Origin of the sequence: Streptomyces sp. NPDC048248 (assembly GCF_043201875.1) — a bacterium.
Lineage (GTDB): Bacteria > Actinomycetota > Actinomycetes > Streptomycetales > Streptomycetaceae > Streptomyces.
In genome coordinates this window covers 112808-343493 of sequence record NZ_JBICZL010000011.1, presented here as the reverse complement: position 1 = coordinate 343493, position 230686 = coordinate 112808, and the positions used below count along the sequence as shown (strand labels likewise).

The 230686-nt window shown below is 71.8% G+C and carries 174 protein-coding genes, 5 tRNA genes and 1 pseudogene (2 of these 180 cut by a window edge); 96 read left to right on the top strand and 84 right to left on the bottom strand.

Annotation, left to right across the window (positions count from 1 at the left end):
* The 5 genes from ACGFZW_RS25595 to ACGFZW_RS25575 form a co-directional block, all read right to left on the bottom strand.
* On the bottom strand, nucleotides 1-86 hold the start of the coding sequence (locus ACGFZW_RS25595) for a rod shape-determining protein (protein ID WP_393895573.1). It extends 934 nt beyond the left edge of the window; only the first 86 of its 1020 coding nucleotides appear in the window; its start codon is at nucleotides 84-86; its stop codon lies beyond the left edge, outside the window.
* A 295-nt stretch (nucleotides 87-381) separates the two neighbouring features.
* A complete protein-coding gene (ndk, locus tag ACGFZW_RS25590; protein WP_393895547.1) occupies nucleotides 382-795 on the bottom strand; it encodes a nucleoside-diphosphate kinase in 414 nt (137 codons plus the stop codon).
* Nucleotides 796-918: 123 nt separating this feature from the next.
* Complete coding sequence (locus ACGFZW_RS25585; protein WP_393895546.1) at nucleotides 919-1284, bottom strand: DUF4233 domain-containing protein; 366 nt, start codon at nucleotides 1282-1284, stop codon at nucleotides 919-921.
* Between the two features lies 1 nt (nucleotide 1285).
* Nucleotides 1286-2800, bottom strand: coding sequence for a bifunctional folylpolyglutamate synthase/dihydrofolate synthase (locus ACGFZW_RS25580; protein WP_393895545.1), 1515 nt, complete (start codon nucleotides 2798-2800; stop codon nucleotides 1286-1288).
* Nucleotides 2801-2907: 107 nt separating this feature from the next.
* On the bottom strand, nucleotides 2908-4356 hold the full coding sequence (locus ACGFZW_RS25575; RefSeq protein WP_393895544.1) for a peptidoglycan D,D-transpeptidase FtsI family protein: 1449 nt from the start codon (nucleotides 4354-4356) through the stop codon (nucleotides 2908-2910).
* 236 nt (nucleotides 4357-4592) lie between these two features.
* On the opposite strand from ACGFZW_RS25575, the gene ACGFZW_RS25570 reads away from it, so the two are divergent.
* Nucleotides 4593-5807 (top strand): hypothetical protein, encoded by a 1215-nt coding sequence (locus ACGFZW_RS25570; RefSeq protein WP_393895572.1) that lies wholly within the window; start codon nucleotides 4593-4595, stop codon nucleotides 5805-5807.
* Here the strand turns inward: ACGFZW_RS25570 and ACGFZW_RS25565 are convergent.
* Nucleotides 5773-8394, bottom strand: coding sequence for a valine--tRNA ligase (locus tag ACGFZW_RS25565; protein WP_393895543.1), 2622 nt, complete (start codon nucleotides 8392-8394; stop codon nucleotides 5773-5775). The two genes, ACGFZW_RS25570 and ACGFZW_RS25565, sit on opposite strands and share 35 nt — an antisense overlap.
* A 139-nt stretch (nucleotides 8395-8533) precedes the next feature.
* Here ACGFZW_RS25565 and ACGFZW_RS25560 point away from each other — a divergent pair, with 139 nt between their 5' ends.
* Nucleotides 8534-9490 (top strand): hypothetical protein, encoded by a 957-nt coding sequence (locus ACGFZW_RS25560; RefSeq protein ID WP_393895542.1) that lies wholly within the window; start codon nucleotides 8534-8536, stop codon nucleotides 9488-9490.
* A gap of 249 nt (nucleotides 9491-9739) precedes the next feature.
* On the opposite strand, the gene clpX is transcribed toward ACGFZW_RS25560, so the two are convergent.
* From clpX to ACGFZW_RS25535, 5 genes are all read right to left on the bottom strand, one after another.
* Nucleotides 9740-11026 carry an ATP-dependent Clp protease ATP-binding subunit ClpX gene (gene clpX, locus ACGFZW_RS25555; protein ID WP_393895541.1) on the bottom strand — a complete coding sequence of 429 codons (1287 nt, stop codon included), beginning with the start codon at nucleotides 11024-11026 and terminating at the stop codon, nucleotides 9740-9742.
* Nucleotides 11027-11184: 158 nt separating this feature from the next.
* Nucleotides 11185-11862 (bottom strand): ATP-dependent Clp protease proteolytic subunit, encoded by a 678-nt coding sequence (locus ACGFZW_RS25550; RefSeq protein WP_393895571.1) that lies wholly within the window; start codon nucleotides 11860-11862, stop codon nucleotides 11185-11187.
* A gap of 67 nt (nucleotides 11863-11929) precedes the next feature.
* Nucleotides 11930-12532, bottom strand: coding sequence for an ATP-dependent Clp protease proteolytic subunit (locus ACGFZW_RS25545; RefSeq protein WP_393895570.1), 603 nt, complete (start codon nucleotides 12530-12532; stop codon nucleotides 11930-11932).
* Nucleotides 12533-12824: 292 nt separating this feature from the next.
* Complete coding sequence (gene tig, locus ACGFZW_RS25540; RefSeq protein ID WP_393895540.1) at nucleotides 12825-14213, bottom strand: trigger factor; 1389 nt, start codon at nucleotides 14211-14213, stop codon at nucleotides 12825-12827.
* A 212-nt stretch (nucleotides 14214-14425) separates the two neighbouring features.
* Nucleotides 14426-14502, bottom strand: a tRNA-Pro gene (locus ACGFZW_RS25535).
* 258 nt (nucleotides 14503-14760) lie between these two features.
* On the opposite strand from ACGFZW_RS25535, the gene ACGFZW_RS25530 reads away from it, so the two are divergent.
* Nucleotides 14761-14831 (top strand) — tRNA-Gly (locus tag ACGFZW_RS25530).
* A gap of 94 nt (nucleotides 14832-14925) precedes the next feature.
* Here ACGFZW_RS25530 and ACGFZW_RS25525 read toward each other — a convergent pair.
* On the bottom strand, nucleotides 14926-15291 hold the full coding sequence (locus ACGFZW_RS25525) for a hypothetical protein (RefSeq protein ID WP_393895539.1): 366 nt from the start codon (nucleotides 15289-15291) through the stop codon (nucleotides 14926-14928).
* A 140-nt stretch (nucleotides 15292-15431) separates the two neighbouring features.
* On the opposite strand from ACGFZW_RS25525, the gene ACGFZW_RS25520 reads away from it, so the two are divergent.
* Nucleotides 15432-15806, top strand: a complete 375-nt coding sequence (locus tag ACGFZW_RS25520; RefSeq protein ID WP_393895538.1) for an arsenate reductase family protein — start codon at nucleotides 15432-15434, stop codon at nucleotides 15804-15806.
* Here the strand turns inward: ACGFZW_RS25520 and ACGFZW_RS25515 are convergent.
* A complete protein-coding gene (locus ACGFZW_RS25515) occupies nucleotides 15803-15997 on the bottom strand; it encodes a hypothetical protein (RefSeq protein WP_393895537.1) in 195 nt (64 codons plus the stop codon). The genes ACGFZW_RS25520 and ACGFZW_RS25515 overlap by 4 nt on opposite strands.
* A 726-nt stretch (nucleotides 15998-16723) precedes the next feature.
* Between ACGFZW_RS25515 and ACGFZW_RS25510 the strand changes: the two genes are divergently transcribed.
* Nucleotides 16724-17884, top strand: a complete 1161-nt coding sequence (locus tag ACGFZW_RS25510; RefSeq protein WP_393895536.1) for an acyltransferase family protein — start codon at nucleotides 16724-16726, stop codon at nucleotides 17882-17884.
* 93 nt (nucleotides 17885-17977) lie between these two features.
* On the opposite strand, the gene ACGFZW_RS25505 is transcribed toward ACGFZW_RS25510, so the two are convergent.
* Entirely contained in the window at nucleotides 17978-19123 is a 1146-nt protein-coding gene (locus ACGFZW_RS25505) for a PP2C family protein-serine/threonine phosphatase (protein ID WP_393895535.1), read from the bottom strand.
* Between the two features lie 127 nt (nucleotides 19124-19250).
* Here ACGFZW_RS25505 and ACGFZW_RS25500 point away from each other — a divergent pair, with 127 nt between their 5' ends.
* Nucleotides 19251-20480 (top strand): GNAT family N-acetyltransferase, encoded by a 1230-nt coding sequence (locus tag ACGFZW_RS25500; protein WP_393895534.1) that lies wholly within the window; start codon nucleotides 19251-19253, stop codon nucleotides 20478-20480.
* 48 nt (nucleotides 20481-20528) lie between these two features.
* Here ACGFZW_RS25500 and ACGFZW_RS25495 read toward each other — a convergent pair whose 3' ends face one another.
* Both ACGFZW_RS25495 and ACGFZW_RS25490 read right to left on the bottom strand, forming a co-directional pair.
* The gene (locus ACGFZW_RS25495; protein WP_393895533.1) at nucleotides 20529-21356 is read right to left on the bottom strand and encodes an Fpg/Nei family DNA glycosylase; all 828 of its coding nucleotides are present in this window, start codon (nucleotides 21354-21356) and stop codon (nucleotides 20529-20531) included.
* Nucleotides 21357-21429: 73 nt separating this feature from the next.
* Complete coding sequence (locus ACGFZW_RS25490; protein WP_393895532.1) at nucleotides 21430-21915, bottom strand: ribose-5-phosphate isomerase; 486 nt, start codon at nucleotides 21913-21915, stop codon at nucleotides 21430-21432.
* 214 nt (nucleotides 21916-22129) lie between these two features.
* Between ACGFZW_RS25490 and ACGFZW_RS25485 the strand changes: the two genes are divergently transcribed.
* On the top strand, nucleotides 22130-23596 hold the full coding sequence (locus ACGFZW_RS25485) for an amino acid permease (RefSeq protein WP_393895531.1): 1467 nt from the start codon (nucleotides 22130-22132) through the stop codon (nucleotides 23594-23596).
* Between the two features lie 101 nt (nucleotides 23597-23697).
* Here ACGFZW_RS25485 and ACGFZW_RS25480 read toward each other — a convergent pair whose 3' ends face one another.
* On the bottom strand, nucleotides 23698-24324 hold the full coding sequence (locus ACGFZW_RS25480) for a biotin transporter BioY (RefSeq protein ID WP_393895530.1): 627 nt from the start codon (nucleotides 24322-24324) through the stop codon (nucleotides 23698-23700).
* 312 nt (nucleotides 24325-24636) lie between these two features.
* Here ACGFZW_RS25480 and ACGFZW_RS25475 point away from each other — a divergent pair, with 312 nt between their 5' ends.
* The 3 genes from ACGFZW_RS25475 to ACGFZW_RS25465 all read left to right on the top strand — a co-directional run bounded on the left by ACGFZW_RS25475 (nucleotide 24637) and on the right by ACGFZW_RS25465 (nucleotide 28624).
* Nucleotides 24637-26052, top strand: coding sequence for an amino acid permease (locus ACGFZW_RS25475; RefSeq protein ID WP_393895529.1), 1416 nt, complete (start codon nucleotides 24637-24639; stop codon nucleotides 26050-26052).
* Between the two features lie 298 nt (nucleotides 26053-26350).
* Nucleotides 26351-27799: an amino acid permease gene (locus ACGFZW_RS25470; protein WP_393895528.1), complete on the top strand. Its 1449-nt coding sequence runs from the start codon at nucleotides 26351-26353 to the stop codon at nucleotides 27797-27799.
* A gap of 183 nt (nucleotides 27800-27982) precedes the next feature.
* Nucleotides 27983-28624, top strand: coding sequence for a superoxide dismutase (locus ACGFZW_RS25465; RefSeq protein WP_393895527.1), 642 nt, complete (start codon nucleotides 27983-27985; stop codon nucleotides 28622-28624).
* A gap of 160 nt (nucleotides 28625-28784) precedes the next feature.
* Here the strand turns inward: ACGFZW_RS25465 and ACGFZW_RS25460 are convergent, their stop codons facing one another.
* Complete coding sequence (locus ACGFZW_RS25460) at nucleotides 28785-29420, bottom strand: DsbA family protein (protein ID WP_393895526.1); 636 nt, start codon at nucleotides 29418-29420, stop codon at nucleotides 28785-28787.
* Nucleotides 29421-29531: 111 nt separating this feature from the next.
* On the opposite strand from ACGFZW_RS25460, the gene pepN (ACGFZW_RS25455) reads away from it, so the two are divergent.
* Together pepN (ACGFZW_RS25455) and ACGFZW_RS25450 are read left to right on the top strand one after the other, a co-directional pair.
* Entirely contained in the window at nucleotides 29532-32120 is a 2589-nt protein-coding gene (pepN, locus tag ACGFZW_RS25455) for an aminopeptidase N (protein WP_393895525.1), read from the top strand.
* A 124-nt stretch (nucleotides 32121-32244) separates the two neighbouring features.
* A complete protein-coding gene (locus ACGFZW_RS25450) occupies nucleotides 32245-33267 on the top strand; it encodes a hypothetical protein (protein WP_393895524.1) in 1023 nt (340 codons plus the stop codon).
* Nucleotides 33268-33283: 16 nt separating this feature from the next.
* Here ACGFZW_RS25450 and ACGFZW_RS25445 read toward each other — a convergent pair whose 3' ends face one another.
* Nucleotides 33284-35032: a TIGR03767 family metallophosphoesterase gene (locus ACGFZW_RS25445; protein ID WP_393895523.1), complete on the bottom strand. Its 1749-nt coding sequence runs from the start codon at nucleotides 35030-35032 to the stop codon at nucleotides 33284-33286.
* A gap of 582 nt (nucleotides 35033-35614) precedes the next feature.
* Between ACGFZW_RS25445 and ACGFZW_RS25440 the strand changes: the two genes are divergently transcribed.
* Nucleotides 35615-36646, top strand: a complete 1032-nt coding sequence (locus ACGFZW_RS25440) for an aspartate-semialdehyde dehydrogenase (RefSeq protein ID WP_393895522.1) — start codon at nucleotides 35615-35617, stop codon at nucleotides 36644-36646.
* 132 nt (nucleotides 36647-36778) lie between these two features.
* Here the strand turns inward: ACGFZW_RS25440 and ACGFZW_RS25435 are convergent, their stop codons facing one another.
* Both ACGFZW_RS25435 and ACGFZW_RS25430 read right to left on the bottom strand, forming a co-directional pair.
* Nucleotides 36779-37126, bottom strand: coding sequence for a type II toxin-antitoxin system PemK/MazF family toxin (locus tag ACGFZW_RS25435; RefSeq protein WP_393895521.1), 348 nt, complete (start codon nucleotides 37124-37126; stop codon nucleotides 36779-36781).
* Nucleotides 37113-37343 (bottom strand): ribbon-helix-helix domain-containing protein, encoded by a 231-nt coding sequence (locus ACGFZW_RS25430; protein WP_393895520.1) that lies wholly within the window; start codon nucleotides 37341-37343, stop codon nucleotides 37113-37115. Before ACGFZW_RS25430 ends, ACGFZW_RS25435 begins: the two co-directional genes overlap by 14 nt.
* A gap of 127 nt (nucleotides 37344-37470) precedes the next feature.
* Between ACGFZW_RS25430 and pepN (ACGFZW_RS25425) the strand changes: the two genes are divergently transcribed.
* Nucleotides 37471-40038 (top strand): aminopeptidase N, encoded by a 2568-nt coding sequence (gene pepN, locus ACGFZW_RS25425; RefSeq protein WP_393895519.1) that lies wholly within the window; start codon nucleotides 37471-37473, stop codon nucleotides 40036-40038.
* A gap of 210 nt (nucleotides 40039-40248) precedes the next feature.
* Here the strand turns inward: pepN (ACGFZW_RS25425) and alc are convergent, their stop codons facing one another.
* From alc to ACGFZW_RS25385, 8 genes are all read right to left on the bottom strand, one after another.
* The gene (gene alc, locus ACGFZW_RS25420) at nucleotides 40249-41403 is read right to left on the bottom strand and encodes an allantoicase (protein ID WP_393895518.1); all 1155 of its coding nucleotides are present in this window, start codon (nucleotides 41401-41403) and stop codon (nucleotides 40249-40251) included.
* A gap of 105 nt (nucleotides 41404-41508) precedes the next feature.
* Nucleotides 41509-42471, bottom strand: a complete 963-nt coding sequence (locus tag ACGFZW_RS25415; protein WP_393895517.1) for a LysR family transcriptional regulator — start codon at nucleotides 42469-42471, stop codon at nucleotides 41509-41511.
* Between the two features lie 29 nt (nucleotides 42472-42500).
* A complete protein-coding gene (locus tag ACGFZW_RS25410; protein ID WP_393895569.1) occupies nucleotides 42501-43385 on the bottom strand; it encodes a DMT family transporter in 885 nt (294 codons plus the stop codon).
* A gap of 222 nt (nucleotides 43386-43607) precedes the next feature.
* A complete protein-coding gene (locus ACGFZW_RS25405) occupies nucleotides 43608-44585 on the bottom strand; it encodes an acyl-ACP desaturase (RefSeq protein ID WP_393895516.1) in 978 nt (325 codons plus the stop codon).
* A gap of 241 nt (nucleotides 44586-44826) precedes the next feature.
* Nucleotides 44827-45075 (bottom strand): hypothetical protein, encoded by a 249-nt coding sequence (locus tag ACGFZW_RS25400; RefSeq protein WP_393895515.1) that lies wholly within the window; start codon nucleotides 45073-45075, stop codon nucleotides 44827-44829.
* A gap of 58 nt (nucleotides 45076-45133) precedes the next feature.
* Entirely contained in the window at nucleotides 45134-46882 is a 1749-nt protein-coding gene (locus tag ACGFZW_RS25395) for an alpha-L-fucosidase (RefSeq protein ID WP_393895514.1), read from the bottom strand.
* A gap of 94 nt (nucleotides 46883-46976) precedes the next feature.
* Nucleotides 46977-49130: a 4-alpha-glucanotransferase gene (gene malQ / locus ACGFZW_RS25390; protein ID WP_393895513.1), complete on the bottom strand. Its 2154-nt coding sequence runs from the start codon at nucleotides 49128-49130 to the stop codon at nucleotides 46977-46979.
* A gap of 6 nt (nucleotides 49131-49136) precedes the next feature.
* Nucleotides 49137-49406: a hypothetical protein gene (locus ACGFZW_RS25385; protein ID WP_393895512.1), complete on the bottom strand. Its 270-nt coding sequence runs from the start codon at nucleotides 49404-49406 to the stop codon at nucleotides 49137-49139.
* 594 nt (nucleotides 49407-50000) lie between these two features.
* On the opposite strand from ACGFZW_RS25385, the gene ACGFZW_RS25380 reads away from it, so the two are divergent.
* Nucleotides 50001-53024, top strand: coding sequence for a beta-N-acetylglucosaminidase domain-containing protein (locus ACGFZW_RS25380; protein ID WP_393895511.1), 3024 nt, complete (start codon nucleotides 50001-50003; stop codon nucleotides 53022-53024).
* Nucleotides 53025-53074: 50 nt separating this feature from the next.
* Here ACGFZW_RS25380 and ACGFZW_RS25375 read toward each other — a convergent pair whose 3' ends face one another.
* Nucleotides 53075-53611, bottom strand: a complete 537-nt coding sequence (locus ACGFZW_RS25375; RefSeq protein WP_006605595.1) for an HNH endonuclease — start codon at nucleotides 53609-53611, stop codon at nucleotides 53075-53077.
* Nucleotides 53612-53901: 290 nt separating this feature from the next.
* Here ACGFZW_RS25375 and ACGFZW_RS25370 point away from each other — a divergent pair, with 290 nt between their 5' ends.
* The 8 genes from ACGFZW_RS25370 to ACGFZW_RS25335 all read left to right on the top strand — a co-directional run bounded on the left by ACGFZW_RS25370 (nucleotide 53902) and on the right by ACGFZW_RS25335 (nucleotide 62648).
* Nucleotides 53902-54987, top strand: coding sequence for a mechanosensitive ion channel family protein (locus ACGFZW_RS25370; protein ID WP_393895510.1), 1086 nt, complete (start codon nucleotides 53902-53904; stop codon nucleotides 54985-54987).
* A 160-nt stretch (nucleotides 54988-55147) separates the two neighbouring features.
* Nucleotides 55148-55525, top strand: a complete 378-nt coding sequence (locus ACGFZW_RS25365; protein ID WP_393895509.1) for a hypothetical protein — start codon at nucleotides 55148-55150, stop codon at nucleotides 55523-55525.
* Between the two features lie 304 nt (nucleotides 55526-55829).
* Nucleotides 55830-57023 carry an ROK family transcriptional regulator gene (locus tag ACGFZW_RS25360; protein ID WP_393895508.1) on the top strand — a complete coding sequence of 398 codons (1194 nt, stop codon included), beginning with the start codon at nucleotides 55830-55832 and terminating at the stop codon, nucleotides 57021-57023.
* A gap of 180 nt (nucleotides 57024-57203) precedes the next feature.
* Nucleotides 57204-58544, top strand: a complete 1341-nt coding sequence (locus tag ACGFZW_RS25355) for an ABC transporter substrate-binding protein (RefSeq protein ID WP_393895507.1) — start codon at nucleotides 57204-57206, stop codon at nucleotides 58542-58544.
* Nucleotides 58545-58556: 12 nt separating this feature from the next.
* The gene (locus ACGFZW_RS25350; RefSeq protein WP_393895506.1) at nucleotides 58557-59507 is read left to right on the top strand and encodes a carbohydrate ABC transporter permease; all 951 of its coding nucleotides are present in this window, start codon (nucleotides 58557-58559) and stop codon (nucleotides 59505-59507) included.
* A 6-nt stretch (nucleotides 59508-59513) separates the two neighbouring features.
* Nucleotides 59514-60416: a carbohydrate ABC transporter permease gene (locus ACGFZW_RS25345; RefSeq protein ID WP_393895505.1), complete on the top strand. Its 903-nt coding sequence runs from the start codon at nucleotides 59514-59516 to the stop codon at nucleotides 60414-60416.
* Nucleotides 60417-60423: 7 nt separating this feature from the next.
* Nucleotides 60424-61677, top strand: a complete 1254-nt coding sequence (locus ACGFZW_RS25340; RefSeq protein ID WP_393895504.1) for a 6-phospho-beta-glucosidase — start codon at nucleotides 60424-60426, stop codon at nucleotides 61675-61677.
* Entirely contained in the window at nucleotides 61668-62648 is a 981-nt protein-coding gene (locus ACGFZW_RS25335; protein WP_393895503.1) for an N-acetylglucosamine kinase, read from the top strand. Before ACGFZW_RS25340 ends, ACGFZW_RS25335 begins: the two co-directional genes overlap by 10 nt.
* A gap of 519 nt (nucleotides 62649-63167) precedes the next feature.
* On the opposite strand, the gene ACGFZW_RS25330 is transcribed toward ACGFZW_RS25335, so the two are convergent.
* Both ACGFZW_RS25330 and ACGFZW_RS25325 read right to left on the bottom strand, forming a co-directional pair.
* Nucleotides 63168-63584 carry a hypothetical protein gene (locus ACGFZW_RS25330; RefSeq protein WP_393895502.1) on the bottom strand — a complete coding sequence of 139 codons (417 nt, stop codon included), beginning with the start codon at nucleotides 63582-63584 and terminating at the stop codon, nucleotides 63168-63170.
* A gap of 448 nt (nucleotides 63585-64032) precedes the next feature.
* Nucleotides 64033-64719, bottom strand: coding sequence for a FadR/GntR family transcriptional regulator (locus ACGFZW_RS25325; protein WP_393895568.1), 687 nt, complete (start codon nucleotides 64717-64719; stop codon nucleotides 64033-64035).
* A 420-nt stretch (nucleotides 64720-65139) separates the two neighbouring features.
* Between ACGFZW_RS25325 and ACGFZW_RS25320 the strand changes: the two genes are divergently transcribed.
* From ACGFZW_RS25320 to ACGFZW_RS25285, 8 genes are all read left to right on the top strand, one after another.
* Nucleotides 65140-66513, top strand: coding sequence for a hypothetical protein (locus ACGFZW_RS25320; RefSeq protein WP_393895501.1), 1374 nt, complete (start codon nucleotides 65140-65142; stop codon nucleotides 66511-66513).
* Nucleotides 66514-66532: 19 nt separating this feature from the next.
* Nucleotides 66533-67534 (top strand): glutamate ABC transporter substrate-binding protein, encoded by a 1002-nt coding sequence (locus ACGFZW_RS25315; RefSeq protein ID WP_393895500.1) that lies wholly within the window; start codon nucleotides 66533-66535, stop codon nucleotides 67532-67534.
* A gap of 154 nt (nucleotides 67535-67688) precedes the next feature.
* Nucleotides 67689-69011, top strand: coding sequence for a hypothetical protein (locus ACGFZW_RS25310; RefSeq protein ID WP_393895499.1), 1323 nt, complete (start codon nucleotides 67689-67691; stop codon nucleotides 69009-69011).
* On the top strand, nucleotides 69008-71821 hold the full coding sequence (locus ACGFZW_RS25305; RefSeq protein WP_393895498.1) for a tetratricopeptide repeat protein: 2814 nt from the start codon (nucleotides 69008-69010) through the stop codon (nucleotides 71819-71821). The genes ACGFZW_RS25310 and ACGFZW_RS25305 overlap by 4 nt, the downstream gene beginning before the upstream one ends.
* Before the next feature lie 532 nt (nucleotides 71822-72353).
* Nucleotides 72354-73679 (top strand): PP2C family protein-serine/threonine phosphatase, encoded by a 1326-nt coding sequence (locus ACGFZW_RS25300; protein ID WP_393895567.1) that lies wholly within the window; start codon nucleotides 72354-72356, stop codon nucleotides 73677-73679.
* 378 nt (nucleotides 73680-74057) lie between these two features.
* Nucleotides 74058-75395 (top strand): VWA domain-containing protein, encoded by a 1338-nt coding sequence (locus ACGFZW_RS25295; protein WP_393895497.1) that lies wholly within the window; start codon nucleotides 74058-74060, stop codon nucleotides 75393-75395.
* A 48-nt stretch (nucleotides 75396-75443) separates the two neighbouring features.
* Nucleotides 75444-76913, top strand: coding sequence for an FHA domain-containing protein (locus ACGFZW_RS25290; protein ID WP_393895496.1), 1470 nt, complete (start codon nucleotides 75444-75446; stop codon nucleotides 76911-76913).
* A 228-nt stretch (nucleotides 76914-77141) separates the two neighbouring features.
* Nucleotides 77142-77546, top strand: coding sequence for a globin (locus tag ACGFZW_RS25285; protein WP_393895495.1), 405 nt, complete (start codon nucleotides 77142-77144; stop codon nucleotides 77544-77546).
* A gap of 425 nt (nucleotides 77547-77971) precedes the next feature.
* Here ACGFZW_RS25285 and ACGFZW_RS25280 read toward each other — a convergent pair whose 3' ends face one another.
* The 7 genes from ACGFZW_RS25280 to ACGFZW_RS25250 form a co-directional block, all read right to left on the bottom strand.
* Nucleotides 77972-78757, bottom strand: a complete 786-nt coding sequence (locus ACGFZW_RS25280) for a hypothetical protein (RefSeq protein WP_393895494.1) — start codon at nucleotides 78755-78757, stop codon at nucleotides 77972-77974.
* On the bottom strand, nucleotides 78754-79188 hold the full coding sequence (locus ACGFZW_RS25275; protein ID WP_393895493.1) for an acyl-CoA thioesterase: 435 nt from the start codon (nucleotides 79186-79188) through the stop codon (nucleotides 78754-78756). The genes ACGFZW_RS25280 and ACGFZW_RS25275 overlap by 4 nt, the downstream gene beginning before the upstream one ends.
* Nucleotides 79189-79193: 5 nt before the next feature.
* On the bottom strand, nucleotides 79194-80858 hold the full coding sequence (gene ettA / locus ACGFZW_RS25270) for an energy-dependent translational throttle protein EttA (RefSeq protein WP_393895492.1): 1665 nt from the start codon (nucleotides 80856-80858) through the stop codon (nucleotides 79194-79196).
* A gap of 534 nt (nucleotides 80859-81392) precedes the next feature.
* Nucleotides 81393-82790, bottom strand: coding sequence for an LAETG motif-containing sortase-dependent surface protein (locus ACGFZW_RS25265; RefSeq protein ID WP_393895491.1), 1398 nt, complete (start codon nucleotides 82788-82790; stop codon nucleotides 81393-81395).
* Nucleotides 82791-83002: 212 nt separating this feature from the next.
* Nucleotides 83003-83890, bottom strand: coding sequence for a single-stranded DNA-binding protein (locus ACGFZW_RS25260; RefSeq protein ID WP_393895490.1), 888 nt, complete (start codon nucleotides 83888-83890; stop codon nucleotides 83003-83005).
* Nucleotides 83891-84212: 322 nt separating this feature from the next.
* Nucleotides 84213-86189, bottom strand: a complete 1977-nt coding sequence (locus ACGFZW_RS25255) for a GTPase (protein ID WP_393895489.1) — start codon at nucleotides 86187-86189, stop codon at nucleotides 84213-84215.
* 662 nt (nucleotides 86190-86851) lie between these two features.
* Nucleotides 86852-88693 (bottom strand): ATP-binding protein, encoded by a 1842-nt coding sequence (locus ACGFZW_RS25250; RefSeq protein ID WP_393895566.1) that lies wholly within the window; start codon nucleotides 88691-88693, stop codon nucleotides 86852-86854.
* Nucleotides 88694-89004: 311 nt separating this feature from the next.
* Between ACGFZW_RS25250 and ACGFZW_RS25245 the strand changes: the two genes are divergently transcribed.
* Nucleotides 89005-89077, top strand: a tRNA-Arg gene (locus ACGFZW_RS25245).
* 201 nt (nucleotides 89078-89278) lie between these two features.
* Here ACGFZW_RS25245 and ACGFZW_RS25240 read toward each other — a convergent pair.
* Nucleotides 89279-89740 carry a hypothetical protein gene (locus tag ACGFZW_RS25240; protein ID WP_393895488.1) on the bottom strand — a complete coding sequence of 154 codons (462 nt, stop codon included), beginning with the start codon at nucleotides 89738-89740 and terminating at the stop codon, nucleotides 89279-89281.
* Between the two features lie 281 nt (nucleotides 89741-90021).
* Here ACGFZW_RS25240 and ACGFZW_RS25235 point away from each other — a divergent pair, with 281 nt between their 5' ends.
* The 3 genes from ACGFZW_RS25235 to ACGFZW_RS25225 are packed head-to-tail and all read left to right on the top strand — an operon-like array spanning nucleotide 90022 to nucleotide 91924.
* Nucleotides 90022-90333 (top strand): hypothetical protein, encoded by a 312-nt coding sequence (locus ACGFZW_RS25235; protein WP_393895487.1) that lies wholly within the window; start codon nucleotides 90022-90024, stop codon nucleotides 90331-90333.
* Nucleotides 90333-91286, top strand: a complete 954-nt coding sequence (locus tag ACGFZW_RS25230; RefSeq protein ID WP_393895486.1) for a WXG100 family type VII secretion target — start codon at nucleotides 90333-90335, stop codon at nucleotides 91284-91286. Before ACGFZW_RS25235 ends, ACGFZW_RS25230 begins: the two co-directional genes overlap by 1 nt.
* Nucleotides 91283-91924 (top strand): hypothetical protein, encoded by a 642-nt coding sequence (locus tag ACGFZW_RS25225; protein ID WP_393895485.1) that lies wholly within the window; start codon nucleotides 91283-91285, stop codon nucleotides 91922-91924. The genes ACGFZW_RS25230 and ACGFZW_RS25225 overlap by 4 nt, the downstream gene beginning before the upstream one ends.
* 226 nt (nucleotides 91925-92150) lie before the next feature.
* On the opposite strand, the gene ACGFZW_RS25220 is transcribed toward ACGFZW_RS25225, so the two are convergent.
* Nucleotides 92151-93434, bottom strand: a complete 1284-nt coding sequence (locus ACGFZW_RS25220) for a sensor histidine kinase (protein WP_393895484.1) — start codon at nucleotides 93432-93434, stop codon at nucleotides 92151-92153.
* A gap of 540 nt (nucleotides 93435-93974) precedes the next feature.
* On the opposite strand from ACGFZW_RS25220, the gene ACGFZW_RS25215 reads away from it, so the two are divergent.
* The gene (locus ACGFZW_RS25215; protein ID WP_393895483.1) at nucleotides 93975-95543 is read left to right on the top strand and encodes a glutamate synthase subunit beta; all 1569 of its coding nucleotides are present in this window, start codon (nucleotides 93975-93977) and stop codon (nucleotides 95541-95543) included.
* Between the two features lie 39 nt (nucleotides 95544-95582).
* Here ACGFZW_RS25215 and ACGFZW_RS25210 read toward each other — a convergent pair whose 3' ends face one another.
* The 12 genes from ACGFZW_RS25210 to iolC form a co-directional block, all read right to left on the bottom strand.
* Complete coding sequence (locus tag ACGFZW_RS25210) at nucleotides 95583-96665, bottom strand: rod shape-determining protein (RefSeq protein ID WP_393895482.1); 1083 nt, start codon at nucleotides 96663-96665, stop codon at nucleotides 95583-95585.
* 353 nt (nucleotides 96666-97018) lie between these two features.
* Nucleotides 97019-99127: an FUSC family protein gene (locus tag ACGFZW_RS25205; protein WP_393895481.1), complete on the bottom strand. Its 2109-nt coding sequence runs from the start codon at nucleotides 99125-99127 to the stop codon at nucleotides 97019-97021.
* Between the two features lie 130 nt (nucleotides 99128-99257).
* On the bottom strand, nucleotides 99258-99734 hold the full coding sequence (locus tag ACGFZW_RS25200) for a hypothetical protein (protein ID WP_393895480.1): 477 nt from the start codon (nucleotides 99732-99734) through the stop codon (nucleotides 99258-99260).
* Nucleotides 99735-100023: 289 nt separating this feature from the next.
* A complete protein-coding gene (locus ACGFZW_RS25195; protein WP_393895479.1) occupies nucleotides 100024-100941 on the bottom strand; it encodes an ABC transporter permease in 918 nt (305 codons plus the stop codon).
* Complete coding sequence (locus ACGFZW_RS25190) at nucleotides 100938-103673, bottom strand: alpha/beta fold hydrolase (RefSeq protein WP_393895478.1); 2736 nt, start codon at nucleotides 103671-103673, stop codon at nucleotides 100938-100940. The genes ACGFZW_RS25195 and ACGFZW_RS25190 overlap by 4 nt, the downstream gene beginning before the upstream one ends.
* Nucleotides 103674-103833: 160 nt before the next feature.
* Complete coding sequence (locus ACGFZW_RS25185) at nucleotides 103834-104376, bottom strand: GNAT family N-acetyltransferase (protein WP_393895477.1); 543 nt, start codon at nucleotides 104374-104376, stop codon at nucleotides 103834-103836.
* A gap of 235 nt (nucleotides 104377-104611) precedes the next feature.
* Nucleotides 104612-105757, bottom strand: coding sequence for a hypothetical protein (locus tag ACGFZW_RS25180; RefSeq protein WP_393895476.1), 1146 nt, complete (start codon nucleotides 105755-105757; stop codon nucleotides 104612-104614).
* A 219-nt stretch (nucleotides 105758-105976) separates the two neighbouring features.
* Nucleotides 105977-107470 (bottom strand): CoA-acylating methylmalonate-semialdehyde dehydrogenase, encoded by a 1494-nt coding sequence (locus ACGFZW_RS25175; protein ID WP_393895475.1) that lies wholly within the window; start codon nucleotides 107468-107470, stop codon nucleotides 105977-105979.
* 36 nt (nucleotides 107471-107506) lie between these two features.
* The gene (iolD, locus tag ACGFZW_RS25170; RefSeq protein WP_393895474.1) at nucleotides 107507-109435 is read right to left on the bottom strand and encodes a 3D-(3,5/4)-trihydroxycyclohexane-1,2-dione acylhydrolase (decyclizing); all 1929 of its coding nucleotides are present in this window, start codon (nucleotides 109433-109435) and stop codon (nucleotides 107507-107509) included.
* Nucleotides 109432-110325, bottom strand: a complete 894-nt coding sequence (iolB, locus tag ACGFZW_RS25165) for a 5-deoxy-glucuronate isomerase (RefSeq protein ID WP_393895473.1) — start codon at nucleotides 110323-110325, stop codon at nucleotides 109432-109434. Before iolB ends, iolD begins: the two co-directional genes overlap by 4 nt.
* A 60-nt stretch (nucleotides 110326-110385) precedes the next feature.
* Nucleotides 110386-111273: a deoxyribose-phosphate aldolase gene (locus tag ACGFZW_RS25160; RefSeq protein ID WP_393895472.1), complete on the bottom strand. Its 888-nt coding sequence runs from the start codon at nucleotides 111271-111273 to the stop codon at nucleotides 110386-110388.
* Between the two features lie 84 nt (nucleotides 111274-111357).
* Nucleotides 111358-112359 carry a 5-dehydro-2-deoxygluconokinase gene (iolC, locus tag ACGFZW_RS25155; protein WP_393895471.1) on the bottom strand — a complete coding sequence of 334 codons (1002 nt, stop codon included), beginning with the start codon at nucleotides 112357-112359 and terminating at the stop codon, nucleotides 111358-111360.
* A gap of 558 nt (nucleotides 112360-112917) precedes the next feature.
* Here iolC and ACGFZW_RS25150 point away from each other — a divergent pair.
* The 5 genes from ACGFZW_RS25150 (at nucleotide 112918) to ACGFZW_RS25130 (ending at nucleotide 119278) form a co-directional block, all read left to right on the top strand.
* A complete protein-coding gene (locus tag ACGFZW_RS25150) occupies nucleotides 112918-113838 on the top strand; it encodes a sugar phosphate isomerase/epimerase family protein (protein ID WP_393895470.1) in 921 nt (306 codons plus the stop codon).
* Nucleotides 113839-114380: 542 nt separating this feature from the next.
* Nucleotides 114381-115400: a Gfo/Idh/MocA family protein gene (locus ACGFZW_RS25145; RefSeq protein WP_393895469.1), complete on the top strand. Its 1020-nt coding sequence runs from the start codon at nucleotides 114381-114383 to the stop codon at nucleotides 115398-115400.
* A gap of 661 nt (nucleotides 115401-116061) precedes the next feature.
* Complete coding sequence (locus tag ACGFZW_RS25140) at nucleotides 116062-117471, top strand: sugar porter family MFS transporter (RefSeq protein ID WP_393895468.1); 1410 nt, start codon at nucleotides 116062-116064, stop codon at nucleotides 117469-117471.
* A 341-nt stretch (nucleotides 117472-117812) separates the two neighbouring features.
* Entirely contained in the window at nucleotides 117813-118019 is a 207-nt protein-coding gene (locus ACGFZW_RS25135) for a MarR family transcriptional regulator (protein ID WP_393895467.1), read from the top strand.
* 209 nt (nucleotides 118020-118228) lie between these two features.
* A complete protein-coding gene (locus ACGFZW_RS25130) occupies nucleotides 118229-119278 on the top strand; it encodes a Gfo/Idh/MocA family oxidoreductase (protein ID WP_393895466.1) in 1050 nt (349 codons plus the stop codon).
* 66 nt (nucleotides 119279-119344) lie between these two features.
* On the opposite strand, the gene ACGFZW_RS25125 is transcribed toward ACGFZW_RS25130, so the two are convergent.
* Nucleotides 119345-119761 carry a 4-oxalocrotonate tautomerase family protein gene (locus tag ACGFZW_RS25125; RefSeq protein WP_393895465.1) on the bottom strand — a complete coding sequence of 139 codons (417 nt, stop codon included), beginning with the start codon at nucleotides 119759-119761 and terminating at the stop codon, nucleotides 119345-119347.
* Nucleotides 119762-119878: 117 nt separating this feature from the next.
* Between ACGFZW_RS25125 and ACGFZW_RS25120 the strand changes: the two genes are divergently transcribed.
* Nucleotides 119879-120781, top strand: a complete 903-nt coding sequence (locus ACGFZW_RS25120) for a LysR family transcriptional regulator (RefSeq protein WP_393895464.1) — start codon at nucleotides 119879-119881, stop codon at nucleotides 120779-120781.
* Nucleotides 120782-120938: 157 nt separating this feature from the next.
* Here the strand turns inward: ACGFZW_RS25120 and ACGFZW_RS25115 are convergent, their stop codons facing one another.
* Nucleotides 120939-121691, bottom strand: a complete 753-nt coding sequence (locus tag ACGFZW_RS25115; protein ID WP_393895463.1) for a DedA family protein — start codon at nucleotides 121689-121691, stop codon at nucleotides 120939-120941.
* Between the two features lie 254 nt (nucleotides 121692-121945).
* On the opposite strand from ACGFZW_RS25115, the gene ACGFZW_RS25110 reads away from it, so the two are divergent.
* Nucleotides 121946-122221 carry a heavy-metal-associated domain-containing protein gene (locus tag ACGFZW_RS25110; protein ID WP_393895462.1) on the top strand — a complete coding sequence of 92 codons (276 nt, stop codon included), beginning with the start codon at nucleotides 121946-121948 and terminating at the stop codon, nucleotides 122219-122221.
* A 660-nt stretch (nucleotides 122222-122881) separates the two neighbouring features.
* Here ACGFZW_RS25110 and ACGFZW_RS25105 read toward each other — a convergent pair.
* The 3 genes and pseudogenes from ACGFZW_RS25105 to ACGFZW_RS25095 form a co-directional block, all read right to left on the bottom strand.
* A complete protein-coding gene (locus tag ACGFZW_RS25105; RefSeq protein WP_393895461.1) occupies nucleotides 122882-124171 on the bottom strand; it encodes a citrate synthase in 1290 nt (429 codons plus the stop codon).
* 176 nt (nucleotides 124172-124347) lie between these two features.
* Complete coding sequence (locus ACGFZW_RS25100; protein ID WP_393895460.1) at nucleotides 124348-126606, bottom strand: ATP-dependent RecD-like DNA helicase; 2259 nt, start codon at nucleotides 126604-126606, stop codon at nucleotides 124348-124350.
* 272 nt (nucleotides 126607-126878) lie between these two features.
* A pseudogene (locus ACGFZW_RS25095) lies at nucleotides 126879-127524 on the bottom strand (gfo/Idh/MocA family oxidoreductase); the annotation flags it as partial.
* Nucleotides 127525-127768: 244 nt separating this feature from the next.
* On the opposite strand from ACGFZW_RS25095, the gene ACGFZW_RS25090 reads away from it, so the two are divergent.
* The 3 genes from ACGFZW_RS25090 to ACGFZW_RS25080 all read left to right on the top strand — a co-directional run bounded on the left by ACGFZW_RS25090 (nucleotide 127769) and on the right by ACGFZW_RS25080 (nucleotide 132027).
* Complete coding sequence (locus ACGFZW_RS25090; protein ID WP_393895565.1) at nucleotides 127769-128830, top strand: LacI family DNA-binding transcriptional regulator; 1062 nt, start codon at nucleotides 127769-127771, stop codon at nucleotides 128828-128830.
* Nucleotides 128831-129165: 335 nt separating this feature from the next.
* Entirely contained in the window at nucleotides 129166-130002 is an 837-nt protein-coding gene (locus ACGFZW_RS25085) for a sugar phosphate isomerase/epimerase family protein (RefSeq protein WP_393895564.1), read from the top strand.
* Between the two features lie 189 nt (nucleotides 130003-130191).
* Complete coding sequence (locus ACGFZW_RS25080) at nucleotides 130192-132027, top strand: glycoside hydrolase family 3 protein (protein ID WP_393895459.1); 1836 nt, start codon at nucleotides 130192-130194, stop codon at nucleotides 132025-132027.
* 137 nt (nucleotides 132028-132164) lie between these two features.
* Here ACGFZW_RS25080 and ACGFZW_RS25075 read toward each other — a convergent pair whose 3' ends face one another.
* Both ACGFZW_RS25075 and ACGFZW_RS25070 read right to left on the bottom strand, forming a co-directional pair.
* Entirely contained in the window at nucleotides 132165-133586 is a 1422-nt protein-coding gene (locus tag ACGFZW_RS25075) for a S28 family serine protease (protein ID WP_393895458.1), read from the bottom strand.
* A 169-nt stretch (nucleotides 133587-133755) separates the two neighbouring features.
* Nucleotides 133756-137649 (bottom strand): ABC transporter ATP-binding protein, encoded by a 3894-nt coding sequence (locus ACGFZW_RS25070; RefSeq protein ID WP_393895457.1) that lies wholly within the window; start codon nucleotides 137647-137649, stop codon nucleotides 133756-133758.
* Between the two features lie 271 nt (nucleotides 137650-137920).
* On the opposite strand from ACGFZW_RS25070, the gene ACGFZW_RS25065 reads away from it, so the two are divergent.
* On the top strand, nucleotides 137921-138727 hold the full coding sequence (locus ACGFZW_RS25065; protein ID WP_393895456.1) for a maleylpyruvate isomerase family mycothiol-dependent enzyme: 807 nt from the start codon (nucleotides 137921-137923) through the stop codon (nucleotides 138725-138727).
* Nucleotides 138728-138901: 174 nt separating this feature from the next.
* Here ACGFZW_RS25065 and ACGFZW_RS25060 read toward each other — a convergent pair whose 3' ends face one another.
* Nucleotides 138902-141730, bottom strand: coding sequence for a discoidin domain-containing protein (locus ACGFZW_RS25060; protein ID WP_393895455.1), 2829 nt, complete (start codon nucleotides 141728-141730; stop codon nucleotides 138902-138904).
* A gap of 245 nt (nucleotides 141731-141975) precedes the next feature.
* Here ACGFZW_RS25060 and ACGFZW_RS25055 point away from each other — a divergent pair, with 245 nt between their 5' ends.
* From ACGFZW_RS25055 to ACGFZW_RS25045, 3 genes are all read left to right on the top strand, one after another.
* On the top strand, nucleotides 141976-142818 hold the full coding sequence (locus ACGFZW_RS25055; RefSeq protein WP_393895454.1) for an ATP-binding cassette domain-containing protein: 843 nt from the start codon (nucleotides 141976-141978) through the stop codon (nucleotides 142816-142818).
* Nucleotides 142790-145042: a YhgE/Pip family protein gene (locus ACGFZW_RS25050; protein WP_393895453.1), complete on the top strand. Its 2253-nt coding sequence runs from the start codon at nucleotides 142790-142792 to the stop codon at nucleotides 145040-145042. Before ACGFZW_RS25055 ends, ACGFZW_RS25050 begins: the two co-directional genes overlap by 29 nt.
* A gap of 125 nt (nucleotides 145043-145167) precedes the next feature.
* On the top strand, nucleotides 145168-145794 hold the full coding sequence (locus ACGFZW_RS25045) for a TetR/AcrR family transcriptional regulator (RefSeq protein ID WP_393895563.1): 627 nt from the start codon (nucleotides 145168-145170) through the stop codon (nucleotides 145792-145794).
* Between the two features lie 78 nt (nucleotides 145795-145872).
* Here the strand turns inward: ACGFZW_RS25045 and ACGFZW_RS25040 are convergent, their stop codons facing one another.
* Nucleotides 145873-147573 carry a thiamine pyrophosphate-binding protein gene (locus ACGFZW_RS25040; protein WP_393895452.1) on the bottom strand — a complete coding sequence of 567 codons (1701 nt, stop codon included), beginning with the start codon at nucleotides 147571-147573 and terminating at the stop codon, nucleotides 145873-145875.
* 101 nt (nucleotides 147574-147674) lie between these two features.
* Nucleotides 147675-149219: a sodium:solute symporter gene (locus tag ACGFZW_RS25035; protein ID WP_393895451.1), complete on the bottom strand. Its 1545-nt coding sequence runs from the start codon at nucleotides 149217-149219 to the stop codon at nucleotides 147675-147677.
* Between the two features lie 195 nt (nucleotides 149220-149414).
* Between ACGFZW_RS25035 and ACGFZW_RS25030 the strand changes: the two genes are divergently transcribed.
* From ACGFZW_RS25030 to ACGFZW_RS25010, 5 genes are all read left to right on the top strand, one after another.
* Complete coding sequence (locus tag ACGFZW_RS25030; protein ID WP_393895450.1) at nucleotides 149415-151199, top strand: helix-turn-helix domain-containing protein; 1785 nt, start codon at nucleotides 149415-149417, stop codon at nucleotides 151197-151199.
* A gap of 253 nt (nucleotides 151200-151452) precedes the next feature.
* Nucleotides 151453-151839, top strand: coding sequence for a hypothetical protein (locus ACGFZW_RS25025; protein ID WP_393895449.1), 387 nt, complete (start codon nucleotides 151453-151455; stop codon nucleotides 151837-151839).
* Between the two features lie 60 nt (nucleotides 151840-151899).
* Nucleotides 151900-156855, top strand: coding sequence for a toxin glutamine deamidase domain-containing protein (locus tag ACGFZW_RS25020; protein WP_393895448.1), 4956 nt, complete (start codon nucleotides 151900-151902; stop codon nucleotides 156853-156855).
* Between the two features lie 26 nt (nucleotides 156856-156881).
* Nucleotides 156882-159593, top strand: coding sequence for an SUKH-4 family immunity protein (locus ACGFZW_RS25015; RefSeq protein ID WP_393895447.1), 2712 nt, complete (start codon nucleotides 156882-156884; stop codon nucleotides 159591-159593).
* A gap of 63 nt (nucleotides 159594-159656) precedes the next feature.
* Nucleotides 159657-160670 carry an SUKH-4 family immunity protein gene (locus ACGFZW_RS25010; RefSeq protein WP_393895446.1) on the top strand — a complete coding sequence of 338 codons (1014 nt, stop codon included), beginning with the start codon at nucleotides 159657-159659 and terminating at the stop codon, nucleotides 160668-160670.
* A gap of 117 nt (nucleotides 160671-160787) precedes the next feature.
* Here the strand turns inward: ACGFZW_RS25010 and speB are convergent, their stop codons facing one another.
* A complete protein-coding gene (gene speB, locus ACGFZW_RS25005) occupies nucleotides 160788-161756 on the bottom strand; it encodes an agmatinase (RefSeq protein WP_393895445.1) in 969 nt (322 codons plus the stop codon).
* A 259-nt stretch (nucleotides 161757-162015) separates the two neighbouring features.
* Between speB and ACGFZW_RS25000 the strand changes: the two genes are divergently transcribed.
* On the top strand, nucleotides 162016-162813 hold the full coding sequence (locus tag ACGFZW_RS25000; RefSeq protein WP_393895444.1) for a phosphatase: 798 nt from the start codon (nucleotides 162016-162018) through the stop codon (nucleotides 162811-162813).
* 28 nt (nucleotides 162814-162841) lie between these two features.
* On the opposite strand, the gene ACGFZW_RS24995 is transcribed toward ACGFZW_RS25000, so the two are convergent.
* The 3 genes from ACGFZW_RS24995 to ACGFZW_RS24985 all read right to left on the bottom strand — a co-directional run bounded on the left by ACGFZW_RS24995 (nucleotide 162842) and on the right by ACGFZW_RS24985 (nucleotide 165769).
* Nucleotides 162842-163759 (bottom strand): acyl-CoA thioesterase, encoded by a 918-nt coding sequence (locus tag ACGFZW_RS24995; protein WP_393895443.1) that lies wholly within the window; start codon nucleotides 163757-163759, stop codon nucleotides 162842-162844.
* 46 nt (nucleotides 163760-163805) lie between these two features.
* Entirely contained in the window at nucleotides 163806-164963 is a 1158-nt protein-coding gene (locus tag ACGFZW_RS24990) for an acyl-CoA dehydrogenase family protein (RefSeq protein WP_393895442.1), read from the bottom strand.
* A gap of 188 nt (nucleotides 164964-165151) precedes the next feature.
* Entirely contained in the window at nucleotides 165152-165769 is a 618-nt protein-coding gene (locus tag ACGFZW_RS24985) for a TetR/AcrR family transcriptional regulator (protein ID WP_393895441.1), read from the bottom strand.
* A gap of 132 nt (nucleotides 165770-165901) precedes the next feature.
* Between ACGFZW_RS24985 and ACGFZW_RS24980 the strand changes: the two genes are divergently transcribed.
* From ACGFZW_RS24980 to ACGFZW_RS24965, 4 genes are read left to right on the top strand one after another with little or no spacing between them, the layout of a single operon-like run.
* Entirely contained in the window at nucleotides 165902-167533 is a 1632-nt protein-coding gene (locus ACGFZW_RS24980; protein WP_393895440.1) for a carboxyl transferase domain-containing protein, read from the top strand.
* A gap of 17 nt (nucleotides 167534-167550) precedes the next feature.
* Nucleotides 167551-169608, top strand: coding sequence for a biotin carboxylase N-terminal domain-containing protein (locus tag ACGFZW_RS24975; RefSeq protein WP_393895439.1), 2058 nt, complete (start codon nucleotides 167551-167553; stop codon nucleotides 169606-169608).
* Complete coding sequence (locus ACGFZW_RS24970) at nucleotides 169605-170546, top strand: hydroxymethylglutaryl-CoA lyase (protein ID WP_393895438.1); 942 nt, start codon at nucleotides 169605-169607, stop codon at nucleotides 170544-170546. The genes ACGFZW_RS24975 and ACGFZW_RS24970 overlap by 4 nt, the downstream gene beginning before the upstream one ends.
* Nucleotides 170547-170551: 5 nt before the next feature.
* Complete coding sequence (locus ACGFZW_RS24965; RefSeq protein ID WP_393895437.1) at nucleotides 170552-171706, top strand: acyl-CoA dehydrogenase family protein; 1155 nt, start codon at nucleotides 170552-170554, stop codon at nucleotides 171704-171706.
* Nucleotides 171707-171819: 113 nt separating this feature from the next.
* Here the strand turns inward: ACGFZW_RS24965 and ACGFZW_RS24960 are convergent, their stop codons facing one another.
* Nucleotides 171820-173415, bottom strand: coding sequence for a beta-N-acetylhexosaminidase (locus tag ACGFZW_RS24960; protein ID WP_393895436.1), 1596 nt, complete (start codon nucleotides 173413-173415; stop codon nucleotides 171820-171822).
* Between the two features lie 204 nt (nucleotides 173416-173619).
* Between ACGFZW_RS24960 and ACGFZW_RS24955 the strand changes: the two genes are divergently transcribed.
* Together ACGFZW_RS24955 and glmS are read left to right on the top strand one after the other, a co-directional pair.
* Nucleotides 173620-173895, top strand: a complete 276-nt coding sequence (locus tag ACGFZW_RS24955; protein WP_393895435.1) for a hypothetical protein — start codon at nucleotides 173620-173622, stop codon at nucleotides 173893-173895.
* 79 nt (nucleotides 173896-173974) lie between these two features.
* Nucleotides 173975-175804, top strand: a complete 1830-nt coding sequence (glmS, locus tag ACGFZW_RS24950; RefSeq protein ID WP_393895434.1) for a glutamine--fructose-6-phosphate transaminase (isomerizing) — start codon at nucleotides 173975-173977, stop codon at nucleotides 175802-175804.
* 322 nt (nucleotides 175805-176126) lie between these two features.
* Here the strand turns inward: glmS and ACGFZW_RS24945 are convergent, their stop codons facing one another.
* Nucleotides 176127-176648, bottom strand: a complete 522-nt coding sequence (locus ACGFZW_RS24945; RefSeq protein ID WP_393895433.1) for a universal stress protein — start codon at nucleotides 176646-176648, stop codon at nucleotides 176127-176129.
* 1020 nt (nucleotides 176649-177668) lie between these two features.
* Here ACGFZW_RS24945 and ACGFZW_RS24940 point away from each other — a divergent pair.
* From ACGFZW_RS24940 to ACGFZW_RS24930, 3 genes are all read left to right on the top strand, one after another.
* Complete coding sequence (locus tag ACGFZW_RS24940; protein WP_393895432.1) at nucleotides 177669-178955, top strand: helix-turn-helix domain-containing protein; 1287 nt, start codon at nucleotides 177669-177671, stop codon at nucleotides 178953-178955.
* A 5-nt stretch (nucleotides 178956-178960) separates the two neighbouring features.
* Complete coding sequence (gene orn / locus ACGFZW_RS24935) at nucleotides 178961-179581, top strand: oligoribonuclease (protein ID WP_393895431.1); 621 nt, start codon at nucleotides 178961-178963, stop codon at nucleotides 179579-179581.
* Nucleotides 179582-180027: 446 nt separating this feature from the next.
* Nucleotides 180028-180103: transfer RNA gene (locus ACGFZW_RS24930), tRNA-His, on the top strand.
* A 142-nt stretch (nucleotides 180104-180245) separates the two neighbouring features.
* Here the strand turns inward: ACGFZW_RS24930 and ACGFZW_RS24925 are convergent.
* Nucleotides 180246-180896, bottom strand: a complete 651-nt coding sequence (locus ACGFZW_RS24925; protein WP_393895430.1) for an NAD(P)-dependent oxidoreductase — start codon at nucleotides 180894-180896, stop codon at nucleotides 180246-180248.
* A 122-nt stretch (nucleotides 180897-181018) separates the two neighbouring features.
* Here ACGFZW_RS24925 and ACGFZW_RS24920 point away from each other — a divergent pair, with 122 nt between their 5' ends.
* Complete coding sequence (locus tag ACGFZW_RS24920) at nucleotides 181019-181948, top strand: helix-turn-helix domain-containing protein (protein WP_393895429.1); 930 nt, start codon at nucleotides 181019-181021, stop codon at nucleotides 181946-181948.
* 15 nt (nucleotides 181949-181963) lie between these two features.
* On the opposite strand, the gene ACGFZW_RS24915 is transcribed toward ACGFZW_RS24920, so the two are convergent.
* Nucleotides 181964-183004, bottom strand: a complete 1041-nt coding sequence (locus tag ACGFZW_RS24915) for a LacI family DNA-binding transcriptional regulator (protein ID WP_393895428.1) — start codon at nucleotides 183002-183004, stop codon at nucleotides 181964-181966.
* Between the two features lie 300 nt (nucleotides 183005-183304).
* Between ACGFZW_RS24915 and ACGFZW_RS24910 the strand changes: the two genes are divergently transcribed.
* The 4 genes from ACGFZW_RS24910 to ACGFZW_RS24895 all read left to right on the top strand — a co-directional run bounded on the left by ACGFZW_RS24910 (nucleotide 183305) and on the right by ACGFZW_RS24895 (nucleotide 188114).
* Nucleotides 183305-184612, top strand: coding sequence for an ABC transporter substrate-binding protein (locus tag ACGFZW_RS24910; protein ID WP_393895427.1), 1308 nt, complete (start codon nucleotides 183305-183307; stop codon nucleotides 184610-184612).
* Nucleotides 184609-185583 carry a carbohydrate ABC transporter permease gene (locus ACGFZW_RS24905; protein ID WP_393895426.1) on the top strand — a complete coding sequence of 325 codons (975 nt, stop codon included), beginning with the start codon at nucleotides 184609-184611 and terminating at the stop codon, nucleotides 185581-185583. The genes ACGFZW_RS24910 and ACGFZW_RS24905 overlap by 4 nt, the downstream gene beginning before the upstream one ends.
* Before the next feature lie 63 nt (nucleotides 185584-185646).
* Nucleotides 185647-186549 (top strand): carbohydrate ABC transporter permease, encoded by a 903-nt coding sequence (locus ACGFZW_RS24900; RefSeq protein ID WP_393895562.1) that lies wholly within the window; start codon nucleotides 185647-185649, stop codon nucleotides 186547-186549.
* 140 nt (nucleotides 186550-186689) lie between these two features.
* Nucleotides 186690-188114: a GH1 family beta-glucosidase gene (locus tag ACGFZW_RS24895; RefSeq protein WP_393895425.1), complete on the top strand. Its 1425-nt coding sequence runs from the start codon at nucleotides 186690-186692 to the stop codon at nucleotides 188112-188114.
* 100 nt (nucleotides 188115-188214) lie between these two features.
* Here ACGFZW_RS24895 and ACGFZW_RS24890 read toward each other — a convergent pair whose 3' ends face one another.
* The 3 genes from ACGFZW_RS24890 to ACGFZW_RS24880 form a co-directional block, all read right to left on the bottom strand.
* Nucleotides 188215-189267: a chitinase gene (locus ACGFZW_RS24890; RefSeq protein ID WP_393895424.1), complete on the bottom strand. Its 1053-nt coding sequence runs from the start codon at nucleotides 189265-189267 to the stop codon at nucleotides 188215-188217.
* Between the two features lie 236 nt (nucleotides 189268-189503).
* The gene (locus tag ACGFZW_RS24885; protein WP_393895423.1) at nucleotides 189504-190904 is read right to left on the bottom strand and encodes an ATP-binding protein; all 1401 of its coding nucleotides are present in this window, start codon (nucleotides 190902-190904) and stop codon (nucleotides 189504-189506) included.
* Nucleotides 190901-191593: a response regulator transcription factor gene (locus ACGFZW_RS24880; RefSeq protein WP_393895422.1), complete on the bottom strand. Its 693-nt coding sequence runs from the start codon at nucleotides 191591-191593 to the stop codon at nucleotides 190901-190903. The genes ACGFZW_RS24885 and ACGFZW_RS24880 overlap by 4 nt, the downstream gene beginning before the upstream one ends.
* A 119-nt stretch (nucleotides 191594-191712) precedes the next feature.
* Here ACGFZW_RS24880 and ACGFZW_RS24875 point away from each other — a divergent pair, with 119 nt between their 5' ends.
* Nucleotides 191713-192285: a hypothetical protein gene (locus ACGFZW_RS24875; protein ID WP_393895421.1), complete on the top strand. Its 573-nt coding sequence runs from the start codon at nucleotides 191713-191715 to the stop codon at nucleotides 192283-192285.
* Between the two features lie 72 nt (nucleotides 192286-192357).
* On the opposite strand, the gene ACGFZW_RS24870 is transcribed toward ACGFZW_RS24875, so the two are convergent.
* Nucleotides 192358-193218 carry a spermidine synthase gene (locus tag ACGFZW_RS24870; RefSeq protein WP_393895420.1) on the bottom strand — a complete coding sequence of 287 codons (861 nt, stop codon included), beginning with the start codon at nucleotides 193216-193218 and terminating at the stop codon, nucleotides 192358-192360.
* A gap of 173 nt (nucleotides 193219-193391) precedes the next feature.
* Entirely contained in the window at nucleotides 193392-193670 is a 279-nt protein-coding gene (locus ACGFZW_RS24865) for a chaplin (RefSeq protein WP_393895561.1), read from the bottom strand.
* Between the two features lie 247 nt (nucleotides 193671-193917).
* Between ACGFZW_RS24865 and ACGFZW_RS24860 the strand changes: the two genes are divergently transcribed.
* The 9 genes from ACGFZW_RS24860 (at nucleotide 193918) to ACGFZW_RS24820 (ending at nucleotide 205054) form a co-directional block, all read left to right on the top strand.
* The gene (locus ACGFZW_RS24860) at nucleotides 193918-195009 is read left to right on the top strand and encodes a hypothetical protein (protein ID WP_393895419.1); all 1092 of its coding nucleotides are present in this window, start codon (nucleotides 193918-193920) and stop codon (nucleotides 195007-195009) included.
* A 112-nt stretch (nucleotides 195010-195121) separates the two neighbouring features.
* A complete protein-coding gene (locus ACGFZW_RS24855; protein WP_393895418.1) occupies nucleotides 195122-196261 on the top strand; it encodes a glycosyltransferase in 1140 nt (379 codons plus the stop codon).
* On the top strand, nucleotides 196258-197763 hold the full coding sequence (locus ACGFZW_RS24850) for an exopolysaccharide biosynthesis polyprenyl glycosylphosphotransferase (RefSeq protein WP_393895417.1): 1506 nt from the start codon (nucleotides 196258-196260) through the stop codon (nucleotides 197761-197763). Before ACGFZW_RS24855 ends, ACGFZW_RS24850 begins: the two co-directional genes overlap by 4 nt.
* Nucleotides 197764-197804: 41 nt before the next feature.
* Nucleotides 197805-199130, top strand: a complete 1326-nt coding sequence (locus ACGFZW_RS24845) for an O-antigen ligase family protein (RefSeq protein WP_393895560.1) — start codon at nucleotides 197805-197807, stop codon at nucleotides 199128-199130.
* Nucleotides 199127-200965 carry a lipid II flippase MurJ gene (locus tag ACGFZW_RS24840; protein ID WP_393895416.1) on the top strand — a complete coding sequence of 613 codons (1839 nt, stop codon included), beginning with the start codon at nucleotides 199127-199129 and terminating at the stop codon, nucleotides 200963-200965. The genes ACGFZW_RS24845 and ACGFZW_RS24840 overlap by 4 nt, the downstream gene beginning before the upstream one ends.
* A 24-nt stretch (nucleotides 200966-200989) precedes the next feature.
* Entirely contained in the window at nucleotides 200990-201823 is an 834-nt protein-coding gene (locus tag ACGFZW_RS24835; RefSeq protein WP_393895415.1) for a polysaccharide deacetylase family protein, read from the top strand.
* Entirely contained in the window at nucleotides 201820-203079 is a 1260-nt protein-coding gene (locus ACGFZW_RS24830; RefSeq protein WP_393895414.1) for a glycosyltransferase, read from the top strand. The genes ACGFZW_RS24835 and ACGFZW_RS24830 overlap by 4 nt, the downstream gene beginning before the upstream one ends.
* Before the next feature lie 5 nt (nucleotides 203080-203084).
* A complete protein-coding gene (locus ACGFZW_RS24825; RefSeq protein ID WP_393895413.1) occupies nucleotides 203085-203795 on the top strand; it encodes a lipopolysaccharide biosynthesis protein in 711 nt (236 codons plus the stop codon).
* Nucleotides 203792-205054 (top strand): GNAT family N-acetyltransferase, encoded by a 1263-nt coding sequence (locus ACGFZW_RS24820; protein WP_393895412.1) that lies wholly within the window; start codon nucleotides 203792-203794, stop codon nucleotides 205052-205054. Before ACGFZW_RS24825 ends, ACGFZW_RS24820 begins: the two co-directional genes overlap by 4 nt.
* A 35-nt stretch (nucleotides 205055-205089) precedes the next feature.
* Here the strand turns inward: ACGFZW_RS24820 and ACGFZW_RS24815 are convergent, their stop codons facing one another.
* Nucleotides 205090-206253, bottom strand: a complete 1164-nt coding sequence (locus ACGFZW_RS24815) for a glycoside hydrolase family 26 protein (protein ID WP_393895411.1) — start codon at nucleotides 206251-206253, stop codon at nucleotides 205090-205092.
* 150 nt (nucleotides 206254-206403) lie between these two features.
* Here ACGFZW_RS24815 and ACGFZW_RS24810 point away from each other — a divergent pair, with 150 nt between their 5' ends.
* Entirely contained in the window at nucleotides 206404-207690 is a 1287-nt protein-coding gene (locus ACGFZW_RS24810) for an ATP-grasp domain-containing protein (RefSeq protein ID WP_393895410.1), read from the top strand.
* Between the two features lie 83 nt (nucleotides 207691-207773).
* Nucleotides 207774-209066, top strand: a complete 1293-nt coding sequence (locus tag ACGFZW_RS24805; protein WP_393895409.1) for an NAD(P)-binding domain-containing protein — start codon at nucleotides 207774-207776, stop codon at nucleotides 209064-209066.
* A gap of 59 nt (nucleotides 209067-209125) precedes the next feature.
* Here the strand turns inward: ACGFZW_RS24805 and ACGFZW_RS24800 are convergent, their stop codons facing one another.
* Entirely contained in the window at nucleotides 209126-209668 is a 543-nt protein-coding gene (locus ACGFZW_RS24800; RefSeq protein ID WP_393895408.1) for a hypothetical protein, read from the bottom strand.
* 224 nt (nucleotides 209669-209892) lie between these two features.
* On the opposite strand from ACGFZW_RS24800, the gene ACGFZW_RS24795 reads away from it, so the two are divergent.
* Nucleotides 209893-211320: a tetratricopeptide repeat protein gene (locus tag ACGFZW_RS24795; RefSeq protein WP_393895407.1), complete on the top strand. Its 1428-nt coding sequence runs from the start codon at nucleotides 209893-209895 to the stop codon at nucleotides 211318-211320.
* Between the two features lie 13 nt (nucleotides 211321-211333).
* On the opposite strand, the gene ACGFZW_RS24790 is transcribed toward ACGFZW_RS24795, so the two are convergent.
* The gene (locus tag ACGFZW_RS24790) at nucleotides 211334-211927 is read right to left on the bottom strand and encodes a histidine phosphatase family protein (RefSeq protein WP_393895406.1); all 594 of its coding nucleotides are present in this window, start codon (nucleotides 211925-211927) and stop codon (nucleotides 211334-211336) included.
* Between the two features lie 151 nt (nucleotides 211928-212078).
* Here ACGFZW_RS24790 and ACGFZW_RS24785 point away from each other — a divergent pair, with 151 nt between their 5' ends.
* From ACGFZW_RS24785 to ACGFZW_RS24760, 6 genes are all read left to right on the top strand, one after another.
* On the top strand, nucleotides 212079-213455 hold the full coding sequence (locus tag ACGFZW_RS24785; RefSeq protein ID WP_393895405.1) for a hypothetical protein: 1377 nt from the start codon (nucleotides 212079-212081) through the stop codon (nucleotides 213453-213455).
* On the top strand, nucleotides 213446-215002 hold the full coding sequence (locus tag ACGFZW_RS24780; RefSeq protein ID WP_393895404.1) for a hypothetical protein: 1557 nt from the start codon (nucleotides 213446-213448) through the stop codon (nucleotides 215000-215002). The genes ACGFZW_RS24785 and ACGFZW_RS24780 overlap by 10 nt, the downstream gene beginning before the upstream one ends.
* A 46-nt stretch (nucleotides 215003-215048) precedes the next feature.
* Complete coding sequence (locus tag ACGFZW_RS24775; protein WP_393895403.1) at nucleotides 215049-216407, top strand: AAA domain-containing protein; 1359 nt, start codon at nucleotides 215049-215051, stop codon at nucleotides 216405-216407.
* A gap of 110 nt (nucleotides 216408-216517) precedes the next feature.
* Nucleotides 216518-216901: a hypothetical protein gene (locus ACGFZW_RS24770; protein ID WP_393895402.1), complete on the top strand. Its 384-nt coding sequence runs from the start codon at nucleotides 216518-216520 to the stop codon at nucleotides 216899-216901.
* A 169-nt stretch (nucleotides 216902-217070) separates the two neighbouring features.
* Nucleotides 217071-217745 carry a bifunctional DNA primase/polymerase gene (locus ACGFZW_RS24765; protein ID WP_393895401.1) on the top strand — a complete coding sequence of 225 codons (675 nt, stop codon included), beginning with the start codon at nucleotides 217071-217073 and terminating at the stop codon, nucleotides 217743-217745.
* Between the two features lie 56 nt (nucleotides 217746-217801).
* Nucleotides 217802-217875, top strand: a tRNA-Lys gene (locus tag ACGFZW_RS24760).
* A gap of 101 nt (nucleotides 217876-217976) precedes the next feature.
* Here ACGFZW_RS24760 and ACGFZW_RS24755 read toward each other — a convergent pair.
* Complete coding sequence (locus ACGFZW_RS24755) at nucleotides 217977-219218, bottom strand: M6 family metalloprotease domain-containing protein (protein WP_393895400.1); 1242 nt, start codon at nucleotides 219216-219218, stop codon at nucleotides 217977-217979.
* Nucleotides 219219-219511: 293 nt separating this feature from the next.
* Between ACGFZW_RS24755 and ACGFZW_RS24750 the strand changes: the two genes are divergently transcribed.
* Entirely contained in the window at nucleotides 219512-221386 is a 1875-nt protein-coding gene (locus tag ACGFZW_RS24750) for a putative bifunctional diguanylate cyclase/phosphodiesterase (RefSeq protein ID WP_393895399.1), read from the top strand.
* A 147-nt stretch (nucleotides 221387-221533) separates the two neighbouring features.
* Here ACGFZW_RS24750 and ACGFZW_RS24745 read toward each other — a convergent pair whose 3' ends face one another.
* From ACGFZW_RS24745 to ACGFZW_RS24735, 3 genes are all read right to left on the bottom strand, one after another.
* Nucleotides 221534-222646 carry an LLM class flavin-dependent oxidoreductase gene (locus ACGFZW_RS24745; protein ID WP_393895398.1) on the bottom strand — a complete coding sequence of 371 codons (1113 nt, stop codon included), beginning with the start codon at nucleotides 222644-222646 and terminating at the stop codon, nucleotides 221534-221536.
* 167 nt (nucleotides 222647-222813) lie between these two features.
* Nucleotides 222814-223539 (bottom strand): decarboxylase, encoded by a 726-nt coding sequence (locus tag ACGFZW_RS24740; protein WP_393895397.1) that lies wholly within the window; start codon nucleotides 223537-223539, stop codon nucleotides 222814-222816.
* A 255-nt stretch (nucleotides 223540-223794) separates the two neighbouring features.
* On the bottom strand, nucleotides 223795-224703 hold the full coding sequence (locus ACGFZW_RS24735) for a decarboxylase (RefSeq protein WP_393895396.1): 909 nt from the start codon (nucleotides 224701-224703) through the stop codon (nucleotides 223795-223797).
* A gap of 208 nt (nucleotides 224704-224911) precedes the next feature.
* On the opposite strand from ACGFZW_RS24735, the gene ACGFZW_RS24730 reads away from it, so the two are divergent.
* Together ACGFZW_RS24730 and ACGFZW_RS24725 are read left to right on the top strand one after the other, a co-directional pair.
* Nucleotides 224912-225877 carry a D-2-hydroxyacid dehydrogenase gene (locus tag ACGFZW_RS24730; protein WP_393895395.1) on the top strand — a complete coding sequence of 322 codons (966 nt, stop codon included), beginning with the start codon at nucleotides 224912-224914 and terminating at the stop codon, nucleotides 225875-225877.
* Between the two features lie 225 nt (nucleotides 225878-226102).
* On the top strand, nucleotides 226103-227530 hold the full coding sequence (locus ACGFZW_RS24725) for an amidase (RefSeq protein ID WP_393895394.1): 1428 nt from the start codon (nucleotides 226103-226105) through the stop codon (nucleotides 227528-227530).
* Here the strand turns inward: ACGFZW_RS24725 and ACGFZW_RS24720 are convergent.
* A complete protein-coding gene (locus ACGFZW_RS24720) occupies nucleotides 227511-228011 on the bottom strand; it encodes a DUF3830 family protein (protein WP_393895393.1) in 501 nt (166 codons plus the stop codon). The genes ACGFZW_RS24725 and ACGFZW_RS24720 overlap by 20 nt on opposite strands.
* Nucleotides 228012-228121: 110 nt before the next feature.
* Between ACGFZW_RS24720 and ehuB the strand changes: the two genes are divergently transcribed.
* The 4 genes in view from ehuB to ehuA are tightly spaced (each overlapping or abutting the next) and all read left to right on the top strand, a layout consistent with a single transcriptional unit that may run on beyond the window.
* Complete coding sequence (gene ehuB, locus ACGFZW_RS24715; protein ID WP_393895392.1) at nucleotides 228122-229054, top strand: ectoine/hydroxyectoine ABC transporter substrate-binding protein EhuB; 933 nt, start codon at nucleotides 228122-228124, stop codon at nucleotides 229052-229054.
* Nucleotides 229051-229812, top strand: coding sequence for an ectoine/hydroxyectoine ABC transporter permease subunit EhuC (gene ehuC / locus ACGFZW_RS24710; RefSeq protein WP_393895391.1), 762 nt, complete (start codon nucleotides 229051-229053; stop codon nucleotides 229810-229812). Before ehuB ends, ehuC begins: the two co-directional genes overlap by 4 nt.
* Entirely contained in the window at nucleotides 229809-230459 is a 651-nt protein-coding gene (ehuD, locus tag ACGFZW_RS24705) for an ectoine/hydroxyectoine ABC transporter permease subunit EhuD (RefSeq protein WP_393895390.1), read from the top strand. Before ehuC ends, ehuD begins: the two co-directional genes overlap by 4 nt.
* A protein-coding gene (gene ehuA, locus ACGFZW_RS24700; RefSeq protein ID WP_393895389.1) for an ectoine/hydroxyectoine ABC transporter ATP-binding protein EhuA crosses the window boundary here: on the top strand, nucleotides 230449-230686 show its beginning. Its footprint extends 614 nt past the window's final position; only the first 238 of its 852 coding nucleotides appear in the window; it begins with the start codon at nucleotides 230449-230451; its stop codon lies off the right edge, out of view. Before ehuD ends, ehuA begins: the two co-directional genes overlap by 11 nt.

The window sequence follows — 230686 nt, the reverse complement described above, 5'->3', positions numbered from 1 at the left end:
TTGAGAACGATTCCGCGGCCCCTGACGTACACCAGCGTGTTGGCGGTCCCGAGGTCGACAGCCATGTCACGGCCGATGAACGACATGTTGTTCCCCATGAGGATACGTCTGGCCTTCCCAACTGGAGCGAATGCTTACTGGAGGTCGGCAGGAGGTGATGCGCCGTGAGGCGCGGAAGCTTCCATCGTAGTCCCGCCACCTTGCCCACTCGAACTCGGTGGGAGGGACTTCGCCATTGTCGGCTCTCCACGCACCCGCCCCCTTCAATGGTGACGTCGTGTCGCAATGATGCGTTCCCCCGATCGGTGCGCATATACCAAGGGGCGACCGATGATTCCATCGGTCGCCCCTGGTCACAAGGGTTTCGCGGCTGACGACGAGTCAGGAAACGCCAGGAAAGAAAATCTTGATCTCGCGCTCCGCGGACTCTTCGGAATCCGAGGCGTGGATCAGATTCTCTCGGGTGATCGTGCCGAAGTCCCCACGAATGGACCCACTCGGTGCGGCAATCGGGTCAGTCGGACCGGCGAGCGCCCGCACGCCCTCAATCACCCGCTCACCCTCGACCACAAGCGAAACCACCGGACCGGAGGACATGAACTCCACCAATGGCTCATAAAAGGGCTTGCCGACGTGCTCGGCGTAATGCTGCTCCAGCAGTGCACGGTCCAGGGTGCGCAGCTCCAGCGCGCCGATCGTCCAGCCGGCCTTCTTCTCGATACGGCCGATGATCTCCCCGACGAGACCGCGCCTGACGGCATCGGGCTTGAGGAGGACGAGGGTGCGCTGGCTCACGAAGGGACTCCCTGTATACGAACGACGGTCAGCGGGTGCCCTGAGGCTACATGGGGCGCAGCGCCCGTCGCGGGCCAGCCCCGGCCTGTCGGGCGGGCCACCGGGGGCCCGCCCGAGGGTGCGCTACGCCGGGTCCGCCACCGGATCCCCGGCCGTCTCGCCCTGCGCCGCCCAACGCGCCTTCGCCGCGTCGATCTTGCGGCCGTAGTGGACCGAGGCCCACCACAGGGCCGCGAACACCGCACCGAGGAAGAACATCGCGGGGATCACCAGACCACTGGCGATCAGGGCGATCTGCAGGACCCAGCCCAGCTGGACGCCACCGGGACGGGTGAGCATGCCGCACAGCAGCACGCACAGCAGCATGGCGATCCCGCTGACCGTCCAGACCGTGGCCGCCGGCAGGTCGCTGAGCTGCATCGCCACCAGGCCGGCGAAGCCGATCACGAAGAACTCGCCGATGAGGGTGCTCGCACACAGGGTGCGCATGTCAGTTCCTCCCCATGAGCAGTCGGGCCTCGCCGACCGTGATCACGGAGCCGGTCACCAGTACACCCGCTCCGGAGTACTCGCCCTCTTCCTCGGCGAGGGTGATGGCCGCCTCCAGGGCGTCGTCGAGCCGCGGCTCGACCTGGACCCGCTCGGCGCCGAAGACCTCGACCGCGACGGCCGCCAACTCATCGGCGTCCATCGCGCGATGGCTGGAATTACGCGTCACCACGATCTCGGCGAAGATCGGCTCGAACGCCTCGAGCAGGCCCCGGACGTCCTTACCGGCGCTGGCCGCGACCACGCCCACCAGACGGCTGAAGCCGAACGCCTCGGTGACCGCCTCGGCCGCCGCCCGCGCCCCGGCCGGGTTGTGCGCCGCGTCCAGCACCACGGTCGGGCTGCGCCGCACGACCTCCATACGGCCCGGCGAGGACACCGCGGCGAACGCGGAGCGGATGGTGTCGATGTCCAGCACACGGGCGTGCTCGGAGCCGACGCCGAAGAACGCCTCGACCGCGGCGAGCGCCACCGCGGCGTTGTGTGCCTGGTGCGCGCCGTACAGCGGCAGGAAGATCTCGGGATACTCGCCGCCCAGTCCGCGCAGCGTCAGCATCTGGCCGCCGACCGCCACCTCGCGGGAGAGCACGCCGAACTCCATGCCCTCACGGGCGACGGTGGCGTCCACCTCCACCGCGCGCTTGAGCATCACCGACGCCGCTTCGACCGGCTGCTGGGCCAGCACGACGGTGGCGTCCTTCTTGATGATCCCGGACTTCTCACCCGCGATCTGCTCGGGCGTCTCCCCCAGCCGGTCGGTGTGGTCCAGGGAGATCGGGGTGACCACGGCGACATCGCCGTCGATGACGTTCGTGGCGTCCCAGGTGCCGCCCATGCCGACCTCGACGACGGCGATGTCCACCGGCGCGTCCGCGAAGGCGGCGTACGCCATCGCCGTCAGCACCTCGAAGAACGAGAGGCGGTACTCCTGCTGGGCATCGACCATCTCCACATAGGGGGCGATGTCCTGATACGTCTCGATGAACCGCTCGGCCGAGATCGGGCTGCCGTCCAGGCTGATGCGCTCGGTGACCGACTGGACGTGCGGGCTGGTGTAGCGGCCGGTGCGCAGATCGAAGGCCGACAGCAGGGCCTCGATCATGCGGGCCGTGCTGGTCTTGCCGTTGGTGCCGGTGATGTGGATGGAGCGGTAGGCGTGCTGCGGTGAGCCGAGGATGTCCAGCAGCGCCGCGATGCGCTGCACCGACGGGTCGAGCTTGGTCTCACCCCAGCGGCCTGCCAGCTCCTCCTCGACCGCGCGCAGGGCGCGGTCGACCTCCGGGTCCGCGGGGCGGGCGGGAATACCGTCCCCCTGAGGCGGGCCGGCCTGCGCGCGCAGGGTCCGGCTGCCTGCCTCGATCACCGCGAGATCGGGGTCACGGTCGGTTTCGGCCTCGACCAGTTCGTCGAAGGCGTCGGTCGGGTCAGGGTCGTCGTTCTGGGGGCGCTCGCTCACGCCGACCAGTCTACGAGGCACCGGTGACAGCGGTCGCGCTGCGCCGCCCTCCCCGGCGACCGCCCGCCCCGCACCGGCCTCCGGCGGCCGCAGGCGCCCGCCGGGAGCTATCGGAGCGCCGCCTGCATCATGCTGCGGGCGATCGGTGCGGCCAGGCCGTTGCCGGAGATCTCGTTGCGTTCGGCGTGACCGTCCTCGACCATCACCGCCACCGCGACCTGGTGGCCGTTGCCGTCCTGTGCGTAGGAGACGAACCAGGCGTAGGGCGTACCGCTGTTGTCGACACCGTGCTGGGCGGTGCCGGTCTTGCCGCCGACGGACAGCCCGTCGATCTTCGCGTTGGATCCGGTGCCCTTGTCCACGACCGTCCCCATCGCCGACCGCAGCTGCTCGGCCGTGCGCGCCGACATCGTCGTGCCGTACGTCTTGGGCTCGTTCTCCTCGACGGTGTTACCGCCGCCGTCGGTCACCTTGTCGACCAGCTGCGGGGTCTTCAGCTCGCCGCCGTTGGCGATGGCCGACGAGACCATCGCCATCTGCATCGGGGTCGCCTGGTCGTCGAACTGGCCGATACCGGACAGTGCGGTCTGCGCGGCGTCCATGTCGTCGGGGTAGACGCTCTTGGCCGCCCGCACCGGAGTGTCCACCTCGTCGTCGTTGAAGCCGAACTTCTCCGCCTGTGCGGCCACCTTCTTCGCGCCGAGGTCGGCGGCCATCTTCCCGAAGACGGTGTTGCAGGAGTACTGGAGCGCGGTGCGGATGGTGGCGTCCTTGCAGGGCGCCGCGGTGTTCTCGTTCTTCAGCTCGGTGCTGGTGTGCGGCAGCGTGTAGGGGTCGGGGCTGTCGGTCCGCTCGTCCACCGAGGAGTACAGGCCGTTCTCCAGCGCGGCCGCGGCGACCACCAGCTTGAAGGTGGAGCCGGGCGGCAGCGGCTGGCGCAGTGCGCGGTTCAGTTCCGGCTTGCCGTCGTCCCGCGACATCGCCTGCCACGCCTTCTGATCGGAGCTGCCCGACCCGGCGAACTTGCCCGGGTCGTACGACGGCGTGCTGACCATGCCCAGGATCCGCCCCGTGCCCGGGTCCAGCGCGACCGCCGCACCGGTCTTGCCGCCCAGAGCCCGGTAGCCGGCCTTCTGCACCGCGGAGTCGATGGTGGTCGCGACGTCGCCGCCCTTGGCCCGCTTGCGCGTCAGGGCGTCGGCGGGGCTCTGCAGCCGGCTGTCGGAGCCGTCGAGGACATCGCCGTAGAGGTTCTCCAGCTGGTTGCTGCCGAAGATCTGCGAGGAGAAGCCGGTGACCGGCGCGTACAGGGACCCGTGCTGATAGGTCCGCTTGTACTTCAGCTGCTCGGAGGTGGCCTGCGAGCCGGTGACCGGCTTCCCGTCGACGAGGATGTTGCCCAGCGGCGCCGCGTACTTGCCGATCGCCACCCGCGGGTTCTTCGGGTCGTCCTTGAACGTCTCGGCCTTGGCGGCCTGCAGCCAGGTGACCCAGCCCATCAGCGCGAGGACCAGGGCGAGGCAGAAGACCGAGACCCGTCGCAGTGGCTTGTTCATGGGGCGCGGCTCTCCTCGGCTCTCACTGTCGGCGACGGCCGGACATCCGGCCGTCCGCTCCACCGTGCCTCGCCTTCATGAGAGGCCGATGAGAACGGACGATCGACCGGCTGAGACAACTTTTCGCCTGTTTCCGCCCTCTTCGACGGCGGGGTCCGTACGCCCCGGGCTTTGCCACACGCACGCATCACACGGGTAGCGGGAGCGGGGAACAGGTGCCGGCAGTCAGTCAGCGGATGCATTTGGTGCTGCTCACCGCCTGGACCGTGCTGTGGTTCGCGGTGGTCGAACCGAACGGCGGCTTCTCCTGGCACTACTTACGCACCGGCGGCGAACTGATCTACCAGGGCGCCGCCGGGGACGGCACCGGAGGGCTCAACCTCTACGCCCACCACCCCGAACTCCAGATGGGCCCGGTCAGCTTCCTGGTCGCCGGGCTGTTCAACCCCTTTCCCGAGGCCACCGGGCAGTTCCTCGCCGCCGCCCTGATGGCGCTGCTCGGGCTGGTCATCGTCGTCCTGGCGGGCCGCAGCGCCGCCCACCACTTCCTCGGCACCGGCACCAACCACCAGCGGCTGCGGCAGCGGGTGCTGATCGCAGGACTGGCCTTCCTGCCCATGTGGATCGAGGTCTCGGTCCGGTTCGGGCATCTCGACGACGTGCTCGCGCTGTTCTTCACCGCGCTCGCGGTACGGTCCGTCACCCGCGGCAACGCCGCGCTCACCGGCGTCTTCCTCGCCCTGGCCATGGATTCCAAGCCAACGGCGCTGGCCTTCACCCCGCTGCTGCTCGCCCTCCCGAAGGAGAAGTGGCTGCGCGCCGCGCTGTGGTGCGCGGGGCTGGTCGCCGTCGTCTGGCTCCCGTTCTTCGTCGGCGACCCGCAGTCCTTCGCCGCGGCGAAATTCGCCATCCCCAATCATCCGGCGTCCGCACTGCGCTGGCTGGGTGTCGGCGACCCGCAGACCCCGTCCTGGGACCGGCCCGCGCAGGCCGCGCTGGGCCTGGCGCTCGGCGCCCTCGCCGTCTGGCGCGGCCGTTGGGCGGCGGTGGTCCTGCTCGGCGCCAACGCCCGCATCGTCCTCGACCCCAGCGTCTACACCTACTACACCGCCTCGGTGCTGCTGGGCACGCTGCTGTGGGATGTCATCGGCCAGCGGCGGCTGGTCCCGTGGTGGAGCTGGCTGGCGCTGCTCATCCTCTACGGCAGCGTCTTCGTCGTCCCCGACGATTCGGCGCGGGGCCTGATCCGACTCGCGTTCGTGGCGGTCTCGACCGCGTACGTCCTGCTGTGGCCGGTGCGCGAGCGAGGCGGGCGTGGGCGGGGACGCCGCAGGCCCCCCGTCCGTGAGGACGAGGGGCCTGCGCACGGCGATCCCGCGGAGTGCCCGGAGCCCGGCCCCTGGCCGGGTCCCGCGCCTACGCCTTGGGCAGGGCCTCCAGCTGCGCGCTGATCCGGACGATGTCCGCCTCGGCGGTCTCCAGCCGGACGCGGATCTTGTCCACGACCTTCTCCGGCGCCTTGGCGAGGAACGCCTCGTTGCCGAGCTTGCCCTGGGCCTGCGCCTTCTCCTTCTCGGCGGCGGCGAGGTCCTTCGCCAGCCGCTTGCGCTCGGCCTCGACGTCGATCGCACCGGAGAGGTCCAGGGCGACGGTGGCGCCGGCGACCGGCAGGGAGGCGGTGGCGCTGAAGTCGTCACCGGCCGGCTGGAGCCGCAGCAGCGAGCGCATCGCGGCTTCGTGGGCCGCCAGGGCCGTGCCGGACAGGTCAAGCCGGGCGGGGACCTTCTGGCCGGGCTGCAGCCCCTGGTCGGAGCGGAACCGGCGGACTTCGGTCACGACCTGCTGGACGAGGCCGATCTCCTGCTCGGCAGCCGCGTCGCGGAAGCCGGAGTCGGCGGGCCACTCGGCGATGACGACCGACTCGCGGCCGGTCAGCGTCGTCCAGAGGGTCTCGGTGACGAACGGGACGATCGGGTGCAGCAGCCGCAGCGTGACGTCCAGGACCTCGCCCAGGACGCGGCGCGAGACCTCGGCGGCCGGGCCGCCCGCCATGAACGTCGTCTTCGACAGCTCGACGTACCAGTCGAAGACCTCGTCCCAGGCGAAGTGGAAGAGGGTGTCCGACAGCTTCGCGAACTGGTAGTCGTCGTAGTGGGCGTCCACCTCGGTGACGACCGAGTTGAGCCGCGAGAGGATCCACCGGTCGGTCGCCGACAGCTGCTCCGCGGGCGGCAGTTCGCCCTCGACGGTCGCGCCGTTCATCAGCGCGAACCGGGTGGCGTTCCAGATCTTGTTGGCGAAGTTCCGGGAGCCCTGGACCCAGTCCTCACCGATCGGGACGTCGACACCGGGGTTGGCACCGCGGGCGAGGGTGAAGCGGACGGCGTCGGATCCGTAGGCGTCCATCCAGTCCAGCGGATTGACCGCGTTCCCGAAGGACTTGGACATCTTCTTGCCGAACTGGTCGCGGACCATGCCGTGCAGCGCGATGGTGTGGAACGGCGGAGTGCCGTCCATCGCGTAGATGCCGAACATCATCATCCGGGCGACCCAGAAGAACAGGATGTCGTAGCCGGTGACCAGGACGGAGTTCGGATAGAACTTCTCGACGCTCGGGGTCTGCTCGGGCCAGCCGAGGGTGGAGAAGGGCCACAGGCCGGAGGAGAACCAGGTGTCCAGGACGTCGGTGTCCTGCGTCCAGCCCTCGCCGGTGGGCGCCTCGTCGTCCGGGCCGACGCAGACGACCTCGCCGTTCGGGCCGTACCAGACCGGGATGCGGTGACCCCACCACAACTGCCGCGAGATGCACCAGTCGTGGAGGTTGTCGACCCACCCGAAGTAGCGGGACTCCATCTCCTTGGGGTGGATGGCGACCTTGCCGTCGCGGACCGCGTCACCGGCGGCCTGCGCCAGCGGGCCGACCTTGACCCACCACTGCATCGAAAGCCGCGGCTCGATGGTGGTCTTGCAGCGCGAGCAGTGACCGACGGAGTGGGTGTACGGGCGCTTCTCGGCGACGATCCGGCCCTCGGCGCGCAGGGCGCCGACGATGGCGCTGCGCGCCTCCAGCCGGTCCAGGCCCTGGAAGGGCCCGTGCGCCGTGATGATCGCGTGCTCGTCCATGACGGCGAGGTTGGGCAGGTTGTGCCGGCGGCCGATCTCGAAGTCGTTCGGGTCGTGGGCCGGGGTGACCTTGACCGCGCCGGTGCCGAACTCGGGGTCGACGTGCTCGTCAGCGACGACCGGGATACGGCGGCCGGTCAGCGGCAATTCGATCTCGGTGCCGACGAGATGGGCGTAGCGCTCGTCCTCGGGGTGGACCGCGACCGCGGTGTCACCGAGCATCGTCTCCGCACGCGTGGTCGCGACGACGATGGAGGAGTCGCCCTCGCCGTAGCGGATCGAGACCAGCTCGCCGTCGTCGTCCTGGTATTCCACCTCGATGTCCGAGATGGCGGTCAGACAGCGCGGGCACCAGTTGATGATGCGTTCGGCGCGGTAGATCAGCTCGTCGTCGTAGAGCCGCTTGAAGATCGTCTGGACGGCCTTGGACAGGCCCTCGTCCATCGTGAACCGCTCACGCGACCAGGCGACGCCGTCGCCCAGGCGCCGCATCTGCCCGGAGATCTGCCCGCCGGACTCGGCCTTCCACTGCCAGACCCGCTCGACGAAGGCCTCGCGGCCCAGGTCGTGGCGCGAGACGCCCTCCTTCGCCAGCTCCCGCTCGACGACGTTCTGGGTGGCGATGCCGGCGTGGTCCATGCCCGGCTGCCATAGCGTCTCGAAGCCCTGCATCCGCTTCCTGCGGGTCAACGCGTCGATCAGGGTGTGCTCGAAGGCGTGACCCAGGTGCAGTGAGCCCGTGACGTTCGGCGGGGGGATGACGATGGTGTACGGCGGCTTCTCGCTCTTCTCGTCCGCCTCGAAGTAACCCCGCTCCACCCAGCGCTCGTACAGCGGCCCCTCTACATCGGCCGGCGTGTACTGAGTCGGCAGTTCGGGGGCGCTGTGGTTGCTCTGCGATGAGTTCTCGGTCACGCCGGACAGTGTACGGGCGGTGATGTCGCAGTCTCGAATCGGTTTGGCCCCCGGGGCAGCGGCTGTCGGTGGCGTCGTACAGGATGTCGTCATCGCATCGACACCAGCTGTCACCAGTTGTCACGAGGGGAACCGCTCCATGAGCTACAACCAGCCGCCTCCCGGCCCGTACGGGCAACAGCCCCAGCAGCCCGGCCCGTACGGCCAGCCGCAGCAGCCGCCGGCTCAGCAGCCTGGTTACGGCTACCCCCAGCAGGGCGGCCAGGTCCCCCCGCAGCAGCCCGGTTACGGCTACCCCCAGCAGGGCGGCCAAGTGCCCCCGCAGCAGGGCTACGGCTACCCGCAGCAGGGTCAGCAGCCCGGCTACGGCCAGCAGGCCCCCTACGGCGGCCAGCAGACGCCCTACGGCATGATCCCGCCGGCCCCGCCCGAGACGGGCGGCAACGGCAAGAAGATCGGCCTCATCGTCGGCGGCGTCGCGGTCGTCGCGGCGATCGGCGTGGGCGCGTACTTCGTCTTCGGATCGGGCGGCGAGGTGGCGCCGTACACGATCTCGTTGCCGGACAAGCTGCTGAACGCGCAGTTCTCCAAGGCGCCCGGCCCCACGGGCGCCGGGACCGAGGACTTCTCGAACGACAAGGAGGCGAAGGCTCTCGGGATCACCAACAGCAAGGGCGTCCAAGGCAAGTACACCGCTGACGGCGGCCTGACGGCGACCGTGATCGGCCTGTACGGCAACATCGCCGACCCCGAGGGCGCCGTGAGCCAGATGCTCGCCAAGGTCGACGCGAACCAGAAGAAGTCGATGGGCAGCGCCAAGATCGAGGACGTCACCCCGTCAACGGAGTACTCACCGGAGGGCTTCGACGGCGCGGTGATGAAGTGCCGGACGCAGAAGATCACGGTCTCGCGGGGCGGCGTGACCGTGCCCGTCACCGCCTCCACCTGCATCTGGGGCGACAACAGCGCCCTCGGCGTCGTCCAGATGGCGGCCGCCCCCTCCACCTCCGGAGCGGCCACCTCGTCGACGCCCGGCGCCGAGGAGCTCTCCGAGAAGACCGCCGAGATCCGCAACGAGGTCCGCAAGGAGAAGTAGCGGCACCTCCCGGTTCTTGCGGGTTCATGGCGCTCGATGACGACGGCTCGTCGAGCGCCTTTCGCATGCGGGCCGGCGGGCCGGCGCGGTGACCGGGGTACTGGTGGCGGCAGGCGCCCGCTTCGCGGTACGCGTGCGCTCACCGGTGAAGGCAGCCTGCTCGACCGAAGCGCCGACTCACGTCCGTCACGACGCGGAGCCGCCCGGCAGCGAGTTCGCTGCCGGGCGGCTCCGTGTGTGCCTCGGGTGTTACGCGCTCTTCTCGTGCGGCTCGCCCGACTCACCTGTGCGGGTGCGGGGCACCAGCGTCGGATTGACGTTGGAGTGCACCACGTCCTCGGTGATGACGACCCGGGCGACGTCCTTGCGGGACGGGACCTCGTACATCACCGACATCAGGACTTCTTCCATGATGGCGCGCAGACCACGGGCTCCGGTGCCGCGCAGGATCGCCTGGTCGGCGATGGCCTCCAGGGCCGGGCGGTCGAAGTCCAGCTCCACGCCGTCGAGTTCGAAGAGGCGCTGGTACTGCTTGACGAGCGCGTTGCGCGGCTCGACCAGGATCTGCAGCAGGGCCTCACGGTCGAGGTTGTGGACGGAGGTGAGGACCGGCAGACGGCCGATGAACTCCGGGATCATCCCGAACTTCACCAGGTCCTCCGGCATGACCTCCTGGAGCTGGTCCTTGGACTCGATCTCGCGCTTGGAGCGGATCGTCGCGCCGAAGCCGATGCCCTTGGCGCCGGAGCGCGACTCGATGATCTTCTCCAGACCGGCGAACGCACCGCCCACGATGAACAGCACGTTCGTCGTGTCGATCTGGATGAATTCCTGGTGCGGGTGCTTGCGGCCGCCCTGCGGCGGCACGGAGGCGGTGGTGCCCTCCAGGATCTTCAGCAGCGCCTGCTGCACACCCTCGCCGGAGACGTCACGCGTGATCGACGGGTTCTCGCTCTTCCGGGCGACCTTGTCGATCTCGTCGATGTAGATGATGCCGGTCTCGGCCTTCTTGATGTCGAAGTCCGCGGCCTGGATCAGCTTGAGGAGGATGTTCTCGACGTCCTCGCCGACATAGCCGGCCTCGGTCAGCGCCGTGGCGTCGGCGAAGGCGAAGGGGACGTTGAGCATCCGGGCGAGAGTCTGCGCCAGCAGCGTCTTGCCGGAGCCGGTCGGGCCGAGCAGCAGGATGTTGGACTTGGCGAGCTCGATGCCCTCGTCGCCGCGGCCACCGCCGTTCTCGCCGGCCTGCACCCGCTTGTAGTGGTTGTACACGGCGACCGAGAGCGTCTTCTTGGCGGGCTCCTGGCCGACGACGTAGCCGTTCAGGAACTCGTAGATCTCCCGCGGTTTGGGGAGTTCCTCCCACCGCACCTCGGAGGTCTCGGCGAGCTCCTCCTCGATGATTTCGTTGCAGAGGTCGATGCACTCGTCGCAGATGTACACACCAGGTCCCGCGATGAGCTTCTTCACCTGCTTCTGGCTCTTTCCGCAGAACGAGCACTTGAGCAGGTCGCCGCCGTCACCGATGCGTGCCACGAGGTGCTTCCCCTTCGCCTGGGATCCGCATTGCTCCAACGGACCCGGGTGCTTGCCTATCGACGGTACCTTGCCGGGCCCCCCGTACGGGCCCCCCTTGAACCGACTGGGTTCACTCGATCCAAGGGGGCGACTCTCCGGCTCACGCGCGAAGCCCGCTATCCGATGGAGACGGACGACTTCCGCGTCGAGACGATCTGGTCGACCAGACCGTACGCCAAGGACTCCTCGGCGGTCAGAATCTTGTCACGCTCGATATCGTCCCGAATCTTCTCGATCGGGGTGGAGGAGTGCTTGGCCAGCAGGTCCTCCAGCTGCGAACGCATCCGCAGGATCTCGTTGGCGGCGATCTCCAGGTCGGAGACCTGACCGCGGCCGGTCTCGCTGTACGGCTGGTGGATCAGCACGCGGGCGTTCGGCAGGGCCATCCGCTTGCCGGGGGTGCCGGCCGCGAGCAGCACGGCCGCGGCGGAGGCCGCCTGGCCCATGCAGACCGTCTGGATGTCGGGCTTGACGAACTGCATCGTGTCGTAGATCGCGGTGAGCGCCGTGAAGGAGCCACCGGGCGAGTTGATGTAGATCGAGATGTCACGGTCGGGGTCCATCGACTCCAGGCACAGCAGCTGCGCCATGACGTCGTTGGCCGACGCGTCGTCGATCTGCACGCCGAGGAAGATCACCCGCTCCTCGAAGAGCTTCGCGTACGGGTCGTACTCGCGCACGCCCTGCGAGGTGCGCTCGACGAAGCGCGGAACGATGTAGCGGGACTCGGCGCGCGGGCCGGAAAACTCGGACTCCGCGCCCTCGTACAGGCCGCTGCCGTGGAAGTTGTTCATCGTGGTGTTCACCGTCCTGGTGGCGATCAAGTGGGCTGGGGTGGCTGTGGGGCGAGTGGTCCGGGGCTCAGGCCCCGGTGCCGCCCCCGCCCGGAACGCCTGCGGCGGAGGTCATCACATCGTCGATGAGGCCGTACGTCTTGGCCTCGTCGGCGGAGAACCAGCGGTCGCGGTCGGAGTCGTGGGTGATGCGCTCGACGGTCTGACCGGTGTGGAAGGCGGTCAGCTCGGCCATCCGCTTCTTGGTGTGCAGCAGCCGCTCGGCGTGGATCTTGATGTCCGACGCGGAACCGGCCAGGCCGGCGGAGGGCTGGTGGATGAGGATCTCGGCGTTCGGCAGCGCGAAGCGCTTGCCCGGGGTGCCGGCGCTCAGCAGGAACTGCCCCATCGAGGCGGCGAGGCCCATCGCGATCGTCACCACGTCGTTCTTGATGTACTGCATGGTGTCGTAGATCGCCAGACCGGCCGAGATCGAGCCGCCCGGAGAGTTGATGTAGAGGAAGATGTCCTTCTCCGGGTCCGCGGCGAGGAGAAGAAGCTGCGCGGTGATCTTGTTGGCGATGTCGTCGTCGACCGGCTGGCCGAGGAAGATGATCCGCTCGCCGAGCAGCCGGTTGTAGACCTGGTCGCCGAGGCCACCGAAGGTCGGCTCAGCGGCGGCGGAAGGCATCGGGATCGTCACGTGTCCACCTGCTCGTTGTCGGACGGTTCGAGACCGTCTCAGCGTCGTCTTCTGGGGCGCGGGGATCGGCGCCGTGTGCTGCCCCCGGCGCGGTTTCAGGGACTCCCCTGCCCTCGTATCTACGGACCCTAACGCGCAGGTCGGACAACGCCATCCCGCATTGAGAACTGTTCGCTGTGAGCGCAGGCTCACCGGAGGGGGATGACAGACGGGCCCGAACACGCGCACGTGCGTGTTCGGGCCCGTCTGAACAGGACTCGGGAGAGTCGGGGGCTGGGAATCAGCCCTCGTTCTTCTCCTCGGCCGCGGCCTCGTCGGTGCCCTCGGACTCGGCCTGGACGGTCTCGGCCGTCTCGTCCTCGTCGTCAAGGTCGACGACCTCACCGTTGGTGTCCTTGACCGTGGCGGCCTCGACGACCACCGCGAGCGCCTTGCCGCGGGCGACCTCGCCGACGAGCATCGGCACCTGGCCACCCTCGACGACGGCCTGGGCGAACTGGTCGGGGGACATGCCGGAGGACTGCGCGCGGCGCATGAGGTGCTCGGTGAGCTCCTCCTGGCTGACGTTCAGCTTCTCCTTGTTGACCAGCTCATCGAGGATGAACTGGGTCTTGATGCCCTTCTCCGCCTGCTCCTTGGTCTCGGCGTCGAACTCTTCCTCGGTCTTGCCCTGGATCTCCAGGTACTTGGCGAGGTCGAGGCCCATCTGGCCGAGCTGGTGGTTGACCAGGTTGTGCTTGCGGGTCTCGATCTCGTCCGCGAGCAGCTTCTCGGGGATCGGCACCTCGACGAGCTTGAGCAGCTCGTCCAGGACCTTCTCCTGAGCCTGGGTGGCCTGGTCGTACTTCTTCATCTGGGCGAGGCGCTTGCTGCTGTCGGCCTTGAGCTCGTCGAGGGTGTCGAACTCGCTCGCCAGCTGCGCGAAGTCATCATCCAGCTCGGGCAGTTCGCGGGCCGCGACGGCGGTGACGTCGACCTTGACCTCGGCCTCCTTGCCCTGGGCGGAGCCGCCCTTGAGCTCGGAGGTGAAGGTGGCGCTGCCGCCGGCCTCGACGCCCTTGACGGCCTCGTCGATGCCGTCGAGGAGCTCACCGGAGCCGACGGTGTAGCTGACGCCCTGGGCGACGCCGTCCTCCAGGACCTCGCCGTCCACCTTGGCCTCGAGGTCCAGCGTCAGGACGTCGCCGTCCTGCGCGGCGCGCTCGACCGGGCTGGTCGAGGCGAAGCGCTCACGAAGCTGCTCGACCGACTTGTCGATGTCCTCGTCCGACACCTCGACGGCGTCGACCTCGACCTCGATACCGGAGTAGTCCGGGATCTCCAGGGCGGGGCGGATGTCGACCTCGGCGGTGAAGGCCAGCAGCTCGCCGTCCTTCAGCTCGGTGATGTCGACCTCGGGCTGGCCGAGGACGTTGAGCTCACCCTCGTTGACCGCCTCGGTGTAGAACTTCGGGAGGGCGTCGTTGACGGCCTCCTCCAGCACCGCACCGCGGCCGAACCGCTGGTCGATGACGCGGGCCGGGATCTTGCCCTTACGGAAGCCCTTCACCGTGACCTGCTGGTTGATCTTCTTGTACGCCGCGTCGAGGCTGTCCTTGAGCTCCTCGAAGGGCACCTCGACAGTGAGCCGAACCCGGGTCGGGTTCAGGGTCTCCACGGCGCTCTTCACGGTTCGGTCTCCTTGGGGCTGACTTCTGGGGTTCTGCCTGAGATCTTCCGGCACCCGGTTGTCCGGGTCCCGGCCGATAGCGCCCGGTACAAAGACACACAGGCACGCAGCTTGCATAGTAACCGCAAGGAGGATCGCACCCACAATGCGATCTTCGACGGCCGCTCCTCCGCGGCCGCGGAGTGATGCCGGAGTGCTGAACTGAGGACTGCTGGTCGGGGTGGCCGGATTCGAACCGACGACCTTCCGCTCCCAAAGCGGACGCGCTACCAAGCTGCGCCACACCCCGTCGGTGCGACACGTAGGGTACATGGCTGATGGCGCTGCGGCTGCACGATATCGAGATGCCCACCTCGGCGGGTTCCGCCGCGGCCTCGCGGGCCCGCTGCGGCTCTCGTACGGTGGCGCTCCGCTGCGGGGGCGCACGCGCGCGATTACACGGACCCGGCGCGCGCCTCGCACGCCCGAACCGCCCACGGGTGTGCGGCAGACCGCCCCGACCCGCTACGATGCACTGCGTGCCGAGGTCCTACGACCTGCGGCGCTCGCGGGCGTAGCTCAATGGTAGAGCCCCAGTCTTCCAAACTGGCTACGCGGGTTCGATTCCCGTCGCCCGCTCCGTACGACAAAGGGCCAGGTCAGAGGATGTTTCCTCGACCTGGCCCGAGTCTTTTGCGGGGTCCGGCCGGCGGCTCGCGGGGCTCCTCGGGCGTCAGCCCAGCTGGGCCTTGATGTGGTCGACCACCTCGGCGAAGTCCTCCGTGGGCGAGAAGTCGACGTATTCGCAGTCCTCGAGCGCCTCCGGGGCATGCCCGGGTGACCAGTAGAAGGCCTGTCCGGCCTCGTAGACCCGCTCGCCGTCCCGGGTCCGCATCCTGAGGCGGCCCTTGAGCAGGTAGCCCCAGTGGGGGCACTGGCACAGATCGTCCGTCAGACCCTTGAGTGCCGGTCCCATGTCCGCGCCTCGGGGAAGGCGCACGAAGGCGACGGACATGTCTCCCCCGATTTCCTGCGTCCTCAGCTCCACGCCGTCGCCTTCGATCATGACCGGGGTGTCGTTGCGCGTCGTTGCCGTCATGGCTCCTCCAGGGCCGGTCCGCTGCCGGCCGACTCGCTGCTCTTCCAGTCTCACCCCCGCCGTGGGGGCCTGCGACACGTGCGGGGCCCGCGGCGTGGGCGCCCTTCGCAGGGTGCGCGGGGGTCAATAGGGTGGCGGGCATGGAGATCTGGCTCAATCCCGCGTGTTCCAAGTGTCGTTCCGCCGTGCAGATCCTCGACGAGGAGGGCGCGGAGTACACCGTCCGCAAATACCTGGAGGAGCCGCCGACCGCGGAGGAGCTGCGCGCGGTGCTGGAGCGGCTGGGACTGGAGCCGTGGGACATCACACGGACCCAGGAGGCGGAGGCGAAGGAGCTGGGGGTCGCGGCGTGGGAGCGGACCGACGCCGGACGTGAGCGGTGGATCGCTGCGCTCGCGGCGCACCCGCGGCTGATTCAGCGTCCGATCATCACCGCGGACGATGGATCGGCGCTGGTGGGACGCAGCGAGCAGGCCGTGAAGGAGGCGATGGGGCGTACCGGGGGCGACGCCTAGAAGGTGATGTGGTTGATGGTGTCCGCGAGGGAGTTGAGGAACCGGTTGATGGACGGGGCCATGCCGGTGGAGGCGAGGAAGAACCCGAAGAGTATGGCGACGATCGCCGGACCCGCCTTGATCGACTTCCCTCTGATCAACACGATCAGCACGATCCCCAACAGCAGCACCACTGACAGTGAAAGAGCCACAACTGATCACACCCTTGGTCGGAACGCCTCACCGGCCCGGGAGCATGCCGCGCACACCCCCTGACCCCATCGTGCCACCAACTCCTTGCCCACCGGAGGTGGGTGACGAATCATCGGCCAACGCTTTGCCCGGTTACGACCCCTGGGGTGTGTGAGGCGGGCGCGGCCGGGCAGGCGGGGATATGTGCCGCGCCCGCACCACGGCGCCGGGCCGCCGGAGCGACGTCGGCGATTTGGCCTGATCCCCCCACTGCCGGTGGCCGGTAGCGGCCGGTGGGCCGCGCGGCGCGTGGGGCGCGACCGCCGGCGGGACCTCACCGTGAATTACCGGAGACCGCGGCAATCGGACCGCGTCCGCCATAATTCTCGTGTCATCCGTCACAGCAATTGCGGGCGCTCGCCGTGCGTAATCAAGCGGGCCCGCGAGACGTTATCCGTATCACCCGACGCCCGGTGTGACCGGATCGAGCTATTCGGACATAGCGTAAAGGAATCAGACATTCCTTCCGAGCCTCCCCCGGGGGATACCGCCCGTTTTAGCCTGGCGAAGCGGGACATTGCTGGCGCGTGAGGGCGCTGTGTGCAGGGGCAGGGAGGGGTCGACGAAAGATCTTTTCGTATCTGCCGCAATTTTATCCACGCCATATGTGCGGTGGCACCTGGGGAAATAAAGAATTACTGCCGGGCGGTTTTACGCATTCGCCGACCGCCGCTATCGTGCCTCAGATGTTTCACGCTGCCCCGACACCACGACGTGAGCTCCCTCAGGCCAGGGAGGCGGCGGGTGCGGACCGGACGACGCGTGCGGCACAGCCGTCCGGCGTGCCGGAGCGCGCTGCGGCCCCCGCCCCCAAAGCCGGCCGGGACGCCTTCTTCGACAACGCCAAGTACCTGGCCATCGTGCTCGTGGCGATGGGGCATGCCTGGGAACCGCTGACCGACGGCAGCCGCAGCGCCGAGGCGCTGTACATGACCGTCTACGCCTTCCACATGCCGGCGTTCATCATCATCTCCGGCTACTTCTCGCGCAGTTTCGACATGCGCAAGGACCGGTTGCAGCGTCTGGTCACCGGGGTCGCCGTCCCCTACATCCTCTTCGAGACGGCCTACGCCTTCTTCAAGCGCTGGGCGGACGACGATCCAGGGCATCCGATCAGCCTGCTCGACCCCTGGTTCCTGACGTGGTTCCTGGTGGCCCTGTTCATCTGGCGGCTGACCACCCCGCTCTGGAAGGTCGTGCGCTGGCCGCTGCCGCTCGCGCTGGCCATCGCCGTGCTCGCCTCCGTCTCGCCCGACATCGGTGACGATCTGGATCTCCAACGGGTTCTGCAGTTCCTGCCGTTCTTCGTCCTCGGTCTGTGCCTGCGGCCCGAGCACTTCAAGATGGTGCAGCGGCGGGCGGTGCGTATCGCCTCGTTGCCGGTCTTCGCCTGCGCGCTGCTGATGGCGTACTGGGCGGCACCCCGGATGTCGTCGGCGTGGTTCTACCACCGCGACAGTGCTCAGGAGTTGGGCACCACCTGGTGGATCGGCTCGGTCATGACGATGGCCCTCTTCGGCTGCTCGATCGTCCTGGTGGCCTGCTTCTTCGCCTGGGTGCCCACCCGGCCGATGTGGTTCACGGTGCTGGGCGCGGGGACGCTGTACGGCTACCTGCTGCACGGCTTCCTGGCCAAGGGCTCGCGGTTCTGGGGCTGGTTCGACGACTACGCCTGGCTGCAGACCCCGGCCGGCGAGATCGCGGTCACGCTGATCGCGGGAGCGATCGTGACAGCGCTGTGCACCCCACCGGTCCGCAGGGCGTTCCGCTTCGCGATGGAGCCGACGATGGCGTGGGCGTTCCGCAAGGACGCGGCCGACACGGCACGCGAGCGCGTCAGCTTGTGAGAGCGGCGGGGGCCTCCCCCGCCCTCCGCGGCAACACCTCCGGTCGCCGTGCGGCCCGCCCCGGCCCCGGGCCCGGCCCCACGCGCCCAGGGCTCAGGCGTCGCGGCAGATCAGCAGCAGCGCCCGGTCGTCGTTGACGTCCTTGGCGACGGCCTCGATCAGGTGCCAGGCGGCGCCCACGAAGCCCTCGCCGACGTAGCGGTCGGCCTCGCCGGTCAGCCGGTCGATGCCCTCGGCGATATCACGGTCGGCGGCCTCCACCAGGCCGTCGGTGAACATCATCAGCACGTCCCCGGGCCGCAGGGTTCCCTTGACCGGGTCGAACTGCGCGCCGTCGTAGACACCGAGGAGCGGGCCCTCGCCCGACTTCTCCTCCCAGCGGCCGGTGCCCGCGCTGAGCTGGAGAGCCGGCAGATGACCGGCGGAGAGCAGTTCGTAGTCCCCCGACTCCAGATCCAGGACGAGATGGATGGAGGTCGCGAAGCCCTCGTCCCAGTCCTGGCGCAGCAGATAGCCGTTGGCCGCGGGGAGGAAGGCGTGCGGCGGCAGGGAGCCGAGGAGGCCGCCGAAGGCCCCGGACAGCAGCAGCGCACGGGATGCCGCGTCCATGCCCTTGCCGGAGACATCCGTCAGCACCACTTCGAGGATGTTGCCGCCCTGGGTGCGCGAGGCCACCACGAAGTCGCCCGAGAAGGACTGGCCGCCGGCCGGGCGCAGGGCCATCTCCCGGTGCCACCCCCGGGGCAGTTCGGGGAGCTTGCTCTGGACGCGGATGCGTTCGCGCAGGTCGAAGAGCATCGTCCCGCCACGCCGCCAGGGCACCCCGACGCGGCTGCGGAACTGCGCGATCAGCAGCCCGAAGAGGCCGACCGCCGCCACGACCAGCACCGTGCCGGGGGTGACCCGGTCCGGCCCCGCGGTGTACGGGCCGAGCAGTGCCGCCTCGACGATCAGCGCGCCGGCCGATGTGGCGTACAGGGCGAGGAGGTTGGCCGGCCGCAGCAGCAGGCCGCCGGCGATGACCGGGAGCACCAGCGCGGTGGGGGCGATCCAGTCGGGGCGCCAGAGCGTGCCTGCCGCGATCGCGGGTATGGCCACGAGGAGGGCGGCCAGCGCGAGCCAGTCGGAGCCGTCGCCCCGGAAGTAGTCGACGCCGGCCTTGCGCACGCCGATGCGGGCCCGGTGCAGGCCTCTGTGCACCCGGGCCGTCAGGGGTTCCGCTCCCGGGCCGTTTGTCATTGCTCTGGGACTTTAGCCACCCGTTCGGCGGTGCGTCGATTCGCCGTACAGACCTCAGGTCAATTGCCGGGAAACCGCGTTCGAAATGCGGTCGCGCGGCCGGAGAGTGTCCTGCTAGGCATGGCGTATGACGACAGATCTGCGGGAGCTGCGCGAGGCCGAGTGGGATGGCTGGTTCGACAAGGTGGACCTCGCCTTCGGCGGCGTGCCCGAGCCGCCGGAGGGACGGGCCCTCTGGCGGGAGCGCACGGAGATCGAGCGCTCCTTCGGGGCCCGGTCGGACGGTGACTGGGTCGGCACGGCCGGGGCCTTCTCCTTCGGGCTGACGGTGCCGGGCGGGGGCCGGGTGGCGGCTGCCGGCGTCACGATGGTCACGGTCCAGCCGACGCACCGCAGACGCGGTGTGCTGCGCTCGATGATGCGCCACCAGCTGGCGGACGTCCGGGCGCGCGGTGAGTCGCTGGCGGTCCTGACGGCCTCGGAGCCCGCCATCTACGGCCGGTTCGGCTACGGCCCGGCGACGCAGGAGCTGCGGCTGGGCATCGACACGCTGCGGCTGGCGCCCCCGGACCTGCCGGGCATCGACGGCGTACACCTGCGGCTGGTGGACGCGGCGGAGGCGCTGCCCGCCTGCGAGCGGGTGTACGAGCAGCTGGTGCCGACCCGTCCGGGGATGCTCGCGCGGCAGCCGGGCTGGGAGCGGATGGGCGTGTACGACCCCGAGAGCGAACGGGAGGGCGCGGGGAAGCTCCAGTGTGTGGTGGCCGAGGTCGACGGCGTGGTGCGGGGATACGCGCGCTACGCGGTGGCCCCGGAGTGGGACCACTCCGGGCCGTGCGGGGCGGTGCGCGTCCGGCAGATCGACGCTTTGGAGCCGGTGGTGTACGCGGCGCTGTGGCGCTATCTGTTCGGGATGGACCTCACCTCGTGGGTGTCGGCGCGCGGCCGGCCCGTGGACGATCCGCTGCTGCATCTCGTGGCGGACATGCGGCGCTGCGGCATCGAGGCGCGGGAGTCGCTGTTCGTGCGGCCGGTGGAGGTGGGCGAGGCGCTGGCGGCGCGGACGTACCTCACGCCGGTGGATGTGGTGCTGGAGGTGGCGGACCCGTTCTGCCCCTGGAACGAAGGGCGTTGGCGGCTGAGCGGTGACGCCAAGGGCGCCTCCTGCGCACGCACCACCGACGCGCCCGATCTGGCCCTTTCGGTACGGGAGTTGGGCTCGGCGTACCTGGGCGGGTTCACCCTTACGTCGTTGGCGGCCGCAGGCCGGGTCCAGGAGCTGCGGCCCGGCGCGCTGCAAGCGGCGTCGGTGGCTTTCGGCTCCGATGCCGTGCCGTGGCTGCCGCACGGGTTCTAGGGCGTCCGACGCGGGGCGGCCTGCCGCGCCGGACGACTCCGCGACCGCTCAGGGCCGGTGGCCGCCCGTCGCCGGCTGGCACCCGGGGCACCAGAAGAGATTGCGGGCGGCGAGACCGGCGGTGCGGATCTCGCCGCCACAGATGTGGCACGGCGCGTCGGCGCGGCGGTAGACGTACACCTCGCCGCCGTGGTCGTCGACCCGAGGCGGGCGGCCCATGGCCTCCGGAAGGTGCTCCGGGCGGACGGTGTCGATGCGGTTGTGGCGCACGCCCTCCCGCATCAGCAGCACCAGGTCCGCCCAGAGGGCGTCCCACTCGGCGCGGGTGAGGTCGCGGCCGGGCCGGTAGGGGTCGATGCCGTGCCGGAAGAGGACCTCGGCGCGGTAGACGTTGCCGACGCCCGCGATGACCTTCTGGTCGAGCAGCAGCGCCGCGATGGTGGTGCGGCTGCGCGTGATCCGCTGCCAGGCACGCTCCCCGTCGTCCCCGGGGCGCAGCGGGTCGGGGCCGAGCCGGTCGTGTATCGCGTGCTTCTCGGCGTCGGTGATCAGCGCGCAGGTGGTGGGGCCGCGCAGATCCGCGTAGTGGCGGGAGGTGGCCAGGCGCAGCCGGACGGTGTCGGTGGGCGGCGGCGCGGGGGCGTCGCCGAAGCCGAGCTTGCCGAACAGTCCGAGGTGGATGTGGATCCAGCGGGCCGGGCCGAACCCGAGGAAGAGGTGCTTGCCGTGTGCCTCGGCGGTGTCCATGACCTGGCCGTCGACGAGCGCGGCGCCGCCGGCGAACTTTCCCTGCGGGCTGCTCGCCCTGACCGGCTCGCCCTCGAAGCGGGCCCGGTGGTCCAGCGCGAGGCGGTGGATCGTGTGCCCCTCGGGCATGCGGGTGGTCCTCCAGTGGGCGCGCCCGCCCACCCCGGCGGCCGGGGTGGGCGGGCGGTGACGGCGGTGGGCGTCAGCCCTGCGGGTGGTGGGCGGGGACGGGCGGCAGCTCGCCGGTGGTCTCGTACGCCGACAGCATGTCGATGCGGCGGGTGTGACGCTCCTCACCGGAGTACGGCGTGGCGAGGAAGGCCTCGACGAACTTCGTCGCCTCGTCCTGGGTGTGCATCCGGCCGCCGACCGAGAGGACGTTGGCGTTGTTGTGCTCGCGGCCGAGCTTGGCGGTCTCCTCGCTCCAGGCCAGCGCGGCCCGTACGCCCTTGACCTTGTTGGCGGCGATCTGCTCGCCGTTGCCGGAGCCGCCGATCACGATGCCGAGGCTGTCCGGGTCGCCCGCGGTCTTCTCCGCGGCGCGCAGGCAGAACGGGGGGTAGTCGTCCTGGGCGTCGTAGATGTGCGGACCGCAGTCGACGGGCTCGTGGCCATGGGCCTTGAGCCACTCGACGAGGTGGTTCTTGAGTTCGAAACCTGCATGGTCGGAGCCGAGATACACGCGCATGGCCATGAGTGTGGCATGACGATGTGCGGGTAGGCGCGACTGGGTCTTCCTACGGTTCTACGCATGAAACCCCTGGTCGACCTTTCGTACGCAAGCGCGTGACGTAACCGTCCAGGGTTTCATGCAACGATCCGGATTCAGACCTTCCAAACCCTGGGTTAGCGAAGATCTAATGCGGGAGTTCCATTCCGTGAACCACACAAGGACGGTGCACATGGGCGCGCACCCGCCTACCACCAAGACGGTCCCCACCACCGGAGAACCCGGTGGCGGATCGACCGGGGGCCAGCCTCAGGACGGGCTGCAGGCAGGACTCAAGAACCGCCACCTGTCGATGATCGCCATCGGCGGCGTCATCGGCGCCGGCCTCTTCGTCGGCTCCGGCGCGGGGATCTCGGCCGCCGGGCCGGGCATCCTCCTCTCCTACGCGCTGACCGGCCTGCTGGTCGTGCTGGTGATGCGGATGCTGGGCGAGATGGCCGCGGCCTCCCCCACCTCCGGATCGTTCTCCGCCTACGCGGACCGCGCGCTGGGCCGCTGGGCCGGCTTCACCATCGGCTGGCTGTACTGGTTCTTCTGGTCGGTCGTGCTGGCCGTCGAGGCGACCGCCGCCGCCGCGATCCTCACCGGCTGGGTCCCGGCCGTGCCTCAGTGGGCCTGGGCGCTGCTGGTGATGATCGTGCTGACCGGGACCAACCTCATCTCCGTCGGCTCGTTCGGCGAGTTCGAGTTCTGGTTCGCCGGCATCAAGGTCGTCGCGATCGTCGTCTTCATCGCGGTCGGCGCGCTGGCGATATTCGGGCTGCCCCCGGGCGGCGACCCGGTGGGCGTGTCGAACCTGACCGGGCAGGGCGGGTTCCTGCCGAACGGGCCGGGCGCGATCCTCTCCGGCATGCTGCTGGTGGTCTTCTCCTTCATGGGCAGCGAGATCGTCACGCTGGCGGCGAGCGAGTCGCCGAACCCGGTGCAGGCCGTCCGCAAGGCCGTCAACAGCGTCATCTGGCGTATCGCGATCTTCTACATCGGCTCGATCGCGGTGATCGTGACGCTGCTGCCGTGGAACGACCCGGCGGTGGTCAAGAGCCCGTACGTGGCGGTGCTGAAGTCGCTGGACATTCCGTACGCCGGCACGGTCATGGACGTCGTGGTGCTGACCGCGGTGCTGTCCTGTCTGAACTCCGGGCTGTACACCGCCTCCCGGATGGCGTTCTCGCTCGGTGAGCGCGGCGACGCGCCCAAGGCGTTCAAGAAGGTCAACAAGGGCGGGGTGCCCGCGGTCGCGATCTGGGCCTCGGTCGCCTTCGGCTTCATCGCGACGATCTTCAGCTACACGTCGAAGGACACCATCTTCCAGTTCCTGCTGAACTCCTCCGGCGCGGTGGCTCTGTTCGTGTGGCTGGTCATCTGCTTCTCGCAGCTGCGGATGCGCCGCGTCATCGAACGGGAGACGCCGGAGCGGCTGACGGTGCGGATGTGGCTGTACCCGTGGCTGACGTACGCGACCATCGGGATGATCGTCTTCGTCATCGGCTACATGTTCTACGACCCGGAGGGCCGGGAGCAGATGATCCTGTCGGTCGTCGCGGCGGTCGTGGTGCTGGCCATCGGCCTGCTTCTGGACCGGCGCAGGCCGCGGGACCGGGACGCGGCCGGGGCGGCCGGGACCGGCGCGCTCAAGTAGCGCGGCACGACGCAGAAGAAGGCGGGGCCCGCACCGGTCGGTGCGGGCCCCGCCTTCTTGCGCGTCAGGCGCGGCCGCGGGCGCGGCCGCCGTCGAGGGGCTCAGCCGCGGCGGCCGGCCAGCTTCCAGGCGGTGGGCAGCGCGCCCATGGCCAGCGCGGCCTTGAGGGCGTCGCCGATCAGGAACGGCACGAGGCCGACGGCCACCGCCTCGCCGAAGGGCATGCCGGTGCTCAGGGCGAGGTACGGGACGCCGACGGCGTAGATCAGGGCCGTGCCCGCGGCCATCGTCCCGGCCGTGCGCAGCACTCCGCGGTCGCCGCCGCGGCGGGCCAGCGCGCCCACGACGGTGGCGGCGAGCAGCATGCCCAGGATGTAGCCGAAGGTCGCGCCGCCCGCGCCCGAGGTACCACCGGCGAACCACGGCATGCCCGCCAGGCCCGCCAGGGCGTACAGCGCGAGGGAGAGCAGGCCGCGGCCGGCGCCGAGCGAGGCGCCGACCAGCAGGGCTGCGAAGGTCTGGCCGGTGACCGGGACCGGGGAGCCGGGAACCGGGACGGCGATCTGGGCCGCTACGCCGGTCAGCGCGGCGCCGCCGAGCACCAGCGCCGCGTCACGGACGCGCGCACGGGAGGCGGTGGCGGCGGGCAGCAGATCGGCGAGGACCGCACCGATGGGGGTCCCCCCGCGCGAAGCCTGGGGGAGGGTGAGGGCGGACTCAGTGCTCATCGGTACTCCGCGAGGTGTGAGAGGGATCCGGGACAGGACGGGACGCGACGACGTTAGTCCAGCGGGACCCCGGCGATCATCGTGTGGCGGCGACAAAGCCCAGGTGGCCCGCTTGGAGAGTTCCGAACAACCGCCACGATGCCAGGCCGTGCCGGGGCGAGGGGCGTCTTCGCAGGTCACGTGATGCTCATCACGGGCGCGCCCGATGGCAGGGTGCGGGTTTTGTGCTAGCGCGCGGCGTGCGGGGAAACTGGCAGCGCCCCGCGGAGACCTGTGGAGTTCCCCCAAAGCACCTTGCGAGCGTACGAACCCATGCACGATGCACCGACCACCTCCGGGAAGACCCCTCCCGTTGAGCGCGCCGGCGAGCGCGAGCCGCTGTCCGCGGGGCTGAAGCAGCGCCATCTGACCATGCTCGGGCTGGGCGGGGTGATCGGCGCGGGCCTGTTCGTGGGCTCCGGCGCGGGGATCGCGGTGGCCGGGCCCGGGATCGTCCTGTCGTACCTGATCGCGGGCGCCCTCGCGATGCTGGTGATGCGGATGCTGGGCGAGATGTCGGCGGCGATGCCGGCCTCCGGCGCGTTCTCGGTGCATGCGGAGCGCGCGCTGGGCCGCTGGGCCGGTTTCAGCGTGGGCTGGCTGTACTGGTTCCTGCTGGTCGTCGTGCTCGCCGTGGAGGCCACCGGCGCGGCGCAGATCGCCAACGGCTGGGTGCCTGCGGTCCCCCAGTGGGGCTGGGTCCTGATCTTCATGGTCGTCTTCACCCTCGCCAACCTGGCCGCGGTGAAGAACTTCGGCGAGTTCGAGTTCTGGTTCGCCACCCTCAAGGTCACCGCGATCGTCCTCTTCCTCGGCCTCGGTGTACTGGCCGTGCTCGGCGTGCTGCCGGACACCGACCCGGTGGGCCTTGCGAACCTCACCGGGCAGGGCGGCTTCCTGCCCAACGGCTGGTCCGGGGTGATCTCCGGCGTGCTGGCGGTGGTCTTCGCCTTCGGCGGCCTGGAGGTCGTGACCATCGCCGCCGCCGAGTCCGACGACCCGGCGCGCGCGGTCGGCCGGGCGGTGCGCAGCGCGGTCTGGCGCATCCTGTTCTTCTACGTCGGCTCGATGCTGGTCATCGTCACGCTGCTGCCCTGGTCGTCGATGGAGCCGGGCAAGAGCCCGTACGTCGCGGTGCTGGACAGCATCGGCGTGCCGGGCGCAGGACAGATCATGAACATCGTGGTCTTCGTGGCGCTGCTCTCGGCGCTGAACGCCAACCTCTACGGCTCCTCGCGGATGGTCTTCTCGCTGGCCGAGCGGGGTGAGGCGCCGCGTTCGCTGCTGAAGGTGTCGGGCGGCGGGGTGCCGCGCCGGGCCGTACTGGCCTCCGTGGCCTTCGGCTTCGTCTCGGTGCTGCTCAATCTGAAGTGGCCGGACTCGGTCTTCCTCTACATGCTCAATGCCGTCGGCGCGGTGCTGCTGTTCGTCTGGGGCCTGATCGCCGTATCCCAGCTGCGGCTGCGGCCCCGCATCGAGCGCGAGGCGCCGCACACGCTGTCCCTGCGCATGTGGGCCTTCCCCTGGCTGACCTGGGCGGCGCTGCTCGCGATGGGCGGGGTCCTGGTCCTGATGCTGACCGACGCCACCGCCCGCCCGCAGCTGCTGTGGTCGGCCGGGGCGACCGCCGTGGTGCTGCTCGTCGCGGCGGTGCGGGAACTGCGGGACCGCCGCCGCGCCGCCCACTGAGCCCGGCGCGGCGCGGGCACGGTCACCGTACGTCCCAACCGACGACCCATCGGGCACGCCAAGTAACGATCATGTCTGAATACCGAACATTCGCTGCACGACTGTTGCCCTGAGCGGACACCGGCGCTCAAACTGAGCGCGCTTCACCGAGGACCCCGGAGTTGAGCCGTCGGCAGCCCCTGAGCGACCCGCTGCCTCGCGCGGGTCCAGGGGGCCGGGCATCACCGTCGCCCTGGTCGCGGCCCCGGGAGAACGCAGTATCGCCCCGCTCCGCTCTCACCACATGGGACAGGTACGAATGAATCGGACACCCTCGTCCGCCGCGCCCACGCGCGAGCAGACCGACGCGGTCCCGGGCGCCGGCCTGGACGGCGGCTCCTCGCTCTCCAACGGCCTCAAGCAGCGCCACCTCTCGATGATCGCGCTGGGCGGTGTGATCGGTGCGGGCCTGTTCGTCGGCTCCCGCGAAGGCATTGCGGCCGCCGGCCCCTCCATCGTGCTGGCCTACGCGATATCGGGCGCCCTGGTCATGCTCGTGATGCGGATGCTCGGCGAGATGGCCGCGGCCAGCCCCGCCTCGGGTTCCTTCTCCGTGCACGCGGAACGCTCCATCGGCTCCTGGGCCGGTTTCACCGTCGGCTGGATGTTCACCGCGCTGCTGTGCGTGGCGGTGGCCGCCGAGGCGCTCGGCGCCGCCGACATCATGACGGCCTGGTTCCCCGGCACCGAGCCGTGGATGTGGGTACTGCTGTTCATGGTGATCTTCACCGGGACGAACCTGGCGGCGGTCAGCAACTTCGGCGAGTTCGAGTTCTGGTTCGCCGCGCTGAAGGTGGCCGCCATCGGCATCTTCCTGGTCCTGGGCCTGCTCGCCATCTTCGGCGTCCTGCCCGGCACGGACGCGCCGGGTGCCGCGCACCTCACCGGTGACGGCGGCTTCCTGCCCAAGGGCGTCGACGGCCTGATGGTCGGCCTGCTGGCCTCGGTCTTCGCCTACGGCGGGCTGGAGACGGTGACCATCGCGGCCGCCGAGTCCAAGGACCCGGTCCGCGGCGTGGCCGGCGCGGTGCGCACCGCGATGTGGCGCATCGCCCTCTTCTACGTCGGCTCGATGGCGATCATCGTCACCGTGATCCCGTGGAACAACGCCTCGATCGCCGAGCACGGCCCGTATGTCGCGGTGCTGAACTACCTGCACATCCCGGCCGCCGGCCAGATCATGAACGTGGTCATCCTGGTGGCCCTGCTGTCCGCGATGAACGCCAACATCTACGGCTCGTCCCGGATGGCGTACTCGCTGACCTTCCGCGGCCAGGGGCCGAGGTTCCTCAACAAGGTGAGCGGCGGGGTGCCGCGCCGCGCGGTGCTCCTCTGCTCCGCGTTCGGCTTCCTCGCGGTCCTCTTCAGCTTCTGGTGGCCCACCACGGTCTTCCAGTGGCTGCTCAACATGGTCGGCGCGGCCGTCCTCGTCGTCTGGGGCTTCATCGCGGTGGCCCAGCTGCGGATGCGCCGCCGGCTGGAGCGCGAGGCGCCCGAGAAGCTCGTCGTGAAGATGTGGGCCTTCCCCGTCCTGACCTGGGTCGCGCTCGCCGGTATCGCCGCCGTCCTGCTGCTGATGCTGCGCGACGACAACCAGCGCATCCAGCTGCTGTTCACGGCCGGTTTCGGCGTGGCGCTGGCCGTCGTCGGCCTGGTGCGGCAGCGGGCGCTGCGCAAGAACGCGGGAACGGAGCCGGCCAAGGGCTGACCCCGGCCGATCCACGACGCCTCCCGGCGCAAGGCGGGGCGGGACCTCCTTCCGAGGTCCCGCCCCGCCTCCTTCTTTGGGACCGGGTCCCGGCCCATGACCGGCCGATGATCACTCCTGCTGGTAGCGTGCTCCTGCACATCGCATGCAATAAGAAGTCGTAAGCAGTTGGAGAGGCTGGGCATGGCCACCTACACACTTCCGGAACTTCCGTACGACTACTCGGCGCTGGCCCCGGTCATCAGCCCCGAGATCATCGAGCTGCATCACGACAAGCACCACGCGGCGTACGTGAAGGGCGCGAACGACACCCTGGAGCAGCTCGCCGAGGCGCGCGACAAGGAGCAGTGGGGCGGTATCAACGGCCTGGAGAAGAACCTCGCGTTCCACCTCTCCGGCCACATCCTGCACAGCATCTACTGGCACAACATGACCGGTGACGGCGGCGGCGAGCCGCTGGAGAAGGACGGCGTGGGCGAGCTGGCCGACGCCATCGCCGAGAGCTTCGGCTCGTTCGCGGGCTTCAAGGCCCAGCTGACCAAGGCGGCGGCCACCACACAGGGCTCCGGCTGGGGCGTCCTGGCCTTCGAGCCGGTCAGCGGCCGGCTGATCGTCGAGCAGATCTACGACCACCAGGGGAACGTCGGCCAGGGCTCGGTGCCGATCCTGGTCTTCGACGCCTGGGAGCACGCCTTCTACCTGCAGTACAAGAACCAGAAGGTCGACTTCATCGAGGCGATGTGGCAGGTCGTCAACTGGCAGGACGTCGCCAAGCGGTACGCGTCCGCCAAGCTCCGCGCGAACACCCTGCTCCTGGCGCCGTAGCGCCGCCGCGGCGTTCCGCCGCCACGGACGTCCTGCCTCGTGATCGTCTTCTCAACCTTCACCCGGCAGGCGGAGAAAAGGCGAGGCCCCACGAGGACGTGACTCGTGGGGCCTCGCCCGTACCCGTCGGCTTCGGGGCTTCGAGCTTCGGGGCTTCGGGTCAGTCGAAGATCGGGCCCTGGGTGCGGGTGCGCTTGATCTCGTAGAAGCCGGGGATGGACGCGACCATGATCGTGCCGTCCCAGAGCTTGGCGGCCTCCGCGCCCTTGGGGGCCGGGGTGACGACCGGGCCGAAGAAGGCGATCTGCTCGCCGTCGGAGCCGGGGACGGCGATGACCGGGGTGCCGACCTCCTGACCGACGAGGTCGATGCCCTCCGTGTGGGAGGCGCGCAGCTGCTTGTCGTAGGCGTCGGAGTCCGCGGCGTCGGCCAGGCTCGCCGGGAGGCCGGCCTCCGCCAGGGCGTCCAGGATGGTCTCGCGGTTGCGTTCCCTTCCCTCGTTGTGGAAGCGGGTGCCGAGCGCCGTGTAGAGCGCGCCGAGCACCTCGCTGCCGTGCTCCTGCTCCGCGGCGATGCAGACCCGGACCGGGCCCCAGGCGGTCCGCAGCAGTTCGCGGTATTCGTCGGGCAGCTCGTCCAGCCGGTTCTCGTTGAGTACCGCCAGGCTCATGACGTGCCAGCGCACCTCCACCGGGCGGACCTTCTCCACCTCCAGCATCCAGCGGGAGGTCATCCAGGCCCAGGGGCACAGCGGGTCGAACCAGAAATCTGCCGGGGTCTTGGCCGTCTCGGACACGTCGTCTCCTTGTGCGCGTCGCACTGCTTGTTCCGTCAACGCTTCAACCCCCGCCTGCCATGCCATGATTCCCGTGTTCGATATTCGAGACGAGGACAAGGGAGTCACGTCGTGCCAGGTGAGAATCTGTCCCGGGACGAGGCCCGTGAGCGGGGCCGGCTGCTGAGTGTCGACGGGTACGACGTGGCGCTGGATGTCCGGTCAGCGGTGGACAGCGGCCTCGACGCCGCGACCTTCCGCTCCCGCACGACCGTGCGTTTCCGCTGCGCCGAGCCGGGCGCCTCGACCTTCGCTGACCTGCTCGCGCCCTCGGTTGCCTCCGTCACCCTCAACGGCCGGGAGCTGGACCCCGCCGCGGTCTTCGACGGCACGCGGATCGCGCTCGAGGGGCTCGCCGCGGACAACACGCTCGTCGTCGACGCACGGTGCGCGTACAGCCGGACCGGCGAGGGGCTGCACCGCTTCGTCGACCCGGAGGACGGCGAGGTGTACCTCTACACCCAGTACGAACCGGCCGATGCCCGCCGGGTCTTCGCCAACTTCGAACAGCCCGATCTGAAGGCGCCGTTCACCTTCGAGGTCACCGCCCCGGAGGGCTGGACGGTCCTCAGCAACGGCGCGGAGGAAGGGCGGCCCGAGGGCGGCCGGCACCGGTTCGCGACGACCCGGCCGATCTCGACGTACATCACCGCGGTCGTCGCCGGCCCCTACCACTACGTCTCCGACCGCTACCGCCGCACCTTCGAGGACGGCACCGAGCTGGAGATTCCGCTGGGCGCGCTGTGCCGCAAGGGGCTGGCGAAGCACTTCGACGCGGAGGACATCTTCACCGTCACCAAGCAGGGGCTGGACTTCTTCCACGAGCACTTCGACTACCCGTACCCCTTCGGGAAGTACGACCAGGCGTTCGTACCGGAGTACAACCTCGGCGCGATGGAGAACCCGGGGTGTGTGACGTTCCGCGAGGAGTTCATCTTCCGCGGCAAGGTGACCGCCGCGTCCTACGAGGGCCGGGCCAACGTCATCCTGCACGAGATGGCGCACATGTGGTTCGGCGACCTGGTCACCATGCGGTGGTGGGACGACCTGTGGCTCAAGGAGTCGTTCGCGGACTTCATGGGCGCGTTCTCGCTGGTGGAGGCGACGCGCTTCCGCGACGGCTGGATCACCTTCGCCAACCGCCGCAAGACGTGGGCCTACCGCGCCGACCAACTGCCCTCCACCCACCCGGTCACCGCGGACATCCGTGACCTGGAGGACGCCAAGCTCAACTTCGACGGGATCACCTACGCCAAGGGCGCTTCGGTGCTCAAGCAGCTGGTGGCGTACGCGGGGCGGGAGGCGTTCCTGGAGGGCGCGCGGCGCTACTTCAAGCGCCACGCGTACGGCAACACCGAGCTGAACGACCTGCTGTCGGTGCTGGAGGAGACCTCCGGGCGGGACATGGCGGCCTGGTCGCGCGCCTGGCTGGAGACGGCCGGCGTCAACTCCCTCACGCCGCAGGCCACCTACGACGCGCAGGGCCGGATCACCGAGCTGAGCATCCTCCAGGAGGCGGCGCCCTCGCACCCCGAGCTGCGGCCACACCGGGTCGGGGTGGGCCTCTACCGGCGCCAGGACGCGACCGGAGGTCTGGTGCGCTTCGCGCACACCGAGGTGGATGTCTCCGGGCCCCGCACCGCCGTACCCCAGCTGGCCGGCGCGGAGCGGCCCGAGGTGATCCTGGTCAACGACGAGGACCTCACCTACTGCAAGATCCGTTTCGACGAGGGTTCGCTGGCCACCCTGCGGGCCCGGCTCGGCGAGATCGCCGACCCGCTCGCGCGCGCCCTGTGCTGGTCGGCGATGTGGAACATGACCCGCGACGCGCTGATGCCGGCCCGCGACTACCTGGGGTCGGTGCTGCGGTTCGCGGGCCGGGAGAGCGACATCGGCGTGCTGCAGTCGCTGCACGGCCAGGCCCGTACGGCGCTGGAGCACTACACCGCGCCGGACCGCCGCGAGAGCGCCGGCCGTGAGCTGGCCGAGGGTGCGGTGCGCGAACTGCGGCTGGCCGAGCCCGGCAGCGGCCACCAGCTGGCCTGGGCCCGGCATTTCGCCTCGGTCGCCTCGACCCCGGCCGATCTTCAGCTGCTGCAGGGCCTGGTCGACGGGACAGCGAAGATCGACGGCCTGGAGGTGGACCAGGAGCTGCGCTGGACGTTCCTGGCGCAGCTGGCCTCGCACGGCGTCGCGGACGAGGCCGCGATCGACGCGGAGCTGGCCCGCGACGACACCGCCTCCGGCAAGCGCCACCAGGTGCGCTGCCTGGCCGCACGGCCGTCAGCCGAGGTCAAGGCCGCGGCGTGGGCGGAGGTGGTCGAGTCCGACACCCTGTCGAACGCGCTGGTGGAGGCGACCATCAGCGGCTTCGCGCAGCTCGGGCAGCAGGAGTTGCTGGCGCCGTACACCCCGCGCTACTTCGAGATGATCGAGCGGGTGTGGCGGGAGCGGTCCATCGAGATCGCGATGGCCGTGGTGCGCGGGCTGTTCCCCGCCTGGCAGGTGGAGCAGCGAACGCTGGACGCCGCGGACGCCTGGCTGTCGGAGCATGCCGCGGCGGCTCCGGCGCTGCGCCGGCTGGTCCTGGAGGAGCGGGACGATCTGGCCCGGGCACTGCGCGGACAGGCTTGTGACGCGGCGGCGGCGCCCAGGCCGTAACCCCCGAGCCGACCAGCCCCTTTCGGCACTCGAACGCCCGTACTTTAGGGCGGGGTTGTCCGGGTTGTGCCACGGGCGTGTAACAGCGGTTAGGGGGCGGTTCGGGAGCGGGAATGGCCGGGTCATGAACCACGACACCCCGCTCTCCCCGCTCCCCCTCCGCCACCTCTTCGACGCCCGGTGCCGGGTGCTGACCTCCCGCCGGCTGCGTGAGCACGGCGTCGCGACGGCGGAGATCACCGAACGGTGCCGTCCCGGCGGCCCCTGGCAGCAGCTGCTGCCCGGTGTCCACCTGCTGCACCCGGGGCCGCCGACCGAGGAGGAGCGCCTGCACGCCGTCCTGCTGTACGCCGCGCAGCGCGGGCCGACCGTGCCCAGCCAGGCCGGACCGGCCCCGGAGACGCCGGAGGCGATGATCACCGGTCTGGCGGCGCTCGCCCTGCACGGCTTCTCCGCCGCTCCGCCGCTGTCGTCCCTGGACCGGATCGAGGTCCTGGTGGGCCGGACCCGGCGGCTGCGCTCGACCGGTTTCGCGCTGATCGTGCGGGCGCAGGAGATGCCGGTGCCCGAGGAGGTCCGCGGGGTGCTCACCGCTCCGGTCCCCCGCGCCCTCGCGGACGCGGTGGGCCGGCTGACCGACGCCTCGGCGGTGCGCCGCCTGCTGACCGAGGCGGTGCGCGGCGGGCACTGCGAGGCGGCCGCTGTGGTGCGGGAGTTGACCCGGGCACGGCTGCTGACCCGGCCGCACGTGGTGGACGCGGTGGACACCCTGCTGGCCGAGGGCCGGGCGCTGGCCGAGCAACGGCTGTACGCCATGGTGCACACGCACGGCCTGCCCGACCCGCTGTGGAACGTCGATCTGCGGCTGCCGGGCGGGCCGCACCTGGGGGGCGTGGACGCGTTCTGGCCGGAGCACGCGGTCGCCCTGGAGATCGACACCCGGGCCTCGCGCCCGGAGGAGGACCCGCTGCGTTCGCCCTACGACCGCAAGCGGGAGCATCTGGAGCGGCTGGGCATCACCGTCGTGCGCTGCGCACCGCGCACCCTGCGGGAGGCGCCGGAGCAGCAGGCCGCGGTGATCCGTACGGCGCTGATGGCGGCGACCGACCGGGAGCCGAGCGCGTATGTGGTGGTGCTGCCGCGGTAGCGGCCGGGGGCCCGGTTCAGCCGCGCTTGAGGAGCAGTTCGACGTTGCGGTCGGCCGGGGTGCCTGCGAGGTCGGTGCGGCCCGCGGGAGCGTTGCAGGACAGCTCGCGGTACAGGGCGGCGAGGCCGGTCTGGGAGAGGTCGGTGAAGTCTGTGCGGTGCGGGGCGGCCGACTCGACCAGGGTGGTGAACAGCGACAGGGTGCCGTCGTGGTTGTCCACCAGCTCGATGACCCGGGCCAGCTGCGGGAAGTCGATGTGCGAGGCGGTGGAGATCTCCCAGAAGCTGCCGTGCGGGGTGATGTCGTTCTTGTGGCTGTGGCCGTTGATCCAGCCGACCACGCTCGGGTGGCGGGCCAGCAGCTCGACGAGTTCGTCGCCGCCGTGGCGGCGCTCGTGGGGGCGGGCGGGGTCGGGGCGGGTGTTGTTCATGGTCTTGCCGGTGTGGTGGCTGAAGATCAGGACGTGTGCGTTCGCGTGCTTCTCGTTGTCCTTCAGGGTCTGCTCCAGCCAGCGCAGCTGACCCTCGCCGACGGAGCCGGTGTAGTGGCCGCCGGGGTCGGTGGTGTCCAGGCTGATGCCGAGGACGTCGTCGGAGACCGGGAAGCTGTAGTAGAGGCGGTCCTCGGCGAGGTGGTCGGCGGTGTAGCCGTGGCCGTGCGGGCCGGGGCCGGTGTACGCCGGGTCGAGGTGCGCCTTGAGGTACTCCGCCCGGGTGAAGGGGGCGCGCCGCTCGTCGGGGGTGACCGGCCGCGACTTCTTGGCCTGCGACCTCAGCAGCTCCTTGAAGTCCTCGCCGCGGGGGTCCAGGCCGTCCTTGACCGCCTTCCACGCCCGCCCGGCCTCCGCCGCGGGGAGCGTCTCCAGCTTGCGGCCGCCGGTGGCGATCTCGGTGAAGAAGGGGTCGCCCGGGGCGTAGCAGCCACCCGGCAGCGAGTCGTGGTTGCCGACCGTGGAGTACCAGGGCATCCGCAGTCCGGGGCTGTGGACGGTGCGGATGGCGGCGTCGAGGAAGCCGTCGAGCTGCGGGAAGCCGCGCTGCTTGTCGGAGTCGCGCAGGGCGCTGTCCGGCTGCCAGTACAGCGGCAGCCCGCTGTCCTGGACGCCTTCGTAGCGGCGCGGGGACCCGGAGTTGGGGGTGATCCGGCCGCCGCTCATCACCGTCAGGAACCAGTCCAGTTCGAGGCGCGAGTTGTTGTCGGTGTTGTCGCCCGTGGTCATGACGAAGGACAGCGGGGCGCCGGTGGCGGGGCCGCCCGGCAGCGCGTTGACCCGCTCGATCAGCGAGATCACCCCGGCCACCGACAGCGCCTCCTGGGGCCGCCAGGCGCTGGCGGTCTCCGAGCGCAGGTATTCGTAGCGCAGCGGGCTCTGCACATCGACCAGGTGCAGGTCGGTGAACTGCACGAACGACGCCAGCTCGGTGCGGCGCTCCGCGCGCCCGCCGTGTGCCGGGGCGAGATCGGCGCGGACGACCCGGTCCCAGCCGGGGCCGTCGCCGAGCCGGCGGTAGCCGCCGCTGCCGCGGGGGGTGGCGACGTTGCCGAGGGTGGTGCCGCGGGCGTACGGCACGCGCGGTACCGCCGGGGCCTGGACGGGTTCGGGGGCGGCGGGGGCGGGCCCCGGGGGGACGGTGGCGGCCGCGGCGGGCCGGTCGCCGCCGACGCCCAGGGTGAGGCCGAGCCCGGTGGCGGCGCCGACGGCGCCGGTTGCGGCGAGGAAGGTACGGCGGTCGAGGGTGGCGGCGGCGGACCGGATACGGGACATGCGCGAACTCCCCGGGTGCGAACGCGTAGACGGCCGGGCAGCGCAACTGCCCTGTCACCAGGGATGTTTGGCAGCCGGGGTGACGCGCGCGTGAACGGCACCGCAACGCCGTCCGCCCATCACCGCACAGGGGCCTCGGCGCCGGGAAGCCGTCATCGTCCTCTGGCCGCGGGGGCGGGTGACGGTCACCGGGTGTTCATCCGGCGGGGTAGCGGGACCATGATCGGCGCCACCGGCCACGCCACCGACGGCCCCGCCGACCGCAGCCGTCGGCGCCGGGACATGCCCCACCCGGCGGAGTGAGGAGCGGCACACCGCGGGCCCGCCCCACCCGGTCCGCCGGAGTGTGTCCGGCCGCGCCCCGGACACCCCGATACCGCCGCTTTCGCCTGCGGTGCGGCACTCTTGAGGGACGGGAAACCCCCCGCGCGGTGCGGTCCGCCGGGCTCCTCGGCGTGGAACGGACGCTCCACGTAGTGGAACGGATTGGACAACGCGACGGGGGTCACACACATGATGGGAGCGCTTCTGAGCAGGTGTTCCCAGCAGACACCGGATGTCAGGTTAGGAAGAAGGAGTCCCATGAGGATCGGAATCGTCGGAGCCACCGGACAGGTCGGCGGCGTGATGCGCGGCATTCTCGCCGAGCGGAACTTCCCGGTCGAGCAGCTTCGCCTGTTCGCTTCGGCCCGGTCCGCCGGACGCACGCTGCCCTGGCAGGACACCGAGATCACCGTCGAGGACGCGGCCACCGCCGACTACTCGGGGCTGGACATCGTGCTCTTCTCCGCGGGCGGCGCGACGTCCAAGGCGCTGGCGGAGAAGGTCGCCGCCGCCGGCCCCGTCGTGATCGACAACTCCTCGGCCTGGCGTCGTGACCCCCAGGTGCCGCTGGTCGTCTCCGAGGTCAACCCCTCGGCGATCACCGACCGCCCCAAGGGCATCATCGCCAACCCGAACTGCACCACGATGGCCGCCATGCCGGTGCTGCGCCCGCTGCACGACGAGGCCGGTCTGCTCTCGATCGTCGTCTCCACCTACCAGGCGGTGTCCGGCAGCGGTCTCGCCGGTGTGGCGGAGCTGGACAGCCAGGCCCGCAAGGTCATCGACCAGGACGCGACCAAGCTGACGCACAGCGGCGCGGCGGTGGAGTTCCCCGAGCCGGACAACTACGTCCGCCCGATCGCCTTCAATGTGCTGCCGATGGCCGGCTCCATCGTCGACGACGGTCTGAACGAGACCGACGAGGAGCAAAAGCTCCGCAACGAGAGCCGCAAGATCCTGGACATCCCGGAGCTGAAGGTCTCGGGCACCTGCGTGCGCGTGCCGGTCTTCACCGGCCACTCGCTCCAGATCAACGCCCGGTTCGCGCGCCCGGTCAGCGCGGCCCGCGCCCAGGAGCTGCTGGCCGGCGCCCCCGGCGTCAGCATCTCCGAGGTCCCCACCCCGCTGCAGGCGGCGGGCCAGGACGCGTCCTTCGTCGGCCGTATCCGCGAGGACGAGACGGTCGAGAACGGCCTCGCGCTGTTCGTCTCCAACGACAACCTCCGCAAGGGCGCGGCGCTGAACGCCGTCCAGATCGCGGAGCTGGTGGCTGCGGAGCTGCGCGGCTGATCCGCCCCGCGGCCCGGACATGACAGGGCGGGGGGGGGGGGGGGGGGGGGGGGGCCGCCCCCCCCGCCCCCGCGCGGGGGGGGGGGGCGCGGGGCCCCCCCCCCCCCCCCCGCCCTGTTCGCGCCCGGGTGCTCAGAGCGCCAGGTGGCGGCGCAGCGCCACGTCGATCTCCGCCATGCGCTGCCGTGGGACCACCCCGACCTTTTGACGTATCCGCTCGGGAGTGACGGAGCGGACCTGCTCGCACTGGGCCTTGGAATCCTTGGGCAGACGGCACTCGTCGGCGGGCAGGAGGACCTGGAACGAGAGCACGCGCGAGGTGTTCGACGTCAGGGGAATCACCGTGACCACGCCGCGGCCGTTGAACTGAACCGACTGGTTGGCGCCGTTGTTGGAGACGATCACAGCCGGGCGGACCTTGTTGGCCTCACTGCCGCGGGCGGGCTCCAGGTCGATCATGTAGACGTCACCACGCCTCATGGGTGAGTCCGTCCCCGCTCGCGCGATCCCACAGCTCGGCGTCCTCGCTCGCGTCCCACTCCGCGAATGCCTCGGTGTACTCCGCCTCCAGGTCCCCGGCACGCAGCATCTCGATGGCGGCGTGTATCACCGCGGACCGCGACTCGGCCTCGGTTCTCTTCGCGTACTCGTCGACGAACGCGAGATCCTCCGGAGGCAGGCTCACACTGATCTTCATACCCCGATGCTACCGAGCTTCCCACCATCGCGCCACCGTGGATATTGCCCCTCGTTCACCCGACACCACGTGGAAGGATGGCCGAAGAGTCCGATCCGGAAATGACCCCTGCGAAGGAGATGAACGGGTGCCTGGCACGAATCTGACCCGCGACGAGGCGCAGCAGCGCGCGCGGCTGCTGACCGTGGATGCGTACGAGATCGATCTCGACCTCTCCGGCGCGCAGGAAGGCGGCACGTACCGGTCCGTGACGACGGTGCGCTTCGACGCCGCCGAGGCGGGCGCGGAATCGTTCATCGACCTGGTCGCCCCCACCGTGCACGAGGTGGTCCTCAACGGCCGGGCGCTGGATCCGGCCGAGGTGTTCGAGGACTCACGCATCGCCCTCGCGGGACTGCGGGCGGGCGGCAACGAGCTGACGGTCGTCGCGGACTGCGCGTACACCAACACCGGCGAGGGGCTGCACCGCTTCGTCGACCCGGTGGACGAGCAGGCTTACCTCTACACGCAGTTCGAGGTCCCGGATGCCCGCCGGGTGTTCGCGAGCTTCGAGCAGCCGGACCTGAAGGCGACGTTCCGGTTCACCGTGAAGGCGCCGGAGGGCTGGACGGTGATCTCCAACTCGCCGACGCCCGAGCCGGAGGGCACGGTGTGGCGCTTCGCGCCGACGCCGCGGATCTCCACCTACATCACGGCGCTCATCGCCGGGCCGTACCACAGCGTGCACAGCACCTGGGAGGGCGACGGGCGGTCGGTGCCGCTGGGCATCTACTGCCGGCCCTCGCTGGCCGAACACCTCGACGCGGAGGAGATCTTCGCCGTCACCCGGCAGGGCTTCGACTGGTTCCAGGACAAGTTCGACTACCCCTACCCGTTCGCGAAGTACGACCAGCTCCTCGTGCCGGAGTTCAACGCGGGCGCGATGGAGAACGCCGGCGCGGTCACCATCCGCGACCAGTACGTCTTCCGCTCGAAGGTCACCGACGCGGCCTACGAGGGGCGCGCCGAGACCATCCTGCACGAGCTGGCGCACATGTGGTTCGGCGACCTGGTCACCATGGAGTGGTGGAACGACCTCTGGCTGAACGAGTCGTTCGCCACCTACACCTCGATCGCCTGCCAGGCGTACGCGCCGGGCTCGAAGTGGCCGCACGCCTGGACGTCGTTCGCGAACTCCATGAAGACCTGGGCGTACCGGCAGGACCAGCTGCCGTCCACCCACCCGATCATGGCCGAGATCCGCGACCTGGACGATGTGCTCGTCAACTTCGACGGCATCACCTATGCCAAGGGCGCCTCGGTGCTCAAGCAGCTCGTCGCGTACGTCGGCATGGACGAGTTCTTCACGGGCGTGCAGACGTACTTCAAGGCGCACGCGTTCAAGAACACCCGGCTGAGCGATCTGCTGGGAGCGCTGGAGGAGACCAGCGGCCGCGACCTCAAGACCTGGTCGAAGAAGTGGCTGCAGACCGCCGGGATCAACATCCTGCGCCCGGAGATCGAGGTGGACGCGAACGGCCACGTCACCTCCTTCGCGGTGCGCCAGGAGGCGCCCGCGCTGCCGGCCGGCGCCACCGGCGAGCCGGTGCTGCGCCCGCACCGCATCGCGATCGGCTGCTACGACCTCCAGGACGGCAAGCTCGTCCGCACCAGCCGGATCGAGCTGGACGTGGACGGCGAACTGACGAAGGTGCCGTTCCCCGCGAACACCCCGCGGCCCGCCGTCCTCCTGCTCAACGACGACGACCTGACCTACGCCAAGGTCCGCCTGGACGAGGAGTCGCTGAAGGTCGTCACCGAGCACCTCGGCGACTTCACCGAGTCGCTGCCGCGCGCCCTGTCCTGGGCGTCCGCCTGGGACATGACGCGGGACGGCGAACTGGCCACCCGTGACTACCTCGCGCTGGTGCGCTCCGGCATCGGCAAGGAGTCGGACATCGGTGTCGTCCAGTCGCTGCACCGCCAGGTGAAGCTGGCGCTGGAGCTGTACGCGGCGCCGGAGTGGCGTGAGACGGGCCTGGCGGAGTGGACCCAGGAGGCCCTCGAACAGCTGCGGGCGGCGGCGCCGGGCAGCGACCACCAGCTGGCGTGGGCCCGCGCGTTCGCCGCCACGGCCCGCACCGCCGAGCAGCTGGACCTGCTGCAGGGCCTGCTGGACGGCACGCAGGAGCTGGCCGGGCTCGCCGTGGACACCGAGCTGCGCTGGTCGCTGCTGCAGCGGCTGGCCGCCACGGGCCGGGCCGACGAGAAGGCCATCGCGGCCGAGCTGGAGCGCGATCGGACCTCGGCGGGCGAGCGGCACGCGGCGACGGCGCGCGCGGCACGGCCGTCGGCCGGGGCGAAGGCCGAGGCATGGGCCTCGGTGGTGGAGTCCGACAAGCTCCCCAACTCCCTCCAGGAGGCCGTCATCGGCGGCTTCGTGCAGACCGACCAGCGGGAGCTGCTGGCGCCCTACACCGCGCGGTACTTCGACGCCGTCAAGGACGTCTGGAACTCCCGGAGCCATGAGATGGCGCAGCAGATCGCGGTGGGCCTCTACCCGGCGCTGCAGGTCTCGCAGGAGACCCTGGACGCGACGGACGCCTGGCTGGCCTCCGCCGAGCCGAGCGCCGCGCTGCGCCGGCTGGTGACGGAGTCCCGTGCGGGCGTCGAGCGCGCGCTGAAGGCGCGGGCGGCGGACGCGGCAGCCGGCTGACGCCACCGCGCATCGCACGAGGGGCGCCCGGGACCGAAGGGTCCCGGGCGCCCCTGTGCGTGGCGGGTGCGCCGGTCGTCACCAGCGGGTGAAAACGCCCGGCGGACGGGCGTCGTGCGCAGCCGTCCGCCGGGCGAGCGCGGTTCCGCCGGGTCCCGTCCCCTCACGGGGCGTCCCCTCACGGGGCCCGGCGGAAGTGCGGCGGGCGGGTCAGCCGTTGAGCTCGTCGAAGCGGCGGCCGAGCTCGGCGCGCCCGCTGTCGGTGAGGCTGCCGTGCACCCGCATCCGGGCGAGCCCGCCGTCGGGGAAGACGTCGAGCCGTACGTGGGTGGCGGTGACGGTCTCGGGCAGCTTGAAGCGGTGCGGGGTGTCGGGCTGCAGCTTGGTGCGCGGCAGGATCTCGAACCACGCGGCGTCGTCGGCCGGGTCGCCGGCGGCCGCGTCGCAGCCGTAGAGGGCGGCCCAGCCGGCGGAGTTGCCCTTAAGGTAGGCGGTGTCGATCTCCACGGCGCGTATCTCGCCCTGGGCGGCGAGACGGAATCGGACCCAGTCGTTGGTGCCCTTGACCCGGCGGCGGCGGTTCTCCCAGCCGTCGTCCATCTTGCGGGACAGGTCGGGCTGGATGATCTGGGTGGGCGAGGAGTAGAAGCGGTCGGAGGCGTCCTCGACGGTGCCGCCGTGCATGACGGAGGCCAGGTCGAGGGTGCCGAGCACGTCCAGCCACTCGGGGTCGGGCACGACCTCGCCGTGGACCCGCAGGCGGGCTATGCCGCCGTCCGGGTGCATCTTGAGGCGCAGGTGCGTGAAACGGCGCTCGGCGGTGACCTCGAAGCCGTTGGCGGCGTGGCCGCGTACCGGCGTGCGCGCGACCAGCTCCTCCCACTTGACGTCGTCGGCGAGCAGGTCCTCGGGGCTGGGGCTGCCCGGCAGGGCGGTGGCCTCGACGGTGACCTGCTGCGGGTAGTTGCCGCGGAAGTGCGCGGTGTCGACGATGACGCCGCGGATCACGCCGGGGGCGGCGAGGCGGATCAGGGCCCAGTCGTGCTCGTCGTCGGTCGGGAAGGGATGGTCACCGTCCGCGCCGCGGCGGCGCCGGGTCTCCCAGCCGTCCATGATCTTGCCCTTGTGGCCGAAGTGCTCGGGGTCGAAGACCGCCGGGCCGGGCTTCAGCAGGTTCTCGCGCTCGGCGAAGAACTCGTCGTTCGCGGCGATCACACCGGCGCCGAAGCGGCGGTCGGCGAGATCCACGAGCGAGGTGAAGGGGAAGTCCCCGCCGCGGTAATCGGCGAAGGGGTCTCCGCCACCGTACGGGTTGGCGTCGTTGGCGTGCGGATCGTTGGAGGCGGCGGCCGGGGTGGTGGTCATCTCTGCCCTTCGCGGTGGCGGGTGCTGACCTCTCCACCGTCGCAGCACCCACCGGGCAGGTCCATCGAAAGTTCTTGAGGAATACATTCAGTGAAACTGAACGGTTCAGGAGTGTGGGCCGACCCCGGAAGCCCGCGGAGCCTCGCCCCGCGACTGCGTCGCCGCGGCCTGCTGGAGCGCGGCGAGCACCCGGGCCAGGCCCGGCGCCCCTTCGGAGCCACGCCGCGCGGCCGCGACCACATGGCGGCGCGGCTGGTCCGCGTGGAGCACCCGCAGTGCCACCCCGCCGACCGCCCGCTCCCCGCGGCCTGCGGCCATCGCCATCCGCGGCACCAGGGCGACGCCCATCCCCGCCGCGACCATGGCCAGGATGGCGCCCCAGTCGGCGGCGGCATGTGCCTGTTCGGGGACGAAGCCGGCGCTCTCGCAGGCCGCGGTGGTGATCTGGGACCAGGGTCCGCTGCTGCCGAAGATCCATGGTTCACCCGCCAGGTCGGCCAGCCGCAACCCCGGCTCCGCGACCAGCGGATGACCGGTCGGCAGCGCCACGTCCAGGGGGTCGGCGAGCAGCGAGACCCGGCTGAACCTGGGGTCGCGCGGGGTCGGCGCGTGCGCGGCGAGGGACAGCGCGAGATCCACGGACCCCTCCGCCAGCAGCTCGTACGCGGCCTCCGCCTCGGCCTCCCGCACCGCGACGGCCAGGCCCGGATGCGTACGGCGCAGCTCCTGGACGGCCGGCACCACCAGCGCGGGGATGGCCGTGGAGAACGCCCCGACGCGCACCTGACCGGCCTCGCCCTGGAGGTAGCCGAGGAGTTCGGCGTCCGCGCGCTCCAGCTGGGCGAAGACGGCCTCGGCGTGCCGCAGCACCAGGTGGGCGGCGTCGGTGAGCCGCACCCGCCGTCCGTGGGCCTCCAGGAGGGTGACCCCGAGCTGCTTGGCGAGGCCCGTCAACTGCTGCGAGACCGCCGAGGGCGTCATGTGCAGCGCCTCGGCGGTCGCGGTGACCGTACCCAGTTCGTGGAGTGTGCGCAGGATGCGCAGCTTCTTGATGTCCCAGTCGGCCATGCGGGCAGCGTACGCACCCGCCCCGCTGGTCACCGGGTGCCGCCCGCCGCCCCCAGGGCGACTCCGGCCACGATCAGCCCCATGCACAGCACCTGCACGGCACCGACGCCCTCGCCCAGGACGGCCGCCGAAAGCAGTGCCACACACACCGGCTGGAGGTAGTAGACGACTCCGGCCCGAGCGGCGCCGACCAGCGCGATCGCCTTGTTCCAGGTGAAGTAGGCGACGGCGGAGGAGAGCACACCGATGTAGAGCAGCGGGCCCACCGTCGAAGCCGTGAGGTCGAAGCCGCCTTCCACTGCGAGACTGACGCCGTAGGCGGGCAGCAGCATCGCGGCCCCCAGGGCGAAGGTCATGAAGAGGAAGGACAGGCCGCTGATCCCGTCGGGGCGGCGGCGCAGCAGGGCGCTGTAGCCGGCGAAGGCGGCGGTCGCGGCGAGCATCCAGAGGTCGCCGGCGGCGAAGTCGAGGCGCAGCACGGCCGCCGGGGAGCCCTTGCCGACCAGGGTGACGACGCCGAGCAGGGCGATCGCCATTCCGGCGGCCCGGCGCGCGCCGAGCCTCTCGCGGCCGCCGCGCCGTCCGACGAGGTCGAACAGGGCGATCATCACCGGCGAAGCCGCCGCGATCATCGCCATGTTGGTGGCGGAAGTGCTGCGGCCCGCTTGATAGATGAGGGTGTTGAAGAGGGTGACGCCCAGCAGTGCGGCGGCGGCCAGGAAGGGCAGGTGCCGGCGGATGACCGGCCACTGGCGGCGGACCTGCGGGAGCGCCAGGGGCGCGACCGCGAGCAGTGCGACGATCCAGCGCCAGAAGGCGGTCTGCACGGGCGGGACGCTGTCGTGCAGTGCGCGGGCGATGACGAAGTTGCCGGACCAGACGACGGTCGCCGTCAGGGCGAGCGTCAGCCCCATGCCCTTCGCGGACGGTGTGCGGGGTGCGCGGATGCTCTCCAGGACTGCTGCCACGGGTTCCTCTCCCTCGGTGGTGTGGAGATCCACCGTGACAGTCCGCTATTCATCAAGTCCATCGAAAACTTTCGATCAATTCATTAAGCTGAACTGAACGATCGAGCCAAGTCCGACCCGAGGACGGAAGGCGGGCCCGGCCCCCGACGGGCCCGCCTCCGGCGTCCGCTAGGCCTTACGGGCCTCGCGGCGGGCGATCAGCGCCGCCCTGCGCTCGTCGAACTTCCGCGCCTGGTCGTCCAGGCCCCCCATGAAGAGACCGAGCTCCTCCTGCGCCGCCAGCCCGGCGGGGCCGAGGCCACCGATCTCCAGCACCTTCAGGAAGCGCAGCACCGGCTGCAGCACATCGTCGTGGTGGATGCGCAGGTTGTAGATGCCGCCGATGGCCATCCGGGCCGCGGCCCGCTCGAAGCCGGGCATGCCGTGGCCCGGCATCCGGAAGCCGGTGACGACGTCGCGTACCGCGCACATGGTCTGGTCCGGGGCGAGCTCGAAGGCCGCGCCCAGGAGGTTGCGGTAGAAGACCATGTGGAGGTTCTCGTCCGTGGCGATACGGGCGAGCATCCGGTCGCAGACCGGGTCACCGGAGTGGTGGCCGGTGTTGCGGTGCGAGATGCGGGTGGCGAGCTCCTGGAAGGCGACGTACGCGACGGAGTGCAGCATGCTGTGCGCGTTGTCGGACTCGAAGCCCTCCTCCATGTGCGCCATGCGGAACCGCTCCAGCTGGACCGGGTCGACGGCGCGGCTGGTGAGGAGGTAGTCGCGCATGACGATGCCGTGCCGGCCCTCCTCCGCGGTCCAGCGGTGCACCCAGGTGCCCCAGGCGCCGTCCCGGCCGAAGAGGCTGGCGATCTCGTGGTGGTAGCTGGGGAGGTTGTCCTCGGTCAGGAGGTTGACCACGAGTGCGGTACGGCCGATGTCGGTGACCTTGGACTGCTCGGGGGACCAGGCTTCGCCGCCCATGACCCCGTCGAAGTTCCGCCCGTCACTCCAGGGCACGTACTCGTGCGGCATCCACTCCTTGGCGACCTTCAGGTGCCGGTTGAGTTCCTTCTCGACGACCTCTTCGAGCGCGTAGAGCAGCTGGGCGTCGCTCCATGCGGTCTGGCCGCGCTCTCCGTTCTGGCGGGCGGGGGCGATGGTCATACGGGAACTCCTGGGGACGACGATGACCTACGGGGACGTAGGTTGACCTACGGCTCCGTAGGTTACGTCATCGTAGGTTTGGTCCGGTTAAACACTTCGCCCCTCGCAAACCACCGGAAAACCGCCCGATAGCCTCCTCGCAACCGGTTTCTCACCTGCGGAAATACCCCCAGGTGCGACAAAGGGCGCCCTCCGGTTCAACAGAACCGAGGGGCGCCCGAGGCGTCACTGGTGGCCGGTGTCAGCCCTTGTTCCCGGCCGGCTTGCGGGTCTTGTCGCCGGCCATGACCAGCCCGGCGATGACCAGGAAGAGAACGAGGGGTGCAGCGACGTAGAGGCCGAGCGTCTCGATCACGCTCAGACCCGGACCCGGGTCGTCACCGTCGTCGCGCGTGAGCGCAAACGCGGGGGACGACATCAGCAGCATCAGCGCGGTGCCGGCCGTGATGGTTCCGGCGCGCAGGACATTCTTATTGGCCTTGTTGCTCACGAAGTCAACGTATCGGACCCGCCGTCACCCCGCGCGCCCGGGGTGGCCTCCCCGGCGCTCACACCGGCGGTCGGCTGCGGTGCAGCGTGACCGGCTCCAGATACGTCCGGCCCCTGGCCTGCTGCACCACGACCCGTACGGCGTCCGCGGTCACCGGCGTGGGCAGCGCGAGAATCCGCCGGTGCCCGATGGTGGTGCCCTCGGCGATCTTCGTCCAGGTGCCGCCGGTCCTGGCCTGGACGGTGAACCGCTCCACCCGCTGGCCGTGCCGGATGTCCTCGGCGAGGCCGACCCGGTCGAAGGTGCGCGGGCCCGGGGGGCCGGCGCGCAGGTCGGTGCCGTAGGTCTCGCGTACGGCGGTGCCGAAGGCGGTGAGCGAGGCGACGTCCTCGGTGGCGATCCGGCCGTCCCGGGCCGGCGGGACGTTCAGCAGCAGCGAGGCGTTGCGCCCGACGCTCTTCTCGTAGAGGACCAGCAGCGCGCCCGGCGTCTTGGGCCGCTCCTGCGGGTGGTGGAACCAGCCGGGCCGCAGCGAGACATCGGCCTCCGCCGGGTACCACTGGAGGTACTTGGTGGTGGGCGCGAGGAGCTTGTCGCGGGAGCCGATGTCGGCGTCGGTGGAGTCGTTGGGCAGGCCCCCGGCCATCACCGTCCAGGGGTCGGCGGTGGAGGGGGTGACGCTCCACTCCGCCTCCCGCGCGACGCCCTTCTCGTTGCCGACCCAGCGGGCGCCTTGGGGACCGGCGAAGACCACGGTGTCCGGGGAGAGCTGATGGATCATCGTGAACCACTGCGCGACGTTGTACTTCTGGGTGATGCCGGAGTCCGTCCAGGGGTTCGCGCCGTCCAGCCACAGCTCGTCCAAGGGCCCGTAGCGCGTGAACAGTTCGTAGACCTGGTTGAGGTAGTAGGCGTCGTAGTCGTCCGCCCGGACGGTGAAGGTGGGCAGCTCCCCGCTGCGGACTGCGGCGGCGCGGTCGTCGCCGGGGACGAGGGTGGGGATGGTGCGTTCGGTGACCTCACTGCCGTTGCCGAACCGGCCCAGGCCGCGGGGCGCCTGGTCGCCGTCCTCCAGCGCGACCCTTTCGGGCAGGCTGAGCGGCTTGCCCTCGGCCTGCTTCTTCCGGATCTCCTCGACCCACCTCGCGTGCCAGGCGTGCGGAAGTTCGGCGCCGTCGGACGGCGAGAGGTAGATGCCGACCTTCAGCCCCGCCTTGCGGGCGGCCTTGACGTAGGCGCCGACGACGTCGGGGCTGCCGGGGCTGTTGGCCACCGAGTGCGGGGTGTAGCGGCTGGGGTAGAGCACGAAGCCGTCGTGGTGCTTGGCCGTGAGCATCACCTGCTCGGCGCCGGCCGCCTTGTAGGCCCGCATCCACTGCTCGACGTCGAGACGGCCGGGACGGAAGAGCTTTTCGTCCTCGGCTCCCGAGCCCCACTCCCGGTCCGTGAAGGTGTTCATGCCGAAGTGCGTGAAGGCGGTCACCTCCCTTCCCTGCCAGGCGAGTTGCCCCTTCGTCGGGACGATGCGGGCGGCCTTGTCGATGATCCGGTCCGGGCTGTCGCAGGGCTCGACCGCCATCTGGGGGGCGGGGCGGACCGGACCGTCACAGGAGCCGGCGCCCGGCGAGTGCTGCGCGGGCGCCGCCCGGGAGGCCGGGACGGGAAGCAGAGCGGCGGCCGCGGCGAGCGCCAGCGCGCAAAGGGCCCGCCCGGTGGAGCGCCGGGCCGGGGATCCGGGGGCGCGGGGAGTGCGGGGGACGCTGTGGGCCCTGGGGCGCCCGGGGGTCGGTTCCGTGCGGGATGCCATGGTGCCCTCCAACTCGCCGGCCATGAATGGTCGGATGTCTGGATGGTGTCCACGGCATGGTGCCGGACGGAACGACGTACCGGAAGGGTGCGCGTCAAGAACGGTGCTGAGGCTGCCCGTCCGCCAATTCCCGCATCAGAGCATGCAATCGGGGCGATGCGGCGAGTTCTTCGAGGGTCTGCGGCCGACCGTCCGGCCCGGCGATCGGCAACCGCCAGTTCGGGTATTCATCCCATGTACCGGGGAGGTTCTGCGGCCTGCGGTCCCCCACCGCGTCCGGCAGCCACACCCCGACCATCCGCGCGGGAGTCCGCAGCAGAAAGCGGTGCACGGCCTTGACCGCCGCCTCCTCGTCGCCCGCCCCCTCGGGCAGCAGCCCACGGTGCGCCAACTCGCGCAGCCACTCGGCGAGTTCGTACTTCGCGCGGGAGCGTTCACGCTCCGCGGGCCCGGCGAGCAGTCCCAGCCGCTCGCGCAGCGCGACGTCCTCGCCGCTCAGCCGCGCGGCGGTGGTGGGCAGATCGTGGGTGGTGACGGTGGCCAGGCAGTCGGCGCGCCACTCCTCGGGCGCCAGGATCCGGGCCTCGCCGTCGGACGCCGCTTCCGCGGCGGACTCCGCGCCCTCCGCCCCCTCGGCCGCCCCGCCGCCGTAGTCCCGCTCGAACCACAGGACGGAGGTGCCCAGCACGCCCCGCTCGGCGAGCGCGTCCCGCACTCCCGGCTCGACGGTCCCCAGATCCTCACCGATCACCGAAGCACCCGCGCGGTGCGCCTCCAGAGCCAGCACGGAGAGCATCGCCTCGCCGTCGTAGCGGACGTACGCGCCGTCCGTCGGCGGCCGGCCCTCCGGCACCCACCACAGGCGGAACAGCCCCATCACATGGTCGATGCGCAGCGCCCCCGCATGCCGCAGCAGCCCGCGCAGCAGCTCGCGGTACGGGGCGTAACCGGCGGCCGCCAGCGCATCGGGGCGCCAGGGCGGCAGGCCCCAGTCCTGACCGCGCGCGTTGAAGGCGTCCGGGGGCGCCCCGATGGACATCCCGGCGGCGAAGGCGTCCTGCTGCGCCCAGGTGTCGGCTCCGGAGGGGTGCACGCCGACGGCGAGGTCGTGCACCAGCCCGACGCCCATCCCGCTCTCCCGCGCGGCCCGCTGCGCGGCGGCCAGCTGCTGGTCGGTGAGCCAGGCGAGCCGGCAGTGGAAGTCGACGCGGTCCAGCAGCTGCGTGCGCAGCCGCGCCGTGGCCGCGGAGCGCGGGTCGCGCAGCGCGGCCGGCCAGGCGCGCCAGTCGGGGCCGTGCCGCTCGGCGAAGGCGCACCAGGTGGCGTGGTCGTCCAGGGCCTGGCCCTGTTCGGCGAGGAAGTCGCAGTACGCGGCGCGGCGGCCGGGGGTCAGGGGGACCTCCCACAGCAGCTCCAGGGCCTCCTTCTTCAGCTCCCAGACCGCGTCCCGGTCGATCAGTGCGCCCCGGTCGAGGACATCGGCGCGCAGGGCCGCCGCGCGGCCGGCCAGGTCGTGGGCGCGTAACCGGGCGGCGCCTTGCAGGTGGGCGTATTCGGGGATGTGCTCGATACGCAGGTGGACGGGGTCGGGGAAGCGGCGGGAGGAGGGGCGGTAGGGCGAGGGGTCGGTCGGCGGGCCGGGGACGGCCGCGTGCAGCGGGTTGAGCTGGACGAAGCCGGTGCCGAGGGAGCGCCCGGACCAGGCCGCGAGGTCCGCGAGGTCACCCAGGTCGCCCATGCCCCAGGAGCGGCGGGAGAGGAGGGAGTAGAGCTGCACCATCAGGCCGTGGCTGCGGCCGGGCGGCGCGGGCACCCGGTCGGGCGCGACGATCAGCCGGGCGCCGGCGGCCCGGCCGTCGGGGGTGTGGGCGTGCAGGGTGTGGATGCCGAGCGGCAGCCGGCCGGGCGCCCAGGGGCTTCGCGTGCCCCCGTCGCGGGCGGGCCCCTCCAGCACCTGCCCGTCCTCGGTCTCCACCCGAAGGTCGGTGCCTTCGGGGAGGTCCGCGAGGTCCGGTGGGCGGTCGGGGCGCGCGACGACGGTGCGGGGCAGCAAGGCCGCACCGGGGCGGCCGGGGCCGTCGGGGAAAGCGTCCAGGGCGGCTCGTACGGCCTGCGGGGTCGAGGCGTCGACGCCCAGCGAGGCCAGGACGGCGACGACGGTGTCGTCCCCGATGTGAACGGTCTGCCCGGGAGAGGGTTCATACGACACGGCGATGCCGTGCAGCTGGGCGAGCCGCTTGCGGCCCATGGGTCCTCAGACCTCCATGGACTCCGTACCCAGGCCGGTGGCTGTCGGCTCGCTGGTCAGCGGCAGTTCTGCGGAGATCGGGACCTCGCTGGTGAGCGGCGCGGCGTCGGCGAGCGGCGGCTCGCTGGTCAGGGGCGGCTCGGCGAAGCTGAGGGTGCCCGAGCCGTCGAGGCCCGAGTCGGGGTCGGAGACCCCGTCGAAGAGATCGTGCTCCATCGACGCACCTCCCTGTTTGTACGACAGGGCATCGAGCAGAAGCTGAGCGGATGCGGCCACTGGGGGCCTCCCGTTCATCGGTAATGGGACAGGTTCTGCTCTACCCACGGAACACGATCGCAGACGTATCCCGACTGCAAACGTGAGTCAGTTCACATTCTACCGTCCGCAGGCGATTTCACTGCGCGGAGCGTCCGGGGGCGCGGGGATCACCGGCGAACGGGACGTCGTAACGGAATTTCTGCGGACCACCGGGCACCCCCGACGGACGGCCACCGCGGGGCAAATCCGGCACTTCGCCGCCTGCCCGGGACGTCCCACATCGCACAGTTGACACCTCACCGCCACAATGGTGGGCTCACAGCCGAAGGTCTGTCCGAACGGGCACCGGAGGCCGCGACACCACCGGTTCCACGCCGCGCGCACCACGACCCACGGCTTGCACCGCGGCACGGGTCCGGCGGACGAATCTTCGGGGGCGCCCGGCCGTGCGACGGCGGGGTTGCCGGGGTACGGGGTATCGGGACAACGGGGTAACGGGGCGCCGGCGTGAGCCGGCATGCACTGTGACGGGGACGAGGAGCAGCCGTGCGAGTCCGGGGCGGATGGAGCGTCGGAAAAATCGGTAGGAGCGGCAGGGGCACACGCGCGCGGGTGGCGGGGACCACCGCGCTGGCCGCCGCGGTCATCGGAGGTCTCATCGGCGGGGTGCCGAGCGCCCAGGCGGCGCCGGCGGACCCGTCCGTGGGCGCCCCCGACCAGCCCGACCGGCCGGCCGGCGCGGGGCAGCCGCCCGCCGTCTGGCCGCGCCCCCAGTCGATGCGGGAGCTGGGCGACGCCGTGCCGCTGGGCGACGAGGCCACGCTGGTCGCCGCGCCGGACACCGACCCGTACGCCCTGGACGTCCTGCGCGGGCTGCTGCGCGACGCCGGGGTGGGCACGGTCCGCGAGGCGGCGCCCGGCGCCCGTCCGCCCGAGGCGGGACCGGTGATCCTCGTCGGCGGGCGGCCGGCCGATGACGCCCTGCGGGCGCTGCGCGCGCCCGCCCGCGCCGACCTGCCGGCCGGGGGCTACCGTCTCGCCGTCGGCCAGGTCGGCGGCCGCGACACGGTCGCCCTGGACGGCGTCGGCGGGGACGGCCTCTTCCACGCCGCGCAGACCCTGCGCCAGCTCGTGACCGGCCGCGAGGGCGGCGGCCGGCAGCTGGCTTCGGTGACGGTGCGGGACTGGCCGGTCACCACCGTGCGCGGCACCACCGAGGGCTTCTTCGGCCAGCCCTGGAGCCAGTCGCAGCGGCTCGCCCAGCTGGACTTCATGGGCCGCACCAAGCAGAACCGCTTCCTGTACGCGCCCGGCGACGACCCGTACCGCCAGGCGCAGTGGCGCGACCCGTATCCGGCCGCGCAGCGCGCCGACTTCCGGGCGCTGGCCGAGCGGGCCCGCGCCAACCACGTCACGCTGGGCTGGGCGCTCGCGCCCGGACAGGCGATGTGCCTGTCGTCCGAGGAGGACATGCGGGCGCTGCGGCGCAAGGTGGACGCGATGTGGGCGCTGGGCGTGCGCTCCTTCCAGCTCCAGTTCCAGGACGTCAGCTACAGCGAGTGGCACTGCGGGGCCGACGAGGAGATCTTCGGGTCGGGACCGCGGGCGGCCGCCGAGGCCCAGGCGAGGGTCGCCAACGCGCTCGCCGGGCATCTCGCGGAGCGCCATCCGGGCGCCGCGCCGCTGTCCCTGATGCCGACCGAGTACTACCAGAACGGCGTGACGGCGTACCGCAGCGCGCTCTCCGACGCCCTGGACCACCGGGTGGAGGTGGCATGGACCGGCGTGGGCGTCGTCCCGCGCACCATCACCGGCGGTGAGCTGTCCACGGCCCGCCGCGCCTTCGGCCACCCGCTGGTCACCATGGACAACTATCCGGTCAACGACTACGCCCAGGACCGGCTCTTCCTCGGCCCGTACACCGGCCGCGAGCCGGCCGTGGCCACCGGCTCCGCCGCGCTGCTCGCCAATGCCATGGAACAGCCCCTGGCCTCCCGCATCCCGCTGTTCACCGCCGCCGACTACGCCTGGAACCCACGCGACTACCGCCCGGCGGAGTCCTGGAACGCCGCCATCGATGATCTGGCGGGCGGCGATCCGCGGGCCCGTACCGCGCTGCGCGCCCTGGCCGGCAACGACGCGTCCTCCGTGCTGGGCGCCGAGGAGTCGGCGTATCTGCGGCCGCTGATCGCCCGTTTCTGGAAGGCCCGCGAGGCGGCGACCAACGACGGCAGGCCGGGCGAGGACGCGGACTTCGCGAAGGCGGCGAAGGCGCTGCGGGCCGCCTTCCACGCCATGAGCACCGCGCCGCGTGACCTGCATTCGGACCTGGCCGCCGAAGTGCGCCCGTGGGCCGAGCAGTTGGCCCGCCACGGCCGGGCCGGCGAGCAGGCCGTGGACACCCTGACGGCGCAGGCCCGGGGCGACGGCGCCGCGGCCTGGACCGCGCAGCGCGCGGCGCAGAAGGAGCGCCGCGCGGCGGAGCGCAGCTCGGTGACCGTCGGCAAGGGGGTCCTCGCGCCGTTCCTGGAGCGCGCGATGACCGAGGCCGACGCCTGGACGGGCGCCCGCAAGGATTCCCCGCGGCCCAACGAGGGCGCCGACCCCACGGCGCTGACCGTCCCGTTCGGGCGGGTCCGCCCGCTCGCCGGGGTCACCGCGCTCACCGAGCCGGGCCCGTCCGCGGACGCCTCGTTCCTGGAGGCGCACGTCCCCGGGGAGGGCTGGCGGCGCCTCGGTGCCACCTCGGCCACCGGCTGGACCGAGAAGCGGCCGGCCGGGCTGCGCGCCGACGCGGTACGTCTGTCGTGGTCAAGGGGCGCAAAGGCCCCGTCCGTGCACGCGCTCACCCCGTGGTTCGAGGACACCGCTCCCGCCGGGCTGGAGCTGTCCCGCACGGAGGTGGACGCGGAGACCGGCGGCAGCACGAGCGTCGACGCCCGGATCTTCTCCCGGCGCCCCGCGGACGTCCGCGAAAAACTCGGCGTCAAGGCACCCAAGGGCTTCACCGTGCACGCGCCTGACCGGGTCACCGCACCCCGTGGCGGGACCGCGACCGTCCGTGTCACCGTCGACCTCCCCGAGGGCACCCCCTCGGGTACGTACGAGATCCCCGTCACCTTCGCCGGGCAGAGGCAGACGCTGACGGTGCGCGCCTATCCCCCCGCCGGCGGCCCCGACCTGGCGCGTGGTGCCAGGACCACCTCCTCGGGCGACGAGACGCCGGACTTCCCGGCCTCCGCCGCGACCGACGGCAAGTCCTCGACGCGGTGGTCATCCCGCCTGGAGGACGACGCCTGGCTGCAGTTCCCGCTCCCCCGCCCGACCCGGCTCGGCCAGGTCGTCCTGCACTGGCAGGACGCCTACGCCGCCGGCTATCGCGTGCAGGTCTCCGCGGACGGCCGCAGCTGGCGCACGGCGGCCACCGTCCGCGACGGCAAGGGCGGCCGCGAATCGGTCCGGATGGACGCCGAGGACACCCGGTACGTGCGCGTCCAGGGCGACCGGCGGGGCACCCGTTACGGCTACTCGCTCTGGTCGGTGGAGGCGTACGCGGTGACCGGCAAGCCCTCCGAGGCAACGCCGAAGAAGGAGGGCACGCCGAAGAAGCACGGGCGCCCCGGCCGGGGCAGGTGAACTCCGTCCGGGGGCGGTGCACACCCGTCCCCGGACGAAGAAACCCGGACCTACGCCGATACGGCGTCGATCCGGGCCAGGGCGTCATCCGCGCCGTACGGCTGCAAGTAGGGCAGCCAGCGCGGATCACGGTGTCCCGTACCGATGATGCGCCACGCCAGTCCTGACGGCGGGGCGGGTTGGTGCCGCAGCCGCCAGCCGATCTCGGCGACATGGCGGTCGGCCTTGACGTGATTGCAGCGCCGGCAGGCGGCGACGACGTTCTCCCAGGTGTGCTGACCTCCGCGGCTGCGGGGGATGACGTGGTCGACGCTGGTTGCGACGCCACCGCAGTACATACAGCGCCCGCCGTCCCGGGCGAACAGGGCCCGGCGGGTCAGTGGGACGGGGCCGCGAAAGGGCACCCGCACGAACCGCTTCAGGCGGACCACGCTCGGAGCCGGTATCACGTGGGTCGCGCTGTGCATCAGGGCGCCGGACTCCTCAAGGCTTACGGCCTTCTCATTGAGGACGAGGATGAGCGCGCGGCGGAGCGGTACGACGCCGAGCGGCTCGTACGACGCGTTGAGGACCAGGACATGCGGCACGGGTGCCTCCTTGTACGCCGGCGGCGCGTGGCTCGCGCCGGGACGATCTCTCCACAGTGTCCCCCGGTGCCTGGTCGGAGCGCCAGCATGACCGAGTAACGGGTCGGAGGTGTTTTCCACCACACCGCCCCACATCCCTCCACACCCGCCTCTTTCAGGCCGTCGTGGGACCTGTCCCCACGAACACGGGCGCGGACCGCCCCCGTTGCCCCGTTAGTGTGGTTGGTCTGCCCGGTCCATCGGTGTCCCACCAGGGCCCGGGTCTGCTGTCCCACACGGAAGGTTCTGCTGTGTACTGGTCCGCTTCGCCGGCCGTTGCCGCGCCCCTGGGCGCCACGTCACCCGGCTCCAACGGTGCGACCTCGCTGGACGAGGCCACGGAGAAGGCCACCAACGCCGCCGGCTGGGTGGAGGCGAACTGGGGGACGTGGCTCACTTCCGGCCTGCAGATTCTGCTGATCATCGTGATCGCGGTGGTCCTTCGTCATGTGATACGCCGCACGATCACCAAGTTCATCGAGCGGATGAACCGCACCGCGGCCGCCGCCCAGGGCACCGCGTTGGGCGGCCTGCTCGCCAACGCCGAGAGACGCCGGCAGCGCTCCGAGGCCATCGGCTCCGTGCTGCGCAGCGTCGCCTCCTTCGTGATCATGGGCACAGCGGCCCTGACGGTGCTCTCCGTCCTCAAGATCAACCTCGCGCCGCTGCTGGCGAGCGCGGGAGTGGCCGGTGTCGCCATCGGCTTCGGCGCCCGCAACCTCGTCACGGACTTCCTCTCCGGCGTCTTCATGATCCTTGAGGACCAGTACGGCGTCGGCGACGAGATCGACGCGGGTGTGGCCACCGGCACGGTCATCGAGGTCGGCCTGCGCGTCACCAAGCTGCGTGGCCCCAACGGCGCCATCTGGTACATCCGCAACGGCGAGGTCAAGCGGATCGGCAACCTCAGCCAGGGCTGGTCGACGGCCTTCGTCGACGTCCTGATCGCGGCCGACCAGGACCTCGAACGGGCCCGGGAGACGATCACCGCCACCGGCGAGGAGATGTCCAAGGCCGAGCCCTGGAACGAGCAGTTGTGGGAGCCGGTGGAGGTGCTCGGCCTCAGCGAGGTGCACCTCGACACGGTCACCATCAGCGTCTCGGCCAAGACGATGCCCGGCAAGGCGCCCGGCGTGGAGCGTGAGCTGCGCTGGCGCCTCAAGCGCGCCCTGGACGCGGCCGGCATCCACCTGGCCCCGCGCCCGGCCCCCGAGGAGGCCGAGGAGGAGGCCGTCGACCCCACAGCCGGCGTCGCCGCGCCGTCGGCCCTCAACAATCCGCTCTCGCCCCAGTCCGTGGCGTCGAACCCCATATCGACCCCGAACCTGGGCAAGTAGGCCCGCCCGACCCCGGTGGCGCAGCGGTCCGCGTGGCGCCGCAAGCCACCTCATTGATGTGATCCAGATCACATCAGCCGGTGTCATACATCCCTCTCCCCCGAACCGTGTCCCAGGTGTCAGCACCAACGACACGTACGACGGAGAAGGAGACTTCACCATGAAGATCCGCAATCGCATGGCCACGGGGGCCGTCGCTTCGGTTCTGATGCTCGGCAGCGCGGCGGCCCTGGCCGCCGCGGCCCCCGCTTCCGCCGCACCGGCCGCACCCGCGGCCGCCGAGGCGACCGCCGCCCACTCCGGCGCCCGCCTCGGCGGCGCCCTCAGTTGCACCACGCGGTCGGACGGCCGCACGGGCACCGCGGACTGCACCAACAACACCAACCGCACGATCGCCTTCCGCGCGACGGTGGTCTGCGGCTGGTGGCCGGACCAGACCGGCCCCTGGAAGACCCTCAACCCGGGCGCCCGCGACACCTCCGCCGCCACCTGCAGCGGCGGTACCGGCGTCGGAAGCGTCGACTGGCAGGAGGGCTGAGGGCCGCAGCTGGGGGACGCGGCTGACGGCCGACGGCCCACCGAACCGGGCAACGACCGATAGCCCGCGTCCCACAGCACCCACGAGGGGCGCACCGACTGACCACCGGTGCGCCCCTTCTGCGTACGCGCCACCACCCGCACCCGCCTCCGCCGTTCGCCCGCGCCCTCCCGGAAAGTCACCCGGCAGAACCCATTGACGGCGCCCCGAGAGCCGACCTACCTTCCTGTTCATCAATTGGAAGGTTTACTAACAGACGGTCGGATGGCCGCGGCAGCGGCAGCCGACGGACGGGGTGACAGGCATGGCCGGAACGCAGGGTCCGCACGGGACACCCGGAACGCCGCGGGTGCTGCGGGCCATGAACGACCGGGCCGCACTGGACCTCCTCGTCTCCCAAGGCCCCCTGACCCGCACCCAGATCGGCGAACTCACCGGGCTGTCGAAGCCGACCGCCTCACAGCTGCTGGCACGACTGGAGACGGCCGGCCTGGTGCGGACCACCGGTAACGTCACCGGACGCCCCGGGCCCAGCGCCCAGCTGTACGAGATCAACCCGGTCCTCGCGCACGTCGCCGCACTGGCCGTGGACCAGCTGGGCATCACCGCCGCGGTCGCCGACATCACCGGAGCGGTCCTCGGCGAGGAACGCGTCGAGACCGACGCGGTGGACGAGGACGTGCCGCACCGCACCGCCCAGCTGGTCGCGGCGGCCGTGGACGGCGCTCTCGCCAAGGCCGGACTCGGGCGCGAGCAGCTGCACGGCGCGGTGATCGGCACGCCCGGCGCCCTGGACCCGCACACCGGTGAACTGCGCTACGCCCCGCATCTGCCGGGCTGGCACTCACGGGCACTGAAGGAAGAGCTGGGCGAGGTGCTCGGCACGCCCCTCGTGATCGAGAACGACGTGAACCTGGCAGCACTCGCCGAACAGCACGACGGCGCGGCACAGGACTTCGACGACTTCGTTCTGGTGTGGGCCGACGAAGGCGTCGGCGCCGCCATCGTGCTGGGCGGACAGCTGCTGCGCGGGGCGACCGGCGGCGCCGGCGAGATCGGCTACATGCCGCTGCCGGGCGCGCCGCTGGCGCGGGGCGGCGACCGCAGCGCCGCCCGGCCGGATGCCGGCGGCGGCTTCCAGCGACTGGTCGGATCGCCGAGCGTGATCGAACTGGCCCGCGAGTACGGCAACCCTGAGGTCAGCACCGTCGAAGAGGCGCTGGCGCACGACGAGGTGCGTGCCGAGGTGGCGCGCCGGATGGCGACCGGGCTCGCCGCGGTCGTCGCCGTCGTCGACCCGCGGCTGGTGGTGATGTCCGGCGAGGTCGCGCAGGCCGGCGGGGAGCCGCTGCGGGCCCTGGTCGAGGGGGAGTTCACCGGGCTGGCACTGCCGCGCCCTGAGCTGCGCATCAGCGACATCGGCGGCAACCCCATTCTCATCGGCGCGCTCCGGACCGCCCTCACCGAAGCGCGCGACGCCGTCTTCGACACCACCTGACACGCGGCTGGCGGGCCCGGGGCGGCCGCCCCGGGCCCGCCAGGCAGCCTTGCGCCGGCCCCTTGCAGGAATCCCCATCCGGAATCCCCCGCCGGAATCGCCGGTCGAAACCCGTCGGCGATTCCCGCTCCACCGACCGCCCCTCTCCCCCAACACCCCCTGCCGTAAAGGAAGTCCGCCATGCCGTACACGCGCATGCGCCTCTGCCTGTCAGCCGCACTGGCCGGCGCCGGACTGCTCATCTCGGGCTGCGCCAATCCGAGCGTCGGCAGCGACCGTGACGATCCGACCGCCCCGGTGAAGTTGACGTTCTGGCACGGCTGGTCCAACGCGGGCGAGGTCAAGGCCATCGACGACAGCATCGCCCGTTTCGAGAAGCTGCACCCCAACATCACGGTCAAGGCGATCGGCAACGTCACCGACGAGACCATGAACCAGGCACTGCGGGCCGGCGGCGACGACGCACCGGACGTCGTCTCGTCCTTCACCACCAACAACGTCGGCCAGTACTGCTCTTCCGGCATGTGGGCGGACCTCGACCCGTTCATGAGGAAGACCGGGGTGGACAAGGCGAAGGTCTTCCCGAAAACACTGCTGGAATACACCAGTTACGAAGGAACGCAGTGCGCACTGCCGCTCCTCGCCGACTCCTTCGGCCTGTACTACAACAAGGACGCCTTCAAGAAGGCCGGCATCACACGCCCACCGCACACCATGTCCGAGCTGAAACGCGACGCGGTGAAACTCACCAAGCACGCCAAGAACGGCTCGTACGAGCAGGTGGGCTTCATGCCCAACTTCCGGCTCTACCAGAACAGCCCGGACCGACTGTTCGGCCAGTGGGGACCGAAGTATTTCGACCGCGACGGCGCGGCAAATCTGGCAGATGACCCGCACACCAAGGACTTCTTCACCACCCAGCGCGACCTGATCGACGCCCAGGGCGGCTACGGCCGCTTGGAGAAATTCCGTACCACCTTCGGCGACGAGATGTCCTCGCAGAACGCGTTCCTGACACAGAAGGTCGCCATGCACATGGACGGCGAATGGCGCGGACTGATGCTCAACGACGCAAAGGCGAAGTTCGCATGGGACACCGCGCCGATGCCCGTACCCGACGACCAGGCGGACACCTACGGCCGGGGCTACCTCACCGGCACCGTCGCCGGCATCGCCCACAGCAGCCGGCATCAGAACGCCGCATGGGAACTGGTCAAATTCCTGACCGCCGACACCGAACAGGTGGTCCGGTTCGCCAACGCCATCCACAACGTGCCGTCGACGAAAGCGGCACTGAAGTCACCGCGGCTGGACACCGACCCGACGTTCCGCACCTTCCTCGACATCGCGCGGAACCCCCACAGCACGGCCCTGCCACCGTCCACCAACGGCGGGCAGTACGTCACCGCGCTGCAGGACTTCTCCTACGACGTCGAATCCGGAAAGGTCCCCGACCTCGGCAAGGGCCTGCGCGGACTCGACGCGCAGATAGACGCCGACAACCTTCAGTCCCGGAACTGACGGAGACCCGCCATGGCAACGACCACCGCACCCGCGCTGCGGCGCAAGCACACCCGTGAACGACTGCGCACCCTCGGATTCCTCTCCCCCTGGCTGGTCGGCTTCTCCGTCTTCTTCGGCTACCCGCTGATCGCCACCATCTATTTCTCGTTCATGCACTACAACCAGATCCAGGAACCCGAATTCGTGGGCCTGCGGAACTGGAATTACGTCCTCACCCAGATGCCCCTGTTCGGACCCGCCCTCTGGAACACCCTGTGGCTGGTCGTGGTGATGGTCGCACTGCGCGTCGTCTTCGGGCTGGGCATCGGCATGCTCGTCACGAAAATCAAAACGGGAACCGGCTTCTTCCGGACCGCCTTCTATCTGCCCTACCTCGCGCCGCCCGTCGCCGCGACCGTCGCGTTCGTCTTCCTCCTCAACCCCGGCACCGGCCCCGTCAACGAAATCCTCGGCGCGATCGGCATCCCCGCGCCCTCCTGGTTCAACGACCCCGACTGGGCCAAACCCTCGCTGGTCATGCTGTCCCTGTGGGGCATCGGCGACCTCATGGTGATCTTCATGGCGGCGCTGCTGGACGTACCGAAGGAGCAGTACGAGGCCGCGGAACTCGACGGAGCGGGCGCCTGGGGGAAGTTCCGCTACGTCACCTGGCCCGCGATCACCCCGATCGTGATGTTCGCCGTCGTCACCGGCGTCGTACAGACCATGCAGTACTACACACAGGCACTCGTCGCCGGGAAGCTCGCCTCCGGTGTCTCCATCGGCCCGGGCACCGTCATCCAGCCCGGCTACCCCGACCACACCACCCTGACCGTGCCCCAACTCGTGTACTCCATGGGCTTCCAGAACTTCAACACCGGCGCGGCGTGCGTGCTCTCCCTCGTGCTCTTCGTCATCGCCATGGCCGTCACCACCCTGCTGATGCGCAAGCGCGCCGGCCTGCTCCCGGCGGAGGACTGATCCGACATGACCACCACCGCTCTCACCGCCCGCCGGACCACGGCCTCCACCGGCGCCGCCGGCGACCCCGCGGCACGCGCCCGCCGCAGCCGTCTGCTGCACTGGATCGCCGTGCACGCCGTCGCCATCACCGCCGCCCTGTTCTTCGTCCTGCCCTTCGTGTTCGTGTTCCTGACGTCCGTCATGAGCGACGACCAGGCGATGAGCGGCGAACTGTGGCCCCACCAGTGGCACTGGTCCAACTACGTCACCGTCTTCCGCACCCCCGGATTCCTCGACTGGTGGAAGAACTCCCTGATGTACGCGGGCCTGGGCACCCTCTTCACCGTCTGCTCGGCCGTCCCCGTCGCCTACGCGCTCGCCAAGTTCCGCTTCCGCGGACGCCGCACGGCCATGATCCTCGTCATCTCCACGATGATGCTGCCGCCACAGGTCATCGTGATCCCCATGTACCTGGTCTGGGCACAGCAGCTGCATCTGTCCGGATCCCTGTGGCCACTGATCATCCCGATGGCGTTCGGCGATGCCTACTCGATCTTCCTGCTCCGACAGTTCCTGCTGACCATCCCGCAGGAGTACATCGAATCGGCCAAGGTCGACGGCTGCGGTGACCTCCGCACCCTGCTCAAGATCGTCGTACCGATGGCCAAGCCCGGCATCGCCGCCATCGCCCTCTTCCAGTTCTTCTACTGCTGGAACGACTACTTCGGCCCGCAGATCTACGCCGCGCAGAACCCCGCCTCCTGGACGCTCTCCTACGGCCTGGAGTCCTTCAAGAGCGCCCACAGCGTCAACTGGAACCTCACCATGGCCGCAACGCTCCTGGTCATGGCCCCCGTCATCATCGTTTTCTTCTTCGCACAGAAGGCCTTCGTCGAAGGCGTCACACTCACCGGAGTGAAGGGCTGATCAAGAAATGAAGCTCGCAGTGGTCGGCGGAGGATCGACCTACACCCCCGAACTCATCGACGGCTTCGCACGGTTGCGTGACGCCCTCCCCCTGACCGAACTCGTCCTCATCGACCCGGCCGCCGACCGGCTGGAACTCATCGGTCGACTCGCCCGACGGATCTTCGCCGCACAGGGCCACCCCGGACGGATCACCTGGACCCACGACCTCGACGCCGGCATCGACGGCGCCGACGCCGTCCTGCTGCAGCTGCGCATCGGCGGCCAGGCCGCCCGCAACCAGGACGAGACCTGGCCCCTGGAATGCGGCTGCGTCGGCCAGGAGACCACCGGCGCCGGCGGCCTCGCCAAAGCGCTGCGCACCGTCCCCGTCGTCCTCGACATCGCGGAACGCGTACGCCGCCGCAACCCGGACGCCTGGATCGTCGACTTCACCAACCCCGTCGGCATCGTCACCCGCGCCCTGCTCACCCACGGCCACAAGGCCGTCGGACTGTGCAACGTGGCGATCGGCTTCCAGCGCAAGTTCGCCAAACTTCTCGGCGTGAGCCCCGACCAGGTCGAGTTGGAGCACGTCGGCCTCAACCACCTCACCTGGGAACGCGCCGTACGCGTCGACGGCGAGAACGTCCTGCCTCACCTGCTCGCCACGCACGGCGACGCCGTCGCCGACGACCTGCGCATGCCGCGCGCGCTGATCGACCGCCTCGGCGTCGTCCCCTCCTACTACCTGCGCTACTACTACCAGCACGACGAGGTGGTCCGGGAACTGCGCAGCAAACCGTCCCGAGCGGCCGAGGTCGCCGCCATCGAGAAGCAACTCCTCGACACGTACGCCGACCCGGCGCTGGACGAAAAGCCGGAACTGCTCGGCAAGCGCGGCGGGGCGTACTACTCGGAAGCGGCGGTCGCGCTGACGTCCTCCCTGCTGCGTGACACCGGCGATGTCCAGGTGGTCAACGCACTCAACAACGGCACCCTGCCCTTCCTGCCGGACGACGCCGTCATCGAGGTGCCCGCCACGGTCGGCACCACGGGAGCCGCCCCACTGCCCGTACGGCCCCTGGAGCCGCTCTACGCCGGCCTGATCGCCAACGTCACCGCCTATGAACACCTCGCGCTGGAAGCGGCGTTGAAGGGCAGCCGGGACCGCGTCTTCAACGCCCTGCTCTCCCACCCCCTCATCGGCCAGATCGACTACGCGGACCGGCTCACCGACGAGCTGATCGCGCACAACCGGGAGCACCTCACGTGGGCCTGACCGGCACGGCGCTCGCCATCGACGCGGGCAACAGCAAGACGGACGTGGCCTTGGTGGACACGGACGGCAATGTCCTCGGCACCGCCCGCGGGGGCGGCTTCCAGCCACCGGTGGTGGGCGCCGGGCCGGCGGTGGACGTCCTGGAGCCGCTGATGGCCTCGGCGCTGGCACAGGCGGGGGCGGTGGGGCCGGTCGACCAGGTCTCCGCGTATCTCGCCAACGCCGATCTGCCCGCCGAGGAGGCAGCCCTGACCGCGGAGATCACCGCTCGGGGGTGGGCGCGGACGGTGACCGTGGGGAACGACACCTTCGCGCTGCTGCGGGCCGGGCTGCCGGACAGCGGCGAGCCCGTCGGGGTCGCCGTGGTGTGCGGGGCGGGCATCAACGCCGTCGGGCTGGGGCGCGAGGGGGCCACGGCGCGCTTCCCGGCCGTCGGCCGGATCTCCGGTGACTGGGGTGGTGGCGGGTACCTCGCCGACGAGGCCCTTTGGCACGCGGCCCGCGCCGAGGACGGGCGGGGTGAGCGCAGCGAACTGGCGCGCGCGCTGCCCGCCCACTTCGGCCTGAGCAGCATGCTCGAACTCATCGAGGCGCTGCACCTGCGGCACCTCCCCGACCTGCGGCGGCACGAGCTGACGCCGGTGCTTTTCGACGTCGCCTCGGGCGGCGACCGCGTCGCGCGGAGGATCGTCGCCCGGCAGGCGGAGGAGATCGTCCTGCTGGCCTGCGTGGCCCTGGAGCGCCTCGACCTGCTCGCCGAGCCGGTTCCCGTCGTCCTGGGCGGCGGCGTGCTGGCCGCCCGGCATCCGCTGCTGCACGACCGGGTCACCCAACTCCTCGCCGAACGCGCCCCGAAGACGATCCCCCTCGTGGTGACCGCCCCACCCGTCCTGGGCGCGGCCCTGTACGCCCTCGACCGCGAGGGAGCGGCGCCGGCGGCCTACCAACGGGTGCGGGGGCGGTGGGGGTAGGGGGAGGGAGAAGGCAGGGAGCTGCGACGGGGCGGGGACCTGCGGCGGGGCGCCGCGGGGAGCTGCGGCGGGGCGCCACAGATGAGGGCGCGCGGCGGGGCGGGCGTGCGGGCGGGGCGGGCGTGGGGGCGGGGCGGGCGTGGGGGGGGCCGGGGGCATTGGGGCGGGCGGCCGGGGCGAGGTTGCTCTCCCCTGGGGCCTTCGCCCTCCCTGGGCCCTTGCCCTCCCTGGGCCCTCGCCCTCCCTCTGGGCCCTCGCCCTCCCCCTGGGGGCCCTCCCCCTCCCCCAACCCCACCCCCGGATTTGCGATCGTGCGGGCTGCGCAGCGTCGAGGCCGTACGCGGAGTCGCATGGCGGCGCAGCTCGATGACGTACACGGGCTGGCACAGGTAGCACAGCTCGACGACGTACACGGGCTCGCACAGGCAGCACAGCTCGACGACGTAGGCGGTGTGCCAGCGAGGCCGACGTCGTTCCCGCTGTCCGCGGCGCGTCCTCTGTGACGGACCCGCCCTCCCCTCAGCTGATCTGCACGCAGCTGCCGCGCCACGTCTCCGCGCGCTCGCCCGGAGCGAGCACGAGGTCGACGTCCCCGTCGGCGCCCGATGCCTCGACGCCTGCTTCACCATCGGCCTGTCTACCGATCCCTGCTCCCGCCCCCGACCCGGCACCGGCACCACCGCCATGTCGCCCCGCCCGCACCCCGGCCCGCCCGCCGCGGTCGCGTACCGTGACGATGACGACGTGTCGGTTGGTGTCGTTGATGATGACGGTGGCGGAGCCGTCCGCCCGGTGGTGGTCGATCGGGTAGCTCCCGGCAGGGTCTACGTAAGTGGTGCGGCCGATGGTGAGAAAACCGCTGGCCACCGGCCCGCGGTCGGGTACGGCCCAGTACGCGGTCGTCGCCGCGGCGAGGGGTTCGAAGAGTCTGGCCATGCGTCTCACGTGGGTACCTCCGATGCACCGGGACGCGGGTGGAGCCCGCGTCGATCACTGCCTCAAGGCTTACTGTCGTTACTCACAGTAGTCATGGAGGAAGGTGTTGACCACCGGCGCGCGGAGGCGAAGGAGGGGGCGGGTGATGCGCTGCACGCGCCGGTCACGGACACCGGCAGCAGCGGCCAGAGACGCCGGTCGCGGCGCCGGTCGAAGTCAGCAGTCAGCAGTCAGCAGTCAGCAGTCAGGCACGACGATCGCGCGCGGCGACCGGACACGGCGTTCGACCGGAGCGCGCGGAAGAGGGCGGAGAGCAGCCGGAGCCCGCAGAGCACCCGGAGAGCGGAGGCCGGTGAGGCAATGCCTGGGAGCAAGGTCGACCGCGCCCAACAGCCCGCGAGACGAGACCCGCTGAGCAGGAGACTGTGCCGGCACCCGCCGTCGCCCCTCAGTCCTCCAGCGGGAGCGCCAGGTCCCTTACATGCCCGGCGAGCAGCAGGACCGCGGCGTCCACGGCCGCCTGGGGGTCCTGTGCGCGGATGGCGTCGGCGAGCCGGGAGTGCGGGTCGGTGGGGGCCGCGGTCGCGGTGTCGAGGCAGGCGGCGCGGCGGAGTTCGGCGCGCAGGGCTGCGCTGAGTGAGCGGTAGATGTCGGCGAGGACGGGGTTGGCGCCGGCCTCGGCCACGAGGACGTGGAATTCGGCGTCGGCGGCTGTGAAGGCGTCGCTGTCCTGGGCGGCGAGGGCGGCGTTGCGGCGGGCCAGGGCGGTTTCGATGCCGGCGAGTTGCTCGTCGGTGCGGTGCTTGGCGGCCTGGCGTGCGGCGACGACGTCAAGTCCTTGGCGGACCTGGGTGACGTGGGTGAGTTCGGCGCGTTCGAGGCGGCGTCGGAGGGCGACGGCACTGTCGTCGTCGGAGATCACGAATGTGCCGTCGCCCTGGCGGGGCTCCAGCAGGCCGGAGTGGACGAGGGAGCGGACGGCTTCGCGGACCGAGGCCCGGCTGACGCCGAGAGCCTCGGACAGTGCGCTTTCGGGCGGGATGCGGCTGCCGACCGGCCAGGTGCCGTTCACGATCTGGCCGCGGATCTCGTCGGTCGCGGTCTCCACCAGCGACACCCTGCCCTTGCGGACCATCTCCACTCGATCACTTCCCCTTCGGCAGGTCACCTGATGTCTGGCAACTGTAGTGCGGATCGGGACGCTCGCGAAGCGGCGCGGGCCGTGCTCGCACACCGCCACGGGTCGGTCGCGCAGCGGCGTTGACCGCCCGCCCCCACGCAGCGCCGCCCGGCCGACGCCCCACGGCCCCAGCTGGGACTCCGGCCCCGCACCGGCCCCCGGTCACGAGCCCACACCCCGGCCCCTGCCCATGCCGCACCGGTACCCGTGCCGTGCCGGACACGGGTCGCGATCGGAACAAGATCGGGGCATTTGCGGTGTGGTTGTCAGTGGGTGCGGACATACTGCTGCCCGTGCACCAGTTCTCGTGAGCGCTCTCGTGCGGAGGCGGGGGCCGGGCCGGTGAGTGAGCCAGGGGGAGGTTCTGTGTCGTCCGTGCCGACCAGCAGTGTGGCACCGCCCGTGCCGGGGCGCCGTACGGCGTGGGCCGAGGGGCTGGACGAGCTGCGTGCGGCGGCGACGACCGAGCCCGGCAGGCTGCGGGTGATCGGTGCGGTGCTGGCTCTGCTGGTCGTGGTGTTCGGGGCGGTGACGGCCTGGCAGGTGTCCGATCGTGCGGCGGCCGCGGACGATGTCGTGGAGCGCAGTCAGCCGTTGAGTGCGGATGCGGCGAGTATCCACCGTTCGCTGGCGGACACCGATACGACCGCCGCCGGGGGGTTTCTGGCGGGTGGCGCGGAGAGCAGGACGACGCGCGAGCGCTATGCGGCGGATATCGCGACGGCGTCGGAGCTGCTGGTCAAGGCGTCGGCGAACACTCGGGGTTCGGATGCGGCGGGCCGGCTGATCTCGCGGCTCAATCGGCAGTTGCCGCGGTACGCGGGCCTGGTGGAGGCGGCGCGGACGAACAACCGTCAGGGGCTGCCCCTGGGTGGCGCCTATCTGCGGTACGCCAATGAGCAGATGCGTACGGAGCTGCTTCCGGCGGCGCGGGCGCTGTATGACGCCGAGACGGACCGGTTGTCGGCGGATTACGGCGCGGCGAAGGCGTGGCCGTGGTGGGCGTTGGCTTCCGGGGTGGTGGCTCTGGGGGTGCTCGGTTGGGCGCAGCGTCGTCATTACCGGCGGACGAACCGGGTTTTCAACAGAGGGCTGGTGGTCGCGTCGGCGGCTTCGGTGGCTGTGCTGGTGTGGTTGGTGGCGGGGCATGCGGTGGCGCGCTCGGGGTTGAGTGATTCCTATGAGCATGGTGCGCGGTCGTTGCAGGTGCTGAATGAGGCGCGGATCGATGCGTTGCAGGCGCGTGGTGACGAGAATTTGACGTTGGTGGCGCGTGGTGCGGTGCTGACGGAGGACCAGAAGGATTTCTACGAGGTCGGCTTCGTCTCGGGGATGACGGATCTGGCGGGGGCCGGCGGGAGCGGTGGTGCGGCGGAGGGGAGCCGGCTGGGGGTGGCGGCGGCGCTGGCGGACGACGAGGCGGGGCGGCGCCCGGTGCGGGAGGCGTTGGCGCATGTCCGGGAGTGGCAGGAGCGTCATGCGCAGGCGCGTGCGGCGGATGACCGGGGTGATTACGAGCAGGCGCTGGCGAAGGTGATCGGTACGGATCGGCCGACGCGTGAGTCGTTCGACCGCGTGGATGCCGAGTTGCAGCGGGCGTTGGTGCATGAGCAGGGGGAGTTCCGGTCTGCCGCGGATGGCGGGCGGGGGGCGCTTCGTGGGCTGGCGGTGGGTGCGGCGGTGTTGGCGGTGCTGGCGGCCGTCGGTGCGGTGCTGGGTATCGGGCGCAGGTTGTCGGAGTACCGGTGAGGGGTGTGGTGGTGGGGTCGTGAGGGTGCGCGCGCGAGGGTTGCGGGAGCTGCGTGCCGCGCCGGTGGTGGGTGTGTTGGCGGTGGCCGCTGTGGTGTTGGTGCCTGCGTCGGGACGTGAGATCGCGGGGGCGGGTGGCGCCGGGGCGGGGCCTGCGGCGGCGCATCGTGCGTACGTTCCCAGGGCGGCGAAGGCGGCGCCCGCCGCGGCGGAGTGCACGCCGGGGAATGTGGCGGAGAGTCTGCGGCCGTCGTCGGGTGGTGGTGCGGCGGTGGACCGGATCAAGGAGAAGGGCCAGCTGGTGGTGGGTGTGGACCAGAACACCTACCGGTGGGGCTATCGCAATCCGCATACCGGCAAGCTGGAGGGTTTCGACATCGATCTGGCGCGGGCGATCGCCGAGGACATCCTGGGGCCGGATGCCAAGGTCGTCTTCCAGGCGGTGCCGACGAATCAGCGGGTGCCGGCGGTGCGCAAGCGCACGGTCGACATGGTGGTGCGGACGATGACGATCAACTGTGCGCGCAAGGAGCAGGTGGCGTTCTCGACGGCGTATTTCCAGGGCGGTCAGCAGGTGCTGGCGCCGAAGGGCTCGAAGATCGAGGCGTTCGACGGTTCGCTGCGGGGGAAGCGGGTGTGCACGGCCGCCGGCTCGACGGGTGAGTCGGAGCTGGCTGCGCAGCGGCATGGTGCGCGGGTGCTGACGGTGCCCAATCAGCTGGATTGTCTGGTGCGGCTGCAGCTCGGTGAGGCGGATGCGGTGGTCACGGACAATGCGCTGGCCGCGGCGCAGGCGGCGCAGGATCCGACGGTGGAGCTGAAGGGTGAGCCGTTCACGGACGAGCCGTACGGCGTGGCGATGAACAAGGACGACACCGATCTGGTGCGGCGGGTCAACAAGGTGCTGGACGACTACCGGGGCGGTGGGGACGGCAGTGACTGGATGCGGGCGTACCGCCAGTGGCTGGAGGCGGATCTGCCGGGGGTCTCGGGGCCGCCGTCGCCGGAGTACAGCGACTGATCGGCCCACGGGGCGGGCCTGTTGCCGTCACTATGGGCACGGAAGGTGTCCTTGCCGTTGAAGCCGAAGCCGTCAGTATGGGTGGAGTTGGGAGGGCCGTGAGGCCGTAGCGCAGCAACCGCCGTGCACCGTACGCGTATTGGAGAGGTGATCGATGGGGGTCCCTGGACCCTTCCCCGGTTCTGCGGGGAGGCCCGATGCCCCGGTGCTCGACCGGGAGGAGGTGGATCGTGCCCTGGCGCGGCTGAGTGCCGAGTACGAGGCGATCGAGACGTCGCTGCTTGCGCTGCAGGACCATGCGGGCCGGCGGCTGCTGGAGGGTGCCGATCTGTCGGGTGTCACCAAGGAGCGCTGGGCCGCGACGGAACGGTCCATCACGGTTTTGTGGTCGCTGTTCGACGCGTACACGGATGCGCTGGAGGCTGCGCGTGTGCTGCGGGAGCGGCGGCGCTGGCCGTCGGCGGAGGATCTCGTCGAGCTGACGGAGCTGTTGCACGGCAGCGGGGTGACGGTTGCGGGTGCGGCGGCCGGTGACGGTACGGAGAGCTGCCCGGCCCGGCTGAGTGAGCGGTTCAGCCTGGAGGAGCTCGTCGCGCGGATGAACGGGCTGTACGCGCGGTCGCTGGATGTGATCGTCGCGGCGGACGCGGTGTGGTCGGCGTTGCCGGCGCGGATCGATCTGCTGTCGGCGGAGCTGCGGCGGACGCGGTCGCTGGCGCATTCGGTGGGGGTGCGTCCGGGTGAGCATCCGGCGGGCGACGATCTGGAGTGGATCACGGATGAGTTGTCGCGGTTGCGCGCCGAGGTGATCGCGGATCCGCTGGCGTTCTGGGTGTCGTCGTCGACGGGGAGTTCCGCGCCCGGTGGGGGGCGCCCCGATACGGAGCGGTACGACCGTGCGGCGCGGGCGCTGGAGGACATCCGGCGTGAGGTCGAGGCGGTGCTGGACGTCCGGCAGGACGCGGAGCAGCGGTTGATGCAGTTGCGGGACGTTCTTTCGCGTGCCGACCGCACGCTGACCGAGGCGCGGCAGGCGCGCGGTGAGGTCCTGGCGAAGATCGCGGCGTCGGAGGTGCCTGCGGTCAGTGGTCCGTCGACGGCGCTGCACGAGCAGTTGTCGGCGGCGGCGGACTACCGGCGGCGTTCGCAGTGGCATCGTCTGTCGCCGTTGCTGGACAGTCTGGAGGAGCGCGCGGAGGACGAACTCCACCGGGCGCGGGAGTCGTTGACCGCTGTGACGGCGCCGCTCGCGGTGCGGGCGGAGCTGCGGGGCAGGCTCGATGCGTATCGGGCGAAGGTCGCGCGGCACGGCGTGGCGGAGGATCCGCTGCTGGTGGAGCGGTATGACCTGGCGCGCCGGATGCTGTGGAGCGCGCCGTGCGATCTGCGGGCGGCCGAGCAGGCGGTGTGGCGCTATCAGCAGGCGGCGACGGAGGCGTGTGTGCCGCCGCAGGTGGAGCCCGGGGAGGAGTCGTGACGGCGCGGGCCGGCGCGGAGTGCCAGCGGCGGGACTGCGCGGGGAGTTATGAGGATGTCGGTGAGGGTGAGCTGTACTGCGACACCTGTGGTCTGGCGCCGGTCGTGTCGCCTGGAGGCTGGCTGTCGTCGCCGCCCACGGGTCTGACGGGCCGGGCGCCGGCCGGTGCCGCGTGGGGCGGCGATTCGGCATGTTCGGCGTTGCCGTCGCGCAGGGCGGGGACGTTCGCCGGGGCGGCGGGGACCCATGCCGCCGGTACGGAGGGGGCCCCTGAGGGCGGTGCGGCGCGGACGCCTGCGTCGGGGCGTTCCGTCGAGTCCCGGCGGTCGGTGTCCGGGCGTTCCGCCGGGTCGCGGCGTTCGGTGTCGGGCCGGCTGTCGCGTGCGATGTCCGGTGGTGAGCCGACGCAAGGGATGTCGGGGCCGGGATCGGTGTCGATATCGGTGCACAGTGCGGGCAGCGGCTCGGGGGCGGGATCGGCGCGCGGGCGGCTGGGGGCCGGGCTGGTCTCGGTGCCGCAGGTGCCGCGGCCCGATCCCCGGGCGGCGGTGCTGGAGAACCCCGAGGTGCCCGAGCGGAAGCGGTTCTGCAGTCGTGGTGACTGCGGGGCGCCGGTGGGCCGGGCACGGGGTGAGCACGAGGGGCGTGCGGCGGGGTTCTGCACGAAGTGCGGCCACCCGTACAGCTTTGTGCCCAAGCTGCGGGCCGGTGAGGTGGTGCACGGCCAGTACGAGGTCGTGGGGTGCCTGGCGCACGGCGGTCTGGGCTGGATCTACCTCGCGGTCGACCGGGCGGTCTCCGACCGGTGGGTGGTGCTCAAGGGCCTGCTGGACACCGGCGACGAGGAGGCGCTTGCGGTCGCGGTGTCCGAGCGGCGGTTCCTCGCCGAGATCGAGCACGCCAACATCGTGCGCATCTACAACTTCGTGGAGCATCTCGACCGGTCGACGGGCAGCCTCGACGGCTACATCGTGATGGAGTACGTCGGCGGGAAGTCCCTGAAGGACATCGCCAACGAGCGGCGTACCGCGGGCGGGCGGCGTGATCCGCTCCCCGTGGAGCAGGCGTGTGCGTACGGCATCGAGGCGCTGGAGGCGCTCGGGCATCTGCACAGCCGCAACCTCCTGTACTGCGACTTCAAGGTCGACAACGCCATCCAGCAGAACGACCAGCTCAAGCTGATCGACATGGGCGCGGTGCGCCGGATGGACGACGACGAGAGCCCCATCTACGGCACGATCGGCTATCAGGCGCCGGAAGTGGCCGCGTTGGGGCCGTCGGTCGCCTCCGACCTCTACACCGTCGCACGCAGCCTCGCCGTCCTCACCTTCGACTTCCAGGGCTATACGAATGTGTTCGTCGACTCCCTGCCGGATCCGGAGCACATCGATGTCTTCCGGACGTACGAGTCCTTCTACCGGTTGCTGGTGCGCGCCACGGACCCGGAGCGGTCCCGCAGGTTCGCGTCGGCGGAGGAGATGGCCGAGCAGCTGACGGGTGTGCTGCGGGAGGTCGTGGCGCTGCAGTCGGGCGAGCAGCGGCCATCGGTGTCGCAGCTGTTCGGGCCGGAACTGCGCGTGGTGGACACGGAGTTGATGGCGGCGCCGCAGGGCGACAGTTCACTGCTGGGCGCACGCGAGGTGGTGCCTCGCCGCGGCCGGTGGGCGGGCAGGAGGGCCGTGCGGTCCGGTGCGGTGGCCGGCGCGGCGGTGATCCCGGCGCAGACGGCGTATGAGATCGAACCGCCGGGCGGCAGCGGCCCGGTGAGCGGCACTGCGAGTGCGGGCGCGACGGGCACGGGAGCGGTCCCCCTTACGACCGTGCCGGGCGGCGCTTCGGCCGCGGGGCCCGTTCTGCGCCCTGTGGACCCCGGTGTCGTGGTGCTCGCGCTGCCGATGCCGCGGGTTGACCCGGCCGACCCCAACGCCGGTTTCCTCGCGGGGATGATGGCCGCCGCACCCGCCGAGCTGATCGCGGCACTGCGCTCGGCACCCGCCGATTCCCTGGAGTCGCGGCTGCGGGGCCTGCGGGCGCGCCTGGAGATGGGCGAGGGCGCCGCCGCGCTGGAGGCCCTGGAGGCGATCGAGTCGGATCCGGCCGGGGAGTGGAGCGCCGACTGGCGGGTGGTGTGGAACCGCGGCCTGGTGTCGCTGGCGACGGAGGACCGCGAGACCGCCGCGCTGGCATTCGACGCGATCTACGACGCCTTCCCGGGGGAGCCCGCACCGAAGCTGGCCCTGGGTATCTGTGCGGAGTTGCTGGGGCAGTTGGACAACGCCGCGGAGTACTACCGCATGGTGTGGACGACCGACCACAGCTATGTCGGTGCCGCGTTCGGCCTCGCCCGGGTGCGGCTGGCGACCGGCGACCGGACGGGCGCGGTCGAGACGCTGGAGTCCGTACCGGAGTCGTCCATTCACTTCACCGCGGCGCGGATCGCGGCGATCCGCGCCCGGCTGCGGCAGCGGTCCGCCCGCGACGCGCTGCTGCCGGATCTGCGTACGGCAGCCGAACAGGTCGAATCACTCGCGGACTTCGGCCTGGACGCCGCCCGCCGGGAACAACTCGCCACCGAAGTATTGGGCAGCGCCCTGGACTGGGTACTCTCCGGGAGCCACGGTGCCGGGCCGGACGGCGGGCAGACCGCGCACGTGCGGCCTTCGCTGCTCGGCAGCGCGCTGGACGAGCGGGGCCTGCGGTTCGGGCTGGAGAGGTCGTACCGCATGCTCGCGCGGTTGGCGCAGCGTGGCGAGGAAAGGATCGAGATGGTGGAACGGGCCAACCGCTTCCGCCCCAGGACGTGGGTGTGACATGGGTGTGACTGGGCTGTCCCGGTGTCCGAGCTGCGATGAGCCGCTCGACGCGGGAGACAATTTCTGCGGGCGGTGTGGCGCCGGCCTCGTGGCGCCTGCCGAGCGGCCGGGCGGGCAGCCGACGCCCACGGTGAACGGCGCGGCCGACGCCCCTGCGTACAACCCCCCGCCGCCACCGGCGTACGCCCCGGGGGCGTTGGCGGCACCACGACCCGCATCGCTGCTTCATCCGCCGGTGGGCCCGCCGCTGCCCGCCCCGAGGCCCGCATACGTCACGGACGCGCCGCAGGCCGCACAGGCACCAGCCGCCCCGCAGGCGGCCCGCCGGCCTGAGGCATCACAAGCGCCCGAACCGCCGCACCCATCACACCCGCCCTATCCGCCCCATCCATCGCAGGGGCCCGTATCAGCGCCCCCATCGCAGGGAGCACCCGTGTCTCAGGGAGCCCAGTCGCCCCAGTCCCCGGCCGGCCCGCCTCCCCCTGACCCGCAGGCCCGCCTTGCGTACGGAGAGGCCGGCGTCCCGCCGATGCCCGGCCACGCGCCGACGGCGCGCAGCGGCGGACCGGCGGAGAACGCACGCACACGGGCAGCCGACGAGCCGCACCGGGCAGGACAGAGCTTCGGCCCGCCGGCCGAAGCGCCCGCCGATCCTCGCGTCGCCGGCTACGAGGTGGTCGCCGACGCCGCAGCGTCGGCGGGAGCAGGATCGGGAGCGGGATCGGGAGCGGCGCCGCAAGGCCCGAACACCGGTGAACGGCCCGGCGGTGCCCCGGCCGGGGCACCGCCGGCCACCGGGCCCACGGAAACCGGAGGCGAAGCCGGGCCCGTGCCCGCAACCGGAGGCGAAGCCGGGCCCGTGCCCGTCACCAGTGGCGCCACGCCCCCCGCGCCCGGCCCCCAGGCCGAGACCGCCGGACACCCCACTCCCCCGCAGGGCACCCGCGTCTGCGGCTCGTGCCGGGCGGGTGCCGTGGACGCCGACGGCTACTGCGAGCGGTGCGGCCATGCCCAGCCACGGCAACGGGACCACATGGAGCGCGTGTTGGCCGGCATTGCGGCCGTCAGCGACCGCGGTCACCGCCACCACCGCAATGAGGACTTCTTCGCCCTCAGGGCAGCCGCGCTGCCGGACGGTACGCCCGCCGTCGTGGCAGTGGTCTGCGACGGCGTCTCGTCGGCGACCCGGCCGGACGAGGCTTCCCAGGCGGCGTCCGAGGCCGCGGGCGCCGCGCTGCTGGCCGCCCTGCCGCAGGGCACGCATCCGCAGCAGGCCATGCACAACGCGATCATGGCGGCGTCGACCGCTGTCGACGCGCTGGCCGACGATCCCGCCGCAGCACACGACGAACACCGCCAGCAGAACGCTCCCGCCTGCACGTTCGTCGGTGCGGTGGTGGGCGGCGGGCTGCTGACCGTCGGCTGGGTGGGCGACAGCCGGGCCTACTGGATCCCCAACGACCGCACGGCACCGCCCGCCCGGCTCACCGAGGACGACTCCTGGGCGGCCCAGATGATCGCCAACAACCTGATGACGGAGGCGGAGGCCAACGCCGACGAGCGCGCGCACGCCATCACGGGCTGGCTCGGGGCCGACGCGTACGAAGTGGAGCCGCACACCGCGACGTTCAAACCCGACGGCCCGGGCGTCGTGGTGGTGTGCACGGACGGCCTGTGGAACTACGCCGAGTCCGCGGACCGGATGGCAGCGGTCCTGCCCCACGACGCGCCCACCCAACCGCTGAACGGCGCCAGGAGGCTGGTCACCCACGCCCTCGACAGCGGGGGGCACGACAACGTAACAGTGGCGCTCGTCCCGTTCCCGGCCCCCCTTATAGGGGCAGGATCGGCCTGACCGGCCGAAAACGAACTCCACGCATCCGCAGTCGACGCAAGCGAACTCGCCCCGACGAACTCGCCGAACCCGGTCGAGTCCTGGGGGCGGGCCGGGGGGACCGTACACGGGGGCCGGTAGGGGGCCGTACAGAGGACGCGGGGGAACGAAGAACCAGGGGGAGAAGGGGAGCGGGAGCGGGAACGCGTCCCGCCCGGGCCGGAAGGCGCCCTACCGCCACCGACCGGACCAGCCACGCACACGCGCAAGCGCGCACGCACCACCGAGCGATGAGTACGGCGCGCGGCCGCGCCGACGGGGGAAGTGCAGCAGGATTTCCGTCCGTCCCCTTTGCCCCTCTTGCCAATCGATCGGCACGAGTCTCAAGGAGCGGAACCGATGGCCAATTTCGCCAAGTCGCGTGTGCCGCGCTTCTCCGCCGAGGTGTATCAGAACCCCTACCTCCCCGAGGGCGGGCGCGAGGTGAACGCCATCGTCACGGTCACGGCGACGGGCGGGGGTACGACCGGCGGCAGGCCGGTGTTCGCGGGGCGTTCCACCACGCCGGACGCAGGCGTGGTGATCATGGTCGACTGCTCCGGATCGATGGACTATCCGCCGACGAAGATGCGCGGGGCCCGTGAGGCGACCGCCGCGGCCATCGACACGGTGCGCGACGGCGTCGCCTTCGCCGTGGTGGCCGGAACCCACCAGGCCACCGAGGTCTACCCGGGCGGCGGTCGGCTGGCCGTCGCCGACGCGGCCACCCGCGCCGAGGCCAAGGACGCCCTGCGAAAGCCGATCGCGGGCGGCGGCACCGCCATCGGCAGCTGGCTGCGGCTGGCTGACCGGCTGCTGTCGTCCGCCGAGGTGGCCATCCGGCACGGCATCCTGCTGACCGACGGCCGCAACGAGCACGAGTCGCCGCAGGACCTGCGGGCCACGCTGGACGCCTGCGCTGGGCGCTTCACCTGCGACGCCCGCGGAGTGGGAACAGACTGGGAGGTCAAGGAGGTCACCGGCATCGCCGCTGCGTTGCTCGGCAGCGCCGATATCGTCGCGGATCCGGCCGGATTGACCGCCGACTTCCGGCAGATGATGGAGGCGGCGATGGGCAAGGAGGTCGCCGATGTCGGCCTGCGGCTGTGGACGCCGCTGGGCGCGGAGGTCGCCTTCGTCAAGCAAGTGGCGCCCACCATGGCCGATCTCACCGGCCGGCGCACCGAGTCGGGCCCACGGTCGGGGGACTATCCGACCGGTTCCTGGGGCGACGAGTCCCGCGACTACCATCTCTGCGTGCGCGTGCCGGACGCCGGTGTCGGCCGGGAGATGCTCGCCGCGCGGGTCTCGTTGATCATCTCGAGGCCGGACGACTCCCCCGCGCCACCTCTTGCCCAGGGGCTCGTACGGGCCGTGTGGACCGATGACATGGCCGCGTCCACGTCGATCAACCCGCAGGTCGCGCACTACACGGGACAGGCAGAACTGGCACAAGCCATTCAGCAGGGGCTCGATGCCCGCAAGTCGGGCGATGTGGACGACGCCACCGCGAAACTGGGCCGGGCGGTGCAGTTGGCGAACGCCTCGGGGAACGTGGAGACTGCGAAACTGCTTGCGAAGGTGGTGGACGTCGTCGATGCGGCGACCGGTACTGTGCGACTCAAGGCGAAGGTCGCCGAGGCGGACGAAATGACACTCGAAACGCGCTCGACGAAAACCGCTCGCGTGAAGAAGTAACGACGAGAAGTACCACCGGAGAAACGGTACAGAGGGGGAAGAACCGACATGCCGACCTGCCCGAACGGCCACCAGTCGGTGGCCGAAGACTGGTGCGAGGTGTGCGGCCACCGGATGGCGGGTGCTGTCCCCCCGCCGCCCTCCCTGCCCGCGGGGTTCCTGAACGCGCCGCCCAGCCAGCCGACCGGCCCGCCCGGCCCGCCGCCCGGCGGTCCCGGCCCCGCACCCGGCACCCAAGGCGGTCAGGGTGGCTACGGCTTCCCGCCCCCGGCCCCCGCACCCGGCCCCCAGGGCGATCAGGGCGGCTACGGCTTCCCCCCGCCCGCCCCTGCGCCCGGCCCCGACCAGTCCGGGCAGGCCGAGCTGTGCCCGCAGTGCGGTACGCCGCGTCAGGCGATGGCGCCGTTCTGTGAGGGATGCCGCTACAACTTCCTCACGCACTCCCCTACGTCCTACGCCCCGCCGCCCGGCCGGCAGCCCGGCCCGCCCCCCGGCGGGCAGGACGGTTACGGCTTTCCGCCGCCCCCCGCGCCCGGCCCGGGCCCCGGCTCCCAGGGCGGCCAGGGCGGTTACGGCTTCCCGCCGCCGCCGCAGCACCAGCAACCTCAGCAGCCGCAGCAGGGCCCGCCCCCCGGGCAGCCCGGCCCCGGCGGCTACCCGGGTCAGCCCGGCCCGCCGCCCGGCATGCCCGGCCCCGGTCAGCCCGGTCCTGGTCAGCCCGGCCCTGGTCAGCATCAGCAGCCGCCCCAGCATCCGCAGCAGCAGGGCGATGACTGGACCCTGAATCCGCCGAGCGCGCAGAGCGCCGCGCCGCCGATGGCCCCCGCGCAGCCGGGCCCCCAGGCTCCGTTCGAGCAGCAGCAGCCACCAGCGCCGTTCCCGCCGCAGCAGCCCGGCCCCTACGAGCCGCAGCAGCAGCCGCCCGGCATGTACGAGCAGCAGCCGCCGGCACCGTACGAACAGCAGCAGCCCGGCCCGTACGAGCCCCAGCAGCACCAGCAGCACCAGCAGCAGGGGCAGCAGGGGCCCCCGCAGCAGCCCGACCAGCAGTGGAACGGCGGAACGGGCCAGGGTCCGGCCGCGCCGCCGCAGGGTCCGCCGCCGGTCGTCGGCGCCGGCTGGGTGGTGGCCATAGCGCCGGACCGTGAGTACTTCATGGCGATGATGGGCCGCAGCGGTCCGGAGGCCGCGGGACTCAACCTCCCCGCGTACTCCCCCGAGCAGGTGCTTCCGCTCGCCAACGGGCAGATCGCCGTCGGCCGCCGCCGGAACAGCACCGGTGAGGCGCCGGACGTCGACCTTGGCCGCTCGCCGGAGGACCCGGGCGTCTCGCACCAGCACGCGCTGCTGGTGCAGCAGCAGGACGGCAGCTGGGCGGTGGTCGACCAGAACTCCACCAACGGCACGACGATCAACCTCGCCGAGGACCCGATCCAGCCGTACGTGCCGGTGCCCCTCCACGAGGGCGACCGCGTACACGTCGGCGCCTGGACGACGCTGACCGTCCGCCGAGGCTGACACCCGGGGAGGACGCGAAAGCGGAGCTCCTGGAGCGGCGGGCCCGCCCGGAGCCGGCCCATGTCCGGGGCGTGATCAACCGATCACGCCCCGGACGCCGTTGTCGCCCTGAGCGTCCCCTCGCGTTCTCCCCCAGGCTCTCCCGGGCTCTCCCGAACTCTCCCTGCGGGTCCGTATCTCCGCCCTCCGCCCGAAGTCCTAGGACCGCGCGTCTGACACCATGGACGGGTGAACAAGATTCCGCGCGGCACGCTTCAGGAGCAGACCTTCTACGAACAGGTCGGTGGCGAGGAGACCTTCCGCCGCCTGGTGCACCGCTTCTACCAGGGAGTCGCCGAGGACCCGCTGCTGCGGCCGATGTACCCGGAAGAGGATCTGGGCCCGGCCGAGGAGCGGCTCGCGCTCTTCCTCATGCAGTACTGGGGCGGTCCCCGCACGTACAGCGACGGCCGCGGGCACCCCCGGCTGCGGATGCGCCACGCCCCGTTCACCGTCGACCGTGCGGCACACGACGCGTGGCTGCGGCACATGCGCGACGCCGTGGACTCCCTCGAACTGTCCGAGGAGCACGAGACGACGCTGTGGAACTACCTCACGTACGCGGCCGCGTCGATGGTCAACACCGCTGACTGAGAGCCCCGCCGCGCCCACCAGGCGCCCGCGAGGAGCTACCGGCGGGGAGAGGGCACAGCAGGGGCCTGAGACGCTCGGGCGACGCCGAGAAGCGTCAGCCGGGCCCGTAGCAGGTAGTGCGCCCGCGAGGGCGGCCCCGGGCCGCCCGAGGCTCCCAGGGGCTCGCAGGACTACCCACGAAGACTCTTGCCCGGCATGCGGGTCGCACACGGCCACGCGCGGGGATGAGCGCGGCCGCCAGACCACGGACGCGCGCGACCTTGGAGCGCTGGAGACGGACGGGCGGAAGGGCCGCCGGGTTGCTGCGAGGGCCGCAGTCGGCCGCCGGCGCCCGCCAGAGCGACCTCAGCAGATCGCCGCGCCACGAGCCGACGGCGCCGACGGCGCAGCCACACGGCAACCGCGGCGTCACCGCCCCACGAGCGTCAGGTCGGTGTGACCGACAGCCCCGAGAGCCCCTGAAGCCCCTCCGGGCCACCCGTCCGTACCGCGATCGACCCGTAGGCGGTACTCAGGCGCAGCCAGCCGCCCGCGGCGAGCAGGGTCGGCGCCGGCGCCTGAGGTGCGGAACGGGGGCCGCCGGCACCGGCCTCGGCGCCGTTCACGGCGTCGGCGGTGGCGTGTTCGGCGGCGGGTGAAGTGCCGCCGCCCGCGAGGGCGTTGGCGCGCGCCGGGCGCAGGAAGCCCAGTGAATGGGCGGCGTGAGCGGCGCGCAGCGGGAGGTGGGTGTCGCCGAGGGTGCGCGACCAGATGTCACGGCCGATGCGGTCCCGTTCGGTGCGGGTGCGGTGCTGCGGCGGCAACTCCTCGTCGCGGGCGCGGAATTCGGCGACCGCGGCGGCCACGGCACGGACCAGCGCTTCGGGCTCGGGCAGGCCCGGCACCCGTCGCCAGCCGCCGCGCGGCGGCAGCAGCCCGGCCCACGGCGGCCCGGTGACCGCGGCGGGCACGGTGACGGTGTCCGCCGACTCCTCGACGCCTTCGAGGAGTTCGCCCGCCGAGACGGTGACGTCCAGCGTGCGGTCGTCGTCGGCGAGGCGCGCCGTCCGGATCGCCAGCACCTCGAAGGACGGCGGGCGGCCGAAGACCGCGAGTACCCCGCCGCCGGCCTGGAGCCGTACCGCGGCGGCACGGTCGTAGCGGATCAGCCGGGCCAGGAAGGCGGCGAGGTCCGCCGCCTCCCCGGCATCGGCCAGGCGCAACGCCGTCATACGGCGACGGCCCCCTCCTGGTGCGACGCGTCGTCCATGTACTCCTTCAGGAAGGACTTCTCCTCCGCGGTGATGCGGCGGGGACGCTCTTCGGCGAAGTCGTAGGGGACGACGATGGTCGAGGCACGGAGGTAGAGGGTCGCCTCGTCCTTGACCTCGTACGCGATCGTCATGGAAGCGGCGCTGACCTTCGTCACCCACAGCTCGATGGACACCGGGCTGTGCCGGTGCACCAGCGGCCGCACGTAGTCGATCTCGTGCCGCGCCACGACCGAGCCGCCCGTGAACGACGGGCTGCCGTTCCCCGGCGCAAGTCGGCGCATGAAGTCGATCCGCGCCTCTTCGAGGTAGCGGACGAACACCGCGTTGTTGACATGGCCGAAAGCGTCCATGTCCGACCAGCGCAGGGGGCAGGAGTAGAGGTGTCGCACGACGCTCAGCCCCGGGTCAGCTTCTTGTACGTGGCGCGGTGCGGACGGGCCGCGTCCGGACCGAGGCGCTCGACCTTGTTCTTCTCGTACGACTCGAAGTTGCCCTCGAACCAGAACCACTTGGAGTCGCCCTCGTACGCCAGGATGTGCGTGGCGACGCGGTCGAGGAACCAGCGGTCGTGGGAGACGACCACGGCGGCACCGGGGAACTCCAGCAGGGCGTTCTCCAGCGAGGAGAGGGTCTCGACGTCGAGGTCGTTGGTGGGCTCGTCGAGGAGCAGCAGGTTGCCGCCCTGCTTGAGGGTCAGCGCGAGGTTGAGGCGGTTGCGCTCACCACCGGAGAGCACACCGGCCGGCTTCTGCTGGTCGGGGCCCTTGAAACCGAACGCCGAGACGTAGGCGCGCGAGGGCATCTCGACCTGGCCGACGTTGATGTAGTCCAGCTCGTCGGAGACGACGGCCCACAGCGTCTTCTTGGGGTCGATGCTCTCGCGGCTCTGGTCGACGTAGGAGATCTTGACGGTGTCGCCGACCTTGATCGCGCCGGAGTCCGGGGTCTCCAGGCCCTGGATCATCTTGAACAGCGTCGTCTTACCGGCGCCGTTCGGGCCGATCACGCCGACGATGCCGTTGCGCGGCAGGGTGAAGCTCAGGTCGTCGATGAGGACCTTGTCGCCGAAGGCCTTCGAGAGGTTCTCGACCTCGACGACGATGTTGCCCAGGCGCGGGCCCGGCGGGATCTGGATCTCCTCGAAGTCCAGCTTCCGCATCTTGTCGGCCTCGGCGGCCATTTCCTCATAACGGGCAAGTCGCGACTTGGACTTGGCCTGGCGCCCCTTGGCGTTGGAGCGGACCCACTCCAGCTCTTCCTTCAGACGCTTCGCACGCTTGGCGTCCTTCTGGCCCTCGACCTTGAGGCGGGTCTGCTTGGTCTCCAGGTACTTGGAGTAGTTGCCCTCGTAGCCGTGCAGGCGGCCGCGGTCGACCTCGCAGATCCACTGGGCGACGTGGTCGAGGAAGTACCGGTCGTGGGTGACGGCGACGACGGTGCCGGGGTACTTCGCGAGGTGCTGCTCCAGCCACTGCACGGACTCGGCGTCCAGGTGGTTGGTGGGCTCGTCGAGGAGCAGCAGGTCGGGCGCCTCGAGCAGCAGCTTGCAGAGCGCGACGCGGCGGCGCTCACCACCGGAGAGGTTGGTGACCGGCCAGTCGCCGGGCGGGCAGCCCAGGGCGTCCATGGCCTGCTCCAGCTGGGTGTCCAGGTCCCACGCGTTGGCGTGGTCCAGGTCCTCCTGGAGCTTGCCCATCTCCTCCATCAGCGCGTCGGAGTAGTCGGTCGCCATCAGCTCGGCGACCTCGTTGAAGCGGTGCAGCTTGCCCATGGTCTCGGCAGCGCCGTCCTGCACGTTCTGCAGCACGGTCTTGGACTCGTCCAGCGGCGGCTCCTGAAGGAGCATGCCGACGGTGTAGCCCGGGGAGAGGAACGCGTCACCGTTCGACGGCTGCTCAAGACCGGCCATGATCTTCAGAACCGTGGACTTACCGGCGCCGTTGGGACCCACGACACCGATCTTCGCGCCAGGCAGGAAGCTCAGCGTCACGTCATCGAGGATGACCTTGTCGCCGTGCGCCTTGCGCGCCTTGCGCATCGTGTAGATGTACTCAGCCAAGAGAAACCGTCCGGCAGTTTTGGATCTATCAGGTCTGTGTGCGGCTCCGCCGCCTGGGCCATGGTGCGGCGTGGCCGCGCGAGGGCAGATACACCCCATCTTGCCGTACGTCCATCCCCCGGGGGAAACGGGTGCCACTGGGCGGACAGCGCATGGGCCCGGCATGGGCGGGCCGGAGAGGGTCCCGGAGGGATCGTCCAGGGGGTTCTGGAGGGGTGCAGGAGGGTCGCGTGCGGGAGGTTCGCTGATGGCCCGCGGGCGGCCCACAGACGGCCGCGACGCGTCTCCCCCTGTTCTCCGCGACTCTCCGCGACCGAGCCCTTGGACAGGGCGGGGGCCTTTGAGCGGGGCCCCCTGGGCAGGGAGCCCTGGGCAGGGCCTCCGGAGGACGCCCGTGGCCCCGGAGCGCTTGTGCGCTCCGGGGCCACGGGTTGGTCCACCGTCCGTCGGCGAGCGATCAGCGGCCTGTCACCAGGCGGTCACCGTTGGGACTGTCACCATGCGGACAGTCACCGCGCTCGCTCGGCGAATCGGTCACTGAGCGGGGGTGCCGGCCTTCTTCTTGCGAAGGAAGAACACCGAGCCGCCGCCGACCAGCACGAGGACGACCGCGATACCCGCGATCATCGGGGTGGCGTTGCTGGAACCCGTCTCGGCGAGGTCACCGCCGTTGTCGCCACCGGCGCTGCCGCCGGCCGTGGCCGGGCTCGGCTGCGAGGACGGCTTGCCGCCGCCGCTGCCCGCGGTCTTGCAGTCCAGGACCCCGGAGAAGGACTTCTTGAAGCCGCCCTCGCCCTTGATCGTGATCGAGTACGGCTGGTCCTCGGCCACCGGCACCGTCACGGTCTGCGACTTGCCCGGAGCGATTTCGTACTCCTTGCCGGAGAGCTGGAAGCGGAACGCCTCATCGCCCTTGTTGCTGGCGGTGACGTCCACACCACCCTTGGCGCAGTTCTTCTCGGCGGTGATCGCCGGGATGGCGCCCTGCTTCTTCCAGGAGACCGTGGCCGCGGCGGAGACGGTGGACTCGCTGGAGCCGGCCAGGATCTGCGTCTGGCTCTTGGCGTGCTGGCCTATGCCGGTGAAGGCACGGCCCACCGGGACCTTGGTCGCGGCCTGGGCGGTCAGCGAGGTGCTGCCGTCCGCGGCGCCCGCGGGGACGTCGAAGAACAGCTGCGTGCCGTCGGCGGCGCTGGTGACGGGCTTGCCGTCCTTGCCCACGACCTTGACACCGGCCGGCACGTCGGCGGCCGGCGAGACCGTCACGCTGTCGGCGTTGGTGTGCACGGTGACCGGGCCGAGACGGCTGCCGGACTTGCCGGAGACGGCCGGCGGGTCCAGCGTCAGCGACGCCTTGGGCTCGGCGAGGTTCTGCGCGCTCTTCTCGAGGAAGTCGGCGAGCTTCTCGGCCGCCGGGTCGACCGCGTCGACCTTGACGTGGTCGGAGAAGCGCCAGATCGCGACCTGGGTGCCGGCCGCTGCGGTCTTCTCGGTGAGGTTGCCGGCGCCGGCCTTGGAGGCGAGCGCCGCCAGGTCGTTCACCTGCGGGTAGGAGTTCTGCAGAATCCAGCGGATCTTGCCCGCGTCCCCGTTGTTGTGCAGCGACGAGGCGCTCCAGGGCACTTCCTGGTACTTCGCCTGCTGCTGCGTCGGGTTGTGGATGTCGATGCAGTACGTCTGGAGCGTGCCGCCGTTGTCGACCGCCATCTCGAACAGGCCGGCGCCGACGCGCTGGTCCTGGCCGTCGGCGTGCACGACTGCCTGGTCGAAGGTCTTCAGACCACCGAGCGTTGCGGTGGCACCCCCGTGCGTGGGAGTCGTCTCATCCGCCGCGGCAGTTCCCGCGGTGGCTATCGCACCCGCAGCGACCAGGCCTGAGGCCACAACCGCGGCGGCAAGGCGGGCTGCGCCCCGCCTCTTCATCGAAAGCATGATTTCCCCTCTGGGCGAGGCGATCGAGTGGGGAGGGTGCCTCGCCGGAAAGATCCTGAAGAACTCAACAGCCGAAAAAAGTCAGCCCCCGTGAGTACTCGACGGATCCTATGGAGCAGGCGCATCAGGGTCCCCGGTAATGGCATTCCATAACCGATCCGAATCGCAATCGTTATCGATGACGGGCACCCTGACCTGGCATTATCGACAAATCAACGGGACTTTTCAGGGCACTGACGCCTTCTCAGGCGCACTGCTCCGGCGGGGAGTTGTATCTGCAGCAGGAGGGACGGGGCGGCGTACGGAGGTCGTGGGGACGCCTGCCGTACGGGAGGAACGGGAGGCCAGGGGCCGTGGAGAGGGGCGGGCAGCGCGGCTGCCTGTGGAGGCGAAGCGGTGACGTACTCCGCCCGGGCGCCGTCCTTCTCGACTTTGGCGCCCTCGCGGGATTCTTCGGCTCTTGCTCCCTCGCCGGACTGCTCGACTCGTGCTCGCTCTCCTTCGGCCTCGATGCCCGCCTCCGGTGCCGAAGCGCTCCCGTCCGCCTCTTCCCGCTCCGCCTCCGCCCCACTTGGGGCCGGCTCAGGTGTTGTCGCGCTCGCCGCCGCCCCTGCCGCCGTCGGTGCCCCTCCCGTCCTCGTTCGCGTGCCGGTGCCGGTGCCTGCGCCGGCTGCCCAGGGGTCGGGACCCGAGGTGCCGGGCTGCGCGGGGACCACGTCCATACGCGGCCGCGCGGCGCGACGGAAGGCGGCGGTGCCCCGGGAGAGGTCGTGACCGATCGCGACGGCGTCGACCTCCGCGGAGAACCAACGCTGCCCGCCCTGCTCCGGCGGCTTCTCCCCTTCTCGCAGCCGCAACCTTCCCTGGACGACCAGGGGTTCCCCCACCGCTACCGACGCGGCGACGTTGTCGGCGAGAGTCCGCCACGACCGCACCGTGTAGAAACTCGTGTCCCCGTCGGTCCAGCACTCCCGCGTCCTGTCCCAGCGCCGGGTTGTCGACGCCAGCCGGAACCTGGCGACCGACACCCCCGTCGGCGTCTGCCGGTGCTCCACCGCCGTCGCGGCGTTTCCCACCAAGGTCACCATCGTCTCGCTCATCGAACCCACTCCCCCGTTCGCTCTCCCCGAGCTTTCTCGGGTGCGTGACCGCGTCGCGATCCGCCTGCGATTCATGCTGCAGCGAATCGGCGCAGGCCGCAGAGACCTGTGGACGAACACCCGGCTGTGGATAACCCCGCCACCCGGGAGGGGCAAGTCCGAGCACAGGAGGGGGACATCCGATGGCAGGCGAGCGGGCGGGGGACGGCCGGCGGGCGCGCGGGGCGTGCAACGCGCAAAGGGGGCGGCCGATATCGGGCCGCCCCCAGATGCCTCGCACGCCTGCCGGGTTCCTCCTCCCGGCTCGCGTGGCGCCACGCCGTCAAGCCCCCGAGGCCACCGCGTACCGCTCGCGAACCTCGCGGTAGCGCAACAGCTCGGCTGCGACCGGCTCCAGGACCCTGGCCCGTCCACAGCCCGCCGCCGCATTCCTCAGGCACCGTTCGGCGTCCTGCCCGTACCGCCGGGCCGGGCCGCGGGCCGCGACCCGGCACATCCAGGCCAGCACCGGTCCGCCCACCGAACCGATGGCCGCGGGCAGCAGTGCGGAGAGCCACACCGTCGTGTCGGTCAGCCCCGTCGCCGCGCCCAGCAACCAGAGCACGCCCACCACTTGCAGGGCGAACAGCAGGCCCTGCAACGCGGCAGCCACCTTCCACCACCGCGGTTTCACCACCGGTCCGCCCCTGAGGGACTCCTCGGCGTCGGCCGCCACCTTGTCCAGCGCACCCGGCAGTCCGGCCGCTCCGCGGCTCGCGGCCTCGCACACGGCCTGGGCCCAGGGCGCCGGCAACCCACGCGCGGCATCGCTCGCCACGGCCCGTACGGCCTGCTCCACCACCGGACGGGCCGCCGCCCGCTCGTCCGCCGCTCCTTCGCCGCCCCCGGGCCCCGGTACGCCGGTCACCCCGCTCACCTGCCCGTACTGCCCCTGTCGCCCGACGTGCCCGCGCCCGGGGCGCGGCGGCCCGGCATACGGATTCCCCGCGCGGGCCCCGGGATCGGCTGCCCCGGTGCGAGCCGCGCCGGCCAACCCGCCCCCGGGCGGCCCGCCCCCGGTCAGTCCACTCCCGGTGTGTCCTTCCTCCGCCCGCCGTCCCCGCCGCCAGCCGTTGAGCCGCGACCACGGGGAGCCGTAGGCGCGGTAGGCGTGCCGCAGCCAGTCGCGTTCCGCCGCGCGCCCGGTGGCCACCGCGCCGACCGCCTCGGCCAGCCGGTCGTCGAACTCCTCACGGGCCCGTTCCGTCAGCCCGATTCGGCTGTCCGCCACATACACCGACCGCAGCCGCTCGGCCGCCGCGTCCACGTCCGCCATCAGCCGCCGGCTCGCCGCGCCCCGTTCCGCGACGAACTGGCCGAGCGTCTCGCGCAGTTCCACGACGCCCTCGCCGGTGGCGGCGGACAACGCCAGCACCACCGCCCCCGGCTCGCCGTGCTCGCCGAGTGCCAGACCGTCCTCGTCCAGCAGCCGGCGCAGGTCGTCCACCACCTGGTCCGTGGCGTCGCCGGGCAGCCGGTCCACCTGGTTGAGCACGACGAAAGTGACCTCGGCGTAGCCCGCCAACGGCCGCAGATACCGCTCGTGCAGCACCGCGTCGGCGTACTTCTCCGGGTCGACGACCCAGATCACCGCGTCCACCAGCTCCAGCATCCGGTCGACCTGCGTCCGGTTCTCGGTGGCCGCCGAGTCGTGGTCGGGCAGGTCGAGCAGGATGAGCCCGCTGAGCTCGGGGGCTTCGTCCATCGGGGTGTGGCGGCGATGCGCCGGCACGCCCAGCCGGTCCAGCAGCCCCTCCGCGCCGGGTCGGCCGTCCGACCAGACGCAGGCCACCGGCTGGCAGGTCGTCGGCCGCCGGGCACCTACCTGCGAACGGCTGGCCCCCGCCAGCGCGTTGAACAGCGAGGACTTCCCGCTGCCGGTAGCGCCTGCGATGGCGACGACGGTGTACTCACCGGAGAGTCGGTAGCGCTCGTTCGCCGCCTCCAGCACCCGGCCCGCGTCCTCCAGCGTCTCGGCGTCCAACCGCGTACGGGAGAGCGCGATCAGCTCGCGCAACGCGTCCAGCCGGGGCCGCAGCTCGTCACCGACGGCGCGCCGGTCCGCCCCCCGCCCGTACGGACCGGGCCGGTCCGTCGCCGTGGTCTCCCCGCCGCCCCGGGGCGCTCCGCCTCGCGCGACCGCCCGGCCGCCCCGGGCCACCTGCCCGCCGAGACCGACCGTCCCGCCGCCCGACCTCAGGTCCTCGTGCACGGCGTCCTGCCTGGCCGCGGCCAGGTCGACGGCGACGTCCCCGCCCACACCCGCACGCGTGCTGCTGCACGTGCCGCTGCCGGAGCCGCACTGCACGCCTGCCGTGAGGAGCTGTTCCTGAGTCGCCGTGTCCCCCGTCGCCGCCGTCCGGGACTCCTCCGCCTCCAGCGCTCGCCGCCGTCCTCCGGGGCGCGGGAACTCTCCCACCCGTGCCCGGCGCGCGATCAACCCGTCGTCCCAGGGCCCGCCTCGCCCGTCCCCCGGGCCGGCCGCCGCCCCCTCGGGCGCCCGGTCGCCGATCGCCCGAACCCCATCAGCCCCCGCAACCTCTTCAGTCCCATCAGTTCTGTTCGGCCCGTTGGCACCTTTGGACGCCTCATTCCCGACGACCGCAACACTTCCGTCGACCGATTCGGCCCCCGTAGCCGCACGAGCCCCGCCGATGCCACCGCCGACGTCCCCTGGGGTGCGCGGCCCCGGAGCGCTCGGAGTGGGGTCACTTGGAGCGGGGTCGGCTGGAGCGGGGCCGCCGGGAGAGGGTGCAGTCGCAGTGGCGTCGCCAGGAGTGTCGTCGCCGGGCTTGAGTGCGCCCTGGGTCGGACCGCCCGGCCCTGAAGCGCCCGGAGCAGCCGGAGCGACCCGTTCCCGCGAAACCGCCTCTTGCTCCTGGTGTTCCTGTCCCGCCTGTCCTGCGTGCTCCGTGGAAGCGGTCACCCCGACACCTTCTCCTTCTGCAATACGGACAGCGCGGCGATCAACTCGGCCTGCTGATCCGGTGGCACGGCCAGCTTGTCCAGTGGCACCAGCCGCCGCTCACGCTCGGCGTCCAATGCGCACTCCACGTACGTCGTCAGCAGGCGGCCGCCCCGGTCGCACAGGCTCAGCGCGCTCTGTGCCCCCAGCAGGTCGGCGAGGTTCTCACCCGCCGTGCGGGCCCGCCGGCCACCGAGCAGGGAGGTGGCCAGCAGGGCCGCCGACTCCTCGGGCTCGACCGAGCCGGGTCGCTCGCCGGCCTGGCCGCCGCGTGCCTCACGGGTCTCCTCGTCGGCCAGCTCCTCCAGGCAGCGGCGCCAGCGGCGGGCGAGGACGCCGAGGCGTTCGCCCGCGCCCGCGGCGCCGGCGGCGACCGATCGGACGACCTCGGCCGCCGCGGGATCGCGCCGCCAGGCGTCGGCCGCCCGTTCGTCGGCCTCCTCGACGGCGCAGGCAAGCAGGGAGGTGAGTCCGCTGGTCAGCGCTTCCAGCAGTTCGTCGGGCCGACCGCCCAGCTCGTGGTCGTGCCAGTGGGCACGCGCGTCGCCGGCCAGCACCTCGCCGGCCGCGACTTCCCGGCGTACGCGCTCCGCGGCCTCCTCGTACGCCTCCTCCACGCGGCAGGCCAGCCGCAGCGCCGCGGCGTGCTGGGCGGCGGCGGCTCCGGCCAGGGCGGGAACCCTGCTGCGCAGGGAGGCGATGACGCCGGTGGCGGTGCGGTCCGCGGCGGCGGCGCGGGCCACCGGGTCCTGGGCGTGCTGTTCCAGCCAGGCGCGCAGGGCGGCGACGGCGGTGGCGGGCAGCAGTCCGCTGCCGCCGCCGGCCGACTCGGGGAGTTCGGGGATGGTGAACCGCGGCACATGGCCGAGCCCGGCTCGCTGGAGCAGTTCGGCGTACCGCCCGGCGATGTCGGTGGCGATCTGGTGGGGCACCCGGTCCAGCACGGTCACCAGCGTGACGTCGTACTCCTTCGCGGTGCGCAGCAGGTGCCAGGGCACCGCGTCGGCGTAGCGGGCGGCCGTGGTGACCAGCACCCATACGTCCGCGGCGCAGATCAGCTCGGCGGCCAGTTCCCGGTTGCCGGCGACGAGGGAGTCGATGTCCGGGGCGTCGAGGAGCGCCAGTCCGCAGGGCAGCGCCGGATCGGTCTCGATCCGCACCGTCGGCATACCGGAGTCGGCGCCCGCGCCCACTGCGTACCCGTCATGGAGGCCATAGCCGGAGCCGGGTCGGCTGTAATCGTGCCCCCGTCCGCGCCGGTCGCCACGGACCCCGTCATTCCGGGGTCCGTGGCCGGATCCGTGATCGCGGCCCTCGCCCGCCCCGTGGCCGAACCCGTCCCCGTACGCCGGCTCCCGCTGCGCGCCGGGTCCGTAGGGCGGGCCGCCGGCCGCGTACGTGCCGTCCGGGCCGTCGCCGCCTTCCTGTTCCGGCACCCACACGCGGGTGAGGCGGGGCAGCACCCGTTGGCCCGCGAACCAGTGCTGATCGTCCGGATGGCAGACGAGCACCGGTGTACGCGTCGTCGGGCGCAGCACCCCCGCTTCGGAGACACGCCGCCCCACCAGCGAGTTGACCAGCGTGGACTTGCCCGCGCCGGTGGATCCGCCGATCACCGCGAGGAGCGGTGCCTGAGGTGAGCGCAGGCGGGGAATCACATAGTCGTCGAGTTGGGCGAGCAGCTCGGCCCGGCTCCGCCGGGCGCGGGCGGCGCCCCGTAGTGGCAGCGGAAAGCGTGCGGCGTCGACACGGTCGCGCAGTACGGACAGTGCCTCGATCAGTCGCGGTCGTACGTCCAAGGTCGCCACATGTGCAGAATGCCCAATTTCGTTGGCTTTTTGAAGCGTATAACCCCTCGTGTGCCCCGCAAGAACCCCTACAGAACGGGATAAGTGGCGCATGAGGCGTACGCGACAATTGAGACGCAGGCATAACGAGTGCACAACACCCGGCGCGCGGGGCGCCAAAACCGGTGCAGGATTCGTACCTGCCTGCGATTCTTGGACCGCTTCACGGAACCTCCACAACGTGCCACGGAGGTGAAGCAACCGGGACAAGGCACCCGGACCTCTATCCTTGTCCGCGGTCCGTGATCCACGTCCACCGCCCGGCCCCCGTAGCTCAGTGGATAGAGCAGGTGCCTTCTAAGCACTTGGCCGCAGGTTCGAGTCCTGCCGGGGGCGCTTTTCGAGACCCTCCTTCGGGAGGGTCTTTTTGCTGGTCAGGGCGAGTGCGAGCACGCGCGCGACGCAGCCGGGCCGCACCGTGAGGATCGGTGGAAGGTTCGGCGCCCGTCCGACTCCGGACAGGTTTCTTCGGGTGGTCACGGTGGCTGCACGGCTACGTTCTCCGGAGGCCCTGCACAGTCGCCTGGAGGTGCGGGCTCAGGTGAGCGATATGCCCAGATCCTTCCGGGCGCGCTCGTGCAGCGCGTTCAACGTCTTCGTCAATTCCAGGCCAGGGCCTGAGTGCGTACCGGGGTCACGCGCGCGGTCGAAAGCGGTCCAGAGCAGACGGTTCACCTTGTGAGCAACCTCGACGGCGGCGGGGTCCGCCAGGAGGATGAGCGCCTCGAACGTCGTGGACCGCTTCAGCTCCGCGGCCTCCATCGTCGACAGGTACTCCGCCCGCGCCTCGGAGCCCGGTTCCGCCCTGGCTGCAGCCCCAGCGGCTTCCGCCGCCGCCTTCACGAAAGCGGCGTAGTCGACGTACGTCTGAAACTTCTTCTCATCCCAGCGCGTCGCGAGCGTGTGCCGGTGCCTGACGCGTTCGGCTCCAGTCGTGGCCACGAACGAGGTGAGGGCGCCGACGAGCACACCGACCAGGGTCACTATCTGACTGATCATGCGGCCGAACGTAGCGCCCCCGAGCGCCCTTTGGCCCAGCAGCTCACGAGCCAGGGCCCGACGGGCTGTCAATCGGCAAGGACGTTGGTCAGTCGGGTATGCGGCGGATCGTGGATCGCAGCCGACCTGGTCAAGTGCAGACCACGGTCAGTTAAAGCAACAGCAATCACTCAGTTCGCTTTCGCTCTTATGATGTCGACCTGCGCACGACAAGCACGCGTTGCTGTCGTGCCTGTGGTATGCGCGCTCACCTGCGCGCTACGGGGAAACGGGGAGGCACGATGGGGCAGGGTTTCGACGTCGAGAGCGAGGCGTTGCGGCGCTACGCCAGAGCGGTGGAGGCCGCGACGGGAAAGATCGAGTCGATACGCAAGCGCAATCTGGGGCTCACGCTCGACCAGGGGACGTTCGGCAAGCTCCCGGAGTCCGACAACCTCAAGGCCGACTACGACACCCAGAGCACGGAATCGGCCGACGACCTGAACAGCGCCGTGGAGACCCTGGAGTCGATCGCTGAGGCCATGCGCGACTCCGCCGAGGCGTACGACGCCAATGAGGAGAGCCAGGTCCAGGCCCTCGGCGGGGGTGCCTGATGGGTATCGGGCAGCAGGCCGGGGACACGCTGAGCCGCGTCAACTACGCGCTGGACTGGAGCAACCCGCTCGCCGGCGTGCTGGACGAGATCGTCCGGGGCATCATCAAGCAGTTCAACCTGGACGAGCTGCTGGAACAGGTCAGCGGCGACAACGAGCGACTGGCCCAGGTCGCGGCCGACTGGCGGGCCTCGGCCACGGACATGCGGGGAGTGGTCGAGGACCTCATCGCCGAGCGCAGGACGCTGCAGTCGTCGTGGCAGGGCGAGGCATCCGCCAACTTCGGGTCGATGATGTCCGAGCTGGAGCAGGCGCTGCTCGGCGAGGCCGACGACATGGACACCGTCGCCGAACTCCTCGAAATGGCGGCCACGGAGTGTGCCGCCGCCGAAGAGCTGATGCTCGACCTCATCGTGGAGATCGTCGAGGCGGCGCTGGCGGCCGCCGCGACGACGGCGATCTTGTCCTTGCTGACCGCGGGCGCCGCGGCGGCGATCGGTCCGCTGGTGGCCGCGGCGGGCATCGCGCACAAGGCCATGAAGGCTGTGAAGATCACCGCGAAGTTGGCGGACAAGCTCGCCGACCTCGCCAAGCGGATGCAAGCCCTCCGCAAGCTGGCGAAGCTGCGTAGCGCGCTGCGCAAGGGGCCCAAGCACTTCAAGGGGGGCCTCAAGCGGTTCCTCAAGCCTGAGCCGGGGCAGTCCCGTAACCCCAACGACCTTGCCATGTACGCCGCGTACAGAATGGCCAAGAAGGGCGTCAAGGGAGTGGTCAAGGACGTCATGGGGGTGGATCCCGGTGGCGCGATACAGGACGCGGCCCTGGAAGCGGCTCCGGGAGTGGCGGAGGAGCGCGCGGAATACCACTCCAGGCCGGACCCCGAGAGCTTCGACGAACGGACGAGCCGGACTCCCGCGCAGGCCGGCCAGACAGTGAGAGAGACCTTCGGATGACGACAGCGACCCGCGGACACGACGCGCGCACGCGGCAGGCGCTGGAGCGGGCTGCCGCCCTGCTGCCGCCCGGCGAGCGCCTGGCGGGGGCGCACCACACGGGACTCTTCGACCGGATGCCCAGGCCGCGCAGGAAGCGCTGTCCAGTGGTGTTCCAGGGGAAGCGGATGCCTGGCGACCGGCTCGCCCGGTTTCTGGGGTTTGCGCTGCTCGTGGCGTCCATCGAGTGGAAGCCGGTGGACGCGGCCGTCGAGGCCGTGACGGAGCGGGAGCGCTTCAAGGGGCAGCCGTTCTTCGGCGGCTGGGACAGCCTCGCCGGCCAACTGGCCGGCGCGCTCCGCCCCCGCGCCAAGACCGGTGTGGAGACCGTGCTGCTGCTGACCGATCGCAAAATGCACGTCGCCTACCTCCAGCACTCGCTGCTCACCAGGCGGCTGGGCAGCCAAGCGGCGCCCGGCTGGTCGGTGGACCTGGGTCAGCTGGCCTGGGTCAGGGACCGCTCGGACCTCCGGGGCGGCACCCACGAGATCGGTTTCGTGGACGGTTCCTGGGCCACGGTGCGGTTCACGGGCAGCGGTTGGAGTTCCTTCGCGGGCCTGTTCCCCCGCCGTCTGAGTCACCTGGACCCGATTCCGTGACCCGCGCCCGGCGGCGTAGGGCGCGGTGCGGTATCCGGATTCGTTGAGTGCGCCGGCGGCGTCCTGGGCTCCGTCGGGAACGTGAACTCCCCATGGACCGCCCGGCCCCCGCCGCTGCCGACTCGAAGACCCTCCTTCGGGAGGGCTTCGGGAGGGTCTCGATGGAACTTCGGGAGGGGCTTTGCTCTTCGGGGGTATTCGTTTGGTCGACCGGTCTCCGGGCTGATCAGTGCCTCGGCAGCCTGACGTGTACCTCCAGGCCGCCGCCCGCACGCGGTACGGCGTTCACGAATCCGCCGTGAGCGCGTGTCACGGAGCGGACGATGGACAGGCCCAGCCCAACGCCTTTGTCGCTGCCGGTCCGCTCGGTACGCAATCGCCTGAACGGTTCGAAGAGGTTGTCCACCTCGTACGCCGGGACCACCGGTCCGGTGTTGGAGACGGTCAGTGAAACATGGTCGGAGTCGGCTGTGGTGACCACTTCCACCCATCCGCCATCCGGAACGTTGTAGCGGATCGCGTTCTGCATCAGATTCATCGAGACCCGTTCGAGCAGAACGCCGTTTCCTTTGACGAACGCGGAGCGGCGTACTCCGCGCAACTCCACGCCGGCCGCCGCTGCCTCGCTGCGGGACTGGTCGACCGACAGTGAGGCCACCTCGGCCAGATCGACGGGTTTTCGTTCGGCGATCTCGTTCTCGCTGCGTGCGAGAAGCAACAGCCCTTCCACGAGTTGTTCGCTGCGCTCGTTGGTGGCCAGAAGGGATTTCCCCAACTGAGCCAGCTCCGGGGAAACATCCGGGTCGGACAACTGCACTTCGAGCAAGGTGCGGTTGATCGCGAGCGGGGTGCGTAGTTCGTGTGAGGCGTTCGCGACGAATCGCTTCTGGGCGTTGAAGGCCCGATCGAGCCGTTCGAGCATTCCGTCGAAGGTGTCCGCGAGCTCCTTCAACTCGTCATCCGGTCCGTCGAGTTCAATGCGCTTGTGCAGATCGGAACCGGCCACGTTGCGCGCCGTACGGGTGATGCGGCCGAGGGGTGAAAGGACGCGTCCGGCCATGATGTAGCCGACCGCGAAGGCGAGCACCGTGAGGCCGAGCAGAGCGGCCAGCGAGCGGTTCAGCAGCGAGCTGAGTGTGGTGGCGCGCTGATTTTCCATGCAGGCGTCCAGGATGGCGTTGAACTCTCCGATGTCCTGCGCCCGGCGGACCTGCGGACAGACATCGCTGGACAACCTCAGTTCATTGCCGTCGAGGATGTGGAAGGCCGCGCCGCTGTTGCGCAGGACCTGCGCGGCCAGGAGATAAATGATCAGCAGGAGCACCACTCCCGCCATCAGGAACATGCCGCCGTACAACAACGTCAGTCTTATCCGGATGGTGGGGCGCAGTTGTGAACAGTCCCTGGCGGGCTCGCGTTGGCGCCACGGGCGCGCGGGGGTTTCGCCGCGGCCCGCGTGCGGAGGTTGCTCCGGACGCGGCGGGAGAGAAAGCGGACGCGCCTCAGCCACGACGCGACAAAGAATCGCGGCCGGACCGGGGATCGATCACACCGTGTGACCGGCCCGTGCTCGGGGTCGGTCGATGATGACCGCTGCATTCGGTTATGCACACGGTGGGCACGTGTCCTTTCGTCCGGAGCGAGTCCGCGACCATCGTGCCCGGAACTCCCGTAAGCCGGTGGTAAGGCCGTGGTCACAGTGGTCCGGTGAGCCGTGCAATGGGCATGAGCGCGAGCGGTGCCGTGCCCGGGTGCAGGAGACGGGAAACGGTCGGGAGTGCCCGGAAGGGATACGGGAGGGGATGGAGGATCTTCGCCTTCGGTTTGCGGGAGTGCCGGAGGGCGATGTGGGGGCGGAGGCCCTTGTGGGGGCGGAATTCTCTCGGTTTTCGGCGGAGCGGTTGTCTGACCGTCCAGAAAAAGCGGAATAATTACCATGGAGCGGTCGTAATCTGGTCAGAGCGCCTTGTGATCAGGACAACCTGCTGATCAGGACGACCTGCTGATCAGGACGCCTTACTGCAGCGCCGGTGAGCGATGGAGGCGGCGCATGGCCGATCCTCATGGTTTTCTCAAGAGCCCGCGTCGCCCCGTGCCGCCGCGCCCGGTGGAGGAGCGGCTGGGCGACTGGTGCGAGGTCTACGCGGGGCAGGCGCTGCTTCCGGTCGTGTCCGAGCAGGCGGGGCGCTGTATGGACTGCGGCATACCGTTCTGCCACAACGGGTGTCCGCTGGGGAATCTCATCCCCGAGTGGAATGTGTACGCGGCGCACGGCGACTGGCGGGCCGCGGCGGAGCGGCTGCATGCCACGAACAACTTCCCCGAGTTCACCGGGCGGCTGTGCCCGGCGCCGTGTGAGGACGCCTGTGTCCTGGCCATCAACGCCGACCCGGTGACGATCAAGAACGTCGAGCAGGCCATCGCCGACCAGATCTGGGAGCGCGGGTACGCGCCGCCCCATCCCCCGAAGCGGCTCAGCGGGAAGAGCGTCGCCGTCATCGGATCCGGACCCGCGGGGCTGGCGGCGGCGCAACAGCTGACGCGTATCGGACACCGCGTCGCCGTCTACGAGCGTGCCGACCGCATCGGCGGGCTGCTGCGCTACGGGATCCCCGCGTTCAAGCTGGAGAAACGGCACCTGGACCGGCGCCTGGAGCAGATGCGGGCCGAGGGCACCTCGTTCCGCACCGGGGCGGACATCGGTGGTGACCTCGACGCCGCGGAGCTGAGGGAGCGGCACGACGCCGTGGTCGTGGCGGTCGGAGCCGGGGAGCGGCGGGAGCTGCCCGTTCCCGGCCGCGAGCTGGGCGGCATACATCAGGCCATGGACTATCTGACCTTCGCCAACCGGGTCACGGAGGGCGATTACGCCTCGCCGCCTGTCACCGCCGAGGGCAAGCATGTGGTGATCGTGGGCGGCGGGGACACCGGCTCGGACTGTCTGGGCACCGTTCTGCGCCAGGGCGCTGTCTCCGTGCTGCAGCTGGACATCAACCCGGAGCCGGGCGGCACGCGGGCGGACGCCGAGCCCTGGCCCACGTATCCGAAGGTCTACCGGATCTCCCATGCCCATGAGGAGGCCCGCGGCCGGGAGGGGGCCGACCCCCGGATCTTCTCCTCGGCCACTCTCCGCTTCGTGGGAAGCGAGGCGGGCCACGTGCGCGCGATGTGCCTGACGGAGGTCGAGCCGGGAGTCAGGAGCCCGCGGCCGGGAACCGAGCGGTGGATACCGGCGGAGCTGGTGGTGCTCGCGCTCGGCTTCTCCGGCCCGGAGCGGGGTACGGGGCTGATGCGGCAGCTCGGGCTCAGCCTGGACGAGCGCGGGAACTTCGCGCGGGACGGCGGCTTCTCGGCCGAGCGGATACCGGGTGCGGGGACGGGGACGGCTGCGCGGGCGGAGCGGGAGGAGTGGAATGAACGGGGAGAGCCGGCACGGTCGGGCGCCCGCGCCCCGGTGGAAGGGGTCTTCGTCGCGGGCGACGCGGGACGCGGGCAGTCCCTCGTCGTGTGGGCCATCGCGGAGGGGCGGGCCGCCGCGGCGGCCGCGCACCGCTATCTGACCGGTTCGACCGCGCTCCCGTCCCCCGTCTCGCCGGGGGACCGGCCGCTGGCCGTGTGACGTCACACGGCGGGCGGCCGCCGCCTCAGAGCTTCGCCCTCACAGCCGGACCGCTTTGCGGGGCTGCTGCTTCGCTCCCGTCAGCAGGCCGTGCAGGGAGGCGAATTCGTCGACGCACTTGGCGGTGCCGTTGACCACGCAGTCCAGGGGCTGGTCGGCCACGACGACCGGTACGCCGGTCTCCTCGCCCAGCCGCTGGTCCAGGCCGCGGAGCAGGGCACCGCCGCCGGTGAGGGCGATACCGCGTTCGATGATGTCGCCGGAGAGTTCCGGCGGGCAGGCGTCGAGGGTGCGGTGTACGGCGCGGACGATCGCGTCGACCGGTTCGGTGAGGGCCTCGCGGATCTCCTCCTCGGTGATCTCCTGGATGCGCGGCAGCCCGCTGATGTGGTCGCGGCCCCGGACGGTGAAGGAGGTGCGGCGGGTGGGGACGCCGTCCTCGTCGGTCTCGAGGGGGGTCCAGGCCGCCGAGCCGATCGCGATCTTGATCTCTTCGGCGGTGCGCTCGCCGATGGCCAGCGAGTGCTCCTTCTTGATGTAGGTGATGATCGCGGTGTCGAGGGCGTCACCCGCGACGCGCAGGGACTGGGCGGTGACGATGCCGCCCATGGAGACCACGGCGACCTCGGTCGTGCCGCCGCCGATGTCCACCACCATGCAGCCGACCGGCTCGTCCACCGGGAGGCCGGCGCCGATGGCCGCGGCCATCGGCTCCTCGATGAGGTGCACCTCGCGGGCTCCGGCGCCCCGGGCGGATTCGACCACGGCGCGCCGCTCGACGCCCGTGATGCCGGAGGGGACGCAGATGACGACCCGCGGGCGGGACAGCCGCCGGCTGCCGGGCAGGGCCTTCTTCATCAGGGCCCGCAGCATCTGTTCCGCGGCGTCGAAGTCGGCGATGACTCCTTCGCGCAGGGGGCGCATGGCGGTGATGCCGGACGGGGTGCGGCCGATGGTGCGCTTGGCGTCCGCGCCGACGGCGATGACTTCGCCCGCGGCGTTGACGGCGACGACGGACGGCTCGTTCAGCACCACGCCTTTGCCGCGCGCGTACACCAGGGTGTTGGCCGTGCCGAGGTCGATGCCGATGTCGTACGTACCGGACGAAGTGCTGGACGCCATGGGGAGTTTGGCTGCTTTCTCGGTCGCTTGGTCTGTGGTGCCCGGGACGATGACCGTCTCGGGTGCAGGTGCTCGGAAGGGTGGGTGACGGAGCGGTGGGGCGTGGGTCGCTGTCGGGCGATGAGCCGTCCGCGGCCGGCTGCAGGCGGTCGGCGGTCGGCGGTCGGATCAGGGCGTCCCGTAAGGGAGTTGGGGGGCGTGTCGTCCAGGCGGCTCCACGGGGGTCACGAAAGGCGGCAATTGCGGGCAATTATCTAGACTACTGGCGGCGCCGAATGGTTCCTGCACGCGGGACCACGCCGGTGGAGATCACTGCGCGCACTCCGCGTCCGCACGCCGGGAGGCAAGCCGCCTCAAATGCTGCGCCGGCTCCCCCGCGCCGCACGGTTGCGGCCGCCCGGCCCGCGGGAGAGGGCACCGGCGAGGTCGTCGAGGGCATCGAGGAGCAGGTCGGCGGCGCGCAGGGCGACGCCTTGGCCGTCGCTCCCGGCGTCCCACTCCTCCCATACGGCGCGCAGCGCGCTCCAGTCCAGCTCCTCCCGCTCGCGGACCGCGTGGGCCGCGCGCTCCAGGGCGGGGCGCAGCGCGGCGGCGAACGCGTCGGCTCCGGGGGACGGTTCGGCGTCCTTGGCGGGCAGGTGGGCCTCCAGGATCATCGTGACCCGGCCCATCGTGGCCAGCGCGGAGCCGGCGGTGGTCGCCGCGGTGCGGGAGAGGCCACGGTGGCGTACGGGTTCCTTCTCCGCGCGGGCCTCGGTCTCCTCCCAGGCGGCGCGGGCCGCGCGGGCGTCCAGCAGGGACTCGCGGACCTGCCGCGGGCGGCGTTCCGCGGGGCGGGCGTAGAGGCCGTACACCGCCAGTGCGTAGCGCCCGTTGGCCTCCAGCCACTCGGCGAGGCGGTCGCGCAGCCTGGGGGTCTCCCAGGCGGGGAACAGGGCGTAGGACAGCATGGCGAGGAGCCCGCCGATGAGGGTGAGGACGATGCGTTCCTGAACGGTCTGCTCCCATCCCTCCCCCGCGATGCCGAGCAGGAAGATGACATAGGCGGCCACGCAGGCGGACGTCACGGCGAAGCCGGTGCGCATCAGCAGATACATGAACGCCACGCTGACGACGGCGAGTCCGGCGCTGACGTGGATGCCGGGGTGGGTGAGGGCCATCAGCCCACCGGCGACAGCGACGCCGGCGAGGGTGCCGCTGAAGCGGGCGACACCGCGGGAGTAGGTCTGGGCGAAGTCGGGGCGCATGACCATGACGGAGGTGAGCGGGGCCCAGTAGCCGTGGCCGAAGGGGAGCGCCGTGCCCAGCAGGTAGCCGGCCGCGGCGACGGCGCCGACGCGCAGGGCGTGCCGGAAGATGTGCGAGGACCAGCGGGTTTCCCGGTGCAGGGCGCGGAGGGCGGCGGGCACGAGCCGGGGCACACTGGGGCGCAGCAGGTGGCCGCGTTCGGCTTCGGTGGTGGGGCGGGTGGCCTGGACGGGCTCGTCGGTGAGTTCGACGGCGTCGGCGAGCAGGGAGATCAGGCGGTAGGCGGAGCGGCGGGCGGCGCCGGTCAGCATCGGCCCGCTCTCGGGGACTTCGAGGGTGGCCATGGCCTCGGGCGGCAGCCGGACGGGCTTGGCGTGCCGGACGGCGTGCGCGACGGCGTCCAGGACGGTGGCGGCGGCGTGCAGGAGATCGAGGACGCGGTCGCGCTGCGGGCCGTGCACGGGGGCGCCGACGACCGGGTCGGCGAGCGAGGCGAGGACGGGCCTGAGCTGTTCGGCGAGACCGCGGGGGCCGTGGAGTTGGACGGGGCGGCGCCTGGCCTGGCGCGGGGTGACGGCGGAGGCCAGCCTGGCGTCCATCAGGGGGGCCGGGTCGAAGGGGGCGACCGGGTCGTGGCGCAGCCGTCGGGCGTAGTCGGCTTCGGCGGCCAGGGCATCGGCGAGTGCGTCGCGTTGCACCCCCCAGGGGCGGACCGGGAAGACGACGATGAGGAGGGCTTGGACGAGGCCGCCGAACGCGATCAGGGCAGCGTGTTGCAGGGCGCCCAGGGTGGATGTCGGCAGGGTGACGGTGATCAGCATGACCGCGACGGTCTGGGTGCCGGTGAGGCCGGCGACCGGGCCGATCGCCCAGGCCATGCCGGCGAGGAGCGTCCAGCCGGCCAGCAGCAGGACGAACGCCAGGACATGGTCGGCGGCGAGGTAGCCGAAGAAGGTGGAGACCGCCAGGGCCCCGGCGGCGGCGAGCGCGAGGACCGGGCGCGGGCGCATGCTGCGCTGGAAGGTGACGATGCCGGAGGAGAAGGCGCCGAAGGCGGAGGAGACCGCGAGGATCGGGTCGCCCAGCCACAGGCACAGGGCGATGACGATGGCGACGCCGACCGAGCCGCGGATGGCGATCAGCGGGGTGAGCTTGATCCGTTCGATGGTCAGCCCGGAGCGGGCCGTCTGCTTCAGCGCGCGCGACCACGTCATGGCCAGAGAATACGGTCCGGAGCCCGGCCTTCCGGAAGGGTCGGTGCCGGTCTTCCGTGCGGGGTGCCGGGTGCCGGCCGCGAGCGCGGAACGCCGGGTTCCGGACTCGCGGCCAAGGCCCGGCCGCGGGTCACTCCCCGCAGTCGACGTCCTGCAGCTCGATGGGGTGGGAGTCCAGGTCCACGTAGGCGGTGAAGGTGCCGCGCTCCGCGCCGTCCCAGATGGTGGTGACCGTCGCCCAGCCCATGCCCGCCGACTGCGCGGTGGTCACCTTGCCGATGGCGATCTCCCGCGGTGTGTTCTGGGCGCAGAGCAGCAGGTCGTAGCCCTCGGTCTGGGCGACCCGGTCCTTGAGGTGGTCCGAGACCTGGTTCTCGCGGGCCCAGGCGCTGGGGCCGTGGTGGCCGTAGAACGTGGTCAGGAAGCGGCGGATCTCGGTGGCGGTGTGCCGGCCGTTGGGGTCGGAGCGGACGGTGTCGGCAGCCGCCCGCTGGTGGGCGGGAGCCGGTGCGGCCGCCGCCGAGGGGGCGGCAGCGGCGGTCAGGGTCAGGCCGAACGCGGCGGCGCAGGCGGCGACGGCGGCGTTACGCGAAGCGGTACGGAGCATGGGCTGTCCTCAACTTCAGGCGTCGGAACGCGTCAGGGGCTTCCGGCGGGTGCGCGCATGAATCAGTTATTCGCCCACCAACCGGGCTTGTCGCCATCAAGAGCGCTTCTGCGCAGGAACCGGGCTTCGGTGAGTGAGACATCCGGCCACGCCGAATGGTTGCGGCGCGGGGCCGGGGAGTCGGACCCGTTCGGTTCGACTGCCCGGCCCCGCGGACCGAATCCGCCCCGGACGCAGAGACGCGCGGACGCCTGGCCCCTGGGCGGCAAGGCCCCTGGAGCGACGCTCCCTACGACACCACGTCCTTCTTCGCGAAGCCCCGGAACGCCAGCGCGAACAGCACCAGCGCGTACGACACCGAGACCGCCGAGCCCTGGATCATCCCCGCCCACTCCATGTGGGGCTGCAGCGCGTCCGCCCAGGAGTACTGCCAGTGGGCGGGCAGTACGTTGCGCCAGGTGTCGAGGGCGGTGACCTGGTCGAGGACATTGCCCACGATGGTCAGCCCGACGGCGCCGCCGACCGCGCCCAGCGGTGCGTCGGTCACCGTCGACAGCCAGAACGCCAGGGCCGCGGTGACCAGCTGGCTGACGAAGAGGTAGCCGACCACGACCGCCAGCCGCGGTACCGCGTCACCCGCCGACAGCGCGCCTCCGGTGGGCAGTTGCAGTGGTCCCCAGCCGTACGCGGCGGCGCCCACGGCGAGCGCGACCAGCGGGAGCAGCACCATCGCTGCGGCGCTGAACAGCAGTCCGACGGTGAGCTTGCTCAGCAGCAGCCGGGCCCGCGGGACGGGCGCGGCGAGCAGATAGCGCAGCGAGGACCAGCTCGCCTCCGACGCGACGGTGTCCCCGCAGAACAGGGCCACCGGTACGACCAGCAGGAAGCCCGCCGAGACGAAGAGGACGGTGGCGGCGAAGTTGCCGCCCGAGGCGGTGGCGGTGTCCATCAGGGTGACCCGGCCGTTGCCGCGGCTGCTCGGGTCGCCGCCGATCGCGAACGCCGCGACCAGCACGAACGGCAGCAGGGTGAGGATCGCGGCGATCACCAGGGTGCGGCGCCGCTTGAGCTGGCGCAGCGCCTCGACACGCAGCGGGAGGGTGCGGCGCGCGCGGTAGCCGGGCGCGGAGGGCGCCGAGGGCTCCGGCGGTGCGGGCGCGCCTGGCGTGGACGGCTCCGGCGGTGCGGGGGTGGCGGGGGCGGTCATCGGTCACCTGCGATCAGGGTGAGGAAGGCGTCTTCCAGGCGGCGGTGCGGGCCGACGCGGTCGACGGGGATCTCCAGCCGGATGAGGTCGGCGAGCAGCTCGGGCGTACCGGCCGGGTCGGCAAGGCGGATCAGCAGTCCCTCCTCGGCGCGGACGGCGGAGACGACCCCGGGAAGCGCGTCGGCCTTTTCCACCAGGGCGTCGGAGAGCGGCTCGGCACCCGCGACGCCCACCAGCAGGGTGTCGCCGGAGCCGACGATCTCGGTGACCGGACCCGCCTGGACGAGCCGGCCGCGGTCCATGACGACCAGGTGCGTACAGGTCTGTTCGACCTCCGACAGCAGGTGGCTGGAGACGATGACCGTGCGTCCTGCGGCGGCGTAGCGGGTCATCACGTCACGCATCTCGCGGATCTGCGGCGGGTCGAGTCCGTTGGTCGGCTCGTCGAGGATCAGCAGATCCGGCAGGCCCAGCATGGCCTGCGCGATGGCCAGGCGCTGCCGCATCCCCTGGGAGTAGGTGCGGACCGCGCGTTGCAGCGCGTCGCCGAGGCCGGCGATCTCCAGGGCCTCGTCGATGTGCGCGTCGGCGGCGGGCCGGCCGGTGGCCTGCCAGTACAGGTCGAGGTTGGCGCGGCCCGAGAGGTGCGGCAGGAAGCCGGCGCCCTCGACGAACGCGCCGACCCGGGAGAGCACCGGCGCGCCCGGCCGGATGGCGTGGCCGAAGATCCGGATCTCGCCGGCGTCGGGCCGGATGAGGCCCATCAGCATCCGCAGGGTGGTGGTCTTGCCTGCGCCGTTGGGTCCCAGCAGGCCCAGCACCTGGCCCTGCTCCACGCGGAAGGACAAGTCCCGCACGGCATACCGGTCGGCGGACTTGGCGTAGCGCTTGCTGAGATCGGTGATCTGCAGCGGTACGCCCGCGAGCGCCGGGTCGGGCGCCGGGGCGGAGGTCCGGCGGCGGGCGGTGAGCAGCAGCAGCGCGGCGACGACCGCGGCTCCGGCGGGCAGGCTCCAGGTCCAGGCGGGCAGCGGGGCGGCCGCGCTGCGCACCTGGGGGGCGGTGGGCACGTCGAGGCCGCCGCCGTGCAGCGAGACGGTGTACTTCGCGGGCTTGTCCGGGGAGGCATAGGCGAGGTCGGTTGCGGAGAGCACCATCCGCATCCGGTGGCCGGCCGCGAAGTCGTGGTCGACGGCGGGCAGCCGCAGCCGGACGCGCTCGCCGTCCTTGGCGTCCTTGACGCGGTACGGCGTGACGAGCTGGGACGGCAGCACCTGCCGGCTCCCGTCCGGCGCGACGTCGTAGAGCTTGGCGAAGAACACCGCGTCGGAGGAGCTGGAGCGGACGTCGACGGTGGCGGTGGGGCTGCCGGTGAGGTGGGTGGACTCGCGCAGCGGCGCCGAGTCGAAGTGCGCGAACTGGCCGGGGAATTCGAGGGACAGGCCGCCTGCGCCCAGCGAAGAGAAGTTGCCGAGCGCACCGACGCCGGGCACCGCGGAGATGGCGGGCGGTCCGGCGCCGGCCGGGTTGGCGAAGGTCTGCTCGCGACCGGCGAGCCGCACCCGCCGAGGATCGTTGTCCAGGCCGGTGTAGCGGTCACCGCTCGCACCGCGCAGCCGTACCGCGCCGTCGGTGGAGTCCACTCCCCCGCTGCGGCTGACCCGGAACTTTGGTCCGGTGTCGACGCTCTTGTCGTTCTTCAGATACCGGTCGAACCAGGTCTTGGTGCGGGCTTCGAGCCGGGGCATCTCGCGGTCCCCGCCGTCGTGCCCGCCCGCGATCCAGTCGACGTCGACCGGCGCGCCGTTCTTGCGCACCGCCTTCTGGATCCTGTCGGCGTTGTCCAGCGGGAAGAGGGAGTCGGTCTGACCCTGCATGATCAGGGTCGGCACCTTGATGCGGTCGCCGACGGCGGACGGGCTGCGGGCCTCCAGGAGCTTCTCGGCCGCCGCGTCCGGCTTTCCGGCGACGGCGACCCGCTCGTACATCTCGCAGAGCTCCGCCTCGAACTTCTGGCAGCCGGTGTCCGAGGGCGCGGTGGGCGCCGCTCCCGGCGCCCCGGTGGGGGTGCCGGCCTCACCGGTGGTGAAGAAGATCCCGGCCCACAGCTTCTTGAAGACGCCGTTCGGGAACAGCGCGTCGGCGAGGTTCCAGTACGTGATCTGCGGGGCGATGGCGTCGACCCGCGGGTCGTGGCCGGCCGTCAGCAACGAGATCGCGCCGGCGTAGGACCCGCCGGCCATGCCCACCCGGGGGTCGCCGGCCTTGTCGAGCTCCACCTCGGGCCGCTCGGCGAGCCGGTCGATCAGCCGACGGGCGTCGGCGACCTCGCCGTCCGGGTCGTTCAGTCCGATGTTCCCGGTCGACTTGCCGAAACCGCGCGCGGACCAGGTCATGACCGCGTAGCCGTCCCGGGCCAGCTGCTCCGCCTGCGCCCGGACGTCGTTCTTGCTGCCGCCGAAACCATGGGAGAGCAGCACCGCGGGCCGCCGCCCACGGGCGCTGTCGGAGGTGAAGAAGGACGTGTCGATACGGACCTTCTTCTCACTTCCCGGCTTTTCGGGCATCGCCATGGCCCGGTCCTCGCGGTGCACTGCGGGTGCGGCGTCCGAGGAGGCGGAGGCCCAGGTGCCGCCCCCTATGAGTACTGCCAGGGCGGCCCCGGTCGCGTAGAGCCGCTTCCGGCGCGTGCCGGAAGCGGCCCGCGGACCGCGGCGAAGTGGGAGATCCATATCTGAATCCTAGGTACGGCCCGGTGGCCACGACCCGCCCCGCGGGGTGAACCTCACCACCTCCCGGCGAAGTAGATACCGGGGGGCCGTACCGCGCCTGTGGTACACGCCACTTGTGGCGCGGGCCGACGGCGATGTGCCCCGCCGCCGGCCCTGTGCGCTACCTCCGGTCCGGCTCGGGCGCCGTGGTGCCGAAACGGGCCACGGCGCCGTCGCTGCTCAAGCACTCCAGGCCGACCTTCTCCAGCACCCGCGCGGACGCGGGGTTGGGCAGCTCCACGCCGGCTCCCACGGTGTGCACCCCCGGGGCCGTGAGGGCGAACTCGACGACGGCGCGGGCCGCCTCGGTGGCGTAGCCGCGGCCCTGCCGGGAGGGGACGATCCCGTACCCGAACTCCAGGCAGCCGTCGACGGGCGGCCAGAACAGGCCGATCGCGCCGACCACCAGGCCGCTGTCGCGCTCGATGACCTGCCGCTGGCCGTACACGCCCAGCGCGTCCGGCCGTTCGGTCATGTAGCCGGCGATGGCGCGGTCGCCGTCGGCGGGGAAGTCCGCCGCCCAGTGGGTCCTGCGCTCGTCACCGAGCACAGCGGCGACCTCGTCCGCGGGCCACGTCCGCAGCACGAGCCGCTCGGTGGTCAGGTCCGCGCCGGTCGGGGCAGCGGAGAAAGGAGAGGAAGAAGGAGAAGAAGGGGAAGACACTCGACACTCCTGGTCGTCGGTGAAACGACCGGGTCGCGCTCTTCGTCAGGCGACCCGGACAAGGGCATGCTGATGAGGCTCGTGGCGGGCCATATTCATCAACCTCCCTTGCCGCAGCGGCGATCGCCCCTCTCGGGCGCATGCGCAGGCTACCAACCGGTGGGCCTTCAGGAGCGTCCAACGACGCAAACCGGCGCAGCCGCCGCCCGCTCACGGGGCGGCGGCCGTCAGCCGGTCAGTACTGCGGCGGCCCGAAACCACCCTGCGGGGCGGGCGGGTTGCCCGGCGGCATGGGCGGCGGGTTGCCGACCTGGGGCATCGGCGGGCCTTGCTGCGGCATCGGCGGGCCGGGCTGCTGCCAGCCGGCGGGCGGCGGGCCCTGCGGGCCGGGCGGCATCATGCCGGGGACGCCGAACTGCGGTGCCGGGACCGGGGGATGCCAGCCCGGGGCGACCGGCTCACCGCGGCCCATCAGGGCGAAGAGCGCGAGCGAGCCGAACAGGGACAGCACCAGGCCGAGGTGTACGAGAACCGAGAAGCCCGGGTTGGCGGAGCCGAATTCGAAGAGCGTGCCGCTGTTGCCCATCCCGATGACACTCAGCAGGGCGTTCGGCAGCAGCAGCGTCGCAAGGCCCATGGCGAGGCCACGGGCCGCGCCGCCGCGCGCCAGGCAGCTCAGGGCGGCCGCGGCGCTCAGCCCGATGAGGGTCACGTAGTACAGGCCGGGCGACACATCCAGCAGGGAGGTGAGAATGCCCGTGCCGAGGTAGAACACGTCCGCCGAGCCGAGCCCGTTCTCCACCAGCCAGTAGATGTTCCAGGCCACGTACAGCAGCACCATGGCGCCGAGGATCAGCCCCGCGACCGTGCCGGGCACCTTGGCGGGACGCATCGGCGGATCGCTGGGGCGCTGACGCGGCCAGGAGCGCATCCCGGCCAGCAGCACGACGCACGCCGCGAGGGCCAGCGGAACCAGGCACAACGCGCTGAGGAAGACACCTGTGAACGTCGAGGAGTCCTGCTCGAAGGGGATGAGGAACCAGCGGTTCTGGTCGGTGGCACTGCCGGTACTCGCGATGGCCTGCAGGGACATCACGAAGGTGAAGGTGCCGGCGACGGCGAGCAGACCGCCGGCCGTCCGCAGCCCGGCGAACGCCGCCCAGGCAGCGGCCAGCTGGACGACGGCGAGGCCGAGGTGGAAGGGGATGGTGACCTGGTCAGGACCGCCCCTGCGCCCGCCGGTCCATATGTCGAAGAGGCCGTCGAGCCCGAACGCGTCGACGTCGATTGCCAGCCAGTAGGCGGTGTAGAGGAAGAACAGCAGGCAGAACGCCCCGCCGGTGATCCGCGCGCCCTTGGCCAGGGCCATACTTCGTGGCATTTTGCCCCCCGTTGGATTCCGTGTGTCCGCGAAGGAGCACGGTAGCAATCGTTTTCGGTCACGCCAGCCCCCCGGATCGGTGGTGGGGAAACCACCGCTGCCCTGCCCGTTGGGACAGCGCGAACCCCCTGCCGGCGGACGGCCTGCAGGGGGTTCGGCCGGCGACCGACCGGCGGCGGCCGGTCGGTCGGCGGGACGGGGCGTCGGAGCGCCGCGGCGTCAGTGGTTGCTGGGGAAACCGAGGTTGATGCCGCCGTCGGACGGGTCGGGCCAGCGGGTGGTGACGACCTTCCCGCGGGTGTAGAAGTGCACACCGTCGTTGCCGTAGATGTGGTGGTCGCCGAAGAGCGAGTCCTTCCAGCCACCGAAGGAGTGGTAGCCGACGGGGACCGGGATCGGCACGTTCACGCCGACCATGCCGGCCTCGACCTCCAGCTGGAAGCGGCGGGCCGCGCCGCCGTCCCGGGTGAAGATCGCGGTGCCGTTGCCCCAGGGCGAGGCGTTCATCAGGGCGATGGCGTCGTCGTAGGTCTCGACGCGGACGACGGACAGCACCGGACCGAAGATCTCGTCGCGGTAGGCGTCCATCTCGGGAGTGACATTGTCCAGCAGCGAGACGCCGATCCAGTGGCCGTCCTCATAGCCCTCGACGGTGTAGCCGGTGCCGTCGATGACGACATCGGCGCCCTGGGCCGCCGCGCCCTCGACGTACGAGGCGACCTTGTCGCGGTGGACCTTGGTGATCAGCGGGCCCATCTCGGAGGCCGGGTCGTCGCCGGGGCCGATCCGCAGCTTGTCGGCGCGCTCCTTGATCTTGCCGATCAGCGGGTCGGCGGTGTCACCGACCGCGACGACCACGGAGATCGCCATGCAGCGCTCGCCGGCCGAGCCGTACGCCGCGTTGATCGCGGAGTCGGCGGCCAGGTCGAGGTCCGCGTCCGGCAGCACCAGCATGTGGTTCTTGGCGCCGCCCAGCGCCTGGACGCGCTTGCCGTTGGCGGTACCGGTGGTGTGGATGTAACGGGCGATGGGGGTGGAGCCGACGAACGAGACGGCGGCGATGCCCGGGTGCTCCAGGATGGCGTCGACGGCCACCTTGTCGCCGTTGACGACGTTCAGCACACCGTCGGGCAGGCCCGCCTCGGCGGCCAGCTCGGCGAGCTTGAAGGCGGCGCTCGGCACCTTCTCGCTCGGCTTGAGGACGAAGGTGTTCCCGCACGCGACGGCGATCGGGAACATCCACATCGGCACCATCGCCGGGAAGTTGAACGGCGTGATGCCGGCGACCACGCCCAGGGACTGACGGATCGACGAGACGTCGACGCGGGTGGAGACCTGGGTGGACAGCTCCCCCTTGAGCTTCTCCGGGATGCCGCAGGCCAGCTCGATGATCTCCAGGCCGCGGGCCACCTCGCCCAGCGCGTCGGAGTGCACCTTGCCGTGCTCGGCCGTGATCAGCGCGGCGATCTCGTCGCGGTGCGCGTCGACCAGCTCGCGGTACTTGAACAGCACCGAGGTGCGCTTGGCCAGCGAGCTGGTGCCCCAGGTGCGGAACGCTTCCCTGGCGGCGGTCACGGCGGCGTCGACCTCGTCCACGGAGGCGAAGGCGACCTGCTTCTCCTGGGCACCCGTGGCCGGGTTGTAGACCGGGCCGAAGTTGCCGGAGACGCCCTCGACGGGCTTGCCGCCGATCCAGTGGCTGATGGTCTTCATGCGGGGGACCTTTCTGGTGACAACAACGAGCTGAGGTCAGAGGTGGCGGCGGCGTCCTGCGGCATGCCGGTCGTACACCTCTCGGGCGGCGACCGCCGCCGGACGCGTCGCGGTCTCGGCAACAGGAACATCCCACCAGGCCTGGGAGTCCGGCGCGCCCGGCACAGTGTCAGCCGTTTCGGTCTCGACATAGACACATGTGGGCCGGTTCGCGGTACGCGCATCGGCGAGCGCGGCGCGCAGCTCACCGACGGTGCCGGCACGCAGGACGTGCATGCCCAGCGAGGCGGCGTTGGCGGCGAGGTCGACGGGCAGCGGCGGCCCGGTGTACGTGCCGTCCTCGGCCCGGAAGCGGTAGTCGGTGCCGAACCGCTCGCCCCCGGTCTGCTGCGAGAGCCCGCCGATCGAGGCGTAGCCGTGATTCTGGATGAGGACGATGTTGATGTTCAGTCCCTCCTGTACCGCGGTGACGATCTCGGTGGGGTTCATCAGATAGGTACCGTCGCCGACCAACGCCCACACCGGCCGGTCGGGGGCGGCCAGCCGGACGCCGATCGCGGCCGGGATCTCGTAGCCCATGCAGGAGTACCCGTATTCGAGGTGGTACTGCCTGCGGGACCGTGCGCGCCAGAGTTTGTGCAGGTCACCGGGGAGGGACCCGGCGGCGTTGAGGACGATGTCGGTGTCGTCGACGACGGCGTCGAGGGCGCCGAGGACCTGGGTCTGGGACGGGCGGGCGGTCTCGTCGTCCGCGGCATAGGCGGCGTCGACGCGGGTCTCCCACTCGGACTTCGCGGCGGTGTATGCCTCCTCGTACGCCGGGTCGACGCGGTGGGCGGCCAGCTCCGCGGTGAGCGCTTCGAGTCCGGTGCGGGCGTCGGCGACCAGGGACAGGGCGCCGAGCTTGTGGGAGTCGAAGGAGGCGATGTTGAGGTTGACGAAGCGCACGCCGGGTGCGGCGAAGAGGGTGCCGGAGGCGGTGGTGAAGTCGGTGTAGCGGGTGCCGACGCCGAGGATCAGATCGGCCTCGCGGGCGAGGCCGTCGGCGGTGGCGGTGCCGGTGTGACCGATGCCGCCGACGTCGGCGGGGTGGTCGTGGCGCAGCGCGCCCTTGCCCGCCTGGGTGGCGGCGACGGGGATGCCGGTGCTGTCGGCGAAGGCGCGCAGCGCGTCCTCGGCCTCGCTGTGGTGGACGCCGCCGCCCGCGATGACCAGCGGCCGGCGGGCGCCGCGGACCGCGCGTACGGCGTCGGCGAGGGCCGCCGGGTCCGGGGCGGGACGGGGGACGCGCCACACACGGTCGGCGAAGAACTCCTCGGGCCAGTCATGCGCCTCGGCCTGGACGTCCTGCGGCAGGGCGAGGGTGACGGCGCCGGTCTCGACGGGGTCGGCGAGCACCCGCATCGCCTGGAGGGCGGCGGGGATCAGGGCCTCGGGACGGGTGACGCGGTCGAAGAAGCGGGAGACCGGGCGCAGCGCGTCGTTGACCGACACATCGCCCGCGTAGGGGACTTCGAGTTGCTGGAGTACGGGGTCGGCCCGGCGGGTGGCGAAGCTGTCGCCGGGCAGCAACAGGACCGGGAGGCGGTTGATCGTGGCGAGGGCGGCGCCGGTGACGAGGTTGGTCGCGCCGGGCCCGATGGAGGTGGTGACGGCGTGGGCGGAGAGCCGGTCGCACTGCCGGGCGTAGCCGACGGCGGCGTGCACCATGGCCTGTTCGTTGCGGCCCTGGAGGTAGGGCAGCCCCGGCGGTTCGGGGGTGGTGCCCCGGGGGGACGCCGCCCGGGACTCCAGGAGGGCCTGGCCGAGGCCGGCGACGTTGCCGTGGCCGAAGATGCCCCAGCACGCGTTGATCAGGCGGTGCCTGCGGCCGTCGCGCTCGGTGTACTGGTGGGCGAGGAACTCCACCAGAGCCTGGGCCACGGTCAGGCGTCGGGTGCCGGGCGGGGGCGTGGGGACGGTCATCGGGCGTCTCCTGCGGGCGCTGTGTAGAGAGGGAGGCGGGGGTCGACGGGCTGGTCGGGCCAGGTGCCGCGGATCCAGCCGTGGTCGGGGTGGTCGCAGATCAGCCACTCGCGGGTCTCGCCGGGACCTGCCATGACGTTGAGGTAGTACATGGTGTGGCCGGGCGCGGCGATGGACGGGCCGTGCCAGCCGTCCGGGATGAGCACGGCGTCGCCGCCGCGGACCTCCGCGAGGACGTCGGTGCCGCGGCCGTGCCCTGAGGGGGTGACGCGCTGGTATCCGACGCCTTCGGTGCCGTGCGCGGCGGCGATCTCGAAGTAGTAGATCTCCTCCAGCTCGGATTCCTCGCCGGGCCGGCAGGTGTCGTGCTTGTGCGGCGGATAGGACGACCAGTTGCCGCCCGGGGTGAGCACCTCGACGGCGATGAGCTTGTCGCAGTCGAAGACGCCCGCCGCTCCGAAATTGTTGACCTGGCGGGAGCAGTTGCCGGTGCCGCGCAGCTCCACGGGGACGTCACTCGCGGGACCGTAGCGGGCGGGCAGGCTGCGGGTGCAGCGTGCTCCGGTGAGCGCGAAACGGCCGCCGGCGTCGGTGGTCAGCTCGACCTGCGCGTCGCGAGGTACGTACGCGAAGTCGGTGACGCCGCTGAAGACGCTGTCCCGGCCGGTCAGTTCGAAGGTCTCGCCGGTTCCGGTGCGGACGGCGCAGCCGCCGGACAGGGGCAGCACGATCCATTCGCTGTCGCCGGTGGCGAAGGCGTGCCGGCCACCGGGCGGCAGGTCGAGGACGCGCAGCGAGGAGTGGCCCCAGCCTGCCCGCTCGGGGTCGATGTCGAGGGCGTAGGGGCCTCGCGCCGCGTCGTCGGCCGTCAGATGGAAGTCACAGCTCATATCTCAAGTCTCCTGCGCGATGGCGGATTTCCCTGCCTTTTTCGCCGTGCCGGTGGAGCCTCACAGCAGCCCGACGGCGGTGTCCACGGCGGCCGCGACATCGCCGTCGGCCGGGTAGAGCAGGGAGCGGCCCACGACCAGCCCCTGCACCGTCGGCAGCCGCAGCGCCTTGCGCCACTTCTCGTACGCGGCTTCCTGGTCCCGGACGGTGGTGCCGATGTCGCCGCCGAGCAGCACGGTCGGCAGCGTCGAGGTCTCACAGACCCGGGCCATCGCGTCGGGGTCGTCGGTGACCGGCAGCTTCAGCCAGGTGTAGGCGGAGGTGCCGCCGAGGCCGGAGGCGATGGCCACCGAGCGGGTGACGGCCTCGGCGCCGAGGTCGTTGCGGACCCGGCCGTCGATGCGGCGGCTGAGGAACGGCTCGACGAAGGTGGGCAGTTCCCGCTCGGCCATCGCGTCGATGGTGCGCGCGGTGGCCTCCAGGGTGGCCAGCGAGCCGGGGTCGGAGTAGTCGATGCGCAGCAGGAGCTTGCCGGCGTCGAAGCGCAGCCGGGCGAGGTCCTGGGGGCGGTGGCCGGTGAAGCGGTCGTCCATCTCGAAGGCGGCGCCGGCCAGGCCGCCGCGGTTCATCGAGCCCATGACGACCTTGCGTTCGAGTGCGCCCAGGAGCAGCAGGTCCTCCAGGATGTCGGCGGTGGCGAGGACACCGTCCACCCCTGGCCTGGACAGCGCGAGGACGAGACGTTCGAGCAGGTCCAGACGGTTGGCCATGGCGAACTGCCGGTCACCGACGGCGAGCGCGCCGCGTGCCGGGTGGTCGGCGGCGACGATCATCAGCCGGCCGCTGTCGCCTATGAGGGGGCGGCGGGTGCGGCGGGCGGCGGCCTCCGCGACGGCTTCGGGGTGGCGGGCCCGCAGCGTCGCGAGGTCACTGATCCGAGGGGTCAAGGGGTTACTCACCTTCTTGGGCGCGCAGGTGTGGCGGGGTGCGGGGGTGGACCGCCGGGAGGGCGGCGGCCGGGGCCACGACTGTCACCGGCCGGCGAGGAAGGTCTCGACCTCGTCGGCCGTCGGCATCGCGGACGAGCAGGCGAGCCGGCCGGCGACGAGGGCGCCCGCGGCGTTGGCGTAGCGCATCATCGGCTCCAGTTCCCAGCCGCTCAGCAGGCCGTGGCAGAGCGCACCGCCGAAGGAGTCGCCCGCGCCCAGGCCGTTGACGACCTCGACGGGGGTGGGCGGGACCTCGGCGGTGCGGCCGTCGCGGTGCACGGCGAGGACGCCCTTGGGGCCCTGTTTGACGACGGCGAGTTCGACGCCCATGTCCAGGAGCGCGTGGGCGCACGCCTTGGGGTCGCGCAGCCCGGTGGCGACCTCGGCCTCGTCGACGTTGCCGACGGCGACCGTGGCGTGCCGCAGGGCGGCTTCGTAGTGGGGGCGGGCGGCGGCCATGGCGGAGGCGCCGGACGCGCCGCCGTCCTTCGAGGCGCCGCCCTCGCCACCCCAGAACATCGGCCGCCAGTCGAGGTCGAAGACGGTGGCGCCCGCATCCGGGGCAGCGGCGCGGGCCCGGAGTGCGGCGAGGGTGGCACCGCGGCTCGGCTCCTCGCAGAGCCCGGTGCCGGTCATCCAGAAGATCCGCGCGGCGCGCAGGGCGTCGTGGTCGAGTTCCTCGGGGTGGATGACCAGATCCGGGGCCTTGGGGCGTCGGTAGAAGTAGAGCGGGAAGTCGTCCGGCGGGAAGATCTCGCAGAAGGTGACCGGTGTCGGGTAACTGTCCACCGGCGTCACCCAGCGGTCGTCCACACCGAAGTCGCGCAGGGCCTGGTGGATGTAGTCGCCGAACGGGTCGCGCCCGGTCCGGCTGATGACGGCGGAGCGACGGCCGAGCCGGGCGGCGGCGACCGCGACGTTGGTGGCGGAGCCGCCGAGGAACTTCCCGAAGGTCTCGACCTGGGCCAGCGGCACGCCGGTCTGCAGCGGGTAGATATCCACCCCGATGCGGCCCATCGTGATCAGGTCGTACGGCTCGGTCATGTGCGCCCCTTCGGTCGGTCCGCCGCGGCGGGTCGGCGGTTCGGCTCTGCGCACAGGTCTAACCGGCAGAATCAGACCCTGTCAACAGTTTGTCCTTACATTATGACGTCGAGATGCCGTTGGGTCGATGGAGGCGATGGAGGCGATGGAGGGGTGGGGGCGGGGCCGACCGAAGGGGGGAGGTGGAGAGGGCGCCCCTTGGAGCGCCCCTAGAGCAACAGGCGCGCGAGCGCGGGCTTACGGGGGTGGGCGCGCCAGTACGGGGCGCACGAGCGCGGGGGCGGGCGCGGGCGTGCGGGCGCGGGCGCTCAGACGTACGGGCCCGGGCGCGCGAGCTCAGACATACGGGCCCGGGCATACGAGCACAAGCGCATGGGCCCGGCGCAGCCGGCGCGCGAATCACAAGGCCCTTCAGCCTTCAGCCCTTCAGCTCTTAAGTCCTTAAGTCCTTATGTCAGGACGAAGTCTTGACACTCGTGAGGGCGGCAGAGAGGCTGAGCCCCACGACCCCACCAGCGCCTCCCGGTCACCGCCGACCGGCGAGAGGAGAGCCGCAGCATGTCCGCACCCCGTGCCGTTGCGCCCGTTCTGGACCGTATTCGCGTCGGTTCCGCCCCCGACTCCTGGGGCGTGTGGTTCCCCGACGACGAGCAGCAGGTCCCCTGGCAGCGTTTCCTCGACGAGGTGACGCAGGCCGGATACGAATGGATCGAACTCGGCCCGTACGGCTACCTGCCCACCGACCCCGCCGTCCTCCACGAGGAGATCGCCCGCCGCGACCTGAAGGTCTCCGCAGGCACCATCTTCACCTCGATGCACCGGGGCCCCGCCGTATGGGACGAGACCTGGGCGCATGTTCACGAGGTGGCCACCCTCACGCAGGCGATGGGCGCCAAGCACCTCGTCGTCATCCCCTCCTTCTGGCGGGACGACAAGACCGCCGAGGAGATCGAGCCGCGCGAACTGACCGTGGAGCAGTGGAAGCACCTGACCACCGGCATGGAGCGGCTGGGCAAGCGGGTGCAGGACGAATTCGGCCTGGACATCGTGGTGCACCCGCACGCTGACACCCACATCGACACCGAGGAGCACGTCGAGCGCTTCCTCCACGTCACCGACTCCGACCTGGTCAACCTCTGCCTGGACACCGGCCATTACGCCTACTGCGGCGGCGACAGCGTCAAGCTGATCCGCACCTACGGCGAGCGGATCGGCTACCTGCACCTCAAGCAGGTCGACCCGGAGATCCTCGCCGACGTCCACGCCAAGGGCACACCCTTCGGGCCCGCCGTCAAGCAGGGCGTGATGTGCGAGCCGCCGCTCGGCGTACCGGCCCTGCCGCCCGTCCTGGAGGCCGCGCAGAAGCTGGACGTCGACCTCTTCGCCATCGTCGAGCAGGACATGTACCCGTGCCCGCCCGACCAGCCTCTGCCCATCGCCCAGCGCACCCGCCGCTTCCTCAGCTCCTGCGGGGCCTGAGGCGGTGAAGGACCTGAGGGATGAGCTGGAGGGGTGAGTTGGGACGGGGGTTGGGGCGGGGATGCGGGTGGGGGTGGGCGCTCGGTAGGGCTTGGGGTGGGGCTCGGGTGATGCTTCGGGCGGGGGGCGGGCGGGAGTCGGGGCCAGGGCGGACCTTGGTCCTGCCACTCGGGCGGAGCTTGGGGCGCGTACCTCATGGCCGGCCGCTCGCGCACCCGCCTCTCTGTGCTCGCCCTTCGCGCGCTCGACCTCCGCGCGCGACGCGTGGGCGCTCCCCCTTCGCGCCGCCACCGTTCCTGCGCCCGCACCTCCTACGCTCGCACCTCACGCACCCGCCCCACACCCCATGCGCTCACACCGCACGCACTCACACTCACTGCGCTCGCACCTCATGCGTTCGCGCCTCATGCGTTCGCGCCTCACGTGCTCGCGCCTCACAGGTTCGCCTCGCGGCACCTCCTCACACCCCGGCAACGATTACGGAGAGTAATCAGTTCCCAGGGTATATGACACGCTGTAGCAACTACGGACTTGAGGACCTCATGATTTCGCACGGAACCCTCGGCGTTGCGGTCATCGGCACCGGCCGGATGGGCGCCGACCACGTACGCCGGATCAACGACGTGATCAGCGGGGCCCGGGTGGCGGCGGTGGCCGACATCGACGCGGCCCGGGTCAAGCACCTCGCCGACGGCATCGAGGGGTGTAGCGCCTACACCGACCCGGCCGCCGCCATGGACGACCCCGGCGTGGACGCCGTCCTGATCGCCTCGCCCGGCCCCGCCCATGAGGCGGCCCTGCTGGAGGCGTTCGCGCGGGACCTGCCCGTGCTCTGCGAGAAGCCGCTGACCCCGGACCCCGCCTCCGCGCTGCGCGTTCTGCACGCCGAGCAGCAGTTGGGCCACCGCCGTGTGCAGGTCGGCTTCATGCGCCGCTACGACACGGACTACCTGCACCTCAAGGCTCTCCTGGCGCAGCGCGCCTACGGGCGGCCCCTGATGCTGCACAACAAGCACCGCAACGCCGACACTCCGCCCGGCTTCACCAACGCGATGATGATCCACGACTCGGTGGTGCACGAGATCGATGTGACCCGCTGGCTGCTGGAGGAGGAGATCACCGCGGTCCGTGTGCTGCGCCCGGCGCCCACCGGCAAGGCTCCCGAGGGGCTCAGCGATCCGCAGCTGATTCTCTTCGAGACCGCGGCCGGGCAGGTCGTGGACACCGAACTGTTCGTCAACTGCGGCTTCGGCTATCAGGTCAGCTGCGAGGCGGTCTGTGAGGGCGGCACCGCCCGCATCGGCGATGACCGTGGCGTGTTCGTGAACACCGCGGGCAAGTGGGGCGGGGCCATCACGCCCGGATTCGTCGAGCGATTCGAGGAGGCTTACGACCGGCAGGTGCAGCGGTGGGTGGACGCCACTCGGCGCGGCGAGGTCGAGGGCCCCAGCTGCTGGGACGGCTATGCCGCGGCCGTGGTGTGCGAGGCCGGCGTCCGCGCGCAGGCGAGTGGCGAGCGCGTGCCCGTGGAGCTGACCGAGCGGCCCGATATGTACCGCTGAGGCTGGGCGGGGCCGGTTAGTTGGTCGGTCGGTCGGCGCCCGTAGTGCTGAGGTGGGCCAGGTCGGCCGTCGGCCGTCGGGCGTCGGGCGACGGGCGACGGATCGCTATGGCCGGGCCTGGCCGGCCATGAGGCTCGCGTACCAGTGAGACGGGGTCGCGCCGGGTCGGCCGGCGCCGCATCGCTGCGGTCGGTAGGAACCCCGCCGTCACCCCGCCGCACCCAGGCCCCCGCGTCGCCGGAAGCCACCTCCCGGAGCCCCGCCGTCCCCGGAAACCACCCTCCCGGAGCCCCGCGCCCGCAAGCAGCGGCCCTCCCGGCCTCGCGCCCCCCGAAGCCCCGCGCCCTCCCCCGAAGCCCCGCCCCGACGCGGCCTCGTGCCCACCCGGAGCTCCGCCCCGCCCCCAACCCGCCCACCCCGCACCGCTCGTCACCCGCACCGCTCCTCACCCGACGCCGCCCGCCACCCGCCACCCCGCGCCGCTCGCGCCGCCAGTCTCGTGTTCCGCCCGAAAGGCCCTTCGCTCCATGTGTGTTGCCCGCGACCCCGTCATGACCCGCTCCTCCGGCCTGCGCCGCGTCGTCACCTCGCCGGGCTCGTCGGTACGCGTTCGCCGGCTCCTGGATGTCGACCGCTGTGCCAAGGCGAACGGGAGCTGACGATGGCCGCCCCGACCAGCAGGACGGCGTCCGCAGGCCCGCGCGAGAGCGCGCCTGTTCGCAACGCCAAGCGCTTCATCGTCGGCATCGCCGCCATCGCCGCGCTCGGCGGTGCCCTGTTCGGCTACGACACCGGAGTGGTCTCCGGCGCCCTGCCCTTCATGGAGGGTCACTTCGGCCTCACCTCTCTGGGCGAGGGGGTCATCACCAGCGCGTTGCTGATCGGCGCGGCGTTCGGTTCGCTGGCCGGCGGGCGGATGTCCGACGCGCTGGGCCGCCGGGCCTCCCTGCTCTGGGCCGGGGCCGTGTTCATCGGCGGCGCCGTGGCCGTGGCGGTCGCCCCGACCGTGCCGTTCATGGTGGTGGCGCGGTTCGTCCTCGGCCTCGCCGTGGGCAGCGCTTCGGTCATCACGCCGTTGTATCTGTCGGAGATCGCGCCTCCGCACGTCCGTGGGCGCCTGGTCTCCTTCAACTCTCTGATGATCGTCAGCGGTCAGCTGCTCGCCTACCTCGTCAACGCCGTCCTGGCGCACTGGGAAGCCTGGCGCTGGATGCTGGGCCTGGCAGCGCTGCCCGCCGTGGCGCTGTTCGTCGGCCTTTTCTTCCTCCCCGACACTCCTCGCTGGTACATCAGCAAGGGCCGGTCGGAGGATGCCGCCGCGGTGCTGCGCCGCACCCTGCCGGTGGAGGATGTCGCCGACGAGCTGGCCCGCATCGCGCATGCCCGCGATCTGGAGGCCGAGGCCCGTCGCGGTGCCTGGCAGGAACTGCGCACCCCGTGGGTGCGGCGGCTGCTGCTGGTGGGCATCGGTCTTGCCGTCGTCCAGCAGATCACCGGCGTCAATGCCGTCATCTACTTCGCGCCCAAGATCCTCGCCACCACGGGCCTGGGCACCAACGCCTCGATCACCGCGACCATCGCCGTCGGTGCCGTCTCGGTTCTCGCGACCGCGGTGGGGATGTCGCTGATCGACCGGGTCGGGCGGCGGCCCCTGCTGATCGGCGGGCTGGCCGGTATGGCGATCTCCCTGGCCCTGCTGGGCGCGTCGTTCCGTCTGCCGCCGTCCACCGCGGTCAGTGTTCTGGTGCTCGGTCTGATGGTGCTGTACATGGCCTTCATGCAGGCCACTCTCAACACGGGGGTCTGGTTGCTGCTTGCCGAGATGTTCCCGTTGCGGGTGCGCGGGCTGGCCATGGGGGCGGCGGTGTTCGTGATGTGGCTGGTGAACTTCGCCGTGGCGCTGGCCTTTCCGGTCCTGCTCGACGCTGTGGGGGCCGGCGTCACCTTCTGGTTGTTCGGTGTGATGTGCGTGGTGTCCTTGCTGTTCTGCAAGCGGTACGCGCCGGAGACGAAGGGCTTGGCCCTGGAGGAGCTGGAGGATGCCCTGCGCACCGCTGCCAGGGGGAATTGACGCCCCGTCATCTCTGGGTACGGCCCACGCTGCGGTCGTCCCGGGGACCGAATGCCCCGTATTGGGAACACAACGCCCCGGTCGTGGGGCCCAGCGCCTCCGCTCGGAGCCGCGTTGGTCCGGTCCCGGTGGGCAGCGGTCCGGTGGCCGTCCCGGGGTCCTGCCCGCGTCACGGCTGTCACCGTTGCACGGGTCTTTCGTCACAGCCCGTCAACAGCCCCTCCCCGCCCTCCCGGCGCTGTCGTTCACCGGACGAAGGGTGAGTGATCATCACGCCGTACGCGGTCCCCGCCGGCTCCCCCGGGCCGACCCCGCGTACGGCTCTCAGGAGGTGCGCAGAGATGACCGACCGGAGGCTCTGGTCGTACAAGGAGATCGCCGCACATATCCAGGTGCAGCCGGACACCGTGCGTTCGTACCGCAAGCACGGCCTGTTGCCGGATCCGGACCTGGTGGAGGGCGGCAAGCCGTTCTGGTTCGCCGACACCGTCAGAGCCTGGGTGGCGCGCAGGCCCGGGCATCGTGGCCGGCGGGACCGGGCCGACTGACCGGTCGCACCGCACATCGTTCCCCGGGTCCGCAGGGCTCGGTCATCGGCCCCGCGCCTGCCCGGCGTGGGGCCGACGTGCGCCGGGGCGCGGCGGGCCCGGTCCCGAACTCCGGGACGAAGAAGCACTCTTACCTCCCCCAACGCCCTTCCTCCTTCCTCCCTTTCGCCACTCCCCCGCTTCCTCCCCCTTCGAAAGGACATCGCGGCATGAAGATCGGCCTGATCGGCACCGGGCGCATCGGCGCGTTTCACGCCCGGACCCTGCGCAGCGTCCCCGGCGTCACCGACCTGCTGGTCGCGGATGCCGATACCGCCCGCGCCGCGGCGCTCGCGGAGAGCCTTGGCGTACGGGCCGCCGGGAGCATCGAGGAGATGTATGCGGACGGTCCGGACGGTGTGGTGATCACTGCGGCGACCAGTGCCCATGCACCGCTGATCCACCAGGCGCTGGATGCGGGGGTCCCGGTCTTCTGCGAGAAGCCGGTCGCCCTGGATGTGGCGGGCACCGTCGGTGTGGTGGAGCGGGCGCGGGCCGGGACGGTGCCGGTGCAGATCGGTTTCCAGCGGCGCTTCGACGCCGGCTACCGGGCCGCCCGCGAGGCGGTGCGCTCCGGCGAACTGGGCCGGCTGCACACCCTGCGGGCCTGCACCAGTGACCGGACGCCGCCGCCCGCGGAGTACATCCCCACCTCCGGCGGTCTGTTCCGTGACTGCAGCATCCACGACTTCGACATCATGCGCTGGCTGACCGGTCGCGAGGTGGTCTCGGTCTATGCCCAGGGCGCCAATGGCGGGGCGGCTTTCTTCGCCGAGGGTGGTGACGTCGACACCTGTGCGGCGCTGTTGCGCTTCGATGACGACACTTTGGCCACGGTCACCGCGACCCGGTACAACGGCGCGGGCCATGACGTCCGCCTGGAGGTCTGTGGTTCGCGGAGCGCCCGTGTCGTCGGCCTGGACGATCGGGCGCCGCTGCCGTCGGCGGAGCCTTCGCTGTCCTGGCGGCAGGCGGCGCCGTACGCCACGTTCATGGAGCGCTTCCACGCCGCGTATGTCACGGAGTTGGGCGTGTTCACCGAGGTCGCCGGGGGGCGGACGCCGAATCCTTGCCCGGCGGACGAGGCGCTGGAGGCGCTGTACGTCGCGGAGGCGTGCGAGCGCTCACGGCGGACCGGTGAACCGGTGAAGGTGGCGGATGTACGCGTCGACGCGGGCGCCGGGGGTGGCACCGCGGCAGGGGCGGCTACCGGGGCGTGACCGGCTCAGGTGGCCCGGCAGGTGCGGTGGCCGGTGCCCGCGGTTGCCCGGCCGGCGTCGGGCGGCTCAGCGGGCAGCGGGGGCGGTTGGCGTGTCGCCGGCCCCGCGGTAGTGGTCGAATTGGGTCACGCCGTTGTAGCCGTAGCTTTCGGGGTGCAGTTCGTGCAGGGCGACGCCTGACCGGGGAAGCGGGCCGAGGACGTTCGACAGCAGCTCGTCGGCGCCGGCGATGAAGGCGGCCTTCTCCTCGGCGCTGTTGGTGCCCGCGGTGATGCTCGCCTCGATGTGTGCGTCGCGGCCGTTCGTCAGGGGCTTGCCTCCGATGAAGTAGCTGTCGGCCGGGACGAGTTCGATGTGGACGATGGTTCGTGCGTCGGACTTGTGCAGGGCGGAGACCGCCAGCCGGGTCAGGTCCTCCGCGAGGGTGCGCCGGATGTCGGCCGGGAGGCCGGGGTCGGGGATGGTGACGCGGATGTGCGGCATGGCTCTCCTCGGTGGGTGTTCGGTGTGGTTGCGCCGGGTCGGCGGCACGGAGCAAGCGTCGCGGACATGGCACGATGGATCCAACGCATACATGTCATCGCTTCATGAGGCCGCCGCATGACCGTGAATCTCCCTCAGCTGAGGGCCTTTCTCGCCGTCGTCGATGCGGGTGGTTTCAGCGCGGCCGCCGCGGAGCTGGGGATGAGCCAGTCGGCGGTGTCGCATGCCGTGGCGTCGCTGGAACGCGAGCTGTCCGCCCCGCTGTTGGTGCGTGCCGCCCCGGTGCGGGCCACCGAGCTCGGTGAGCGGATCCTGCCGCACGCCCGTGTCGCGGTGTCGGCGGCCCGGTCCGTGGAGCGGGTCGCGGCCGATGCCACCGCGAAGATGTCCGGCACTGTGCTGCTGGCCGCCACACCGACGGTTTCCCAGGGCCTGGTGCCCGATCTGCTCCGGCATTGGCGCGAGGGTCTGCCGGGGGTCACGGTACGGACCTTCGAGGGGGACAGCGCCGAGGTGTCGGCCTGGCTGGAGAAGGGGACGGCCGATGCCGCGATCTTGATCGACCCGCCGTCCGGGTGCGGTGTGCCGCTCGCCGTCGATTGCTACCGGGCGCTGTTGCCACGGGATCATCCCCTGGCGGACGAGCCGTTCGTCGAACTCCGCGATCTGGAGGACGACGCGTTCCTGATTTCCCCCAACGCCTGTGAAGCGCGCATCCGTACGATCCACGACCTGGCCGGTCTGTGCTTCGACCCCGCGCATCGTGTGCGGGACCTGGCGACTTTGATCAGCATGGTGCAGGCCGGTATCGGCGTGACGATCCTGTCCGAGGTGTCCCGTTCGCTGGTTCCCGCTGACCTGGTTCTGCTGCCGCTGAGGCCGCACACTTCGTGTCGCCTCGTTCTGACCGGTCCGCACGGCCGCCCGTGGCATCCGGCGGTCCGTACCTTGGCCGAGTCCGCTGCGGGTCATCTGGCGCGCGGCGGTTCCCCGTCATTCAGCGGTTTCCCGCTCGGGTGACGGCCCTCGCCGCCCGCGGCTTTCGGGATGACCGTCAAGCGTGGTGAGCGCCTCCCTCAGTGCCGTGGTCGGCGCGGTGCAGTGCGCGGGTGGGCATTCGGTGCGGACCGCCGGGGCTCTCGATGGCGGGCTGCGACACGTCCGGGACGCGGGTGCGCTACCCGCGACGGTGGTTTCCGGTGCAAGGGGCCGGCGGCGCGGGGGTGGCGCCGGGCGGCCGGGGGTGAGTCCGCGGCGCAGTGGGGGCCGGTGGTGCGGTCCGGTGTCCTGGTTCCTCCGGGCTGTCGCCGGGCTCCTCCCCCGCTTTCTCGTCCTTGGGTGGCGGGCCGCTCGCGGTCTCCCGGGTTCCGGTGGGCGGGCGGCGCAGGGAGCGGCGGCGGGCGGTGCGTTGCACCGTCGTCGCCACCGCGGCGACGGCGAGGGAGACGCCGACTCCGATGCCCGCCGCGACGAACGGGTCGCCCGCGGCGGCGCTGCCGAGGTAGCCGAGGCCCACCGAGTACGTCGCCCAGATCGCCTCGGCGATGCCGGCGCCGAGGGCGAACCTGCGCAGCGGGTAGTGGAGGATCCCCGAGGTCAGGGCGCCGGCGATCCGTCCGCTCGGCAGGAACCGTACGCCGATCAGGAAGGGCAGTCCGTAGCGTTCGATGTGCTGCGAGGTGCGCTCCAGCAGGGCCCGGCGGTGGTCCTCGCGCCGGAGCCAGGAGCGTACGGGTCCGCCGAACCGCCGTGCGGCGAGGTACATCAGGACGTCTCCCAGCAGCGCGCTGCCCGCGACGACCAGGAGGATCAGCGGGAGGTGGGCGTCTCCCCGGGAGGCGAGTACCCCGGCGGTGACGAGCAGGGCGGAGTTGGGTACCAGCGGCGGCAGCGTGGTGAGCGCCAGCAGGCCGTAGGCGAGTACGTCCATCCGGCCGCCTCCTCGGATCTCGCCCCGAGTCCGTACCCCAAGGCTGACGCGTGGGGGGAGCTACGGCAACGCGTGCCCGGTCGGTGGTGGTGCCGTGAACTCCGCGCGGCCGGGCGCCCCCCAGAGTTGGATTGATACCCCCCAGGGGTATACAGTCGGAGTGTCGGGAGTCATCGTCCTCAGTGGTGGCCCTGCGCGACTCTTCGGCACTCAACGGAACACATCGGCACTTCGACACGATCAGGAGAACCCCCATGACCGAGAACGGCTCCTGCTGCACCCCTGAAGACTCCTCCGGCATCGACGTCCGGGCCGGCGAGGTGACCACGACCTACCGGGTCACGGGTATGACCTGCGGCCACTGCGAAGGTGCGGTGCGGTCCGAGATTTCCGAGATCGCGGGCGTCAGCTCGGTGCAGGCGGCCGCGGACACCGGGGTGGTCACCGTCACCTCCAAGGCCCCGCTCGACGACGAGGCCGTGCGCGCGGCGGTGGACGAGGCCGGCTACGAGCTCGCAGGCCGGGCCTGACCCCACTCCCCCCGACGGTCTCGCGCGGCGAGGGCAGACCTTGCCGAGCCGCGGCGAGCGTCTCGCGCGGCGGCCGCAGGGCCGGCCTCTTGCCACGACGATCGCGGTGCCGTGACGGGCGCGCGCCTTCGTGATCAATTCACCGCTCGCGACCGCGGATTTTCACATAGGCCACACAACCGACACAACACCCATACGCAAGGGCCGCGATCTTCAAATCGCGGCCCTTGACCGCATTAGGCCCGATATGGCAAGAGACCCAGATCACACTCATCCGAACGTAACCATTGAGGGGGGTCGTGAGTCTAACCGGACAGTGCAGGCACCCCGGCGGGGCTTGCACTGCAACAGCCGTGCTGGTCTTGGGGGATCGTGCCCGGCTACGCGTGGCCGGGGCGACGCGCCCGGGGAGCTTTGAGCGGCCCTCCCGAATGTGCGCGTCCCGGCAGATCGCGGTGCAACCCGAGAACGCCCGGACGGATCCCGTGGGGGGAATCCGACCCGGGACACGGGAAGCGCCCCGCACTCCGGACCCGTGGGGGGATCTGGAGGCGGGGCGCTTTTCTTCTGCCCTGTGATGACGCCCGGAACGGCTTCGGCCCCCGCCCCGGTCAGGGGGCGGGGGCCGAAGCCGTTGCCGATGGGGTGCGGCGTCCGTCGTCAGCGCTGCTCGACGGGGACGAAGTCACGCTCGACGACACCGGTGTAGATCTGGCGCGGGCGGCCGATGCGGGAGCCGGGCTCCTTGATCATCTCGTGCCACTGGGCGATCCAGCCGGGCAGCCGGCCGAGCGCGAAGAGCACGGTGAACATCTCGGTCGGGAAGCCCATGGCCCGGTAGATCAGGCCGGTGTAGAAGTCGACGTTGGGGTAGAGCTTGCGCTCGACGAAGTAGTCGTCGGAGAGCGCGTGCTCCTCCAGCTTCAGGGCGATGTCCAGCAGCTCGTCGGACTTGCCGAGCGCCGAGAGGACGTCGTGCGCCGCCGCCTTGATGATCTTCGCCCGGGGGTCGAAGTTCTTGTAGACGCGGTGCCCGAAGCCCATGAGCTTCACGCCGTCTTCCTTGTTCTTCACCTTGCGGATGAAGGTGTCGACGTCGCCGCCGTCGCGCCGGATGCCTTCCAGCATCTCCAGCACGGACTGGTTGGCACCGCCGTGCAGCGGGCCCCACAGCGCGTTGATGCCGGCCGAGATCGAGGCGAAGAGGTTCGCCTGCGAGGAGCCGACCAGGCGCACGGTGGAGGTCGAGCAGTTCTGCTCGTGGTCGGCGTGCAGGATCAGCAGCTTGTCCAGGGCGTTGACGACGACGGGGTCGAGGTCGTAGTCCGCGGCGGGCACCGAGAAGGTCATGCGCAGGAAGTTCTCGACGTACCCGAGGTCATTGCTCGGGTAGACGACCGGGTGGCCGACCGACTTCTTGTAGGCGTAGGCCGCGATCGTCGGAAGCTTGGCCAGCAGTCGGATGCTGGAGATGTAGCGCTGCTCCTCGTCGAACGGGTTGTGGCTGTCCTGGTAGAAGGTGGACAGCGCGCTGACGACCGAGGACAGCATGGCCATCGGGTGCGCGTCGCGCGGGAAGCCGTCGTAGAAGCGCTTGACGTCCTCGTGGAGCAGCGTGTGGTACGTGATGTCCTGCTTGAACGAGGACAGCTCATCGACGGTGGGCAGCTCACCGTTGATCAGCAGATACGCGGTCTCGATGAACGTGCTGCGCTCTGCGAGCTGCTCGATCGGGTAGCCGCGATAGCGGAGAATGCCCGCCTCACCATCGAGATAGGTGACGGCGGATTTATACGCGGCGGTGTTGCCGTAACCGGAATCCAGGGTCACCAGACCGGTCTGTGCGCGCAGCTTCGAGATGTCGAAGCCCTTGTCGCCGACGCTGCTGTCGACGACCGGGTAGCTGTATTCGCCGTCCCCGTAACGCAGTACTACAGAGTTGTCGCTCACGTCATCCCTCACCGACGTTGTGCCTCTACTTCGAGGTGCCCTGACTGCCTATACCTTCCCCCATTTGGACCTTGGATGTGCACTCGGGGTCGGCCATAGGGCCTCATCGCGGCACTGAGTGCCGCCTGAGTGCCCATCCTGCTCCCCTTCGCCCCGATTGGGAAAGAGGTGGCACATCACAACACTCCGCCGAGCCGGTGATCGAGCGCCGTACAGCGCCGACCGGCGGATACGGTGCGCACGGCCTGCCCCAGAGCCTTTCGGGAGCCGACGAGCACCACCAGTCTTTTTGCCCGGGTCACGGCGGTATACAGCAAATTGCGCTGCAACATCATCCAGGCACCGGTGGTGACCGGAATCACCACCGCCGGATACTCACTACCCTGCGAGCGGTGAATCGTCACGGCATAGGCGTGCGCGAGTTCATCGAGTTCGTCGAAGTCGTAGGGAACCTCTTCGTCCTCGTCGGTGAGCACGGTCAGCCGCTGCTCGTCGGCGTCCAGGGCGGTCACCACGCCGACGGTGCCGTTGAAGACGCCGTTGCGGCCCTTTTCGTAGTTGTTCCTGATCTGGGTGACCTTGTCACCCACCCGGAAGACCCGGCCACCGAAGCGCCGCTCCGGCAGATCGGGGCGGGCCGGGGTGACGGCCTGCTGAAGCAGGCCGTTCAGGGCGCCGGCTCCGGCCGGACCGCGGTGCATGGGGGCCAGGACCTGGACGTCCCGGCGCGGGTCCAGGCCGAACTTCGCCGGGATCCGGCGGGCCGCCACATCGACCGTCAGGCGTCCCGCCTCCTCGGTGTCCTCCTCGGCGAACAGGAAGAAATCGGCCAGCCCGGTCGTCAGCGGCGGCATGCCGGCATTGATGCGGTGGGCGTTGGCGACCACGCCGGACTGCTGGGCCTGCCGGAAGATGCGGGTCAGCCGGACGGCGGGCACGGCCCCGCCCGACACCCGACCACCCTCCCCATCGGACGCGCCGTGCGCGGCCCCTCCCCCGGCCAGCAGGTCGCGCAGCACCTCGCCGGCGCCGACCGAGGGCAGCTGGTCGACGTCGCCCACCAGCAGCAGATGGGCACCCGGCGGCACGGCCTTGATGAGCTTGTTGGCCAGCAGCAGATCGAGCATCGACGCCTCGTCGACCACCACCAGGTCCGCGTCCAGGGGGCGGTCGGCGTCGTACGCGGCGTCCCCGCCGGGCTTGAGCTCCAGCAGGCGGTGGACGGTGGAGGCGTCCGTCCCGGTCAGTTCGGAGAGCCGCTTGGCCGCCCTGCCGGTGGGCGCGGCGAGCACCACCTTGGCCTTCTTGGCGCGCGCCAGTTCGACCACCGAGCGGACGGTGAAGGACTTGCCGCAGCCCGGCCCGCCGGTGAGCACCGCCACCTTCTGCGTCAGCGCCAGCCGCACCGCCGCCTGCTGCTCCGGGGCCAGCTCGGCGCCGGTGCGCTGCGCGAGCCAGGCCAGCGCCCGGTCCCAGGCGACGTCCTGGAACGCGGGCATCCGGTCCTGGTCGGTGCGCAGCAGCCGCAGCAGCCGGCCGGCCAGGGAGATCTCGGCGCGGTGGAAGGGCACGAGGTAGACGGCGGTGAGCGGCGCGCCGCCCTCCCCGCCGGGCACCTGCTCGCGGACCACGCCCTCGGGGTCGGCGGCCAGTTCGCCCAGGCAGTCGATGACCAGGCCGGTGTCGACCTGGAGCAACTTCACGGTGTCGGCGATGAGTTGTTCCTCGGGGAGGAAGCAGTGCCCCTGGTCGGTCGACTGGGAGAGGGCGTACTGGAGGCCCGCCTTGACGCGGTCGGGGCTGTCGTGCGGGATGCCGACGGAGCGGGCGATGCGGTCGGCGGTCAGGAAGCCGATGCCCCAGACGTCCGAGGCCAGGCGGTAGGGCTGGTTGCGGACGACGGAGATGGCGGCGTCGCCGTACTTCTTGTAGATGCGCACGGCGAGGGAGGTCGAGACGCCGACGCCCTGGAGAAAGACCATCACCTCCTTGATGGCTTTCTGCTCCTCCCAGGCCGCGCCGATCATCTTGGTGCGCTTGGGGCCGAGACCTGGCACCTCGACCAGCCGTGCGGGCTGCTGCTCGATGACGTCGAGGGTGTCCGTGCCGAAGTGCTCCACGATGCGGTCGGCGATCCGCGGGCCGATGCCCTTGATGAGGCCGGAGCCCAGATAGCGGCGGATGCCCTGGATGGTGGCGGGCAGCACGGTGGTGTAGTTCTCGACGGTGAACTGCTTGCCGTACTGCGGGTGGGAGCCCCAGCGGCCCTCCATGCGGAGCGATTCGCCGGGCTGCGCGCCGAGCAGTGCCCCGACGACGGTGAGGAGGTCGCCGGCGCCGCGGCCGGTGTCGACCCTGGCGACGGTGTAGCCGCTCTCCTCGTTGGCGTAGGTGATCCGCTCCAGGACCCCTTCCACCACCGCTGCGTTGACCATGTCCCGACGGTACCTCCGGGGTCCGACAGTGCGTCCCGCGACCGCCGCCCGGCCTGCGTGTCCCGGCCGTCATCGAGGGGCCCGTCCGATGGCCGGGCCCCTCGATTCCCCCTCCGCGTCAGCCCCCGGATCCCCCCGGATCCCTCCCCTTCACGAGACCGACGCCAGCTATGACTTCCGTGCACCGCCAACGGTTGTGCGTATCCGGTGAGTTATTTTCCGGTCACCGCCAGGTACGGCTCGCGGGAGGGTACGGCGGCCGACGTGCGCGCATCGAAGTCGTCGTCGTCGGACGCCTCCTGCCATTGCGCCCGGCGAAGGTTCGGCCGCCGGGGTGGCGGGGTTCCGGACCGGTTCGTGGGTGCCGGCACGGTGCAGGAGGCGGCAGCCACGCAGCCCTGCGACGGCGGAGCCCTCGTCGCGGCGCACGCTCGGCGTCCGGCCTCGCCAGTTCGCCCGACCCGTCCCGGCGTCGCGGGACGTGCGCGGTGGCATGCTCCTGTACGGATGACCGGGCCGTGCAGCTCGTGCAGCTCGTGCGGGAGCTTGTCCCGGACGACTCCGTGCTTGACGCCCGTGAGCCGGCCCGGCCGGGCCAGGGCGCCGGCCAGGTCGCTCGCGGTGGGCTTCTCGACGTACAGGCGCTTGTCTGCCGCAACCGCTTTCTTGACGGCCTCCTCGCGAGCCACGGTGACCTGGCGTCGAATGAGATGTCGATGCCGTCCTCGGACAGGACGGCATCGAGGCCCGTGCTCCGGTGGTCCGGGCCGTGCCGCTCGGCGATGGCTCGCGGCCTGTGCTCCGCCCGGCCGACGAGCACCGGCTCCGGCCGGATCACCGTCCCGCCCCCTGGGTCGAGTCCGCCCGGTTCGTGCAGGGCGAGGAGGGAGCGTTCACCGGACGCGGGCGGTATCCCATGCGTCCGGTCACGCCGTTCTCGGCGATGCGTACGGTCGTGCGTGTCGCGGTCGGATCCCCCTCCCGCTGCCGGCCGTCGCCGGGTGGCCGTGCGCCGTCGGCAGTCGTCGCCGGTGTGTGAGCGGAGCGGGTCTTGAATCAGTAAGCGCTTTCTACCGCAGCAGAAGCTAGCCTGCGCTCAGGACACGGACAAGAGGTGGGACATGAAGAGCACGAGGAGCGCCGGGGCCCTGCGGAGCGCGCCGTGGGGGTGACGCTTGCGGATGTGGCGGCGCGGGCGCGGGTTTCGGCGGCGACGGTCTCCCGCGTGCTCAGCGGCAACTACCCGGTCGCCGAGAGCACCCGCAGCCGGGTGCTGCGCGCCGTCGAGGAGCTGGAGTACGTCGTCAACGGTCCGGCCAGCGCGCTCGCCGCCGCCAGTTCGGACCTGATCGGCATCCTGGTCAACGACATTGCCGACCCGTTCTTCGGAGTCATCGCCGGCGCCGTCCAGACGGAGTTGGGCGGTGCGGCCGGGCCCGGCGGCGAGAAGCTGGCCGTGGTGTGCAGCACCGGCGGCTCCCCCGAGCGGGAACTGACCTACCTCACGCTGCTCCAGCGGCAGCGGGCGGCCGCCGTCGTCCTGACCGGCAGCGCCTCGGAGGACGCCGCGCACGCGCGGGCACTGGAGGCCAAGCTGGCGCGGCTGTCCGGCGCCGGCACCCGGGTCGTGCTGTGCGGCCGGCCGGCGGCCGGCGACCCGGGCCCGGACGCCGCCGCGCCCTTCACCACGCTCGCGTTCGACAACCGGGGCGGCGCCGAGCAGCTGACCGCGTACCTCGCCGGGCTCGGGCACGTCCGTATCGGCTGCGTCGCCGGGCCGGCCGGCCGCACCACCACGGGCGAACGGCTGGCCGGCCACCGCGCCGCGCTCGCCGCGCACGGCATCGAGGACGACCCGCGGCGCACCGTGCAGGGCGCCTACGACCGCGCGTCGGGCTACGACGCGGCCGTCGAGCTGCTGCGCCGCGACGAGGCCCTGACGGCGATAGTGGCAGCCAACGACACCGCCGCCCTGGGCGTCTGCGCGGCGCTGCGGGACCGGGGGCTGCGGATCCCGCAGGACGTGTCCGTCGCCGGCTTCGACGACCTGCCGTTCAGCATGGACGCCGCGCCCGCCCTGACGACCGTCCGGCTGCCGCTCCAGGAAGCCGGGACCCGTGCCGGGCGGCTGGCGACGGGACGCGAGGAGCCGCCGCCGGGCGGACTGGCGACCCTGCGCGCGGAATTGCTGGTACGCCGGTCGACCGCGGTCCCGCACGCCTGACGACCCGGCCCGGATGGCGACAATCGGCCGCGGGACGGGGATGCGCGCGGGCTGGGCACGCCGGAGCCGCGGGACGGGACGCGCGCCGGGCCCGGCCGATGGCCCCGGCCCGGCCGATGGCTCCGGCCGGCGCATCGCGGCCCGAGAGCGTCCACCGGCGCGCCGGACCGGAGCGGTCGCCGGGGCAGCGCACCATGGACCGGCCGGGCCCGTGGACGACCCCGGCCCGTCGCGGGACGGGCATGGACGGCGGGATCGCGGGCACGAACGACGGCACGGCGAGCTACGGCACAGGAGGCGGCATGACAAGCGGCAGGGACGACACCAGGAGCGCGGTGCGGTTCGCGTTCTCGACCCTGGGGGTGCCCGGTATGCCGCTGCCGGACGTGCTGCGGCTGGCGAACGACGCCGGGTACCAGGGGGTGGAACTGCGCGCCCACCCCGAGGAGCCGGTGCACCCGCTCCTCGGGATGCGCGAGCGGGCCGCCGTGCGTGAGCAGTTCGCCGACGCGGGCGTACAGGTGCTGGCGCTCGCCGGATACGAGCAGGTCGCGGTCGCCGCCCACGGCGAGGCGGACGAGGAGAAGCTGGCGAACGAACTGACCGAACTGGTGCTGCTCGCCGCCGATCTGGGGGCGCCGTTCGTCCGGGTCTTCCCCGGTGCCGGTGACCGTCCGGCCGCCGAGGCGGAGGCCGACGCGGCGCGGCGGCTCGGTGCGGTGGCACCGCTCGCCGCCGACCGGGGCGTCCGGGTCCTGCTGGAGACCCATGACTCGCACCGCACGGGTGCGGACGCCGCGCGCATCCTGGGCCCCGTGGGCCACGGCAGTATCGGTGCCCTGTGGGATGTGCTGCACAGCTGGCTCGGCGGCGAGGACCCCGTCGACACGCACGCCGCGCTCGCCCCCCACCTGGGCTACATCCAGGTCAAGGACGTCGCGTCGGCCGAGGACACCACGCCGCTGCCGCTCGGCGCGGGCCGGCTGCCGCTGGCGTCGGTGCTGGCCACACTGGGCGAGGGCCCGGCGGGCGCGGACGGCCAGGAGACCGGCAGCTGGCTCTGCTGGGAGTACGAGAAGCGCTGGTACCCCGAGGCGCAGGACCTCGCTCCCCTGCTGGCCCCGGGGCGCGCCCACCTCCAGCGCCTGCTGGACGCGCGACCCGTCTCCTGAAGGGCACCCGCGGCAGCCCGGTTCGAGGCCCGGGAGGCGACCGACGGCCCCTCACACAGCCCTGGCCGCACCGCAATACCTGAGCGCCACCACGTCCCCAGTCATTGACCGGCAATAGTTTTCCGGCTATCCGTGTCTCCTTGGAAGTTTCCTTCATTCAGCCGAGGAAGCCCTCCGGAAGGAGCGCAGATGCACTCCAGACGTACCGTCCTGACCACCGCTGCCGCCGCTGCCGCCGCCTGCGCCGCGGGCGCCGTGCCCGCACACGCCGACGAGCCCCCTGCCGGGCGCCGGACGCCCTCCCCTCCCACCGCCGCCACCCGTACCGAGCTGCGCCGCCTCATCTCCCGTATGACGCCGGAGGAGAAGGTCGGCCAGCTCTTCGTGATGCGGGTCTTCGGGCACTCCGCCACCGACCCCGACCCCGCCGACGTCGCCTCCAACCAGAAGGAGATCGGCGTCGCCAACGCCGCCGAGCTGATCGCCAAGTACCACGTCGGCGGCATCATCTACTTCGGCTGGGCGCACAACACCCGTGATCCGCACCAGATCGCCGATCTGTCCAACGGCATCCAGAAGGCCGCCACCGCCCAGCGCGTCCCCGTCCCGCTGCTGATCTCCACGGACCAGGAACACGGCATCGTGGCCCGTATAGGAGCGCCCGCCACCCTCTTCCCGGGGGCGATGGCGCTCGGCGCGTCCGGCTCCCGGGAGGACGCCGGCAAGGCGGCCCGGATCGCCGGCGAGGAACTCTTCGCGATGGGCGTCCGGCAGGACTACGCCCCGGACGCGGACGTCAACGTCAACGCGGCGAACCCGGTCATCGGGGTGCGCTCCTTCGGCGCCGACCCGCAGGCAGTGGCCCGGATGGTCGCGGCCGAGGTGAAGGGGTATCAGGCCGGTGGCGTCGCGGCCTGCGCCAAGCACTTCCCCGGGCACGGCGACACCGACACCGACAGCCATGTCGGGCTGCCGTACATCCACCACACCGCCGAGGAATGGGAGCGGCTGGACGCGCCGCCCTTCACCGCGGCGATCGCCGCCGGCATCGATTCGATCATGACGGCGCACATCGTCGTGCCCGCCTTCGACCCGAGCGAGGACCCCGCCACCCTCTCCCGGCCGATCCTCACCGGCATCCTGCGCGAACGCCTGGGCTACGACGGTGTGGTGGTGACGGATTCACTGGGCATGGAAGGCGTACGGGTGAAATACGGCGACGCCCGGGTGCCGGTCCTCGCCCTCAAGGCGGGCGTCGACCAGCTGCTCAACCCCCCGGATCTGGCCGTCGCGCACGGCGCGGTCCTCAAGGCCCTGCAGGACGGCGAGCTGACCGAGCGTGAGCTCGACACCAAGCTGCTGCGTATCCTGCTGCTCAAGGAGAAGCGCGGGCTGTTCGCCGACCCGTACACCACCCACGCGGCGGTGGACCGGGTGGTCGGCACCCGTAGCCATCTCACCACCGCGGACCGGATCGCGGACCGCACCACCACCCTGCTGCGCAACGAGGGCGGGGTGCTGCCGCTGTCCCGTCGGCGGGAGCGCACGGTGCTGGTGGTGGGGGCCGACGCCGCCGCGCCGTCCGGCACCGGCGGCCCGCCCACGAAGGTCCTGGCGGCGGCTCTGACCGAGCTGGGCTTCACGGCCACCGCCCTGCCCACCGGCATGACGCCCACGCAGGCGCAGATCGACGAGGCGGTGGCGGCGCTGGGCGAGCGGGACGCGGTGGTGGTGGCCACCTACAACGTCACCGCCGCGTCGTCCCAACGGCAGCTGGTGTCCGCGCTGTTGGACACCGGGAAGCCGGTGGTCCAGCTGGCCGTCCGCAATCCGTACGACATCGCCCAGCTCGCCGGCGTCAAGGCGGGGCTGGCGAGCTACTCCTGGACGGATGTGGAGCTGCGGGCCGCGGCCCGGGTGATCGCCGGGCGGACGAAACCGGGTGGGAAGCTGCCCGTGCCGGTGATGCGCGCCGACGCCCCGTCCACCGCCCTCTACCCGATCGGGCACGGGCTGACGTACTGACGTGCCGGACGCGGGGGGCGCCCCCCCCCCGGGGGGGGGGGGGGGGGGCCGCCGGGGGGGGGGGGGGGGGGGGCCCGGGGGGGGGGGGGGGCCCCGGCCGGGGGGGGGGGGGGGGGCCCCCCGCGTCGACGTGCGGCCTACGGCCGCAGCAGCGGCATCCGCCGGATCTCCTGCTTGTCCAGCTTCTTGTCGTACGGGGCCTGCGGAGTGGCCTTGCCGTTCGCGGGGGCCGGGAGACCGGCCCATTCCAGGAGTTCGGCGGTGGCCTTGGTGCGGTCGGCTTCCTTCAGCTTCGCGATGTTCGAGCCGTGGTTGCCGCCGGGCACCGTGAAGAGGTAGGAGTCCCGGGCTCCCCTGCCGAGCTCGAAGTGCTCCGAACTCCAGGGGTCGTACTGGCCGTTGACGAACATCATCTTGTTCGCGTGGTGGCGCACCCAGCGGTCGATGTCCGGCATGGCGCGCGCGTCGAAGCGCATCGGGATGTCCTTGGGCACGAAGGTCCGGGAGTTGTTGATGCCCGGGTACTTCAGGAGGTCCGAGAGCTGGGGGTAGCCGTAGCCGGGTTCACCGAGCTGGGTGCCGGCCTGGTAGTAGTACGGCGTGTACGGGGCCATCCCCTGGTCGGTGTAGCTGGCGAAGCCGCCGACCTCGTCCATCCAGGCCCACAGCGCGTCCGTGGAGACGGTCGGCGCGGGCACCTGGGGGCAGGCGGTCTCGGCCGGCTGGTACTGCCAGAACCCGAACACCAGGTCGGTGACCATGACTTCGTAGGCCCGGTCGGCGCTGCCGACGGTCGTGAAGGTCTTGCCTTCCTTCTCCGCCCACTTCCGGAAGCGGTCGACCATCTCCTCGCGGCGCACCAGCGCCTCGCGCTCGATGGCTGCGAGGTCGGCGCGGCACTGCGCGGTGCCGACGGTCGCGAAGAACTTGTCGTAGGCGGAGTCCTCGTCGTTGCGCACGTCGTTGGGCGCGACATAGGCGACGGTGCCGTCCATGTCGTGCGGGAAGAAGCGGCGGTAGTACGTCGCCGTCATGCCGCCCTTGCTGCCTCCGGTGGCGATCCAGTTCCGGTCGTAGATCCGGTGCAGCGCCTTGAAGAGGCGGTGCTGGTCGGACGCCGCCTGCTGGATGTCCAGCTTCTTCCAGTCGGTCGGCGTGGGGCGGGACGGGGTGAAGTAGCGGTATTCCAGGGAGACCTGGTTACCGTCGATGATCTTGGTGGGTTCGCTGCGGGACGCCGTGGTGCTGACGTTGTAGCCCGAGGTGAAGAACACCGTCGGGCGGTCCACCGACTTGTGCAGCAGGGTCAGCCGCTGCTGGAAGGTCCCCTTCGCGGGGTGGCGGTGGTCGATGGGCTGGGTGTAGTTCAGGACGAAGTAGCGGTAGCCGTCGACCGGCTTCTCTTCGATGAGACTCATCCCCGGTATTGCGAGGATCCGGTCCTTGATGTCCTTGCTCTTCGGCTCGGCGGCGGTGGCCGCCCCTGCCGACGCGCCGCCGACTCCTACCGTGCCTATGAGCACGACGAGCGACAGCAGCCATCTGATGGCCTTGCGCATGCACCCTCCCCTTGGGATGACAAAGGTCGGGCTGAACCTATCCGCGCAACGAGACCGCCACCAGCCCTTGTCGCGGGGCGGGTGGCGGCGTGGGGCGAACGGGTGACATCGAGGCGCGGGCGGACGGTGCGCAGGGGCGGCCGCGGGGCGGGCGGCGGTGTGGCGTTCGTCAGGCCGCCACGGGTTCCTCCTCACCGGTGAAGGAGCGCCACAGTTCGGCGTACCGTCCGCCGCGGGCGAGGAGCTCGGCGTGGGTGCCGTCCTCGGCGACCCGGCCGTGGTCCATCAGCACGACGCGGTCGGCGCGGGCCGCGGTCGTCAGCCGGTGGGCCACGACCAGGGTCGTACGACGGCCGACGAGGCGGTCGGTGGCCTGGTTGACGACGGCCTCGCTCGCGAGGTCCAGGGCGGCGGTGGCCTCGTCGAGCAACAGCACGTCGGGGGCGACCAGTTCGGCGCGCGCGAGGGCGAGCAGCTGACGCTGGCCCGCCGAGAGGTTGCGGCCGCGTTCGGCGATCTCGTGGAGATAGCCGCCCTCCAGGGTGGCGATCATGGCGTGCGCGCCGACGGCCCGGGCTGCGGCCTCCACCTCGGCGTCGGTGGCGTCCGGTTTGCCGTAGGCGATGGTGTCGCGGACCGTGCCGGCGAAGAGGAACGACTCCTGGGGGACCACGCCGAGGCGGTGGCGGTAGCCGGTGAGGTCCAGTTCGCGCAGGTCGGTGCCGTCGACGCGGACGGCCCCGGAGGAGGGGTCGTAGAACCGCGCGACCAGCTTGACGAGGGTGGACTTGCCGGCGCCGGTCTCGCCGACGAAGGCCACGGTCTGGCCCGCCGGGATGGTCAGGTCGACGCCCGCCAGGGCCTGTTCGTCGTTCTCGCCGTAGTGGAAGTGCACCTTGTCGAAGGTGATCTCGCCACGCAGCGCCGGCACCTTGCGCGGCGCCGCAGCGGCCGGTGTGGTGGTCGGCTCGCGCAGCAGCTCCTGGATGCGGCCCAGCGAGACCGACGCCTGCTGGTAGCCGTCGAAGACCTGGGAGAGCTGCTGGACGGGGGCGAAGAACAGGTCGATGTAGAGCAGGTAGGCGACCAGCGCACCGGCGGTGAGGGTGCCGGAGCCGACCCGGCCCGCGCCGACGATGAGAACCAGCGCCGCCGCGACGGAGGAGAGCAGCTGGACGAAGGGGAAGTAGATCGATATCAGGAACTGGCCGCGGACCCGCGCCCGGCGGTAGGCGTCGCTGCGGGCCGCGAACCGCTGCGCGCCGAGGCCCTCGCGCCGGAACGCCTGGACGATCCGCAGCCCCGCCACGCTCTCCTGGAGGTCGCCGTTGACGACGCTGATCCGTTCGCGGGCGAGTTCGTAGGCCTTCACGCTCTGCTTGCGGAAGAAGTACGTGCCGATGATCAGCGGTGGGAGGGTCGCGAAGACGACCAGCGCCAGCTGGACGTCGAGGGCGAGGAGGGCGACGAGTATGCCGAAGAAGGTGAGCGCGGAGACGACGGCGGTGACCAGGCCGGTCTGCAGGAAGGTGGACAGCGCGTCCACGTCCGTGGTCATCCGGGTCATGATCTTGCCGGTCAGCTCGCGCTCGTAGTAGTCGAGGCCGAGGCGCTGCAGCTGCGCGAAGATCTTGACGCGCAGGGAGTAGAGAACCCGCTCGCCGGTGCGCCCGGTCATGCGGTTGGCGCCGATCTGTGCGGCCCACTGGGCGAGGACGACGCCGAGGGCCAGCGCGGCGGCCGTCCAGACGCCGATCAGGGCGCCGCGGCGGACGCCGTCGTCGATGCCCTGCCGGATCAGGATGGGCAGGAGCAGTCCGGCCAGTGCGTCCACCGCGACCAGGGCGAGGGCCACGGCGAGCGGTGCGCCGAAACCGTGCAGCAGCCGGCGCAGGCCGTAGGAATCCTCGGCGCGCGCCGCGCGGTCCTCGTCGACGTCCGGGGCGTCGGTGGCCGGCGGCAGTGCGGCGACCTGCTCCAGCAGCTCCGGTGTCGCGGGCAGCCCGGCCATGGCGGCGCCGATCCCTGGGCCGGCCGCGGCGGCCGCCCCGGGCATCGCCCCGGCCGCGTCCTCCTCGGTCTCCTGTTCGCGGCGCACCCACAGCTCGGGCGTGATGGTGCCGGGCACCTCGCTGCCCGCCCTTCGGCGGTCCGGCTCGGCGGTCTCGGCGTCGCCGTCCAGCAGTCCGGTGGTGGCGTGGTCGCCGGTGAAGGCGCCGGCCAGTTCGCCCGCCGGGTCGTGTTCGACGCCGCCGAGCTCCTCCGGGTCGGTCAGCAGCCTGCGGTACAGCGCGCAGCGGCCTTCCAGCTCTTCCTGGGTGCCGATGTCGACCAGCCGGCCGCCGTCGAGGACGGCGACCCGGTCGGCGAGCGCCAGGGTGGAGGCGCGGTGGGCGATGAGCAGGGTCGTGCGGCCCGCCATGACCCCGCGCAGCGCCTCGTGGATCTCGTGCTCGACGCGGGCGTCGACCGCGGAGGTGGCGTCGTCGAGGACCAGCAGCCGGGGGTCGGTGAGGATGGCGCGGGCCAGGGCCACCCGCTGCCGCTGACCGCCGGACAGGCTCAGGCCCTGTTCGCCGACCGCGGTGTCGTAGCCGTCGGGCAGCTGGGATATGAAGCCGTCGGCCTGCGCCGCGCGGGCCGCGGCGCGCACCTGCTCGTCGGTGGCGTCCGGGTGGCCGTAGGCGATGTTGTCGCGCACGGAGTCGGAGAACAGGAAGCTGCTCTCGGGGACCAGGCCGATGGCGGCCCGCAGGGAGTCCAGGGTCAGGTCGCGTACGTCGTGGCCGCCGACGAGGACGCGGCCCGCGGAGACGTCGTAGAAGCGTGGCAGCAGCAACGACACGGTGGACTTGCCGCTGCCGGAGGTGCCGACGACGGCGACGGTCTCGCCCGCTTCCATGCGCAGGGAGAAGTCCTCCAGGACCGGGCGGACGACGGGCGCCTCGTCAAAGGAGGCGTCCTTGGAGAACCGGTCGGCGGTGCTGTGCTCCGACGGGGGCAGCGGGGCGTAGCCGAAGGTCACGGCGTCGAAGGTGACGGTGGCGGGGGCGTCGGCGGGCAGCTCGTGCGCGTCGGGGCGCTGGTGGATCGACGGCTCGGTGTCGATCAGCTCGTAGACCCGCTCCACACCGGCCCGGGCCTGCTGGCCGACGGTCAGCATCACCGCCAGCATCCGGACCGGGCCGACCAGCTGGGCGAGGTAGGTGGAGAAGGCGACGAAGGTTCCGAGGGTCACCTGGCCCTGGGTGGCCATCCAACCGCCGAGGGCCAGCATCGCGACCTGGCCCAGTGCCGGTACGGCCTGCAGCGCCGGGGTGTAGCGGGCATTGAGGCGGACCGTGCGCAGGCGTCCCGCGAAGAGCCGGCGGCTGACCTCGCGCAGCTTGCCGGTCTCCTGCTCCTCCTGCCCGAAGCCCTTGACCACGCGGACGCCGGAGACCGCGCCGTCGACGACACCGGCCACCGCGGCGGCCTGGCCCTGGGCGTACCAGGTGGCCGGGAACAGCCGGGTGCGGCTGCGTTTGGCGATGAACCACAGGGCGGGGGCGACGGCCAGCGCGACGACGGTGAGCAGCGGCGACAGGATCGCCATCACGACGAGGGAGATCACGAAGAGCAGGACGTTCCCGATCATCATCGGGAGCATGAACAGCAGGCCCTGGATCAGCTGCAGGTCGCTGGTGGCGCGGCCGACGACCTGGCCGGTGCTCAGCTCGTCCTGCCGCCGGCCGTCGAGCCGGGCGATGGCGCCGAACATGCGGGTGCGCAGATCGTGCTGGGCGTCCAGGGCGAGGCGCCCGCCGTAGAAGCGGCGGATGTAGGTGAGGACGTAGACGGCGATCGCGGCGACGACGAGGACGCCTGCCCAGGGCGCGAGGGAGCGCTCGTGCTGGATGATGACGTCGTCGATGATCAGCCTCGGGACGAGCGGGACCAGGGCCATCACGGCCATGCCGGCGAGGGAGGCGCCGAGCGCGAGCAGCACGTCCTTCTTGTACTGCCAGCAGTCGCGCGACAGCCGCCGCGCCCAGCCCTGTCGTGCCGTATCCGTCCCCGCCACCCGATGCCTCCCGCATCTCGACCGTTGCCGCTGTCACCAACGCCGAGCCGGGCGGATTTCATCCCGCTGCAACAATTCACCGCACGGTTCCGGCCACACCCCGCCTCCCGGGGCGGGCATGCACGGGCGGTGGGTACGGGCGCGGGCCGGGCCCGAGATCCGGGACCGGGTCCGCTGCGGGGCGCCTCGCGGGGTGAGCGCCCGGCCTTGCCGCGCCCGGCCGTCGGCGTAGCGTGGGCGGTGTCTCGGGGTCCTGCCCAGGGAGTGCGCCATGGTCACCACCGCCCCGGCCCCGGCCATCGACATCCCCCGCATCGCGCCCGCCCGGGCCCGTGAGGTGAACCTCGCGGAAGCCCGCGCGGTGGTCGATGCCCTGCGCGCGCTGGATCCGGCCGACTGGACTCGCGATACGGCCTGCGCGGGGTGGACCGTCCGGGATGTCACCGCCCACATGGTGGGGCAGTACGAGGAGCTTCCGCGGCCCTGGCTGATGATCGGCCGGACCCTGCGCGCCCGCAAGCGCTACCCGCGTCTGACGCCCCTGCACGGTCACAACCAGTGCCAGGTCGACGACCGGCGGTCCGTCCTTGCCCGCGACCTGATCGCCCTGCTGAGCCGGTTCGGCCCGCAGGGGGTGCGGGCGGCGGATCGCATGCCGGCCGCGGTGCGGCGGCGGATACGCCTGAGTCCGCTCTTCCCCGAGTCCAAGGAGCTGCCCGAGGACTCCATGGACTACATGGACCGGATCCTGTTGGCTCGCGACCCCTGGATGCACCGGGTGGACATCACCGACGCGGCCGGCCATGAGCTGGTCCTCGACGATCACGACAAGGAGATCGTCGGGCAGGTGCTGCTGGACCTCGCCCTTTCCTGGCGCGGCCCGCCGATCCTGCTGGACCTCTCAGGACCGGCCGGTGGCCGCTGGAGTCTGAGCACGGGAGCTCCCGCCGTGACGGTCAGGGCCGACGCCGTCGCGCTGATGCGGCATCTGTCCGGCCGGGCTCCGCTCGACGAGAGTGCGTACGAGGGCGCCCCTGACGCCCGTGCGACCGTCGCCGCCGCCCGCGTCGTCTTCTGAGCCGGTGACCGGACGCCGGGGAGCCCGGCGCCGGCAGCCGGGCACCGCCGGCCGGGTGCTCGCCCAGCGGGAGACGGCGCCCCGAACCGGCCGGCTCGGGGCGCCATGTGGAGGTGCCGGGCACCGCGGGCCGGGTCGGCCGTACTGCCCGGCCCGGCCCACGGCGCTCCCGGCTCACTCCCCCTTGTCCACCGTCAGCTCCGAGATCCCCGGGTGCTTCGCCGGCTTGCCGTCGCCCTTGGCGGCTCCGTCGCCGTGGACCTCGACGCGTACGTACCTCGCCCGTACCCGGTCCGCCCCGTCCGTCCCGTGCCAGTGCTTTCCGTCCTGCGACGTCTGCACGGCGTAGGACTTCGGGCGGGTCGCGGTCCAGTGCGGGGTGATCCGGCCGACGCGCGTGGTGCGGCCGAGGTCGACGGTGAGCGTGCCGTCGGCGGCGTCCGGCACCCAGGCGGTGGTCGCATTGCCGTCCACCGCGGCACCCGCGTACATCCCGGGCTCCTCCGACGTGGCGTGGGCCGGTGTGCACCGGGCGGCGTTGTCGGTCGGGGTCAGGTCCGGGCGGCGGGTCTTGAGGACCGCGGGCATGCCCCGGCTCACGACCTTCTCGCCCTCCGGCGTGTCGATCCGCATCGGCGCACCGTCGGTCAGCCGCACGGTCGTGCGGTGCGCGCCGAGGTCGATGTCGTAGGTCCGCCCCTGCCAGCGCAGCCCGCGCAGTGTGACGCCCCGCGAGAGCTGCGGCGGCAGCATCGGGTCGAGCCGCACCTTGTCCTCGCGCAGCCGCAGGCCGGTCAGCCCGTGGGTGAAGGTCTGCAGGAAGCCGCCCTTGCCGGTGAGGAAGTCCTGCGCGGGCCGGCCTGCGTGCGGGTCGCCGGCTCCGGCCTTGTCGCCGCGTGCCTCGGAGAACTGCTTGAACGGGCCGCGGACGAACGGCTTGATGGAGCGCATCAAATAGGTGTTCGTCGAGCAGCCGGCCTCGCCGATGCCGGCCGCGTCGATGGCGTGCACGGAGTCCGTCATGGCCGGGCCGTCCGGGTCGGTGCGCGCGGCGTAGTGGTCCAGCGTGCCGGCGGCCTGGTCCGGCTTCATCGGCCATTCCAGGGGATACATCAGCAGGACGGTGTCCGCCTGCTTGATGGTGGTGCCCTTGTATCCGGCGTACTGCTCGAAGACCTTCTTCTTCGCGTCGTAGGGGATACGCAGCTTGTCGGCGATGGTGCGCCAGGAGGCGGGCGCCCGCTCGCCGAGGATGTCCGCGACGCGGGTGGCGTGCCGCAGCGCGGTGGCCGCGCCGGCGTTGGTGAACACCCCGTCGTCGACGCCGTTGCTGTACTCGTCGGGCCCGGCGACGTTCTTGACCGAGTAGCTGCCGTCGTCGTTACGGGTCGCCCGGGAGGCCCAGAACTCGGCGATCCCCTTGAGGACCGGCCAGCCGCGCGACCGCAGCCATCCGGTGTCCTTGGTGGCGAGGTAGTACTGCCAGGTGGCGAGGGAGATGTCGCCCATGAGGTGGTTCTGGGTACGGCAGTGCGGCGGGTCCCAGCTGTGGCACTCGTTGTTCAGATCGCCCTTGCTGCCGCTGGTCCAGGAGTAGAACAGCCCGTCGTAGCCGAGCTTCTCGGCGTTGGCGCGGGCGCCGGCCCGGGTCTTGTAGCGGTAGTCGACCACCGACCTGGCGAGGTCGGGGTGGCTCGCCAGCAGCCCCGGGTACATCCAGGTCTCGGCGTCCCAGAAGACCTCACCGGCGTAGTTGTCGCTGGTCAGGCCGGTGGGGCCGATGCTGTTGCGGTTGCCGGCCCGGGTGCTGGACAGCAGGCCGTACTGCGCCGAGCGCACCCACGACTGCAGCTCGCGGCGTCCGTGGACCTCGATGTCGCTGCGCCACAGCCGTTGCCAGGCGGCGGTGTGCCGTGCGAAGAGCGCGTCCCAACCGCGGTCCGCGGCCTGCCGGGAGGCGGCGTGCGCGGTGGCGCGCGGGGAGCGGGAGGTCAGTGCGGTGTCGACGCCGACGTACTTGGTGAGCTCGTACGAGCGGCCGCTGCTGACCGGGAAGCGCAGCTGCTGCTTGTTGCTCAACTCGGCGTTCCGCGCGCCCTGTCGGGGGCGTTCGGCGTGCACCTTCCGGTCGGCGCGCAGGGTGGAGGCGACCGCGCCGTCCGTCTTGGTGCCGTCCGTGCGGAAGGCGACGTCCATCGTGCCGCGGGAGCCCTGGCCGCCGGCGGGCTCGCCGGCCTGCGTCATCCGGCGGGCGCCGCGGCCGTCGAGGGCGTCGGTGACCGTGGCCGAGCCGCTCCAGTGCGGGGTCATCCGCAGCCGTACGGCGCCGGTGTGGGCGTGCGTGCGGTCGGCGAGGACGTCGTAGACCAGGTCGGTGGCCCGTCCGTCGGCGGCCGTCCAGGTCAGGGAGGTACGGACGAAGCCGCAGCGCAGGAAGAGGGTCTGGCGGTAGTCGGAGATCCGGCCGGGCTTCGTGGCGGAGGAGAAGGTCTCGGAGTGCGCGCCGCCGGTGGCGACGTCGAGCGTGGTCCAGGTGGGGAGCGCCGCGATGGCCTGGCGGCCCTTGAGCTCCTTGGGGCCCTTGGCGTAGAGACCCGAGACGAATGAGCCGTCGTATTCGGGGGTCTTGAGCGGCCAGCCCGTCTTGCCCCCGGAGGAGGCATAGCCGGTTCCGTTGGGCGGCACCCGCTGCCCGAGGTAGCCGTTGCCGACGTAGGCGTGGTGGCTGTCCTCCGGGTCGATGCGGGTGGAAGTGGCCGTCCAGCCGTCGCCACCGGAGGCGCCGGCGCCCTTCGTGCAGGATCCGTGTGCGGCGCCGGGCGGTGTGGCCGCGGGCGCCGTCTCGGTCCTGGCCGAGGCCGAGGCGGGCGCGAGCACCGCGACGAGGGCTCCGGCGAGCAGCGGGGCGACGACCTTGCGCGGGAGGCGCGTCCCCGGCCGGGCGGGGTGGTTCGACGGTGCCTGCGGGGACGGATCCGCGGGGTGATGGGTCGAGCGATCCATGTTTCTCCGTGGTACGTGCACAGCCGTACCCGGGTCATGCGGTACGGACTGCGCCTTGAGCATGGCAATACATCGGCCCCCGCCGTGAAGGCACCCTAAAACGACACCCCCGTCCGGGTCACGGAGTCCACGGCACGAATTCCGCGCCCCGCTCCGGCGCGCTCGCACGAAACTCCCCCGATTGGTCAATAGGGCCACACTTACGGCACACTTTTAGACTGACCAGTCAGAACAAAGGAGGGGTTGTGGACACCACCCGTCAGGGGGCGGCGGTCAACGCCAGGGGGATCGGAGTCGAGGGCCCACGGGGATGGGCCTTCAGAGGTGTCGACGTCTCCGCGGAACCGGGCGCACTGATCGCCGTCCAGGGGCCTTCGGGCTCCGGCCGCACCTGCCTGCTGCTCGCGCTCACCGGCCGGATGCGGATCACCGAAGGCCATGCGACGGTCGCCGGCTTCCCCTTGCCCAAGCGGATGGGGGCGGTGCGCGGCCGCACGGCCCTGGCACACGTACCGGGCGTCGCCGATCTCGAACCGGCGCTCACCGCCGGCGAACACCTCCAGGAGCAGGCCCTGTTGGGGAACCGCCTGCAAGGTCCCCTCAGCGGCGCGCTGCCCTGGGGCCGCCGCCGCAAGGAGACCACCCGGGCACGGATCGAGGCGGCGCTGGCCGCCGTCCGGCTCGACCCGGACACGCTGCCCAAGGGGCTGCGGACCGCCGTACGCGACCTGGAGCGGCTCGAAGCCCTGCGGCTCTCCCTCGCGCTCGCCGTCATGCACGACCCCCGGCTGCTGGCCGTCGACGACGTCGACCTCAAGCTCTCCGCGGACGAACGCGCCCTGGCCTGGCAGCTGTTGCGGGACCTCGCGCTGGCGGGCACCACGGTCGTGGCCGCAGGCGGCGACGCACCGCCGGACGCGCTCGTCGTCCGCACCGCGCCGGCCACCGCCGCGCGCAAGGGGCCCGGCAGCGCGGAAACCGACAGGCCCGGGACAGCCGACAAGGCCGACACGGCCGAAGCAACCGACGAGAACGACACCGACGAGGAGGCAGCAGCGCATGCGTTCGCCGCGACTGGCCGCGCTTGAGCTCAGGCGTTTCGGCAGGGGGAAGCTGCCCCGGCTGGGGCTCGTCGCCCTGATGCTGATCCCCCTGCTCTACGGAGCCCTGTACCTCTGCTCCTTCTGGGACCCCTACAGCCGCCTGGACAAGATCCCGGTGGCACTCGTCAACAACGACGAGGGGTCCTCCGCCGACGGCAAGAAGATCAACGCGGGCGAGGAGCTGGCGGGGAACGTCACGGACAGCAAGACCTTCCACTGGGAGGAGGTCAGCGCCGCCGAGGCCGCCAAGGGCGTCGAGGACGGCACCTACTACCTCTCCCTGACGGTCCCGAAGAACTTCAGTGAGCGGATCGCCTCCAGCTCGGGCGACTCCCCGCAGACCGGCGCGCTCCAGGTCCGGACGAACGACGCCAACAACTACATCGTCGGCTCGATCTCCAAGACCGTCTTCTCCGAGATCCGCGCCAAGACCTCGGCGAAGTCCTCCCGGGCCTTCCTCGACAAGATCTTCGTGTCGTTCTCCGACCTGCACGACCGGACGGCCGAGGCGGCCGACGGCGCGAGCAAGCTGGACGACGGGCTGGACGACGCCAAGAAGGGCTCCGGCAAGCTCGCCGACGGCCTCGGGACCGCCAAGGACAGCACCGGCAAGCTGTCCGGCGGCCTCGGCAAGCTCGACAAGGGATCCGGTGACCTGAGCAAGGGCGCCGGAGACACCCACCGGGGCGCCAAGACCCTGGAGGAGAAGCTCGGCCTGGCACACTCCAAGATCGAGGAGCTCAGCCAGGGCACCCGACAGGTCGCGGCCGGCACCCAGAAGCTCGCCGACACCGCCAACGGCCTGGCGGGCAAGGCCCGCCCGTTCCTCAAGAGTTACGCCAAGGACCTCGGTGAGAAGGCGCGGCTCGTCGCCGGCGCCTCCGGGGCACTCGCCGACGACCTCGGCACACTGCCGCGGGACACCGCCCACGCGTCCTCCGAGGCACGCGAGGCGGCCGACCAGCTCGACACCCTCTACGACCGGCGCTGCGGGAGCGCCGTCTCCCTCGACGCGGACTGCCCCGCACTCAAGAAGGCCCGGGACGCCACCGCTCTCGCCGCCGACACCGCGGAGAAGGTCAACTCCCTTGTCGCCTCGCACACCTCGGGCATCGACAAGCTGACCGGCGACCTGCGCAGGCTCGACAAGGTGGCCACCGCCGTCGCCGACCGCGCACCGACCTCCGAGAGGGACCTCGAAACGGCCGTCGCGGAGATCAACCGGCTCAACGCCGGTGCGCACAAGGTGTCCGACGGCGCCGGCAAGATCGCCACCGGGGCCGGGCAGCTCACCGACGGCGCGGGCCGGCTCACCGACGGGACGGGCCGGGTGGCCGACGGCGCCGGGCAGATGCACGACGGCATCGGCGCCGCCAAGAACGGCACCGACCAGCTGGAGGGCGGCATCGGCAAGCTCAAGGACGGCGCGGTCTCGCTCAACGGCGGTCTGTTCAAGCTCAAGGACGGCTCCAACCAGCTGGCCGAGGGCCTGCACAACGGCGTCGCCAAGATTCCGGACTACGACAAGCACGACCGCGACGCCCGCACCGAGGTGATGGCCGATCCCGTCGAGCTGGCCTCCAAGTCGATGCACAAGGCGCCCAACTACGGCACCGGCCTGGCGCCCTACTTCATCCCGCTCTCCCTCTGGGTCGGCGCGATGGTGGCGTACATGCTGTTCGCCCCGCTGAGCAAGCGCGCCCTGGCCGCCGGTGCCCCCGGCTGGCGGATCGCGCTCGGCTCCTGGCTGCCGGCGTTCGCGATCGGAGTGGCGCAGGTACTCGCCCTGATGGCCGTCCTGCACTGGGGTCTCGGCCTGGAGATGGCCCGCTCCGCCGCCACCATCGGCTTCCTGCTGCTGGCGACCGCCTGCTTCACCGCGGTCATCCAGCTGCTGAGCGCGTTCTTCGGCCCGGCCGGAAGGGTACTCACCCTCGTCGTGCTGATGCTCCAGCTGACCTCGGCGGGCGGCACGTACCCGGTGCAGACCAGCCCCGGCTTCTTCGCGGCCATCCACCCGTTCCTGCCGATGAGTTACGTCGTCGACGGTCTGCGGCGGCTCATCACCGGTGGCGGTCTCGACCCCGTGTGGCAGGGCAGCATCGTGCTCGCGGCCTTCACCCTCGGCGCGCTGGCGCTCACCGCTCTGGCGGCGCGCAGCCGGCAGGTCGTCCGGATGAAGGACCTGCACCCGGAGCTCAGCCTGTGACCGAGCGTTCCCGTCCCGGGGGCGGTGCCGGTCACGGCACCGCCCCCGGGGCACGCCCCGGCACCGCGGCGGAAGCCGGCGACGCGGCCGCCTCCGGGACCTGCCGGCAGGTCCCCGCCGCGGGCCTGCGCCGAGCGGCCACCCGGCGCAGGCTCTTCGACGCCGCCGTCACCCTGATCGCGGAACAGGGCTTCTCCGCCACCACCGTGGACGAGATCGCCGAGCGCGCCGGCGTCGCCAAGGGCACCGTCTACTACAACTTCACCGGTAAGAACGTCCTGTACGAGGAGCTGTTGCGGGACGGCATCGACCTCCTGGCCGCCTCCCTGCGGCAAGCCGCGGAGACGACCGCGGCCCGCGGCGGCACCCGGGTGGACGCCCTGGACGCGATGATCCGGGCCGGCCTGGACTTCATCGCCGGCTCCCCCGCCCTCACCCAGCTGTACGTCGCCGAACTCTGGCGTACCAACCGCACGTGGCGCGCCACACTGCGGTCGGTGCGGGGCCGGGCGCTGGCGGTCGTCGAATCGGTCCTGCGGGAGGCCGTCGACGGCGGTGAACTCACCCCTGAACTCGACATCCCGCTCACCGCCTCCGCACTGCTCGGCATGGTCCTGGTGGCGGCACTGGACTGGCTGTCCTTCCAGCCGCACCGTTCCGTCGAGGACGTGCACGCTGCGCTTTCCCGGCTGCTGCAGGGGCGGGTCGGCGCCGCCGCCCCCGTCCGCGAGGCGGGTCCGCCGGGCCGGTGAGGGGGGAAGCGGCAGCAGCGAAGCGCGGGATGCGGCGTTGGTGAGGCGAAAGCGCTCGTGCCGAAGGACGCGTACGGGCTACGGCACGCCCGCACCGTCGGCCGGTGCGTCGTCGAGGTGCGTCGGTGCGAACATCCGCAGCCGTGCCGGGAGCACCACCACCGAGGGCCCCGGCTCCGCGAGCGCCGCCGCCAGGTCCTCCCGCAGCCGCTCCGGGTCCGTCCGGACCGCGGGCACCCCGAACGACTCGGCCAGCGCCACGAAGTCAGGACGGGCCAGCTCGGTCGCGGTCGCCTCGCCGAACGCGTCGGTCATGTACTCCCGCAGGATGCCGTAGCCGCCGTCGTCCACGATCAGCCAGGTGACCGGCAGGGCGTACTGCCGGGCGGTGGCCAGCTCGGCGATCGAGTACATCGCGCCGCCGTCGCCGGAGACCGCGAGCACCGGCCGGGCGGGGTCGGCGACGGCCGCGCCGAGCGCCGCCGGGAAGCCGTAGCCCAGACCGCCGGAGCCCTGCGCGGAGTGCAGCGCGTTCGGGCGGCGCGCGTCGAACGCGGACCAGGCCCAGTACGCCAGGATCGTCATGTCCCAGCAGCTGACCGCATCGTCGGGCAGCGCCTCGCGCACCGAGGCCAGGATCCGCTGTTCCAGGTCGAGTCCCTGCCCGTCGATACGCCGGCGGACCCGCGCCAGCAGGTCCGCCACCGCGTCCTCGGGAGCGGAGGCCCCGGCACCTGCGCCTGCCCGCGCCTGGCCGTCCGCCACCTCCTTCACCAGCGCCGCGAGTGCGGGCCTTGCATCCGCGTGCATCCCCAGCGCGGCATGATTCGACTCCAGCTTGCCGAGGTCCGCCTCGATCTGCACGACCCGGCCGTGGGGCCGGAACGTGTGGTAGTTCGAGGAGAGTTCGCCGAGCCCCGAGCCGACCACCAGCAGCGTGTCGGCGTCCTCCAGGAATTCCGTCGTGTAGCGGTCCTCCAGCCAGGACCGGAGCGAGAGCGGATGCTCCCAAGGGAAGGCGCCCTTGCCGCCGAACGTCGTCACCACCGGCGCCCGCAGTGCCTCGGCGAGCGCCAGCAGCTCCGCCTCGGCACCTGCCCGTACGACGCCGCCGCCGGCCAGGATGACCGGCCGCCGGGCCTCCGCCAGCAACCGCGCGGCCTCCGCCGTCACCTCCGGCCGAGGCGGCAACTCGCGCGGCGTGGCGTGGAGTTCCACCACGGGCGGCACCTCGACCGGCGCAAGCAGCACGTCCTGGGGGATCTCGAGCCACACCGGCCCGTGCGGCACGGTCAGCGCCGACTCCCATGCCGCGGCCACCGCGGACGGAATCTGCGAGGCCGTCCTGGCGGTGTGCACGGACTTGACCACGCCACGGAAAACGGCGCTCTGGTCGGTGAGTTCATGCAGGTAGCCGTGGCGTCCGCCGCCGATACCGGCCAGCGGCACCTGGCTGCCGATGGCCAGGACGGCGGCCGAACCGGCGGCCGCCTCCTGGAGCGCGGCCAGCGTCATCAGCGCCCCGGGCCCGGTGGAGACCAGCAGCGGCGCCACCCCGTGCGTGGTCCTGGCGTACGCGTCGGCCGCGAAGCCCGCGTTGTTCTCCACCCGCAGCCCGACGTAGCGCAGCGCGGACCGGCGCAGCGCGTCGAACACCCCGAGCGCGTGCTGGCCCGGCAGCCCGAAGACGGTGCTCGCACCGAGCGCGGTCAGCGATTCGACGACCAGATCGCCGCCGTTGCGCCGGTGCGGTGCCGCCGTGGGGGTGGTGGTGCTCATGGGTGGGTGCTGCCTTCCTGAGGAGGGGAAGCGGGGAACGGGAGCGGGGGACGGAGAGCGGGGCGCTGGGAGGCGAGGTGCGGCGCTGGCCGGGGCCCGGCTCAGACGCCGTGGACCGCGGACGAGGGCGCCGGCTCCTGGCTGCCGTCGTTTTCCGGCGACGGCTCGCCGGCCAAGCGGGCACGCCAGGCGGTGAGCACCGCGGGATCGGTCGGCTTCGAGGCCAGGCTCACGGCGACGTATGCCGCCAGCGAGGCCAGCAGCCCGTAGTAGATCGGCTCGTTGGCGAGGACGCCGAGCGAGGCCATCAGGCCGATGACCGTGACGCCGCCCACCGCCACGGACGCCAGGGCGCCGGTCGCGGTGCCGCGCTTCCACAGCAGCCCGCCCAGGATGGGCACCAGCAGACCGCCGACCAGGACGTTGTAGGCGAGCGTCAGCGCCTCGACGACGTTGTTGAGCGCGATCGCGATGACGATGACCGCGATGCCCATGAGCAGGATGAACAGCCGGTTGTCCCGCACCTCGTCGGACCCGCCGGCCGCCTTCTCGCCCGGGCCTTCGGCGGGCTCCCGGCCCGCGTCCGGGCCGTCCACCGCCGCCCGCCGAGCCGCCACGAACCCCTTCACGCGGGACCAGATGTCGTTGTTGGCGACCGTCGCGCACGCGATCAGCGCGCCCGACGACGTGGACATCACCGCGGACAGGGCCGCAGCCAGGACGAGCCCGCGCACACCCATCGGCAGGGCGTCCTTCACGATCGTCGCGAAGGCGTCGTCGGGGCTCCCCAGGTGGGGGTAGAGCACCTTGGCCGCGGTGCCGATGACGGCGCCGGCCACCGCGTAGACCAGGCAGTACGTACCGGCAGCCGTGCCACCCAGGCGCGCCACCTTGTCGCCGCGTGCGGTGAACACCCGCTGCCAGATGTCCTGCCCGATCAACATGCCGAAGGAGTAGATGAGCACATACGTGAAGACGGTCTGGCCGCCGATGCCCAGGGGCGCGAAGTAGTCGTCCGGCAGCCGGTCGCGCATCTCGGCGAAGCCGCCCGCCTTGACCACCGCGATGGGCAGCAGGAGCAGCAGCACGCCAATGGTCTTGACGACGAACTGGACCATGTCGGTGAGGGTGATCGACCACATCCCGCCGAGCGTCGAATAGGCGACGACGATCACGCCGCCGAGCACGATCGAGAGGGTGCGGTCCATGCCGAAGAGCACATCGAAGATCGTCGCGTAGGCGATGGTCGAGGTCACGGCGAGCATCAGGGTGTACGCCCACATCACGACGCCGGAGATGATCCCGGCCGAGCCGCCGTAGCGCAGGTCGAGCATCTCGGAGACGGTGTAGACCTTCAGCCGGGCGATCCGCGCCGAGAAGAAGATGCTCAGCGCCAGCAGCCCGATGCCGATGGTGAAGACCATCCACGCGCCGGACAGTCCGTACTGGTAGCCGAGTCCGACGCCGCCGATGGTCGACGCGCCGCCGAGAACGATCGCGGCCATGGTGCCCGAATACATCGCGGGCCCGAGCCGGCGCCCGGCGACCAGGAATTCGCTCTTGGACTTGGCGCGCCGCATGCCCCACCAGCCCATGGCGAGCATTCCGGCCAGGTAGAGCACGATCACCGCGTAGTCGACAGCCATGGGCCATCCCTTCCAGCAACGCCGAGGGGAGAGGGGTAATGCAGAACGGGGGCGCGAGAGCGGTGCGGCGTGGGGTGTGAAGGGGACGGGTGCCGTACGTGTGTCTCGCCTTGGGGGTTGACCCTAGGAGGCTGAAAGTCGACGCTGAAGTGTACGTTTCCTCCACTCACCGCTCCCTCAGTGGATGGTTCGCACATGCCGCAGCAGCAGCCGCAGGTCCCACCGGCCCCGCACCCCTCACCAGGCGCTCCTGGGCCCGCTGCGGCCGCGCGCACCGTGCCGCCTTCGACGCCTCCGGTCGCGCTGTCCGATCTCCTCGCGCGCACCGACCTCGGCCTGCGGCAGATCGCGGGACCTCGGGAGGGCGTCGCCATCCACTGGGTGCACACCTCGGAGATGGCCGACCCTGTGCCGTACCTCTTGGGCGGCGAGATGCTGCTCACGGCAGGGATGCACCTGGCGGAGGCGGCGAGCGGGACGGAGGAGAAGGCCGAGCCCACGGCCGGTGCCGGGGCGGACACCGCAACCGCAGCCGGCACCGCCGCCGAGGTCGACAGCGACGCCACCGGCCCTTCCCCCGCCCCCGACGCCTCTCCCGACGGGCTTCTCCTCGGCTCCCTCGACGCCTATCTCGACGGCTACGTCGCCCGGACAGTGGCCGCCGGCGCCGCCGCGCTCGGCTTCGGGATCGCGCCGGTGCACGACACCGTTCCCCGCGCGCTGGTGGCCGCCTGCGACCGGCACGGTCTGCCGCTGATCGAGGTGCCCCCGGCCACGCCGTTCACCGCCGTGGAGAGCGCCGTCTGGCAGGCCGTGACGGAGGCCAGGCACCGCGAGCTGACCCGGCTCAGCGAGGCCCAGCGGGCACTGGCCGCGGCTGCCGCCCGCCCCGATCCCGCACCGGCCGTCCTGCGTGCCCTGGCCCGCCATGCGCACGGCTGGACCGCCCTGCTCTCCCCCGACGGCACCGAGCACGGCACGGCCGGCCCCCCGCCCACTGCCGCCTGCCGGGCCGCGGCCGCGCACCTCGCCGGCGTCGTCGGCCGCGGCGGCCCGTCCTCGGCGACCGACACGCTGCCCGACGCCCACCTGACCGCGTACGCCCTCACCGGGCGCAGCCCCCGTCGCGAGGCACCCGCCCTCGTGGTCGCCGCGCACCCCCTCGATCCGCCCGCCCACACCATCGCGGGAGTCGCCGCCGTACTCCTCTCCCTGATCACCGGCCCGGCCGCGAACGCCGGCCAGGTCGGGGCGGACCACTCCGCCGCGCTGGCCGAGCTGCTCCTCGGCGCCCGCCCCGCGGAGATCGGCCCGCTTCTCGGCCACCCGCTCTGGGCCGTCGTGCACGCCGAGCCGCGCCGCGACACCACCGCTTCCCCCGCCGCCCTGGCCGCCGCCCTCGACACCCCGCTCGTGGCCCGCTGCCCCACAGCCGCACCGGGCCCCACGCCCCCGGCCCGCGCCGAGGCCGGGTCCGAGCGGCCCACCGCGCCGCACCCGCCGTCCTCCGCCCTGCGCGCCCTCGTCCCCGCCGACCACGAGCTCACCGGACACCCGGGCTGGACACTCGGCGTCAGCGAAGCCGTCCCGGTCACCGAGCTGCCGGCCGCCGACCGGCACGCCGCCTCCGCCCTCCGGCGTGCCCTGGCCGGCCGCGTCCCCCTCGTCCAACACCGGCCCCCCGACCCCCACGGCATCACCGCGCTCGTCGCCCCCTCCGACGCCCGGCACCACGCCCAGACCCTCCTGGCCCCACTGGCGGACTCCTCGGCCCTTCTCGCCACCCTTCACAACTGGCTCTCCTTGCACGGCAATTGGGATCGCACGGCGACCGCTCTTGGCGTCCACCGCAACACAGTCCGCCAGCGCGTCACCCGTATCGCGAGCCTCCTCGACACCGACCTGGACGACCCCGACGTCCGCATGGAGCTGTGGTTCGCCCTCCGCACCCTCGATCGCGGCACAGCCCAGGAGCCGTGACACCCCGTCACCTCCCTCGCACCGTCGCGGCACCGGATTCGCCGGGCTCGCCAACTTTCCGCTGCCGGCGGCCGGAACGGTCTAATGTCAACGTTGTCGCCCGGCCGCACCATGCGCCCGGCGAGGTGACGCGCATCGCTCGGCACCGGTAACACGGCTGTGACAGAAGGCGTCTTGAGGCCGGGCCGCCTCTCGTGCCTAGACTTACCTGGAGCCACTCGGCTACGACCAGGGTCTCGAAACGGGGGATGTTGTGGCGGGAGACGGACTGCAGGCCGACGTACCGTCACTCAAGGCCGGTGGCAAGGATTTCACCAGCGTGGGCGAGCGCTATCAGACCGCTGTGGACAAGCTCCAGACCGGACTGACCGGCCTGGAGGGCCAGGGCACCCCGCCGTGGGGCGACGACGACATCGGTTCGAAGTTCGGCGTCGTCTATGAGGGCCTGCGCGACGGCATGTACGAGTCGATGGGCCACCTCGCGGCCAAGCTCCAGGAGATCGGCGGCGCGCTGACCACGATGGGCGAGAACCATCAGGCCGACGAGGACTTCAACGATTCGCTGATGAAGCAGCACATCGCGAACGCCGAGGCACAGAGCCAGTCGATCTCCAGCCTCAAGTCGCCCGGCACTGCATAGTCCTGCACCACCGTCCTCTCCTCTCCACCTCGCTCTGCTGTCCTACGGGGGATCGCCGTCATGTCGCTCATGCTTCCGGACTGGCTCGAATGGGTCCTCGAGATGCTCGGCTACGACTGGCCGACGGGCGACGAGGACAAGATGATGGAATCCGCCCAGCAGTGGCGGGACTTCGCGGCGGCGGTCGAACAACTGCAGTCGGAGGGTGTCACCGCCGCCGGCAACGTCCTGTCGCAGAACTCCGGCGACAGCATCGACGGGTTCAGCAAGACCTGGGAGAAGTTCTCCGGGACCGGTTCCGGCTACCTGGACGACGCGCGGACCGCCGCCGAGCTGATCGCCATCGCGCTGGACGTGGGCGCAGGGATCATCATCGGGATGAAAGTCGCGGTGATCGCCCAGTTGGCGATCCTCGCAGCCGAGATCATCGCGGCCCAGGCAGCTGCCCCCTTCACTCTCGGCCTGTCCGAGATCGGAGCGGCCGGAGCCACCCAGCTCACCCGCGTGATCGTGCGCCGCCTGCTGAAGGAGGCACGCGAGGCGCTGGTCGAGGCGATCATGGAGACGCTCAAGGAGCCCGCCGTCTCCGCGCTGGAGGCGATGATCTCCGACGCCATCGCGCAGGGCATGAACATGAACTTCGGGGCCCAGCAGGGCTTCGACGTCAACCGCAGCGTCAAGACCGGCGCGGAAGCGGGTATCGAGGCCGCCAAGAACTCCGGCCAGACCTTTACCGAGGCGCTGCGGGACGGCGCGGGCGGCAGGGCCGGGGCGCACGCGCGCGGCGGCCTGGACTCGGCCGCCGGCCACGGCGGAGGGGGCTCGGACAGCAGCGGCGGCAGCAGCGGCAGCGAAAGCGCCTCCGGAAGCGGCAGCGGCTCGGGCAGTGGCAGTGGCTCGGGCAGCGGCTCGGGAAGCGGCAGCGGCTCGGGCAGCAGCTCGGGAGGATCCGGCAGCGGTACGGATGGCAGCTCGGGTGCGTCCGGCAGCGGCAGCGGTACGGGCGGCGGCACCGGCGCGTCCGGTAGCGGCAGCGGTACGGACGGCGGCACCGGCGCGTCCGGGAACGGGAGCGGCTCCGGCAGCGGCGTGGGTGGCGGGAGCGGCTCAGGCGGCGGGAGCGGCTCGGGTGGTCGACCCAGCGACGGTGGGGGCTCACCGTCCTCGGCGTCCGACGGCGCACCTTCCACCAGCGGCCCGGCCGGCTCCGCCGACGGTTCGGCGGACTCCACCACCGGGTCGAACTCCGGGAACACGCCCGAGAGCCGCCCCCTGCCGCCGCCGGAGCAGCGTTCGCCCTTCGACGAGGGCTATCAGGGCGGCAACAACAGCCCCTACTCCGGCTCCACACCGGACGCAGGCAGCACGCCGGACGCGGGGACCACACCCGACTCCGGCAGCACCCCGGGCACCAGCAGCACCCCCGACTCGGGCAACACGCCGAATACCGGCGCCACACCCGACTCCGGCAGCACGCCGGACTCGGGCCCCGCACCTGACTCGGGTTCCTCACCGGACGCGGCAAGCACCCAGCCGACCCCGGACAACACCTCCGACAACGCACGCCCCAACCCGGACACCGCAAGCACCCAACCCACCCCGGACAACACCCCCGACAACGCACGCCCCAACCCGGACACCGCAAGCACCCAACCCACCCCGGACAACACGCCGGACAGCGCCCGTCCCGATGCGGACGCCACCAGTACGCAGCCGGCCTCCGACCCGTCCGCGCGCCCCGATGCGGCCCCGACGCCCGACGCCGGACCGGACCGTTCCTCGCCGAGTCCGGACCAGCCGTCCGGTCACCAGCCCAACTCGCCTTCTTCGGACGGTCCTGCACGCCCGGACGCTGCGCCGTCCCCACAGCCGTCGGCCGCCCCCGACCACCCGTCGTCGACACCCGACCCGGTAGCCGGCAACCCGCCCACCACCAACGACACCCCCAGCCCCAACGCCGCTCCCCACAACGGCGACAGCAGCAACACCGGCAACAGTGACGGCAACGGGGACAACACCGGGGGCAGCGGGCGCGGGTCCGCACCTCATGTCAGCGTCCCCTCCCAAGGCGCTGCCACCCCACACACCTCCTCCGGCCCACCCATCGGCCAACGCGACCCGGCGCCCGGCGACCCCATGCCCACCGTCGACGACGACACCACCGTCACGACCCAGTCCGCGGACACGATGACGGCGCCGCCGCCCACCCAACACACGGCGGACCCCAACACCCCCACCGCACCCGCCGCTCCCTCCCAGCAGAACCCCCAGAACACCCCGCAGAACGCGGCACCCATGATGGGCGCCCCCATGCCGCCCCAAGGCGGCACCGCCACCGCCACACCCCCCACCGCGCCACCACGGGGCACCACACCCCCGGCCGGCAACGGCAACACGGGTGCGCCGCCGTCGAACCGCCGCCCCGACGGCACCCAGCCCATCCACGACATCACCCAGCAGCGCCGCCCCGACCGCCCCGCCTACAACCCCCGCCTCGACGGCCCCGACCCCAACCGCCCGGGGACCAACCGCCCGGACTCCGGCCGTCCGGACTCCAACCGTCCGGACACCAACCGCCCGGATTCCGGCCGCCCGGACACTCAACTCCCGTCGCAGCGGCCGCCGCGCGACCCCGGTGAGCAGCGTCCGCAGGAGCAACAGCCCCGGAACGACCGCCCGGAGTCACGCCCGGAGCCGTCCCGGCAGGAGCCCGCGACCGACAGCCCGGACACGCACACCCCGGACTCCGACGCGTCCAACCGCCCGGAGCAGAACTCCGCACGTCCCGAGCAGGACTCGCCACGCCCCGAGCAGGGCACGGACGACCCGCAGAACCGGCCCCCCGAGGACACGGCAACCGACGACCGCACCGACCAGCAGCCGGACCGGGACGACCGCACGGACCAGGGCGACACCAACGACCGGGACGACCGTCCGAACCAGGACAACGCCCCTGACGGGGACACCCGCACCGACCAGGACAGTCCGGAGAACGACCCGGCCGACACCGCCACCAACGACCGCGACAGCGACAGCGACAGCGACAGCGATCGTGACACCGGCGATCCCACCCCGGCCTCCGAGACCCGCAACCGCGAGCAGCCGGGCGGTCTCGAAGGGCCCACCGACGAGCACCAGCAGCAGGTCGCGGACAGCGTCCCCAAGGACGAGAACGGCGATCCGCAGCGGCATCCGGACCCCGACGACGGCAACTGGGTCGACTCCATCAACGACCCCGGGCCCGACGCCCCCGGCCGCAACAACAACTGCGTCGACGCCGCCCTCGCCACCGCCGACACCTACTCCGGCAACCCCACCGCCGCCGCCCAGCGCACCCCCGACACCAACCCCGACGGCAGCCCCTCCGACCGCGGCGAGAACAACGGCCGCGACCGCATCGAAAACACCCTCGGCGCCCGCTTCAACGACTACGGAAACGGCCCCCAGGCCTTCAACCGCCTGGAGAACACCCTCCGCGACTCCGGCCACGGCTCACAAGCCGTCATCATCACCCAGGACAACAACGGCCGCGCGCACGCCTGGAACGTCGTCAACCACAACGGCAAAATCACCTACGTCGACTCCCAGACCGGCCAGCGCAGCGACAAGCCCCTCCACAACGGGGACAACGGCGTCTTCGCCGTCCCCCTCGACTCCGACCGCCGCCCCGTACCGTCCACTCCCGACGGCCGCCCCGACGGCGAGACGACGAACCAGGGCGACAACGGGCGCCGCGGCGACAGCGAACGGCCCGGGGACCGCACTCAGCCCTCGGACACCGACCGCCCCGACAACGGGACCTCGGACAACAACGGTCGCAACGACGGCACCTCGGACAACAACCGCCCCGAGGACAACAACCGCCCCGACGAAGGCACCTCGGACAACAACCGCCCCGAGGACAACAACCGCCCCGACGAAGGCACCTCGGACAACAACCGTCCCGAGGACAGCAACCGCCCGGACGACGACACCGAGCCGTCGGACGACGAGCGCCGACCGCACCCCGAGCCGGCCGACAACGACCCCTCCCAGCAGGACCGGACACCCGACAACGACTCCGCCGACCCGGACCGGACGCCCGACAACAGCAACGAAGGCCCCGCGCACGACAACGACAAGCGCGACGACAGCAAGCACGACAACGACAAGCGCGACGACGTCAACGACGATCCGGAGGGCGAGCGCCGGCCCCCGGCCGAACCGGCGGGCACCGACAACGACAAGCATCCGGACCAGACCGACGACGACGCCGACAGCGAGATGCCGGACGCGGACCACGACTCCGACTCCGACGCCGAGTCCGACGCAGACTCCGACGCCGACATGGAGGACGCCGACGGTTCGGACGACGAACACGACGGCCGCCTTCGGGACGAACCGGACACCAGCAAGTTCACCGCGTCCGAGGCGCAGGACCTCGTCGGATCCCAGGAAACGGACTGGGACGACAACGATCTGGGCCGCATGGTCGAGCGCGCGCGGCTCGACCACGAGTTCTTCCAGCAGTACGCCGTACCGGACTCGGCCGCCGACCAGCACAGCGGCAAGAACAACTTCGGAATGTCGCCCTCCGCGAACTACGCGGCGTTCAGGTACGTCGTGGAGCCCGGTAGCCAGGAATACGTGATGCTGGCGCGCAGCTTCGGCACCTCCGGAGCCGTCAACAAGGTCGACGACCAGCCCTGGACGGGCAAGTCGAAGCACTCCGAACGGGCCGCGGTGGAGTACCTCCAGCACATGCAGACGACGTTGCCCCCCGGCCAGCGCATCCGTCTCATGGAGGTCTACACCGAGCGGGCGCCCTGTGCGCAGAAGGGCTGTGCGGCCCTGATGTACCGCGTCTTCGGAAAGGTGCCGACGACGCACACCCTGCCGCATCCGGATGACGGCACGGGTTCGCAGAAGATGCGGGAGCACCTCAAGGATCTCAAGGCGCGCAGAGGCGAGATCTTGGAGGACGACTCCCGCGAACACCCGGCGGGCATGGGCCCGGCCGACTCGGACAGTGAGTAGTCGAACGGCTAGTAAGGTTGCGGACCATGGAATTTCGCCTGGTAGGCCGCTCGACCGCAGCGCACGCGCTGGTCACCTGGCTCGCCTCGGAGGCGCCCGACGACCATGTGCGGATCGTCACGGGCGACCCCGGCTGCGGAAAGAGCTGGCTTCTGGCGTGGCTGGCGATGGCTGCCGACACGGACGCCCGAGCGTTCGTCGACCAGTCCGTTGCTCCTCCCCCGCCGCCCGACGCCTTCGACCTCGTGCTGGACTCGCGGGGACGCACCCGGAGGGAGATCGCGGCGGAGGTCGAGCGGTCCCTGCTGCCGGGGCGTGAGCCCGACGGCCCCTTCCCCGAGGGCACATGGTTTCCCGCGCCGCTGCTCCACCGGGCGGCGAAGCGACGTGGCACCCCCTTCACCGTCGCCCTGCTGGACACGGCGCGGGCCGGCCGGACGTCCCTGAGCCGGGTGCCGGAGCAGCTGATCGAGGATGTCCTGCTGCCGCTGGTGCGGCCGGGCGACGTGACCCGCAAGCGGGTGGGGGACGGCGCCGAGCCGCTCCGGCTGCTACTCGACCTGCCGCGGGAGGAGGCCGAACAGCTGGTGCGCCGGGCCAAGTTGCCCGCCCACGCGCTGATCGATCTGGACAGTCCCGCCTTCTCCCCGGACCGTGCCGCTTTCCGCAGCTGGGTCACCGGCCTGCTGCGGGTCCACGGCTCCGCGTACGGCGAAGCCGAGCCCGCCGTCGCGGAGGCCGCCGCCGAAGCCGTCACCCACAGCTCCTGGCCCAACTTCCTGCTGGCCGAGACGATTTCGCTGGATCTGCGAGCCAGGGAAGAGGTGTGGACACCGGAGGTGTCGGCGCCGCTGCCGACGACGCTCGAAGAGGCATGGCGCTTCTTCCTCGCCTCCTTCGAGGAGGCCGCCGAGGACGTGGGTACCGCGCTCACTCCCGTGGTGCTGGCCGAGGGCGAGCCGGGCATGCCGGTGTCCCTCGCGGCGCGTGCCGTGTCGGCGCTCAGCGGACAGTCGACGTCCGAGGCGGCGCTCGACCGCGTGGTCCTGGCCGCCGCCGCCTTCGTCATGGAGGAGGTCGTGACCGACGGCCCCCCCGGGGAGGAAGCGGACGCGGAGGACTCCGGCAGCCCGGCGGCCACCGGTGCGCCGGGCGGGCCCGTCCGGCATCTGCGGCTGCGCGACCCCGCTCTCGCCGAGGCCGCCCGGCGCTCGTACGGCCAGGCGCTGCCCCGCCTGCAGCGCACGATCGCGACGGCGCTGGCCCCGGAGGCGGTGCTCACCGACGCCGAACGCGCCGCCGCGGGCATGCAGTCGCTCTCGCCCGAAGCCGAGTACGTCCTCGGCCCCGGGCTGGCCCACGCCGCCTCGGGGGGTGTCCTCGACGAGTGGATCGCCGATCCGGCCGTGGCGTTCCTGCTGGACCTGCCGTCCTTCGAGGACGCGGACGGCCACGCCGACCGGTCGCTGGGGCCGGAGCTCCGCGCGCGCCGTCGGGCCCTGGTACAGGCGCACCGGCTCTACGTCGGACCGCGCACCGGCCATGTCTCGGAGCACGCCTCGCGCCTGGGTCTGACCGCCGCGGTCTGCGACGACACCGCTCTGCTGGACTGGCAGCAGCGGCTCGGCGTACCCAGGATCTGGCGCACCCACTGGGCGCACTGGCGGCCGTTGGGAGCCTTCGATCCGGCGGACTTCGACAGCGAGTGGCCCGGGCCGGTGGAACTGCACGGCTGGCGCAGCGTGGAGGGATCCGAGCAGTTCTGCACGCGCGGCGAGCTGAGCGGGCTCTACCAGTGGTGGGCGCTCGCCGACGGCTCTCCCGTCGGAGACGCGTCGACGGAGCCCCCGGAGGCCTCGGAGGAGCCGGCGAAGGACGCGACGGCGCGGAGCGGGCCGGTGGAAGTCGTGCTGGACGACATCGACGGCTGGGTCGGGGTACGCCCGGTCGGCGAGGAGTCGCTCGACACGACCTCGCTGGTGTGCCCCGAGGAGCATGCCGGGGAGGTGCATCCGCTGTCCGGCGGGCGCGCGTTGCTGCTCGGACGCAGCGGGATGATGCTCATCGATGTGGCGCAGGGCCGCGGGGGGCAGCGGGCGCTGCCCCGGCGACCGCGCCGACGCACCTCGTGGGCGCTCGTCGACGACGCCCTGTGGGGCGGCGTCACGCTGGCCCCGGAGCATCTGGAGCCGTTGTTCTCCGTGGTCGGCAGGCCGGTGCGCGCCGATCCCGCACATCTGGGCCCGCTGGCGTCGCTGCCCGACACCGCGCGTCTGCTCACCGATGTCGGTCTGCCGGCGTCCGAGTTCTGGTTCGAGGGCCTGGAACGCTTCGTGCCGACGCTGCCTCTGCTGGGCGGCGGTGAGGACGCCCCCGGCGAGGCATCCCCCGGGGAAGGGGCACCCTGGCCGGGCGCCTCCGTCATCGGGTTCGTGGGCGATGAGGGGATGCGGCTGTGCGTCGAGCACGGCGGCGGGCGCGTTCTGCTGGCCGAGGCGGGCGAGTTCGTGTGCTTGGTCAACAGCTCGCTGGACGCCTTTCTGCGCTGCTGGACGGTCGCGCTGAAGGCGGTCCTCACCTCGAAGGCTCGTGACGATCACGAAGCGGACGAGTTCCGGGAGCACATCCTGGGACAGCTCGGCCGGATCGACCCCGCGTGCACACGCCGTGCGGGGAAGGGCTCACTGGCCACCCTGTGGCCTCGGCTCGTCAGTGACAGCACCTACATTCTCGATTGACGCGCAGAAGCGGCCGCTGCCCGACGCGGGCCGCCGACGACGACGGGTAAGAGGACTCACCAGATGAGCAGCGAAGACAGTTACGACGGGGTGCCGCTGGGCACGGGCATCGGCTACACCGCGGTGTGCCGCTTCCGCGACAGTGACGGGTCGGAGGCGACCCAGCTGGCCCGCAGCGGCCCCGGACGGCCGCACCCCGAGTGGCAGTTGGTGGACCACCTCGCGCAGCGCGGCATCGCCCCCGAGGACGTCCTGGAGCTGTACAGCGAGTTGCAGCCCTGCGCCCTGCCGGGAGGGAACTGCGCCGCGCTGATCACCCGTTCCTGGCCGCGGGTCAAGGTCAGCCACACGGTGGACTACGGCACGGACGCCCGCGCCCGGAACGCGGGCCAGGAAAAGCTCCACCAGCACGCCGCCGACCTGGCGCGGCGCGAGGGCCGGCCCCTCGCGGCCCGACCGGCGCGGCTGCCGCTCCCGCCGAGGCCGGAGACCGGGGCCCCGCCCGCCCCTTCGGTGTCCGAGGTCGGCGGCGAGGTGCTCGCCGCGTTCGGCGAGGGCGCGCTCACCCGGCGCGACGCCGAGGAACTCCAGGACAGTGCGCTGCCGCCGGATGCCCTCGGCGTGCTCACCCAGGCCGGGCTGCCGGCCCGCTTCGCGCCCTTCTTCCGGCTGTCGGAGCAGGAGCCGGCGGCGGTGGACCTGCCGCGCCTCGCCGAGCTGCGGGGCGCGCCCCTCAAGCCGCACCTGAAGGAGTCGTACGACGAATACGGCTACGTCCGGATCGGCGACGACTGCGGGCGGGAGATCTGCGTCGAGCCGGGGACCGGCAAGGTCTGGGCGGTCGAACTGCGGTCGGGCTGGGCCTCGTTCGTCAACTCCGACCTGGGCTCCTTCGCCCGGTCACTGGCCCTGTTGCAGGACCGCTGGCAGGCGCGCAGGCAGCTGAGCCCGATCGGCGCCGCGCAGGACACCGCCCGCTTCCAGAAGGAGCTGGCCGCACTGGACCCGCAGAGCCTCGGCGGGCCCAACCGCTGGTGGTCCATGATCGTGGAGCAGATGTGGGACGGGCTGCTGTGACCGCCACCGGCCGGGCCGCTTCCCCGCACGGGCGCTGACAGCGGTCGCAACGGCGGCCCTACCCACTCGCCGGGCCCCGCCCACGGCGGCACCCGGCGAGTGATCGTCGACGGCGGGTCAGCCGCGCGCCGCCGCTATCTGCCGCGACATGATCGTGGTCAGTTCGTAGGCGGTGTGCGAGGCGGCCACCGACGTCATCTCGGCGTGGTCGTAGGCCGGGGCGACCTCTACCAGGTCGGCGGAGACGAGGTGGCAGGACGCCAGGCCCCGCAGGATCTCCAGCAGTTCGCGGGAGGTGAGGCCGCCGGCCTCGGGGGTCCCGGTGCCGGGGGCGTGCGCCGGGTCGAGGACGTCGATGTCGATGGAGATGTAGAGCGGGCGGTCGCCGATGCGCTGGCGGAGCTGGTCGGCCACCTCGTCGACGCCGCGGCGCATGACGTCCGCCGAGGTGACGATGCCGAAGCCCATCTTCTCGTCCTCGTCGAGGTCCTTCTTGCCGTAGAGCGGGCCGCGGGTGCCGACGTGGGAGAGCGCGGAGGTGTCGAGGATGCCCTCCTCGACGGCGCGGCGGAACGGCGTGCCGTGGGTGTACTCGGCACCGAAGTAGGTGTCCCAGGTGTCCAGGTGGGCGTCGAAGTGGAGCAGCGCGACCGGCCCGTGCTTCTTGGCGACGGAACGCAGCAGCGGGAGCGCGATGGTGTGGTCGCCGCCCAGGGTCATCAGCCGGGCGCCGGTGCCCAGGAGGTCGTCGGCGGCGGCCTCGACGGTCTCCACCGCCTCGTTGATGTTGAAGGGGTTGGCCGCGATGTCACCGGCGTCCGCGACCTGGGCGAGGGCGAACGGGGACGCGTCCTGGGCCGGGTTGTACGGGCGCAGCAGGCGGGACGCCTCGCGGATGGCGTTGCCGCCGAAGCGGGCGCCGGGCCGGTAGGAGACCCCCGTGTCGAAGGGGACACCGACGACGGCCACATCGGCCCGGGAGACCTCGTCGAGACGGGGCAGGCGGGCGAAGGTCGCCGGACCGGCATAGCGCGGGATGCGGGAGGAGTCGACGGGGCCGACGGGCCCACTGGATGCGGTGGTCATGAGGCTGACATTAGGGAGGCCCGCGAGATCCGCACATGGACATTTGCGGGGACGGGAACGGAGGCGTTCGACGTTTTGGCCAATGGGGCCCGGTGCCGGGCTCCCGCCCTCCGCCGGGCAGTGGCTCCGGGCCGTCGCCCCCGGCCGCCGGCCCCGGCCCCGGTCCGGCTGTCCGCCCGTCCCGCTGTCCCCCGCTGCCCCCCTGTCCGCGCTGCGGAACTCCGCCGCCCCGGGAGATCCGTACGGGCACAATGGCGCTATGCCCATAGCCTCTGCCGCCGCAGCCCCCACCCGCGCCGAACTCGTCGACCATCTCGTCCGGACCCGGATCGCCGGTGACGTCGCCACCCCCCGCGAGAACAACCTCTCCCACTACCGCAAGCTCGCCAACGGTGACCGCCACTACTGGCTCGGCCTGGAGCTCGGCGACCGGTGGACCGACGAGCAGGACGTGCTCGCGGTGATGGCCGAGCGCTGCGGGGTCAACGACGACCCGCACCACCGGCAGGGGCAGGACACCATCGACCCCGAGCTGACGGTGGACGCGCTGGACCGTGCCGCCGCGGTGCTGCGCAAGGCGGCGGCCGACCGGCAGCGGGTGCTGTTCGCGACCGGCCACCCGGGCGGGCTGCTGGATGTGCACCGGGCGACGGCCGAGGCGCTGCGCGCGAAGGGCTGCGACATCGTCGTCATCCCGGAGGGGCTGCAGGCGGACGACGGCATGGTCTTCCAGTTCGCCGATGTGGCGATGCTGGAGCGCGGCGCCACGCTGTGGCACACCCACTCCCCCGCGCCGATGGCCGCGATCCTGGACGGCCTGGAGCGGGCGGGGCAGCCGCTGCCCGATCTGGTGATGGCCGACCACGGCTGGGCGGGCTGCGCCGGCCAGCGGGGCATCGAAGCGGTGGGCTTCGCGGACTGCAACGACCCGGCGCTGTTCCTGGGCGAGGCCGAGGGCACCCTGCAGGTGACGATCCCGCTGGACGACCACGTGCTCAGCCCGCGCCACTACGACCCGCTGACCGCCTACCTGCTGAACGCCGCCGGTCTGCGCTGACCACAAGCGGCCCCACCACGGCCCGCGGCTACGGGCGAGGTACCCGGATCACGCCTTCCTGGATCACCGAGACTGCCAGCTCCCCGTCGGCGGTGAAAATGCGGCCCTTGCCGAGACCCCGGCCGCCCTGGGCGGTGGGGGACTCCTGGTCGTACAGCAGCCAGTCGTCGGCGCGCAGCGGGCGGTGGAACCACATCGCGTGGTCCAGGCTCGCGCCGACCACGTCGCCGACCGCCCAGCCGCCCCGGCCGTGCGCGAGCAGCACCGAGTCCAGCAGGGTCATGTCGGAGACGTAGGTGACCAGGCAGATGTCCAGCAGGGGCCGGGTGAGGGCGTCCTCGCCGTCGGCGCCGGCTTCCCTTACGGCCGCGTCGAGCGCGCCGTTGGTGCGGAACCAGACCTGCGAGCGCGGCTCGCGCGCCTCGCCGACGCTGCCGAACGGCGGCTCGTCGACATACCGCAGGTCGACGGCGGCACGTGCCTCCAGCAGCCGCTCGACGACACCCGGCTCGACGAACCGGTCGGCGTAGCGGGGCAGCATCTCGGCGGCGGTGGGCAGCGTCAGCGGGTCGGGCGCCTTCGGCATCGGCTCCTGGTGCTCCAGCCCCTCCTCGTGGATCTGGAACGACGCGGAGAGGTGGAAGATCGGCTGCCCGTGCTGGACGGCGACCACCCTGCGGGTGGTGAAGGAGCGTCCGTCGCGGATCCGGTCGACCGTGTAGACGATCGGGGCGCCGGGGTCGCCCGGCCGCAGGAAGTACGCGTGCAGGGAGTGCGGCGGGCGGTCGGCCGGGACCGTCCGGCCGGCCGCCACCAGCGCCTGGGCGGCGACCTGCCCGCCGAAGACCCGCGGCACGACCGCGGCGCGGCTCAGGCCGCGGAAGATGTCCTGCTCGATCCGCTCCAGGTCGAGCAGGTCGAGCAGGGACCGCAGGGCTTCGTTCACGTGCGTGCGCTTTCGCTCAGGGCTCGGTGATACGGGCGCTACCGGCTCACAGGCCCATGTTCTTGGCGATGATCGTCTTCATGACCTCGCTGGTGCCGCCGTAGATCCGGTTGACCCGGTTGTCGGCGTACAGGCGGGCGATCGGGTACTCGTTCATGTAGCCGTAACCGCCGTGCAGCTGGAGGCACTTGTCGATGACACGGTGGGCGACCTCGGTGGTGAAGAGCTTGGCGGAGGCGGCCTCGGCCGCGGTCAGCTCGCCCGCGTCGAGGGCCTCCAGTGCGCGGTCGGCGACGGCCTCGGCTGCGTCCACCTCGGCCTGGCAGGCGGCCAGCTCGAACTTGGTGTTCTGGAAGGCGGCGACGGGCTTGCCGAAGACCGTGCGCTCCTGCACGTACTCCTTGGCGAACCGGACGGCGGCCTTGGCCTGCGCGTAGGCGCCGAAGGCGATGCCCCAGCGCTCGGAGGCGAGGTTGTGGCCCAGGTAGCCGAAGCCCTTGTTCTCCTCGCCGAGCAGGTCCTCCACCGGGACCTTGACGTCGACGAAGGCCAGCTCGGCGGTGTCGGAGACCTTCAGGCCGAGCTTGTCCAGCTTGCGACCGACGGAGTAGCCCGCGGCCTTGGTGTCCACGGCGAAGAGGGAGATGCCGAACCGGCGGTCGTCCTCGCGGGGGGCGGCGGTGCGGGCGCAGACAATGACGCGGTCGGCGTGCACGCCGCCGGTGATGAAGGTCTTGGCGCCGTTGAGGACGTAGTGCGTACCGTCGTCCGACAGCTTCGCGGTGGTCTTCATGCCCGCGACGTCGGAGCCGGTGCCCGGCTCGGTCATCGCCAGCGCCCACATCTCCTCGCCGCTGACGAACTTCGGCAGGAAGCGCTTCTTCTGCTCATCGGTGGCGAGCATCTCGATGTACGGCAGGCCGAGCAGCACGTGGACGCCGGAACCACCGAAGGTCACGCCCGCACGGGCGGTCTCCTCGTACATCACGGCCTCGAACTTGTGCGATTCGATGCCGGCGCCGCCGTACTCCTCGGGGACCCGGATACCGAAGACGCCCAGCTCGCCGAGCTTGTAGTAGAAGTCGCGAGGCGCCTGGCCGGCGGCGTACCACTCGTCGTAGACGGGGACGACCTCGGCCTCTATGAAGGCCCGAATGGTGTCTCGGAACGCCTCGTGATCCTCGTTGAACACCGTACGACGCATGCCCATGGCCTCCTTGACCGCCGCATATGGCTAAGCGCTTGCTCAGCCCTCTCGTCAGCGAAAGCTACCGGCCGGTCACCAAGGCTGTCCAGAGGTAGCGCCCGGTCCGCCGTGCGGTGTGCGACACGTCTCCAACGGGAACCCGCCGCACCGGCCCGGGAGGCTCCGGACGGCCGGCGGCCCCCCGCCTACGCCCCCGCCGCCACGGGCTCCGCGGCCACCGCGCCGAACGCCCCCAGCGCCAGCCGGTGCAGCAGTTCGGCCATTTCGGTACGGCCGGGGAGTGCGCCCGGCCTGCCCAGGTGCGGGGTGGAGTTCAGCAGGCCGAAGACGGCGTGCACGGCGGCGCGCGCCTGCGACTCGGTCGAGCCGGGGTGCACCCGGCGCACGACCTCCACCCACAGCTCGACGCACTGCCGCTGCAACTGCCGCACGCGCTTGCGGTCCGCCTCGCGCAGCCGGTCCAGCTCGCGGTCGTGGACGGTGATCAGCGGGCGGTCGTCCAGTGCGAAGTCGATATGGCCGTCGATCAGCGCGTCCAGCACCGCCTCGGGGCTCTCGCCGCCCTCCGCGACCCGCATCCGCCCGCCTTCCAGCAGCCGCTCACTGATGCCGACGAGCAGCTCGGCGAGCATCGCGTCCTTGCCGGCGAAGTGGCGGTAGAGGCCCGGGCCCGAGATGCCCACGGCCGCCCCTATCTCGTCCACCCCGACGCCGTGGAAGCCGCGCTCCGCGAAGAGCCGGGCCGCCTCCTTGAGGATCTGCTCGCGGCGGCTGGTCGCGGCGGGCGCATGCGCATTGTTCATGCCGCCAATTGTAGACAGCCGGGTTAGTGCTCGTTAACCTGAAGGAAATGAGGTTAACGCCCATTAACAACGTGCCGTCGCCCCGCACCCGTGGCGGCCGCGGCAGGTGACCGAGCAAGGGGGCTCGTACTGATGGAGCAGGCACCGGTGCTGGGGAGTGCCGCCGATCCGGCGTCCGACTCCTGGCGGGCCAACGAGGCCGCGCACCGCGAGCTGACCGCCCGGCTGCGCGAGAAGCTCGCCGCGGCCCGGCTGGGCGGCGGTGACAAGGCCAGAGCGCGGCACACCGCGCGAGGCAAGCTGCTGCCGCGGGACCGGGTGGACGCCCTCCTGGACCCGGGCTCGCCGCTGCTGGAGTTGGCGCCGCTGGCCGCCGACGGAATGTACGGCGGGGGCGCGCCCGCGGCCGGCGTGATCGCCGGGATCGGCCGGGTCGCCGGCCGCGAGACGGTGATCGTCGCCAACGACGCCACGGTCAAGGGCGGCACCTACTACCCCATGACCGTCAAGAAGCATCTGCGGGCGCAGGAGATCGCCCTGGAGAACCGCCTGCCCTGCCTGTATCTGGTGGACTCCGGCGGCGCCTTCCTCCCGATGCAGGACGAGGTCTTCCCCGACCGCGACCATTTCGGGCGGATCTTCTACAACCAGGCGCGGCTCTCCGGCGCGGGCATCCCGCAGATCGCGGCCGTGCTCGGGTCCTGCACCGCCGGCGGGGCCTACGTCCCGGCGATGAGCGACGAGGCCGTCATCGTGCGCGACCAGGGCACCATCTTCCTGGGCGGCCCGCCGCTGGTGAAGGCCGCCACCGGTGAGGTCGTCACCGCCGAGGAGCTGGGCGGCGGCGAGGTGCACGCCAAGACCTCCGGCGTCACCGACCACCTCGCCCAGGACGACGCGCACGCGCTGCGCATCGTGCGCACCATCGTCTCCACCCTCGGCGACCGCGGCCCGCTGCCGTGGTCGGTGCGGCCCGTCGAGGAGCCCAAGGTCGATCCGGCCGGGCTCTACGGCGCGGTGCCGGCCGACTCCCGCACCCCCTACGACGTCCGCGAGGTCATCGCCCGGCTCGTGGACGGCTCCCGCTTCGCGGAGTTCAAGGCCGAGTACGGCACGACCCTGGTCACCGGTTTCGCGCATCTGCACGGCCACCCGGTCGGCATCGTCGCCAACAACGGCATCCTGTTCTCCGAATCCGCCCAGAAGGGCGCCCACTTCATCGAGCTGTGCGACCAGCGCGGCATCCCGCTGCTGTTCCTCCAGAACATCTCCGGCTTCATGGTCGGCCGCTCCTACGAGGCGGGCGGCATCGCCAAGCACGGCGCGAAGATGGTGACCGCGGTCGCCTGCACCCGCGTGCCCAAGCTGACGGTCGTCATCGGCGGCTCCTACGGCGCGGGCAACTACTCGATGTGCGGCCGGGCCTACTCCCCCCGCTTCCTGTGGATGTGGCCGAACGCCAAGATCTCGGTGATGGGCGGCGAGCAGGCCGCATCCGTCCTCGCCACCGTCAAGCGCGACCAGTTGGAGGCGCGCGGCGAGGAGTGGAGCGCGGCGGACGAGGACGCCTTCAAGGCCCCGATCCGCGAGCAGTACGACACCCAGGGCAATGCCTACTACGCGACCGCCCGGCTGTGGGACGACGGCGTGATCGATCCGCTGGAGACCCGGCAGGTGCTGGGACTGGCGCTCACCGCCTGCGCCAACGCACCGGTCCCCGAACGGGACGGCGCGGCCACCGGCTACGGCGTCTTCCGGATGTGAGAGGGATGTCCACAGGTATGTCCACGACGATGTTCGACACGGTCCTGGTCGCCAACCGCGGCGAGATCGCGGTCCGCGTCATCCGCACACTGCGCGCCCTCGGCATCCGTTCCGTCGCCGTCTTCAGCGACGCCGACGCGGATGCCCGGCATGTCCGCGAGGCCGACACGGCGGTGCGGCTCGGCCCCGCGCCGGCCGCCGAGAGCTATCTCGCCGTCGACCGGCTCCTGGAGGCCGCGGCACGCAGCGGGGCACAGGCCGTCCACCCCGGCTACGGCTTCCTCGCCGAGAACGCCGGCTTCGCGCGGGCCTGCGCGGACGCCGGGCTGGTCTTCATCGGCCCGTCCGCCGAGGCCATCGATCTGATGGGCGACAAGATCCGCGCCAAGGAGACGGTGCGGACAGCCGGCGTGCCGGTCGTGCCCGGCTCGTCGGGCAGCGGCCTGAGCGATGCCCAACTGGCCGCAGCGGCCCGCGAGATCGGCATGCCCGTGCTGCTCAAGCCGTCCGCGGGCGGCGGCGGCAAGGGCATGCGGCTGGTGCGTGAGGAGGCACTGCTCGCCGACGAGATCGCCGCCGCCCGCCGCGAGGCCCGCGGCTCCTTCGGCGACGACACGCTGCTCGTCGAGCGCTGGATCGACCGCCCCCGGCACATCGAGATCCAGGTGCTCGCGGACGGCCACGGCAACGTCCTCCACCTCGGCGAGCGGGAGTGCTCGCTGCAGCGCCGTCACCAGAAGGTGATCGAGGAGGCCCCTTCGGTGCTGCTCGACGAGGCCACCCGCGCCGCGATGGGCGAGGCGGCCGTGCAGGCGGCCCGCTCCTGCGGCTACCGCGGCGCAGGCACCGTCGAGTTCATCGTCCCGGGCAAGGACCCGTCGGCGTACTGCTTCATGGAGATGAACACCCGCCTCCAGGTCGAGCACCCGGTGACCGAACTCATCATCGGCCTCGACCTGGTGGAGTGGCAGCTGCGGGTCGCGGCGGGCGAGCGGCTGCCGTTCCGCCAGCAGGACATCACCTTCACCGGGCACGCGGTCGAGGCCCGGATCTGCGCCGAGGACCCGACGCGCGACTTCCTGCCGACCGGCGGCACGGTCCTGGCGCTGCACGAGCCGCAGAGCGAGTGGGGATCCCCCCTGCCCGAGGGAAGCCGCCGGCTCGGCAGTGTGCGCACCGACTCCGGCCTCTCCCTGGGCGCGGAGGTCGGCAGCCTCTACGACCCGATGCTCTCCAAGGTCATCGCCCACGGCCCGGACCGCGCGTCCGCGCTGCGCACCCTGCGCGCCGCGCTGGCCGAGACCCGCACCCTCGGCGTGACCACCAACGCCGGTTTCCTGCGCCGTCTGCTGGCCCATCCGGACGTGGTGTCCGGCGAGCTGGACACCGGGCTGGTGGAGCGCGAGGCGGCCGGGCTGGTCGACGCGGAGGTGCCCGCCGAGGTCTACGCCGCGGCCGCCGCGGTACGCCAGGCCGCCCTGGAGTCCGCGCCCGCCGACGGCGGCTGGCGCGACCCGTTCGCCGCCCCGACCGGCTTCCGGCTCGGTGGCGAGCCCGCCCCGACCCGGCACTGGCTCAAGGTCGCCGGACACGACCCGGTGGCCCACGACCTGCGGCCGGCCCCGCCCGGCGAGCGGACCTGGCAGGTCGAGCCTGACCTCGTCCGGGTGACCGTCGACGACGTGCTGCACACCTTCCACCGCAGCGGCGACTGGCTCGGCCGGGATGGCGACTCCTGGCACGTCCAGGACCACGACCCGGTGGCGGCGACGCTGCGCGGAGCCGCCGGAGCACACGGCGCGGACGCGCTCAGCGCCCCCATGCCGGGGACCGTCACCGTCGTGAAGGTGGCCGTCGGCGATGACGTCGTCGCAGGTCAGGGGCTGCTGGTGGTGGAGGCGATGAAGATGGAGCACGTCATCACCGCGCCACACGCCGGGACCGTCGCCGAACTGGACGTCGCGGCGGGCACGACGGTGGCCATGGATCAGATCCTGGCCGTCGTCACGCCGCACGAGGCCGATCACGACGTCCCGCCGACCGCCCCCGACGGTGAGCAGGAGAGCGCGAAATGACCACAGCAGGACTGCCGATGGAGGTCGCAGCCGAGGGGCTGCCCGGCCGCGTCCGCATCCATGAGGTCGGCGCCCGCGACGGCCTGCAGAACGAGGCGTCGGTCGTCCCCACCGAGATCAAGGCCGAGTTCATCCACCGGCTCGCCGACGCGGGGCTGCCGACCGTCGAGGCCACCAGCTTCGTGCACCCCAAGTGGGTGCCCCAACTCGCCGACGCCGAGCAGCTGTTCCCCCTGCTCGGGGACCTCGACGCGCACCGGCTGCCGGTCCTGGTGCCCAACGAGCGCGGCCTGGGCCGCGCGCTCGCCCTGGGCGCCCGCCGGATCGCGGTGTTCGCCAGCGCCACCGAGTCGTTCGCCAAGGCCAACCTCAACCGCACGGTCGACGAGGCGCTGGCGATGTTCGCGCCCGTCGTGGAGCGGGCGAAGGACGCCGGGGTGCATGTGCGCGGCTACCTCTCGATGTGCTTCGGCGATCCCTGGGAGGGCCCGGTGCCCGTCGCGCAGGTGGTCAGGGTCTGCCGCGCGCTGACCGACCTCGGCTGCGACGAACTCAGCCTGGGCGACACCATCGGCGTCGCCACCCCCGGCCACGTCCACAAGCTGCTCACCTGCCTCAACGAGGCCGGTATGGCCACCTCCCGGCTGGGCGTCCACTTCCACGACACCTACGGCCAGGCACTCGCCAACACCCTCGCCGCGCTCCGGCACGGCGTCACCACCGTCGACGCCTCGGCGGGCGGCCTCGGCGGCTGCCCGTACGCCAAGAGCGCCACCGGCAACCTCGCCACCGAAGACCTCGTGTGGATGCTGCACGGCCTCGGCATCGAGACCGGGGTCGACCTGGAACGGCTGACCGCCACCTCCGTGTGGATGGCCGAAACCCTGGGCCGACCGAGCCCCTCCCGCACCGTCCGCGCCCTCTCCCACAAGGAGTGACCCCCATGTCCCTGGACCACCGCCTCCCCTCCGAGCTGGAAGACCTCCGGCGCACGGTCGAGGCGTTCGCGCACGACGTCGTCGCCCCGAAGATCGGCGATTTCTACGAGCGTCACGAATTCCCGTACGAGATCGTCCGCGAGATGGGCCGGATGGGCCTGTTCGGCCTGCCGTTCCCCGAGGAGTACGGCGGCATGGGCGGCGACTACCTCGCGCTCGGCATCGCCCTTGAGGAACTGGCCCGGGTCGACTCCTCGGTGGCCATCACCCTGGAGGCCGGCGTCTCGCTCGGCGCCATGCCGCTCCACCACTTCGGCACGGAGGAGCAGAAGCGCGAGTGGCTGCCGCGGATGTGCAGCGGCGAGCTGCTCGGCGCGTTCGGCCTGACCGAGCCCGACGGCGGCTCGGACGCCGGTGGCACCCGCACCACCGCGGTGCGCGAAGGCGACGAGTGGGTGATCAACGGCACCAAGTGCTTCATCACCAACTCCGGTACGGACATCACCGGCCTGGTCACCGTCACCGCCGTCACCGGACGCAAGCAGGACGGCCGCCCGGAGATCTCGGCGATCATCGTGCCGGCCGGCACTCCGGGCTTCACCGTCGCCGCCCCGTACTCCAAGGTCGGCTGGAACGCCTCCGACACCCGCGAGCTGTCCTTCTCCGACGTCCGCGTACCGGCCGCCAACCTCCTGGGCGAGGAGGGCCGCGGCTACGCCCAGTTCCTGCGCATCCTCGACGAGGGCCGGATCGCCATCGCGGCGCTGGCCACCGGTCTCGCGCAGGGCTGCGTCGACGAGTCGGTGAAGTACGCCGGGGAGCGGCACGCCTTCGGAAAGCCGATCGGCAGCAACCAGGCGATCCAGTTCAAGCTCGCCGACATGGAGATGCGCGCCCACACCTCCCGGCTGGCCTGGCGTGATGCCGCGTCCCGCCTGGTGCACGGCGAGCCCTTCAAGAAGGAGGCCGCCATCGCCAAGCTGTACTCCTCGGAGATCGCCGTCACCAACGCCCGTGAGGCCACCCAGATCCACGGCGGCTACGGCTTCATGAACGAGTACCCGGTCGCCCGTATGTGGCGCGACTCCAAGATCCTGGAGATCGGCGAGGGCACGAGCGAGGTCCAGCGGATGCTGATCGCACGGGAGTTGGGGGTGTAGCGAGCGCTCCACGGCCGGCCCGGCGCTCCCGGGCCGGCCCGGCAGGGGCCCTCCGCCCTGCCGCGGCCCGGGGGCGGCTCGGCGGGGCGCCTGCCGACGCCCCGCCGTTCAGCTCATTTCGCGGGCCACGGCACCTCCGGCGCCCGGTAGTACCCGATGCCCATGGCGTCCCAGCGGGGCCCCTGGGCGGCCAGCCTGACCTTGTACGTCTCCCAGTCGTGCGTCGACGCCGGCGACCAGCCCAGCTCGGCGATGCCCGGCAGGCGGGGGAAGGCCATGTACTCGATGTGCGCGGAGGTCGAGAGCGTCTCGGACCACAGGGGCGCCTCGACGCCGAGGATCGACTCCGGCGGCGCGCCCTGGAGGTAGCTGCCGGGGTCCCAGTCGTAGGAACGCTTGGTGTCGACATACCCGGCCCAGGACAGACCCAGCGGCGTGTTCTTGTCGTACTTCATGTCGAGGTAGGCGCGGTCGGCGGGCGAGAGGATCAGCGGGGTGCCGTTCCTGGCGGCCGCGGCGACCTGCTCGCGCTCCGCCGCGCCGGTCGCGTCGTAGCCCCAGTACTGCGCGACGGCGCCCTTCGCCGGGTGCGCGCCGGTCAGCTGGTGCCAGCCGATCACCTTCTTGCCGTACTTGGCGACCACCGGCTGGACCTTGTCCATGAAGGCCACGTAGTCCGCATGGCTGGTGGAGTGGGCCTCGTCGCCGCCGATGTGGATCGAGGGGCCGGGGGTCATCGCCGCCAGCTCCCGGATGACGTCGTCGACGAAGTCGTACGTCCGGTCCTTCGGCACGCACAGCGAGCTGAAGCCGACCTGGGTGCCGGTGTAGAGGGGCGGGGCCACGCCGTTGCAGTTCAGCTCGGCGTAGGAGGCCAGCGCGGCGTTGGTGTGTCCCGGCATGTCGATCTCGGGGACGACCGTCAGGTACCGGTCGGCGGCGTAGTCGATGATCTCGCGGTAGTCCTCCTTGGTGTAGTAGCCGCCGGGACCACCGCCCACCTGGGTACTGCCGCCGTAGGTCGCCAGCTTCGGCCAGGACTTCATGGCGATCCGCCAGCCCTGGTCGTCGGAGAGATGCAGATGCAGCTTGTTGATCTTGTACATCGCCAGCTGGTCGATGTAGCGCTTGACCTTCTCGACGGTGAAGAAGTGCCGTGAGACGTCGAGCATCGCGCCGCGGTAGCCGTAGCGCGGCGAGTCCGCGATGGTGCCGCCCGCCACCTGCCAGGACGCGCGCTGCGCGCTCCGCGTCTCCAGGCTCGCCGGGAGCAGCTGCCGCAGGGTCTGCACGCCGTGGAAGAGGCCCGCGGGGCGCGCGGCGCTGATGGTGACCCCACGGCCGCCGGAGGTCAGCCGGTAGCCCTCCTCGCCGAGTCCCTTGGCGCCCCGGCCGCCGAGCCGCAGGACGATGCCGTCCCGGCCGTCCTTGGCGGTCACCGGGAGCGCGAAACCGGTGGCGGGCCGCAGCAGCCCCGCGAGGTAGCCGGCGACCTGACGCGCCTCACCCGAGCCGCCGGGGACGCGGATCACGGTCCGGCCGCCGATCGTGTAGGGATCGCCGCCGCTGTGCACCGACGCGGGCGCGGGGATCACCTGCCCCAGCGGCGTGGCGTCCCGGTCCGCGGCGGGCTGGGGCGGTACGGCGGCGGTTCCCATTCCCGCCGCCGCGGCCAACAGCAGCGAAAAGAGGAGTCTGCGTCGTCTCATCGACGGTCCCTTCGGCGAGCATCGTGCATGGATGGTGTGGAGGGCACCTTCTGCATGGCATGGAGCGACCGAACGGTGACCATGCGTACCGTGAGCCTCGGATCTGGTCAAGGTTTAGACCACTTTCCGGCCGCCATCTCGGGGACCTGCCCGATATCGGGCAGATTTCTTGCGTTCGCGCGCCCGGCCCCGCACTATCGACGAGTGCTCGATCGCCGCCCGTCCCATGAGGACCTCGTGGACCACCTGGTGCGCAGCACGCCGCTGCACCGCGGCGAAGCTGCCCGGGTGGTCCTGGACGTGCTCGCGTACTTCGACGAGACCACGGAGGGCTTCGTCCGCCGCAGACACCGCGAGCTGCAGTCCCAGGGGCTGCGCAACGAGGTGATCTTCGAGCGGATCGCCGACGAGCTGCCGCACCGCGCGGTGTCCCCGCCGTCACTCTCGATACGCCAGCTACGCCGCCTCGTGTACGGCTGACACGCCGGACGCGCGCGAACGCAGTCACCACGAACGCAGCAATGAACACTCGTCATCACGTTTCTCGGAGGGCCACAGTATGTGCGGGATCGTCGGATATATCGGCAAACGCGACGTTGCTCCCCTGCTCCTTGAGGGCCTGCAGCGCCTGGAGTACCGCGGCTACGACTCCGCCGGCATCGCCATCCACGCCAAGGCGGCCGGCAAGACCCCGGGCGGCCTGAAGACCGCCAAGGCCAAGGGCCGGGTCCGGGAGCTGGAGTCCCGGCTGCCGAAGCGGTTCGCGGGCAGCACCGGCATCGCGCACACCCGCTGGGCCACCCACGGCGCACCCACGGATGAGAACGCCCACCCCCACCTCGACACCGAGGGCAAGGTGGCGGTGGTCCACAACGGCATCATCGACAACGCCGCCGACCTGCGCGCCCGGCTGACCGCCGACGGGGTGGTCTTCGCCTCCGAGACCGACACCGAGGTGCTGGCCCACCTGATCGGCCGCTCCACCGCCACGAAGCTGGAGGAGCGGGTCCGCGAGGCGCTGCGCCACATCGAGGGCACCTACGGCATCGCCGTGCTGCACGCCGACTTCGCCGACCGCATCGTCGTCGCCCGCAACGGCTCCCCCGTGGTGCTGGGCATCGGCGAGCACGAGATGTTCGTCTCCTCCGACGTCGCAGCGCTGGTCTCGCACACCCGCCAGGTCGTCACCCTGGACGACGGCGAGATGGCCACCCTCAAGGCCGACGACTACCGCACCTACACCACCGAGGGCTCGCGCACCACGTCCGCCCCGGAGACCGTCGAGTACGCGGCCGAGTCGTACGACCTGGGCGGCCACGACACCTACATGCACAAGGAGATCTCCGAGCAGGCGGACGCGGTGGACCGCGCGCTGCGCGGGCGGATCGACGACCGGTTCTCCACCGTGCACCTGGGCGGCCTGAACCTCGACGCCCGCGAGGCGCGCGGCGTGCGCCGGGTGAAGATCCTGGGCTGCGGCACCTCCTACCACGCCGGCCAGATCGGCGCGCAGATGATCGAGGAGCTGGCCCGCATCCCCTCGGACGCCGAGCCGGCCTCCGAGTTCCGCTACCGCAACCCGGTCGTGGACCCCGACACGCTGTACGTGGCCGTCTCGCAGTCCGGTGAGACCTACGACGTGCTGGCGGCCGTCCAGGAGCTCAAGCGCAAGGGCGCGCGGGTGCTCGGCCTGGTGAACGTGGTCGGCTCGGCCATCGCCCGGGAGACCGACGGCGGCATCTACGTGCACGCCGGGCCCGAGGTCTGCGTGGTCTCCACGAAGTGCTTCACCAACATGGTGGTCTCCTTCGCGCTGCTCGCCCTGCACCTCGGCCGGATCCGCGACCTGTCCGTCGCGGACGGCAAGCGCGTCATCGACGGCCTGCGCAAGATCCCCGCCCAGATCACCGAGATCCTGGAGGGCGAGGCGGACATCAAGAAGCTGGCGGAGCTGTACGCCGACGCCAAGTCGATGATGTTCATCGGCCGGGTGCGCGGCTACCCGGTGGCGCGCGAGGCCTCGCTGAAGCTCAAGGAGGTCTCCTACATCCACGCCGAGGCCTACCCGGCGTCGGAGCTCAAGCACGGTCCGCTGGCCCTCATCGAGCCCGCGATGCCGACGGTCGCGATCGTCCCGGACGACGACCTGCTGGAGAAGAACCGCGCCGCGCTGGAGGAGATCAAGGCCCGCAGCGGCCGCATCCTCGCCGTCGCGCACCAGGAGCAGGAGAAGGCCGACCACACCATCGTGGTGCCCAAGAACGAGCCGGAGCTGGACCCGATCCTGATGGGTATCCCGCTGCAACTGCTCGCCTACCACACGGCGTTGACCCTCGGCCGGGACATCGACAAGCCGCGCAACCTGGCCAAGTCCGTCACCGTGGAGTAGATCCGGAATCCCCCCGGGGTCGGGAGCCGGCGGCTGCGCGCGAGCCACCGAACGCGCGCGGCAACCGGCTCCCTGTGCCGGCGTCGCCCGAACGCCGGCAGGATGCCGCCACCCCAGGAGCCGTCACCTCCCGGCCGGCAGCACGCCGTTGAACCGTGGCGCCGCCGCCGGCGGCCCGTACCGCGGCGCGCTCACGTGACGGCTTCCTACCCCTCACAAGCGCACAATCCACCTCTACGCATCAGTAGACACGACAAGCCCCCGACGAAGTGACGCGCACTCAGGCGGGGGCGGTGCGAGGGGAGTTGGCGGGGCCGGCCGCTCAGGGAATGACGATGACCGGGCGCTGCGCGCGGCGCGCCAGGCGCCCGGCGACCGACCCGAAGATCCGGCCGACGATGCCGTGCGTGGAGCCGACCACGATCGCGTCGGCCTCGTACTCCTGGCCGACCTCCTCCAGCTCGTGGCAGATGTCCCCGCCGCGCTCGACGAGGATCCACGGCACCTCGGTGAGGTGATCGGCGCACGCGAGCTCCAGCCCGAGCACTTCCGTACGGTAATCCGGCACGTCCACGAAGACCGGGGGCTCACAGCCCGCCCAGACGGTCGTCGGCAGCCGATTGGCCACATGGACGATGATCAAGCCGGAGCCGAGGCGCCGGGCCATACCGATTGCATACGCCAACGCCCGCTCGCTCGACATGGAGCCGTCGAAGCCGACCACGACGCCGTGCTGGAAGGCGGGGTCGCAGGAGTGGCGTGTCTCTTCCACCGCTTCCAGGCCCGCCAGAGGATCGGCGACCTGCTTGCGGTCCGCGGGTTCGGGGATTTCGTGACCGGCCATGGGTGTCTCGGCGAGGACATCCTCTTGCGGAGGGGCGAACGGGGAACGGCGATTGACTTGATCCGGCAGTTGACTGAGCTGGCTCGATGGCGGAGCGCGAGCCATAGTTCAATGAGGAACAATACGACTGGGAATCACCTTCCCAACCTGATACCCCAAGAGTACGGCGCCACCCCTCCGCTGCCCAGAGCCTTCCGCGGACACAGTGGCCCGCCCACGGCGACCCCGGGCCTCGAACGTTCCCCGGAGCATGCCGGAGCGTGGCGCGGATGGCAATGCCCCGCCCTGCCCCCGTACGTACCCCTCGCGGTGACCCATGATCGCCGGAGACGTTGTAGTAGCTGCCTGCGTGAAGGGAGCACGACGTGCCCGTGCCGTCCGAGAGATCACCCGACCCAGTGAGCGACGTGGTGCGCTGGGGGGCCTTCAGCTGCGCGCTGGTCCCCTTGGTCCTCCTCGTGAGCGGCACCTCCCTGGCCGGCGCGCTCGGCGCCGCCGCCGGTCTTGCGGTCGTGACCTGCGCCTGCCGCGCCCTGCTGCGGCAATCCGAACGGACCGCCGCCCGGGTGCTCACCGAGGACACCGGACGACACCGGTACAGAAGGGTGGAAAACCGGACGGCGGCGCATGGGGGCGGACGGCATTCAGGGCGGCGTACGCCGGTCGATTAAGGCGTCCGCAAGTCTGCGCGCGACCGTTTTCAGCCAACTTCCGGCCGGGTCCACTCCCTTGCCCCCACCACCCCACAACCCTGGTGTGAGCAGGGAGGAAAGGACCGCTGGGCATGGTTGTGCCCTACGGCGAGCGGGCAGAGCCGAGACGCGTACTTCCCATGCAGGCCCGACGAGTGGAACGCTTCGTGATCGAATGCTTCGCGCCAAGTTGCCATATCGACATACCAGCGAGTGGTGAACTTGGCACTCCATCCTCACGGGACACAGTAGATTCGATCTTGGTAGTTACGGCGGGGGAACTGTGCAGTACCGAGAGGGCGAGACGACCGAGGGGGGCTTAAGTGCCATGAGCCAGGACTCCGCTGCCGTACCAGATGCCGCACGCAAGCTCGCCGCCCGACGACGCCGCGAAATAGTCGCGGTGCTCCTCTTCAGCGGCGGCCCCATTTTCGAGAGCTCCATTCCGCTCTCGGTCTTCGGCATCGACCGCCAGGACGCAGGCGTTCCGCGGTACCGGCTGCTTGTTTGCGCCGGCGAAGACGCACCTTTGCGCACGACCGGGGGGCTCGAACTTTCGGCCCCCTACGGGCTGGAGGCGATCTCCCGTGCCGGGACGGTCGTCGTACCGGCCTGGCGCTCCATCACCCAGGCCCCGCCGCCCGCCGCGCTCGACGCGCTGCGCCGCGCGCATGAAGAAGGGGCCAGGATCGTCGGGTTGTGCACGGGGGCATTCGTCCTCGCCGCGGCCGGACTCCTCGATGGCCGCCCCGCAACGACCCATTGGATGTACGCGCCGACGCTCGCCAAGCGTTATCCGTCCGTCCATGTGGACCCCCGCGAGCTCTTCGTCGACGACGGCGACGTGCTCACCTCCGCGGGGACGGCGGCGGGCATCGACCTGTGTCTGCACATCGTGCGGACCGACCACGGCGCGGACGCCGCGAACGCGCTGGCGCGCCGGCTCGTCGTACCGCCCCGCCGCACCGCGTCCGACCTCGGGCACCAGCGCTACCTCGACCGGTCATTACCGGAGGAGATCGGCGCCGACCCGCTCGCCGAGGTCGTCGCCTGGGCGCTGGAGCACCTCCACGAGCAGTTCGACGTGGAGACCCTGGCCGCCCGCGCCTACATGAGCCGGCGCACCTTCGACCGGCGCTTCCGTTCCCTGACCGGGAGCGCTCCCCTGCAGTGGCTGATCACCCAGCGGGTGTTGCAGGCCCAGCGACTGCTGGAGACCTCCGACTATTCGGTGGACGAGGTCGCGGGGCGCTGCGGATTCCGGTCGCCGGTCGCCCTGCGCGGCCACTTCCGGCGACAGCTGGGCGCCTCGCCCGCGGCCTACCGCGCGGCCTACCGTGCGCGTCGTCCGCAGGGTGGCGGGTCCGATTCCGCGCTGCGGCCGGAGCGGGGCGAGCGTGCGGCGCCGGGATCCGGCGGTTCGGAGCGGTTCCCCGCCGCCGCGGTGGCCGGTCACGGGCAGACGCCCGCACTGGCGGCCGCAGAAGCGGGCGAACAGGGCGAAGCGGGCAAGCCGCGTTCCGACGCCTTCGCCTCACGACTGCCGGAAGCACCCGTCGGCAGGGGTGCCGGACGCCCCGTGCTCCCCAGCCAGCGTGAGCGCCCCGTAGGGTGAGGCGTATGAACGATCGCATGGTGTGGATCGACTGCGAGATGACCGGACTCTCGCTGGCGAATGACGCGCTCATCGAGGTGGCCGCACTGGTCACCGACTCGGAGCTGAATGTGCTGGGCGACGGGGTGGATGTGGTGATCCGCCCCCCGGCCGAGTCGCTGACCACCATGCCGGAGGTGGTGCGCCAGATGCACACCGCCTCCGGGCTGCTGGAGGAGCTGGACGGCGGTACGACGCTGGAGGCCGCTCAGGCGCAGGTGCTCGCTTACATCAAGAAGCATGTGCCGGAGCCGGGGAAGGCCCCGCTGTGCGGGAACTCCGTCGGCACGGACCGCGGCTTCCTGCTGCGCGACATGCCGACCCTGGAGAGCTACCTCCACTACCGGATCGTCGATGTCTCGTCCGTGAAGGAGCTGGCCCGGCGCTGGTTCCCGCGGGCCTACTTCAACAGCCCGGACAAGAGCGGCAACCACCGGGCGCTGGCGGACATCCGCGAATCCATCGCGGAACTGCGCTACTACCGGGAAGCGGTCTTCGTGCCGCAGCCCGGTCCCGACTCGGACACCGCCAAGGCCATCGCCGCCAAGCACGTCCTGCCCGCCGAACCGCAGTCCGCGGCGGAGTGACGCGGCCGGGGACTCCTCCCCGGCGCACCGCCGGCCACGCCTCGTGGGCTCCCCCGTGGGGGGGGGGGGGGGGGGGGGGGCGGGGGGGGGGGGCCCGGGCGGGGGGGGGCGCGGGGGCGGGGGGGCGCGCGCGGGGGGGGGGGGGGGGCGGCCGGGCGGGGCCCCCCCCCCCCGCCCCCCCCCGCCCCCGCGGGGGGGGCCCCCCGGGGGCCCCCCCCCGGCGCGGCGGGCCGCCCCCCCCCCCACGGGGCTGTCCGGGCCCTGACGGGGGAAGCCGCCCGGCGGGCGGTCTGCGGACGCCTCGTGACGGACCCGCAGGCCCGGCCCCCGAACCGCGAGACACGCCCGTGGTCCCGGGCCGCGAAACCTGGGAGCGAGCACCCCTCGGGACCCTGTACACTTTTTCTCAGCCGGTGGGGAAAAAGAACCACACAGCACCGGTCATGGTGGGTATAGCTCAGCTGGTAGAGCACCTGGTTGTGGTCCAGGATGTCGCGGGTTCAAGTCCCGTTACTCACCCCACTGTCAAGGCCCCCGACTTCGGTCGGGGGCCTTGCTGTTTCTCCGGGCACGCCGCTCCGGGCGCTCTCCGCTCCGGCCACTCCCCCGGCACCGCTAACTGCCGGCGCCGCCGCGGGCCGCGGCCGGTCGAGCGCACGGTGCGTCAGTAGGCGACGGTGAAGCGCTCACCGAGGTGGCGCGGCCGCTCGATCTCGTCGAGGACGGCGACGGCGTAGTCCTCGGTGGAGATTCGGCTCACGCCGTCCGCGTCGACGATCAGTTCGTCGGTGGCCGTGCGGTAGCTGCCGGTGCGCTCGCCGGGCTCGATGGTGGCGGCCGGGCTGAGGTTGGTCCAGCGCACGTCGGAGACGGTGCGGTAGTGCTCGAGCGCGTCGCCGTGCGCGTGCATGATCTGCAGCAGGAACTCGGGGAGACCTTCCGCGTCCCAGACCTGCTTGCCGTCGGGGGTGCGCAGCGAGCCGGCGCCGCCGACGGTGATCAGGCGGGGTGCCACGTCACCCAGGGTGCGCAGCCCTGCGACGAGGGACTCGGCCGCGGGTGCGATGGTGGCGAGGTGGCCCGGACCGTCGCCGCCGCCGACCGCGCTGACCAGGACGTCCTGCCCCTTGGCCGCCGCGGCGACGGAGGCCGGGTCGAGGATGTCGCCGGTGGTCACGGTCAGCTCGGGGTGGGTCGTGGTGATCTTCGCGGGATCGCGGACGACCGCGGTCACCCGGTGGCCGCGCCGCAACGCCTCCTGCAGGATGCGGCTGCCGATGGTGCCGTTGGCCCCGAACAGAGCGATCGTGGACATGGTGGGTCTCCCAGGTGTTCCGTGCGTCCGGTGAGGACTTCCGTTTTCGGTCATCAGCCTCGCTGATGTCTTCTACGCTAGGGTCATCAGCTGGACATTTCGGGGTACCCAGGAGACGGGTGATGGTTAAAAACCGACAGCGGAGCGGGGAGCCGGTCACCGAGATCCCGGAGGTGGCGTTCTCCGCGCCGGCCGGGCGGCCCGCGGGTGTGGAGGTGATGACGCTCGCCGAGCTGCGCGAGCGCGCCGACGCCTGCGGGCTGTCCACACCGCACCGCCCCGGGTTTCACCATCTGCTGGCCCTGAGCAGCGGCCGGCTGACGCACAGCGTCGACTTCCGCGAGCACCACCTCACCCCGGGTGATCTGCTTTGGTCGCGTCCCGGGCAGGTCCAGCACTTCGGCGACCTGACCCGGGCGGAGGGGCTGCTGGTGCTCTTCGAGGCCACCTTCCTCGACCCGGCCACCGCGGCCGCCGCCCGGATCGAGGACTGGTACGGGCCGGCCGTACGCCGCCCCGAGGGGGCCGCGGCGCGAGCGCTGGAGGAGGCGATGCGACAGCTGCACCGCGAGTTCGGCGCCCTGGGCGGGTTGCCGCTGGAGGTGCATCTCGAGGTGCTGCGGCATCTGCTGGCCGTGCTCGTGCTGCGGGCCGCGCATCCGGCCGGAGCGGTGGACACCGACAGGGAGGGGGCCTGTGAGGTGAGCGAGACCTATTTGCGCTTCCGGGACGCGGTGGAAAGGGAGTTCACCCGCAGCCGACGGGTCGCGGACTACGCACGGTCACTGGGCTACGCACCGCGCACCCTCTCCCGCGCGACCGAGGCCGCCGCCGGAGTCGGGGCGAAGGAGTTCATCGACCGCCGGGTGGTGCTGGAGGCGAAGCGGCTGCTGGCGCACGGTGACCGGTCGGCGGCCCGGATCGCGGACCGGCTGGGCTTCGCCGACGCGACCAACTTCAGCAAGTTCTTCCAGCGGCGGGCGGGCACCACCCCCATCGCCTTCCGGGCGGCGGTCCGGGGCGGCGCGGTGGCCGCCGGCTCTCCGGACTGACCGGATGCCCGCCGCTCAGGCCGAGGATCTGAGCACCAGCTCGGTGGGGAGCACCAACCGGGCCCCTGGCGAGTGGCGTTCGGCGATCTCACCCAGCAGGGCCCGCACCATCGCGCGGCCCATCTCCTCGATCGGCTGACGGACGCTGGTCAGCGGCGGCTCCATGTGGCGGGCGACCGGGGAGTCGTCGAAGCCGACCAGCGCGACATCGTCCGGGACCCGCCGGCCGCGCTCGCGCAGTACCGCGCGGGCCCCGGCGGCCATCACATCGGAGGCGGCGAACACCGCGTCCAGACCCGGATTGCGGTCCAGCAGATCAGCCATGGCGCGCCGGCCGCCCTCCTCGGTGAAGTCGGCGTGGGCGATCAGGGGTGGGGCGGGGTGGCGGTGGGCCGCGGCGGCCAGGGCCTGGCGGTAGCCGTCCAGGCGGCAGCGGGCGACGTACATGTCCAGCGGCCCGGTGATGGTGGCTATGGTGCGGCGGCCGGTGGCGAGGAGGTGCTCGGTGGCGGCCCTGGCTCCGCCGGCGTTGTCGGAGTCGACGTACGGCATGGATTCCCGGGCGGCGCGGCGGCCGCTGAGCACCGCCGGCAGGGCGAGCCGCTCCAGCAGGGCGGGGAGCGGATCGTCGGCGTGCACCGAGAGCAGCAGGACGCCGTCGACGCGGTGCGCGGTGAGGAACTGGCCCAGCCTGCGGCGCTCCTGGGGGGTGCCTATCAGGGTGAGCAGCAACTGGTACTCGGTAGCGGCGAGTTCGGCACTGACGCCGCGGATGATGCCGGAGAAGTAGGGCTCGGCGAACAACCGGGTCTCGGGCTCGGGGATGACCAGGGCGAGCGCGTCGGTGCGGTTGGCGGCCAGCGCGCGGGCGGCGCGGTTGGGGACGTAGCCCAGCTCGGCGACCGCGCGCTCGACGGCCTCGCGGGTGGCGGGGCGGACGCGGGGCGAGCCGTTGATGACGCGGGAGGCGGTGCCGCGACCGACGCCCGCGCGGGCCGCCACGTCCTCCAGGGTGGGGCGGCCCGTGCGCCGCCTGCCGTACGCCGCCACTGCCATGCTGACCGCCTCCGGGTTCCGGGACCGCGCCGAGCCGCAGCGGCCCCGCGCCACCCGGCGCGCGCTGCGTTCTTTCATTGAACACCGGAGCACTGACAGGGCGTGGGCCGGGTGTACCGCTCGGTAAGCGGCCATCGGCCAACTCCGGCCAGAGTCAAACGAGTTGACGCGCACTCCCTTGACAGCGCGCAGCGATGCGGTGACTCTTCAACTCATCACGGCTGGGAGCGCTCCCAAGGTATCGGATCCCTTCATCTCTCGTACGCACACCGTACGCGTCAGGGCACCAGGAGGACGCACATGCGCAGCGGTTCCACCCCACCACGCAAGCTGGTGATCCTCACCACCGTCGCCGCTCTGGGCGCCGCACTGCTCGCCGGCTGCGCCGACGACTCCGCCGGCGGCGACGACGGGGGCGAGACCACCGTCACCGTCGGCACCTTCGGCGTCTTCGGTTATCAACAGGCCGGTCTTTACAAGGAATACGAGAAGCTGCACCCCGGCGTGAAGATCAAAGAGAATGTGATCGAGCGCAACGACGCCTACTATCCGCAGCTGCTCACCCACCTCGCCGCGGGCAGCGGCCTGTCCGATGTGCAGGCCATCGAGGTCGGCAACATCAACGAGGTGGTCACCACCCAGGCCGACAAGTTCGAGGACCTCTCCCACGCCAAGGGTGTCGACAAGAGCCGCTGGCTGGACTGGAAATGGGCTCAGGCCACCACCGAGGACGGCAGGACGGTGGGGCTCGGCACCGACATCGGCCCCACCGCGATGTGTTACCGCAAGGACCTGTTCCGTGGGGCGGGGCTCCCCACGGAGCGCGAGCAGGTCGGCAAGCTGTGGGCCGGCGACTGGCAGAAGTACGTCGACACCGGCGCCGCGTACATGAAGAAGGCCCCGGAAGGGACGGTCTTCATGGACTCGGCGGCGGGGCTGTTCTCCGCCGTCTACAACGGCTACGCGGAGCGGTTCTACGACTCCGGCGGCAAGCTGATCCACCGGAACAGCCCCGCAGTGAAGACCGCCTGGTCGCTGGCGGTCCGTGCGGCGGAGGACAAGATGACCGCCCGGCTCAAGCAGTTCGAGAAGCCCTGGGACCAGGCGTTCGCCAACGGCAGGTTCGCGACGGTGGCCTGCGCTCCCTGGATGCTCGGCTACATCAAGGAGAAGGCCGGCGCGGCGGCCGAGGACAAGTGGGACGTCGCCCCCGCCCCCAGGCCGGGCAACTGGGGCGGCTCGTTCATCGGTGTGCCCAAGGCGGCGAAGCACAAGGCCGAGGCCGTGAAGCTGGCGGTCTGGCTGAGCGCCCCGGAGCAGCAGGCCAAGGTCTTCGCCGCGCAGGCCAGCATCCCCAGCACCCCGGCCGCCTACGACCTGCCCGAAGTGAAGAACGCCAGGAACCCCTACTTCGGCGACGCCCCGACCGGCATGATCTTCTCCGCCGCGGCCAGGGACATCCCGACGCTGGTGCTCGGCCCCAAGGACCAGCAGATCGGCAATGCCTTCACGGATGTCGGCATTCTGCAGGTCGAGCAGCAGGGCAAGTCTCCCGCGGCCGGCTGGCGCGCGGCGCTCAAGGAGGTCGAAAGCGCGGTGGACGGGTGACCGGCACCGCCGTAGGAGCCTGCGCGGAACCGGCGGCGGACCACAAGGAGGCCCGCCGCCGTGCCCGGCGAAGTCGCCGCTACCGCTGGGACGTGCGCTACAGCCCCTACGCCTTCATCGCACCGTTCTTCCTCTTCTTCGTCGCCTTCGGGCTCTTTCCGCTCCTCTATACGGGGTGGGCCTCGCTGCACCGGGTGGAGCTCTCGGCGCCCGGTGACATGGAGTGGGCCGGGCTGCACAACTACACCCGGCTGCTGGAGGACGAGTTCTTCTGGAACGCGCTGCGCAACACCTTCACCATCGGGGTGCTGTCGACCGTGCCGCAGCTGCTGATGGCCCTCGGTCTCGCGCATCTGCTCAACCACCGGCTGCGCGGTTCGTCCTTCTTCCGCGTCGCCCTGCTGACCCCGTACGCCACGTCGGTGGCAGCAGCGACGCTGGTGTTCGTGCTGCTCTTCGGGCGGGACTACGGGATGATCAACTGGGCGCTCGGGGCGGTCGGCTTCGAGCCCGTCGACTGGCAGAGCGGCACCCTGGCCTCACAGCTCGCCGTCTCCTCGATCGTGATCTGGCGCTGGACGGGCTACAACGCTCTGATCTATCTGGCCGCGATGCAGGCGATCCCCCGGGATCTGTACGAGTCCGCGGCCCTGGACGGCGCCGGCAGCGGCCGGCAGTTCCTCCATGTGACCGTGCCCTCGCTCCGGCCGACGATCCTCTTCACGGTCGTCGTCTCCACGATCGGCGCGATGCAGCTCTTCGGCGAACCACTGCTCTTCGGCGGCTCCGCCGGCCACAAGGGCGGCGCCTCGCACCAATTCCAGACCCTGGGCCTCTATCTCTACGACCAGGGCTGGTTCAACTTCCATCTCGGCCGGGCCTCCGCCGTCGCCTGGGCGATGTTCCTGATCCTGCTGCTGATCGCCGCGGTGCATCTGCTGATCGCGCGGCGGCTGCGCAGGGATCGGTGAGGAGACACTGTGCTGCTCAAGGCCGAGGCAAGCGAGCACCGGGACGGGCCGCGGCAACCGGTCCTGCCGACAGACGGGAAACGGCGGGGCCGCCGGCGCACCGGCGGTCGTCGGACGGGCGGACGGCGCGGGGGCGACGAGGGCAGCCGGGCCCTGCGCGGCGGACCGCTCACCCTCGCCGTGCTGACGCTGTTCAGCGTCGGTTCGCTCTTCCCGCTGGTGTGGACGGCGATCGCCGCCTCCCGCGACAGCGGCCGGCTCGCCCGGACACCGCCGCCGTTCTGGTTCGGCTCCGGCCTGCTGAAGAATCTGGGGACTGCCTGGACCGACGCCAACATGGGCCTGGCGCTGGCCAATACGACGGTGGTGGCCGGCACCATCGCACTGGGCACCGTGCTCTTCTCGACGCTCGCCGGCTTCGCCTTCGCCAAACTGCGGTTCCGGCTGAAGAACCTGCTGTTGATGCTGGTCATCGGCACGATGATGATCCCGCCGCAACTCGGTGTCGTACCGCTGTTCATGACCATCGCCGAGCTGGAGTGGACCAATCACCTGCAGGCGGTGATCCTGCCGACGCTGGTGAGCGCCTTCGGGGTGTTCTTCATGCGGCAGTACCTGATCCAGGCGCTTCCGTCGGAGCTGGTCGAGGCCGCGCGGGTGGACGGCGCGAGCAGCCTGCGGGTGGTGTGGCACATCGTCCTGCCGGCCGCCCGCCCCGCGATGGCCGTCCTGGGGATGCTGACCTTCGTCCAGGCATGGAACGACTTCTTCTGGCCGATCATCGCGCTCACCCAGGAGAACCCCACCGTGCAGGTCGCGCTGACCGGCCTGGGCCGCGGCTACGTCCCCGACCAGGCCGTGATCATGGCGGGCGCGCTGCTGGGCACCTTGCCGCTGCTGCTCGCGTTCGTGCTCTTCGGCCGGCAGATCGTCGGCGGAATCATGCAGGGCGCGGTCAAGGGGTGAGGTGTCCGCCCCCTCGGCTCCCCCGCCCTCTCCTTCCTCCTTCTCCCCTGCTTTCCCCTGCTTCCCTGCTGGCCCTCGCCCTGTCGCCACCCCCTCGGGTCGCCGGGCGTCCCGTCCCTGACACCGAACAGGAGCACCTCATGACCCATCGCTTTCCCCCTGGCTTCCTGTGGGGCTCGGCCACCGCCGCGTACCAGGTCGAGGGGGCGGCGCGGGAGGGCGGCCGCACCCCTTCGATCTGGGACACCTTCGCCCACACCCCCGGAAAGGTCCTCGCCGGCGACACCGGTGACATCGCCGTCGACCACTTCCACCGCAGCTCCGAGGACGTGGCCCTGATGGCCGAACTCGGGCTGAGCGCCTACCGCTTCTCCGTCTCCTGGTCCCGGGTGCAGCCCACCGGCCGCGGCCCCGCCCTCCAGCGCGGCCTGGACTTCTACCGGCGGCTGGTCGACGACCTCCTCGACAACGGGATCAGCCCGATGCTCACCCTCTACCACTGGGACCTGCCCCAGGAGCTGGAGGCCGACATCCATGGCGGGTCCGCCGCCGGGGGCGGTTGGCCGCACCGGGACACGGCCTACCGCTTCGCCGACTACGCGGCGATCGTGGCCGAGGCGCTGGGCGACCGCGTGGAGTTGTGGACGACCCTCAACGAGCCGTGGTGCAGCGCCTTCCTCGGCTACGCGTCGGGCGTGCATGCTCCGGGACGTACGGATCCGGTCGCCGCCCTGCGCGCCGCGCACCACCTCAACCTCGCGCACGGTCTCGCCGCCCGGACACTGCGCGAGACGCTGCCGGCCCGCGCCGACATCATGATCAGCCTCAACCCCGCGGTGGTGCGGGCGCGTTCGTCCGCGCCTGCCGACGTCGATGCTCAGCGGCAGATCGACGCGCTGGCGACGCGTATCTTCACCGGGCCGCTGCTGCACGGTGCGTATCCGGACGACCTGCTCGCGGACACCGCACCCCTCACCGACTGGTCGTTCGTGCACGACGGCGATCTGGCCATCGCCCACCACCCCCTCGACGCGCTGGGCATCAACTACTACACACCGTCATTGGTATCAGGCAGCACCGACAACGCCCCTCCGCGCCATGACGGCCACGGCGCCGGCAGCCGATCGCCGTGGGCGGGCGCCGAGCACGTCGCCTTCCACCAACCGCCGGGCGAGCGCACCGAGATGGGCTGGTCCATCGATCCGTCGGGCCTTTACGACCTGCTGTTGCGCTTCCACCGCGAGGCCCCGGGCCTGCCCCTTCACATCACCGAGAACGGCGCCGCCTTCGACGACAAGCCCGACGCCGAGGGAGCAGTGCACGACCCGGAGCGCATCGCCTACCTGCGCGGCCACCTCCTCGCCGCCCACCGGGCGCTCGCTGCGGGCGTCGATCTGCGCGGGTACTTCCTGTGGTCGCTGCTGGACAATTTCGAGTGGTCCTACGGCTACAGCAAACGATTCGGCGCGGTGTACGTGGACTTCCCGACGCAGACGCGTACGCCGAAGTCCAGCGCCCGGTGGTACGCAGGGGTGGCCCGCGCCAACGCGCTGCCGGACAGCTGACGGACCGTGGCGCCCCGGGCAGGACGACGGGGCGCAGCGGGTGGGGGAATGCCGCTGCGCCCCGTCCGGGGGCTGCCGGGGAACGCCCGGCAGCACGGGATCAGCCGGTGTACGCCCCGAACGCCTTGGTGAAGTCCAGCGGACCCTGCTCGATCGAGCTGCAGGTCGGCTGCGCGGAGTTCGACGCGCGGCCCTCACATGCCTTGTCGCGGGTCGAGGACCACATCGACAGCCAGCCCAGGTGCTTGTCCTGGGCGAACTTCACCAGCTCGGTGGCGTCATCGACCTTGAAGACCTCGTTCTGGACGTCGTTGACGCCGATCATCGGGGTCACGGCGACGGTCTTCCAGGCGTCCGCTTCGCTCAGCCCGAGGGCCTCCTTGATCTGCGCCTGGGTGGCGGTGGCGGCCTTGGTGGCGTAGGTGCCCATGTCCCCGTCGTAGGAAGGGCCGTAGTCCATCGCCATGATGTTGACGGCGGAGATGTCGACGCCGTTCTTCTTGGCGTCAGCGACGAGCTTCACGCCGTCCGGGGTCAGCCCCTCCGGCATCACCGGCAGGGTGAAGGAGACATCCAGGTCCGGGTGCTTTTTCTGCAGCTGGGCGATGGCCTGGGCGCGGCGGGTGTTGGCCGCGGTGTCGGGAAGCGCGCCGCCCTCGATGTCGAAGTCGACCTTCTTGAGCTCGAACCGGTCGATGACCTTGCCGTAGGCGGCGGCCAGTTCGTCGGCGGACCCGCAGGCCAGCCCCAGCTCCGAGCCGTTGGCGCCGCCGAAGGAGACCCGGACGTCGCCGCCCGCCGCCCGCAGGTCGGGTATCTGCTTGGCGACGGGGTCGTCGTCCAGCGCGCCGGAGCCGCCCCACTTGGGGTCGCAGCCGCCGCCGGAGGTGATGAACGCGAGGTTGAAGTTCTTCACCCCGGTCTTCTCGGCCGTGCCGAGGAGGTCGTAGGCGGGGGCGAGGGAGGTGTCGACGAACGGGGCGAAGGCGGCGGACGCCTTCGCGGTGCCGGCGTCGCCGCTGTGCGGTGCCTTGGTGGCCATGGCCGATCCGGTGACGGCGATCGCGCCGCCCGCCGCCACAGCGGCGGCCACGGCGGCGCCGATCAGCTTGGTGGTGCGGCTCATACGCCGGCGGTGTTCCGAGGAACTCATCTCGTGCCTGCCTGTCGTCACGTGGGGGGTATCGGGTGCTCCCGCACGCTAGCGACTGCGAAACGGACAATTACCCGTTTCCGTACGGCCGTTGGCGGACTTATGGACCTCTTAAGGCAGCGGAAGGGAGCGCTTAAGCGCGGGCGTCCCGCCGCCCTTCCGGCGGCTCGTCAAAGGCGCGCGTCCGCTCCCGGTATCCGGCAGCCATCCCAGGGCGCGCGCCGTCGCGGCAGCCGTCAGACCCGGCTCGCCGCCCGCTTGCCACGGCTGCCGAGCGTGCGCCGCAGGCGGTGCCCGCGCCGCTCTCCATGGCGTGCGCGGCGGTCGTCAAGCGCCAGCCAGACCCGCACCTCGGTGCCGCCCAGGACCGAGCGGCCGATGCGCACATCACCGCCGGTCGACTCGGCCAGCCGCCGCACGATGTCGAGCCCGAGGCCGGTGGAGCCGTCCCCGCCGCCGCCGTGACCGCGCCGCAGCGCCGCGTCCGGGTCGGGGATGCCTGGCCCGGCATCCGAGACCAGCACGATCACCGCTTCCTCTGCGTTGTGGACGTCCACGGCGAAGGCCGTGCCCTCGGGGGTGTGCCGGAAGACGTTGCCGAGCATCGCGTCCAGCGCCGCGGTGAGATCGGGCCGTGCGACGGGGACGCGTACCGGTCGGTCGGCACCGGCCACGCGCACGGTGCGCCCCTCGTCCTCGGCGAGCGCCGACCAGAAGCCCATCCGCTCGCGGATCACCTCGGCCGCGTCGCAGCCGGCCGCCGCCGCGGCCTGCTGTGTCTGCGCCTTCTGTTCGCGTGCGGTGCGGATGATCTGGTCGACCTCGCGCTCCAGCTGCTCGACGGCGGCTCTGGTCTGCTCGGCGGCCGGGCCGTCACCGAGCGAGGCGGCGTTCAGCCGGAGCACGGTCAGCGGTGTCCGCAGCCGGTGCGAGAGGTCGGCGGCCAGCTCACGCTCGTTGGCCAGCAGCTGGACGACCTGGTCGGCCATGGAGTTGAAGGCGACCGCCGCGGACCGCAGCTCCTTGGGTCCGTCCTCCGGGACGCGGACGCCCAGTTCACCCTTGCCCAGGTCGTGCGCGGCGCCGGCCAGCCGTTCGGCGGGCCGCACCATCCGGGTGCCGAGGCGGTCGGCGACGGCGACCGAGCCGACGATGAGCGCGAGCCCGACGCCGGCGAGGACCACCCAGGAGGTCGTGACGCCGTTGGTGAGGGCGTCATCGGGGACGTAGACCTCGACGACGGCGATACCGGACGCCACAGCGGTCGGCTGGAGCAGCGAGGAGCCGCCGGGTACCGGTGAGATGGAGGCCCGGCCGAGCCGGGCCGCGGAGGCGACATCCTCGGGTGCGGCCCGCCGGGAGCCGATCTCGGCGGGCTTGCCGCCCTTGGCGCCGGGCGGCACATGCACCCCGATCCGGCCACCTGCGCCGGTCTCGGCGCTGGCGACGGCCCGCTCCAGCTGGGCGCGGTCGGAGGTGATGGCGAGCACCGGGCCGATGGTGGCGGCCTGCCGCTCGGCGTTGGAGAACGCGCGGTCGCGCGCCATCTCCTTGACGACGAGCCCGAGCGGAACGGCGAAGGCGACCACGACCATGGCGGTGACGGCCAGGGCCACCTTGACCAGGGCCCATCTCACAGCGGGGGCTCCAGCTTCACGCCGACGCCGCGCAGGGTGTGCAGATAGCGCGGGTTCGCGGCGGTTTCACCCAGCTTCCTGCGCAGCCACGAGAGGTGGACGTCGATGGTCTGGTCGTCGCCGTAGGACTGCTGCCAGACCTCGGCGAGCAGTTCCCTGCGTGCCACGACGACGCCGGGGCGACCGGCGAGGAACGCCAGCAGGTCGAATTCCCTGCGGGTCAGGTCGAGTGCGGCCCCGTCCAGTTCGGCCTGCCGGCGCAGCGGGTCGATGGCGAGCCCGCCTACCCGGATCACTCGTGAGGGCGGTTCTGCGCCGGCCGTGGTGGCACGGGAGCGACGCAGTACGGCCGCCATCCGGGCCGAGAGGTGCTCCACGGAGAAGGGCTTGGTGAGGTAGTCGTCGGCGCCGTCGTTCAGCAGCCGGACGATTTCCGTCTCGTCGTCCCGCGCTGTGGCGATGATCACCGGTACGTCGGTGATCCCGCGCAGCATTTTCAGCGCCTCGGACCCGTCCAGGTCGGGCAGTCCCAGGTCGAGGATGACGACGTCGAAGCCGACGTGCGCCACCTCGCGCAGCGCCTCCAGAGCGGTGCCGACGCTCCGTACGGTGTGGGATGCCTCGGTCAGATGCCGGATGAGGGCCGAGCGTACGAACTGATCGTCCTCGACGACGAGCACACGAGCCATGGGCGGCACCGTACGCCATCCGAGCGGCTTTCCTTACCCGGGGTTGACGCCCGCGCGGCGGTTGACCGCGGTCACGGAGGGGCTGCGACCCGGCGGGCGGGTGGTGCAGTATGAGCCAAATGCAACGAGGACTGGTTCACGCCGCGGCCTGGACGCTGGCGACGGGCGCCGCGGTCACGCTGTCGTGGTTCGGCGTGCACACCGTGCTGTCCGGCACGGCGTACGACGCACCGCGCGCGCTGCCCCTCTCCGACCGGGCGCCCTCCGCGGGGAGCGGGCCGGACACCGATATTTCGCCGCGTTCCTCCTCCACCCACCGGCCGAAGCCGTCCGCTCCGTCCGACGAGGACGCCTCACCGTCGGACGCGAAGGCGTCGCAGCCGTCGGTGCCCTCCCATTCCGCGGGCGCCGGGTCGCGCGGGCCCTCCCCCACCTCGCCGGGAAGTTCGTCGCCGGCCGGGGGTGGCCAGATCAGGAGCTACTCCACACAGGGCGGCCGGGTCGTCTTCGACATGGGCACCGCTTCGGCCCAGCTGGTGTCGGCGACCCCGAACTCCGGCTGGGAGATGCAGGTGTGGAAGCAGGAGAAGTGGATCCGTGTGGACTTCACCGGCGGCGGCGCCCACACGTCCGTGATCTGCACCTGGAACGATCACCCGCCGACCGTGGTGACCAGCAACAACGCGACGTAGCAGGCGGTTTGACCTGCCTCCGCCCGTCGGGTGAGGAGAGGCGCCCCTCACCACGGGTGCGTTCGCGCCGCCTCAGTCGAAGACCTCCGGGGGCGGAGGCGGCGAGGCCACCGCGGTGTCGTCGGTGACCGCCGCCGCACCGCCGGTGAAGTCCAGCAGCGCCCGTCCGTGTTCGACCCGGCCCGCCTGCGGGTCGGTCGCCGCCCGCCGGGTCAGGTCGGCGAACGGCAGCTGTCCATCGGCCGCCAGCAGGATGGCGTTGCCGAAGCGCTTGCCGCGCAGGACGGCGGGGTCGGCGGTCAGGCACAGCTCCGGAAATATCGTATGGACGGTGGCGATCTGGCCCCGCAGGAACCGCAGCGGCGGCCCGTCCGCGAGGTTCGCCGCGTACCAGCCGCCCGGCCGCAGCGCCCGCCTGACCTCTCCCACGAACTCCGCACTGGTCAGATGCGCGGGCGTGCGGGCCCCGCTGAAGACATCGGCGATGATCAGGTCGGCCCAGCCGTCCGGGACCTTCGCCAGTCCCGCACGTGCGTCACCGCCGCGCACCCGGATCCGCCAGCCGCTCTCCAACGGCAGTACGCGGCGCACGAGTTGCACCAGCGGCGCGTCGATCTCGACGACCTGCTGTGTGGAGCGCGGACGGGTCGCCGCGACATAGCGCGCCATGGTCAGCGCACCGCCGCCCAGGTGCACGACCTGGAGCGGTTTGCCGGACGGCGCGGCCAGATCCACGAGGTGCCCGAGCCGACGCTGGTAGGCGAAGTCGAGGTACGCCGGGTCGTCGAGGTCGACATGGGACTGCGGGGCGCCGTCGATCAGCAGCGTGAAGCCGCGCGGCCGGTCACGGTCGGGGCGCAACTGCGCGAGCCCGCCGTCCACCGTCTCCTCGACGGTCTCCGGGCCGCCGCGCCCGCGCCTGTTTTTCGCCATACCCCCAGTATGGCGCCCGGTCCGGGAGCCGTATCCGCTGGTCAGCACCGGGGTACGGGCACCTGCTCACACGCACGGCGATGCGGTGGGCCGCCACGGCCGAAGTCGTGGACGGCCCACCGCTGTACAAGCTCACCGCGCCGGCCGGACACCCTCCCGGACCGGCGGCCGGATCACTTGTTGACGCAAGAGTTTCCGAAGGCCGGGTTCAGCAGCGCGAGGATGTTGACCGTGTTGCCGCACACGTTGATCGGGATGTGCACGGGAACCTGGACGACGTTCCCGCTCAGGAAACCCGGGGAGTGCGAGGCGCGGGCCTTGGCCGTCGCGCCGCCCTTGCCGCCCTTGTGGTGGTGGTGACCACCGTTGGTGGCCGATGCGACACCGGCGCCACCGATCACCATCGCGCACGTGACGGCAGCCGCCGAGGCGGTCTTGGCGAAGCGCTTCATCATCAATCTCCTTTCAGTTCACGAATGGGGCACCGCACTCAACGAGCGAATTACGGCATGGATGCGGGGCGTTCGGCCGTCCGGTAAAACGTTCTTCCGGACGCCGGCCCGCACACCGCCACCCTCCGCAGTCCGCTATTCCGACGATGGAATCCCGCACGGACTCACGGCGTGCCTCCCGCAATTTCCAACAGGCTTAATGTCAGAGTGCTCTCCTGTTTGACTGATAGAAGTCGGAGAGGAAGACATGCGGAAGTCGATGGGCCTCACCGGGCGTGGTGTCGTATGTGCGCTCGTGTCCGTGACACTGTCGGCCACCCTGTCTTCGGCGGCGGCGGCGCCGGCCCCCGAGGAATCCTCACGCATTCCCTTCGCGGAGCGCTACCGCGCCGTCCAGCACGGCGGGATCGCACGTGCGGCCAACTCCTCGATCACCTGCGGGGCGGCGGCGACCGGAACGGCCGCGCCCTGCTCGGGAGCCCAGCAGGGCGGCCCCGGCGTCAACGGCCATTACAGAATGGCGTATATCGACGTCGACTCCGACCCGAACACCTACAACTCCAGCAGCGCCGACCTGCGGTTGCCGGCCGACTCCCGGGTGAGTTACGCCCGGCTGTACTGGGGCGGCAATCTCCGGGTCGGTGAGCAGAAGCCGCCCAAGGACAACGAGCGGGTGCTCATCGCCGAGCCCGGCGGCCGGTACAAGCAGGTGCTCGCCGACACCGTGACCGGACACCGCACCACGTCCAGGACCGATGGCTTCCAGGCGTCGGCGGACGTCACCAAGCTGGTGCGCGACAGCGGGTCCGGCGCGTACACGGTGGCGCAGATCAATGTCGCGATGGGCCATTCCCCGGCAGGGGCGTGGGGCGGCTGGACGCTGGTCGTCGCGTACGAGAACGCCCGGGAGCCGTTGCGCAGTCTGGCACTGTGGGACGGCTTCCAGCCGCTGGGCAAGAAGCAGCCCGCGCTCTCGGTGGGACTGGACAAACTGCGGATCCCGGCGAATGCGAGCGGCAGCGCCGGCGTGGTCGCCTATAACGGCGACCGGGGCGAGGGAAATGACGGGCTGAGCGTCGCGGCCGACCAAGGACCACCGGTTTCCCTGACGGATTCCGCCAACCCGGCTAATGATGTGATGAATTCGACGATCACGGATTACGGTCGGGATACGGTCCGCCTGCCCGCGTACCGGAATACCCTCGGATTCGACTCCGACGTTTTCGACATCAAGTCGGCCCTCCGGTCCGGTGGCGACCGCCTCACTTTCCGCTTCGACCCCCGCGATGCGGGATACCTGGTCGGCGCGCTCTTCGTCCAGGCCGAGAGCAGGCGCTGAACGGCGTGTCCCGGAAATTCCCGTAGAGAGTTCTGTCAGCTCGGTAATCAGGGGAGCAGTGCGCGTGCTGCCGCATGACTTGCAGTCCGAACAGCGGCCTACGATCCTCCATGTGTCCCAGCCCGTCGACGGCGGGGTCGCCCGCGTCGTCGCCGACCTGGTGCGGGCCCAAGTGGCCGCCGGCCTGCGGGTCGTGGTGGCCGCGCCGCCCGGCGGCGGGCTGCACGGTGACGCGGCGGCGGCCGGGGCGGAAGTCGTCCCGTGGTGCGCGAGCCGGTCCCCCGGGCCGACGCTGCCGGGTGAGACGCGGCGGCTTGCCGGGGTGATCCGGCGCACCCGTCCCGACCTCGTCCATGCGCACAGCGCCAAGGCGGGGCTCGCCGCCCGGCTGGCCGTCCGCGGCCGGATTCCGACCGTCCATCAGCCGCACGCCTGGTCCTTCGAGGCCGTCGGCGGACCGACGGCACGCCTCGCGCTCGCGTGGGAGCGGTATGCCGCGCGCTGGTCGGACCGGGTGCTGTGCGTGAGCGAGGCGGAGCGGCTGCGTGGTGCGGAGGCCGGCGTGGCGGCCCGGTGGGCGGTGATCCGCAACGGCGTGGATGTGGAACGTTACGCACCCGGCAGTTCGGACGTCAGGGCCCGGCGGCAGCTGCGCGCCTCGCTGCCCGCCGTGAGTGAACTTCCCCCCGACACACCCCTGGTGGTGTGTGTGGGGCGATTGTGTCCACAGAAGGGCCAGCTCACCCTTTTGCAGGCGTGGCCCGAGGTCGCCGCGGCGGTGCCCGGTGCCCGGCTCGTGCTGGTCGGTGACGGACCGGACCGGCAGCTGCTGCACGAGGCCGCACCCCCTGGTGTGCTGTTCGCGGGCGCGGCCGAGAACACGGCCCCCTGGTACCGCGCGGCAGATCTCGTGGTGCTGCCGTCGCGCTGGGAAGGCATGGCGCTGGCCCCACTGGAGGCGATGGCCTGTGCCCGCCCGGTGGTGGTCACCGATGTGTGCGGTGCCCGGGAGAGTCTGCCGCCCCAAGCGGCGTCCTCCTGCCTGGTACCGCCGGAGGACCCGGCCGCCCTGGCCCGGGCCCTGTGCGGGTTGCTGACCCGCCCTCAGCTGTGCGTGACGCTGGGCCACCGGGCCCTGGAGCACGTGCGGACCACATACGACGTGCGGCGTACAGCGGCAGCGGTTCTGGATCTCTACCGCGAACTGCTCGGACTGCCGTGCCCCGAGAACAGGGAGCAGAGCAGGCGATGACGACCGAGAGCGCGGACGCGACCCATACCGCCCGGGTCCTGCCCCGGTCCACAGCCACCCGGCCGCAGGCCGCCGCGGTCTATCCACCGCGGCGGCCGGGCCACGACCACACCTCACCACCGACGCGGGCCGGCCGCGCCGCCCGGCACGGGACCACCGCCCCGCTGATGGCCGCGGACTGCCTGGCCACCGCCGGTGCCGCCTTCCTCGTACGGGACCCCGGCCCGACTCTGGCGCTGCTCGGCCCCATGGTGCTGTGCCTGGTGCTGCTCAACGCCCACGCCGGGCTCTACCGTCCCGGCCTCGTCCCGACCGCGCTGGGTGACCTGCCGGCACTGCTGGGCCGGGCCGCTGTCTGCTGGTGCGTGGCGGCCGCGGCACTGGCCGCCATGACCGCGGGCCAGGCGCTGCGCCCGGACGCGCTGCTGTGGGCCGTCTCGGCACACGTCGCTCTGGCGTGCGGCGGCCGGGCCGCGGTCTACCGGGCACGGCGCGGCGCCGCCCGCCGCAGGCCACGCTCCACGCTGATCATCGCCCCCGACCCGGCCGCCCGCCGGCTCTCCGCCGCGCTGCACGCCCACCCGGAATACGGCATGCGCCCGGTCGGCGTGGTCGTCCCTGGCTCCGCCGTGCCGGGCGCGCCCGCGGCGCCCACGGAGGGCGGCGCGGCTCCCCTGCCCCGCCTCAACTCGCCCGACGACATCGCCCGCGCCGTCCTCCAGAACACCGTGCGCGACGCGGTGTTCATGCTGCCTCCGCACGCCGATCCGCAGACCTCTGCCCTGCTCCAGCGGTTCCTCGACCAGGGCATCGCGGTCTGGCTCGCGGGCGCTGCCGTCCCGCACGACGGCCGGCCGCCGCAGCGCGACACCGAGCACCTGTGGGGCTTCACCTGCCGCCGGCTGGAGAACCCCGCACCGCGGCACGGCGGCTGGGGCAAGCGACTGCTGGACATCGTCCTGGCCGCGCTCGCGCTGTCGGTGGCCGCGCCCGTGCTGCTGGGCTGCGCGGTGGCGGTACGGCTCTCCGACGGGCCCGGCGTGATCTTCCGGCAGGAGCGGATCGGCCGGCACGGCCGCGCCTTCACCCTGCTCAAGTTCCGTACGCTGCGGCCCTGCAACGCGCACGAGTCGGCGACGTTGTGGAGCGTGGCCGACGACCGGCGGATGAGCGCGGTCGGCCGGCTGCTGCGGCGCTCCTCGCTGGACGAGCTGCCCCAGTTGTGGAACGTCCTGCGCGGCGACATGAGCCTGGTCGGACCCCGCCCCGAACGCCCCTACTTCGTCGAGCAGTTCAGCCAGCGCTACCCGGAGTACGGCGCCCGGCACCGGATGCCGGTGGGCATCACCGGCCTGGCTCAGGTGCACGGGCTGCGCGGGGACACCTCCATCGAGGACCGGGCGCGTTTCGACAACCTCTACATCGACAGCTGGACCCTCTGGCAGGACGTCCGGATCATGCTGCGTACGGCGTCCTCGCTGTTCCGGCTGGAGGGCAGGTGAGCGCGGGAGCGCCGTCGTCCGTCCTCACCGGACCGTGGCCCGTGGCCGACCGCGCGAGGGCGCTGTCGGCACGGTACGCACCGCTGGTCCCGGCGCTCGCCACGGTCCTGCTGCTGTGCGCACCGGCAGACCGGGGCGACGTCACGGCCCCCGGTCGGATCACACCGGCTGACGCCGCGTCCGCGGTGCTCCTGCTGTGCTGCCTGATCCGGCTGGTGCGGCAGCGCGCACGGCCGCTGACCCTCACCGCGGCCCTTGTGCTGGGGTCGCTGGCGGTGGGCTTCGCGGTGTCCACCATGGCCTCGGACGACCCGGCCGCGAGCCTGCCCGGCTTCGTGCGCGCCGTGCAGATCTTCGTGCTGGTGCCGGCCGCACTGGTGCTGACGCTGCGCACCCCCCGGGACTTCCGGGTGGTGGCCGGGTCGGTGGTGCTGCTGGCCCTGGTGCAGGGTGCGATCGGTGTCCATCAGTTCATGACCGGTACGGGCGCCTCCTACATGGGCAAGGACATCCGCGCGGTCGGCACGTTCGGATCGCTCGACGTCATGGGGATGGCCACGGTCGTCGCCTACGGCCTGGTGGCGGCGCTGGCCCTCGGGCTCGCACCGGCCGCGGACGCGCCGCGCCATCTGCGGCCGGCGGCCCTGTGCAGCGCCGCGCTCCTCGTGGTGCCCCTCGCTGTGTCCTTCAGCCGGGGCGCCTGGATCGCCACGGCGGTGTCCGTCCTGGTGGTGCTGCTGCTGGCGGGGCCACGGCTCGCCTTGCGGACCGTGGCGGTGCTGGGCGCCCTGGCCGTCGTGCTGGTCGGCGGGGCAGGTGTCGGGTCGCAGATGATGAGCGAGCGGGTCACCAGCATCACCGAGGTCTCCGCCGCCCCGGACCGGTCGGTCACCGACCGGTACGCCCTGTGGTCCGCTGCGGCCTCCATCTGGAGCGACGCCCCGGTGACCGGCGTCGGCCTCAAGGGCTTCGCCGCCCACCGCGACGGCCACGCCTCGCTCGGGCTGTCCTCCGGCAGCGACACCGGCGGCGCCGGAGCGGGCTTCCAGCGGGAGCCGTTGCTCTCGCCGCACAACATGTATCTGCTGGTCCTCAGCGAACAGGGCCTCGTCGGGATCACGGCGCTGCTGGGCAGTTGGGCGGCGCTGCTGGTGTGCGCGCTGCGCCGGCTGCCGGCCGCCCGTCGCGGTGGCCGGCACGCCGACTGCGGGCTCATCGCGATCGGCCTGCTGGTCTGGCAGGCCGTCGACTTCCTCTACGCCGACATCGGGGGCCCCACGACGGTGCTCACCGCGGTGCTGTTCGGACTCGTGTCCTGGTGGGCGCTGGCGACCCCGGAGCCCGCGCGCGGGGCGGACACGCGATGAGCGAGACGACCGCCGAACAGCAGGCGCCGGCCGACGCGCGGCCCCTGGCCGTACATCCCCAGGCGGCGCCCCCGGACCCGGTCGGTGTACGCGCAGGCGAACCCGGCGGTCCCTCCAACTCCAGCCCGCTCGGCCGATTCCTCGCCCGCGCCGCGGCCCTGACCGCGGTGCTGACCGCCGCCGGCTCGCTGTGCGGGCTGCTGCGGGACCAGACGATCGCGCATCTCTTCGGCGCGGGCAGCGACACCGACGCGTTCCTGGTGGCGTGGACGGTGCCGGAGGTGGCGGCGACGCTGCTGATCGAGGACGCCATGGCGCTGCTGCTGGTCCCGGCGTTCAGCCTCGCGCTGTCCGCCCGTGCGGCCCGGCCCGCCGAGGGCGCCACCGGGCAGCTGCCCGACGACGGCCGCGACCCCGTATGGGCCCTGCTGACCGCCACGTTCCCGCGGCTGTTCTGCGCGCTGGCCGGCGGCTCCGCGCTCCTCGCGCTCGGCGCTCCGCTGCTGGTACGGGTGCTGGCGCCGGGCCTGGCCGACCCGGCCGCGGCCGTCGACTGCACCCGGCTGACCGCGCTGACCGTTCTCTCCTTCGGCGTCGCCGGCTACTTCAGTGCCGCGCTGCGCGCCCACCGCAGTTTCATGGCGCCCGCCGCCATCTACATCGCCTACAACCTCTGCATCATCGGCACGATGCTGATGATGCACGCCGCGTGGGGCGTGCGGGCCGCGGCCGCCGGGGTGGCGCTCGGCGGGGCGGCGATGGCTCTCCTCCAGCTTCCCTTCTTCGTCCGCCGGCTGCCGTCCCGCAAGACGCTGCGGCCCGTTCGCCGGACCGCGGCGAAGCGCACCGCGCTGCTGGGATTCGGGCTGCTGGCGCCCGTCGTCTGCTTCGCGCTCGGCCGGCAGGCGCAGGTGCTCGTCGAACGGTTCCTGGCCTCCTCGCTGCCGGCCGGCGCCATCTCGCATCTGAACTACGCGCAGAAGGTCGCGCAGATGCCGATGGTGTTCTCGCTGATGATCTGCACCGTCACCTTCCCGGTGGTGGCCCGCGCCGTCGCCGAGGGCCACGCCGAGCGGGCCAGGCGCCGGGTGGAACGCGATCTGACGCTGGCGGGCCTGGTGGTGCTGCTGGGCACGGCGTATGTGATCGCCTGCGCGCCGCAGATCATCGAGATCCTCTTCCAGCGCGGCGCGTTCACCGCCGCGGACACCGCCGCCACCGCTTCGGTGATGCGGGTGTACGCGCTCGGTCTGCTCGGGCACAGCCTGGTGGGGGCGCTCATCCGGCCGTTCTTCTGCGCGGCCAGGCCCACCTGGTACCCGGCGGCCTCGATGGCGGCCGGGCTGCTCATCACCGTTGTGACCGGGCTGTTCGCGGTCCGCTGGTGGGGGGTGCACGGCATCGCCGCCGCCAACGCGGCCGGCATCACGGCCACCGCGCTGCTGCTGCTGCACGGCCTCGGCACCCGTGTCATCGCCATCACCGTGCGCCGGGTCGCGGCGGGCCTCGGCCGTCTCGTGCTGGCGGCCGCCGTGGCCACCGCCGTCGGCGGGCCGGCCGCCGCGCTGTCCCCGCATCCGCTGCTCGGCGCGGCGCTCGGCGCGCTGCTGGTGCCCGCCGTCTTCGCCGCCACCGCCGCCGCGGCCCGGTCCCCCGAGGTCCGGCAGCTGCTGGGACGCGCCCGGCGGGCCACCCCGGCAGCACCCGGCGGGGACCGCACTCCCGCCGCACCGCCGAACGGCCCCGGGCCCGCCGCCGGCGGATCCGGGCGCCCGACCGACGCCCGCAGCAGGCTTCGCTCCGCGCTCCGCGGAGACCCCCCGCAGACCCCCTAGCCACCGTCGAAGGAAAGCGCACCCATGCCCGTTGAACCCGCGACCGGCAATGACGACATGACGCCGGGCACCCGCGCCGTCGCCTCCGTCCCGGCCGCCCGCCGCTCCCGCGGCACCCCGCCGTGGGTGCTGATGTACCACTCGGTCGCCGACGTCACCGAGGATCCGTACCACGTCACCGTCTCCCCCGACCGGCTGCACCGCCAGCTCGGCTGGCTGCGCGGGCGCGGACTGCGCGGCGTCGGCGTCGGCGAGCTGCTGCACGCCCGCGCGGCCGGGCGGGGCGCCGGCCTGGTGGGGCTGACCTTCGACGACGGCTACGCCGACTTCCTCTCCGACGCGCTGCCGCTGCTGCGCCGCCACGACTGCACCGCCACGGTGTTCGTGCTGCCCGGCCGGCCCGGCGGGGAGAACGCCTGGGATCCGCTCGGGCCCCGCAAACCGCTGCTGACCGAGGACGGCATCCGCGCGGTCGCGGACGCCGGCCTGGAAGTCGGCTCGCACGGGATGCTGCACCTGGACCTCACGTCCGTCGACGACGGCGCCCTGGAGCGGGAGACCGCGGGCAGCCGGACACGGCTCGCCACGGTGACCGGGCAGGCCCCCGAAGGCTTCTGCTACCCCTACGGCACCGTCGACGCGCGGGCGGTGGCAGCGGTCCGCGCGGCCGGCTACCGGTACGCCTGCGCCATCGACCCCGGCCCGCTGACCTCCCTGCACGCCCTGCCGCGGGTCCACATCGGCTCCTCCGACACCTCCTGGCGGCTGCATCTCAAGCGCGCGCTGCACCCCCTGCGCCGCCGCCCCCTCCCCACCGAAGAACCCGCCCCGGCCGCTACCGCTGGAGGTATCCGATGAAGGTTCTGCACATCATCACCGGCCTCGAAGTGGGCGGCGCCGAGCAGCAGTTGCGGCTGATGCTGCGGCGGCTTCCGGTTTCCTGCGAGGTCATCACCCTCACCGATCCGGGTCCGGTCGCCAAGGGCATCGAGGCGGACGGCACCCCCGTCACCCACCTCGGGATGACCGGCAACCGGGACCTCACCGCGCTCCCCCGCCTGGCCCGGCTGATCCGCAACGGCAACTACGACCTGGTGCACACCCACCTCTACCGCGCCTGCGTCTACGGCCGGATCGCCGCCCGGCTTGCCGGTGTACGCACCGTGGTCGCCACCGAGCACTCCTTGGGCGACGCGGTGATCGAGGGACGCCGGCTGACCCGCGGCGTCCGCGAGCTGTACCGGGCCACCGAACGGCTGGGGGCCGCCACGGTCGCCGTCTCCGACACCGTCGCCGCACGGCTGGTCCGCTGGGGAGTGCCCGAGCAGCGGATTTACGTGGTGCCCAACGGCATCGAGGCCCACCGCTTCGCGTTCGACGCGGACGCCCGTACCGCCACCCGCTCCCGGCTGGGGCTGCCGCCGGACGCCTTCGTGGTCGGCGGCGTCGGGCGGCTGGTTCCCGGCAAGCGGTTCGACGTCCTGGTCCGGGCGGTCACCCAAATGTCGGGAGTACACCTGCTGTTGGCGGGTGAAGGACCCGAGCGGGACACCCTGCGACGGACGGCCGAGCAGTTCGGCGCGGGTGACCGCATCCACCTGCTGGGTCAGCGCGGCGGCGCGGTCAGCCCCTCCTCGCCCGCCGCCGGTCCCGGCGAGGACCTCGACATCCCCGACCTGCTGTCGGCGATGGACGTCTTCGTCTCGCCGTCCGCGGACGAGGCGTTCGGCCTGGCTGTGCTGGAGGCGCTCGCCGCCGGGCTGCACGTCCTGCACGGCAGCTGCCCTGCCGTCGACGAACTCCCCGCCGACCAGGCGCCCGGCGCCCACCGGTTCCGCGCCGGCGCCTACGAGCTGTCCACCGCGCTGCGCGAACTGCGGCGCACCGGGCCCGGCCGGCTGCCGGTGCCGCCTGTGGTGGAGCACTACGACATCGCCCGCAGCGCGGAGGCGCTCATGGCGGTCTACCAACAGGCCCTCGCCGGGCCTGTGGTGAGTGCCGCGGGCTCCGGTTCCACCGTCTCCGCGGCCCGCTCGCCGGAGTCGTACTCCTCGAACGTGTCGCTGCCCGACCCGTCCCCGTCCCCGAGCGACCAGTCGCTCTCGAAGAGGTGAGCACCATGATGGACGAGACCGTGCGGGAAGAATCCGCCACGCCCACGCCGGAGGCACGGCGCGGGGCCAACCGGCTGCGGGCGCGGTTGCGCCGGCTGCCCCAGTGGTGGCCCCTGCCGCTGTGCGCGCTGCTGGGCGCCGGCGGCGGGGTGACCTTCGGGATGGTTCAGACACCGCAGTACGCCGCGACGAGCTATGTCGTGGTGGTGCCCGCGGAGGGCTCCGACGCCGCGACCGCCCTCGGCTTCGCGCAGGCGTACGGGCGGGTCGCGACCAGCGGGTCGGTCCTCGCCGACGCGCATCACGTCTCCGACGTGCCGCTTGCCGCGCTGCGCGGCGGGGTCCGCGCGACGACGTCACCGGACGCCCCGATGATCGAGATCACCGGCACAGCGGCGACACCCCGTGCCTCCGCCGAGATCGCCAACGCGGTGGCCCGCTCACTGACCCGGACCGGCAACGGGACGGCCACCCGCACCCGCGCCAAGCTGATGGTGTTCTCCCGCGCCACGTCCCCCGTCGACCCGTCATCGCCGTCCGTGCCCATCGCCACCGAGGTGGGGGCCTGCGCGGGCGGCCTGATGGGCGGTCTGCTGCTCCTCGTCCGGCCGCGCGAGCGGCGCGGGGCGCACCGCGGCGCCACCGTCCCCGCCCCGGCGCACGGACCCGCGCCCGCACCGGGCGCGAAGGCCGCGGCCAGGGAAGCGGTGCGATGACGTCGCAGCGGACCGCGTGGAACCTGCCGGCCGCGGCGCCCGTACCGGACCTCCAGGAGGTGGCGGCGCCGGCACCGACGGTGCCGGCGCCCTCGCGGGCACCGTCGTGCGAAAACCCCGACACCCTGGACACGGTGGTGTGCCGCGATCCGGAGCAGTTCGCCGCGCTGGCGTCGGAGTGGCGTGCTCTGCACGGCCGTTGCCGGGCCGCCACCCCGTTCCAGAGCCATTCCTGGCTGTACTCGTGGTGGCTGTCGTACGGCGTCCCCGGGCGGCTGCGGGTGATCCTGGTGCGGCGCGGCGGCCGGCTCATCGGGGCCGCGCCGCTGATGCTGACGCACCGTCCGATGCCGGTGCTGGTGTCCCTCGGCGGCAGCATTTCCGACTTCTCCGACGTGCTGCTCGACGACTCCTGCGCCGCCCTCGCGGCCGGCGCGCTCGCCGAGGGGCTGCGCGGTGCGGCCCGCGGCGCCCTGGTCGACCTGCGGGAGGTACGCCCAGGCGCCGCCGCCGAGCAGCTCTACGCGGCCTGGGACGGCCCGCGCCGTTCGCTCGTCGACTCGGTGTGCCTGGAGCTGCCCGGCGTGTCCATGGACGCGCTGCTGCGGCGGCTGCCCGGGGCCCGCGCCCGAGGCGTACGGGCCAGGCTGCGCAGGCTGGACGCCCTGGGCGTGGAGGAGCGTTCCGTGCCTGCCCATGAGGTGCCCGCCGCGGTGGAGACCTTGCTGCGGTTGCACGGGCTCTGGTGGCAGGGGCGCGGGGTGACTCCCGAGCATCTGCGGCCGCGGTTCGCCGAGCACCTGGTGCGCGCCACCCGCGAGATGGTCGGCAACGGCGAGGCGGAGCTCACCGAGTACCGCATGGACGGCCGGGTGATGGCCGCGGACATCATGCTGCTGTCCGCGGACCTGGCGGGCGGCTACCTCTACGGGGCGGACCCCGAACTGCGTGCCAGGAAAGTGGACATCACCGCCATGCTGATGCGCCACGACGCACGCCACGTCATCGGCACCGGCCGCACCGTCCTCAGCCTGCTGCGCGGCACGGAGCCGTACAAGCTGCATTGGCGCCCGGAGCCGGTGACCAATCAGCGGCTGCTGCTGTCCCCCCGCGCGCTGCGTCCGGCGCTCGGCCTGTACGCGGCGCAGGTGACCGGACGTGCGCTGGTGGCCGCCGTCGTCCGCAGCCGGATGACGCCGGTACGCGGCCTGCGGGTCCGGCTGAACACCTGGCAGGCGAAGGGTGTGTGCAGGAAATGACCCTCCGGTACACGGCCCGCCGGGACCGGCGGGCACTAGTCCGCCTTACCCAGCAGCCGCTCCAGCAGGTCGATCCGGATGCACAGCCTCCGGGTACCGAACCAGCGCTCGATGCTCTCCCCGAGGTCGAGGGGGAAGCAGTTCTCCCGCCTGCCGGGCACCGGCGGGCGTGCGGGGGAAGGCGCGGGCTCCGGCAGGTCGTAGAGCGCGGAGCGGTACGCCCGCGAGGAGCGCGGATTTTCCTCGCACTGCCAGACACCGTGCGGGCAGTAGTCGGTGATCGTCTGGTAGAGCGGCTTGTGTTCGTCGATCCACTCCAGCATGCGCCGGACGAATTCATCGTTGTCGCCGTTACGGAACAGGCCCCATTCGGGGTACGAGATCTCCTTGTCGTGCTCGTCGGCGAAATCGACCTGGTCCTGGAGCCCGTACGGCTCCTCGATCATTTCGTCGAACGTCATTCCGGTCGGCTGGTCATAGGAGTCCATGCCGATGATGTCCACGACGTCATCGCCCGGGTAGCACTTGGTCCAGCCGATGGCGTCACGGCCACGGTTCGGCGTGAAATCGAATCGGAAATCCTCGCCCTCCACCGAGCGCATCGCGGCCACGATGCGGTTCCAGTACTCCTTCCAGGCTTCCGGGTCGGGTCCGCAGCGATGGGTGTAGGTGACGCCGTTCATTTCCCAGCCGAGGGTGATGACAGTGTCCGAAAGCCCTTGCTCCACCAGGTTTTCCGCCAGTCGGCGGAAATGGTGGTCGAAGTCCCCGTCCGCCGCGTACTGCAGCAGATCGCGGACGTCGTCGTCGGACACGCCCTCTTCGTTGCGCTCCATCATCGGCACGTTGAGCACGAACAGCCGGTCCTCGTCCTCGCCACGCCAGTCCGCCCAGGGCCGCAGGAAGTCGGGGTGGCCCTCGATGCTCGCCCACCGGTCACCCGGCAGATAGGTGTGGCCGACCCCGATGTCCGTCCCCCCGAGCCAGTCCTGGAGGTCGGGCATCCGCCGCACCCCTTCCTCGTCGGATCCCAGAAATGCACCCAACGACGTCGAGGCGGCCGAGACCGCGGTGGAGTTGCGTGCGTCGTCCTTCTCGGCGGCGCGATCGGGTACGGACACAAGGCTGCAGGAGGCGAGCAGGCTGATGGTCATCGCCCCCAGAGCAGCGCCCGTCAGCCTCCGGCTTCGCTGGGACATAGTGACTCCTTTGGAGACGCCCGCTGTTCGGCGTCCGGTTCCTGTGACGGTAATAGGGAGATCTCCCATTTCGGCCGCCTGAATGCATTCTGATAGCCCATTAGCGAATTGCATCCCCCACACGGTCCATCGAAGTGAAGGACTCCCCTCATGCCATCGTTCGACACCGATGTGCCCGCCCTGTTGCTCAGACTCGACCCCAATCCCTTTCATCACGGCACCCTGGGAGCGATCAGATCGCTGGGCCGGTCCGGAATCGAGGTCCATGTCGTGGCGGCCGCCGCGGGAGGCCCCGTGGACCGGTCGCGATACCTGCACAGGTCCCACGAACTACCGGCGCCGCCGGTGGGCGATATCCCGTTGCTGGAAAAGCTGTGTGACATTTCCGAACGCATCGGCAGACCCGCCGTACTCATCCCCATGGACGACCGGGGCGCCATTGTCGCGGCCCGGCTCGCCGGCCGGCTCCTGGGCCGCTATCTGCTGCCCGACCAGCCGGCCGACCTGCCGGAGCGGGTGGCGGACAAGGCCGAACTCGCCCGGCTCTGCGGGGAGCTTGACGTGCCGCACCCGGCGACCGTCATCCCCGGCAGCGCCCAGGAGGCGGCCGAAGCGGCGACCGACCTCGGGCTGCCCGTCATCGCCAAGTGGAGCCGCCCCTGGCTGCTGTCGCCCTCCACCGGGCTGCGCAGCACCACCCTGGTACGCACCCCCGACGAGGCCCGCAGGCTCTACGAGCGGTCCGAACGCGCGGGCAGCGCACTGCTGCTGCAAAGGCAGCTGCCCGGCGGCCCGGACACCGACTGGTTCTTCCACGGCTGCTTCACCCACGGCGGTGGGTGCCTGATCGGCGGCTCGGGCCGCAAGGAGCGTGCCTGGCCGCTGCGCACCGGACTGACGGCCGTCGGCCGCTGGCTGCCGAACCCCCAGGTGGAGCGCGCGTCGTTGCGGCTGGCCCGGCATCTGGGCTACCGCGGCATCCTCGACCTCGACTTCCGCCGCGACGCCCACGGGCGCTACCACCTCCTCGACTTCAACCCCCGGCCGGGCGCCCAGTTCCGGCTCTTCACCGACTCGTCCGGCCTGGACGTGGTCCGCGCGCTGCATCTGGACCTGACCGGCCGCACGGTGCCCGGTCGCCGCAGTACGCCCGGGCGCGTCTTCCGCGCCGAGAACTACGCCCTGCTGTCCGCCGTCACCGCGTTCGCCGAACGGCCGCGGACCGCGCTGCCGAACGTCACGCGCGGATGCACGGAAGTGGAGCGGGCGTGGTTCGCGACCGACGACCCGATGCCGTTCCTCGCGATGACCGGGGCGTGGCTGCGCCGCGGCGCCCGCAAGGGCGCGTACCGGGTGCGCGCCGCGGCACCGGGCAGCGCACCGCACACCGCCGGCGCGGTCACCACGCACCGCGTCGGCGCATCCCAACAGCCTTGACCACCCCTGGCCTTGGCGTGTCCGCCGGGACCCCGGCGGATGACGCCAGGCCGACCACACAATGAGAAAGAGCAGGGACTCCCATGTACGACCTCGTGGTGGTGGGCGCCGGCCCCTACGGACTCTCGATCGCCGCACACGCGGCGGCGGCCGGGCTGAGCCTGCGGGTGCTGGGCCGGCCGATGGCCTCCTGGCGCGATCACATGCCGGGAGGCATGTTCCTCAAGTCGGAACCCTGGTCCTCCAACCTGTCCGCGCCGGGCGGTGACCACACCCTCGCGGACTACTGCGCCACCCACGACGTGGCCGTACGCCACGGCGTCCCCCTCCCCATCGGCACCTTCACCGCCTACGGCCAGTGGTTCGGGGAGCGGGCGGTTCCGCAGGTCGAGGAGGTCACCGTCACCTCCGTACGGCCCGACTCCGGAGGCTTCCGGGTGGAGACGGACGCCGGCGAGACCATCGCGGCCCGGACCGTCGTGCTCGCCATCGGCGTGATGCCGTTCGTCAACCGCCCCGAGCCGCTGCACGGCCTGTCCCCGGAACTCGCCTCCCACAGCAGCGACCACCACGACCTGAGCCGCTTCGCCGGCCGGGACGTCACGGTCGTCGGCTCGGGGCAGGCCGCCCTGGAGACCGCGGCCCTGCTCGCCGAGGAAGGCGCCCGGGCCCGCATCCTCGCCCGCGCCGACCGGCTCAACTGGAACACCCCGCCGCAGCCCTTGGAGCGCGGACGGCTGCGCGGGCTGCGCGACCCGCACAGCGGCCTGGGCACCGGCTGGCCGAACTGGGTCTGGTCGGAGATCCCCTGGGCGGTGCGCAGGCTGCCCGCCGCGGCGCGTGTGCACATCGCGGAGACCGCGCTGGGCCCGGCCGGCGCCTGGTGGCTGCGCGACCGGTTCGAGTCCGCGGTACCGGTCATCCTCGGGCACCGGATCCGGGCCGCGGCCACCCGGGACGGCGGGGTGCGCCTCGACCTCACCACGAGGAACGGCGGCACCGAGACCCTGGACACCGAGCACGTGCTGGCGGCCACCGGCTTCACCCCCGACCTCGGACGGCTGCGGCTGCTCGACCCCCAGGTGCGCGGCACGCTGCGGACGGTGGGCGTCAGCCGGGCGCCGGAGCTGACTTCGGGCTTCGAGTCCTCGTGGCCCGGCCTGTTCTTCGCGGGTCTGCTGACGGCGCCGTCGTTCGGCCCGTCGATGCGCTTCGTCTACGGCGCGACGTTCACCGCGGAGCGGCTGATGCGCGGGGTGCGGCGCCGGCTGGGCGACCGGCCCGGCCGCGTCACCATCCCCCGTCCGGCCAGGGACGGCGCCCCAGCCGTCGCCGACCCGGCTCCGGGTGCGCCTGCCGGCGGGCGCACCCACTAGGCGCCTTCGCCACGAGGGGCCGCCCGGTTCGTCCGGGCGGCCCCTCGCCGTTCACCGGCTCATTGGCAGCGGTCGACGGCCTCGATCGTGCGGGCCGCCTGGCCCAGCGCCTCGCGCAGCACGGCAGGGTCGGTGGCCGCGGCGAACGCGCCTTCCGGGGGGACCAGCCAGCCCGTGCCGGTCACCGGGGGCTCGATGACGGACCCTTCCTCGCCGTGGGCCGCGCTCAGCGCGAGTCCGCGGCCGTGCGTCTGCGTACAGGCGCTGCCGGGAACGTCCCACCCGTCGGCCGTGCCCGGCGGTACCAGGAAACCCAGGGTGTGACAGGCGCCGTCGTGCAGCACCGGACCGATGCCGTCCCGTAGGCGCAGGATGTCGACCGCCTCCAGGCCCTGCCGCGCCGGCACCGTGACGAGGTCACAGGGCTGCGCGGGGTCGGGCAGCGCGGCCCGCTCCCGGAGGGGGTGGTGGCCCGGGGCGGCCGCGATGGCCGGTGCGCCGCCCGCCACGGTGTGCCCCGTACGGCCCGCGCCCCGGGCCGCGGAACCCTTGACGCCTCTGCTCACGCCGGTCTCCCACACGGAGAACCCCTCCTCATGCACGCACCGCACCCTTTACATCGTCTTCAACGGCGTGGCGCGTCAACGGCTACGGCGGCGTAACGCTGCAAAGGATGGCACTTCATGGCGGATCGCGGGAGAGATATCCGATTTGTGGCCAAACTCTGTGTGGCGTAACCGTCACAGCTAGTACGGTCGTCCCGCCGCACCGCCAGACGCGGCAGAGCACGAAAGATGGCACGGAGAGGGCACGGAGAGGGTCCGCCATGGCGTCGCAACCAGCACGATCAGCGTCGTCCCGCACTGTATCCGCCCGCCCGAACACCGCCTTCCGACAGCTGCGCGGCAGGCTGTCACCGGGTGAGTTCGCGGCGGCGGTCCGCCGGTCCGCCCGTGAGATCGGCGAGCAGGTCTCGTGCGACGCCCGCTATGTGGGCCGCGTGGAGTCCGGTGAGATCCGGTGTCCGAACTACGCCTACGAGCGGGTGTTCCGGCACATGTTCCCCGGTCTGACGCTGCCCGACATGGGGTTCGCGCCTCGCGAGACGGTACGCGGGCGGGGGGCGCGTACGGCGACGACCGACCCCGCGCCCCTGGCAACCGACACCGACCACCGCGATACCTGTATCCAGATCTGCGAGGAGAGCGACGTGCTGCGTCGCGCGTTCATCACCGGCGGCCCGGCGGCCGCCCTGGGCATCACCACCCTGCATCCCCTGGGATCCGCCGCCTTCGCCGTCCCCGGCCCGCGTTCGGCCGGCAGCCGGGCCGGCGCCACCGAGGCGACCGCCGTCGAGGAGGCGGTCCGGCGGATCCGGCTGCTGGACGACCGGCACGGCGCTGAGGGCATCTACCGCCGCGCCACCCAGCCGCTGCGCGCCGCCTACGAGTTGCTGGACTCCGGTGTCCAGCGCCGCTCCGTCACCGACCGGCTGCATTCCGGAGCGGGGGAACTCGCCATCACCGTGGGCTGGTTGGCGCACGACTCGGGCCGTTTCGACGACGCCCGCTCACACTACGCCGAGGCCCTGGCCACGGCCCGGGTCTGCGGCGATCCGGCCCTGGAGGCACACGCCTTCTGCAACACGGCCTTCCTCGCCCGCGACGCAGGCCGGCCCCGCGAGGCGGTACGGGCCGCGCAGGCCGCCCAGCAGGCCGCCAAGCACCTCGGCTCGCCCCGTCTGCTGTCGCTGCTCGCTCTGCGCGAGGCGGGCGGCTGGGCGGGCCTGGCCGACCGTACGGGCTGCGAGCAGGCACTGGTCCGGGCGCAGCGCCTCTTCGCGGGCGGGCCGTCGGACAGCGACCCCGAGTGGATGACCTTCTACGGCGAGGCCGAGCTGGAGGGGCTGGAGGCACAGTGCTGGTCGGCCCTGGGCGAGCGGGGGCGCGCGGCGGAGCACGCACACCGGGCGGTGGCCCTGCAGGACCCTCATTTCAGCCGCAACATCGCCCTGTTCACCGCGGAACTCGCGGTCAATCTCGCGGCCGGCGGGGCCCCCGAGGAGGCCGCAGCGGCCGGCAGCCGGGCGCTGGCGCTGCTCCAGCAGGTCCGCTCGGCCCGGATCCGCACGATGCTCGACGGCACGGCACGCGCGCTGCGCCCGCACCGCGGCCTCGTGCCGGTCGCGCACTTCCTGGACCGGCACGAGGCGTCAGCCGACCCGGCCGAACCGACGGGCCGTCAGCCGGCCTGAGGCGGGACCGCCGTCAGCCCAGGTGCCCGGTGTCGTTCCAGCGTTCGATCGCCGGCTCCCCGTAGGCCCAGCCGAGCACCGACAGGGACGTCGGCTCCAGGCGGATGCGGGCCCCGAAGGAGATGTCCAGGCCCAGCCAGCGGGCGCCGAGCGCGCGCAGGATGTGGCCGTGGGCGAAGACCAGGACATCACGGTCGGCGGACCTGGCCCACGCCACGACCTCGTCGACCCGCGCCGAGACCTCGGCGAGCGTCTCCCCTTCCGGGACCCCGTCCCGCCAGATGAGCCAGTCCGGCCGGCCGGCCTTGATCTCGGCCGGCGTCAGCCCCTCGTACGCGCCGTAGTCGACCTCCATCAAGGCGTCCCACTCCTGGGCCCGGTCACCGAACCCGGCAAGCTCGCAGGTCTCCTTCGCGCGGACCAGCGGGCTGGTGCGGACCTCGACGTCCGGCAGGCCGTTCCAGGGCGTGCGGTGCAGCCGCTCGCCCAGCAGCTTGGCGCCGCGCCGGCCCTCGTCGAGCAGGGGGATGTCCGTCCGCCCGGTGTGCTTGCCGGAAAGGGACCACTCCGTCTGCCCGTGCCTGGCCAGGAGAATGCGCGCTGCCATGGGTCGTACCTCTCGCCGGTCACCCGGCCTGTCTCGCTCGGTGCGGGCCGGGCACCGGCATTCCGCCTGCGCCGACCGCGGGAACTCCATCATCGCGCATGGGGTCGTTTTGTCCGTGGGCGGGGACTGCGGCGGCATTCCTCGGGGGAAGATGCGGCCCTCGCCCCACATGTCGGTGCCGGATGCGAGACTTCCGCAGGTGAACGTTTCCCGCGACAGCCGACCCGCGGCAGCCGCACCGCAGGCGGCGCAGCCGAAGCCGACGCCCGGCCCGCGGCAGGGTGCGCCTCCCGGCATCGGCCGGGGGAGGCTCACCGAGCTGCGCGGCCCCGGCGTACCGCCCCGCTCCCTCGATGCGCGCGCCCTCGCCGCGCTGGCCGCCAACCCCGGCTGCCGCCGCCGCGCGCTGCTGGACGGCGCGGGCATCGACAAGGGCGCGCTGGCCGCCGCGCTCGGCTCGCCCGCGGCATACGGCCAGTCGCAGTTCGCGCTCGTCCGCGGCAATGCCTTCGAGGCGCGGGTGAAGGCGGACGGCGGGCAGGACCTGATGCGGCTGCTGCACGAACGGCTCCGGCCGGACACCCCCGCACCCGAGGCCGAGGCGGTCGCCACCCCCGACCTCTCCGCGGCCGGTCCCGAGGGCCGCGCGGCCCGTACGGCGCTCGCGCTGCGCGAGGCGACCGCGGCCGGCGGCTGGGCCCTGCTCGACCATCCGATGCTGGCGGTCGAGGTGGCCGGCTCGCCGGCCTACGTCGAGCCGGACGCGGTCGTGGTCCATCCGGACGGCAGCTGGACCGTCGTCGAGATCAAGTCCTTCCCGATGATCGACGGCGCGGCGGACGCCGCCAAGGTGGGCGCCGCGGCCCGGCAGGCCGCGGTGTACGTCCTCGCCCTGGAAAAGGTCGCCGGACACGTCGCCGCGCGGACGGGCCGCGAGGTCCGGGTCCGCGACCGGGTGCTGCTGGTCTGCCCGAAGGACTTCTCCAACCTCCCCACCGCCGCGGCCGTCGACATCCGCAAGCAGCTGGCGACGACCCGCCGGCAGCTGGCCCGGCTCACCCGCGTCGAGGAGATCGCCGCCGAGCTGCCCGAGCGGACCACCTTCGACCTGCGGCTCGCGGACGACGGCACACCGACCCGGCCGGCCGAGGAGCTGACAGAGGCCGTCGAGGCGGTCGACGCGGCCTACGCCCCGGAGTGCCTGGCCGCCTGCGAGCTGGCCTTCCACTGCCGTGAGCACGCCCGTCAGGCCGGTGCGGTGGAGGCGCTGGGGCGGGGCGTGCGGGGCGAGTTGGGCGCTCTGCGCACCGTCGGCGAGGTGCTCTCCGCGTCCTCAGCGGTGCCGGGGCCGCGGAGCGCGGACGCCCCGGACGGGGATGCCGGGGACGCCTGTGACGACCCTGCCGTGACGGCCCTGCGCAGAGCCGCCGCGCTGCGAGCGGAGGCGCTGGCCGACGCGGCGCGGGCCGAGGGATCCCGGGCCGCGTCGGAACGCCCCGAGGAGCCCCAGGAGCCCGGATGTCGCTGATCGAGACGCTGGCCCGGATGGAGGCCGTGGCGGCCGGCCGGGCCCGGCCCCTGGCCACGGTCCGCCACCGCCACCTCTCCGACCACCCCCTGGTCCTCGTCCCGCTGACCACCGCGGGCGAGGCCGGCGCCCCGCTGGGCGCCCTGGTCGGCACGGACCGCGAGAAGCCGCTGCTGCTGGCCGTGGCGCAGCCCCGGGACCGCGATCTGCGGTTCGCCTTCCTCGCCGAGCTGGCCGAGTCGGTGCTGCCGTATCTGGACGGCTTCGCGGACGGCGTCGAGTGGGAGGAGCGCAAGGAGACCGACCCGGAGACCGGCAAGAAGGTGCCGGTCCAGGTCGAACTGTGCGCGGACGCACCGCAGTTGATCGTGCCGAGCGCCTCCGGCATCGACTTCGTACGGCTGCTGGGACGCTCGATGCGGTTCCGGCGGACGGCCGAGCAGGAGCCGGAGGCCCCGTATCCCGCGCCGCCGCACGTCCCCCTGCTGGGCCGCTGGCTGACGCACTTCGGGGAGCGGGCCCGGGTGCCCGGAGCCTGCCTGTTGCTGTCCATGACGGGCCTGCTGACCCGTCATTGGGCGACCGGCCAGAGCATGCTGGAGGACCAGCACCTGGGGGCGCTGCTCGCCTGGATCGACCCGCCGGAGGGCGTGTCGGGCGCGGTGGCGGCCGAGCACGCGGAGACCGCGCGGGACGAGCGCGGCCAGTTGCGGTGCCCGCCGGCCGGGCCGGCCACCGACCCGGCGTTCGACAACCGGCTGCTCGCCCCCGCGATGGCCCGCCACGACGCCGGGCTGCCGGGCGCCGAGGACGAGGTCCGCGCGCTCGTCGAGGGGCAGTTGCGGCCGACGTGGGACGCCGTCTGGCAGGGCATCGACCTGCTGCGCGACCTCCCCGCGGGCTCCCGGGTCGCCGACCGCTGGAAGCGCGACCGCTGGTCCTACACCGCGCACCGCGACCGCGTACGCGCCGGGGAGCCGCCGCAGCCCAAGCAGGACGACGCCATCACCGCGGCCCGGAAGCTGTCCTCCCGGGAGACGGCGCAGGCACAACTGGACGCCCAGGAAGCCCTGGACGACCCCCTGGTGATGGCCGGGCGCAGGCTGGCGGGTGAGGCGCTGGTCGGCACGGTCACCGCGGTCGAGATGGCGTTCTCCGAAGGCAAGCGGCCGATGCCGCGCCCGCTGGTCACGCTCCGCACGGCCGACCAGCCGCATCTGGCGGAGCGGGCCAAGCTCTACCGTCCGCTGGCCGACGGCAGATCGCAGTCAGCCGAGTTCGTCGCGTACGCGGCGGACGAGCCCGGTGCGCTGGTGGTGCGGCTGACCGGCGGGATGGGGCGCGGCAAGACCCCGGACGCCGGTTCGGTGCCCGAGCCCGACGACACCGTGTGCTGGACACTGTTCGAGCACGCCCCCCGCGGCGGCCCGGAACTCCCCGACCCCGAGGACACTCCCTGGACGCACGGCGGCCCGCCGCCGGATGTCTCCGGCGCGGGCGCGCCCGCGGACACCCCCGACCCCGTCACCGCGGAGGATTTCCTGTGACCGGCGACCGGCACCCGGCAGGCACCGGCATCCTGGAGGGCCCGGCATGACGGCGCTTCAGCTCTCCCATGACGCGGGCTCCTTCGACCCCGGTGCCGCGGCCGCCGCGGCGACGGACGCGATCCTCGCCGACACCCTGCACGGCACCGAACGCGGTGTGGTGGTGGACTCCCCGCCCGGCGCGGGCAAATCGACCCTGGTGGTCCGCGCGGCCCGTGAACTTGCCGCGGCGGGGCGCCCGTTGATGGTCGTGGCGCAGACCAACGCGCAGGTCGACGATCTGGTCCTGCGGCTCGCCGAGAAGGACCCGCAGCTGCCCGTTGGCCGGCTGCACAGCAGCGAGCCCGGCGCGTTCGACCCGGCGCTCGCCGAGCTGCCCGCGGTCCGCACGTCCGCGAAGGTGGCGGATCTGGCCGGGATGGACATCGTCGTCTCGACGGCCGCCAAATGGGCGTACACCAAGGTCGAGGAGCCGTGGCGGCACGCCATCGTGGACGAGGCGTACCAAATGCGCTCCGATGCGCTGCTGGCCGTCGCCGGGCTCTTCGAGGGGGCGCTGTTCGTGGGGGATCCTGGGCAGTTGGATCCGTTCAGCGTGGTCGGTGGCGATCAGTGGGCCGGGCTCGCGTACGACCCTTCGGCGAGCGCGGTGTCCACCCTGCTCGCGCACAATCCCGGGCTTCCGCAGCACCGCCTGCCGGTGTCCTGGCGGCTGCCCGCGACGGCCGCGCCGCTGGTGTCCGCCGCGTTCTATCCGTACACACCGTTCCGCAGCGGCACCGGCCACGGCGACCGCCGGCTGGCGTTCGGGGTGGCCGGGGACGGTTCGGGGGTCGACCGGGTCCTGGACGAGGCCGCGGAGTCCGGCTGGGGGCTGCTGGAGCTGCCCGCCCGGCACACGCCGCGGACGGATCCGGAGGCGGTGCGTGCGGTGGCGTCCGTGGTGCGGCGGCTGCTGGATCGCGGTGGCGCCGCGACCAGCGAGAGCTCCCCCGATCCGGTCTCGCTCACGGCCGCCAGGATCGCCGTCGGCACGGCCCACCGCGACCAGGCGGCCGCCGTCCGCGCCGCGCTCGCCGACGCGGGGGTGACGGGTGTCGCGGTGGACACCGCCAACCGCCTGCAGGGCCGCGAGTTCGACGTGACGGTCGTCCTCCACCCGCTCTCCGGCCGCCCGGACGCGACCGCCTTCCATCTGGAGACCGGCCGGCTGTGCGTCCTCGCCTCGCGCCACCGGCACGCCTGCATCGTGGTGTGCCGGGCGGGGGTCGCCGAACTCCTCGACGAGCACCCCTCGACGGAGCCGGTGCAGCTCGGCGTGACGGTGAAGTTCCCGGACGGCTGGGAGGCCAATCACGCCGTCCTGGCCCACCTGGAGGAACATCGCGTCGCCTGGCGTCCCTAGGAGGTGACCCGGTCGGGGTTCGCCCCAGGGGCGGGCGGGGGCCGGCCCCGCAGGCCCACTTGCGCGGGGCGGGACAATGGAATGCGGCACACGATCCAGGAGGTACGTCCATGTCCGAGCCGCGACCGGCTCCCGACCCCCGCGATACGGCGCCCACACCCCGGCGGATGAAGCCCGCGCCACTGCTCTTCGAGCCGCCCGAGGCCGTCGCCGACCCCGAGCACTTCTTCGACCTGGAGTCGATGGAGGACCCGCGCGAGCTGCTCAGCCGTGCGACGGAGCTGGCGCTCGCCTTCCGGGCGGCCGCCGACCGGGCGACGGAGTTCCAGGCGCTGGCTGCGGCGCAGCTGGCCGATCCCAAGCGCTTCGACCGGCTGCCGCTGTCGGTGCTCGCGGAGCGCGCGGAGTGGACCGAGGACTACGCGCAGAAGATGATCGAGTTCGGCCGGAGCCTGATGCGCGACGGCGACCCGCTGCTGGGCGACAACGGCTGAGCGGACCACCCGCCCCCTCCGCCCCACGCGCCCCGCTGCGGCTCATGGTCCATGATCATGAGCCGCTGGCATATGCGAGGGGCGGGAAGATACTCCTCACCACTGGGCCTTGTCCCGGATTCCGGCATTCGGCAGCACCGGATCGCGCGTAATCGGTAGACCTGTCCCCATGAGCGACTGGCTGCCCGACACACCCCGGAATCTCGCCTTCCCCACCACGGCGTACGTGACCCTCGCCGGTGCCGACTGGCTCGCCTCCGCCAGCCCTCACCCGCGCAGCATGCACACCCTGTGGGCGGCACGCCCGACCGCACCCAGCGTCCTGCCCTGCGGCACCGCCTTCGACGTGATCAACGCCCCCGCGCTCTTCGGGCGCCGCATGGTGGACCGGCTGTGGTCCGCGGGCCCGGGCTCCGGGCCGGTGGCAGCGCACCGCGGCCGGATCCTGCTGTTCGCCGCCCCGGGCACCGCCCAGCGGCTGCCCGCTCTGCTCGACTGGATGGCGGCGCCGTCGGCGAGCTCCGGCGGCGAGGGGGGCACCGCCGTGCCGGCGCTGCTGTGTCACGGCACCGGTGACGCGGTGACGGTCCCGCCGCTGCACCCCCGGCCCGCCACGGACATCCCCGCCGCGCCCACCGCCGCCGACGGGAGCGCTCCCGAGGACCTCCTCGCACCGACCGTCTCCCGTTGGCTGGTCGCCCCGGATGTCCGCAACCCGTGGCTCCCCGGCCCGGACGTCCTCCTCTGGGCGTGCCTTCGCGTCGCCCGCGCCGGGGGCGACGAAGCCGTCGGAGAGATCGAAAGCGCAGCTCGGAGCGGCCTTCCGGCCCTGCTCCCGCAGTGAGGGGAATCGATTTTTGCCCTCCCCGATCCGGGTGCTAATGTTTTCCCCGTCAGCAGGCGCCGCTAGCTCAGTTGGTTAGAGCAGCTGACTCTTAATCAGCGGGTCCGGGGTTCGAGTCCCTGGCGGCGCACAGACAGAGAAAGGCCCTCACCTCGGTGAGGGCCTTTCTCGTCGGCCAGGGGACAGCCCTCACCCGCGGACGGAAATTACCCGCGGCCCCCGGGGGTGCGCTCAGCCGCCCCCCACCTTGACCGTCCAGTCCCCGTCGGTCGACCTCCCGACGACCTGGACGCGCACCCCGTCCTCGGTGTCGCGCAGACTCTCCCCCACCCCGAGCGGCGCGTCGGCGAGCGGCGGATAGACGGAGGTGCCCCAGCACGCCTCGGTGCGGGGGTGCCCGTCGAGTACCTGCACGGGACCCGACCCGGAGGGCAGGTCGCTGCGTACCCGGTAGACGAGGATGCCCTCGGAGCAGACCGACCGGTCGTTGCCCGTGGCGCCGCGCGCCTCCATGGCGAGCGCGCGATCGGGGCCGGTGCGGACCACCAGGAGGCGCGGCCGGCGCTTGTCGCCCGGCACCTTGGGGGCGGACAGTGTCTGCAGCGTGTGCACGGTGGCGCCGGTCAGCTCGGCGCAGTCGACCTGGGCGTCGGTGAGCCATCCGAGCTTCCACTTGTGCCAGGCGAAGGGGTCGGGCGCGAGACCGAACTGGCTGCCCATGAGGTCCCAGTCCCCGACGTGGGTGTCCCAGTCGCCGTTGCCGCTCTCCGGGCGGTGGTAGAGGTCCGGCAGGTCGAAGACGTGTCCGGTCTCGTGGGCGAGGACGTTGCGATCGGGCGGGCTCTGCTCGAAGACGGTGACGAAGCGGCGGAGGTCGGCGTTGTCGGCGCGCATCGGCTGATCGAGGTTGACGACCTTGGTGGCGTCGGAGTCGACACCGGGCGCGTCGGGGTCGGCGACGAAATAGACCATGTCGTAGCGGCTGAAGTTCACCGCGGAATCAGCGGCGGCGACCGCGTCGCGGAGGTAGTCCGCGCGCTGGTGGGAGTCCCAGTCCCGCTGTATCCCGTATGCGGTGGAGGCGTGCGGCATCTGCACCCATTTCTTCTTGATGGTCGGCCGCAACCGGAACCTGCCGTACGAGGCGCGCTGGAAGAAGTGGGAGGTGGCGGGGAAGTAGTCCGCGGAGAGGTCCTTGGTGCGGACGACGGGCTCGGAGTCCGGGAAGGACAGGAAGACCATGACGGCGTCGAGGGTGCCGGCCGGACGGGGGTAGGAGCCGTTCCAGGAGTCGACGCCCTCGGAATGGTGGGCGTCGGAGCGTCCGAGCGCGCATGAGAGGGACGCCTCGGAGGCGGTGGCAGGGCCCGCCACGATGGACGTCGCGACGAGCGCACTGAGAGACGTGGCGATGGCCGCGACGCGCCGCAAGCGGCGGCGGTCCACCCCGTCGGGTGTCTGGGCGCGCGACACATCGACCTCCAGGGACGGAACGGTGACCCCTCACCCACCCTGTGGCGATTTAAAGGTATTTGCCCTGTTCCGGAGGACCAGAAGAGTGACCGGCGCGTCTCGGCCACGCCATAACGGAAAGTGACAAACGGCCAAATGGGCAATCTGCGCGAACAGACACGGGCAGAAATGGCTGAAGTTCCGTCATGCGTGCCGACCATCACGGCTGCGTCGCTGGATCGGCCGCTGCGCCAGCCTCTATGATCGCCACACTTTCCAGCGCGAGATCCCCCCTCCATCACGAGACAAGCGCCATGCGGGAGCGAGCAGTGAGCGGACACCCCGACAGCCCGGGCCGCACGCCCGGAGCGACGCTTCCCTCGGTAACGGAGCGTAACGGTACGACCAAAGGCGCCGGCGGTGACGCTCACCCCGCCCCCGCCGGCGCCCGCGACGACTCGGCCGCCGCGCTCGGCGACTACCGCGCCGCCTTTCACGCCGGGCGCCTCCCGATGGCCGTCCTCAACCGCGACGGCCTGGTCCTCGCCGCCAACCCCGCCTTCGGCGAACTGGTCGGCGCCGACCCCGACGAGCTGGTCGCCGCGACCGCCTCGGACCTGACCGACCTCGGGGCGGACCCGCGGGTATGGACCGCCTACCGCGAAGTGCTGTGCGGCCGCAGCGACCGGCTGCGCTGCACCCGCCGCCTCAAGCACCCCGAGGGGCACTCCGTCTGGGTGGAGGTGACCGTCGAGCCGATGGCGCACGAGGGCCGGGTGCTGCTGTCGGTCGCGGACATCAGCGACCGGCACGATCTGCTGGCCCGGCTGCGGCATCTGCAGATGCACGACCCGGTCACCCGGCTGCCCAACCGCGCCCTGTTCTTCGAGCGGCTCTCCACCACCTTGGAGACCGCCACCTTCGAGCCGTCCGGAACCGGCCGGATCGGCCTGTGCTACCTCGACCTGGACGGCTTCAAGGCCGTCAACGACACCCTCGGCCACCGGGTCGGCGACCGGCTGCTGAGCGCGGTGGCGCAGCGGCTGATGCGCTGCGCGGACAGCGCCGGGGACCGCGGGCCGGGCCGGGGCGGGCATCTGGTGGCGCGCCTGGGCGGCGACGAGTTCGCGATCCTGGTGGAGGACTCCACCGGCACCGATCAGCTGTCCGAGCTGGCCCAGAGCGTGCTGGACGCGCTGCAGCGGCCGTTCGACCTGGCCGGGCAGCGGCTTTCGGTCTCGGCGAGCATCGGGGTGGTGGAGCGGACCGCGAACGGCACCACCGCGACCGGTCTGATGCAGGCCGCGGACACCACGCTGTACTGGGCCAAGGAGGACGGCAAGGCCCGCTGGACGCTCTTCGACCCCGAGCGCAACGCCCACCGGATGACCCGGCAGGCACTGTCGAGCACGCTGCGGCCGGCGGTCGACCGGGGCGAGTTCACCCTGGAGTACCAGCCGCTCGTCGGGCTCGACGACGGGCGGGCACAGGGTGTCGAGGCCCTCGTCCGCTGGCGGCACCCGCAATTCGGGACGCTCGCGCCGAATCGGTTCATCGCACTGGCCGAGGAGAACGGCGCCATCGTCGAGCTGGGCCGCTGGGTCCTGGAGCGGGCCTGCCACCAGGCGCGCGCCTGGCAGCTGGCGCACCCCGGCGACCAACCGCTGTTCGTCAGCGTCAATGTGGCCGTGCGTCAGGTGTGGGACTCCGACCTGGTCGCGGACGTGGCCGGCATCCTCGCCGAGACCGGGCTGCCGCCGCGACTGCTCCAGCTGGAGCTGACCGAGTCCGCGGTGATGGGTTCCGCGGGCCGGCCGTTGCAGGCGCTCCAGGCGCTCAGCGACATGGGCGTGCGGATCGCCATCGACGACTTCGGCACCGGCTACTCCAACCTCGCCTACCTCAGCCGCCTGCCGGTGTCCGTGCTGAAGCTGGACGGGTCCTTCGTCCGCGGCTTCCGCTCCCAGGAGCACCCCAACCCGGCGGACGAGATGATCGTGGAGGCGCTGGTCGCGCTGGCCCACCGGCTCGGGCTCACCGTCACCGCGGAGTGCGTCGAGAGCTCGGAGCAGGCCGAACGCCTGCGCCGCATCGGCTGCGACACGGGCCAGGGCTGGCTCTACTCCCGGCCGGTCCCGCCCGACCGCGTCGAGGCGCTCCTCGACGCGGGCCGGCGCACCGGCAGCTGAGGCGCGCGACGGTCTCCTGACCCGGAGGTGGAGCGGCCGTCGTACGGGCCGCGGCGAGGAGCCGCCGGCTGCTTTCCGCCGGACGGCTCCCGGCGCCTCCCCGCGCCGGCCGCGGCCCGCACGACGGCCGCCCCACCTGCCGGCCCGTCAGGCCTCCGGCAGTCCGTACGCGTCCGCGATCAGCTCGTACGAACGCAGCCTGGCCGGACCACCATGGGCGTTGGCGGTGATCATCAGCTCGTCGGCGCCGGTGCGCTTGGCGAGGTCGTCAAGGCCCTGGCGGACGGCGTCCGCAGTGCCGTGGATGACGTTGCCGAGCCAGCTGTCGACGAAGTCGCGCTCGCGCTCGGTGAAGTGGTGCGCAGCGGCCTCCTCCGGGCTCGGCACCAGGCCGGGGCGGCCGGTGCGCAGCCGGATCATGGAGAGCGCGCCGGTGAGCACCTGGCGGCGGGCCTCCTCCTCTTCCTCGGTGGCCAGCGCCGAGACGCCGATCAGGGCGTACGGCTCGGCGAGCACTTCGGAGGGGCGGAAGGAGGCACGGTAGAGGTCGAGCGCGGGGATGGTGTTGGCCGCGGAGAAGTGGTGGGCGAAGGCGAACGGCAGCCCGAGCGATCCCGCGAGCTGGGCGCTGAAGCCCGAGGAGCCGAGCAGCCACAGCGGGGGCCGGTGGGCGGACTGCACGCCGCCGGGCGAGGTGGCCTGGACCGGCCCCGGCACCGCGTGGATCTTGGCGTAGGGGTGGCCGTCGGGGAAGCTGTCGTCGAGGAACCGGGTCAACTCGGCCAGCTGCTGCGGGAAATCGTCGGCGCCTTCGTGCAGCCGGTCGCTTCTGCGCAGGGCCGCGGCGGTGGCGCCGTCCGTGCCCGGCGCGCGGCCCAGCCCGAGGTCGACACGGCCGGGGGCCATCGCCTCCAGCGTCCCGAACTGCTCGGCGATGATCAGCGGCGCGTGGTTGGGCAGCATGACGCCGCCGGAGCCGAGCCGGATGGACTCGGTGTGCGCCGCCAGATGGGCGAGCAGCACCGCGGGCGAGGAGGAGGCGACGCCGGGCATGGAGTGGTGCTCGGCGACCCAGTAGCGGTGGAAGCCGCGGCGCTCGGCCGTCCGCGCGATGCCGACGGCGGTGCGCACCGCGTCGGACGCGGTGCGGCCCGCGCCGACCGTCACCAGGTCGAGTACGGACAGGGGGACGGGTGCGGTGCCCTTGGCGGTGCCCCGAATGCCGTCGCCGGTGTCCCTGATGTCGTCTTCGCCGCTCACGGTGCGGGTCCTCCTCGCGTTGCCGGTGTGCGAGGAGGACAACCGGAGCACTTCTCCGCTTATTCCCGGGAGCGGGCCGGGCTCCCTTCCCGGGGTCGCCCCCCGGGGAACCCGGCCTGCTCGGGCGGCACGTCAGGGGGCGGCCCCTGCCTGCCGCCGGTCCCGCGTCAGGTGCGCGCGGGTCGCGAGAAGAGAGTGCCGAGTGCCGGGCAGGCGATCTCGCGGTCCAGCAGGCGCAGCCCTTCCCAGGCCGTCACCTGGTTGGCGGTGAGCACCGGCTTGCCCAGCTCCGCTTCGAGCGCGGGCAGATGCTCGGCCGTGTGCAGGGCCGTATCGGGCAGCAGGACCGCCTCGGCGTCCGGATGGTCGCCCGCACGGGCGAGCTCCAGCACCTCCGCGCGGCCCCAGGTGCCGACCTCCGCGGCGGTGATGATGCCGCTGCCGCGGGTCGAGACGACCTCCGTACCGGCGGACTTGAGGAAGGCGTGGAAGTGCTCGGCGACATCGGCGGGGTAGGTGGCGGCGATCGCGACCCGCTGGGCGCCGAGCGCCTGGACGGCGTGCGCGAAGGCGAAGGACGTACTGGAGGCGGGCAGGCCGGCGGTGGCGGACAGCTCACGGACCTGTTCGTGCGCGCCCTCCCAGCCGAAGACGAAACTGGCGCTCGTGCAGGCCCACACGACGGCTTCGGCGCCACGGCTCTTCAGCTCCGCGACGCCGGCGGCGAGCCGCGAGGCGGAGCCCATCTCCAGCAGCGCGTCCACCCGGTGGGCGTCCTCGCCGATGTCGGTGTGCACGAGCGGCAGGCTGACCGTGCCGCCCAGGAGCGTTTCGAGCCGGGGGTAGTCGTCCTCGGCGGAGTAGCCGGGGTAGAGGAAGCCGACCGATGCCATGCAGGTCTCCCTTTGGGGGTGCGGGGTGCGGGTGGTTCTGCTGGTGTGGTGGTTCTGCTGGTGCGGGGGGTTCGGTGAAGGCAGGCGGGGCGTCGGGGACGCGGATGCGCCGGAGGCCGCGATGACGGCCTGGCCGTTGCAGCTGCACGGGTACAGCCGTACGGGTACGGCTGTACGGGCGCTGCTGTGCGGGTGGGCGCTGCCGGCGAGTGCGACGCCGGCAGCGGATGGGTGAGTGTCAGATCCGAGCCGGCCTCAGACCGGTGGCTGGGGCCCGGGATCGTCGGGCAGATACGGCGGCGGATCGCCGCCGTCGGGCACCTCGCCGTCCGGCGGGGGGACCGACGTGCCGGCGAAGGCGGCCTCGGGCGTCACCCGTGGTCCTCCCTCGACGGCCCCCGACCCGGACATCGCGGCGGGGCCGCGCCGCGCCACCGGGTCGAGCAGTGCCTGATACGGGCCTACCGCCTGGACGCCGATGGCACGCAGCGCGGCCCACATCGTGACCTGGTTGGCGGACAGGACCGGCATCCGCAGCTCGGCCTCCAGCTGCGGGATGACGTCGTAGGTGGGCAGGTTCGTGCAGCTGATGAACAGCGCGTCGGCGGCGCCGACCACGGCCGTGCGGGCCATGTCGACGACGTCGCGGTAGGGCACCTTCCAGATGTGCCGGGTCAGCCCGAGGTAGGCGCGGCCGGTGACCGTGATGCCCGCCTCGCCGAGATAGTCCTCCAGTGAGTCGGTGACCGATTTGGTGTACGGCGTGACCACCGCGATGCGGCGGGCGCCGATCTCGCGCAGCGCTTCGATGAGCGCGCCGGAGGTGGTGAGAGAGGGGACCTCTCCCGCCTGGGCCATGGCGGCGCACATGGCCCGTTCGCCGGCCATGCCCGCGACGAAGCTGCCGGAGGTGCAGGCGTACGAGATCACCTGCGGGGACACCGCGCACAGCGCCTGGACGGCGGCGTGCAGGGTTTCGTGCTCGCTGACGAGACGGGCCAGGTCGAGGCTGACCTCGACGGGCACGAAGGGAGTGCGGGTGAGGTGGAGGGAGACATCGTCGGGAACCCAGCGCCACAGCTCACGGTCGAGCGCGAAGTCGAAGGGAGCGACGACGCCCACGCCGAGCTGCGGCTGTGGGCCACCCAGAAAGGAGACGTCCATGAAGGCCCCTAGAAGAAAAAACGAAGGGCTGGAGTGGCCAGGCCAGTGGCCGGGGATATTGGTGCAGCCGGACAAGCCGGGACGTCGGGACAGAGCCGTTGTTGACACCGTAGATACGACTTCTTAGCGTGGTCAATCCTCGCATCTCAGGCATCTGTCGGCGCCCCCTTCAGTAAAAGGGGCTCATGTTTCAGAACGGTTTCTGGCTATGTCCGAAAGCACCGTCCTCGTCCTTGGTTCCGACCCGCCGCCGAAGCTGGACAGACTGACCGGCCGCGCCAAGGTGATCTACGCCGACGAGGCGTCCCTTGCCGACCGAATCCCGTCCGCCGACGTGCTGTTGGCCTGGGACTTCACCTCCGATGCGATCCGGGACTCCTGGCCCTCCGAGGGGCCGAAACCCCGATGGGTGCACACCGCGAGCGCCGGCGTGGACCGGCTGCTGTGCCCGGCGCTGATTGCCGACGACACTCTGGTGACCAACGCGCGCGGCGTTTTCGAGCAGCCGATTGCCGAATACGTCGCCGGGCTGGTGATCGCCATGGCGAAAGATTTTTACGGAAGTTGGGAATTGCAGCGCCAGCGGCGCTGGCGGCACCGTGAGACGCTGCGGGTCGCCGGCACCCGCGCGGTCGTCGTGGGCTCCGGTCCGATCGGGCGGGCCATCGGCATCACCCTCCAGGCCCTGGGCATCACCGTCGATCTTGTCGGCCGCCGGGAACGATCACCGGATCCCTCCTTCGGCACGGTCCATGCGAGTGACGCGCTCAACGGCTTGCTGCCGCAGGCCGATTGGGTGGTCTGCGCGGCGCCGCTGACCGAGGCGACCCGCGATCTCTTCGACCGGCGGGCGTTCGGCCGGATGAAGCCGGAGGCCCGGTTCATCAACATCGGACGCGGGCAGCTGGTCGTCGAGGACGATCTCGTCGCGGCCCTGCGCGAATGGCGGATCGCCGCGGCCGCCCTGGACGTCTTCCAGCACGAGCCGCTGGCCGAGAACAGCCCCCTGTGGGACATCCCGCACCTGATCATCTCGCCCCACATGAGCGGTGACACGCTGGGCTGGCGGGACGCCCTCGCCGAGCAGTTCCAGGACAACTTCGACCAGTGGGCGGCCGGCAAGCCCCTGAGCAACCTCGTCGACAAGCGGCTCGGCTACGTACCGGTGCGCTGACGTCGGGAGGCCGACCGGTCCGACCGGCCAGGACCGGTCGGCCTCCCCACCCACCGGGGCCTCCCGTGTCCACCGGCCTCCCGCCCATGAGCCCCACCGGACCCAACGGCCCCACCCGTCACGGTCCAGCCCTTCGATCGGCAACGCCCTCGCACGTCCCCACCCCGCAGCAGCCCCGTACCCGCCCGCTGCCCCGCTCCGGGGCGGCCCACGCTCGGAGGACGCATGACGACCGCACCGACCCACCTCGCCGATCTCACCGCCACGCGGCTCACGGCCGGGTACGCCGCCGGCGAGTTCTCCCCCGTCGAGGTCACCCGCGCGACCTTGGAGCGCGCCGAGGCCGCCCAGGCGCGGACGAACTGCTTCACCCTGATCACCGCGGACGAGGCGCTGGCGGCCGCCAAGGAGTCGGAGGAGCGTTGGCGGGCCGGGGAGCCGGCCGGCCCGGTCGACGGCGTGCCGACCACCGTCAAGGACCTGATCCTCACCCGCGGCACGCCGACGCTGCGCGGTTCACGCACGGTCCGGGCCGAGGGCCCGGCGTGGGACGAGGACGCACCGTCGGTGGCCCGGATGCGCCAGGCCGGTGCGGTGTTCGTCGGCAAGACGACCACCCCCGAGTTCGGCTGGAAGGGTGTCACCGACAGTCCGCGGCACGGCGTGACGGGCAATCCGTACGACGCGGGGCGCACCGCGGGCGGCTCCAGCGGCGGCAGCGCGGCGGCCGTGGCGATGGGCGCCGGGCCGCTGAGCCTGGGCACCGACGGCGGCGGATCGGTCCGCATCCCCGCGTCGTTCTGCGGGATCTTCGCCCTCAAGGCGACCTACGGCCGGGTCCCCCTCTACCCGGCGAGCCCGTTCGGGACGCTGGCGCACGTCGGACCGATGACCCGGGACGCGGCCGACACGGCACTGATGATGGACGTGATCACCGGCGCGGACTGGCGGGACTGGTCGCAGCTCGCGCCGGGCACCGCGTCCTTCCGCGAGACACTGACCGGCCCGGTCGCGGGACTGCGGGTGGCGTACAGCCCGTCGCTCGGCTGGGACGTGCCGGTGGCGCCCGAGATCGCCGCGGCGGTCCGCCGCGCCGTCGACCGGCTCGCCGCGCTCGGCGCGCACGTCGAGGAGGTCGATCCGGGCATCGCCGACCCGGTGGAGGCGTTCCACACGCTGTGGTTCAGCGGCGCGGCACGGGTGGTGCAGCACCTGGGCGACGCCGACCGGCAGCTGCTCGACCCCGGCCTGCGGGAGATCTGCGACCAGGGCGCCCGCTACAGCGCACTGGACTATCTGGCGGCGGTGGACACACGCATGGCGCTGGGCCAGGCGATGGGGCGCTTCCACGAGACCTACGACCTGCTGATCACGCCGACCGAACCGATCACCGCGTTCGAGGCGGGCGCCGAGGTGCCGGCCGGGTCGGGGCACACCCGCTGGACGGGCTGGACGCCGTTCACCTACCCCTTCAACCTCACCCAGCAGCCCGCCGCGACCGTCCCCTGCGGGGTGGACGGCGACGGGCTGCCGATCGGCGTGCAGCTGGTCGGGGCGCGGCACGCGGACGCGCTGGTGCTGCGCGCCGCGCACGCGCTCTACGAAACGGGGACCGCGGAGATCCCCGCTCCCGCTACACCCGGCGGAAGTTGAGCGACTCCCCCAGGGCGCCGGCCCGCCACAGGTCCTGACAGGCGTCGGCCATCCGGTCCAGACCGTCGACGACGGCACCCCACACGATCCCGGGGACCCAGCCCGCGTCACCGTTGATCAGCAGATTGTTGCGCTCGTAGAAGAGGGCGAGGTCGACGACGGTGGCGCGGCCCTGGTGCTTGGCCTGGGTCTCGTAGCCGTAGGACTTCGTACCCAACTGCGTGTCGCTGAAGGTGAAATAGCACAGATCGCCGGGGATCGGAGTGATCGTCGGATTCTCCAGCGGTGGCTCCTCGGGGGCGAACGGCGGGACAAGCGTGTAGATCTCGTTGCGGGCGTACTTGGCGTGGTAGACGTCGCCGCCGAGCGGGAGGGCGTCCCATACGGCGTTGCAGGTGATCGGCGCGCGGTCGTCGAGCAGCTTGGCCGTGCAGCTCACGCCGCGCTTGTCCAGGGAGACTTCGATGAAGCGATCGGTCATGTCCAGATCGTAGGGGGGCAATACCGGCGTACGGAACAACTCCGAGGCGCTTATATCAAGGGCTGGAAACGATCGGCATATATGCCGGGCGTTCGGGTAGTCGCGCGCCCATGGCGCCACCACAACGGAACATCTCAGAATCCGAAGGACAATGGTCTAGCGGCATCCGCCGTCGCTCGCTGCTCGCGGGGGTAGCGGCGCTCGGCGCAGCGGGTGCGATCGGAGGGACCAGCGGCTGCAGTCAGGTGCCGACGGCCGATGCCAAGGACGGCGGCCACTTGTTGGAGCGGCTGCGTGCGAAAGGTTCGGTCACCCTGGGTCTGGCGGGTGAGCAGCCGTACAGCTACATCGGCCGGGACGGCAAGATGACCGGCTCCTCACCCGCCATCGCCAAGGAGATCTTCAAACGGCTCGGCGTGCCCAAGGTCGAGCCCTTTCCGACCGATTTCGGCTCGTTGATCGTCGGGCTGAATTCCCAGCAGTTCGATGTGGTCGCCGCCGGGATGTACATCAATCCGGAACGCTGCGCCAAGGTCATCTTCGCCGATCCCGAGTATCAGATGCTGGACGCCTTCCTTGTCCGCAAGGGCAATCCGATGAAGCTCCACACGTACAAGGACATCGCCAGGACCGGGGCGAAGATGGCGACCGGCGTCGGATACGCCGAGCTGGACTACGCCAAGGAAGCCGGCGTCAAGGACATCTCCACGCTCCCGGACCAGCTGGCCGGCCTGCTCGCCGTCGAGCAGGGCCGGGTGGACGTCTTCGTGGGCACCGCGGTCACCGTGCGCAATGTCGTACGCCAGTCGAGGACGACCAAGGCCGAGGCGACCGCCGAGGTCACGCCGCTGGTGGACGGCAAGCCGGTCATCGATGTCGGCGGCTTCGCCTTCCGGACCCCCGAGACGGCGCTGCGCGACGCGTTCAACCGCGAGCTGCACAAGATGAAGAAGACCGGCGAGCTCCTGAACCTGATGCGGCCTTTCGGGTTCAAGAAGGACCAGATGACGGAGATCACCGCCAAGGAGAAGTGCCGGCCATGAGCGATATCACCTGGGGTTTGTGGGAACTCCTCCTCAAAGGCGTGTGGATCACCGTTCAGCTGACCGTCTACAGCGCCGCACTCGGCGCCGTGGTGGCCTTCGTGATCGGCGTCGCGCGCACCCACCGGCTGTGGATCGTCCGCTTCGTGTCCGGCGCCTACTTCGAGATCTTCCGCGGCACCTCCGCGCTGATCTTGATGTTCTGGGTGTTCTTCGTGCTGCCGATGGGCTTCGGCTGGCAGCTGGTCCCGATGTGGGCCGCCGTCCTCACACTGGGCCTGACCTACGGCGCGTACGGCTCGGAGGTGGTGCGCGGCGCGATCGCCGCGGTCTCCCCGGCGCAGCGCGAGGCGGGCATCGCGCTCAGCTTCTCGCCGGCCCAGCAGCTGCGGAAGATCATTCTTCCGCAGGCCTGGCCGGGCATGATCCCGCCCTTCAACAACCTGCTGATCGAGCTGCTCAAGGGCACCGCGCTGGTGTCGATCCTGGGCGTCGGGGACATCACCTTCGGTGCTTCGCTGGTGCGCAACGCCACCGCGCAGAGCGCGCCCGTCTACACGATCATCCTGGTCATGTACTTCGTACTGGCCTTTGTACTGACCCGCGGGATGCGCGTGGTGGAGCGGCACGCCAAGGCAGGCATCGGCCAGGCACCGCCCAAGCGGACCGCCATGAAAAGCAAGCTGAGCGTCGGCGGACAGACCGGGCCGGCGACCGGTACGGCGGCCGGCGCCGCGGCGGAGGGTGATGTGCGATGACGTTCGACTGGTCCGCGGTCGGCGACTTCCTGCCGACGTTCTGGAAGGGCGTCCTGGTCACCCTCCAGGCCCTGGCTCTCGGTTCGCTGATCGCCTTCGCACTCGGCCTCGTGTGGGCCCTGGCGCAGCGCTCCCCCCTCAAGGTGGTGCGCTGGCCGGTGACCGCGATCACCGAGTTCGTGCGCAACACCCCGCTGCTGGTGCAGCTGTTCTTCCTCTACTACGTCATGCCCGAGTGGGGCATCACGCTCACCGCCATGGTCACCGGCGTGATCGCCCTGGGCCTGCACTACTCGACGTACACCGCCGAGGTCTACCGCGCCGGCATCGACGGCGTGCCGGCCGGCCAGTGGGAGGCGGCCACCGCGCTGAGTCTGCCGCGCAGCCGCACCTGGATAGCCGTGATCCTGCCGCAGGCCATCCGTCGCGTGGTCCCCGCGCTGGGCAACTACGTCATCGCGATGCTGAAGGACTCGCCGATGCTCTTCGCCATCGGCGTGCTGGAGATGCTGGGTGAGGCACGGCAGTTCTCCTCCGCGACCTTCCAGACCGTCGAGCCGTACACGGTCGTCGGTATCGCCTTCATCCTGATCGCCTACCCCGCTTCTCTTCTCCTGCGAGCCCTGGAGCGTCGTCTTGTCCGCTGACAGCAACACCCCCAACACCGCCGGTCCCAAGGACGCGGCGGACCGGTCCAAGGAGACGGCCAACCCGGCGGTCGACGGCAGCGAGCTGATCCACTTCGACAAGGTCACCAAGCGCTTCGGCTCGCACACCGTCCTCGACTCGCTGGACATGAAGGTCTTCTCCGGCAAGCACGTGACCCTGATCGGGCCCTCCGGCTCCGGCAAGACCACGATTCTGCGGCTGATGA

Excerpts from the sequence above, each read along its gene's own strand:
- ACGFZW_RS25585 (WP_393895546.1), bottom strand. The coding sequence starts at position 1,284 with ATGCGCACCCTGTGTGCGAGCACCCTCATCGGCGAGTTCTTCGTGATC.
- ACGFZW_RS25575 (WP_393895544.1), bottom strand. The coding sequence starts at position 4,356 with ATGAACAAGCCACTGCGACGGGTCTCGGTCTTCTGCCTCGCCCTGGTC.
- ACGFZW_RS25570 (WP_393895572.1), top strand. The coding sequence starts at position 4,593 with ATGCATTTGGTGCTGCTCACCGCCTGGACCGTGCTGTGGTTCGCGGTG.
- ACGFZW_RS25560 (WP_393895542.1), top strand. The coding sequence starts at position 8,534 with ATGAGCTACAACCAGCCGCCTCCCGGCCCGTACGGGCAACAGCCCCAG.
- ACGFZW_RS25550 (WP_393895571.1), bottom strand. The coding sequence starts at position 11,862 with ATGAACAACTTCCACGGCAGCGGCCTGTACGAGGGCGCGGAGTCCGAG.
- ACGFZW_RS25545 (WP_393895570.1), bottom strand. The coding sequence starts at position 12,532 with ATGCCTTCCGCCGCCGCTGAGCCGACCTTCGGTGGCCTCGGCGACCAG.
- ACGFZW_RS25525 (WP_393895539.1), bottom strand. The coding sequence starts at position 15,291 with ATGACGGCAACGACGCGCAACGACACCCCGGTCATGATCGAAGGCGAC.
- ACGFZW_RS25520 (WP_393895538.1), top strand. The coding sequence starts at position 15,432 with ATGGAGATCTGGCTCAATCCCGCGTGTTCCAAGTGTCGTTCCGCCGTG.
- ACGFZW_RS25510 (WP_393895536.1), top strand. The coding sequence starts at position 16,724 with ATGTTTCACGCTGCCCCGACACCACGACGTGAGCTCCCTCAGGCCAGG.
- ACGFZW_RS25505 (WP_393895535.1), bottom strand. The coding sequence starts at position 19,123 with ATGACAAACGGCCCGGGAGCGGAACCCCTGACGGCCCGGGTGCACAGA.
- ACGFZW_RS25500 (WP_393895534.1), top strand. The coding sequence starts at position 19,251 with ATGACGACAGATCTGCGGGAGCTGCGCGAGGCCGAGTGGGATGGCTGG.
- ACGFZW_RS25495 (WP_393895533.1), bottom strand. The coding sequence starts at position 21,356 with ATGCCCGAGGGGCACACGATCCACCGCCTCGCGCTGGACCACCGGGCC.
- ACGFZW_RS25490 (WP_393895532.1), bottom strand. The coding sequence starts at position 21,915 with ATGCGCGTGTATCTCGGCTCCGACCATGCAGGTTTCGAACTCAAGAAC.
- ACGFZW_RS25485 (WP_393895531.1), top strand. The coding sequence starts at position 22,130 with ATGGGCGCGCACCCGCCTACCACCAAGACGGTCCCCACCACCGGAGAA.
- ACGFZW_RS25480 (WP_393895530.1), bottom strand. The coding sequence starts at position 24,324 with ATGAGCACTGAGTCCGCCCTCACCCTCCCCCAGGCTTCGCGCGGGGGG.
- ACGFZW_RS25475 (WP_393895529.1), top strand. The coding sequence starts at position 24,637 with ATGCACGATGCACCGACCACCTCCGGGAAGACCCCTCCCGTTGAGCGC.
- ACGFZW_RS25470 (WP_393895528.1), top strand. The coding sequence starts at position 26,351 with ATGAATCGGACACCCTCGTCCGCCGCGCCCACGCGCGAGCAGACCGAC.
- ACGFZW_RS25465 (WP_393895527.1), top strand. The coding sequence starts at position 27,983 with ATGGCCACCTACACACTTCCGGAACTTCCGTACGACTACTCGGCGCTG.
- ACGFZW_RS25450 (WP_393895524.1), top strand. The coding sequence starts at position 32,245 with ATGAACCACGACACCCCGCTCTCCCCGCTCCCCCTCCGCCACCTCTTC.
- ACGFZW_RS25445 (WP_393895523.1), bottom strand. The coding sequence starts at position 35,032 with ATGTCCCGTATCCGGTCCGCCGCCGCCACCCTCGACCGCCGTACCTTC.
- ACGFZW_RS25440 (WP_393895522.1), top strand. The coding sequence starts at position 35,615 with ATGAGGATCGGAATCGTCGGAGCCACCGGACAGGTCGGCGGCGTGATG.
- ACGFZW_RS25435 (WP_393895521.1), bottom strand. The coding sequence starts at position 37,126 with ATGAGGCGTGGTGACGTCTACATGATCGACCTGGAGCCCGCCCGCGGC.
- ACGFZW_RS25430 (WP_393895520.1), bottom strand. The coding sequence starts at position 37,343 with ATGAAGATCAGTGTGAGCCTGCCTCCGGAGGATCTCGCGTTCGTCGAC.
- alc (WP_393895518.1), bottom strand. The coding sequence starts at position 41,403 with ATGACCACCACCCCGGCCGCCGCCTCCAACGATCCGCACGCCAACGAC.
- ACGFZW_RS25415 (WP_393895517.1), bottom strand. The coding sequence starts at position 42,471 with ATGGCCGACTGGGACATCAAGAAGCTGCGCATCCTGCGCACACTCCAC.
- ACGFZW_RS25410 (WP_393895569.1), bottom strand. The coding sequence starts at position 43,385 with ATGGGGCTGACGCTCGCCCTGACGGCGACCGTCGTCTGGTCCGGCAAC.
- ACGFZW_RS25405 (WP_393895516.1), bottom strand. The coding sequence starts at position 44,585 with ATGACCATCGCCCCCGCCCGCCAGAACGGAGAGCGCGGCCAGACCGCA.
- ACGFZW_RS25395 (WP_393895514.1), bottom strand. The coding sequence starts at position 46,882 with ATGGCATCCCGCACGGAACCGACCCCCGGGCGCCCCAGGGCCCACAGC.
- malQ (WP_393895513.1), bottom strand. The coding sequence starts at position 49,130 with ATGGGCCGCAAGCGGCTCGCCCAGCTGCACGGCATCGCCGTGTCGTAT.
- ACGFZW_RS25365 (WP_393895509.1), top strand. The coding sequence starts at position 55,148 with ATGAAGATCCGCAATCGCATGGCCACGGGGGCCGTCGCTTCGGTTCTG.
- ACGFZW_RS25360 (WP_393895508.1), top strand. The coding sequence starts at position 55,830 with ATGGCCGGAACGCAGGGTCCGCACGGGACACCCGGAACGCCGCGGGTG.
- ACGFZW_RS25355 (WP_393895507.1), top strand. The coding sequence starts at position 57,204 with ATGCCGTACACGCGCATGCGCCTCTGCCTGTCAGCCGCACTGGCCGGC.
- ACGFZW_RS25350 (WP_393895506.1), top strand. The coding sequence starts at position 58,557 with ATGGCAACGACCACCGCACCCGCGCTGCGGCGCAAGCACACCCGTGAA.
- ACGFZW_RS25345 (WP_393895505.1), top strand. The coding sequence starts at position 59,514 with ATGACCACCACCGCTCTCACCGCCCGCCGGACCACGGCCTCCACCGGC.
- ACGFZW_RS25340 (WP_393895504.1), top strand. The coding sequence starts at position 60,424 with ATGAAGCTCGCAGTGGTCGGCGGAGGATCGACCTACACCCCCGAACTC.
- ACGFZW_RS25330 (WP_393895502.1), bottom strand. The coding sequence starts at position 63,584 with ATGGCCAGACTCTTCGAACCCCTCGCCGCGGCGACGACCGCGTACTGG.
- ACGFZW_RS25325 (WP_393895568.1), bottom strand. The coding sequence starts at position 64,719 with ATGGTCCGCAAGGGCAGGGTGTCGCTGGTGGAGACCGCGACCGACGAG.
- ACGFZW_RS25310 (WP_393895499.1), top strand. The coding sequence starts at position 67,689 with ATGGGGGTCCCTGGACCCTTCCCCGGTTCTGCGGGGAGGCCCGATGCC.
- ACGFZW_RS25300 (WP_393895567.1), top strand. The coding sequence starts at position 72,354 with ATGCCCGGCCACGCGCCGACGGCGCGCAGCGGCGGACCGGCGGAGAAC.
- ACGFZW_RS25295 (WP_393895497.1), top strand. The coding sequence starts at position 74,058 with ATGGCCAATTTCGCCAAGTCGCGTGTGCCGCGCTTCTCCGCCGAGGTG.
- ACGFZW_RS25290 (WP_393895496.1), top strand. The coding sequence starts at position 75,444 with ATGCCGACCTGCCCGAACGGCCACCAGTCGGTGGCCGAAGACTGGTGC.
- ACGFZW_RS25280 (WP_393895494.1), bottom strand. The coding sequence starts at position 78,757 with ATGACGGCGTTGCGCCTGGCCGATGCCGGGGAGGCGGCGGACCTCGCC.
- ACGFZW_RS25265 (WP_393895491.1), bottom strand. The coding sequence starts at position 82,790 with ATGCTTTCGATGAAGAGGCGGGGCGCAGCCCGCCTTGCCGCCGCGGTT.
- ACGFZW_RS25260 (WP_393895490.1), bottom strand. The coding sequence starts at position 83,890 with ATGAGCGAGACGATGGTGACCTTGGTGGGAAACGCCGCGACGGCGGTG.
- ACGFZW_RS25240 (WP_393895488.1), bottom strand. The coding sequence starts at position 89,740 with ATGATCAGTCAGATAGTGACCCTGGTCGGTGTGCTCGTCGGCGCCCTC.
- ACGFZW_RS25235 (WP_393895487.1), top strand. The coding sequence starts at position 90,022 with ATGGGGCAGGGTTTCGACGTCGAGAGCGAGGCGTTGCGGCGCTACGCC.
- ACGFZW_RS25230 (WP_393895486.1), top strand. The coding sequence starts at position 90,333 with ATGGGTATCGGGCAGCAGGCCGGGGACACGCTGAGCCGCGTCAACTAC.
- ACGFZW_RS25225 (WP_393895485.1), top strand. The coding sequence starts at position 91,283 with ATGACGACAGCGACCCGCGGACACGACGCGCGCACGCGGCAGGCGCTG.
- ACGFZW_RS25215 (WP_393895483.1), top strand. The coding sequence starts at position 93,975 with ATGGCCGATCCTCATGGTTTTCTCAAGAGCCCGCGTCGCCCCGTGCCG.
- ACGFZW_RS25210 (WP_393895482.1), bottom strand. The coding sequence starts at position 96,665 with ATGGCGTCCAGCACTTCGTCCGGTACGTACGACATCGGCATCGACCTC.
- ACGFZW_RS25205 (WP_393895481.1), bottom strand. The coding sequence starts at position 99,127 with ATGACGTGGTCGCGCGCGCTGAAGCAGACGGCCCGCTCCGGGCTGACC.
- ACGFZW_RS25200 (WP_393895480.1), bottom strand. The coding sequence starts at position 99,734 with ATGCTCCGTACCGCTTCGCGTAACGCCGCCGTCGCCGCCTGCGCCGCC.
- ACGFZW_RS25195 (WP_393895479.1), bottom strand. The coding sequence starts at position 100,941 with ATGACCGCCCCCGCCACCCCCGCACCGCCGGAGCCGTCCACGCCAGGC.
- ACGFZW_RS25190 (WP_393895478.1), bottom strand. The coding sequence starts at position 103,673 with ATGGATCTCCCACTTCGCCGCGGTCCGCGGGCCGCTTCCGGCACGCGC.
- ACGFZW_RS25180 (WP_393895476.1), bottom strand. The coding sequence starts at position 105,757 with ATGCCACGAAGTATGGCCCTGGCCAAGGGCGCGCGGATCACCGGCGGG.
- ACGFZW_RS25175 (WP_393895475.1), bottom strand. The coding sequence starts at position 107,470 with ATGAAGACCATCAGCCACTGGATCGGCGGCAAGCCCGTCGAGGGCGTC.
- iolD (WP_393895474.1), bottom strand. The coding sequence starts at position 109,435 with ATGACCGTCCCCACGCCCCCGCCCGGCACCCGACGCCTGACCGTGGCC.
- iolB (WP_393895473.1), bottom strand. The coding sequence starts at position 110,325 with ATGAGCTGTGACTTCCATCTGACGGCCGACGACGCGGCGCGAGGCCCC.
- iolC (WP_393895471.1), bottom strand. The coding sequence starts at position 112,359 with ATGACCGAGCCGTACGACCTGATCACGATGGGCCGCATCGGGGTGGAT.
- ACGFZW_RS25150 (WP_393895470.1), top strand. The coding sequence starts at position 112,918 with ATGTCCGCACCCCGTGCCGTTGCGCCCGTTCTGGACCGTATTCGCGTC.
- ACGFZW_RS25145 (WP_393895469.1), top strand. The coding sequence starts at position 114,381 with ATGATTTCGCACGGAACCCTCGGCGTTGCGGTCATCGGCACCGGCCGG.
- ACGFZW_RS25140 (WP_393895468.1), top strand. The coding sequence starts at position 116,062 with ATGGCCGCCCCGACCAGCAGGACGGCGTCCGCAGGCCCGCGCGAGAGC.
- ACGFZW_RS25135 (WP_393895467.1), top strand. The coding sequence starts at position 117,813 with ATGACCGACCGGAGGCTCTGGTCGTACAAGGAGATCGCCGCACATATC.
- ACGFZW_RS25130 (WP_393895466.1), top strand. The coding sequence starts at position 118,229 with ATGAAGATCGGCCTGATCGGCACCGGGCGCATCGGCGCGTTTCACGCC.
- ACGFZW_RS25125 (WP_393895465.1), bottom strand. The coding sequence starts at position 119,761 with ATGCCGCACATCCGCGTCACCATCCCCGACCCCGGCCTCCCGGCCGAC.
- ACGFZW_RS25120 (WP_393895464.1), top strand. The coding sequence starts at position 119,879 with ATGACCGTGAATCTCCCTCAGCTGAGGGCCTTTCTCGCCGTCGTCGAT.
- ACGFZW_RS25115 (WP_393895463.1), bottom strand. The coding sequence starts at position 121,691 with ATGGACGTACTCGCCTACGGCCTGCTGGCGCTCACCACGCTGCCGCCG.
- ACGFZW_RS25110 (WP_393895462.1), top strand. The coding sequence starts at position 121,946 with ATGACCGAGAACGGCTCCTGCTGCACCCCTGAAGACTCCTCCGGCATC.
- ACGFZW_RS25100 (WP_393895460.1), bottom strand. The coding sequence starts at position 126,606 with ATGGTCAACGCAGCGGTGGTGGAAGGGGTCCTGGAGCGGATCACCTAC.
- ACGFZW_RS25080 (WP_393895459.1), top strand. The coding sequence starts at position 130,192 with ATGCACTCCAGACGTACCGTCCTGACCACCGCTGCCGCCGCTGCCGCC.
- ACGFZW_RS25075 (WP_393895458.1), bottom strand. The coding sequence starts at position 133,586 with ATGCGCAAGGCCATCAGATGGCTGCTGTCGCTCGTCGTGCTCATAGGC.
- ACGFZW_RS25065 (WP_393895456.1), top strand. The coding sequence starts at position 137,921 with ATGGTCACCACCGCCCCGGCCCCGGCCATCGACATCCCCCGCATCGCG.
- ACGFZW_RS25060 (WP_393895455.1), bottom strand. The coding sequence starts at position 141,730 with ATGGATCGCTCGACCCATCACCCCGCGGATCCGTCCCCGCAGGCACCG.
- ACGFZW_RS25050 (WP_393895453.1), top strand. The coding sequence starts at position 142,790 with ATGCGTTCGCCGCGACTGGCCGCGCTTGAGCTCAGGCGTTTCGGCAGG.
- ACGFZW_RS25040 (WP_393895452.1), bottom strand. The coding sequence starts at position 147,573 with ATGAGCACCACCACCCCCACGGCGGCACCGCACCGGCGCAACGGCGGC.
- ACGFZW_RS25035 (WP_393895451.1), bottom strand. The coding sequence starts at position 149,219 with ATGGCTGTCGACTACGCGGTGATCGTGCTCTACCTGGCCGGAATGCTC.
- ACGFZW_RS25030 (WP_393895450.1), top strand. The coding sequence starts at position 149,415 with ATGCCGCAGCAGCAGCCGCAGGTCCCACCGGCCCCGCACCCCTCACCA.
- ACGFZW_RS25020 (WP_393895448.1), top strand. The coding sequence starts at position 151,900 with ATGTCGCTCATGCTTCCGGACTGGCTCGAATGGGTCCTCGAGATGCTC.
- ACGFZW_RS25015 (WP_393895447.1), top strand. The coding sequence starts at position 156,882 with ATGGAATTTCGCCTGGTAGGCCGCTCGACCGCAGCGCACGCGCTGGTC.
- ACGFZW_RS25010 (WP_393895446.1), top strand. The coding sequence starts at position 159,657 with ATGAGCAGCGAAGACAGTTACGACGGGGTGCCGCTGGGCACGGGCATC.
- speB (WP_393895445.1), bottom strand. The coding sequence starts at position 161,756 with ATGACCACCGCATCCAGTGGGCCCGTCGGCCCCGTCGACTCCTCCCGC.
- ACGFZW_RS25000 (WP_393895444.1), top strand. The coding sequence starts at position 162,016 with ATGCCCATAGCCTCTGCCGCCGCAGCCCCCACCCGCGCCGAACTCGTC.
- ACGFZW_RS24990 (WP_393895442.1), bottom strand. The coding sequence starts at position 164,963 with ATGCGTCGTACGGTGTTCAACGAGGATCACGAGGCGTTCCGAGACACC.
- ACGFZW_RS24985 (WP_393895441.1), bottom strand. The coding sequence starts at position 165,769 with ATGAACAATGCGCATGCGCCCGCCGCGACCAGCCGCCGCGAGCAGATC.
- ACGFZW_RS24980 (WP_393895440.1), top strand. The coding sequence starts at position 165,902 with ATGGAGCAGGCACCGGTGCTGGGGAGTGCCGCCGATCCGGCGTCCGAC.
- ACGFZW_RS24975 (WP_393895439.1), top strand. The coding sequence starts at position 167,551 with ATGTCCACGACGATGTTCGACACGGTCCTGGTCGCCAACCGCGGCGAG.
- ACGFZW_RS24970 (WP_393895438.1), top strand. The coding sequence starts at position 169,605 with ATGACCACAGCAGGACTGCCGATGGAGGTCGCAGCCGAGGGGCTGCCC.
- ACGFZW_RS24965 (WP_393895437.1), top strand. The coding sequence starts at position 170,552 with ATGTCCCTGGACCACCGCCTCCCCTCCGAGCTGGAAGACCTCCGGCGC.
- ACGFZW_RS24960 (WP_393895436.1), bottom strand. The coding sequence starts at position 173,415 with ATGAGACGACGCAGACTCCTCTTTTCGCTGCTGTTGGCCGCGGCGGCG.
- glmS (WP_393895434.1), top strand. The coding sequence starts at position 173,975 with ATGTGCGGGATCGTCGGATATATCGGCAAACGCGACGTTGCTCCCCTG.
- ACGFZW_RS24945 (WP_393895433.1), bottom strand. The coding sequence starts at position 176,648 with ATGGCCGGTCACGAAATCCCCGAACCCGCGGACCGCAAGCAGGTCGCC.
- ACGFZW_RS24940 (WP_393895432.1), top strand. The coding sequence starts at position 177,669 with ATGAGCCAGGACTCCGCTGCCGTACCAGATGCCGCACGCAAGCTCGCC.
- orn (WP_393895431.1), top strand. The coding sequence starts at position 178,961 with ATGAACGATCGCATGGTGTGGATCGACTGCGAGATGACCGGACTCTCG.
- ACGFZW_RS24925 (WP_393895430.1), bottom strand. The coding sequence starts at position 180,896 with ATGTCCACGATCGCTCTGTTCGGGGCCAACGGCACCATCGGCAGCCGC.
- ACGFZW_RS24920 (WP_393895429.1), top strand. The coding sequence starts at position 181,019 with ATGGTTAAAAACCGACAGCGGAGCGGGGAGCCGGTCACCGAGATCCCG.
- ACGFZW_RS24915 (WP_393895428.1), bottom strand. The coding sequence starts at position 183,004 with ATGGCAGTGGCGGCGTACGGCAGGCGGCGCACGGGCCGCCCCACCCTG.
- ACGFZW_RS24910 (WP_393895427.1), top strand. The coding sequence starts at position 183,305 with ATGCGCAGCGGTTCCACCCCACCACGCAAGCTGGTGATCCTCACCACC.
- ACGFZW_RS24895 (WP_393895425.1), top strand. The coding sequence starts at position 186,690 with ATGACCCATCGCTTTCCCCCTGGCTTCCTGTGGGGCTCGGCCACCGCC.
- ACGFZW_RS24890 (WP_393895424.1), bottom strand. The coding sequence starts at position 189,267 with ATGAGTTCCTCGGAACACCGCCGGCGTATGAGCCGCACCACCAAGCTG.
- ACGFZW_RS24880 (WP_393895422.1), bottom strand. The coding sequence starts at position 191,593 with ATGGCTCGTGTGCTCGTCGTCGAGGACGATCAGTTCGTACGCTCGGCC.
- ACGFZW_RS24875 (WP_393895421.1), top strand. The coding sequence starts at position 191,713 with ATGCAACGAGGACTGGTTCACGCCGCGGCCTGGACGCTGGCGACGGGC.
- ACGFZW_RS24870 (WP_393895420.1), bottom strand. The coding sequence starts at position 193,218 with ATGGCGAAAAACAGGCGCGGGCGCGGCGGCCCGGAGACCGTCGAGGAG.
- ACGFZW_RS24865 (WP_393895561.1), bottom strand. The coding sequence starts at position 193,670 with ATGAAGCGCTTCGCCAAGACCGCCTCGGCGGCTGCCGTCACGTGCGCG.
- ACGFZW_RS24860 (WP_393895419.1), top strand. The coding sequence starts at position 193,918 with ATGCGGAAGTCGATGGGCCTCACCGGGCGTGGTGTCGTATGTGCGCTC.
- ACGFZW_RS24850 (WP_393895417.1), top strand. The coding sequence starts at position 196,258 with ATGACGACCGAGAGCGCGGACGCGACCCATACCGCCCGGGTCCTGCCC.
- ACGFZW_RS24840 (WP_393895416.1), top strand. The coding sequence starts at position 199,127 with ATGAGCGAGACGACCGCCGAACAGCAGGCGCCGGCCGACGCGCGGCCC.
- ACGFZW_RS24835 (WP_393895415.1), top strand. The coding sequence starts at position 200,990 with ATGCCCGTTGAACCCGCGACCGGCAATGACGACATGACGCCGGGCACC.
- ACGFZW_RS24830 (WP_393895414.1), top strand. The coding sequence starts at position 201,820 with ATGAAGGTTCTGCACATCATCACCGGCCTCGAAGTGGGCGGCGCCGAG.
- ACGFZW_RS24825 (WP_393895413.1), top strand. The coding sequence starts at position 203,085 with ATGATGGACGAGACCGTGCGGGAAGAATCCGCCACGCCCACGCCGGAG.
- ACGFZW_RS24820 (WP_393895412.1), top strand. The coding sequence starts at position 203,792 with ATGACGTCGCAGCGGACCGCGTGGAACCTGCCGGCCGCGGCGCCCGTA.
- ACGFZW_RS24815 (WP_393895411.1), bottom strand. The coding sequence starts at position 206,253 with ATGTCCCAGCGAAGCCGGAGGCTGACGGGCGCTGCTCTGGGGGCGATG.
- ACGFZW_RS24810 (WP_393895410.1), top strand. The coding sequence starts at position 206,404 with ATGCCATCGTTCGACACCGATGTGCCCGCCCTGTTGCTCAGACTCGAC.
- ACGFZW_RS24805 (WP_393895409.1), top strand. The coding sequence starts at position 207,774 with ATGTACGACCTCGTGGTGGTGGGCGCCGGCCCCTACGGACTCTCGATC.
- ACGFZW_RS24795 (WP_393895407.1), top strand. The coding sequence starts at position 209,893 with ATGGCGTCGCAACCAGCACGATCAGCGTCGTCCCGCACTGTATCCGCC.
- ACGFZW_RS24790 (WP_393895406.1), bottom strand. The coding sequence starts at position 211,927 with ATGGCAGCGCGCATTCTCCTGGCCAGGCACGGGCAGACGGAGTGGTCC.
- ACGFZW_RS24785 (WP_393895405.1), top strand. The coding sequence starts at position 212,079 with ATGCGGCCCTCGCCCCACATGTCGGTGCCGGATGCGAGACTTCCGCAG.
- ACGFZW_RS24780 (WP_393895404.1), top strand. The coding sequence starts at position 213,446 with ATGTCGCTGATCGAGACGCTGGCCCGGATGGAGGCCGTGGCGGCCGGC.
- ACGFZW_RS24775 (WP_393895403.1), top strand. The coding sequence starts at position 215,049 with ATGACGGCGCTTCAGCTCTCCCATGACGCGGGCTCCTTCGACCCCGGT.
- ACGFZW_RS24770 (WP_393895402.1), top strand. The coding sequence starts at position 216,518 with ATGTCCGAGCCGCGACCGGCTCCCGACCCCCGCGATACGGCGCCCACA.
- ACGFZW_RS24765 (WP_393895401.1), top strand. The coding sequence starts at position 217,071 with ATGAGCGACTGGCTGCCCGACACACCCCGGAATCTCGCCTTCCCCACC.
- ACGFZW_RS24750 (WP_393895399.1), top strand. The coding sequence starts at position 219,512 with ATGCGGGAGCGAGCAGTGAGCGGACACCCCGACAGCCCGGGCCGCACG.
- ACGFZW_RS24740 (WP_393895397.1), bottom strand. The coding sequence starts at position 223,539 with ATGGCATCGGTCGGCTTCCTCTACCCCGGCTACTCCGCCGAGGACGAC.
- ACGFZW_RS24735 (WP_393895396.1), bottom strand. The coding sequence starts at position 224,703 with ATGGACGTCTCCTTTCTGGGTGGCCCACAGCCGCAGCTCGGCGTGGGC.
- ACGFZW_RS24730 (WP_393895395.1), top strand. The coding sequence starts at position 224,912 with ATGTCCGAAAGCACCGTCCTCGTCCTTGGTTCCGACCCGCCGCCGAAG.
- ACGFZW_RS24725 (WP_393895394.1), top strand. The coding sequence starts at position 226,103 with ATGACGACCGCACCGACCCACCTCGCCGATCTCACCGCCACGCGGCTC.
- ACGFZW_RS24720 (WP_393895393.1), bottom strand. The coding sequence starts at position 228,011 with ATGACCGATCGCTTCATCGAAGTCTCCCTGGACAAGCGCGGCGTGAGC.
- ehuB (WP_393895392.1), top strand. The coding sequence starts at position 228,122 with ATGGCGCCACCACAACGGAACATCTCAGAATCCGAAGGACAATGGTCT.
- ehuC (WP_393895391.1), top strand. The coding sequence starts at position 229,051 with ATGAGCGATATCACCTGGGGTTTGTGGGAACTCCTCCTCAAAGGCGTG.
- ehuD (WP_393895390.1), top strand. The coding sequence starts at position 229,809 with ATGACGTTCGACTGGTCCGCGGTCGGCGACTTCCTGCCGACGTTCTGG.